This is a genomic window from Rickettsiales bacterium, from assembly GCA_035765535.1.
Taxonomy (GTDB): Bacteria; Pseudomonadota; Alphaproteobacteria; order Rickettsiales; family JABCZZ01; genus JABCZZ01.
In genome coordinates, this window is the sequence record DASTXE010000001.1 from 1 (window position 1) to 227,573 (window position 227,573).

At 51.9% G+C, this 227,573-nt stretch carries 225 protein-coding genes, 6 tRNA genes and 1 other RNA gene; 119 read left to right on the forward strand and 113 right to left on the reverse strand.

Features of this window, described 5'->3' with window-relative positions:
• On the forward strand, window positions 1-1,318 hold a 1,318-nt coding region (locus VFT64_00005; GenBank protein HEU5046208.1), incomplete at its 5' end, for a DUF3060 domain-containing protein.
• 205 nt (window positions 1,319-1,523) lie between these two features.
• On the opposite strand, the gene VFT64_00010 is transcribed toward VFT64_00005, so the two are convergent.
• The 5 genes from VFT64_00010 to VFT64_00030 all read right to left on the reverse strand — a co-directional run bounded on the left by VFT64_00010 (window position 1,524) and on the right by VFT64_00030 (window position 3,988).
• Window positions 1,524-1,608, reverse strand: a tRNA-Leu gene (locus tag VFT64_00010).
• An 8-nt stretch (window positions 1,609-1,616) separates the two neighbouring features.
• Window positions 1,617-1,693, reverse strand: a tRNA-Met gene (locus VFT64_00015).
• A 74-nt stretch (window positions 1,694-1,767) separates the two neighbouring features.
• Window positions 1,768-2,343: an aminoacyl-tRNA hydrolase gene (gene pth / locus VFT64_00020; protein HEU5046209.1), complete on the reverse strand. Its 576-nt coding sequence runs from the start codon at window positions 2,341-2,343 to the stop codon at window positions 1,768-1,770.
• Window positions 2,344-2,347: 4 nt separating this feature from the next.
• A complete protein-coding gene (locus VFT64_00025; protein ID HEU5046210.1) occupies window positions 2,348-3,025 on the reverse strand; it encodes a 50S ribosomal protein L25/general stress protein Ctc in 678 nt (225 codons plus the stop codon).
• Between the two features lie 30 nt (window positions 3,026-3,055).
• Window positions 3,056-3,988 (reverse strand): ribose-phosphate pyrophosphokinase, encoded by a 933-nt coding sequence (locus tag VFT64_00030; GenBank protein ID HEU5046211.1) that lies wholly within the window; start codon window positions 3,986-3,988, stop codon window positions 3,056-3,058.
• 254 nt (window positions 3,989-4,242) lie between these two features.
• Between VFT64_00030 and VFT64_00035 the strand changes: the two genes are divergently transcribed.
• The gene (locus tag VFT64_00035) at window positions 4,243-5,445 is read left to right on the forward strand and encodes a multidrug effflux MFS transporter (protein ID HEU5046212.1); all 1,203 of its coding nucleotides are present in this window, start codon (window positions 4,243-4,245) and stop codon (window positions 5,443-5,445) included.
• A gap of 7 nt (window positions 5,446-5,452) precedes the next feature.
• On the opposite strand, the gene VFT64_00040 is transcribed toward VFT64_00035, so the two are convergent.
• Window positions 5,453-7,162, reverse strand: coding sequence for an ATP-binding protein (locus VFT64_00040; GenBank protein HEU5046213.1), 1,710 nt, complete (start codon window positions 7,160-7,162; stop codon window positions 5,453-5,455).
• A 265-nt stretch (window positions 7,163-7,427) separates the two neighbouring features.
• On the opposite strand from VFT64_00040, the gene VFT64_00045 reads away from it, so the two are divergent.
• From VFT64_00045 to VFT64_00055, 3 genes are all read left to right on the forward strand, one after another.
• A tRNA-Leu gene (locus VFT64_00045) sits at window positions 7,428-7,512 on the forward strand.
• Between the two features lie 637 nt (window positions 7,513-8,149).
• Window positions 8,150-9,592 (forward strand): hypothetical protein, encoded by a 1,443-nt coding sequence (locus VFT64_00050; protein ID HEU5046214.1) that lies wholly within the window; start codon window positions 8,150-8,152, stop codon window positions 9,590-9,592.
• A 67-nt stretch (window positions 9,593-9,659) separates the two neighbouring features.
• Window positions 9,660-10,751 (forward strand): anhydro-N-acetylmuramic acid kinase, encoded by a 1,092-nt coding sequence (locus VFT64_00055; protein ID HEU5046215.1) that lies wholly within the window; start codon window positions 9,660-9,662, stop codon window positions 10,749-10,751.
• A gap of 2 nt (window positions 10,752-10,753) precedes the next feature.
• Here the strand turns inward: VFT64_00055 and rimM are convergent, their stop codons facing one another.
• The 5 genes from rimM to groES form a co-directional block, all read right to left on the reverse strand.
• Window positions 10,754-11,284, reverse strand: coding sequence for a ribosome maturation factor RimM (rimM, locus tag VFT64_00060; GenBank protein ID HEU5046216.1), 531 nt, complete (start codon window positions 11,282-11,284; stop codon window positions 10,754-10,756).
• Between the two features lie 13 nt (window positions 11,285-11,297).
• Window positions 11,298-11,612 (reverse strand): 30S ribosomal protein S16, encoded by a 315-nt coding sequence (gene rpsP / locus VFT64_00065; GenBank protein ID HEU5046217.1) that lies wholly within the window; start codon window positions 11,610-11,612, stop codon window positions 11,298-11,300.
• A 95-nt stretch (window positions 11,613-11,707) separates the two neighbouring features.
• Window positions 11,708-12,601: a hypothetical protein gene (locus VFT64_00070; protein HEU5046218.1), complete on the reverse strand. Its 894-nt coding sequence runs from the start codon at window positions 12,599-12,601 to the stop codon at window positions 11,708-11,710.
• A 131-nt stretch (window positions 12,602-12,732) separates the two neighbouring features.
• Entirely contained in the window at window positions 12,733-14,388 is a 1,656-nt protein-coding gene (gene groL, locus VFT64_00075) for a chaperonin GroEL (protein HEU5046219.1), read from the reverse strand.
• 28 nt (window positions 14,389-14,416) lie between these two features.
• A complete protein-coding gene (groES, locus tag VFT64_00080; GenBank protein HEU5046220.1) occupies window positions 14,417-14,719 on the reverse strand; it encodes a co-chaperone GroES in 303 nt (100 codons plus the stop codon).
• Window positions 14,720-14,988: 269 nt separating this feature from the next.
• Between groES and rpsD the strand changes: the two genes are divergently transcribed.
• From rpsD to argB, 8 genes are all read left to right on the forward strand, one after another.
• Entirely contained in the window at window positions 14,989-15,606 is a 618-nt protein-coding gene (gene rpsD, locus VFT64_00085) for a 30S ribosomal protein S4 (protein ID HEU5046221.1), read from the forward strand.
• Window positions 15,607-15,699: 93 nt separating this feature from the next.
• Window positions 15,700-17,241, forward strand: coding sequence for a YifB family Mg chelatase-like AAA ATPase (locus VFT64_00090; GenBank protein HEU5046222.1), 1,542 nt, complete (start codon window positions 15,700-15,702; stop codon window positions 17,239-17,241).
• Complete coding sequence (locus VFT64_00095) at window positions 17,222-18,064, forward strand: hypothetical protein (protein HEU5046223.1); 843 nt, start codon at window positions 17,222-17,224, stop codon at window positions 18,062-18,064. The genes VFT64_00090 and VFT64_00095 overlap by 20 nt, the downstream gene beginning before the upstream one ends.
• Before the next feature lie 15 nt (window positions 18,065-18,079).
• The gene (hisH, locus tag VFT64_00100; GenBank protein HEU5046224.1) at window positions 18,080-18,742 is read left to right on the forward strand and encodes an imidazole glycerol phosphate synthase subunit HisH; all 663 of its coding nucleotides are present in this window, start codon (window positions 18,080-18,082) and stop codon (window positions 18,740-18,742) included.
• A gap of 46 nt (window positions 18,743-18,788) precedes the next feature.
• Window positions 18,789-19,259 (forward strand): hypothetical protein, encoded by a 471-nt coding sequence (locus VFT64_00105; protein ID HEU5046225.1) that lies wholly within the window; start codon window positions 18,789-18,791, stop codon window positions 19,257-19,259.
• A 54-nt stretch (window positions 19,260-19,313) separates the two neighbouring features.
• Complete coding sequence (locus tag VFT64_00110; GenBank protein HEU5046226.1) at window positions 19,314-19,850, forward strand: GNAT family N-acetyltransferase; 537 nt, start codon at window positions 19,314-19,316, stop codon at window positions 19,848-19,850.
• 3 nt (window positions 19,851-19,853) lie between these two features.
• Window positions 19,854-20,585, forward strand: a complete 732-nt coding sequence (gene hisA, locus VFT64_00115) for a 1-(5-phosphoribosyl)-5-[(5-phosphoribosylamino)methylideneamino]imidazole-4-carboxamide isomerase (GenBank protein HEU5046227.1) — start codon at window positions 19,854-19,856, stop codon at window positions 20,583-20,585.
• Window positions 20,586-20,738: 153 nt separating this feature from the next.
• A complete protein-coding gene (gene argB / locus VFT64_00120; protein HEU5046228.1) occupies window positions 20,739-21,641 on the forward strand; it encodes an acetylglutamate kinase in 903 nt (300 codons plus the stop codon).
• Window positions 21,642-21,645: 4 nt separating this feature from the next.
• On the opposite strand, the gene VFT64_00125 is transcribed toward argB, so the two are convergent.
• Window positions 21,646-22,155 carry an Rrf2 family transcriptional regulator gene (locus VFT64_00125; GenBank protein ID HEU5046229.1) on the reverse strand — a complete coding sequence of 170 codons (510 nt, stop codon included), beginning with the start codon at window positions 22,153-22,155 and terminating at the stop codon, window positions 21,646-21,648.
• A 138-nt stretch (window positions 22,156-22,293) separates the two neighbouring features.
• Between VFT64_00125 and VFT64_00130 the strand changes: the two genes are divergently transcribed.
• Together VFT64_00130 and VFT64_00135 are read left to right on the forward strand one after the other, a co-directional pair.
• Entirely contained in the window at window positions 22,294-22,761 is a 468-nt protein-coding gene (locus tag VFT64_00130) for a carboxymuconolactone decarboxylase family protein (GenBank protein HEU5046230.1), read from the forward strand.
• Window positions 22,762-23,048: 287 nt separating this feature from the next.
• A complete protein-coding gene (locus VFT64_00135; protein HEU5046231.1) occupies window positions 23,049-23,366 on the forward strand; it encodes an antibiotic biosynthesis monooxygenase family protein in 318 nt (105 codons plus the stop codon).
• Between the two features lie 52 nt (window positions 23,367-23,418).
• On the opposite strand, the gene VFT64_00140 is transcribed toward VFT64_00135, so the two are convergent.
• On the reverse strand, window positions 23,419-24,045 hold the full coding sequence (locus VFT64_00140) for a hypothetical protein (GenBank protein HEU5046232.1): 627 nt from the start codon (window positions 24,043-24,045) through the stop codon (window positions 23,419-23,421).
• Window positions 24,046-24,048: 3 nt separating this feature from the next.
• Window positions 24,049-24,972, reverse strand: a complete 924-nt coding sequence (gene secF, locus VFT64_00145; GenBank protein ID HEU5046233.1) for a protein translocase subunit SecF — start codon at window positions 24,970-24,972, stop codon at window positions 24,049-24,051.
• A 73-nt stretch (window positions 24,973-25,045) separates the two neighbouring features.
• Here secF and VFT64_00150 point away from each other — a divergent pair, with 73 nt between their 5' ends.
• The gene (locus tag VFT64_00150; GenBank protein HEU5046234.1) at window positions 25,046-26,260 is read left to right on the forward strand and encodes an MFS transporter; all 1,215 of its coding nucleotides are present in this window, start codon (window positions 25,046-25,048) and stop codon (window positions 26,258-26,260) included.
• Here VFT64_00150 and VFT64_00155 read toward each other — a convergent pair whose 3' ends face one another.
• The 6 genes from VFT64_00155 to VFT64_00180 form a co-directional block, all read right to left on the reverse strand.
• Complete coding sequence (locus VFT64_00155; GenBank protein ID HEU5046235.1) at window positions 26,261-26,464, reverse strand: hypothetical protein; 204 nt, start codon at window positions 26,462-26,464, stop codon at window positions 26,261-26,263.
• 174 nt (window positions 26,465-26,638) lie between these two features.
• The gene (locus VFT64_00160; protein HEU5046236.1) at window positions 26,639-27,649 is read right to left on the reverse strand and encodes a D-alanyl-D-alanine carboxypeptidase family protein; all 1,011 of its coding nucleotides are present in this window, start codon (window positions 27,647-27,649) and stop codon (window positions 26,639-26,641) included.
• 115 nt (window positions 27,650-27,764) lie between these two features.
• Window positions 27,765-28,094: a hypothetical protein gene (locus tag VFT64_00165; GenBank protein ID HEU5046237.1), complete on the reverse strand. Its 330-nt coding sequence runs from the start codon at window positions 28,092-28,094 to the stop codon at window positions 27,765-27,767.
• Between the two features lie 90 nt (window positions 28,095-28,184).
• Window positions 28,185-28,781, reverse strand: coding sequence for a nicotinate (nicotinamide) nucleotide adenylyltransferase (gene nadD / locus VFT64_00170; protein HEU5046238.1), 597 nt, complete (start codon window positions 28,779-28,781; stop codon window positions 28,185-28,187).
• The gene (locus VFT64_00175; GenBank protein ID HEU5046239.1) at window positions 28,778-30,040 is read right to left on the reverse strand and encodes a glutamate-5-semialdehyde dehydrogenase; all 1,263 of its coding nucleotides are present in this window, start codon (window positions 30,038-30,040) and stop codon (window positions 28,778-28,780) included. Before VFT64_00175 ends, nadD begins: the two co-directional genes overlap by 4 nt.
• A gap of 228 nt (window positions 30,041-30,268) precedes the next feature.
• A tRNA-Trp gene (locus VFT64_00180) sits at window positions 30,269-30,344 on the reverse strand.
• Window positions 30,345-30,522: 178 nt separating this feature from the next.
• On the opposite strand from VFT64_00180, the gene rpoH reads away from it, so the two are divergent.
• A complete protein-coding gene (gene rpoH, locus VFT64_00185; protein ID HEU5046240.1) occupies window positions 30,523-31,410 on the forward strand; it encodes an RNA polymerase sigma factor RpoH in 888 nt (295 codons plus the stop codon).
• On the opposite strand, the gene thiE is transcribed toward rpoH, so the two are convergent.
• On the reverse strand, window positions 31,407-32,054 hold the full coding sequence (gene thiE, locus VFT64_00190; protein ID HEU5046241.1) for a thiamine phosphate synthase: 648 nt from the start codon (window positions 32,052-32,054) through the stop codon (window positions 31,407-31,409). The two genes, rpoH and thiE, sit on opposite strands and share 4 nt — an antisense overlap.
• Before the next feature lie 72 nt (window positions 32,055-32,126).
• Here thiE and metE point away from each other — a divergent pair, with 72 nt between their 5' ends.
• The gene (metE, locus tag VFT64_00195; GenBank protein HEU5046242.1) at window positions 32,127-34,469 is read left to right on the forward strand and encodes a 5-methyltetrahydropteroyltriglutamate--homocysteine S-methyltransferase; all 2,343 of its coding nucleotides are present in this window, start codon (window positions 32,127-32,129) and stop codon (window positions 34,467-34,469) included.
• A 212-nt stretch (window positions 34,470-34,681) separates the two neighbouring features.
• Here the strand turns inward: metE and fabF are convergent, their stop codons facing one another.
• The 4 genes from fabF to VFT64_00215 all read right to left on the reverse strand — a co-directional run bounded on the left by fabF (window position 34,682) and on the right by VFT64_00215 (window position 38,183).
• Complete coding sequence (gene fabF / locus VFT64_00200; protein HEU5046243.1) at window positions 34,682-35,941, reverse strand: beta-ketoacyl-ACP synthase II; 1,260 nt, start codon at window positions 35,939-35,941, stop codon at window positions 34,682-34,684.
• 33 nt (window positions 35,942-35,974) lie between these two features.
• On the reverse strand, window positions 35,975-36,220 hold the full coding sequence (locus VFT64_00205; GenBank protein HEU5046244.1) for an acyl carrier protein: 246 nt from the start codon (window positions 36,218-36,220) through the stop codon (window positions 35,975-35,977).
• Between the two features lie 87 nt (window positions 36,221-36,307).
• The gene (locus tag VFT64_00210; GenBank protein HEU5046245.1) at window positions 36,308-36,799 is read right to left on the reverse strand and encodes a DUF721 domain-containing protein; all 492 of its coding nucleotides are present in this window, start codon (window positions 36,797-36,799) and stop codon (window positions 36,308-36,310) included.
• Entirely contained in the window at window positions 36,792-38,183 is a 1,392-nt protein-coding gene (locus VFT64_00215; protein ID HEU5046246.1) for a M48 family metalloprotease, read from the reverse strand. The genes VFT64_00210 and VFT64_00215 overlap by 8 nt, the downstream gene beginning before the upstream one ends.
• Before the next feature lie 188 nt (window positions 38,184-38,371).
• Here VFT64_00215 and VFT64_00220 point away from each other — a divergent pair, with 188 nt between their 5' ends.
• The 3 genes from VFT64_00220 to VFT64_00230 all read left to right on the forward strand — a co-directional run bounded on the left by VFT64_00220 (window position 38,372) and on the right by VFT64_00230 (window position 40,372).
• Complete coding sequence (locus tag VFT64_00220; GenBank protein HEU5046247.1) at window positions 38,372-39,184, forward strand: VacJ family lipoprotein; 813 nt, start codon at window positions 38,372-38,374, stop codon at window positions 39,182-39,184.
• Between the two features lie 85 nt (window positions 39,185-39,269).
• On the forward strand, window positions 39,270-39,872 hold the full coding sequence (locus tag VFT64_00225; GenBank protein HEU5046248.1) for an ABC transporter substrate-binding protein: 603 nt from the start codon (window positions 39,270-39,272) through the stop codon (window positions 39,870-39,872).
• A 68-nt stretch (window positions 39,873-39,940) separates the two neighbouring features.
• On the forward strand, window positions 39,941-40,372 hold the full coding sequence (locus tag VFT64_00230; GenBank protein ID HEU5046249.1) for a VTT domain-containing protein: 432 nt from the start codon (window positions 39,941-39,943) through the stop codon (window positions 40,370-40,372).
• A gap of 3 nt (window positions 40,373-40,375) precedes the next feature.
• Here the strand turns inward: VFT64_00230 and VFT64_00235 are convergent, their stop codons facing one another.
• Complete coding sequence (locus VFT64_00235) at window positions 40,376-40,996, reverse strand: helix-turn-helix domain-containing protein (protein ID HEU5046250.1); 621 nt, start codon at window positions 40,994-40,996, stop codon at window positions 40,376-40,378.
• A gap of 139 nt (window positions 40,997-41,135) precedes the next feature.
• Here VFT64_00235 and VFT64_00240 point away from each other — a divergent pair, with 139 nt between their 5' ends.
• From VFT64_00240 to VFT64_00255, 4 genes are all read left to right on the forward strand, one after another.
• Window positions 41,136-41,678 (forward strand): hypothetical protein, encoded by a 543-nt coding sequence (locus tag VFT64_00240; protein HEU5046251.1) that lies wholly within the window; start codon window positions 41,136-41,138, stop codon window positions 41,676-41,678.
• 72 nt (window positions 41,679-41,750) lie between these two features.
• Window positions 41,751-42,068 (forward strand): thioredoxin TrxA, encoded by a 318-nt coding sequence (trxA, locus tag VFT64_00245; protein ID HEU5046252.1) that lies wholly within the window; start codon window positions 41,751-41,753, stop codon window positions 42,066-42,068.
• A gap of 119 nt (window positions 42,069-42,187) precedes the next feature.
• Window positions 42,188-42,982, forward strand: a complete 795-nt coding sequence (locus VFT64_00250; protein HEU5046253.1) for a glutamine synthetase — start codon at window positions 42,188-42,190, stop codon at window positions 42,980-42,982.
• A gap of 101 nt (window positions 42,983-43,083) precedes the next feature.
• Window positions 43,084-43,713, forward strand: coding sequence for a hypothetical protein (locus VFT64_00255; GenBank protein HEU5046254.1), 630 nt, complete (start codon window positions 43,084-43,086; stop codon window positions 43,711-43,713).
• Here VFT64_00255 and VFT64_00260 read toward each other — a convergent pair whose 3' ends face one another.
• From VFT64_00260 to trpB, 3 genes are read right to left on the reverse strand one after another with little or no spacing between them, the layout of a single operon-like run.
• Window positions 43,714-43,971 (reverse strand): YciI family protein, encoded by a 258-nt coding sequence (locus tag VFT64_00260; GenBank protein HEU5046255.1) that lies wholly within the window; start codon window positions 43,969-43,971, stop codon window positions 43,714-43,716. It lies immediately after the preceding gene.
• Window positions 43,972-43,976: 5 nt separating this feature from the next.
• The gene (trpA, locus tag VFT64_00265; protein ID HEU5046256.1) at window positions 43,977-44,765 is read right to left on the reverse strand and encodes a tryptophan synthase subunit alpha; all 789 of its coding nucleotides are present in this window, start codon (window positions 44,763-44,765) and stop codon (window positions 43,977-43,979) included.
• On the reverse strand, window positions 44,762-45,976 hold the full coding sequence (trpB, locus tag VFT64_00270; protein ID HEU5046257.1) for a tryptophan synthase subunit beta: 1,215 nt from the start codon (window positions 45,974-45,976) through the stop codon (window positions 44,762-44,764). Before trpB ends, trpA begins: the two co-directional genes overlap by 4 nt.
• Window positions 45,977-46,080: 104 nt before the next feature.
• On the opposite strand from trpB, the gene VFT64_00275 reads away from it, so the two are divergent.
• The 7 genes from VFT64_00275 (at window position 46,081) to VFT64_00305 (ending at window position 51,713) form a co-directional block, all read left to right on the forward strand.
• Window positions 46,081-46,755 carry a glutathione S-transferase family protein gene (locus VFT64_00275; protein ID HEU5046258.1) on the forward strand — a complete coding sequence of 225 codons (675 nt, stop codon included), beginning with the start codon at window positions 46,081-46,083 and terminating at the stop codon, window positions 46,753-46,755.
• 9 nt (window positions 46,756-46,764) lie between these two features.
• Complete coding sequence (locus VFT64_00280) at window positions 46,765-47,208, forward strand: DUF192 domain-containing protein (protein ID HEU5046259.1); 444 nt, start codon at window positions 46,765-46,767, stop codon at window positions 47,206-47,208.
• A gap of 8 nt (window positions 47,209-47,216) precedes the next feature.
• Window positions 47,217-47,801 (forward strand): DUF192 domain-containing protein, encoded by a 585-nt coding sequence (locus VFT64_00285; protein HEU5046260.1) that lies wholly within the window; start codon window positions 47,217-47,219, stop codon window positions 47,799-47,801.
• A gap of 7 nt (window positions 47,802-47,808) precedes the next feature.
• Window positions 47,809-48,549 (forward strand): pyridoxine 5'-phosphate synthase, encoded by a 741-nt coding sequence (locus VFT64_00290; GenBank protein ID HEU5046261.1) that lies wholly within the window; start codon window positions 47,809-47,811, stop codon window positions 48,547-48,549.
• Window positions 48,546-48,959: a holo-ACP synthase gene (acpS, locus tag VFT64_00295; protein HEU5046262.1), complete on the forward strand. Its 414-nt coding sequence runs from the start codon at window positions 48,546-48,548 to the stop codon at window positions 48,957-48,959. Before VFT64_00290 ends, acpS begins: the two co-directional genes overlap by 4 nt.
• Before the next feature lie 328 nt (window positions 48,960-49,287).
• On the forward strand, window positions 49,288-50,400 hold the full coding sequence (locus tag VFT64_00300) for an ATP phosphoribosyltransferase regulatory subunit (protein HEU5046263.1): 1,113 nt from the start codon (window positions 49,288-49,290) through the stop codon (window positions 50,398-50,400).
• Between the two features lie 20 nt (window positions 50,401-50,420).
• On the forward strand, window positions 50,421-51,713 hold the full coding sequence (locus tag VFT64_00305; protein HEU5046264.1) for an adenylosuccinate synthase: 1,293 nt from the start codon (window positions 50,421-50,423) through the stop codon (window positions 51,711-51,713).
• Between the two features lie 70 nt (window positions 51,714-51,783).
• Here VFT64_00305 and VFT64_00310 read toward each other — a convergent pair whose 3' ends face one another.
• Entirely contained in the window at window positions 51,784-52,749 is a 966-nt protein-coding gene (locus VFT64_00310) for a glycosyltransferase (protein HEU5046265.1), read from the reverse strand.
• Window positions 52,750-52,785: 36 nt separating this feature from the next.
• Entirely contained in the window at window positions 52,786-53,646 is an 861-nt protein-coding gene (locus VFT64_00315; GenBank protein HEU5046266.1) for an NAD-dependent epimerase/dehydratase family protein, read from the reverse strand.
• Window positions 53,647-53,979: 333 nt separating this feature from the next.
• On the opposite strand from VFT64_00315, the gene VFT64_00320 reads away from it, so the two are divergent.
• The 5 genes from VFT64_00320 (at window position 53,980) to VFT64_00340 (ending at window position 58,110) form a co-directional block, all read left to right on the forward strand.
• Window positions 53,980-55,221, forward strand: a complete 1,242-nt coding sequence (locus tag VFT64_00320; GenBank protein ID HEU5046267.1) for a type III PLP-dependent enzyme — start codon at window positions 53,980-53,982, stop codon at window positions 55,219-55,221.
• 175 nt (window positions 55,222-55,396) lie between these two features.
• Complete coding sequence (locus VFT64_00325) at window positions 55,397-55,792, forward strand: hypothetical protein (GenBank protein HEU5046268.1); 396 nt, start codon at window positions 55,397-55,399, stop codon at window positions 55,790-55,792.
• 214 nt (window positions 55,793-56,006) lie between these two features.
• Window positions 56,007-56,945, forward strand: coding sequence for a hypothetical protein (locus VFT64_00330; GenBank protein HEU5046269.1), 939 nt, complete (start codon window positions 56,007-56,009; stop codon window positions 56,943-56,945).
• A 94-nt stretch (window positions 56,946-57,039) separates the two neighbouring features.
• Window positions 57,040-57,672, forward strand: a complete 633-nt coding sequence (locus VFT64_00335; protein HEU5046270.1) for a hypothetical protein — start codon at window positions 57,040-57,042, stop codon at window positions 57,670-57,672.
• 18 nt (window positions 57,673-57,690) lie between these two features.
• Window positions 57,691-58,110, forward strand: a complete 420-nt coding sequence (locus VFT64_00340; protein ID HEU5046271.1) for a hypothetical protein — start codon at window positions 57,691-57,693, stop codon at window positions 58,108-58,110.
• Window positions 58,111-58,112: 2 nt separating this feature from the next.
• Here the strand turns inward: VFT64_00340 and parE are convergent, their stop codons facing one another.
• Window positions 58,113-60,107, reverse strand: a complete 1,995-nt coding sequence (gene parE, locus VFT64_00345; GenBank protein ID HEU5046272.1) for a DNA topoisomerase IV subunit B — start codon at window positions 60,105-60,107, stop codon at window positions 58,113-58,115.
• Window positions 60,108-60,195: 88 nt separating this feature from the next.
• On the opposite strand from parE, the gene VFT64_00350 reads away from it, so the two are divergent.
• Entirely contained in the window at window positions 60,196-60,903 is a 708-nt protein-coding gene (locus VFT64_00350; protein HEU5046273.1) for an N-acetylmuramoyl-L-alanine amidase, read from the forward strand.
• 10 nt (window positions 60,904-60,913) lie between these two features.
• Window positions 60,914-61,287, forward strand: an RNA gene (gene rnpB / locus VFT64_00355) — RNase P RNA component class A.
• Here rnpB and VFT64_00360 read toward each other — a convergent pair.
• The 3 genes from VFT64_00360 to VFT64_00370 are packed head-to-tail and all read right to left on the reverse strand — an operon-like array spanning window position 61,288 to window position 62,944.
• Window positions 61,288-61,959 carry an alpha/beta fold hydrolase gene (locus tag VFT64_00360; protein HEU5046274.1) on the reverse strand — a complete coding sequence of 224 codons (672 nt, stop codon included), beginning with the start codon at window positions 61,957-61,959 and terminating at the stop codon, window positions 61,288-61,290.
• 35 nt (window positions 61,960-61,994) lie between these two features.
• Window positions 61,995-62,390, reverse strand: coding sequence for an HIT family protein (locus VFT64_00365; GenBank protein ID HEU5046275.1), 396 nt, complete (start codon window positions 62,388-62,390; stop codon window positions 61,995-61,997).
• 35 nt (window positions 62,391-62,425) lie between these two features.
• Entirely contained in the window at window positions 62,426-62,944 is a 519-nt protein-coding gene (locus VFT64_00370; protein HEU5046276.1) for a DUF2497 domain-containing protein, read from the reverse strand.
• A 295-nt stretch (window positions 62,945-63,239) separates the two neighbouring features.
• Between VFT64_00370 and VFT64_00375 the strand changes: the two genes are divergently transcribed.
• The gene (locus VFT64_00375) at window positions 63,240-66,815 is read left to right on the forward strand and encodes a hypothetical protein (GenBank protein ID HEU5046277.1); all 3,576 of its coding nucleotides are present in this window, start codon (window positions 63,240-63,242) and stop codon (window positions 66,813-66,815) included.
• Window positions 66,816-66,894: 79 nt separating this feature from the next.
• Here VFT64_00375 and VFT64_00380 read toward each other — a convergent pair.
• A tRNA-Pro gene (locus tag VFT64_00380) sits at window positions 66,895-66,971 on the reverse strand.
• 201 nt (window positions 66,972-67,172) lie between these two features.
• Between VFT64_00380 and VFT64_00385 the strand changes: the two genes are divergently transcribed.
• From VFT64_00385 to VFT64_00395, 3 genes are all read left to right on the forward strand, one after another.
• A complete protein-coding gene (locus VFT64_00385) occupies window positions 67,173-67,505 on the forward strand; it encodes a hypothetical protein (GenBank protein ID HEU5046278.1) in 333 nt (110 codons plus the stop codon).
• Between the two features lie 110 nt (window positions 67,506-67,615).
• The gene (locus tag VFT64_00390) at window positions 67,616-68,113 is read left to right on the forward strand and encodes a Smr/MutS family protein (GenBank protein ID HEU5046279.1); all 498 of its coding nucleotides are present in this window, start codon (window positions 67,616-67,618) and stop codon (window positions 68,111-68,113) included.
• Between the two features lie 55 nt (window positions 68,114-68,168).
• Window positions 68,169-69,653 carry a replicative DNA helicase gene (locus VFT64_00395; protein HEU5046280.1) on the forward strand — a complete coding sequence of 495 codons (1,485 nt, stop codon included), beginning with the start codon at window positions 68,169-68,171 and terminating at the stop codon, window positions 69,651-69,653.
• Between the two features lie 3 nt (window positions 69,654-69,656).
• On the opposite strand, the gene VFT64_00400 is transcribed toward VFT64_00395, so the two are convergent.
• Together VFT64_00400 and VFT64_00405 are read right to left on the reverse strand one after the other, a co-directional pair.
• Window positions 69,657-70,535, reverse strand: coding sequence for a class I SAM-dependent methyltransferase (locus VFT64_00400; GenBank protein ID HEU5046281.1), 879 nt, complete (start codon window positions 70,533-70,535; stop codon window positions 69,657-69,659).
• 11 nt (window positions 70,536-70,546) lie between these two features.
• On the reverse strand, window positions 70,547-71,584 hold the full coding sequence (locus VFT64_00405; GenBank protein ID HEU5046282.1) for a lytic transglycosylase domain-containing protein: 1,038 nt from the start codon (window positions 71,582-71,584) through the stop codon (window positions 70,547-70,549).
• Between the two features lie 99 nt (window positions 71,585-71,683).
• Here VFT64_00405 and VFT64_00410 point away from each other — a divergent pair, with 99 nt between their 5' ends.
• The 4 genes from VFT64_00410 (at window position 71,684) to VFT64_00425 (ending at window position 74,491) form a co-directional block, all read left to right on the forward strand.
• Window positions 71,684-72,109: a Fur family transcriptional regulator gene (locus tag VFT64_00410; GenBank protein ID HEU5046283.1), complete on the forward strand. Its 426-nt coding sequence runs from the start codon at window positions 71,684-71,686 to the stop codon at window positions 72,107-72,109.
• Window positions 72,109-72,924 carry a GNAT family N-acyltransferase gene (locus VFT64_00415; protein HEU5046284.1) on the forward strand — a complete coding sequence of 272 codons (816 nt, stop codon included), beginning with the start codon at window positions 72,109-72,111 and terminating at the stop codon, window positions 72,922-72,924. The genes VFT64_00410 and VFT64_00415 overlap by 1 nt, the downstream gene beginning before the upstream one ends.
• Before the next feature lie 2 nt (window positions 72,925-72,926).
• Entirely contained in the window at window positions 72,927-73,676 is a 750-nt protein-coding gene (locus tag VFT64_00420) for a lysophospholipid acyltransferase family protein (GenBank protein ID HEU5046285.1), read from the forward strand.
• 95 nt (window positions 73,677-73,771) lie between these two features.
• A complete protein-coding gene (locus VFT64_00425; GenBank protein HEU5046286.1) occupies window positions 73,772-74,491 on the forward strand; it encodes a TylF/MycF/NovP-related O-methyltransferase in 720 nt (239 codons plus the stop codon).
• Between the two features lie 6 nt (window positions 74,492-74,497).
• Here VFT64_00425 and VFT64_00430 read toward each other — a convergent pair whose 3' ends face one another.
• Window positions 74,498-75,073: a winged helix-turn-helix domain-containing protein gene (locus VFT64_00430; protein HEU5046287.1), complete on the reverse strand. Its 576-nt coding sequence runs from the start codon at window positions 75,071-75,073 to the stop codon at window positions 74,498-74,500.
• Between the two features lie 15 nt (window positions 75,074-75,088).
• Between VFT64_00430 and ribA the strand changes: the two genes are divergently transcribed.
• The 5 genes from ribA to VFT64_00455 all read left to right on the forward strand — a co-directional run bounded on the left by ribA (window position 75,089) and on the right by VFT64_00455 (window position 81,289).
• Window positions 75,089-75,985 carry a GTP cyclohydrolase II gene (ribA, locus tag VFT64_00435; protein HEU5046288.1) on the forward strand — a complete coding sequence of 299 codons (897 nt, stop codon included), beginning with the start codon at window positions 75,089-75,091 and terminating at the stop codon, window positions 75,983-75,985.
• The gene (locus VFT64_00440) at window positions 75,978-77,942 is read left to right on the forward strand and encodes an APC family permease (GenBank protein HEU5046289.1); all 1,965 of its coding nucleotides are present in this window, start codon (window positions 75,978-75,980) and stop codon (window positions 77,940-77,942) included. Before ribA ends, VFT64_00440 begins: the two co-directional genes overlap by 8 nt.
• Window positions 77,943-77,957: 15 nt before the next feature.
• Window positions 77,958-79,226 (forward strand): tyrosine--tRNA ligase, encoded by a 1,269-nt coding sequence (tyrS, locus tag VFT64_00445; GenBank protein ID HEU5046290.1) that lies wholly within the window; start codon window positions 77,958-77,960, stop codon window positions 79,224-79,226.
• 87 nt (window positions 79,227-79,313) lie between these two features.
• The gene (locus tag VFT64_00450; GenBank protein ID HEU5046291.1) at window positions 79,314-80,759 is read left to right on the forward strand and encodes an MFS transporter; all 1,446 of its coding nucleotides are present in this window, start codon (window positions 79,314-79,316) and stop codon (window positions 80,757-80,759) included.
• A gap of 29 nt (window positions 80,760-80,788) precedes the next feature.
• The gene (locus VFT64_00455) at window positions 80,789-81,289 is read left to right on the forward strand and encodes an SH3 domain-containing protein (protein ID HEU5046292.1); all 501 of its coding nucleotides are present in this window, start codon (window positions 80,789-80,791) and stop codon (window positions 81,287-81,289) included.
• Here the strand turns inward: VFT64_00455 and VFT64_00460 are convergent.
• From VFT64_00460 to VFT64_00495, 8 genes are all read right to left on the reverse strand, one after another.
• Window positions 81,286-81,996, reverse strand: coding sequence for a uroporphyrinogen-III synthase (locus tag VFT64_00460; GenBank protein HEU5046293.1), 711 nt, complete (start codon window positions 81,994-81,996; stop codon window positions 81,286-81,288). The two genes, VFT64_00455 and VFT64_00460, sit on opposite strands and share 4 nt — an antisense overlap.
• A 30-nt stretch (window positions 81,997-82,026) precedes the next feature.
• Entirely contained in the window at window positions 82,027-82,947 is a 921-nt protein-coding gene (gene hemC, locus VFT64_00465; protein ID HEU5046294.1) for a hydroxymethylbilane synthase, read from the reverse strand.
• Entirely contained in the window at window positions 82,944-84,068 is a 1,125-nt protein-coding gene (locus VFT64_00470; protein HEU5046295.1) for a 2'-deoxycytidine 5'-triphosphate deaminase, read from the reverse strand. The genes hemC and VFT64_00470 overlap by 4 nt, the downstream gene beginning before the upstream one ends.
• Window positions 84,069-84,073: 5 nt before the next feature.
• On the reverse strand, window positions 84,074-84,757 hold the full coding sequence (locus VFT64_00475) for a phosphatidate cytidylyltransferase (GenBank protein ID HEU5046296.1): 684 nt from the start codon (window positions 84,755-84,757) through the stop codon (window positions 84,074-84,076).
• A complete protein-coding gene (locus VFT64_00480) occupies window positions 84,741-85,460 on the reverse strand; it encodes an isoprenyl transferase (GenBank protein HEU5046297.1) in 720 nt (239 codons plus the stop codon). The genes VFT64_00475 and VFT64_00480 overlap by 17 nt, the downstream gene beginning before the upstream one ends.
• Window positions 85,461-85,528: 68 nt before the next feature.
• On the reverse strand, window positions 85,529-86,086 hold the full coding sequence (frr, locus tag VFT64_00485) for a ribosome recycling factor (protein ID HEU5046298.1): 558 nt from the start codon (window positions 86,084-86,086) through the stop codon (window positions 85,529-85,531).
• Between the two features lie 78 nt (window positions 86,087-86,164).
• The gene (gene pyrH / locus VFT64_00490; GenBank protein HEU5046299.1) at window positions 86,165-86,887 is read right to left on the reverse strand and encodes a UMP kinase; all 723 of its coding nucleotides are present in this window, start codon (window positions 86,885-86,887) and stop codon (window positions 86,165-86,167) included.
• A gap of 7 nt (window positions 86,888-86,894) precedes the next feature.
• Window positions 86,895-87,854, reverse strand: a complete 960-nt coding sequence (locus tag VFT64_00495) for a DUF2333 family protein (protein ID HEU5046300.1) — start codon at window positions 87,852-87,854, stop codon at window positions 86,895-86,897.
• 133 nt (window positions 87,855-87,987) lie between these two features.
• Here VFT64_00495 and VFT64_00500 point away from each other — a divergent pair, with 133 nt between their 5' ends.
• Window positions 87,988-88,800 carry an endo alpha-1,4 polygalactosaminidase gene (locus VFT64_00500; GenBank protein HEU5046301.1) on the forward strand — a complete coding sequence of 271 codons (813 nt, stop codon included), beginning with the start codon at window positions 87,988-87,990 and terminating at the stop codon, window positions 88,798-88,800.
• Here VFT64_00500 and VFT64_00505 read toward each other — a convergent pair.
• From VFT64_00505 to VFT64_00535, 7 genes are all read right to left on the reverse strand, one after another.
• Window positions 88,797-89,252, reverse strand: a complete 456-nt coding sequence (locus VFT64_00505) for a GNAT family N-acetyltransferase (protein ID HEU5046302.1) — start codon at window positions 89,250-89,252, stop codon at window positions 88,797-88,799. The genes VFT64_00500 and VFT64_00505 overlap by 4 nt on opposite strands.
• A 4-nt stretch (window positions 89,253-89,256) precedes the next feature.
• The gene (locus VFT64_00510) at window positions 89,257-90,387 is read right to left on the reverse strand and encodes an ABC transporter permease (protein ID HEU5046303.1); all 1,131 of its coding nucleotides are present in this window, start codon (window positions 90,385-90,387) and stop codon (window positions 89,257-89,259) included.
• A complete protein-coding gene (locus VFT64_00515; GenBank protein HEU5046304.1) occupies window positions 90,384-91,298 on the reverse strand; it encodes an ABC transporter ATP-binding protein in 915 nt (304 codons plus the stop codon). Before VFT64_00515 ends, VFT64_00510 begins: the two co-directional genes overlap by 4 nt.
• Window positions 91,295-92,284, reverse strand: a complete 990-nt coding sequence (locus tag VFT64_00520; protein HEU5046305.1) for an HlyD family efflux transporter periplasmic adaptor subunit — start codon at window positions 92,282-92,284, stop codon at window positions 91,295-91,297. Before VFT64_00520 ends, VFT64_00515 begins: the two co-directional genes overlap by 4 nt.
• 43 nt (window positions 92,285-92,327) lie before the next feature.
• Window positions 92,328-93,578 (reverse strand): D-amino acid dehydrogenase, encoded by a 1,251-nt coding sequence (locus tag VFT64_00525; GenBank protein ID HEU5046306.1) that lies wholly within the window; start codon window positions 93,576-93,578, stop codon window positions 92,328-92,330.
• A gap of 119 nt (window positions 93,579-93,697) precedes the next feature.
• Window positions 93,698-94,042 carry an iron-sulfur cluster assembly accessory protein gene (locus tag VFT64_00530; protein ID HEU5046307.1) on the reverse strand — a complete coding sequence of 115 codons (345 nt, stop codon included), beginning with the start codon at window positions 94,040-94,042 and terminating at the stop codon, window positions 93,698-93,700.
• 35 nt (window positions 94,043-94,077) lie between these two features.
• The gene (locus VFT64_00535) at window positions 94,078-95,610 is read right to left on the reverse strand and encodes a 2-isopropylmalate synthase (GenBank protein ID HEU5046308.1); all 1,533 of its coding nucleotides are present in this window, start codon (window positions 95,608-95,610) and stop codon (window positions 94,078-94,080) included.
• 121 nt (window positions 95,611-95,731) lie between these two features.
• Between VFT64_00535 and VFT64_00540 the strand changes: the two genes are divergently transcribed.
• Window positions 95,732-96,151 carry a hypothetical protein gene (locus VFT64_00540; protein HEU5046309.1) on the forward strand — a complete coding sequence of 140 codons (420 nt, stop codon included), beginning with the start codon at window positions 95,732-95,734 and terminating at the stop codon, window positions 96,149-96,151.
• A gap of 8 nt (window positions 96,152-96,159) precedes the next feature.
• Here the strand turns inward: VFT64_00540 and fmt are convergent, their stop codons facing one another.
• From fmt to VFT64_00555, 3 genes are all read right to left on the reverse strand, one after another.
• Entirely contained in the window at window positions 96,160-97,092 is a 933-nt protein-coding gene (gene fmt, locus VFT64_00545; protein HEU5046310.1) for a methionyl-tRNA formyltransferase, read from the reverse strand.
• A 103-nt stretch (window positions 97,093-97,195) separates the two neighbouring features.
• On the reverse strand, window positions 97,196-97,861 hold the full coding sequence (locus tag VFT64_00550; GenBank protein ID HEU5046311.1) for a TIGR02281 family clan AA aspartic protease: 666 nt from the start codon (window positions 97,859-97,861) through the stop codon (window positions 97,196-97,198).
• 24 nt (window positions 97,862-97,885) lie between these two features.
• A tRNA-Asp gene (locus VFT64_00555) sits at window positions 97,886-97,962 on the reverse strand.
• A 119-nt stretch (window positions 97,963-98,081) separates the two neighbouring features.
• Between VFT64_00555 and dapA the strand changes: the two genes are divergently transcribed.
• From dapA to VFT64_00575, 4 genes are all read left to right on the forward strand, one after another.
• Window positions 98,082-98,957, forward strand: a complete 876-nt coding sequence (dapA, locus tag VFT64_00560) for a 4-hydroxy-tetrahydrodipicolinate synthase (protein HEU5046312.1) — start codon at window positions 98,082-98,084, stop codon at window positions 98,955-98,957.
• Window positions 98,958-99,095: 138 nt separating this feature from the next.
• A complete protein-coding gene (locus VFT64_00565) occupies window positions 99,096-99,329 on the forward strand; it encodes a CsbD family protein (protein HEU5046313.1) in 234 nt (77 codons plus the stop codon).
• 161 nt (window positions 99,330-99,490) lie between these two features.
• Window positions 99,491-100,561 carry a class I SAM-dependent methyltransferase gene (locus VFT64_00570; protein HEU5046314.1) on the forward strand — a complete coding sequence of 357 codons (1,071 nt, stop codon included), beginning with the start codon at window positions 99,491-99,493 and terminating at the stop codon, window positions 100,559-100,561.
• Between the two features lie 83 nt (window positions 100,562-100,644).
• A complete protein-coding gene (locus VFT64_00575; GenBank protein HEU5046315.1) occupies window positions 100,645-101,457 on the forward strand; it encodes a hypothetical protein in 813 nt (270 codons plus the stop codon).
• Between the two features lie 9 nt (window positions 101,458-101,466).
• Here the strand turns inward: VFT64_00575 and VFT64_00580 are convergent, their stop codons facing one another.
• From VFT64_00580 to VFT64_00605, 6 genes are read right to left on the reverse strand one after another with little or no spacing between them, the layout of a single operon-like run.
• Window positions 101,467-102,000: a hypothetical protein gene (locus VFT64_00580; GenBank protein HEU5046316.1), complete on the reverse strand. Its 534-nt coding sequence runs from the start codon at window positions 101,998-102,000 to the stop codon at window positions 101,467-101,469.
• A gap of 3 nt (window positions 102,001-102,003) precedes the next feature.
• Window positions 102,004-103,194, reverse strand: coding sequence for an acyl-CoA dehydrogenase (locus tag VFT64_00585; GenBank protein ID HEU5046317.1), 1,191 nt, complete (start codon window positions 103,192-103,194; stop codon window positions 102,004-102,006).
• Window positions 103,191-103,442: a hypothetical protein gene (locus VFT64_00590; protein ID HEU5046318.1), complete on the reverse strand. Its 252-nt coding sequence runs from the start codon at window positions 103,440-103,442 to the stop codon at window positions 103,191-103,193. Before VFT64_00590 ends, VFT64_00585 begins: the two co-directional genes overlap by 4 nt.
• 2 nt (window positions 103,443-103,444) lie before the next feature.
• Window positions 103,445-104,386: a cell division protein FtsQ/DivIB gene (locus VFT64_00595; GenBank protein HEU5046319.1), complete on the reverse strand. Its 942-nt coding sequence runs from the start codon at window positions 104,384-104,386 to the stop codon at window positions 103,445-103,447.
• A 42-nt stretch (window positions 104,387-104,428) separates the two neighbouring features.
• Window positions 104,429-105,337: a D-alanine--D-alanine ligase gene (locus VFT64_00600; protein ID HEU5046320.1), complete on the reverse strand. Its 909-nt coding sequence runs from the start codon at window positions 105,335-105,337 to the stop codon at window positions 104,429-104,431.
• Between the two features lie 6 nt (window positions 105,338-105,343).
• Window positions 105,344-105,658: a rhodanese-like domain-containing protein gene (locus VFT64_00605; protein HEU5046321.1), complete on the reverse strand. Its 315-nt coding sequence runs from the start codon at window positions 105,656-105,658 to the stop codon at window positions 105,344-105,346.
• A gap of 65 nt (window positions 105,659-105,723) precedes the next feature.
• On the opposite strand from VFT64_00605, the gene folE reads away from it, so the two are divergent.
• The 4 genes from folE (at window position 105,724) to VFT64_00625 (ending at window position 109,337) form a co-directional block, all read left to right on the forward strand.
• Window positions 105,724-106,320 (forward strand): GTP cyclohydrolase I FolE, encoded by a 597-nt coding sequence (gene folE / locus VFT64_00610; GenBank protein HEU5046322.1) that lies wholly within the window; start codon window positions 105,724-105,726, stop codon window positions 106,318-106,320.
• Window positions 106,321-106,398: 78 nt separating this feature from the next.
• A complete protein-coding gene (locus tag VFT64_00615) occupies window positions 106,399-107,694 on the forward strand; it encodes a replication-associated recombination protein A (protein ID HEU5046323.1) in 1,296 nt (431 codons plus the stop codon).
• Window positions 107,684-108,163, forward strand: coding sequence for a DUF1003 domain-containing protein (locus tag VFT64_00620; protein HEU5046324.1), 480 nt, complete (start codon window positions 107,684-107,686; stop codon window positions 108,161-108,163). The genes VFT64_00615 and VFT64_00620 overlap by 11 nt, the downstream gene beginning before the upstream one ends.
• A gap of 1 nt (window position 108,164) precedes the next feature.
• Entirely contained in the window at window positions 108,165-109,337 is a 1,173-nt protein-coding gene (locus VFT64_00625; protein ID HEU5046325.1) for a hypothetical protein, read from the forward strand.
• 63 nt (window positions 109,338-109,400) lie between these two features.
• Here the strand turns inward: VFT64_00625 and VFT64_00630 are convergent, their stop codons facing one another.
• The gene (locus VFT64_00630; protein HEU5046326.1) at window positions 109,401-111,170 is read right to left on the reverse strand and encodes an ABC transporter ATP-binding protein; all 1,770 of its coding nucleotides are present in this window, start codon (window positions 111,168-111,170) and stop codon (window positions 109,401-109,403) included.
• 51 nt (window positions 111,171-111,221) lie between these two features.
• On the opposite strand from VFT64_00630, the gene rsmA reads away from it, so the two are divergent.
• Entirely contained in the window at window positions 111,222-112,055 is an 834-nt protein-coding gene (gene rsmA, locus VFT64_00635; GenBank protein ID HEU5046327.1) for a 16S rRNA (adenine(1518)-N(6)/adenine(1519)-N(6))-dimethyltransferase RsmA, read from the forward strand.
• On the opposite strand, the gene zapE is transcribed toward rsmA, so the two are convergent.
• Genes zapE through VFT64_00650 form a run of 3 tightly spaced genes read right to left on the reverse strand, consistent with a single transcriptional unit; the run spans window position 112,050 to window position 114,511 of the window.
• The gene (zapE, locus tag VFT64_00640) at window positions 112,050-113,159 is read right to left on the reverse strand and encodes a cell division protein ZapE (protein ID HEU5046328.1); all 1,110 of its coding nucleotides are present in this window, start codon (window positions 113,157-113,159) and stop codon (window positions 112,050-112,052) included. The genes rsmA and zapE overlap by 6 nt on opposite strands.
• On the reverse strand, window positions 113,160-113,927 hold the full coding sequence (locus VFT64_00645; protein HEU5046329.1) for a prepilin-type N-terminal cleavage/methylation domain-containing protein: 768 nt from the start codon (window positions 113,925-113,927) through the stop codon (window positions 113,160-113,162). It abuts the gene before it with no gap.
• Between the two features lie 11 nt (window positions 113,928-113,938).
• Window positions 113,939-114,511, reverse strand: a complete 573-nt coding sequence (locus tag VFT64_00650) for a DUF2076 domain-containing protein (GenBank protein ID HEU5046330.1) — start codon at window positions 114,509-114,511, stop codon at window positions 113,939-113,941.
• A gap of 173 nt (window positions 114,512-114,684) precedes the next feature.
• Between VFT64_00650 and VFT64_00655 the strand changes: the two genes are divergently transcribed.
• Window positions 114,685-115,470, forward strand: coding sequence for a 3-hydroxybutyrate dehydrogenase (locus VFT64_00655; protein ID HEU5046331.1), 786 nt, complete (start codon window positions 114,685-114,687; stop codon window positions 115,468-115,470).
• 41 nt (window positions 115,471-115,511) lie between these two features.
• Here the strand turns inward: VFT64_00655 and VFT64_00660 are convergent, their stop codons facing one another.
• The 3 genes from VFT64_00660 to thrC are packed head-to-tail and all read right to left on the reverse strand — an operon-like array spanning window position 115,512 to window position 119,028.
• On the reverse strand, window positions 115,512-116,336 hold the full coding sequence (locus tag VFT64_00660; GenBank protein HEU5046332.1) for a type II secretion system protein: 825 nt from the start codon (window positions 116,334-116,336) through the stop codon (window positions 115,512-115,514).
• Window positions 116,337-116,377: 41 nt separating this feature from the next.
• On the reverse strand, window positions 116,378-117,640 hold the full coding sequence (locus VFT64_00665) for a pitrilysin family protein (protein HEU5046333.1): 1,263 nt from the start codon (window positions 117,638-117,640) through the stop codon (window positions 116,378-116,380).
• Window positions 117,637-119,028, reverse strand: a complete 1,392-nt coding sequence (thrC, locus tag VFT64_00670) for a threonine synthase (GenBank protein HEU5046334.1) — start codon at window positions 119,026-119,028, stop codon at window positions 117,637-117,639. The genes VFT64_00665 and thrC overlap by 4 nt, the downstream gene beginning before the upstream one ends.
• A gap of 5 nt (window positions 119,029-119,033) precedes the next feature.
• Here thrC and VFT64_00675 point away from each other — a divergent pair, with 5 nt between their 5' ends.
• Window positions 119,034-119,957 carry an RluA family pseudouridine synthase gene (locus VFT64_00675; protein ID HEU5046335.1) on the forward strand — a complete coding sequence of 308 codons (924 nt, stop codon included), beginning with the start codon at window positions 119,034-119,036 and terminating at the stop codon, window positions 119,955-119,957.
• Window positions 119,958-120,024: 67 nt separating this feature from the next.
• A complete protein-coding gene (locus VFT64_00680; protein HEU5046336.1) occupies window positions 120,025-120,951 on the forward strand; it encodes a prepilin-type N-terminal cleavage/methylation domain-containing protein in 927 nt (308 codons plus the stop codon).
• 2 nt (window positions 120,952-120,953) lie between these two features.
• Here VFT64_00680 and VFT64_00685 read toward each other — a convergent pair whose 3' ends face one another.
• The 4 genes from VFT64_00685 to VFT64_00700 form a co-directional block, all read right to left on the reverse strand.
• The gene (locus tag VFT64_00685) at window positions 120,954-122,252 is read right to left on the reverse strand and encodes an anthranilate synthase component I family protein (GenBank protein HEU5046337.1); all 1,299 of its coding nucleotides are present in this window, start codon (window positions 122,250-122,252) and stop codon (window positions 120,954-120,956) included.
• A gap of 39 nt (window positions 122,253-122,291) precedes the next feature.
• Complete coding sequence (locus VFT64_00690) at window positions 122,292-124,100, reverse strand: hypothetical protein (protein ID HEU5046338.1); 1,809 nt, start codon at window positions 124,098-124,100, stop codon at window positions 122,292-122,294.
• A gap of 84 nt (window positions 124,101-124,184) precedes the next feature.
• Window positions 124,185-124,505 carry a phosphoribosyl-ATP diphosphatase gene (locus VFT64_00695; protein ID HEU5046339.1) on the reverse strand — a complete coding sequence of 107 codons (321 nt, stop codon included), beginning with the start codon at window positions 124,503-124,505 and terminating at the stop codon, window positions 124,185-124,187.
• A 12-nt stretch (window positions 124,506-124,517) separates the two neighbouring features.
• Complete coding sequence (locus VFT64_00700) at window positions 124,518-127,988, reverse strand: hypothetical protein (GenBank protein HEU5046340.1); 3,471 nt, start codon at window positions 127,986-127,988, stop codon at window positions 124,518-124,520.
• Between the two features lie 197 nt (window positions 127,989-128,185).
• On the opposite strand from VFT64_00700, the gene VFT64_00705 reads away from it, so the two are divergent.
• From VFT64_00705 to VFT64_00730, 6 genes are all read left to right on the forward strand, one after another.
• On the forward strand, window positions 128,186-129,415 hold the full coding sequence (locus tag VFT64_00705; protein HEU5046341.1) for an IscS subfamily cysteine desulfurase: 1,230 nt from the start codon (window positions 128,186-128,188) through the stop codon (window positions 129,413-129,415).
• A 12-nt stretch (window positions 129,416-129,427) separates the two neighbouring features.
• A complete protein-coding gene (iscU, locus tag VFT64_00710; protein ID HEU5046342.1) occupies window positions 129,428-129,811 on the forward strand; it encodes a Fe-S cluster assembly scaffold IscU in 384 nt (127 codons plus the stop codon).
• Window positions 129,812-129,823: 12 nt separating this feature from the next.
• Entirely contained in the window at window positions 129,824-130,156 is a 333-nt protein-coding gene (locus tag VFT64_00715; protein HEU5046343.1) for an iron-sulfur cluster assembly accessory protein, read from the forward strand.
• Window positions 130,153-130,686, forward strand: a complete 534-nt coding sequence (gene hscB / locus VFT64_00720) for a Fe-S protein assembly co-chaperone HscB (protein ID HEU5046344.1) — start codon at window positions 130,153-130,155, stop codon at window positions 130,684-130,686. The genes VFT64_00715 and hscB overlap by 4 nt, the downstream gene beginning before the upstream one ends.
• 97 nt (window positions 130,687-130,783) lie before the next feature.
• On the forward strand, window positions 130,784-132,160 hold the full coding sequence (locus tag VFT64_00725; protein ID HEU5046345.1) for a hypothetical protein: 1,377 nt from the start codon (window positions 130,784-130,786) through the stop codon (window positions 132,158-132,160).
• A 51-nt stretch (window positions 132,161-132,211) separates the two neighbouring features.
• Window positions 132,212-132,358 carry a hypothetical protein gene (locus tag VFT64_00730; protein ID HEU5046346.1) on the forward strand — a complete coding sequence of 49 codons (147 nt, stop codon included), beginning with the start codon at window positions 132,212-132,214 and terminating at the stop codon, window positions 132,356-132,358.
• On the opposite strand, the gene VFT64_00735 is transcribed toward VFT64_00730, so the two are convergent.
• From VFT64_00735 to VFT64_00750, 4 genes are read right to left on the reverse strand one after another with little or no spacing between them, the layout of a single operon-like run.
• Window positions 132,352-132,876, reverse strand: coding sequence for a tetratricopeptide repeat protein (locus VFT64_00735; GenBank protein ID HEU5046347.1), 525 nt, complete (start codon window positions 132,874-132,876; stop codon window positions 132,352-132,354). The two genes, VFT64_00730 and VFT64_00735, sit on opposite strands and share 7 nt — an antisense overlap.
• Window positions 132,877-132,880: 4 nt before the next feature.
• Window positions 132,881-133,369: a tetratricopeptide repeat protein gene (locus VFT64_00740; GenBank protein HEU5046348.1), complete on the reverse strand. Its 489-nt coding sequence runs from the start codon at window positions 133,367-133,369 to the stop codon at window positions 132,881-132,883.
• A gap of 11 nt (window positions 133,370-133,380) precedes the next feature.
• On the reverse strand, window positions 133,381-134,154 hold the full coding sequence (locus VFT64_00745; GenBank protein HEU5046349.1) for an ABC transporter permease: 774 nt from the start codon (window positions 134,152-134,154) through the stop codon (window positions 133,381-133,383).
• Window position 134,155: 1 nt separating this feature from the next.
• On the reverse strand, window positions 134,156-134,590 hold the full coding sequence (locus VFT64_00750) for a nucleoside deaminase (GenBank protein HEU5046350.1): 435 nt from the start codon (window positions 134,588-134,590) through the stop codon (window positions 134,156-134,158).
• Between the two features lie 102 nt (window positions 134,591-134,692).
• Between VFT64_00750 and VFT64_00755 the strand changes: the two genes are divergently transcribed.
• Window positions 134,693-135,367: a hypothetical protein gene (locus VFT64_00755; GenBank protein HEU5046351.1), complete on the forward strand. Its 675-nt coding sequence runs from the start codon at window positions 134,693-134,695 to the stop codon at window positions 135,365-135,367.
• On the opposite strand, the gene VFT64_00760 is transcribed toward VFT64_00755, so the two are convergent.
• Both VFT64_00760 and VFT64_00765 read right to left on the reverse strand, forming a co-directional pair.
• Complete coding sequence (locus tag VFT64_00760) at window positions 135,364-136,137, reverse strand: MBL fold metallo-hydrolase (GenBank protein ID HEU5046352.1); 774 nt, start codon at window positions 136,135-136,137, stop codon at window positions 135,364-135,366. The genes VFT64_00755 and VFT64_00760 overlap by 4 nt on opposite strands.
• The gene (locus tag VFT64_00765) at window positions 136,134-136,916 is read right to left on the reverse strand and encodes a TatD family hydrolase (GenBank protein ID HEU5046353.1); all 783 of its coding nucleotides are present in this window, start codon (window positions 136,914-136,916) and stop codon (window positions 136,134-136,136) included. Before VFT64_00765 ends, VFT64_00760 begins: the two co-directional genes overlap by 4 nt.
• A 10-nt stretch (window positions 136,917-136,926) precedes the next feature.
• Between VFT64_00765 and VFT64_00770 the strand changes: the two genes are divergently transcribed.
• Together VFT64_00770 and VFT64_00775 are read left to right on the forward strand one after the other, a co-directional pair.
• The gene (locus VFT64_00770) at window positions 136,927-137,910 is read left to right on the forward strand and encodes a hypothetical protein (protein HEU5046354.1); all 984 of its coding nucleotides are present in this window, start codon (window positions 136,927-136,929) and stop codon (window positions 137,908-137,910) included.
• A 48-nt stretch (window positions 137,911-137,958) separates the two neighbouring features.
• Window positions 137,959-138,396 (forward strand): GNAT family N-acetyltransferase, encoded by a 438-nt coding sequence (locus VFT64_00775; protein HEU5046355.1) that lies wholly within the window; start codon window positions 137,959-137,961, stop codon window positions 138,394-138,396.
• Here VFT64_00775 and metG read toward each other — a convergent pair.
• On the reverse strand, window positions 138,393-139,943 hold the full coding sequence (gene metG, locus VFT64_00780) for a methionine--tRNA ligase (protein HEU5046356.1): 1,551 nt from the start codon (window positions 139,941-139,943) through the stop codon (window positions 138,393-138,395). The genes VFT64_00775 and metG overlap by 4 nt on opposite strands.
• Before the next feature lie 49 nt (window positions 139,944-139,992).
• Between metG and thiS the strand changes: the two genes are divergently transcribed.
• The 6 genes from thiS (at window position 139,993) to VFT64_00810 (ending at window position 147,048) form a co-directional block, all read left to right on the forward strand.
• Entirely contained in the window at window positions 139,993-140,193 is a 201-nt protein-coding gene (gene thiS / locus VFT64_00785) for a sulfur carrier protein ThiS (GenBank protein HEU5046357.1), read from the forward strand.
• A 112-nt stretch (window positions 140,194-140,305) separates the two neighbouring features.
• A complete protein-coding gene (locus tag VFT64_00790) occupies window positions 140,306-141,079 on the forward strand; it encodes a thiazole synthase (protein ID HEU5046358.1) in 774 nt (257 codons plus the stop codon).
• A complete protein-coding gene (gene ispH / locus VFT64_00795) occupies window positions 141,072-142,037 on the forward strand; it encodes a 4-hydroxy-3-methylbut-2-enyl diphosphate reductase (GenBank protein HEU5046359.1) in 966 nt (321 codons plus the stop codon). Before VFT64_00790 ends, ispH begins: the two co-directional genes overlap by 8 nt.
• A 121-nt stretch (window positions 142,038-142,158) precedes the next feature.
• The gene (gene addB / locus VFT64_00800) at window positions 142,159-145,110 is read left to right on the forward strand and encodes a double-strand break repair protein AddB (GenBank protein ID HEU5046360.1); all 2,952 of its coding nucleotides are present in this window, start codon (window positions 142,159-142,161) and stop codon (window positions 145,108-145,110) included.
• A gap of 101 nt (window positions 145,111-145,211) precedes the next feature.
• Window positions 145,212-146,651 carry a chloride channel protein gene (locus tag VFT64_00805; GenBank protein ID HEU5046361.1) on the forward strand — a complete coding sequence of 480 codons (1,440 nt, stop codon included), beginning with the start codon at window positions 145,212-145,214 and terminating at the stop codon, window positions 146,649-146,651.
• A 4-nt stretch (window positions 146,652-146,655) separates the two neighbouring features.
• Window positions 146,656-147,048: a group III truncated hemoglobin gene (locus VFT64_00810; protein HEU5046362.1), complete on the forward strand. Its 393-nt coding sequence runs from the start codon at window positions 146,656-146,658 to the stop codon at window positions 147,046-147,048.
• Between the two features lie 21 nt (window positions 147,049-147,069).
• Here the strand turns inward: VFT64_00810 and typA are convergent, their stop codons facing one another.
• On the reverse strand, window positions 147,070-148,902 hold the full coding sequence (gene typA / locus VFT64_00815) for a translational GTPase TypA (protein ID HEU5046363.1): 1,833 nt from the start codon (window positions 148,900-148,902) through the stop codon (window positions 147,070-147,072).
• A gap of 200 nt (window positions 148,903-149,102) precedes the next feature.
• On the opposite strand from typA, the gene cysQ reads away from it, so the two are divergent.
• Window positions 149,103-149,849, forward strand: a complete 747-nt coding sequence (gene cysQ, locus VFT64_00820; protein ID HEU5046364.1) for a 3'(2'),5'-bisphosphate nucleotidase CysQ — start codon at window positions 149,103-149,105, stop codon at window positions 149,847-149,849.
• 141 nt (window positions 149,850-149,990) lie between these two features.
• Here cysQ and clpX read toward each other — a convergent pair whose 3' ends face one another.
• The 11 genes from clpX to VFT64_00875 form a co-directional block, all read right to left on the reverse strand.
• Window positions 149,991-151,241: an ATP-dependent Clp protease ATP-binding subunit ClpX gene (gene clpX / locus VFT64_00825; GenBank protein ID HEU5046365.1), complete on the reverse strand. Its 1,251-nt coding sequence runs from the start codon at window positions 151,239-151,241 to the stop codon at window positions 149,991-149,993.
• 203 nt (window positions 151,242-151,444) lie between these two features.
• The gene (gene lon / locus VFT64_00830) at window positions 151,445-153,850 is read right to left on the reverse strand and encodes an endopeptidase La (protein HEU5046366.1); all 2,406 of its coding nucleotides are present in this window, start codon (window positions 153,848-153,850) and stop codon (window positions 151,445-151,447) included.
• 145 nt (window positions 153,851-153,995) lie between these two features.
• Window positions 153,996-154,937: a UDP-N-acetylmuramate dehydrogenase gene (murB, locus tag VFT64_00835; protein ID HEU5046367.1), complete on the reverse strand. Its 942-nt coding sequence runs from the start codon at window positions 154,935-154,937 to the stop codon at window positions 153,996-153,998.
• The gene (gene murC, locus VFT64_00840; protein ID HEU5046368.1) at window positions 154,930-156,375 is read right to left on the reverse strand and encodes a UDP-N-acetylmuramate--L-alanine ligase; all 1,446 of its coding nucleotides are present in this window, start codon (window positions 156,373-156,375) and stop codon (window positions 154,930-154,932) included. The genes murB and murC overlap by 8 nt, the downstream gene beginning before the upstream one ends.
• Window positions 156,372-157,490, reverse strand: coding sequence for an undecaprenyldiphospho-muramoylpentapeptide beta-N-acetylglucosaminyltransferase (murG, locus tag VFT64_00845; GenBank protein HEU5046369.1), 1,119 nt, complete (start codon window positions 157,488-157,490; stop codon window positions 156,372-156,374). The genes murC and murG overlap by 4 nt, the downstream gene beginning before the upstream one ends.
• Complete coding sequence (locus VFT64_00850; GenBank protein ID HEU5046370.1) at window positions 157,490-157,765, reverse strand: hypothetical protein; 276 nt, start codon at window positions 157,763-157,765, stop codon at window positions 157,490-157,492. The genes murG and VFT64_00850 overlap by 1 nt, the downstream gene beginning before the upstream one ends.
• 74 nt (window positions 157,766-157,839) lie before the next feature.
• On the reverse strand, window positions 157,840-158,082 hold the full coding sequence (locus VFT64_00855; protein HEU5046371.1) for a hypothetical protein: 243 nt from the start codon (window positions 158,080-158,082) through the stop codon (window positions 157,840-157,842).
• Window position 158,083: 1 nt separating this feature from the next.
• A complete protein-coding gene (gene ftsW, locus VFT64_00860) occupies window positions 158,084-159,208 on the reverse strand; it encodes a putative lipid II flippase FtsW (protein HEU5046372.1) in 1,125 nt (374 codons plus the stop codon).
• 37 nt (window positions 159,209-159,245) lie between these two features.
• Window positions 159,246-160,661 (reverse strand): UDP-N-acetylmuramoyl-L-alanine--D-glutamate ligase, encoded by a 1,416-nt coding sequence (gene murD, locus VFT64_00865; protein ID HEU5046373.1) that lies wholly within the window; start codon window positions 160,659-160,661, stop codon window positions 159,246-159,248.
• Window positions 160,662-160,714: 53 nt separating this feature from the next.
• Window positions 160,715-161,158 (reverse strand): GNAT family N-acetyltransferase, encoded by a 444-nt coding sequence (locus VFT64_00870; GenBank protein HEU5046374.1) that lies wholly within the window; start codon window positions 161,156-161,158, stop codon window positions 160,715-160,717.
• 37 nt (window positions 161,159-161,195) lie between these two features.
• A complete protein-coding gene (locus VFT64_00875; protein ID HEU5046375.1) occupies window positions 161,196-161,618 on the reverse strand; it encodes a hypothetical protein in 423 nt (140 codons plus the stop codon).
• Window positions 161,619-161,654: 36 nt separating this feature from the next.
• On the opposite strand from VFT64_00875, the gene cutA reads away from it, so the two are divergent.
• The 7 genes from cutA to VFT64_00910 are packed head-to-tail and all read left to right on the forward strand — an operon-like array spanning window position 161,655 to window position 167,727.
• Window positions 161,655-161,987, forward strand: a complete 333-nt coding sequence (gene cutA / locus VFT64_00880; GenBank protein HEU5046376.1) for a divalent-cation tolerance protein CutA — start codon at window positions 161,655-161,657, stop codon at window positions 161,985-161,987.
• A 23-nt stretch (window positions 161,988-162,010) separates the two neighbouring features.
• Entirely contained in the window at window positions 162,011-163,357 is a 1,347-nt protein-coding gene (locus tag VFT64_00885; GenBank protein HEU5046377.1) for a 3-deoxy-7-phosphoheptulonate synthase class II, read from the forward strand.
• A gap of 11 nt (window positions 163,358-163,368) precedes the next feature.
• The gene (gene kdsA / locus VFT64_00890) at window positions 163,369-164,205 is read left to right on the forward strand and encodes a 3-deoxy-8-phosphooctulonate synthase (GenBank protein ID HEU5046378.1); all 837 of its coding nucleotides are present in this window, start codon (window positions 163,369-163,371) and stop codon (window positions 164,203-164,205) included.
• A gap of 5 nt (window positions 164,206-164,210) precedes the next feature.
• On the forward strand, window positions 164,211-164,624 hold the full coding sequence (locus VFT64_00895; GenBank protein ID HEU5046379.1) for a hypothetical protein: 414 nt from the start codon (window positions 164,211-164,213) through the stop codon (window positions 164,622-164,624).
• 12 nt (window positions 164,625-164,636) lie between these two features.
• A complete protein-coding gene (gene eno, locus VFT64_00900) occupies window positions 164,637-165,917 on the forward strand; it encodes a phosphopyruvate hydratase (GenBank protein ID HEU5046380.1) in 1,281 nt (426 codons plus the stop codon).
• 15 nt (window positions 165,918-165,932) lie between these two features.
• Window positions 165,933-167,471, forward strand: coding sequence for an acyl-CoA carboxylase subunit beta (locus tag VFT64_00905; protein HEU5046381.1), 1,539 nt, complete (start codon window positions 165,933-165,935; stop codon window positions 167,469-167,471).
• Window positions 167,452-167,727 (forward strand): hypothetical protein, encoded by a 276-nt coding sequence (locus VFT64_00910; protein ID HEU5046382.1) that lies wholly within the window; start codon window positions 167,452-167,454, stop codon window positions 167,725-167,727. Before VFT64_00905 ends, VFT64_00910 begins: the two co-directional genes overlap by 20 nt.
• Window positions 167,728-167,849: 122 nt before the next feature.
• On the opposite strand, the gene VFT64_00915 is transcribed toward VFT64_00910, so the two are convergent.
• The 3 genes from VFT64_00915 to tpiA are packed head-to-tail and all read right to left on the reverse strand — an operon-like array spanning window position 167,850 to window position 170,645.
• On the reverse strand, window positions 167,850-169,511 hold the full coding sequence (locus VFT64_00915) for a CTP synthase (protein ID HEU5046383.1): 1,662 nt from the start codon (window positions 169,509-169,511) through the stop codon (window positions 167,850-167,852).
• 3 nt (window positions 169,512-169,514) lie between these two features.
• Complete coding sequence (secG, locus tag VFT64_00920) at window positions 169,515-169,859, reverse strand: preprotein translocase subunit SecG (GenBank protein ID HEU5046384.1); 345 nt, start codon at window positions 169,857-169,859, stop codon at window positions 169,515-169,517.
• 33 nt (window positions 169,860-169,892) lie between these two features.
• On the reverse strand, window positions 169,893-170,645 hold the full coding sequence (tpiA, locus tag VFT64_00925) for a triose-phosphate isomerase (protein ID HEU5046385.1): 753 nt from the start codon (window positions 170,643-170,645) through the stop codon (window positions 169,893-169,895).
• Between the two features lie 329 nt (window positions 170,646-170,974).
• Between tpiA and VFT64_00930 the strand changes: the two genes are divergently transcribed.
• On the forward strand, window positions 170,975-172,225 hold the full coding sequence (locus VFT64_00930; protein HEU5046386.1) for a DEAD/DEAH box helicase: 1,251 nt from the start codon (window positions 170,975-170,977) through the stop codon (window positions 172,223-172,225).
• Window positions 172,226-172,390: 165 nt separating this feature from the next.
• Complete coding sequence (locus VFT64_00935; protein HEU5046387.1) at window positions 172,391-173,431, forward strand: hypothetical protein; 1,041 nt, start codon at window positions 172,391-172,393, stop codon at window positions 173,429-173,431.
• Here the strand turns inward: VFT64_00935 and VFT64_00940 are convergent, their stop codons facing one another.
• Genes VFT64_00940 through VFT64_00950 form a run of 3 tightly spaced genes read right to left on the reverse strand, consistent with a single transcriptional unit; the run spans window position 173,432 to window position 176,423 of the window.
• A complete protein-coding gene (locus tag VFT64_00940; GenBank protein ID HEU5046388.1) occupies window positions 173,432-173,863 on the reverse strand; it encodes a hypothetical protein in 432 nt (143 codons plus the stop codon).
• Window positions 173,863-174,717 (reverse strand): 4-(cytidine 5'-diphospho)-2-C-methyl-D-erythritol kinase, encoded by an 855-nt coding sequence (locus VFT64_00945; GenBank protein HEU5046389.1) that lies wholly within the window; start codon window positions 174,715-174,717, stop codon window positions 173,863-173,865. The genes VFT64_00940 and VFT64_00945 overlap by 1 nt, the downstream gene beginning before the upstream one ends.
• A complete protein-coding gene (locus tag VFT64_00950) occupies window positions 174,714-176,423 on the reverse strand; it encodes a tetratricopeptide repeat protein (protein HEU5046390.1) in 1,710 nt (569 codons plus the stop codon). The genes VFT64_00945 and VFT64_00950 overlap by 4 nt, the downstream gene beginning before the upstream one ends.
• Before the next feature lie 240 nt (window positions 176,424-176,663).
• Here VFT64_00950 and VFT64_00955 point away from each other — a divergent pair, with 240 nt between their 5' ends.
• From VFT64_00955 to VFT64_00980, 6 genes are all read left to right on the forward strand, one after another.
• Window positions 176,664-176,849 carry a hypothetical protein gene (locus tag VFT64_00955; GenBank protein HEU5046391.1) on the forward strand — a complete coding sequence of 62 codons (186 nt, stop codon included), beginning with the start codon at window positions 176,664-176,666 and terminating at the stop codon, window positions 176,847-176,849.
• 95 nt (window positions 176,850-176,944) lie between these two features.
• Window positions 176,945-177,616 carry a Tim44/TimA family putative adaptor protein gene (locus tag VFT64_00960; protein ID HEU5046392.1) on the forward strand — a complete coding sequence of 224 codons (672 nt, stop codon included), beginning with the start codon at window positions 176,945-176,947 and terminating at the stop codon, window positions 177,614-177,616.
• Between the two features lie 236 nt (window positions 177,617-177,852).
• Window positions 177,853-179,355, forward strand: coding sequence for an MltA domain-containing protein (locus tag VFT64_00965; protein ID HEU5046393.1), 1,503 nt, complete (start codon window positions 177,853-177,855; stop codon window positions 179,353-179,355).
• 147 nt (window positions 179,356-179,502) lie between these two features.
• Window positions 179,503-181,305: a flagellar hook-length control protein FliK gene (locus VFT64_00970; GenBank protein ID HEU5046394.1), complete on the forward strand. Its 1,803-nt coding sequence runs from the start codon at window positions 179,503-179,505 to the stop codon at window positions 181,303-181,305.
• A 10-nt stretch (window positions 181,306-181,315) separates the two neighbouring features.
• Window positions 181,316-182,020, forward strand: a complete 705-nt coding sequence (locus VFT64_00975) for a flagellar hook capping FlgD N-terminal domain-containing protein (GenBank protein ID HEU5046395.1) — start codon at window positions 181,316-181,318, stop codon at window positions 182,018-182,020.
• A gap of 36 nt (window positions 182,021-182,056) precedes the next feature.
• Entirely contained in the window at window positions 182,057-184,930 is a 2,874-nt protein-coding gene (locus VFT64_00980; GenBank protein HEU5046396.1) for a flagellar hook-basal body complex protein, read from the forward strand.
• A 114-nt stretch (window positions 184,931-185,044) separates the two neighbouring features.
• Here the strand turns inward: VFT64_00980 and VFT64_00985 are convergent, their stop codons facing one another.
• Both VFT64_00985 and VFT64_00990 read right to left on the reverse strand, forming a co-directional pair.
• Window positions 185,045-185,395 (reverse strand): hypothetical protein, encoded by a 351-nt coding sequence (locus tag VFT64_00985; protein ID HEU5046397.1) that lies wholly within the window; start codon window positions 185,393-185,395, stop codon window positions 185,045-185,047.
• Between the two features lie 44 nt (window positions 185,396-185,439).
• Window positions 185,440-186,720, reverse strand: a complete 1,281-nt coding sequence (locus VFT64_00990) for an AAA family ATPase (GenBank protein HEU5046398.1) — start codon at window positions 186,718-186,720, stop codon at window positions 185,440-185,442.
• Between the two features lie 111 nt (window positions 186,721-186,831).
• Between VFT64_00990 and gyrB the strand changes: the two genes are divergently transcribed.
• A complete protein-coding gene (gene gyrB, locus VFT64_00995; protein ID HEU5046399.1) occupies window positions 186,832-189,234 on the forward strand; it encodes a DNA topoisomerase (ATP-hydrolyzing) subunit B in 2,403 nt (800 codons plus the stop codon).
• 121 nt (window positions 189,235-189,355) lie between these two features.
• On the opposite strand, the gene dnaA is transcribed toward gyrB, so the two are convergent.
• Both dnaA and rpsT read right to left on the reverse strand, forming a co-directional pair.
• On the reverse strand, window positions 189,356-190,840 hold the full coding sequence (gene dnaA / locus VFT64_01000) for a chromosomal replication initiator protein DnaA (GenBank protein ID HEU5046400.1): 1,485 nt from the start codon (window positions 190,838-190,840) through the stop codon (window positions 189,356-189,358).
• A gap of 272 nt (window positions 190,841-191,112) precedes the next feature.
• On the reverse strand, window positions 191,113-191,376 hold the full coding sequence (gene rpsT, locus VFT64_01005; GenBank protein HEU5046401.1) for a 30S ribosomal protein S20: 264 nt from the start codon (window positions 191,374-191,376) through the stop codon (window positions 191,113-191,115).
• A 294-nt stretch (window positions 191,377-191,670) separates the two neighbouring features.
• Here rpsT and VFT64_01010 point away from each other — a divergent pair, with 294 nt between their 5' ends.
• From VFT64_01010 to pelG, 8 genes are all read left to right on the forward strand, one after another.
• A complete protein-coding gene (locus VFT64_01010; protein ID HEU5046402.1) occupies window positions 191,671-192,594 on the forward strand; it encodes an NAD-dependent epimerase/dehydratase family protein in 924 nt (307 codons plus the stop codon).
• A 2-nt stretch (window positions 192,595-192,596) separates the two neighbouring features.
• Window positions 192,597-194,945 carry a hypothetical protein gene (locus VFT64_01015; protein ID HEU5046403.1) on the forward strand — a complete coding sequence of 783 codons (2,349 nt, stop codon included), beginning with the start codon at window positions 192,597-192,599 and terminating at the stop codon, window positions 194,943-194,945.
• A gap of 181 nt (window positions 194,946-195,126) precedes the next feature.
• Window positions 195,127-198,357 (forward strand): tetratricopeptide repeat protein, encoded by a 3,231-nt coding sequence (locus tag VFT64_01020; protein HEU5046404.1) that lies wholly within the window; start codon window positions 195,127-195,129, stop codon window positions 198,355-198,357.
• Between the two features lie 21 nt (window positions 198,358-198,378).
• On the forward strand, window positions 198,379-199,776 hold the full coding sequence (locus VFT64_01025; protein HEU5046405.1) for a hypothetical protein: 1,398 nt from the start codon (window positions 198,379-198,381) through the stop codon (window positions 199,774-199,776).
• Window positions 199,777-199,794: 18 nt separating this feature from the next.
• On the forward strand, window positions 199,795-201,171 hold the full coding sequence (locus VFT64_01030) for a GAF domain-containing protein (protein ID HEU5046406.1): 1,377 nt from the start codon (window positions 199,795-199,797) through the stop codon (window positions 201,169-201,171).
• Window positions 201,152-202,291 carry a tetratricopeptide repeat protein gene (locus VFT64_01035; GenBank protein ID HEU5046407.1) on the forward strand — a complete coding sequence of 380 codons (1,140 nt, stop codon included), beginning with the start codon at window positions 201,152-201,154 and terminating at the stop codon, window positions 202,289-202,291. The genes VFT64_01030 and VFT64_01035 overlap by 20 nt, the downstream gene beginning before the upstream one ends.
• Complete coding sequence (gene pelF / locus VFT64_01040) at window positions 202,288-203,775, forward strand: GT4 family glycosyltransferase PelF (GenBank protein HEU5046408.1); 1,488 nt, start codon at window positions 202,288-202,290, stop codon at window positions 203,773-203,775. Before VFT64_01035 ends, pelF begins: the two co-directional genes overlap by 4 nt.
• 6 nt (window positions 203,776-203,781) lie before the next feature.
• Complete coding sequence (gene pelG, locus VFT64_01045) at window positions 203,782-205,173, forward strand: exopolysaccharide Pel transporter PelG (protein ID HEU5046409.1); 1,392 nt, start codon at window positions 203,782-203,784, stop codon at window positions 205,171-205,173.
• A 194-nt stretch (window positions 205,174-205,367) separates the two neighbouring features.
• Here pelG and hpt read toward each other — a convergent pair whose 3' ends face one another.
• Together hpt and VFT64_01055 are read right to left on the reverse strand one after the other, a co-directional pair.
• A complete protein-coding gene (hpt, locus tag VFT64_01050) occupies window positions 205,368-205,901 on the reverse strand; it encodes a hypoxanthine phosphoribosyltransferase (GenBank protein ID HEU5046410.1) in 534 nt (177 codons plus the stop codon).
• Window positions 205,902-205,919: 18 nt separating this feature from the next.
• Window positions 205,920-207,554: a HAMP domain-containing sensor histidine kinase gene (locus VFT64_01055; GenBank protein HEU5046411.1), complete on the reverse strand. Its 1,635-nt coding sequence runs from the start codon at window positions 207,552-207,554 to the stop codon at window positions 205,920-205,922.
• A 299-nt stretch (window positions 207,555-207,853) separates the two neighbouring features.
• On the opposite strand from VFT64_01055, the gene rfbA reads away from it, so the two are divergent.
• Genes rfbA through rfbC form a run of 3 tightly spaced genes read left to right on the forward strand, consistent with a single transcriptional unit; the run spans window position 207,854 to window position 210,154 of the window.
• On the forward strand, window positions 207,854-208,738 hold the full coding sequence (gene rfbA / locus VFT64_01060; GenBank protein ID HEU5046412.1) for a glucose-1-phosphate thymidylyltransferase RfbA: 885 nt from the start codon (window positions 207,854-207,856) through the stop codon (window positions 208,736-208,738).
• Window positions 208,735-209,613 carry a dTDP-4-dehydrorhamnose reductase gene (gene rfbD / locus VFT64_01065; protein HEU5046413.1) on the forward strand — a complete coding sequence of 293 codons (879 nt, stop codon included), beginning with the start codon at window positions 208,735-208,737 and terminating at the stop codon, window positions 209,611-209,613. Before rfbA ends, rfbD begins: the two co-directional genes overlap by 4 nt.
• The gene (rfbC, locus tag VFT64_01070; GenBank protein ID HEU5046414.1) at window positions 209,600-210,154 is read left to right on the forward strand and encodes a dTDP-4-dehydrorhamnose 3,5-epimerase; all 555 of its coding nucleotides are present in this window, start codon (window positions 209,600-209,602) and stop codon (window positions 210,152-210,154) included. The genes rfbD and rfbC overlap by 14 nt, the downstream gene beginning before the upstream one ends.
• 27 nt (window positions 210,155-210,181) lie before the next feature.
• Here rfbC and VFT64_01075 read toward each other — a convergent pair whose 3' ends face one another.
• From VFT64_01075 to VFT64_01085, 3 genes are all read right to left on the reverse strand, one after another.
• Window positions 210,182-211,006, reverse strand: a complete 825-nt coding sequence (locus VFT64_01075; protein HEU5046415.1) for an oxidoreductase — start codon at window positions 211,004-211,006, stop codon at window positions 210,182-210,184.
• A 69-nt stretch (window positions 211,007-211,075) separates the two neighbouring features.
• On the reverse strand, window positions 211,076-211,372 hold the full coding sequence (rpmB, locus tag VFT64_01080) for a 50S ribosomal protein L28 (protein ID HEU5046416.1): 297 nt from the start codon (window positions 211,370-211,372) through the stop codon (window positions 211,076-211,078).
• A gap of 585 nt (window positions 211,373-211,957) precedes the next feature.
• A complete protein-coding gene (locus VFT64_01085; GenBank protein ID HEU5046417.1) occupies window positions 211,958-213,070 on the reverse strand; it encodes an 8-amino-7-oxononanoate synthase in 1,113 nt (370 codons plus the stop codon).
• 37 nt (window positions 213,071-213,107) lie between these two features.
• On the opposite strand from VFT64_01085, the gene bioB reads away from it, so the two are divergent.
• From bioB to panB, 5 genes are all read left to right on the forward strand, one after another.
• Entirely contained in the window at window positions 213,108-214,058 is a 951-nt protein-coding gene (gene bioB, locus VFT64_01090) for a biotin synthase BioB (protein ID HEU5046418.1), read from the forward strand.
• An 88-nt stretch (window positions 214,059-214,146) separates the two neighbouring features.
• Window positions 214,147-215,403: an adenosylmethionine--8-amino-7-oxononanoate transaminase gene (locus VFT64_01095; protein ID HEU5046419.1), complete on the forward strand. Its 1,257-nt coding sequence runs from the start codon at window positions 214,147-214,149 to the stop codon at window positions 215,401-215,403.
• A gap of 75 nt (window positions 215,404-215,478) precedes the next feature.
• Complete coding sequence (rplM, locus tag VFT64_01100) at window positions 215,479-215,934, forward strand: 50S ribosomal protein L13 (GenBank protein HEU5046420.1); 456 nt, start codon at window positions 215,479-215,481, stop codon at window positions 215,932-215,934.
• A 92-nt stretch (window positions 215,935-216,026) separates the two neighbouring features.
• Window positions 216,027-216,413, forward strand: coding sequence for a 30S ribosomal protein S9 (gene rpsI / locus VFT64_01105; GenBank protein HEU5046421.1), 387 nt, complete (start codon window positions 216,027-216,029; stop codon window positions 216,411-216,413).
• Window positions 216,414-216,527: 114 nt separating this feature from the next.
• Entirely contained in the window at window positions 216,528-217,346 is an 819-nt protein-coding gene (panB, locus tag VFT64_01110) for a 3-methyl-2-oxobutanoate hydroxymethyltransferase (GenBank protein ID HEU5046422.1), read from the forward strand.
• A 23-nt stretch (window positions 217,347-217,369) separates the two neighbouring features.
• Here panB and VFT64_01115 read toward each other — a convergent pair whose 3' ends face one another.
• Window positions 217,370-218,317, reverse strand: coding sequence for a hypothetical protein (locus VFT64_01115; protein ID HEU5046423.1), 948 nt, complete (start codon window positions 218,315-218,317; stop codon window positions 217,370-217,372).
• A 239-nt stretch (window positions 218,318-218,556) separates the two neighbouring features.
• On the opposite strand from VFT64_01115, the gene VFT64_01120 reads away from it, so the two are divergent.
• A complete protein-coding gene (locus VFT64_01120) occupies window positions 218,557-219,729 on the forward strand; it encodes a hypothetical protein (GenBank protein ID HEU5046424.1) in 1,173 nt (390 codons plus the stop codon).
• Window positions 219,730-219,732: 3 nt separating this feature from the next.
• Here the strand turns inward: VFT64_01120 and VFT64_01125 are convergent, their stop codons facing one another.
• Window positions 219,733-221,013 (reverse strand): HlyC/CorC family transporter, encoded by a 1,281-nt coding sequence (locus VFT64_01125; protein ID HEU5046425.1) that lies wholly within the window; start codon window positions 221,011-221,013, stop codon window positions 219,733-219,735.
• Window positions 221,014-221,149: 136 nt separating this feature from the next.
• On the opposite strand from VFT64_01125, the gene VFT64_01130 reads away from it, so the two are divergent.
• The 4 genes from VFT64_01130 (at window position 221,150) to VFT64_01145 (ending at window position 224,693) form a co-directional block, all read left to right on the forward strand.
• Complete coding sequence (locus VFT64_01130) at window positions 221,150-221,788, forward strand: peroxiredoxin (protein ID HEU5046426.1); 639 nt, start codon at window positions 221,150-221,152, stop codon at window positions 221,786-221,788.
• A gap of 68 nt (window positions 221,789-221,856) precedes the next feature.
• Window positions 221,857-222,792, forward strand: a complete 936-nt coding sequence (gene trxB / locus VFT64_01135; GenBank protein ID HEU5046427.1) for a thioredoxin-disulfide reductase — start codon at window positions 221,857-221,859, stop codon at window positions 222,790-222,792.
• A gap of 176 nt (window positions 222,793-222,968) precedes the next feature.
• Window positions 222,969-224,231, forward strand: coding sequence for a hypothetical protein (locus tag VFT64_01140; protein ID HEU5046428.1), 1,263 nt, complete (start codon window positions 222,969-222,971; stop codon window positions 224,229-224,231).
• Window positions 224,232-224,258: 27 nt separating this feature from the next.
• The gene (locus VFT64_01145; protein HEU5046429.1) at window positions 224,259-224,693 is read left to right on the forward strand and encodes a hypothetical protein; all 435 of its coding nucleotides are present in this window, start codon (window positions 224,259-224,261) and stop codon (window positions 224,691-224,693) included.
• 12 nt (window positions 224,694-224,705) lie between these two features.
• Here VFT64_01145 and pgsA read toward each other — a convergent pair whose 3' ends face one another.
• The 3 genes from pgsA to VFT64_01160 form a co-directional block, all read right to left on the reverse strand.
• Entirely contained in the window at window positions 224,706-225,245 is a 540-nt protein-coding gene (gene pgsA, locus VFT64_01150; protein HEU5046430.1) for a CDP-diacylglycerol--glycerol-3-phosphate 3-phosphatidyltransferase, read from the reverse strand.
• Between the two features lie 92 nt (window positions 225,246-225,337).
• Complete coding sequence (gene uvrC / locus VFT64_01155) at window positions 225,338-227,149, reverse strand: excinuclease ABC subunit UvrC (protein ID HEU5046431.1); 1,812 nt, start codon at window positions 227,147-227,149, stop codon at window positions 225,338-225,340.
• A gap of 52 nt (window positions 227,150-227,201) precedes the next feature.
• A complete protein-coding gene (locus VFT64_01160) occupies window positions 227,202-227,567 on the reverse strand; it encodes a DUF5329 family protein (GenBank protein ID HEU5046432.1) in 366 nt (121 codons plus the stop codon).
• Window positions 227,568-227,573: the final 6 nt, after the last annotated feature.

Sequence of the window (227,573 nt, forward strand, 5' to 3'; positions counted from 1 at the left end):
CGGGGGCAATACCATCACGATCAATGGTGGTGGCAATACGGTCAGCGCTGCGAACGGAGATACTATTAATCTTTCCGGCAATGGCACCACCGGCGCGAATGGCGGCATTGATACGGTCAATATGTATTACGGCACGATCAATGTATCTGCGAATACCGACGTACAAGGCAATTACTCAGGCAATACGATCAATGTAGCCAATAACGATACAGTGAGTGTTTCCGGTAATGCCAACACAGTGACTTCCACTGGCAGCAATACATCGATTTCCGTCACAGGTAACAATAATATCGTCAATGCAATCGCATCCGATACGGTTACCATTGCCGGTAATGGTGACACGGTCAACACCACCGGTATTGCCTCAGTTTCTCTGTCCGGTTACAGCAATATCGTTAACGCTTATAGTGGCAGCAGCATTACGCTGGCAACGAACGCTACTACTACGGTCAATGGTACGAATCTTACTATTACGGGGACGGCGGGGAGTATCACAGTCACGGGCAACAATGATACGGTCAACACTACAGGCAGCAATGTCACTTATAATGCAAACAATACTGGAGAAATACTGGTTGGTAATAACAACACAGTAACAGGCGGAAGTGGTGTAAGCCTGGTACTGGGGGCGGCAGGGGATACGGTAAATCTTTCCAATGCGGCCATGATTAATTTCGCAGAAAATTACGGCGGTAGCAATACAATCAACGGTAATAATAATGCGGTATTCTTTGGTACCGGTGTGAGCGAAACCATCAATGGCAACAATAACACTATAACCTTTAATGGGGACCCTGATGGTGGCGGTCATGCAAATATTACCGTCAATGGCACTGGTAATACAGTGATTGCTGCAAGTACTGATACCATTATACTGGCAACTGGGGCTACGGCGACCATCAGTGGTTCAAACCTGACGATTCAAGGTAACGGTAATACCTATCGGTTCGGGCGCGGAAATGGCCAGGATATTCTTATTAATGGTCTCTCTAGCAATACCGGCCCGAGCGGTGAACTTGATTTGGGGACAAATATTGCAAAAGACCAGATCTGGTTTGAGAAGGTCGGCAATAACCTGCAGGTGGATATTTTGGGCACAACCGATCATATGACGATCAACAACTGGTATAGCAACAGCTATTCGCAGTTAAGCAGCATCTATACCGCTGCGGGCAATGTGATCGATACCCAGATAGCCCAGCTTGTGCAGGCGATGGCGACCTATAGCACCAACCACGCAGGCTTCAACCCCGCCACCGCCACAGCAATGCCGACCGACGCGACACTGCAAAGCACGCTCGTAGCAAGCTGGCATTGAGATTGAGTGATAGTGGTTAGAAGGAAGGGCAGAATATTGAATTCTGCCCTTTCTGCTATTGAGGATAAGCAAACTCTGTCATTGCTTGCCGCGGAAACGGTTTTCGCTGTGAGTTCAAGAGAAAAAGCTTCTCTTGGGATTCGAATAATCCCCTGGCTGTCATTATAGGTTTAAAATAAGGAAAATGAATCAACATTAGTGTTGTTGGTGCCCGGAAGAGGACTCGAACCTCCACGACTCGCATCACTAGTACCTGAAACTAGCGCGTCTACCAATTCCGCCATCCGGGCTAATTCCTTGGTTGCGGGGGCAGGATTTGAACCTGCGGCCTTCAGGTTATGAGCCTGACGAGCTACCGGGCTGCTCCACCCCGCGGCAAGGAAGGTCTGGATATATAGCACCTTATAGTAAGAGCGCAAGCCTAAACCGCCGTGTTGCAAAAGATTTATTTAACTCTTGGTAGCAAGGGCGACTTTATTCATGAATCCGGCCTGATCGTCCTGCATCAGGAGCGGGAAATGGTCGGCGATGGCGTGCAAGGTTTTATCCTGTAGCTCACGTTCTTCGCGGGTGAAATCACTGAGGACGTAATCCGAGACCTGGGATTTATGCTCCGGGCGGCCGATGCCGATGCGCAGGCGGATATAAGGATTAGGAAGGAAGGAGTCGATACTCTTGAGGCCATTATGCCCGCCATTGCCGCCGCCTTGCTTCACGCGTATTTTGCCGGGCTGGAGGTCGAGATCGTCATAAATGACGATGATCTTTTCCACAGGGATTTTATAGAACCCCGCAGCCGCGCCGACAGATTCGCCGGAAAGATTCATGAAGGTCTGAGGTTTGAGAAAGAATATGCGTGCTTCCGGGGAGGGAAGGCGGGCGTCGCATAATTCGCCGGAGAATTTCTTGGTCCAGGGGGAAACATCGAACTTCCTCACGATTTCATCAATCGCGAGGAAGCCGATATTGTGTCGGTTGTGCTCGTATTTCTGCCCTTTATTGCCTAATCCGACAACGAGCAGCATTTACTTACTTCTTTTTCGCAGCGGCAGCACCGGCAGCAGGAGCGGCACCTGCGGCAGGAGCAGCACCGGCAGCGGGAGCTGCGGCAGCAGCTGCAGGACGTTCTTCTTCATCCTTACCGCTGCGGCCTGCGATGGTGACAACCGTAAAATTACGGCCCCTGATCGCCGGGGTGACGTGTTCAGGCAGCTTCACATCATTGATATGCACTGAGTGAGCGATGTCCACTTCCAGAATATCCACTTCGATGAACGGCGGAATGAAGTCCGGCTTGCACAGCAGTTCGATTTCGTGGCGAACGATGTTGAGTACGCCGCCGCGCTTGATACCTTTGGATTTTTCCTGGTTCAGGACCTTTACCGGCACCATGACATGGATAATGCTGTCTTTGTCAACGCGCTGGAAGTCAGCGTGTTCGATAACATCCGTCACCGGATGGGACTGGACATCGCGCGGCAGGGTGTGAATGACCTTGCCGTCAAGCTTAAGGTCAACGATTTTGCTGAAGAATGCACCTTTGCGGTATTCCATGGTCAGTTCCTTCAGGGGTAGCGAGATCTTCACCGGCTCCTGCGAGTTGCCGTAAATAATGGCGGGAACCTGGGATTCACGGCGCAGGGCGCGGGCAGCACCTTTACCTGCGTTGTCGCGAGTCTTGGCTTCGAGTGTAGCATTGATTTTCATGAGTGGTCTCCTAACAAAATAGTAATAAGTTTAATCGAAAAGACTGGATACGGATGTTTCCTCGCTGATGCGGCGGACGGCTTCGGCCAGCAGCGGAGCGATGGAAAGAACGCGTATGTTCGGGGTGGCCTTTACGGCTTCCGTGGTGGCGATGCTGTCGGTAACGACGAGTGAAGTAAGCGCCGAAGCGGCGACGCGTTCCACTGCCTTACCGGAAAGCACACCATGCGTGACGTAAGCTGCCACTGAGGCAGCGCCTTTTTTCATCAGCGCTTCCGCGGCATTGCACAATGTGCCTGCGGAATCAACGATATCGTCATACAGAATGCAGTGGCGGTCGCCGACATCGCCGATGATGTTCATGACTTCGGAAACGCCTGCGCGTTCACGGCGCTTGTCGACAATAGCGAGTTCTGCGTCAATGCGCTTGGCAAGTGCACGTGCGCGTACCACGCCGCCGACGTCCGGCGATACGATCACGACGTTTTTATCTTTATAATGTTTTTTGATATCGGCCACAACCACGGGCGATGCATAAAGATGATCGAGCGGGATATCAAAAAAGCCCTGGATCTGCCCTGCATGCAGGTCAACCGTCAGAACGCGGTCGGCACCGGCAGAGGTGATGATATTGGCCACCAACTTGGCCGAGATCGGAGTGCGGGGACCGGGTTTACGGTCCTGCCTGGCATAACCGAAATACGGAATGACCGCCGTGATACGGCGCGCGGATGCACGGCGCAGCGCGTCGAGCGTGACGAGCAGTTCCATGATATTGTCGTTGGCCGGGTAGGAGGTAGACTGTACCACGAACATATCTTCACCGCGGACATTTTCGTGGATTTCCACGAATACTTCCATGTCGGAGAAACGGCGCACAGTGGCTTTGGTAAGCGGGTTGCCCAGATAAGCGGCCATAGCTTCCGCAAGCGGAATATTGCTATTGCAGGAAAGAATCTTCATAAGAACCGTTTTCTTTATTGGTTAAACACTTAATGGGGATCACCACACGGTCAATACATGGCCATCCACCTTAAAGCGCGGGTTCTGATAGCATGGATTGCCTTGGGCTGCAACCAGATTATACGTATTTTTGCGCATTGCGTGCCCATGCATGGCTTGCAAGCACGGCGAATTCTGATTATACACATCCCTCCGCTGCGGCACGCAAGGCAAGTGGCTGATCAGCATAATATGCAGATAAGTAAGGAAAATCTATGAAACAAGGGAATTTTTTGATTCTCTCGCTGCTAGGCGCGCTGTGTGTTATTACCCCATTTGCGATTGACCTGTACCTGCCTGCTTTTACGCAGATTGCAGCAGATCTCGGCACCAGCAGTGCGACCGTCTCACTCTCGCTTTCCAGCTACTTTATTGGCCTGGCGTTTGGGCAGTTTTTTTACGGACCGCTGCTTGACCGTTACGGCCGTAAGAAACCTATTTATGCCGGTCTCGCATTATTTTGTGCTGCCTCGGCAGGCTGCATGCTGACGCATGATGTCCATATGCTGATCGGATTACGCCTGCTGCAGGGGCTTGGCGGGTGCGCTGCGCAGGTCGGCGCAATAGCGATGGTGCATGACTTTTTCCCTGTGGACCAGAGCGCGCGGATATTCTCACGCCTGTTTCTGTACATAGGAGCTTCGCCATTGCTGGCACCGACGATCGGCAGCATGCTGACTGCTTATCTTGGTTGGCGCTGGGTATTCATTTTTATGCTGGTAATGGCGAGTGCCGTGTTGACCTGTATTGCGCTGTTTTTACCCGAAGGGCATAAGCCCGACAAAAGTATTTCGCTAAAACCTCTGCACATTGCAGCGGCCTTTCTGATGATTTTCAGGAACAGGAGCTTTCACCGTTATGCATTCGTAAGCGCATTTTCTTTTGCAGGCCTGTTTTCTTATGTCGCCGGTGCGCCGATTATTTTCATGGAGCAGTTTGGCGTCAGCCAGAAAATGTTCGGGGTGTTGTTTGCAGTGCTTGCAGGGGGATTCATCGGCGCAAGCCAGATTAATGTGATGCTGTTGAAACGCTTCAGCAGTAAAATTATTCTGGCCTATGCATTATGGGCCCAGGTAGCCTGCAGTGCATTGCTGTTTGCTGGAACCTGGAGCGGCGCGTTTGGCCTGGTGCAAACTGTAGTTCTGTTATTCGGGCTGCTGGCGAGTGTCGGCGTTGCTAACCCTAACGCAAGCGCATTGGCACTGGCGCCGTTTACCAAAAATGCGGGCAGTGCTTCCGCTCTGATGGGAGTCATACAGCTTGGAACGGGGGCGCTGATTTCCACTTCGATAGCGATTGTCGGTGCGAAGACCAGCCTGCCGATTATTGCCATTTTATTTGTTACGGCATTGGCGGGGGTGGTGCTCCATGGAGTGCTACGCGAAGAGGCCGAAAGCGGTGCTTTAGAAGTCGCCTGAGAGTTTCTTAAACGTAGATATTGCGGGAGGCGGGGAAGGTGATCCGCACCGTCGTGCCTTCACCCAGCACACTGCCGAGTGCGAGCCTTCCGCCATGCAGTTCCGCGAACATCTTGCAAAGCGGCAGGCCAAGGCCCGTGCCTTCGTGGCTCTGGTTGCGGTGCACCTGTCCAAAGACGGAAAGAGCGACCGGAATGTCTTTTTCCGCAATGCCGATACCCGTGTCCGATACCGTCATGGAGATATTCTTATTGGCGTCCTGATTTACCGCAATCTTGACCGTGCCGTTTTCCGGTGTGAACTTGATCGCGTTAGAAGCAAGGTTTAGCAGGATCTGACGGATCTTACGCTTATCGCCCATAATATCTGGCAGCATATCATCGACTTCGACGATCATGTTCATCTGCTTTTCCTTGATCTTCTTGTTCATCATGCGCATGGTCTCATTGACGAGTTCCTTCATCACCACGCGCTCTTCCAAAAGCTCCAGTTTGCCTGCGTCGCCTTTAGAAAATTCAAGAATATCGGTAATCAGGTTCAGCAGGTGGCTGCCGCACAGATTGATATCGTGGATGCGTTCCTTCTGCTTGGGATTAAGCTGGCCGAAATAGCCGGAATTCATCATTTCGGAAAAGCCGATAATCGCATTGAGCGGCGTTCTGAGTTCATGGCTCATATTGGCCAGGAATTCCGATTTGGCCTGGCTGGCAAGAACGGCTGCCGCTTCCGATTTTTCCACCTGCACAATCTGGCGCGCCATGGTGATAGCGAAGAAGGAGAGTAGCGATCCGAATACCATGAAGATGCCCAGTAGCACGAAATCTTTGAAACTATTCTCATGCCAGTTCTTGAGATAGTCCTGCTCATCGAGCGAAATGGTCAGCAGCAGCGGCAGGAATTTAAGCTTAACGAAGCCATATACTTCAATGGCGCCTTTGGTGCGGAAGGTGCGGATTGTGATGCGGGAGGGATCAGTAACTTTGCCAAATTCCTGACGGGCCAGGGCATTAAGCTCATTATAATAACTTTCCGTAGCCTGATTTTCCACTAACAGCGCGCCGGACTGGATGACCTGCAGCGACATATAGCTGCGGCTTCCCTGTTCGATGGTAGAAAAATATTTGATGAAAAATGCCGGATCAATGACGGCGATAAACGCGCCGCCGAAGCCGCCATCCATGTGTTTGATCTTGCGCGCCATGACGATGAGGCTGCTATCATCCTTGGCGCCTGAAGGCAGGTTGCCGATGAAATAATCCTTGTCCCCATTGTCGCGCAGCATCTGGAACTGGGAATTGTCCGCGAATGAAAAATGTTGGTAATCCATCAGCGTGACGGAATTAGGCCTGCTTGCGGCCATGAGCGGCTGGCCGTGCTCATCCACCATGATAATGGCTGCAAGGCGCGGTGATCCTTCCACGAGATCCTGCAGGTTCTGCAAGGTGAATTCGGGTGAACTTCCGCCGAAACGTTCATTGTAGTAACGGTTGTCCACCGCGCGGCGTAGCGCATTATCAATGCCGATAAAGGCCAGTTCGATCTGCTGCGACATGATCGTCAGCACGCGCAGATCGTTATTAACGGCATCTTCACGGGCAGTCTTGGCGGATTCCAGCACCTGGTCTATGACGATCCAGGCGAATATCAGCATGATTAATATGCTGAACGTACTGATATTACGTATGCGCTTTGATGATTTCTTCTCTGCATCCACCATGTTTTTTCCTGAACCTGTGCGGCATACGACCCTCGCTGCAAGGGAACACCGACTCCATATTTATATGGAATTGGTTAAAATATGGTTTACAAGGCCGAAGTTTAACAGGATTTCCGCGTATTATTTTAGGGGAGTGACTCTTCTGCATCCCTTTGCGTGGCCGAAGGGATTTATTTGGGACAAGCCCCCAGATGTAGCTTGATAAATCGGTTTTGATTTGCTAAACAGGCCGCCTTGCGATACAAACCGTATCGCGGTTTTACGTGCGGTCGTGGCGGAATTGGTATACGCGCAACGTTGAGGTCGTTGTGGGGCAACCCATGGAAGTTCAAGTCTTCTCGACCGCACCATCTTGCTGAAACAGCAGTTTCAGGATTGTCATAAAAACTTCATTTTTCTAGATTCTTCCATAAGTTGTAAATGTGATACAATACTAACGTCTCGCATTCTATCTCGCATAAGGAAGCTTCGGTTTCCTTGGGATGGAATCTGCGGTCGGCATATCCGCTTTTGCCGGCTCTATAACGACTGTGGAGAGGCATGTCCTATCCATTGCTCTAACGGCGCTCAGGAAGGAGAATCATGAGCGCAGACGAAACTCGGCCGGACCCGCCCGCTGTCGACGACCCTGTCGAGAGTGGAGCTGGTCAGTACACCGGCCCAGACGGTGCTCGCTTCGGCGGCAGCGATGTGGAAGGTACCGGCGGTTCCTCTCGCGGAAGCGCCAGTACCTACAGTGGTCCTGACGGGGAAGGTGATCTCGGCCCGCATGGTCCCTGAGTGAACACCGCCCGGCGATCTGCTTCTCCTCCCCCTCATTACGGGGAGGAAGATCGCCGGGTTCGTTCAGATTCCATAATGTTCCCAAAGCGATTTTCTTCTGGCTTAACAAAATTTTAATAACTTCCCGCTAATCTGGACATTGACATCGCACAGTACATATGGTGCGGTGTTTCTCTTCTCAATCATCCAGGATTACGTTAGCCCATGCTAAAACTCATCGCTCCGTTTCGCGTGTACTTCAATCTCGACAGCTCCCGCATTGCAACGGAGCCGGAACAATTCACGCAGTTTTTGAAGCAGGTACGCGAGGAAGTGCAGAATCCGCAGGGAGCGTTGAAGGGAAGGATGCATTCTGCGCTCGCGGTGGAAATCAATATCCCACCGGAGCCGCAGCAGGATGAAATCGACGCGCGCTACACATCCCTTAACACCAATGGCAGCCTGTATCTTTCACAGCGCATTTTTACCCTGCGTTTCAAGCCGTCGGAAGCAGGGGATATCGAAAAAATCTACAATGAGGCGCTGGCTCACGCAGATGAGAAAACCGCGCCTTATTCACGCAATTTCATCCCCGACATCAATGCTATCCGCATCGATTTCTATGATAATACGATAGCCATTCTTTCGCTTGAGCTGGTGATTGACGTAGCCCATATGCGTAAAGGCGAGCATATCTGGGACCGGTTGGACAAATGGACGACCGTGCTCGTCTATCACCTGTTCCGTGGACTTTACCAAAGCCATATATTTCCGCTGTTGCTGGGGCTGAGCAAGTTTTCTGCAAAGCATGGCGGTTTTATCAGGGACATATCGCAGTACACGGTTTTTGCCGATCTCGCGCACAGTGCAACCGAGCCATACCGGAATCTGGATACACGTTTCAGGCTGATGTGGGTAAACCGCACGCTCTTTTACACAGGCCAGTTTTCCGTGAATAACTGGATCAAGCCGTTGATGGAAAATAAAGCCACTGCGGTCAAAATACGCGAAGCGGAACTCTACCTGCATCAGGGAAATAATATCGCCATCATGCCCGCGGAGATGGAACAGAAGCATCTGGACGTGCTGTGGGATGTCATGCTTTCCGCGCAGTACTATTATGCCGCGATGGATGTAGTCAACGTCAACCTCGTGCGTTACATCGGCACGACCTTTAACAGTAAGAGCAGTCGCTTCCTGAATAATATCGGTGGCGATATGGAAGACATCATCAATTCCATAACGCTGCTGCAGATGAATTACAACGACATGGTGATGGATTTGCAGGGGGCGTCGCAGGAGTTGTTCCAGACTTTGGAAAAGGCCTGGAAGTTTGATAAGCTGGTGAGAAATGTCGAACGTAAAATGGCACTTTGCAAAGCCAATATTGCCGTGCTGACGCAGGAAACAGGAGAGCGCAGCCGCCTGCGCACGGAGAATATCCTCAAAGGCATTGCAGCGGTAAACCTGCTGTTCCTCATTGTAGCGCTGAGCGCCTACGCTGCTTTACTGCCCGAACAGAAGCAGCACATGCTGGGCCGTATTCCGGGACTGATGGATCTGGGGTTCATCATGTCTTCCAATGCGCTTGCGTGGCTCGGAATTATACTCATTGCGGTGTTTGCGGTGATGACACATTGCAGGCGTAACAAGAAGCACGAAGTGTAAACGACGGGAATCTGTTGACACTTGGTAAGCAGTTGCCTAATGCTGGAAAAGCAGACAGGGGAACGATATGGCAGAAAAATGGGCGCTGGGGCTGATGAGCGGTACGTCGCTGGACGGCGTGGACGCAGCGCTGATTCGCACTGACGGTAACGAAATATTTGAAATGGGCGCGTGGCTGACCCAACCCTTCGATGAAAAACTCCAGGTCAGAATACGCGACGCAGTATATATGCGCGGCGATATTGCCAAGATCGAGCAGGAGATTACGCTCGCGCATGCGGACGCCGTGAAGGCGCTGCTCAAGAAAGCAGGATTGAAACCCCATGACATCACAGTGATCGGGTTCCATGGTCAGACCATTGCACACCGCCCGTATGAGGGCATCACATGGCAGATCGGAAACGGCGGGCTGCTGGCGGAAAAAACAGGTATTAATGTAGTATGCGACTTCCGTCGCCGCGATATGGCGGCAGGCGGGCAGGGCGCACCGCTTGTGCCGCTCTACCATGCGGCGCTGGTGCGACATATGGAATTGCCGATTGCGGTGCTCAATATCGGTGGAATTGCAAACGTGACCTGGGTCGGACGTTCGGAAGACACGGGGAACGATATCCTCGCGCTCGATATTATTGCGTTTGACACCGGCCCCGGCAACGTATTGATCAACGAGTGGACGTTGCAGCGCACAGGCAGCGCAATGGATACGGGCGGCAAGCTGGCGCTTGCCGGTAAAGCGGATGCGGACATACTGAAACAATATTTGTCCGATCGTTTCTTCTCCATGACGCCGCCCAAATCGCTGGACCGCAATTACTTCACGATTGACGCGCTGGAAAAACTCTCTACGGAAGACGGTGCTGCGACGCTGACCGCATTCACGGCAGAATCCATCGTAATGGCGGAGCAGCATTTCCCCGTACCGGCCAAGCGCTGGTATATCTCAGGCGGTGGCAGGCACAATACGGCATTAATGCAGGCGATCGGCCAGCGTTTTGCGAACGTCAAGCCGGTGGAAACACTCGGCTGGTATGGGGATGCGTTGGAAGCGCAGGCCTTTGCGTATCTGGCGGTGCGCTCATTGAAGAAACTGCCCCTGACCTTGCCCACGACCACGGGCGCGCTCAGGCCGGTTACGGGCGGCGCTTTTTATTCGGCTTAAATTTATTCCTGTGAGTCCGCTTCGCCGGCAATTGTTTCAGGCGGAACAATAACCATTCTGCCGCCTGCAATGTCGATGACCGGAAAAGTCTGCTGTGTAAAAGGGAAGAAGATTTCCTTGCCGGAAACCTGCCTGATCTCCACTACATCACCTGCGCCGTAATTCTGCACGGAAAGTACATGACCATAGGGAGCGCCGCTTTCATCCTGCACGGCAAGCCCTGCCAAGTCTTCCAGGTAATATTCGTTTTCGTCTGTTTCGGGAAGGGCGCTGCGCGGAATACACAGCTCGATATTACGTAAGGCTTCGGCCGCATTGCGGTCACTGACGCCGTCTATATTAGCAATCAATACGCCATTATGGTTGCCGGTCACACGGACACGATAAGAGCGTCCGGAGGTATCGCGTAATGCGCCGTAAGCGGTTAAATCTTCAGGGGAGGCCGTAAAGCTGCGGATCTTGACCTGACCACGTACGCCATGTGCGCCACTGATGACGCCAAGGCGGACAAGCCTGTCAGATGTGCCAGTCACCGCAGATTAAAGATTAAGCGGCTTTTTTGCCTTTGGAGCCGGTGCCTTTTTCTTTGGCAACGAAAGTCGGCTTCGTAGCAAGCAGGCCAGCTGCACGCAGGAAGCGGGCAACGGTTTCGGAAGGCTGCGCACCGGTGCCGAGCCAGTACTTCACGCGCTCAGCGTCCACAACGAAACGCTTCGCATCGGTCTTAGCCAAAAGCGGATTGTAAGTGCCCAGTTTTTCAATGAATTTGCTGTCGCGCGGGCTACGGGAGTCCGTCGCTACGAGACGATAATACGGGGCCTTTTTGGAGCCGCCACGGGCAAAACGCAACGCAGTTGCCATAAGTCAAAATCCTTCCTGATTAAAATTCCAGACGCGCCTTATAGCATCAAACAATAGCAATTTGAAGCAAAAAATGCGTACGAGCCATTATTTCGTTACCACAATACCTTAAATGCGCCACCGACTTGAATGCGGGTGTTGTTGGGCTCAATCCAGCCAATTCCATTGGGATCAAAGGTTGTCTCGGATGTATTGATTTTCCAGTAACGTATGAACGGACCGGTTTCAAAATTTAAGTTGCCCATGCTCCAGCCAAGCATCAAGCTGCCACGGAGGCCAAAACCACTACCAGCATCTTGTGTATTATCAATGTTATAGGCTTTATATGTTGTGGAGCCAATTCTGTAGAACCCGCCCCCGTTCGGTAGGCGAGTATTGACGTTACCACGCATCAATGCGTCAAATTCGAAGTTAGGGGTAAGGCTCCAGCCACTATCTGAGATGTAGCTATAAGTAATACCAATCGGAGCATACCCTTGCGTAATGCGCCGATCATAACCAAAAGCCCCCGTATCGGTATGGGTTCCTTTTCCATTATCGACGAAATAACGCAACCCCAAACCTATGTAAGGTGTAAGGCTACCATGCAGAGTATTGTTATATTCAAGACCTGTCAGTAATCTGCCATCAAATTCTTGTTGGCGTGCACCAGAAGAACTGCCGCTGACAGAATGGTAGGAATCTTTGCCCTGAGAGTAACGGGCATCTACGCCGACCATAAACTGGTTGTTTTCGAGCATCGGCATATAATGCTTCCAACTGCCCGTGATAGAGCCATAGTTAGTAGTGTCAGTCACATCCAGATCAGGACCCGGCTCGCGATAAACATCATGAAAGCCTTCAACGCCCACGCTGTAGGTATTCGCTTTGTGAGGAGGCGTATAATCGCTCGCATCCTTAAAAGGGGAATCATCATCCTCAGCATAAGCACTGGCGGAGCCGAAAAAAGTAGCGACAGTAAGCAGGAGAAGCAGCTTCGTATAGCGCATAGATTTACCTTCTAAAATGATACAACCAGAAGGTAGCAAATTAACCATAGAAAATCAATATGTAACGAAAAAGGCCGGTTGTGAAACCGGCCTTTCCGTCTTGGCTATGGTTATTAAGCAACAGATGTGGATTAGAAATCCATGTCGCCCATACCGCCCATGCCACCCATACCGCCGCCCGGCATGCCGCCAGCCGGAGCCTTGGATTCTTCCGGCTTGTCGGTGATGATGGCTTCGGTCGTGATCATGAGGCCGGATACGGAAGCAGCATCCTGCAGTGCAGTGCGCACAACCTTGGTCGGGTCGATGATACCGGACTTGATCAGGTCCACATAGTCCAGCTTCTGAGCATCGAAACCATGGGTATGATCGGTGCCTTCCAGCAGCTTGCCTGCAACGACAGCGCCGTCGAGACCGGCATTTTCAACGATCTGGCGCAGCGGAGCCTGGAGCGCGCGGCGCACGATGTTGATACCTGCCTTCTCGTCGTCGTTAGCAGCCTTAATCTTGTCAAGCGCACGGCTTGCGTAGAGCAGGGTGGAACCGCCGCCCGGGACGATGCCTTCTTCAACGGCAGCGCGGGTAGCGTGCAGTGCGTCATCAACGCGGTCCTTGCGTTCCTTCACTTCGATTTCGCTTGCACCGCCGACTTTCAGAACGGCAACGCCACCGGAGAGCTTAGCCAGGCGTTCCTGGAGCTTTTCCTTATCGTAGTCAGAGGAGGTTTCTTCGATCTGGGCGCGAATCTGAGCGCAACGTGCTTCGATCGCTTCTTTCTTGCCAGCGCCGTCCACGATGGTGGTATCTTCTTTCGTGATGACAACTTTCTTCGCGCGGCCGAGCATCGGCAGCTTCACGGTTTCGAGCTTAATGCCGAGTTCTTCGCTGATCAGCTCACCAGCGGTGAGGATCGCGATATCTTCCAGCATGGCTTTACGGCGGTCGCCGAAGCCCGGAGCTTTCACAGCGGCAACTTTCAGGCCGCCACGCAGCTTGTTGACCACGAGGGTAGCCAGCGCTTCGCCTTCAACGTCTTCAGCGATGATAAGCAGCGGTTTGCCGGACTGAACGACAGCTTCGAGCAGCGGCAGCATCTGCTGCAGGCCGGAAAGCTTCTTTTCGAACAGCAGGATATACGGGCTGTCGAGCTCAACAGTGAGCTTTTCGGAGTTCGTGATAAAGTACGGGGAGAGGTAACCGCGGTCGAACATCATGCCTTCAACAACGTCTACTTCGAATTCCAGGCCCTTGGCTTCTTCAACGGTGATAACGCCTTCTTTGCCGACCTTCTTCATCGCGTCAGCGATCTTTTCGCCGATCTGCTTGTCGCCGTTAGCGGAAATGGTGCCAACCTGAGCGATTTCTTCCTGCGAGCTGATAGCTTTGCTCTTCTTCTTGATATCATCGATAACAGCGTCAACGGCTTTGTCGATACCGCGCTTCAGGTCCATCGGGTTCAGGCCAGCGGCAACAGCCTTGCAGCCTTCACGCAGGATCGCCTGGGCGAGAACGGTGGCGGTGGTGGTGCCGTCGCCCGCTACGTCGTTGGTTTTGCTGGCAACTTCGCGCAGCATCTGGGCGCCCATATTCTGGTATTTGTTCGCCAGGGTGATTTCCTTGGCAACGCTTACGCCGTCTTTGGTGATACGCGGTGCGCCATAGGATTTATCGATAACGACGTTACGACCTTTCGGTCCGAGCGTCACTTTTACTGCATTGGCCAGAATGTCCGCGCCGAGCAGTATCTGTTCGCGCGCATCCGTTCCGAATTTCAATACTTTAGCCATAGTTACTCTCCTTAATATTTAGCTGATATTATTTCTCGATGATCGCGATCAGGTCGGACTCTTTCATTACGAGCAGGTCCTTACCGTCGATTTTCACTTCCGTGCCGCCCCATTTAGCGAAAAGAACAACGTCGCCTACCTTTACGTCCAGCGGAATGACTTTGCCGTCATGGTGCGCGCCGGTGCCTACAGCCAGTACCTTGCCCTGTTGCGGCTTTTCTTTTGCGGTATCCGGGATAATAATGCCGCCAGCGGTTTTTTCTTCCTGCTCGAGGCGTTCAACCAGTACGCGGTCATGCAATGGTTTAACTTTCATAGCTGTAAACTCCATTTATTTGTTAACTTTTAGGTCACTGTAAGATACCGTAAAACGGTAGAAATCTTTGAGTACGCAGCTATATAGGGTTTCTGGCCTGCGTTTCAAGGGGTAATTACATTTATTTTTTGGGAGTAGGCGGGGACAGGGAGAAAAGGACGAAAAACGAGCTGCTTCAGCCCCGATTCGATGCATTCCCGCAAAAACAGGTTTGACATAACGGTTTTAAGCTATATAGTGACGCCCCTAATTTAACCAGAATTAACTGAGTAAAGGTAACCTCTGTGAGCAAACGTGTTGCTGCTAAATATAAAATAAGTCGTCGTATTGGTGAAAATCTCTGGGGCCGTGCAAAGGACCCGGTAGGTAAGCGTAACTACGCTCCCGGCCAGCATGGCGCAACCCGCCGCCGCAAAGGCTCCGATTTCGGCACGCAGCTCATGGCGAAGCAGAAGCTGAAAGGCTACTATGGCAGCATCACCGAGCGCCAGTTCCGCCGCATTTACCAGGAAGCTGCCCGCCGCAAAGGTGATACCAGCGAAAACCTCATCGGCATTCTGGAAAGCCGCCTGGATACGGTTATCTACCGTATGGGCGTCGTAGCAACCGTATTTGCTGCACGTCAGTTCGTCAGCCATGGTCATATCAAAGTGAACGGCAAGCGCGTAAACATCGCCAGCTATTCCGTACAGGAAGGCGACGTGATCGAAGTGCGTGAGAAATCCCGCCAGATCACCCAGGTACTGGAAGCACTGCAGAATGCAGAACGCAGCGTTCCGGAATATATCGAATTCGATCCGAAGGAATGCAAAGGCAAGTTCCTGCGTGCTCCGAAACTGGCGGATGTACCGTATCCGGTGCAGATGGAACCGAACCTGATCGTCGAATTCTATTCTCGCTAATTGAATACTATGTCTTAATGCAAACGCCGGTTTTTCAAATCTTGGAAAGCCGGCGTTTTTGTTTGATGGCATCTTTAACTATATAGGTAATCTATGGTAGCTCGCGTTAAGACCGTTGCCTTCGCAGGAGTGGAGACGACGGAAGTTGACGTGCAGGTGCAGATTGCTCCCGGCCTTCCGGCCTTTACGGTAGTGGGATTGCCGGATAAAGCCGTGGCCGAGTCCAGGGAGCGCGTCCGTGCTGCGATTCACGCCCTCGGGCTTTCGCTTCCCCCCAAAAAAATCATCGTTAATCTCGCTCCGGCCGATCTGATCAAGGAAGGCAGCCATTTTGATCTGCCGATCGCGCTGGCCGTGCTGGTGGCGATGCATGTGCTGACGCAGGAAGACGTGGAGCATTACGTTGCACTCGGCGAACTGGCCTTGGATGGCGCGCTGCTTCCGGTTTCCGGCATATTACCCGCTGCCATCGGTGCCAACGCTGCAGGCTGCGGCATTATCTGCCCGCATGTGTGCGGTTCGGAAGCGCTTTGGGCAGGCGATATTGATGTGCTGGCTCCAAAAACATTGCTGGCGCTGATCAATCATTTCAAAGGCACGCAGGTGCTCTCACCGCCGGAAAAAAGCCTGGATGAAGCGAAAAGACAGCTTCCCGACATGAAAGACATACGTGGACAGGAGACGGCACGCCGCGCGCTCGAAGTGGCAGCGGCAGGGGGGCATAATCTGCTGCTGATCGGCCCGCCGGGTGCGGGTAAGTCGCTGCTTGCATCCTGCATGCCCGGAATTCTACCGCCCATGTCGGCGGAGGAAATGCTGGAGGTCAGCACCATAGCCTCTGTCGCTGGTATGATTTCCGACGGCAGGCTGAGCCGCCACAGACCCTACCGCGAACCTCATCATTCCACTTCATTGCCTGCAATGGTTGGCGGTGGGAAACGCGCCACGCCGGGAGAAATCTCGCTCGCGCATAACGGCGTGCTGTTCCTGGATGAATTGCCGGAATTTCCACGTGCTGTATTAGAATCGCTGCGTCAGCCACTGGAAAGCGGCAAGATCACCGTCGCTCGCGTAAATTCTCATGTGACCTATCCGGCCAATGTGCAGTTTATTGCTGCCATGAACCCATGCCGCTGCGGTTATCTCGACGATGCCGGACGCGCTTGCGGTAAGGCACCGCGTTGTGCAGTGGATTACCAGTCCCGCATCTCCGGCCCGCTGCTGGATCGTATTGACTTAACACTCGAAGTCCCCGCGCTCGATACGCTGGATATGCTCGGGCGCGATCAGGGCGAACCGAGCGCTGCGATTGCACAGCGCGTTGCAAAAGCACGTGCCATACAGACAGAGCGTTTCAAAGCCCTAAATGTGCCATTCCGTACAAATGCCGATGTAACCGGCGAACTGCTCCAGCATTTTGCACCGCAAAAAGCTGACGCGAAAGCATTGCTCGAACAGGCAACGGAAAGCTTCCGCCTTTCCATGCGCGGCTACACCAGAACATTGCGCGTCGCCCGCACGATTGCCGATCTGGACGGCAGCGAACATATCGAGAAACAGCATATTGCCGAAGCGGTTTCCTACCGTCAGGCACCTCTTAACCAGAAGGAGCGTTATGAACAACACAGCGCTTGATGTCGCTATCGGCCTGATCATGATGTATCTTGTGCTCAGCCTGTTCTGCACTGTGATTAACGAATATATTGCCGCATTTCTGCAGCTGCGTGCGAAAACGCTGAAGCAATCCATCGTGAAGCTGCTGGATGTTCCTTCACTGCTCGCGGATTTTTACGATCATGGATTGATCGACGGCAGCAGGAGTGCGAGCCGGGATCGGCATATGTCTTATCTTTCGTCCCAGAATTTCGCGATGGCGCTGCTCGATAGTCTTGATAGTAAAAAAGCCATGCCGCAATTCGCGGATATCGAGCATGCCGTGTGCCACCTGCCTGACAGTAACATTCGCGATGCATTATTGACGCAAATTATGCAGTCCAATCAGGATATGAAGAAGCTGCGCGATAACGTGGCCGCCTGGTACGATCATATGATGGATCACGTTACCGGTATCTATAAAAGCAAGCTGCGTCTGGTGTCTTTTATTGTGGCTGTCATCATCGCCGTCATAGTAAATGCGGATACGTTGAATGTCAGCAAATCGCTGTGGCATGATCGTGCCATACGCGAGCAGGTGGACGGATACGCACAGATCATCTCTGCTTCCGGTGAACCCGCTGCTGCCGCTGACGAGGTGAAGAAGTTGGAAGAAGAACTAAGGCCGCTGCCGCTCGGCTGGAATCCGGCACAGCTACAGCCCGTAAGCGATTATGGTTTCTGGCTCACAAAATGTGTGGGCCTGCTGCTGACGGCGCTGGCACTGTCGCTCGGTGCGCCGTTCTGGTTTGATATTCTGGTGAAATTTACTAATATACGCGCCGCCGGTAAGAAACCGGAATAAGTGTTGATGGGGAATATGCAGGTTTCGATTATTGATTACGGTTCAGGTAACCTTCGTTCGGCCGCAAAAGCGTTCGAATGTGTGGCGCAAAGCGGGCAGAAAATTATTGTGACGAATGATCCGGCGCAGCTTGCCGCCTCCAGCCATATCGTGCTACCCGGGGTAGGGGCGTTTGCTGATTGCATGAACGGACTGAGAAATGCTGCCGGCATGCTGGAAGCGCTGGAGCAGGAAGTGATTGGGAAGAAAAAACCGTTCCTCGGCATCTGTGTAGGCATGCAAATGTTGTTTGAGAACGGCTTGGAGCATGGCGTACATAAGGGGCTTGGCTGGCTTGGCGGAGAGGTAATCAGAATAGATCCTAATGGGCACGCGGCTAATAGCGCAGAACAAGCACCGCTCAAAATCCCGCATATGGGATGGAATGATCTGATCATAAAGACGCCGGAGCACCCGCTGATGGAAGGAATTGCGCCCGGCGATCACGCTTATTTCGTGCATAGTTACCATGCACAGTGCAGTAACCATAAGGACATAGTTGCCACAACACAATATGGTGCGGAGCTGGTTGCCGTCGTTGCGAAAGGCAATATCATGGGCACGCAATTCCACCCGGAAAAAAGCCAGGAAACGGGCCTGCGGCTGATCGGAAATTTCCTGAAAATGGGAAGCGCATAGAAACCTTGAGAAGGAGGCGGTGATGAAACGCTTGGCAAGAATGAGTATGGCACTGCTTTGTATGCTCGCAGGGAATGCCTATGCCACAAAGCCTTGCACGCCGCCCAGCGACCAATGGTTTGCGGAACATGTTACACAGAAATCGGATGCGGTCATTTACGCTAAAATTATCAGTTACAGCAACTTTACCGATAAGACGGACAAAGCGTGGACCAAAGTACAGGTGATGAAGTTGCTGCATAGCGAAATGATGATTCCTCCCAATCTGACTATCCATAGCTGGCAAGCGAATCTTGCCCCTTGGTATGACTACAGGAAAGGGGACTATGTAGTGCTCTGGCTAAAAGGGGATGCGCGCGCCTTCACGCCGACCGATCTGAGCTGGAATCAATGCGTTCCATCCGTCTGGCGCGTGCGCGAAGATGGGCAGGTCTATGACCTGCTGCAGAACAACCATTGGATGTCACTGGAAGAGGTTGAAGAAATGGTGACCTATACAGCAAATACAGCGCATTAATCCGGCTTTCTTACTGCATCTTGACTTCCCGTTGCGCCTATTTATATTCCATGCATGACAAACATTAAAGTCGAACAGCTTTACGAACTGAATTCCGCCGATCTGGAAGATCTCTGCCAGGCAACGGATGACGCAATACGTGACGGAATCGGCTTCAACTGGGTTTCTCCTCCCGCGCGGGATGTGCTGGAAACTTTCTGGCGCGGCGTACTGGTCGTACCGGAGCGCATCCTGTTTGGCGGCAGGCTGGACGGAACACTCGCGGCTTCCATTCAATTGCTGAAACCGGGTCCCTCGAAACAGACGACTTCTTTTTCCGCGACTATCGGCTATCACTTTGTTGCTCCCTGGGCGCGCGGCCACGGACTCGCGAAAGGTTTGCTGCAGGCTGCCGAAGCGGAAGCGCGTTCCCAAGGCTTCTCCGTACTGGTGCTGAACGTGCGTGAGACACAGGAAGCGGCGTTAAAGCTCTATCAAGAGAATGGCTATACACGCTGGGGCGTCATGCCGTATTACGAAATGGTTGGCGACACGATGATTGCAGGCCATTATTTTTATAAAAACATCAAACCCATCATGAAAATTGTCTAACCTATGATTCTTTACCCTGCGATTGATCTCAAAGACGGAAAATGCGTGCGCCTGCTACGCGGTGAAATGGATAAAGCGACGGTATTTTCCGATAAACCGCACGAACAGGCTAAACGCTTTGAAGAAGCAGGATTTCATTGGCTACATCTGGTGGATCTCAACGGCGCATTTGAGGGAAAGCCGGTGAATGCCAAGGCCGTGAGCACCATCATCACGAACGTTAATATGCTGACGCAGCTTGGCGGTGGCATCCGTGATATGGAAACGATTGAGAACTGGCTTTCCGTCGGCATCAACCGCGTTATCCTCGGTACGATTGCACTCAAGAATCCGGCGCTGGTTATCAATGCCTGCCGCGCTTTCCCGGACCAGATCGCTGTGGGTATCGACGCCAAAGGCGGCAAGGCCGCCACTGACGGCTGGGCGAAAGTGTCGGAAATGTCGGCGATTGACCTCGCGCTGAAATTCGAGGATGCAGGCGTGAGCGCGATCATCTACACCGATATCAATCGCGACGGCGCAATGCAGGGCCCCAATATCGAAGAAACGGCAAAGCTCGCTGAACGTCTCTCTACACCGGTGATCCTGTCTGGCGGTATCTCCAAATTGTCTGATATTGCAGATATTAAGAAGAAGCAGCATGCGGGCATTGAAGGCGTGATTATTGGCCGGGCGCTCTATGACGGCGCAATCGATCCGCGCGAAGCACTGAAAACGGCTAATAGCAATACCTGATTAAATACAACTATATCAATTGGTTGTAGCGTTGTTGCGCCTGCGAAGATTATTGCGCATCCAATAATTGCCTGCAGCGGGGTCAAATCTATTGACATCAGCCAGTTCCATAGTAATTAAAGCGATAATTCAAATTTATTCCCCGGAACTGCTATGAAACATATGAACGAAACCACGGAATCGTGGATCAGGACGGCTAAAACTCTGTCGGAAGCTTTGCCTTACATGCGCCAGTTCGCAGGGGAAACGTTCGTCATCAAATACGGCGGCCATGCAATGGGTGAGGAAGCGCTTTCGCATCAATTTGCACGCGATGTGATCCTGATGAAGCAGGTCGGCATTAATCCGGTGATCGTTCATGGCGGCGGCCCGCAGATCGGCAAGATGCTGGATCGGTTGAAAATCCAGAGCTCATTCGTGGACGGTCTGCGCGTGACGGATGCGGCGACAGTGGAAATCGTGGAAATGGTACTGTCTGGCTCTATCAACAAGCAGATCGTAACTGCAATTAACGCAGCAGGTGGTAAGGCAATCGGTCTCTCGGGCAAAGATGCTGGGTTGATTCAGGCGAAGCGCGTCACGCGTAAAATAAAAGATCCGGACTCCAACATCGAGCGTGCACTCGATCTGGGGTTTGTCGGGGAACCGTCAGTGATCGATCCCATGATCCTCGATACGCTTTACCAGTCCGATATCATTCCGGTCATCGCGCCGATTGGCCTTGGCGAGCATGGCGAAACTTACAATATTAACGCCGATACAGTGGCCGGGGCGATTGCCGCTTCCATCGAAGCTCGCAAGCTGATTATTCTGACTGACGTCAGCGGTGTGCTGGATAAGGAAGGCGCCATGATCAGTGAGCTGACCGCGAAAGAAGCCCGCAAGCTCATCAAAAACGGCACGATCACAGGCGGCATGATACCGAAGATCGAAACCTGCATGCACGCGGTGGAGAATGGCTGCGGTGCTGCACATATCCTGAATGGCAGGGTAGAGCATGTCATGCTGATCGAGACCTTCACCGCGCACGGTGCGGGCACGATGATAGCCGCTTAATATGCTAGCTGGGTTTTCCCGGTTGGCGCAGCCGTTCACCGAACCAGCCGATCACGCGCTGTAGATGCTCGGGATTGACCGTCTTTACATAATTACCGGCGAGCCCCGCAATGGTTTGCGCGCGTAACGCATCGCGCCACGCTTTATCGGCTTTCATCATCGCGACATGAATACCGCAAGGAAGACGGTAGCCATCCGGATTACAGGAGGCAAGGGGGCCGCGCTGGCGAATTTCCGTACAGCGGAACGTGGGCTCTTTCCCGTCGATGGCTTCCACTATATCAAGCAGTGTAATATTCTCCGCTGCCCGCAACAGGCGATAGCCTCCTTTGGGGCCGGGAACCGATTCCACAATACCCGCATTGGCCAGCGCCTGAAGATGTTTGGCGAGATAGGTTTCCGACAGGCCATGATATTCCGCGAGCACTTTAGTTGGCAACGTCGCCCCGGTCGGCATGCCGGAAAGTACGCTGACGCAATGCACAGCCCACTCAATTCCTTCGTTTAATTTCATATCTCATCCATAAGAATAATTTTATCGGATTTTATCATGGACAATTTATATCCACGATATTATATTCTGGTTAAATCCTATCCGGGATTATAACGCGTTTAAGTGTATAGTGCAACTAACCGAAAAGGAGATAAGACCATGAAGGAACGCCTGAATTTTATCAAAGCTGCGCCAAGTGCCTACAAGGCCATGAGCCAGCTTGAACAATATATCCGTAACTGTGGACTCGAAATGCCACTGATCGAACTGGTCAAAATCCGTTCTTCGCAGATCAATGGCTGCGGCTATTGCCTCGATATGCATACGAAGGATGCGCGTGCGGCAGGGGAAACGGAACAGCGTATATATGTTTTGCCAGCCTGGAGGGAGGCGCCGTTCTATACACCGCGTGAACGCGCTGCACTTGAATGGGCGGAGACGGTGACGCTGGTTTCGCAGACCCATGTACCGGATGAAGTGTATGAGCGCGTAAAGCAACAATTCACAGAAGAGGAACTGGTTAATTTGACGTTGGTCATTAACACAATCAATTCATGGAACCGCCTTGTCATCAGCTTCCGTCCTGAAGTCGGTGGCTACCATCCGGGACAGCATGCCGCGGCGTAATAAGAGCGATTCATGCCTCGCGTGAAAGCGCGGGGCATGAACATGGCGATTACAGGTTGTTGTGAATCGCAGATTGTTATATATTTCTATAGTCGACAAAGGACATGATCGGCAATGGTAAGCCCGATCCGTTTCTCGAAAGGAAGCGTCCTGTTCCACTCATTATAAGTGTGAACCCGCGGCAAGCTAGGCACAATGTGCCGAAGCTTGGGCGGGTTTTGTCATATTAAAGGTATTATCTGACAAATTTCTCCCAGGCTATTATTTAACCTTAAGGAGGATTAGTCATGCCTGTAATTGATGTTAGTGAGCGTCTTATAACGCAGATCAATGTATTTACTGTTCAACCTGAAAATCAGGAAAGACTCATAGAGTTGCTTAAAGAAGCTGCGCATTATGTCAGCGATGTACCAGGCTGGGTTTCCGCTTCTTTGCATCGCAGTCTTGATGGAAGGCAGGTGGTTAATTACGCGCAATGCCGGAATTATACAGCGCAGGAAGCGGTCATGGATAAACTTAGAAAGGGTGGCTTCTTTGAAAGGAACAGCCGATTAGGAGTTGCCCATCCATGCCTATATGAAGTGGCATATACTTTAGATAAATAAAGAGCCGAAAAGACCGGAAGATTCGGTTTCAGCAGGTCACATTAAAGTGTTCCTAGTGCACTAGATTTTCCGGTCTTGTCACCGGATTGCGGAAGGATGTTTTCGGCATGAACAGACGCAGCTTTTCCGTGAAGCTTTGAAATTCCTCAGCATCAATAACGCCTATCTGTTTGAGCCAGGCAAATTTCTGCATTTCTTTTTCACGGTCATTGGCAAAATTTACAAACCCGTGCAATTCTCGCATACGCGCGCGCCAGCGCGTCTTAATCATTTCCATGATGCGATCATGGTGCGTACCATCCATGATACGGATTTTTCCATCGGCAACATTCAGTAAGGTATATCTAACTTCTACTCTCCACAGGCAAAGTGCGATACCGGAAAGAATAAGAACGCTTGAGATAACATCGATTGCCGTACCCGCAACTTCCGTCAGGTGCGGAAAGAAGCTCGGATGCAGCAACGCTACAGCCAGCGAGAACATATAGAGGAACATACCGGTGCGGTAAAAATAGCTGTAGCGCATAGTGGCGCTGGTGGGCTTGGCGACATCTACATCTTCATAACGAAACCTGCTGCTGAGGGCTCCGCTGCGATCATTATAGCTGAAAAGCGCATCCTCATCGCCAAACTCGAATTTCAGCGTAACGCCGTGTTTTTTCTGCGTGATGGTTTCCATGGGTTATGCAGCCTTGGCTTCTTTAGCTTCGCGGATTTTGAGATAAATGAGCGTCGGTGCGGAAATGTAAATGGAAGAGTAGGTGCCCACAACGATGCCGAACACGAGCGACCAGCTGAAACCACGGATTACTTCGCCGCCAAACAGCGCAAGTGCGAGTGCGGCAAGCAAGGTGGTGGAAGAGGTGAGCACCGTACGTGCAAGCGTCTCGTTCATGCTGAGATTCAGCAGATCGTCAAACGGCATTTTCTTATAGCGGCGCATATTCTCACGGATACGGTCATAGATCACCACCGAGTCGTTCATCGAATAACCGATGATCGTAAGAACAGCGGCGACCGCATTTAATCCAAAATCGAAATGCGAGATCGCATAGAATCCAATGACCATGACCGTGTCATGCACAAGCGCCAGCAGCGTACCCACGCCGAACTGCCATTCGAAGCGGAACCAGACATAGCCCATAATGGCAAGGCAGGCAAAAACAGTAGCCAGAACGCCGCTGCGGATCAATTCCTGCCCAACGGTAGGACCGACAAATTCCATATTGCGGTAATCGATCTTGCCCGGCACAGCGTCCGCCAGCAGCGTCTTCACTTTCTGCACGAGCGTGTTTTGTTCCTGATTTTTCGGCGACTGAATGCGGATCATCACATCGCGCGGATCGCCGAAACTCTGCAGCGAAACTTCACCGAGCCCTTTACCGTCCAGCGTGTCGCGCATCTTGGCGAGATCGGCCGGCTGTTCGGTGCGCAGTTCCACCAGCACACCGCCGGTGAAGTCAATGCCCCAGTTCAGACCGTGCGTTGCCAGCACGAAAAAAGAGATGAGCGTGAACAGGATCGATATGCCGAAGCCGAACCAACGTGTGCCTATGAAATCGATCTTCGTCTTGTTGGAGAAAATATGCAGCGGGATGAGTTTCATGGCGATTGCGAAATGTTTGTATATATGCGATATAGCCAAATAAAACAGTTTTCCGTTCGCCGCAATATAAAAGATGTCTTCTTCACTTTATCCGCATATTCCCGAGCGTTCCATATTGTGGATCATCGGTGCGATTCAGTTTGTGAATATTCTGGATTTCATGATGGTTATGCCGCTGGGGCCGGACTTTGCCAAAGCGCTTGGAATGTATGAGAGCGATCTCGGCTGGATCGGTGGCAGCTATACGGCGGCCGCAGCAGTGTCGGGTATTGTGTGTTCATTGTTCATCGATGGGTTTGACCGTAAGAAAGCCATACTCACTGCATTCGGTGGGTTGATGATTGCCACGGCGCTCGGCGGTTGCGCGTGGAGTTTTTCGTCGCTTCTGATATGCCGTATTCTGGCCGGAATATTTGGCGGTCCGGCAACTTCATTGGCATGGGCAATTGTGGCGGATGTCGTGGAACCAGCGCGCCGCGGTCATGCAATGGGCAAGATCATGTCGGCTTTCTCTCTGGCGGCGATATTCGGTGTGCCGTTCGGTTTGGAAGTGGCGCATCTGGGAAATTGGGCTACACCATTTTTTACCACAGCCGCTCTCGGGGTGATCGTCATACTGGCTGCTACAAAACTGATGCCGGAAATGAAAGCGCATCTCGCACATGTGCATACGAAAACATCGCTTTCCTATCTGCTGAAACTTCTGGCCAAGCCGATCAACCGTCTCACCTATCTGTACGTCTTCATCGCCATGATCGCGAGTTTTACCTTGATTCCGAATCTCTCCGCCTATGTGCAGTACAACATGCATTATCCGCGCGCCGATCTGGGCTGGCTGTATAGCGTCGGCGGAGTGGTGAGTTTTATCACGGTGCAGATGACGGGCAAGATTGTGGATCGTTTCAACTCATTCATCACGAGCTTTATCAGCATGACCGTATTTATAATCATGCTGTTTGTGTCGTTCATAATGCCGATTAAGGCAATGTCCGCGACAGCTTTCTTCATGCTGACAATGTTTGCCATGGGAATGCGCAATGTAAGCTCTACGACACTGGCTACTAAGATTCCACCCCCACAGGAAAGGGCGGGCTTTATGTCGCTCTTTTCTTGTGTACAGGGGATAGGAATGGCGTGTGGTGCTTTTTTATCCACGCGTCTGCTGAGTGAAAATAGCGATAAAAGCCTCAATGGCATGGATCATATCGCCATGCTCTCTATCGTTACATCGCTTATGGTGCCGTTGCTGATCAGGGTCGTAGAGCAGCGCTTGCGCAGGCCGCAATAATCAGTGTCTTGATTCGGAAGAAGAGTGAAGAATCACTCTGACATGGTCGCCTTGGATAACGCCTGCGCGCTGCAGCATATGAATTGTATCGACCGTGCGCGGAAACTGTGATGAGGTAATAGTATGGCCTGGAACAGTAGCCGCAACAGGCTTTAATTCGGTTGCCAGTTGTTCCAATGATATTTCCTGAATGAACTCAGCCATGATAATTCCTCTCTTGTTAGAGAGATAATAGCACCGAATGGTTAAGGTTTTATGACGGGAAGGCGTTTTTCTTCAGTGAAAATGCAAAAACAGAAAATGATGTGCTGCTATCTAACAGATAGAAAACCGTAAAAGCTACGAATGCAGTAGATTCAAATGAGCCGCGCCGAAATATTAGCGTTCGCTCTCGTCACCTTCGCCATTGGTCACAGGTTGCTGCTGTTGCTGTTCTTCAGCAAAAGCAGGCTGAGCCTGATGGTTTCGAATGGCAGAAGAGAGGCGCACGCGGTTGCTGCCGGGAAGCATGGCGAGGTGATTGAAGGTTCTATCCAGCAGCGCGATCATCCTGTCGTCACGTGAGCGCCAAGTGCTGCCCCCCAGTACCACGGCAACCAGATGATGTCCGTCACGATTGACAGAGGTCACAAGGTTGAAGCCGGAAGCGCGGATAAAGCCGGTCTTGATGCCGTCTACACCGGCATAACGCATCATGACATGGTTATGCGTGACGTAGGTGTTGCCGCGGAACGTAAAAGATTCCGTTTTGAAGAACGGAAAATACTGCGGGAAGTCGCGCTTCAGAGCGAGACCGAGCATTGCCATATCGCGTGCCGTGGTATGCTGGCGGGGATTGGGAAGGCCGGAAGCGTTCTGGAATACGGTGTTTTTCATGCCCAGTTCAGCCGCCTTGCGGGTCATTTTCTGAGCGAAGTCGCTTTCCGTTCCGCCGATCGTTTCACCCAGCGCGGTCGCGGAGTCGTTAGCCGAATTGACGACGATGCTCAGAATGGCATCTTTCACTTTCAGGTGTTCGCCGGGGGAAAGAGCGATATTGGTAGCGGGCATGCCAGCGGCATGGCGCGAGACGATGATGTCCTGATCCAGCGAAAGCTTATTATGCTTGAGCGCATCAAAGGTCAGGTACAGCGTCATCATTTTGGTGAGTGAAGCGGGGTAGTGCAAAGCGTCGGCGCTTTCGGATTCCAGCACCTGGTTGCTATCTGCATCCACTACGATCGTAGCAACATGCGGAGCTTTGTAGACCGCATGGTATGCTTTTTTGTGGTGATGGTGGTGGTGATGCTTGCTGGAAGCATATGCAGATTGAGGAGCGGCAAAGGAAATACTCAGCGCAGCGAGGAACGATGCCACAACAAAAACATGGTTCTTCGCAAATCTTGCCATTTCCTGCCCACCTTCTGCTTTATTTTCCCGACAAATTCGATTATCGCAAAAACTGGGAGAATAATCAAGAGGCGGTATGAAAAAATACGTGAAAATTATGCGTTGATTTAATGGTTTAATAAGTGTTAACTGAACTGCTGGCTGTTAATAGATCCCCGGAACGCCTTGTAACCAGCGCATATTGCATCCTCCGCATCGTTCCGAGCAGTAAAATACTTGTATTTCCAAACGTTCCTATTGCACTGCAAAAAATGAAATGATGATCGCCGTTATGGGTGCAGGCATAGATAAAGGTGACAAGGCTGCAGGCTGAGAACAGCGACCAGGTCGCTAGGTTCATGGTCAGCGCACCGGACTTGTCTTTTATAAGCGTGACTATCTGCGGGAGGAAAGCGGCACCGAATATGAGACCATTTGCGCTGTAAAGTGTTGTAATAGCGTCCATAAACTCTTCCTTTCCCGTGAGCTTTTATTCCTGTAGAGAAAAAAGAATAGCAAACTATTGTTACGGGTTTATGACGAGCTTGTGAAAGATTTATGACGTGGTTTTGGCCTTGCGGCGGGCACGGATTGCTGTGGAAGAAGCGGGGTGACGGCGAGCAAGGATATACATATAGGCCCAGTGCCCCGCTTTATCGGCAATGGCAGAAATGCCTCGTCCCGGCAGGCGCAGGCGCTGCATGGCGAGCGCGGCTTTGGAACGCAGCGCGATATGGGAAAACGGCGCACGATCAAAAATAACAATCGGCATCATTTCAATAATGGAGCGCCAACGTTGCCAGCGGTGAAAACTCGCGAGGTTGTCTGCCCCCATGATCCAGACGAATTTAGTGCCAGGATAATGCTTCTTCAGCGCTGCAAGCGTGGCATAAGTATATTGCAGGCCATGTTTTTGCTCGAAGTCGCTGACGGTAATATGCGGGTCGTTGCGGGTCATGGAGCGGGCAGAAGCAAGCCGAACCTCATAACTGGACATGTCCGTCCTGGATTTAAGGGGATTCTGGGGTGAAACCAGCCACCACACCTGATCCAGCTTCAGCTGTTTAAGGGCTTCGCGACTGATATGCAGATGGCCTTCATGCGCCGGATTGAATGAGCCTCCGAGCAAGCCGATACGTAAGCGGGAGGTCATTTTGGCCTTGTCTGTCCGTTACCTCTGACGACGTATTTGAACGTGGTGAGCTGCTCCACGCCGACGGGGCCGCGTGCATGCAGCCTGCCGGTGGCAATGCCGATTTCCGCGCCGAATCCGAATTCGCCGCCATCGGCGAACTGGGTGGATGCGTTATGCAGCACAATGGCCGAATCCACGTTTTTCAGGAATTTTGCCGCGGCGGTAGCGTTTTTCGTAATAATGGCATCCGTATGGTGCGAACCGTAAGTATTGATATGGCGAATGGCTTCATCAATGCCGCCAACGGTTTTAATGGACAGGATCGCATCCAGATATTCCGTACTCCAGTCGCTGGCCTTGGCGGGTTTGATACGCGCATCCACCTTGCGGGCTTCCGCATCGCCGCGTAATTCGCAGCCTGCCTTAATAAGTGCATCCGCCAGTTTGGGCAGCAAGGGCAGCATCTCCTTGTCGATCACAAGTGATTCGGTCGCACCGCAGATGCCCGTGCGCCGCATTTTAGCGTTCAGCAGCACTTCCTGCGCCATGGCGGGATCGGCGTTCTTGTGAATATAGGTATGACAGTTACCGTCCAGATGAAGCAGGGTAGGGACGCGGCTGTCTTTCATCACGCGCGACGTAAGCGACTTGCCGCCACGGGGAATGATGACATCCAGATATTGTGTCATGCGTAGCATCATGCCGACAGCTTCGCGATCCGTTGTGGGGACAAGCTGTACAGCATGTTCAGGCAGGCTCGCCGCTTTCAGGCCCTGTTTGAGGCAGTTGGCGATAGCGGTTGAGGAATGAAAACTGTCGGAACCGCCGCGCAGGATAACAGCGTTCCCGGATTTCAGGCACAGCGCCCCTGCATCCGCCGTCACATTTGGGCGCGATTCATAGATGATGCCGATGACACCAAGGGGAACGGAGATTCGGTCAATCACGAGGCCATTGGGGCGTTTGAACGTGGCCAGCGTTTTACCAAGTGCGTCCGGTAATTTAGCAATGTCCTCAAGCGATTTCGCCATTGCTTCAATACGTGCGGGCGTAAGTTCCAGCCGGTCGAGCATGGCTTTTCCCATACCGGCCTTGCGCGCAGCCGCCATATCTTTGGCATTCGCAGTTTGAATCTTCTTGCTGTCTGCGCGTAAAACGGCGGCGGCTTCCGTCAAAGCCTGATTGCGCTGTTTGGCGGAGGACTCTGCAAGCAGCCCATAAGCTTCACGTGCATCTGCACCCAGTTTCAGCATTATTTTTTTTGTATCGGTAGCCATTTGATTCTCACTAAGCTCAGTTCGGCACCGACAAAGTGCAAGGAAAAGCTTGCTTTGCGTAAGGTTCCGAGGGTGTAATCACCAATGAAGCTAATATAAGACGAAGCGCGCTTATTACAAGAGGATAATTCTTTGTAAGTATCAGGAATAGAAAGGGCTAAGGAGGAGAAACGACCTAGGGGTAAAGGAGAAAATATTCCAGCCATACTATTGATGGTGCCATATAAATGGCAGGGGCGACAGGAATCGAACCTGCAACCCCCGGTTTTGGAGACCGGTGCTCTACCAATTGAGCTACACCCCTTTATTGCATCGTTCGCCATGCTTATAGTAACAGTCTTGCGGAATGTAAATCCCCAAATCGCTGAGTTTGCGCTTAAATTGAATAAAATACGGTTGGACTTGAAAAATCCTGGGCAGGGGATTATATTAACAAAAGATTAATTCCATGTGCAGTTCGCACGATTTCATAAGGTAACAGCATGACGAATCAGCTTCCTGTCGTTTCGGCGGAAGGCGGGCTCCGCCGGTATCTGGCCGAAATACGGAAAATACCTCTCCTGACCGAGGCGGAAGAATATATGCTCGCCAAGCGGTTTCAGGAACATAATGATATTGCGGCCGCGCACCGGCTTGTCACAAGCCATCTGCGTCTGGTCGCCAAGATTGCCGGGCAGTATCGCGGTTACGGCCTGCCTTCAAGCGAGCTCGTGGCGGAAGGCAATATCGGCCTCATGCAGGCCGTGCGCCGCTTCGACCCTGACCGCGGCTTTCGTCTGGCCACTTACGCCATGTGGTGGATCAAGGCGGCGATTCAGGAATATATCCTGCGCTCCTGGTCATTGGTGAAGCTTGGCTCAAGCGCTGCCCAGAAGAAGCTCTTTTTCGGTTTGCGCAAAGTCAAGAACAGCATGCGTCAGGCTGCGAATGAGCTCACGCACGGTGTGCTGACTCCGGAAGAAGTGACGGAGATTGCGGCGAAGATGGGTGTCAGCGAAGAAGACGTGATCGACATGGATACGCGCATGTCTGCGCATGACCAGCATCTGAACAGCAAAGTTGGGGGCGACAGTGACGATGAATGGCAGGATATGCTGGCGGAACCGTCGGACAATCAGGAAACATTGCTTGCGGAAAGCCAGGAGCGCAAGTTGAATAGCCGTATGCTGGAAAGTGCGATTGCCAAGCTCAGTGAACGTGAGCAGGATATCATTCGCGAACGGCACCTGAAAGAACAGCCGGCTACACTGGAAGACCTGAGCAAGACCTATAATATTTCACGCGAACGCGTCCGCCAGATTGAAAGCCGGGCGATCGAGAAGCTGCAGAAAGAGATGCTGCTCTTGACGCAGGAAAAGACGGCCGCCTAAGCTTTTGCCTTGGCAATAGCCTGCTCAAATTCCCTGACAGCTTCGGCGGCTCCCTGCGGATGTTCCCAGACGGAAGTAATCGCGGCGATGAAATCCGCGCCTGCAGTGACAAGTGGGCCGCAATTTTCCGGCTTCATGCCGCCGATTGCAACGCAGGGTATGGTCGTATAGGTGGACCACCATTCGATGATTTCCGGCGTCGGGATACCCCATTTTTCCACTTTTTCCTGCGGTTTGGACTTTGTCGGAAAGAAAGCGCCGAACGCAACGTAATCTGCGCCTTCTTCGGCTGCGCGTATTCCCATGTCTTTTGAAGCGTGGCAGCTCACCCCGATCACTCCCTCATCGCCAAGAATCTTTCTGGCATCCGCTACGGTCATGTCTTCCTGTCCCAGATGCACGCCATCCGCGCCGCACTGCACGGCGAGGTCAGCCCGGTCGTTCAGAATGAACGCGATGTCATATTCACGGCATAAAGGTACTATCTCTCTGGCCGCATTTAAGATTTCCTGATCGTCTGCTTCTTTCAGGCGCAATTGGAAAGCCTTTACCGCTTCCGTAGCCAATGCGGCTTCAAGCTGCGGGAGGAACCCCTCCAATTGCAGGCGGGGAGGGGAAACAAGATACAAATGGCAGTCCGACATAAGAAAACCGTTGATTTAATGATGGAATATTACGATAAATATCGTCCCCCTCATTTAGTCAAGGAGAGAGTAATGGTGATTGCTGCAAATTTGGGTTTCCCGCGTATCGGGGCAAACCGCGAACTGAAAAAAGCCTTGGAAAGCTACTGGAAAGGTGAATTGACCGAACAGGCGCTGAAGGATGTTGCCAAGGAAATGCGCAAGACCCATTGGACGATGCAGCACCGTGCCGGAATCAAGCACGTGCCGTCGAACGATTTCTCCTACTATGATCAGGTGCTGGACACGATCGCGATGGTCGGTGCTGTTCCGGAGCGTTACGGCTTCACCGGTGAGAAGGTGGATTTCGCCACCTATTTCGCAATGGCGCGCGGCGTGCAGCATAAGCACGAACACAAAGCGGGGGAAACATGTGCGCATGCGCATGACGCATCGGCGATGGAAATGACCAAGTGGTTCGACACGAACTATCATTATATCGTGCCGGAACTGCATGAAGGCCAGAAATTCCGCCTGGCATCCGACAAGATTTTCGACGAATTCAAGGAAGCCAAACTGCAGGGCCTGCATACGCGCCCTGTGCTGCTGGGGCCGGTTTCGTTCCTGTTGCTGGCTAAAATGAAGAGCGGCAGCAAATCTGCTATCTCACTGTTGCCGGAACTTCTGCCGGTTTACGAGCGCGTATTGAAGCAGCTTGCTGCGCTGGGCGCTGACTGGGTACAGGTGGATGAACCCTGTCTCGTGCTCGATCTGAACGACGAAACGCGTGCAGCCTACAAAACCGCTTACGAAAAACTGGCTGCTGCTGCACCGGAATTGCACATCATGCTGACCACCTATTTCGGCGATCTGCGCGACAATCTCGACACGGCTGTTTCACTGCCGGTGGACGGTCTGCATATCGACCTCGTACGGGCGCCGGAACAGCTGGATGCAGTGCTGGCAAAACTGCCCGCCAAGAAGAGCCTGTCGGTTGGCGTGGTGAATGGCCGCAACATCTGGCGTACGGATCTCGACGCGGCGATCAAGCTGGTTGAAAAGGCCGTATCCAAAGTAGGTTCGGAACGGGTACAGGTTGCGGCATCCTGTTCGCTGCAATTCTCGCCGGTGGATCTCGATATTGAAGACAAGCTCGATGCAGAGCTGAAAAGCTGGCTGGCATTTGCCAAGCAGAAGCTGGCCGAAATCGCCATCATCACCAAAGCGGTGAGCGAAGGCCATGCGGCAGTGAAAGCGGAGTTGGAATCCAGCCGCAAGGCGCAGGAAGCGCGTCGCACTTCGACCCGCATTCATAACTTGCAGGTGAAAGACCGCGCAGCGAAGGTAGATGCTTCCATGCGCAGCCGTAAGAGTGCGTTTGCAGCGCGTATCAAGAAACAGCAGGAATCATTGAACCTGCCGCTGCTGCCGACGACGACCATCGGTTCCTATCCGCAGACCGCGGAAGTGCGTGCTAAGCGTGCTGACTTCAAGGCAGGCAAAATCACAGCGGAAGCCTATGATACCTTCCTGAAGGAAGAAACGGCGCGCTGCGTGAAGTACCAGGAAGAGATCGGGATCGACGTGCTCGTTCACGGTGAATTCGAACGTAACGACATGGTCGAATATTTCGGCGAACAGCTTGACGGTTTCACCTTCACCAAGAATGGCTGGGTACAGAGCTATGGCGCACGTTGCGTGAAGCCGCCGGTAATTTTCGGTGATGTAGCGCGTCCCAAGCAGATGACGGTTGAATGGGCAAAGTATGCGCAGTCACTGACGAAGAAAGAAATGAAGGGCATGTTGACCGGACCGGTGACGATCCTGCAATGGTCCTTTGTGCGTGACGATCAGCCGCGCAGCGAAACCTGCCGCCAGATCGCTCTGGCGATCCGTGACGAAGTGGCGGATCTGGAAGCCGCAGGCATTAAGATCATTCAGATCGACGAAGCTGCAATCCGTGAAGGGCTGCCGCTGCGCCGTGACGATTGGAAAGCGTATCTGGATTGGGCAGTCGATTGCTTCCGTATTTCGGCAAGCGTTGCCAAAGACGAAACGCAGATCCACACGCATATGTGCTACTCGGAGTTCAACGATATCATCGCTGCCATCGCCGATATGGATGCGGATGTGATCTCGATTGAAACCTCGCGCTCCCAGATGGAACTGTTGGATGCATTCGTGAACTTCAAATACCCCAACCAGATCGGGCCGGGCGTATATGACATTCACAGCCCGCGCGTTCCGTCGCAGGAAGAAATGGAAGCACTGCTGCGCAAGGCGCTCAGCGTACTCTCCGCTGAACAGATCTGGGTCAATCCGGATTGCGGTCTGAAGACTCGCGGCTGGGCGGAAGTGAAGCCTGCGCTGGAAGCAATGGTCGCAGCAGCCGAAAAGCTGCGCGGCGAACTGCAGCAGAAGAAAATGGCAAGCTAAGCTACTACGTTTTAAGAAAAAGGCGGTGGGAATACCACCGCCTTTTTTTGTGGCTGAATCCTCTTATCGTCATCCCGCTGCTTGACAGCGGGATCTTATGCAATGGACAAAGAGATACCGCGATCAAGTCGCGATATGGCGGCGTAGAAAAGAGCACAAATAAAAAGGGCGCGAAATAATCGCGCCCTCATATTTTAATATACCAATGAACCTTATATCTTCTTAAAGATAACCGAAGCGTTCGTGCCGCCAAATCCGAAAGAGTTCGAGAGCGCGACATTAATCGTGCGCGGCTTGGCTTTATTCGGCACCAGATCGATATCGCAGCCCTCGGAAGGGTCGTTCAGGTTCAGTGTCGGCGGAGCGATCTGGTCACGGATGGCAAGAATGGAGAATATTGCTTCCACGCTACCAGCTGCGCCGAGAAGATGGCCGATAGCCGACTTGGTGGAGGACATGGAAAGCTTCTTGGAATGTTCACCGAACATGCGCTTTACCGCAGCCAGTTCGATCTCGTCACCCAGCGGTGTTGAGGTGCCGTGTGCGTTGATATAGTCGACATCTTCCGGCTTCAGGCCTGCACGGTTCAGCGCGGCCTTCATGGCGCGGTAACCGCCATTGCCATCGCTGGCCGGAGCGGTAATGTGGTTTGCATCGCCGGAGAGGCCATAACCGACCACTTCAGCATAAATCTTTGCGCCACGCTTCTTGGCGTGTTCATATTCTTCCAGTACCACGATACCGGCGCCTTCACCCATGACGAAACCGTCACGGCCTTTATCCCATGGGCGGGATGCCTGCTGCGGCGTGTCGTTGTACGAAGTGGAAAGCGCACGTGCAGCCGCGAATCCTGCAATGCCTATACGGCATGCGGCAGCTTCCGCCCCGCCTGCAACCATAACATCTGCATCGCCGAACTGGATCAGGCGGGCAGCGTCGCCAATGGCGTGAGCGCCCGTCGCGCAGGCGGTAACCACGGAATGGTTCGGGCCTTTGAAGCCGTACATAATGGAAACATGACCCGAGGCCAGATTGATAAGGCTTGCGGGAATGAAGAACGGGCTGACGCGGCGCGGACCTTTTTCGCGCATTTCGAGTACAGTGCGTTCGATTTCGGCAAGACCGCCTATGCCGGAGCCAATCATGACGCCGGTCATTTCTTTTTCTTCGTCCGTTTCAGGCTTCCAGCCAGAATCTTCAATAGCCTGAGTTGCAGCCGCAATAGCAAAGATGATGAAATCATCCATCTTCTTCTGCTCTTTCGGCGCAACCCATTTATCGGCATTGAATTCAGGCTCGTCTTCGCCGCGGGGAACCATGCCTGCAATACGGGCAGGGAGGTCAGAAACATCGAACTGGGTAATCGGTCCGATGCCGGACTGACCGGCAATGAGCTTTTTCCAGCTTGCTTCAACTCCGCAAGCCAGCGGAGTAACCAGGCCTAACCCCGTAACTACAACGCGACGAGTCATCTGAATATAAACGTACTAATTAATAACTAAATATTAAGCGGCAGCGGAGCTGTGCTGCTGGATGTAGTTGATGGCATCCTGGATCGTCAGGATTTTTTCAGCAGCTTCATCCGGGATTTCGCAGTTGAATTCTTCTTCGAACGCCATAACCAATTCTACCGTGTCAAGGCTGTCGGCTCCGAGATCATCGATAAAGCTGGCTTCGGGGACTGCTTTCGCTTCGTCAACACCAAGATGTTCTACTACGATCTTTTTTACACGTGCAGCGATATCGGTCATAAGTCTAAAATCCTTAGTTGTTTGCAAATTACAGATGCTAAGTAGCATAGTGAAAATGGTTTGTCTAATATAATTGTTGCACCAGTCTTAGTTGTTGAATTTCATAGCTGTTCCAAGTGAAATAAGAGCGTTTCGCAGCGCCTCGTCAGCGCAGGATGACGTGATCTCGCAGATCGTTTCCGACGGCACACATGGCTTGGAACGCGAAGCGGGCGGCTGCTTGCGTAGTAATGCGGAGCTGGTTTGCATGCATGTGATCTTCTGCACGACGCTGCTGCCGAAATACACCGCAATCCGTTTCAGAATCAGCGGCTGCATATGCTGAAGCTCAAGTGCACGGCCGCTTGCGACCAGCACGTGCAATGTGCCGCCGGTCTTGCGATTGCCCAGTGTAAGCTTCTGAGGAATGCAGCAGGCGGCAAGTTCAGCACCGACAATCTCTGCCCACTTTGTCAGTATGCGGTGTTCGGCGAATCCGTATTTTTTATAAATTGGTTTCAGCACAGGTTCGGCAGAAGCTGCAAATGGCTTCGGGAAAAGTGAATAGCGCTTGATGGCGGGATTTTTATCTTTATCCATGTCCCGCGCTCAAATGAAATTGTGAACCATCTTCCTTATGCTCCTGTCTTTCCTTTTCAGCATAAAGGCGAAGATCGTTTGCCCGCAGTTTTGCAGTCCGGTCATTGCCGAGGTTCTTCAGCGCAAGATTGACATTGCGTATAACTTCGCCTGGATTGTCCTCCAGTGAAGATTCTTCGGCGGAGGCCAGATAAAATTTCCCCATATTACCAGCTTGTGCATATGCCTGTGCGAGCTGATGCCAGGTGTTAGGATCGGCGCTGTCCAGGATGTTGGCATGTTCAAGTACATGGATAGCTTTAGCAAGATTGTCTTTGCTTTGATTGGCGAGCAGCACTTTGCCGTAATCGGTCAGGATCAGAGGCGAATTAGGCAGAAGAGTGGCTGCTCTTGCATAAGATTGCAGTGCCTCGGCGACGCGGCCGTTTTCAAACAGTATCTGTCCGCGCAGTTCATGGAAGAAAGGATCTTTAGGCGACTCCTTGATAAGGCTGTCGATTTCCGCAAGCGCCTGCGGCAAATCCGGAAGGCGGTAATAAGCAATGGCGCGCGCATAGCGGGCAGGGACGGAGTGGTCCGTCTTAGGATAGGTATTGAGTGTTTGCTCTGGCGGATCGATAAAGCCGCTGAGCTTGGCGATCATGCGGGCGTGGCGTTCATTAAAACCTGCAGGCTCGAAGTCTTCCCTGATAGTGGAATGCATGACGTGATCGCGAATATGGGTGATACGGTCGATGTTAAGCGGATGGGTGCGCGTATAGGGATCGGGGCTGCCATAGCTGCGGTTCTCATCCTGGCGGAGTATTTCCATCATTCGCAGCATGCCGGAAGCGGAAATACCGAGCTGGTCGAGATAGTCAAGTGCCGCCTGATCTGCGGCGCTTTCATTTCCACGGCTGAAATGCAGGTAATTGCGCATAGCCACTTGCTGGCCCGCGCTCATGACGGCCATGCCTTCTTCGCCGCCGCCGCCAGCCACCATCGCTGCACCCAGAACCGCGGAAATAATGGCTCCCATCTGCGCGTTCTTAAGCTGTTCCGTGCCCTGCGCAAGATGGCCGCCCGCCATATGGCCGGTTTCATGCGCCATAACGCCGATAAGCATGTTCGGTGTATCGGTCTTCAGAATCAGGCCCGTATGAATGAACATATTCTGTCCGCCTGCTACATAGGCATTGATGCTGGAATCGTTGACGATGAAGAGATGCACAGCCTTGGGGTTAAGCCCTGCTTCTTTGAAAATGGGATTGCCATACGCACGCAACGTGTCTTCAATTTCCGCATCGCGTATCAGTGAAATGGCATGAGCGGAGGACGAGAAAAAACATACTGCCGCGTATAGCAGCAGATAGAAGAGATGAAAAAACGAACGGGTAGGATTCATAGGGGGATTATATTTGTTGTAATTATGCAACTATGCGTGCAAAATAGTCTCATATCCACTAGGAAAAGCTCTGTATTGTATAGAATATAAATCGATAATTAGCAATTATCATGTACTCTCAATATTGCCAAAATAGTGCGGCATGTATAAAAGCTGGGCATAAAAACAAGAACAACGACGGAAAAGCCATGAACGGAAATGAAAACGGGCGGAATTTTGCCAGCAAAGTTGCTATCGCTGGTCTTCTGCTTTTAGCTACAACGGTATTGTCGGCCTGTGCAGAAAAGAAAGCGGGAGAACCTCTCAAGGTAGACCTTGCGGATAATAATAAGGCTGCAGCTCAGCAGGATCGCGAAGAACCCACTCCGCAGGATCGGGACGCGCTGGAACCCCTGAACCGTGGCATCTTCAAGTTTAACGAAGTGCTGGACGGCGTGCTGTTAAAGCCGCTTGCGCATATTTATCTCGGCGTCATGCCGGAATACGGCCAGAAGATGGTCAGGAACGTGCTGACCAACCTGACTTCGCCGGTCGTATTCCTGAACTCGGCGCTGCAGGGTGACGTCAATAACGCTGAGCGCACATTCGGTCGCTTTGTCGTGAACTCCACACTCGGCGTGGCCGGTGCGTTCGACGTGGCTACGGAATTCGGCATCAAGAAAGAGCGCCGCAAGGATTTTGGCCAGACGATGGGCGTCTATGGCGCCGGTACGGGAACCTATATCGTATTGCCGGTACTCGGTCCGTCCGATGCGCGTGATACGCTCGGTCTGCTGGTCGACATCGCATCCGATCCGTTCACCTATATCCTGACGACGAACGAGTCGCTCGCGCGCGGCGCGGTGGACGGTCTCGTGAAGCGTGCGGATTACCTGCCGGTCACGGATCGCGTTTACCGCGACTCCTTCGATCCGTATGCGACATTCCGCAGCATGTATCTGCAGAACCGTGGCAGCTTCGTGAAGAACTATCTCGGGGATGATGCGCGGGAGCAAAAATAGGTTTTCTTCATAGAATGTTCTGGGAAACAGGCTTTCTGCCTGTTAAAAGAGGACCTGATTGGAATTCCAAGAAAGAGAGGGCGATATGCGTGCAAAGCGTTGGCTTGCGGTTTTAGTGGTAGTGTTTGCGGGAATGTTTTCCGCATCTGTTTATGCAGATGACAAGGCGGACGCAAGCGCGTTCGTCAATAACCTGGGCAAGCAGGCATTGTCTGTTGTGAAAGGATCGCAGAGCGATCAGGAAAAGGAATCGGCACTGGAAAAAATGTTCCAGGAAAATGTCGATATCGACTGGATTGCAAAATTCGTAGTCGGCCGTAACTGGAAGGCGGCAACCCCGGAACAGCAGCAGAAATATCTTGCGAACTATAAAGCGTTTCTGATTGCGCATTACACGTCGGATTTTGCGAAGTTTACGAATGCGAATTTTGAAGTTACGCGCGTAGTGCCGGACAACAGAGGCGGGCAGACAGTGACGATGCGTATTAAGCGTCCGCAGCAGGAAGATGTAATTGCAGAATATACCGTGAAGAAAAACGATGCGGGACAGTTCAAGGTGTATGACATCATTGTTGAAGGTGTCAGCATGATTACGACCCAGCGTTCGGACTTTTCTTCCGCCATTGCACAGAACGGGTTCGATTACCTGATCAATCAGCTGGGTGAACGCAGCAAGACCAAGCAATAACTAAGGATGATCCAGGCCCGTATGAGAAGATCATGCGGGCCTGTGATACATGACGGCTGGGGTAGCGGATGGACGTTTATACACTGATCCTCATAAACAGTTTTAAATCCGCCATTGCCTTTTCTACGGTGTCGGAAAATGCATGGTTTGCAGCCGTGCAGTTCGGCAGCCATAATCTCTGGTTTGCCACATTTGCAGCGGTGATCGGATCAGCATGTGGCGCACTGCTGAATTTTACTCTGGGTTATTATGTCGGCGGCAAACGTGGCGACTGGTTTGCGTTTAGCGAGCAATGGTATCAGCGCATAACACGCTATAACAATTATACCATGTTCGTATTGATGGTTCCGTTCTCCGCTATTCCGGTCATTGGGACGTTTTTCAATCTTTATATATTGATTGCCGGATTCCTGCGCATAGCGCCGCGAAGAGCAATTGCGCTGATTGTAACAGGAAGAATATTATACTATCTGCTGTGCCTGGCGGGCGTTAACGTATAAAATTTACGTCTTGATAAAGACGATTTTTGCAGCCCAGGCGACTTCCACATTCGTAATGTCGCTCGCATTATAAGCGATAAGATTATAGCGCCCCGGTTCGCTGCCAGCTTTCAGTGTACGCAGAAAAACCCGTCCATCCGTCAGCTTCACCACACAGGGTTTGCCGAGAAACTCTGAATACGGTCCGGTACCGGTTTTGTTATAGGGGACCTGCCAGCCCTCAACCGGTTCAGTCGTGCTTGAGCCAGCCTTGCTGCTGTAATAAATAATCCAGCCTTCATGGAAGACGGGAAGCATGGCATCGGAAGTTACGCGCACTGCTGCAACGTCGGAAGGAGAGAATCCCGGCGGGCATTCAAGTGCGCCAGATGCGCTCGGTGAGATGGGAAAAATTTCTGCGTCGCGTCCGGCTTCGCCAGAGATATGAATTTTTTCTTCCGGCTGCAGGACGCGCATGATCTTCTGCAATTTGTCCGCACGCAATACCTGAGTTTTCCCGCGCAGAAAATCCCGCACCGTGTCCTTGGGAACACCGGCCTGGCGTTCAAGTGCGGAGATGCTCAGCTTGTTCTGCGCAAGTCCGTTCTTGATGAGTGCTAACAAATTTTCACGAGTAATTTCCATAACGGTAATTTTCCTTCATTCTGCCCTTCAAGTCACTGGGGAAGATTCCCGTTGACAGTTGTGGGATATTTCCCGTAAATTTAAGGGTGTCTTGAAGACAATAACCTTTTTCAATCATTTTCAATCAATGGAGCACAGGATGGCGCGCAGGAAAAAGCATAATAAAGCACTTCTGAAACAATTGGATGGCTACCCGAACCTGCCGACACAGGAACGAATCGTCAAAGGAGGGGTGCTAATCAGGAATAATATAGGGATTGTGGATGAGCCGCTGCGAATCGATAAATTGCTCCGTAATGGCATTATAGATGAAATGCAGCATCTGTATGGTCTGCAGATCATCACTTACTGGACGATTGCGAACCGTCCTTTCCTGCGCGGACCGTCTTATGAACCGCGTATCGGCAAGACTCATTCAAGTCTGGAGTTTATCAATCTTAGCCGCATGAGCGCCGAGGATAAGTTATATAAGACAATGGATGCATTGAACGCGCGCGAGCGAAACCTGATCAGCAAAATATGTTTTGAGGAAATAGCGGCTATCGATGCGGGAAGAAGCATGGGGCTGCCGGTCAACGGTATCACTGTGTATGTGCGTGCCGCATTTGATGCACTGGGAAATGCGTTATCCAGCATGCGTACTTTCTGCCGCGAGCAGGAAAAAAAGGAGGTGGCGCAATAGCGGTGGATAGCACTTGCGGCACCCGTTTTCCTGACCTATATATAAAAGGACAACTGCATAAAGGATGTGTTTATGACTGTACATATAAATGATGCCGATTTTGAAAAAGACGTATTGAAAGCTAACGGCCCAGTGCTGGTGGATTTCTGGGCGGAATGGTGCGGCCCCTGCAAGCAGATCGCTCCGATTCTCGACGAGATCGCTGGCGAGATGAAAGGCAAGGTCACTGTTGCCAAAGTGAACATCGACAAGAACCCCGAAACACCGCAAAAATATGGCGTGCGTGGTATTCCCACCCTGATCCTGTTTAAGGACGGCAAAGCTGTTTCGACCAAGGTGGGCTCCATGCCCAAGAGCAAGCTGGTCGAGTGGCTTGAATCGGTTGCTTAATTAATTATCAGTATGGGCTCTTCCGCGTGGGTACGCGGAGGAGTTCTATACGACGACCCCACGGGGAATCCCGGCGGAGCCGGGATGGGGAAGCGTTCCCCCATATATAAAAACCAAATATGTTTACGCCGGTCATAGCGACGGAAATAGAATTTTACCTGCATGGCGCAGATGAAAAATTCACGCCGGAACAAATCATAACATTGGTAAAAGAAGGCTGTGATAAAGCCTGTATCTGGCTTGCTTCCGCCGAGCAGGAGCGCGGGCGCAATCAATACGAAATAGCGCTGAATCCTTCCCCTGATTATAAGTCAGTTGCAACTGCGACAGAATATTTCAAAACCGTGCTTGCGGATACATTCCTGCCCCACGGAATCAAGGATGATTTCTCCGCGAAGCCGCTACCGGATCAGCCGGGCAGCGGATTGCATATCCACCTGCATTTGGAAGATACACAGGGAGTGAATATTTTCACTCGCGAGAACGATGTTTTCAGCGCGCCGCTTTTGCATGCTATGGGTGGACTGTTGGCAGGAATGAATCCGAATATGATGGTGTTTGCACCTTACCCTGAATCTTATTTGCGTTTCACGGGAAAATCCAATGCGCCTACAACAGTAAGCTGGGGTACGAACAATCGTACCACCGCTTTGCGTCTTCCCAATAAACCGCTTAACAACAAACATATTGAGCATCGTGTGGCCGGAAGCGATGCGAATATACTGCAGGTCATAGAAGTCATTCTGGCTGGCGCTTTCTATGGAATTGAGAAGCGCTGCAATCCTGGCGAGCCGATCTATGGCGACGCTTCGCTGCCGCAATATAACCTGCCGTTGCTGGCCAGAAACATCGAGGAAGCTGCAAAATACCGGGAAGAGGCTGCCAACAATGTGAAAGCCTCAACAGATTATTGAGATAATTCAATATATTTCTTGATTGTAACGAAACCTTCACTTGGACTTGCAGGGGATTCCACCTATAATTCAAGCTATGGCAATCTATCTAAAAGAATAATATGGGCTTTTGGCGTAAAGCAGCAGTAGTCGGATCGGTAGGCACAGTAGGCATCGGCGCAGTCGGGGGCTTTGACGCGATGAATGCTGTAGCTGCCAGCAATCCCGGCTGGGGTACGTTCTGGGCAGGAGCAGGGCATGCTATCAGCGGTGTGGCCACGGCAATCGGCCATGTGGTCGCGGATATACCCGGAGTGGCATCGACTATATTAACAGGCGCAAGTCATTTGGGAACCCAGGTGATGGGCGGCGCATTTGTGACGCATCTCATGGGGGCAACAGCAGCCGCAACGCTTGGCGCGTTTGGCGCGGTGGCCTTTCCGGTGGCGGCAGTAGGTATCGGGCTTTGGGCGGCTAAGAAAGTATGGGATCATTTCCGCCATAAAAATGATCATGTCGAACCGGCTCCATCACCGGAGCAGCAAATGCAACCGGAACGCGGACGTGGACGCGAGCGTGAGCGGGAAGGTCCTTCGGTCGATCAGCAGCAAGCCATGACAAGAGCCAGAGGGCAGGTGGATAACATGAGCCTTCCCCAGAACGGATATAACGTAAATAGTGGCCAGACCGTGGTGGCGCCGCAAGGTGGTTATCCACCTCAGGCAAGGCAGCCCGTTAACGTCCGGGGCTGATTAGGCTTTCGCATCCCACTCGTAAATTTTAATGTCGGAAGAATTGGTCGTGTAGACCGGATCGCGAAACGCGATGGACTTCGCTTCTTCCATATCTTTCACTTTCAGCAGGTACGCACCGCCGGTTTTATCCGTGAACGGCCCGGCATATTCCAGCTTGCCCTGCTTACGCAATTCATCCAGGAATGCATAGTGCGGTTCAATGGCGGATTGCTGGAAGGTCGGTTTGCGCGTGGTCATGACGAGATATTTGATCATAAAAATTACGGCTCCATGGCTTTCTTAAGTGAGCTGACAAATCCAAGTGCTTCTGCTGGGTTGCCTTTAGCGATATAATCCACAAGCACCGAGCCGACGACGACGGCATCGCTGAACGCAGCGACCTGCGCAGCCTGCTGCGGTGTCTTAATCCCAAATCCGACGGCAACGGGAAGCGTTGTCTTTGACTTCAAATGATGCACACGAGTCTTAAGCGACTCCATATCGGCGGACTTGCCGCCCGTGATACCGGTCACGGAAATATAATAAAGAAATCCGCCTGCATTCTGGCCGATGGCCGCAAGACGGTTATCATCCGTTGTCGGAGCAATCAAACGAATGAGACGAATGCCATGCTGGTTTGCCGTGTCGATAAACTCGTTTTCTTCTTCCGGGGGCAGGTCGACCAGAATCACGCCGTCGGCACCTGCTTTTTGCGCATCCTGGCAGAAGCGCTCCACGCCGTAAGCATAAACCGGATTGTAATAGCCCATAAGAATAATGGGAGTGGTGGTATCCTGCTTGCGGAATGTTTCTACCTGCGCCAGCACTTTCTTAAGCGTCATGCCTGCAGCAAGTGCACGCAGGCCTGCAGCCTCAATCGTTGGACCATCTGCCATCGGGTCAGAAAACGGCATGCCGACTTCAATAATATCAGCACCTGCTCCAGGCAAGCCTGCAAGTATGGCAGAAGATGCTTCCGGTGTAGGATCGCCGCCCATAATAAACGTTATCAGCGCTTTACGTTTTGCAGCAGCAAGCGAAGCGAATTTTTGTTCAATGCGCCCGCTCATATCTTCACTCCCAAAGCGTTCGCTACGGTAAAAATGTCTTTGTCGCCGCGTCCCGAAAGGTTCACCACGATCAGGTGGTCGCGCGGCAGCGTGGGGGCGATTTTCAAAACATGCGCAATCGCGTGGCTTGATTCCAGCGCGGGAATGATACCTTCCAGCTTCGCACAGAGCTGGAACGCCTGCAGCGCTTCGTCATCCGTGATGGAAACATATTGCACACGTCCTGTGTCATTGAGCCAGGAATGCTCGGGTCCGACGCCGGGATAATCAAGCCCTGCAGAAATGGAATGTGCTTCCAGAATCTGGCCGTCTTCATCCTGCAGCAGGTAAGTGCGGCTGCCATGCAGCACACCGGCGCGTCCGCGTGCAATGGAGGCAGCATGCTTATCCGTGTCAATTCCATGACCCGCCGCTTCAACGCCGATCATTTTAACATCTTTGTCTTCGATGAACGGGTGGAACAGCCCGATCGCATTGGAGCCGCCGCCGATGCAGGCAACCAGCGTATCAGGCAGGCGCTTTTCCACTGCCATGATCTGTTCGCGCGTTTCACGGCCTATCACAGCCTGGAAATCACGCACCATGGCGGGGTAAGGGTGGGGGCCTGCGGCGGTGCCGATCAGATAGAATGTATCATGTACATTGCTGACCCAGTCGCGCAGCGCTTCGTTCATCGCATCCTTCAACGTGCGCGATCCGCTTTCCACCGGTACGACTTTCGCACCGAGCAGTTTCATGCGGAACACGTTGGGCATCTGTCGTTCAATGTCGCGCGCGCCCATATAGATAATACACTCAAGGCCGAACAGTGCGCAGACGGTCGCCGTTGCAACGCCATGCTGGCCCGCGCCGGTTTCCGCGATGATGCGCTTCTTGCCCATGCGCTTGGCAATCAGCGCCTGACCGATACAGTTATTGACCTTGTGCGCGCCGGTATGGTTCAGTTCCTCACGCTTAAGATAAATTTTCGCTCCGCCGCAATGTTCACTCAGGCGCGGTGCATAATAAAGTGGGCTCGGGCGGCCGATATAATGTGTAAAATAATAATCGAGTTCCTGCTGGAACGTAGGATCGCTCTTGGCTTGCTCGTACGCCTTTTCCACTTCAAGAATGAGCGGCATAAGTGTCTCGGCGACGAAGCGTCCGCCGTAAATTCCGAAGTGGCCGGAAGCATCCGGCACGGTCAAGTCATTTTTTAACACATTGGGCATGGGTATGTATTTATTTGCGGTTGTTTTTCCTCAGACTGTTGTATAGTGCTAGTGCCGAATTATGCAAGGTACTTTGCAGTTTTTCCTAAGTAGACAGAGAGACGATGCGGACACTTTACCATACTCCATTATCGCCGTATTGCCGCAAGGTACGCATTTTGCTGCGCGAGAAGGAACTGGAATTCGACCTCGTACAGGAAAATTTCTGGGAACGCCGGCAGGAGTTGTTCGCGCTGAATCCCGCAGGGGAAGTGCCTGTATTGCAGGAAGAAGACGGCGAACTTGTCTGCGGCAGTTACGCGATCATGGAGTATCTGGAAGAAGCTTATCGCGACAATAACAAGCGTTATATCGGCAGCTCCATCAGCGAGCGTGCTGAGATAAGGCGTATCATCGACTGGTTCGACCGTAAGTTCGATAATGAAGTCACACAGAATATCCTGTTCGAGAAACTGTTCAAGCGCCTGATGAGCTATGGCGAGCCGCAATCCGAGGCTATTCGCGCCGGTAAAAAGAATATATTATATCATCTGGACTATATTGCATATCTGACGGCGGAACAGCAATATCTGGCTGGTGACACAATCACATTGGCGGACATTACGGCTGCAGCGCATTTTTCGGCCCTGGATTATCTGGGGGATGTTCCGTGGGAACATAACCCGAAAGCGAAGGAATGGTATGCGATCATGAAATCGCGCCCTTCCATGCGTGCCGTGCTGGCCGACCGCATACCGAGCGTTCGCCCGCCCGCGCATTATGAAAACCCGGACTTCTAGGAACGGCTTATGAAGAAGATATACAAGACTTTGCTGCTTGCGGTTTTTTTGCTGGAATGCACAAGCGCTGTAGCCGCGCCATTATTTCCCGCGGGACATGTGACGATTATCACAAGTCGCGCGCATATACCATTGACGGTGGAAGTGGCCACGAATGAAGAACAAATGAGGCAAGGGCTGATGTTTCGTGAAAGCCTGCCCAAGGGGCATGGCATGCTCTTTAAATTCCCTGAAGCACAAGCCACTGCCATGTGGATGAAGAACACCTTAATTCCGCTGGATATGCTGTTCATTAACGACAAGCAGGTCGTAAGCCATATTGTAAAAAATGCGACGCCGGGATCGATCGCGCCGATTCCTTCCGGCGGACCGGTGCAATATATACTGGAAATAAATGGCGGCGCTGTGGATGAATACCATATCGCTGAAGGCGACCGCATAATATTGAAATGAGGAAGACAATGAGGCTTTTTGCTGCTCTGACATTAAGTGCGTTGCTTCCATTCTCCTCTGCATATGCCGATACGCCTATTATTTACAGCCAGGCCGTGATCAAGATCGTTCCGTCTCCAGCATCTCTCAAAGAGGAGAGCCTGAAGGAAGCTGAAAAAAGTAAGACGGATACGAATAAAAAAGCAGGCGACAGCAGTGCAGCCGATTTCATGCCGATACTGCACCGCGTGGTAAAGGAATTCACGGTGGAAATACGCCCTCTGAGCTTTCTGCAGCAGCATGATTTTATTGCTCACCAGCCGTTTAATGATCGTGAAGGTATGATGACCCTGATTGATCCTCCGGCGAAAGCGCAGTTGAAATCCTCTAACCTGCTGGGTAAAGTAGATGTGCTGTTCGTCAAGGAAGACGGTATTATCGACAAAATCGCGCCCGAGCTTTCCCTGCCGGATTTGAGCGAACCGATCGACAGCGATAAGCCTATCCGCGCATTCATTTTTTTGAAAGACGGTGCTGCACAGGCCAGCGACATCCGTCCGGGCGATAGCGTCGAGGGCTCGGTATTCAAAGCGCCTCCGGTTATATTAAAGTAGGACAGCAATGGAACACTTACGTCTTGGAATCAATATTGACCATGTAGCAACTGTGCGTAATGCGCGTGGTGGACTGCATCCCGATCCGGTGCGGGCTGCGCATCTTGCAGCCGAAGCGGGGGCGGATGGCATTACAGCGCATTTGCGCGAGGACAGGCGGCATATACGCGATGCGGATATTGAACGACTGATGCGTGAGATCAAACTGCCGCTGAATTTTGAAATGGCGGCGACGCAGGAAATGCAGGCGATTGCGCTGAAAGCAAAACCGCATGCGGCTTGTATTGTTCCGGAAAAGCGTCAGGAAGTGACAACGGAAGGCGGCCTGGATGTTATTGGCGGGCTGAAGCACCTGAAAGAATATATCAAGCCGCTGCGTGATGCGGGAATCAGAGTTTCGCTGTTTGTCGATCCTGTCGAAACACAGATCATGGCTGCAGCGGAAGCAGGTGCGCAGGTGGTGGAATTGCACACGGGCAAATACTGTGAAGTATACGAAGAAAACGGTAGCGAAGCAGCGCAGCAATATTTAACGCAGATACAGCAAGCTGCGCGAGCTGCATCGCAAGCGGGTCTAGAGTGCCATGCAGGTCACGGACTTTCTTTTGCAAGCGTTGGCCCTGTCGCCGCGATCCCGCAGGTCATGGAGCTCAATATCGGGCATTTCATTGTCGGGGAAGCGATATTCATTGGGCTGAAGGAATGTATTGGCAAGATGAGACGCCTCATGCAGGACGCCAGGAAATGATCATTGGCATCGGTAATGATCTTGTAGATGTACGCAGGATCGAGAGATCGCTGGCGCGTTTCGGAATGCGTTTTGAACAGCGCATCTTTACCCCCACTGAAATTGCCATCGCCGAACAGCGCGGCCGTTCAGGATTAAAAGGCAAGGCCGCGACGTTGGCCAAGCGTTTCGCGGCGAAAGAGGCTTGTGCGAAAGCGCTTTCCACCGGCATAGGGCAGGGCATTCAATGGCATGAAATCGCTGTCGAGAATTTGCCGGGCGGTGCACCGCAACTTGTGCTTACCGGAAAGGCACGTGAAATATTGCAGGCGATGATCCCTCAAGGGATGCAACCGCGACTTCATTTGAGTCTGGCTGACGAGTATCCGATGGCACAGGCTTTTGTAGTAATTTCAGCGGTTTCGCTCTAGGGTTTTCCGACGGTTCTTGCACAGGCATAAAGAAAAGATCAAGCAAACCCGTAGTTTTATGACAGAAATGTGACAGGAACCGCAGAAAACCGATAAAATATATAAATAACAATGTGTTATTTTATGCCTAAAAAATAGGCAAAAGCGGTGAGAACCCTTATTTTGCTTGGTTAATATATTATTAACCTATGGTTTTCAACAGAGTTATCCACAGGGTTCGTGGATGGAATTTTAAGCAGGGGAATATGCCCTGAAAAACCGCTTTTTTTCCTCCCCGATTCACAGAAGTTCCTTGTGAAAAAAACAAGAGTGACTATAAAGGCACCTTATGAGTAAAACAGCGCCTTTATTGCCCGCAGGCTTTTACGACCTGCTGCCGGACGATGCGGCTCTGGAGTCCGGTTGCGTCTCCAGACTGCTCGGTGCATTTTCTGCATTCGGCTATGAGCAGGTATCGCCGCCGCTGATGGAGTTCGAAACAAGCCTGTTTGAAGGTCGCGGTGAAGAACTCGCCAGGCAGACATTCCGCGTGCTGGATCCGGTTTCCAAAAACATGATGGGAGTGCGCGCGGATATGACGCTGCAGGTCGCGCGTATTGCGGCCTCTCGTCTGGCTTCTGTGCCGAGGCCATTACGTTTGTGCTATGCGGGGCAGATACTTCAGACCGTGCCGGAAGCGCTCAGGAATGAACGCCAGTTGACACAGGCAGGCATGGAGCTGATCGGTTCGGACGCGTTACAGGCCGATATCGAAGTTATTACGATTGCTGCATGGTCGCTTGAAGCGCTTGGCATTACCGATATCACGATTGACATCAACCTGCCGGGGCTGGTGGCTGAATTATGCCCTGAAGCAAAAAACGATCCGGCGCTGCAAGCCCGGATTAAAGATGCGGTGACACGCAAAGATGCGGAGATGATCGCGAAGCTGCCCGTAAAAGCAAGTAGCACGCTGGCTGCGCTGGTTGGAGCGGCAGGCCCTGCGGCTAAAGCGCTTACGGTGCTGGACTCTCTGAACATCCCGCAGGTAAGTGCATTACGTGAGCTGACGCAGCGTGTTGCACGTCACTGCCCATCGCTTGCACTCACCATCGACCCGATCGAATATCGCGGCTTCGATTACCATAACGGCATCAGCTTCTCGATCTTTGCGCGTGGTTTGCGTTATGAACTGGGGCGCGGCGGACGTTATACGGTGGAAGGCGAACCGGCGACGGGATTTACGATTTATGTGACGCCGCTGCTCGGCATTTTGCCGCGCCCGGCAAAGCCTAAAAAACTGCTCGTGGGTAAACAGGCCGCAATGGCGAAAGTAAAAGAACTACAGTCGCAGGGATGGGTAACATTATATGCGCTGACAGATGATCTTTCAGCGGAAGCAAAAAAACTCGGCGTCAGGTTTTACCTTTCGGCGGATGGAAAACAGATTTCGGAAATTTAGACTAGGGATAGAGCTCAATTATGACAAATGTTGCAGTAGTAGGTTCGCAGTGGGGTGATGAAGGCAAGGGCAAGATCGTGGACTGGCTGTCCGAACGCGCGGATGTGGTAGTGCGTTTTCAGGGCGGGCATAACGCAGGTCACACGCTCGTAATCGACGGCGTCACTTATAAACTTAGCCTGCTGCCTTCCGGCGTAGTGCGACAGGATAAACTCAGCATCATCGGCAACGGTGTCGTGATCGATCCATTCGAGCTGCTCAAAGAAATTGAAACCATTCGCAAGCTTGGTGTGAATATCAACTCCGATAATCTCAAGATTGCGGAAAATGCGACGCTCATTCTGCCCGTGCACCGCAAGCTCGACCAGGCAACGGAAGCATTGCGCGGCGCTGCGAAGATCGGCACCACGGGACGCGGTATTGGTCCTGCTTACGAAGACAAAGCCGGCCGCCGTGCAATCCGCGTATGCGATCTGGCGGATAAGGACATCCTGAGCAGCAAGCTCGATATGGTCCTCGCACACCACAATCCGCTGCTCAAGGAATGCGGCGTTGAACTGATCAGCAAGCAGGAAATCCTTGATGGACTGCTGGAAATCGCTCCGAAGATTCTGCCGTTCGCGGTTCCGGCCTGGAGACTGCTGGATAATCTGCGCAAGAGCGGCAAACGTATTTTGTTCGAAGGCGCACAAGGTGCAATGCTCGACGTGGATCACGGTACGTATCCGTTCGTAACGTCTTCAAACACGATGAGCGGTGCGGCAACATTTGGCTCCGGCGTCGGCATGAGCGCCATCGGTTTCGTGTTAGGCATCACCAAAGCCTACACGACGCGCGTGGGCAGCGGCCCGTTCCCGACGGAACTTAACGACGAAATCGGCCAGACGATCGGCAAGATCGGCCATGAATTTGGTACGGTCACAGGTCGTCCGCGCCGTTGCGGCTGGTTCGATGCTGTGCTCGTGCGCCAGACCGTGAAAGTATGCGGCATCAAAGGTATCGCGCTCACGAAGCTCGACGTGCTGGACGGGTTCAAGGAAATCAAGGTCTGCGTCGGTTATAAATACAAGGGTGAAACCTACGACTATCTGCCTGCAAGCCAGACGATTCAGGCGGGCATCGAGCCTGTATATGAAACCATTCCGGGCTGGAGCGAAAGCACGAAAGGCGCACGCAGCTGGGCGGAACTTCCGGCAGCGGCGATCAAATACATCCGCCGCGTGGAAGAACTGATCGAATGCCAGATCACGCTGCTTTCCACAAGTCCGAAACGTGAAGACACGATCCTCGTCAACGATCCGTTTGTCGAGTAATACGATAATCTCGTACACAGGAGCGGGAGGATAAACATAAGCAAGGGGGGAATTTTCATTCCCCCCTTTTTTATATCCCGCGATTAATGCCGCCGCATACCCACAGGCACATCGTCTTGGATAATTTCCTGATGAGCAGGTAGAGACTCAGCGGCACAAACTTCCATCCCCGGCAGGCGATGCCTTGCGTCACGAAGGTTTCCGCTTTATCGAGCCTTATGACCAGCAGTGCCTGCCAGAATCCGATAGCAAGCTGGCGGCATTGCCAGCTCACAATCACATCTTTCTGGCGTGCGGTAAGGTCGCTGCGTGCGAGCAGGCTCTGGGCGATCTGCGTATGTTCTTCCATGAGGGCAGCAGAGTTCTCCAGTGTCTCATGCGGGCTCTTGCAGCGATAGGTAAGACCATATAGCGCATGCGGAATAATGACATTCTTGCATCCGCGCAACGCCAGCCGCGCCATCCATTCACGGTCGCTGGAGTAGTACCATAATTTACGGTCGAGATTGAAGGCACCTACATCCTGAAACAGCGACTTACGGATAAAGCGCGGCAGAAGAGAAATCGGATTTTCCGACAGCACGCTTTCCAGGCTGATATCGAGTTGCCGTTCATCGGCAAAATATCCCTGCACCTTGCTCTGGCCGCGCCGGTTCTGTACGCGGCAGATCATACCGAAGCTGAACAATTCGGCATCGGGATACTTAACAATATTATCTGCAACGGCCCATAATGTGCCGGGCTCGTAGACATCATCGGCATTCAGGCGGCCGATATATTCACCAGTAGCCAGTGCAATGCCTTTGCGGTATCCATCGGTCGGGCCGTTATCGCGCTCGCTTTTCAGCACGGTGATGACATGCGCATAATGTTCCAGCACTTTGACGGTACCGTCGTCCGACAGCCCGTCATATACAATGATCTCAAGATTCGGATAATGCTGCGCGATAAGCGAATCAAGCGCGCGCGAAATAGTGGAGACAGCATTACGCACGGCTATGATGACGGTGAGTCTGGGAGGCTGCATCTCTGTCATAGTACCGTATGTTTCCTCAAACTTATGAGCTTAAAGTCAATGCGTGAAGACGGGATGGAAAGAGCGTGGTGCGTAGGCGAAATCCCGTACCGCGTCATCGCTGGAAAATGCCTGATCCTTCTGCATGCGCACGGCGATACCCGGTGTCAGGTGTCGGAAGCGTGACAGGAGCCGCAGGCACCGTATGGCGCATGTCAGTCCGGCTTCAGGCAGGTGCACGATACGCGGTTTCTTGCCAAGGGCCTCAAATATTCTCACAACCATCTCGCGATAAGTTATGCTATCCTTACCCGATAAATTGTAATAATTCAAGGGTAAATCAGAATGTTGCAATATCTGGAGGACGGCGGTGGCCAGGTCTTCCGCATAGACGGGCATTCTGAGTCCGCTGCCTTTGCCGACGATAGGAAAGAAGCCGAATTTACGAATAAAATTGGCGACTGCGGTGACATTTTTGTCCTTGCCCTCGTCGTAGATCATCGTGGGGCGTAATATGACCCAGGGAATGCCGCGCGCTTTGGCCCAGGCAGCCACTTTTTCTTCTGCGTCCGCAAGCATGGCGGCAAGCTTCCGTTCCTGCGGATCGGGCGAGTCGCTTTTGGCGAGACGGCTGGTGGAAGAAAAGGAAATCAGGCGCTTGACGCTTTCCGGACATTGCGCAAGGTAGTTCGGCAGTTCCCATAAAGGCATCATGGAAACCAGTATATCGCTTTGCGGAAGTGGCATAGGCGGGCGCACTGTGTGCCAGACGAGGCCTGGCAGGCTTTCCATGTCGGCGGGAGCAGAATCGGCGCGCGTAACGGCGTCAACGCGAAATTGGGCTTTTATGAGCATAGCTGCAAGGCGTTTACCCAGCATGCTGCGTGCTCCCAGAAGACAAACAGAGGCTTCAGTCATTAATATCCTTGTACTTACAGGTAGATTTTTTATAGGTAAGAGGCGTTAGTTAGGGGTACTGAAAGCGTCCTGTCAACCAGCAATCTGATAAGAGTGGCGCGGCAAGAGCGGCATGAGGGCAACACTGTGAAAATCAACAGGTAAATTTTACCTTCAGTGCCAAAAAAATACTTTAACTTAAAAAATTTTAATATAATATTCTTCATAGTTCCTTGTCCCTACTATATGTAGTCGTGAGGAGCTACTTTTTTAACAACTAATAGGGTTTTTATGTTTTTCCGTGCCAAAATTCCGTAGCGATTTTAACCTCCAATCGAAGGACACAAGCCAGAAATGAAAAAAACAACATCCGCCAAGACCGCGCGCACAAGCCGCAACAAGTTCTCCGTTATAAATAACCCGCTGCCGCAGAAGCAGCCAGAACTGCCGAAATTCGATTCGGCGCACCATCTCGTAAAACGTATGAAACCATCTATGCCAGTACACTGCATGCGCACGCATGTTGTGGAAACTGCTGCCAAGTGGTTTGTCTCTGCGTTTCCGGGCGAGGTGATGTACGCCGTAAAAACCAATCCAGATCCGCTTGCACTGAAAACCGTTCACGAAGCAGGTGTCAGGCACTTTGACGTGGCGTCTCTGGCAGAGATTGAGCTTGTCGCCAGGGAATGCCCCGGCGCGACCATGCATTACATGCACCCGGTCAAAAGCCGCGACTCGATCATGTTCGCCTACAATAAATTCTCGATTCGCAGCTTCTCGCTGGATTCGCTGGCGGAGCTTGCCAAAATCGAGGCCATGACGAACAACGCGCGCGATCTGACGCTGTATGTAAGGCTTGCTGTGTCCAACGAACATGCGGCTCTTAGCTTGAGCGGTAAATTCGGCTGTAAAGGCGCCGAAGCCGTTGAATTGTTGCGGGCAGCAAGAGGTGTCGCCGGGAAGCTTGGCATTTGTTTCCATGTCGGATCGCAATGCATGGATCCGGAAGACTACCGCAAGGCCATTGCCGCTGCGCGCGCTGTGATCGATGAAGCAGGCGTGAAAGTGGATATGATCGATGTTGGCGGCGGTTTCCCGTCCATCTATCCTGATCTCGCTCCGGTATCGCTGCAAAGCTACATGGACGTTATCTCGGCTTCGCTGAATGAATATGGTTTTGCAGAAGATTATGGAGTGTTCTGTGAACCCGGCCGTGCGATTGTCGCAGAGAATGGTTCTGTGGTCGTGAAGGTGGAAATGCGCAAGGGCAACATGCTGTACATTAACGACGGCGTGTATGGCAGCCTGTTCGATGCAGGTTACCCCGGCTTTGTGTATCCTGCACGTGCGCTACGCATCTCCAGCGGTTTCTCCGGCCAGATGGAAGCATTCGGCTTCTTTGGGCCGACCTGCGACTCGCTGGATATGATGAAAGGGCCGTTCATGTTGCCGGCGGATATTTGCGAAGGCGACTGGATCGAAATCGGCGGGCTGGGTGCGTACAGCAAAACCATGCAGACCAATTTCAACGGCTTCTATTCGGACAAGCAGGCGCAATTGACCGATTCGCCGATGCTGAGCATGTTTGGATTGTAAGAGTGTAAAGGGCGAGGAGGGGAAACCCTCTTCGCCCGAATCTTGTTCCCGGGCTCATTTTCATAGGTTGCAACTTTTTAATCTTTTGCCCAAGGGCCTGCAATGTTGCTTTTGCTATGTTAAGACCATCAGCTATGACTCATAGTTGAGGAAAACATAACAAGAGGGCAATTTTATGAAAATCCGTTTCTTGAGTGCTGTAGTATTCTCCCTTGCCGCCAGCACGGCATTGTCTCTTCCCGCCATGGCTCAGGTCGATCCCGGCCACCCCCGTATCAACCAGGTGGAAGAAAGGGTAGAACATCAGGAAAATAATACGCTTAATGCTGCCGATCACGGTAAGCTCACGCCGGGACAGGCTGAACGCGACGAAAAGCGCGACCAGCACATCCAGAACCAGCTTCAGCGTGATGAATCCAAGCATGACGGACACATTACCAAGCGCGAACAGCGCAAGCTGAACCATGAAATGAACAGGGAAAGAATGGAAAAGCGCCGCCAGGAGCGCCGTGACCGCCACGCCAAGCATGAACGCCGCGAACATGATGAAATGACGCATCACGACCAATAATACCCTGCAAAAGCGGGAACTGAAAAAATACCCCAGTCGATTGAATTCGCTGGGGTATTTTTGTTTTTAAATGGGGCGGGTGTCACAAATATGTCATAAAACTGTCATAAGATGTTAACTTGTTCTTATCACTTATCAAATATAATATGAAGAAGATGTTACAGGTCTATAAACAGGGTGGCATGAATCCACTTGGATAGATGAGGGCGATTCAATGGGCAAAAAAATAGATAATCGTACGGTAGGTCATATTGACTATATGAATAGTCAATATGAAGCCGCGCCTGTCACCGGGCATCTGGAAAGAGTAAATGCGGCTGATTTGAAACATTTGCGTAAAATGGAATGGCGCGACGAAGGAACCGGCGAACGTCATAGTTTATACGATTTATGTGTCTATTCTGGCATGCTGGAAGCGGCGGGCGATAAGGAGGGGGCAGCGTATTTTAAAGAAATCGCCATGAAAGACGCCAAGGAAAAACATGGCGTAGGCGCACTCGGGCGGACGGCACATGCCGGTACTGGTTTTTTTAAGGGTAAATTGCTGGCTGGTGTATTGGGAATGTTTGGTGCGGATACCGCAGCAGCAGGCTTAGGAGTAGGCAATCCGCTGGGATTCCTTCCACTGATTTTTGCAGGTAAAAACGCTTTGAAGAATGATTACGGTCAGGATGCGATAAATAGCGTCATATCGATTACCAAAAAGAATACCGAGCAAATGATGGAAGAAAAAGGGTATGTGATCCCGCCAATCGAAGTGGCGGGTGTAACTTATCTGTCAGAAGAGAAATCAAAGGCTGCAACAGCCAGAGTGCTTGGAAAACCGGTAGAGGCTGGTGAAACAACGGCGGAGAATAAAGCGGCTGCACCGGCTGGCACTTCAGAGAAATCTGGACCGCAGGATAAAGAGCTCGCAGAAATAATAGCTGCAGGGCGGGCATTGGGACTGCAGGGCAACACAACATGGGATGATGTAGTCGTCACAGGTGATAGAGAGAAGATATCACAGATGGTTCAGGATAAATTGCAGGAGAGAATACAGGCTTCTCAATCTGCGCCTGCGAATGGGAATGGCGCAATAGCACCGTTACCCACGCCAACCACTGCTGCTTCGCAGGGGCAGGGAGCGTATGCAGGGGTAGGCGGTAAGTAGGCCGGGAAATTGTAACAAAAGCTTAATTTGTTGCAGGAGCAGGATGTGGTAAGATGAGATAGGATAAGCAGGGAATCTGCTTGATAGGTAAGAAATGGCGATACTCGATACAACATTGCAGGCAGCAGGTGGGGCAGCCAAAGGGGGCCTGAAAGGCTTCGGCTGGGCTACCTTGGGGCCTGCCGCCTTAACAGGGTTGGGATTGGCTGCAGCTGCTTTTGCAGGTCCTTTAGCTGTTGGGCTGGCCGCAGGTGCTGTAATCGGCGGACTGACGGGAATGTTAGGCGGGACCAGAGGCGGCCTTTTGGGCTTCGCTATCGGGGTAGCCGCCGCCGCTGCGGCAACAACAGTTGCACTGCTGACGGGACCGGTTGGCCTTGGGTTGCTGGCATTAGGTGCGGTAGGTGCAACGGCTGCTCTGGGAGCAACGATATTAGGGCCGACATTTTCTTTCTTTGGCGGGCTGTTCGGGATGGGGAAAGGCGCAAAGAATGCGCAACAGCAGCAGCAAGAAATAACGATGGATAATAAGCGTGCGCAACTGGCCGAACTGACAGCTCAGAACCAGATGCGCTCCGATTATATGGAAGCAATGGCAATGGGCGCCGCTGCAGGAGCTCAACAACAGGATGCAGGGCGTGTAGCATACGGCCCGCATAGCGCCAGGGTATTACAGCAAGAACAGCAACAGCAGCAGGGAATGCGCGCTCCAAGCTTTATTCCTTAAGGAAGTGACAGGTAACGTATGGCATGGCAGGCAGGATCTAATTTACTCGACTCGGTAAAAAACCTTGGCAGTGGTGTGCGTGATGGCGTTACCGGCGCAGGCAATGCTGGTCGAAGAGTAGGGGTAGATCCGGCCGTAAATGGAATTGCCAGCACGCTGAACCGTGGCGGTGAAATGTTCCGTAATCACGGCATCATTATGTCAGTCGTCGCGGCCTTCGCAATTGGTCCTGCTTTGATTAAAGGAATAAAAAACCTGTTCGGCGTAAAAGAAAAAGAAGTGCAGAATATTGATAACATGATTGAAGCAAAGCGCAGAGAAGCTATCGCTCAGATGCAGGTTATCGGCGCCGGAAACGGTGGTGTAAAACCGGATGGTTATTTCCAGGCCCAATATGGTGGCCGTGGCGGAAATATGGGCCCGACACCGCGCGTATAAAATTATACATCCAATTGCTCTGAAATTTCCTTGCCGCGCCGTGCGGTCTCTTCCTGAATGAATTGAAAACGGAATTCCGGCTTTTTACCCATTAACTGATCTACACGCGCGCGCGTATCATCTGCTTCATCCTCGGCAATGCCTACACGAAGCAATACGCGCTTACCGGATTGCATTGTCGTTTCCTTAAGCTGCGCTGCAGTCATTTCACCCAAACCTTTAAAACGACCGATTTCCAGCTTGCCGGGCTTTTTACTCAGCGTAGCAACGAGCGCATCTTTTTCTTTGTCATCGCGTGCGTAATGCGTGGTCGTACCATGCGTAATGCGGTAAAGCGGCGGCAATGCGAGGAACAAATGTCCGTGCCGGATGAGGCCCGGCATTTCCTGGTAGAAAAACGTCATCAACAGCGAAGCGATATGCGCACCGTCCACGTCAGCGTCGGTCATGATGATAATGCGTTCATAACGCAAATCCGCATCGTTATAATGTTTGCCCGTGCCGCAGCCCAAGGCAAGAATCATATCGGCGATTTCCTGATTCGCACGGATCTTCTCGGATGTTGCACTGGCAACGTTCAGAATTTTGCCGCGCAACGGCAATACGGCTTGTGTCTCACGGCTACGCGCCTGCTTGGCGGAACCACCTGCCGAATCGCCTTCCACGAGGAATATTTCCGTATCCTTACCATGACTGCGTGTACAGTCGGCGAGTTTGCCAGGGAGTCGCAGACGGCCCGTAACGGATTTACGGCTGACATCTTTCTCGGCTTTGCGCTTGAGGCGGTCTTCGGCATTATTGATGACGTAATTGATCAATGCGCTTGCGCTTTCATTGTCACCGGCAAGCCAATGGTCGAAATGGTCGCGCACGACATTCTCCACCCATTTGGCGGCTTCTGCGCTTACAAGTTTATCTTTGGTCTGTCCCTGGAACTGTGGATCGCGAATGAAAAGGGAAAGAATCAGCGATGAGCCGGAGAAGACGTCATCGCCGGTAATGATTCCTGCCTTTTTATTGCCTAAACGTTCGCCATAAGCCTTGATGGATTTGGTGACGGCGCTCTTGAAGCCGGACTCGTGCGTACCGCCCTCTGGCGTATGAATGGTGTTGCAATAAGAACGTGTGCTGCCTTCATCGTCATCGGAAGTCCAGGCCAGCGCCCATTCAATGCGTCCCTGGCGGTCGCTGAGTTCAGCCTCGCCCACAAAATGCTGGGGAGTAATGGTGGTCCGCCCCACGATGGTCAGTTCCAGAAAGTCTTTCAGGCCGCCCGGAAAGTGGATCGTATCTTCCGTGGGAATCTCGCTGCCTTCGGTAAGCAGGCCTGCTGCGCATTTCCAGCGTATTTCCACGCCGCGAAACAGATAGGCTTTGGAACGCGCAAGTTTATATAATTTTTCCGGCCTGAATTTATTTTTATCGCCGAATATTTGAGGATCGGGGTGAAACGTGATACTCGTGCCTTTGCGGTTCTGCACGGTACCTTCCTGGCGCAGCTTGCTCTGCGGTTCGCCGCGTGAGTAGCTTTGTTTATAAACCGTGCGGTCGCGCACAACTTCCACTTCCAGCACATCCGAAAGCGCGTTGACGACGGAAACACCTACGCCGTGCAATCCGCCGGAGGTTTCATAGGCTTTGCCGCTGAACTTGCCGCCTGAATGCAGCATGGTGAAAATCACTTCAAGGGCTGATTTCTTTGGGTATTTGGGGTGTGGGTCAATAGGAATACCACGTCCGTTATCGCGGATGGTGATGACATTATCTTCCTCGAGTTCCATTTCAATGCGGCTGGCATGCCCTGCCACGGCTTCGTCCATGGAGTTGTCGAACACCTCGCTCACAAGATGGTGCATGGCGTGCTCGTCCGTACCGCCGATATACATGCCGGGGCGGCGGCGTACCGGCTCAAGCCCTTCAAGAACTTCAATATCTTCGGCGGTATAGGTTTCGGATTTGACTGGTCTGGCTTTGTTTGAATTGAATAAATCGCTCATAATGCCCGGATTCCTTACTTCTCAAGGGCAATATATAACCATAAATCCGGGTTTGGCAAACGCGGATTTTTAGGATATTTCTCTAAAAATGCGTGCAAACGTCAGCGATAGAAGGTTTGAGATGGCGATTATAGAAAAACCGTCCCCGAATTTCGGCAGCCGCAACGGGGCTGAAATATCCATGCTGGTGCTGCATTACACGGGTATGCGCACGGCTGAAGAGGCGCTCCAGCGCTTATGCGACCCGCAGGCACAGGTGAGTGCGCATTATGTGGTGGAAGAAGACGGAACGATCTACAGGCTGGTAAAAGAGCAGGACTGCGCCTGGCATGCAGGCTTAAGCTATTGGCGCGGGCATAAAAACGTCAATAACATCTCGATTGGGATTGAGATTGTTAACCCCGGCCACGAATTCGGCTACCGGCCGTTCCCGGAAATCCAGATGCAGGCAGTAACGCTTCTGTGCAAAGATATTCTTGCGCGTCACGCTATTTCGGACGGGAATGTTGTAGGACACTCAGACGTCGCGCCGCAACGCAAACAGGACCCGGGTGAGTTATTCAACTGGAAGGGGCTGGCAGAGCAGGGAATTGGCCTGTGGCCGCAAGAGGCACAAGCTACAGAGGCGTCTTATGCGGAAGCTTTAATGGCCTATGGCTACGCAGCGCCGCAAACGCCGGAAGAGACGATCCAGCTGGTAAAAGCTTTCCAGCGTCATTTCCGTCCGGATATGGTGAATGGGCAATGGGACGGCGAATGCGATCGCCTACTTGCCGGATTGCTGAAAATGCTGTAATACGGCTCTGCCAGACGGTCGGACGGTCGCGTGCATGCAAATGTACGAGGAAAGTCCGGGCTTCACGGAAAACAGCGGCGGGTAACGCCCGCCTGGGGTAACCCAAGGGAAAGTGCCACAGAAAATATACCGCCTTTTATGAAGGTAAGGGTGAAATGGTGCGGTAAGAGCGCACCGCGCTTGCGGTAACGTAAGCGGCAGGGAAAACCCCGCTGGAAGCAAAACCAAATAGGGACTGCGCGCTGGCTCTGCCGGCAGTTGATTCCGCAGCAGCAGTCCGGGTAGGTTGCTCGAGGTAATCGGCGACGATTATCCTAGATGAATGGCCGTCTCCGCCTCGTCAGAGGTGAAAGACAGAACCCGGCTTACAGACCGTCTGGCAAATTATTGATTCAAGAAGAAGTGATTCAGCAATCCCGCCAGTGCCTGCGGCGCCTCCAGCGTGATCATATGGCCGGTATCCTCAAGCATATGGAGTTCGCAATCCGGAATCAGCTGCTGCATACGTTCCATATCGCCTTTGGCAACGATGTTATCATGCTGCGAGCCAACAAGCAGAACCGGACAACGCAATTGCGTAAGCTGGTTTTCAAGGCAAGGGCGTGTGGTGGTTTCCTGCAATTGTGCAAGCAGCACGTCGCGTCCCAACGCTTGATCCATGCTGTATAGGACTTCACGTATAGTCTCATCTGCCTGATGGGAAGGTAAAAGCAACTGCTGAATGCGATGCTCGGAAAGTCCTTTGTAAGGGTGACGGGCCAGTGCATCCATAACCTTCTGCCGGTCGCGCTTCTCATTTTCCTGCAGGCCGAAAGCCGAAGCGCCCACAATGGCTAGTGATTGTATATCGTGCGGGTGCATCAGCGCATATTCAATGGCAATATATCCGCCCATGGAAAAGGCGGCGACATTCAACGGCCCTTGCCGGACTGCCGCCTCCCGTATGGCCTGAAGCATAGCCTGCCTGTACGGGCAGCGTTCCAGTGCGATATAGGATTTTTCTAAGCGGCTGTCGAGGTGCGGATAGACAAGTTCCCAGATACGCTCATTACACATCGTCCCCGGAAGAAAATGAATAGGGTGAGTTAGCATCAGCTCTTAAACGACCAGTGCAGTTTTTCCACAAGCGGTTTGGGATCGTCATAAGGTTGGCTGCCTTTGCCCCAGACAGGTTCCGGCCATGCGCTGTCGGTAGTGAAACGCGCAATGATATGGACATGCAACTGCTTTGTCTGATTGCCCAGTGCCGCTACGTTGATTTTATGCGGATTGAAAACATTTCGGACAACGACGGAAGCAAACGAGATTTCATCCATCAGCAAATGCTGGTCCATGTCCGAAAGGTCGATTAACTCGACGGCCTTTTCCACGCGCGGCACTAGTATCAGCCACGGGAAAAGCGCGTTGTTCATCAGTATCACACGGGAAAGTTCAAGGTCCGCTACAAAGAACGTCTCATGTTCAAGCCTGTGATCCAATGCGAACATAAAGCACCTGGTTCAAATAAAATAAGGCAAGCGGCTTAGTCGTTATGCATGCTGACGATGCGCTTGATTTCTTTTTCCACGATCTTCTGGACGATGACGGGCAGATTTGTATCCAGCCAATCCTTGAGCATGGGGCGGAGGGCTTCGATCACGAGATCTTCCACCGTATTACCGCTGCGCAGAGCAGGAGAGGGAATTGTGGGAATGGAATAATCTTTCTGCGTGCTGTCTACGATCTGCTTGAAAGCAGTGGCTGCGGCATTGACGCTCGTTTCCGACATCAGCCCATCATCAATTTGCGGAGCTGCTCTCTTTGGAGCGGGGGCAGGCTTAGGCGGAGCGGAAAACACGGCTTCAACGGCCTGCAATGTATCAACCGTATTTGCAGGCTGGGCAGGCGCAGCATCGCCTTCCTTCACAACGTCCGTAAGGTCGAAGACATCTTCGGCGGGTTTCTGTTCGCCAACGGTATTATCGTCCATAATACGCTTTATGGATTGGAGGATTTCCTCCATGGATTCCGTTTGTTCAGCATTCTTCGAAGGTTCGGCCATAGTTCACCTGTGTATATCCTATCCTGACCTATTTATAATACGGCACAAAAATTAAAAACCAATAAATTTGTGTCTTCTGGCAGGCATATAGGAAGAAATAGTTGCTTTATAGTGTCCAAATAAGCGCAGGGGAGAATAATTACCCGGTGGCAGGCTCTTAAAGAAAGGAAAATAACAGATGCGTGTCTTTATAGATGAAACAGCAGTATTTCTGCATAACGACACAAAAGTTAGCTGTATTTTTACCATTTTCTTATAGAATTGGTCATGTTTAAAATAGAGGTAACCTATTTTTATGTCTATTAAAGTTCAATTCCGATGTGGCATACAAAATCCGGATACCATTAATTATATAAGTGGCATCAATCGTGGTGGAGATGAACTTCCGAGACCTGGGATTTTTTATCCTGATCCATCCAGCATCAACGGCAACGAACTCATTAGCGAAGATCCTGAAGGCGATGTTCGTCTTGTCCCTCCGAGTAATCCCAAACCCGATGATTTTATTGCCCTGACCATTAGCATTCCCGCACCAGAGGTTGTCCCGGGAATCACGCGTGCCAACCTCTCGCAAATCCTAACGAACGCAGGCATCACTCATGAAAAAAGCGCGTTCAGGTATTTCCAGGGAGGCAGCTATATGGATCTGAGGGAAGAAGCCTTGGATATTGCAAACACGGACCCGGATGCCCACCTGCCAGCAGAAAGCGTGCCTGCTTTGACCCATGCTCTTCTAGGCCCACAGGAGACAGATACAGCAACCCTCACATTCTACGACATTCCTATTTCACAATGGGATAAGTTGCAGGAAGTCGTGGATCAGATCCGGGCAGACGAAATAAAGCAGCCCACCGGCGGATGGCGGAGGGGCTTCGATAATCAAGGCAACCGGACATTCCCGACCTTTGTCGAGCCTGTCAATCCGCCACTTGCTCCGGATTTAAGGGGAACCCCGGATCTGAGCGACGTCCTCTCCCGTATCCAGAGTGCCGGCAGCGATGAGGAACTGCAGGAGGTCCTTTTTGATATTGCAAGGGTTTACACACGCTTCATGGGGGCATTTTTTGAAGGCAAAGGCTTCGTGCTTGACGTACCCGACAGGGACGGAGAAGGGGTCACTCTTATTCCTTTCGATAAAAACCTGGATTTTGATCGGGACATCAAGCCCCATCTTGATAACCCGAATTTCTGGCCCGCAACAGCTTACGCCACAGCACAGGATGACCAGACAAAAACCTCAGGCATGCATGTATTTGATGCATTGAAATGTCTGGTTGACACCAAAAGAACCATTCAATTCGCCAAAGGTGTAAAAGCAACCATTCACCAGAGGATAGAAGAAGACCTTCCTATTGAATCGGCCATCGATGCCGGTACGGGAACCAGTATCTTATCGATGCTGATGGCAGCACATGGCGCAAAACAGGTGCATGCGATTGAAATCAACGACGATACCTATGAAATCACAAAGGGATTTCTTCAGCATTGTGGATTGGGAAACGTCATAAAACTTAAAAAAGGCGATGCAACCGCCATCAATTTGAGAACCGACAATAAAAGATTGTTAGAAAAGGCAGATATTTTTATCGCCGAATGTCTTTCGACCGGCGAAATGGATGAGCCGCAAAGAAGAATCATCGATGCCATATCAAAATATCTTTCCGACGCTACATCTATTATCCCCAAGGAAGCCGAATTATGTGCAACCCTCGTTCGGGCAGACTGGCGGAACATCACACAAAAAATCGGAGAGGACAACAGTCCTGCAGCGGCACAGGAAACACTGCGGGATATCAGCCTGGAAAGACTGCTTGGTGCAAGCCAGACCCCTTTTTCACGAGGAAAAAACGGCACCATTCTACAAAATTATCAGAAATACAGCCATACAGTATATACAAACTCGCTTGTTGCCGATCGCCCCCGGTTATTATCCTCACCTTTCGTCTTCACCCCTATTCCATTTGGTTCTGGGTTCTTCCGGCTATTGCCTCCCCAGGACCCACCCAAGGACGTTCCGCAACAACCAGGCTCATGGCTCAGCCGCTTCCTGCGCAAACAAGGGCAACCCGTTCAAACAACTGCAGAGCAGACCTATACAGACCCCATCATTCAAGGTAAGTGCAAAACCGATGAGGGCGAAGATATTCCGACAACGCTGGTGCTCAGTACCAATTTTATTTTTGATAAAGCAGGTAGCGTTGCTCTGGGGCCCAGCGAATTCTTGGGTAAAGAATGGGCGTTCAGGATAAAGTTAGACGATGAATTACGGGACGCAGAGCCGGGTGAAATCAATGCGCTGGTCAGGCGGTATCTCCAATCAGGCCCCATAGATATTGATTTCAAATATACTGCAGGAATGCGGACGACTTATATGGAAGCCGCTTTGACACGATCTGGTCTTATTTTCCGGGAAGATGCAAACCTGATCGAGTATGATCGGAAGATGGCAGCAGGAGAAGCGTCCCCCCATATACCTCCCGTATTTCTTGACGATTTCCTTGCCAGGCAGGTTATGCCAGCCACAAAAAGAGTCGACGACAGAAGGAAACCGGCCGAACCTGCGATCACATCTGTAAAAACGCTGGGCATCACACAATACGACGCCGAAGGTTACCCTGACATATCCTCAGAAGGAGGAGAAGGTTACTCTAAGATGTGGTATGATACTATCGGCGATGAAGACCTGTCCATCGTCGCTAAGAATATTGGTGAATTATATCGTTACAGCCGACCTACTGACACAGGGCAGCGATTGGCAGGAGAAGGTGTATTTGTCGAAGGAGGAACAGGTACCAGCCTGCTTTCTGCAATTATGAGCGCTCCTTTCTGTACGAGCTATACAGGAATGGAAAGAAGCCCGGAAAACGTGAAAAGCCTGAACAAATGGCTGGATCCCAGTTCTGCTAATCCACGCTGGGAAAACTGGCGCGAAATTGCGGCCATATTTTATGCACAGGCCGCGCAGGGGCGGGATCCGGCCACATGGCTCGCCGAAATCAAAAACTCCGATCCTCAGGTCTACAATGCATTACGGAATTGGGCCAAAACCGAGGGTAGGGAAGGGTACATAGACAGAAATGCGAAAGATCGTTTCCTTAATCAGTACGCAGACATCGGCGGCAATAACAATCCTTATCTGGCAGCCCCGTCTGTTCCCGCATTACTAAGCGGCAAAGCCAAGTTCATCGTAGCCGATATGATTGACAAGGTAAATGGTGACCCGGCTAAGGGATTGGCGGATATCACCGCGTGGATTAACAAGGCGGACGTTGCAATCGTTCAGTATGTCGACGAATCCGTTGTCGATAATCTTCTGGCGTTGGCGCATATAATGAACAATAGAGCCCTTATGGTTAAGAAAGGAGGGCTGATGCTCTCCAATATGATGGAAGGAACATTCTTCTACGACGGGTTCGGCAAGGAATTCCGTGAATGTTACGGCACAAGCAGGGTTTTTTCTGCCATGCAGCGCTTACTGGCTTCCCCTTACAGCGGATCCTCTGAAACTGCTCTTGTGGATCACGGGGAAGACTTTCAGACTTCCCGGCAGGGATATAGTGGGGTTACCGCACTGACAGGGATACGCAATAACAGGACATTCCAGAATGGCCGGGAGCTTCTGAGTGCCTTGCATGAACGCTATCCCGATATCCGCGTTGTAAAAATGGGCAACAGGTACGGATATTGCTTCCAGGATGAACTGCCAGCAAAGGCCGGGGATATGCTGACTAAATATCTGGACCGTAGCGTTCCACAGCGAACCGGTATCGCTTTTTCCACACTACTGTCTGAAATCAAGAGAGGACAATCCCTTGCAAGCAAAATCACCGATCTTGCAAGAAGTGGAACTGCGGGACATCGCAATAGATGAGATATTTTGAGTAGTAGTAATCCGGTGGCAACGGGTGGTTTTCAATTTTTCCAAACTTTACATAAGCTTCTGATTTTCATGGTCGGGGCGACAAGATTTGAACTTGCGACCCCCAGTCCCCCAGACTGATGCGCTACCAGGCTGCGCTACGCCCCGACTCTATCAAGATTGCTTAAAGCGCGACCTACTTAACACAGCTTCTGACGCCATTCAACTGATTTGAGGCGTAACCATTAAACACTATTGCAAAAAATTAATAAAAGCATGAAGCGGGGTTAATAATGCCTGTGCTAGCGTTTTACAACGCACAGTGCAAAGGTGCGGCATTTGGTTCAACTCTTAATTATATGGACATTTATGAAACGTATTCTTACTGCGGCCTTTGTCGCAGCTACCATGCTCTCCGCACCGGTTTTCGCACAGGAAGCTCCTCCGGCTCCGGGAAGTCATCCAGGCGACCATATGGAGCACCGCATGGAACATCAGGAGCGCCGCGAAGAACGTCATGAAGAGCACCAGGAAAAGCGCGAGCAGCATCACGAAGCAAATCAGGAGAAGCGCCAGGAGCGCCATGAAGAACATCATGAAAAGCGCGAGCAGCGCCGCGAAGAACGCCGTGAGCGCCATAAGGAGCACCGTGAGCATCGCGAAGAGCGCCACGAAGAACATCATGAAGAGCACCATCAGTAAGCGCTCTTTTGGTAATGAACTCGGAAAGGGCACATGGCTTCATGTGCCCTTTTGTCTATGAGCTTTCAGAAAGAATGGTTATACTGAACGCATAGGAAGGTATGAATTCTATGCGCGCAAAACCACCTGTGCTTGATAAACCGTTCAAAAAAGAACGAGCGCTTTCGCAGGAAGAAAAAATATTATGGCAGCGTGTTGTTGCCGGTGAGGCCGTGGCATTGCCACGAAAGGCGCATGCAAAAGAAGCAGCATCCGAAAGTTCCCTTTATCGCAGCGCAGATACTGTTTCCCATGCGCGAAGCAAAGTGCGGACGGAGGAAGTCAAAACTACGCTTGACCTGCACGGTCATACATTAAATACGGCCTATAACGCCCTACACAAATTTATGATGCGGGCAAAAGAACAAGGAATCGCAAAAGTAATAGTCATTACAGGTAAGGGCAGGGCGGAAGGTTTTGGTTCCTTGCGCGGAATGCTGCCTTACTGGCTTCAGGAGACGGAGTTGAAATACTACGTGACGGGCTTCCGCCATGCGGATGCAAGGCAAGGTGGCGATGGCGCCTGGGTTGTGCGGCTGCGAAAAGAAAAGCAAGGGCGCAATCGCTGATTGCCTAAAATTTTTCCTATAGGATTTTTTTCTAATTTGTGTACTCTGAATGCCTATGGCTACACAGAATACGTTATCGATTACGGAAAATATCAGCGAAAACAGCTTCCGCCAGCCCCCGCATAACATGGAAGCGGAGCAGGCATTGCTGGGAGCGATCCTCGTCAATAACGAAGCCATGCATCACATCGGAGATTACTTGCGTGCAGAGCATTTTTATGTGCCCGTGCATCAGCGCATTTTCACCGCCATCCAGTCCTTGTTCGATAAGGGGTTGATCGCTAACCCCATTACGCTAAAATCGCATTTCGATCAGGATGAAGGCCTGCAGGAAATTGGCGGCGGCGGATATCTGGTCCGGTTGGCGGCGGCGGCTTCCTCCGTCATTAATGTGAAAAGCTATAGCGAAGTCATTTACGATGCCGCACAGAAACGTTCGCTGATCACCATCGGCGAAGATGTGGTCAATACTGCATATAAAAGTGATCTGGATGTTTCGGCAGGTGAGCAGATAGAACATGCGGAGCAGAAACTCTTTGTGCTTGCCTCCGAAGGGATTTCCGAAAACAGCTTCCGCCAGATCAAGCACGGCATGATCGAAGCCATACAGCGTGTCGAATATGCGTTCCGTAATAGCGACCGCGTTATCGGCGTACCGACGAAACTGATCGACCTGGATAAAATGCTGGGCGGTCTGCACAAGTCGGACCTGCTGATTTTAGCGGGTCGTCCTTCCATGGGCAAAACCGCTCTGGCGACGACGATTGCGCATAATGCGGCAGAATATTTTTACGAAGAATCATTGAAGAATCCAGGAACAAAGCCGCAATCCGTGGGCTTCTTTTCATTAGAAATGTCGGCCGAACAGCTGGCTTCCCGTGTATTGGCGGGGGCTACGAGGCTGAACTCGGGTAAGATGCGTAAAGGCGATCTCACACCAGATGAATTTGCCGTGCTTGTAAAGGAAAGCAATAAACTGTCGCAGCTGCCTATCTTTATCGACGATACACCAGCTCTCTCCATCTCCGCTGTCAGGGCGCGTGCGCGCAGGCTCAAGCGCGTAAATAATCTCGGCTTCCTTGTGGTGGATTATCTGCAGCTCATACGCGGTTCGTCCACCGCATCACAGGCAAATCGCGTGCAGGAAGTTTCGGAAATCACGCAAGGGTTAAAGGCAATTGCCAAAGAACTGAATATCCCGGTTATGGCACTATCGCAGCTTTCGCGCGCGGTGGAACAGCGCGACGATAAAAGACCGCAGCTGTCTGACCTGCGTGAATCGGGCAGTATCGAGCAGGATGCAGACATCGTGATTTTCGTATTCCGCGAAGAATATTACCTGATGCGTAAAATGCCGCGTGAAGGCACGCCTGAGCACGCGACATGGATGGAAGAAATGGAGAAGGTGCACGGTATTGCGGAAGCCATCGTGGCCAAACATCGTAACGGTGGGGTAGGCAACGTCGCAATGCACTTCCATTCTGAAACCACGCGATTCGAAAATCTCGAAAGGGATTATGCGCTGCCGGAATTTGAATAAGATTTAAGCCGCAGGATTTAATAACCAGATTTTTAAATGATCCCGCATTTTCGCCGGCATCTCAGGTGAAAGATGATACCGCTCGACGCTGGAAAGATGCGGCGTTTCATCGATCTGGTATTTTAACTTAGCCTGCAAGTGATTAGCTTTGAAGAACTCCTGCAGCCGTTCTTCACTGTCAAAGGCGGCCTCATACATATTGCGGTCGGTCAGGCCGGAAAGCGCCTGACGAAGGCGTTTCCGGGCTTCTGAAATTTTACGCGCCTCTGCTTTGAAAACGAAATCGGGTGTCATCCAGAAACCTCCGGAAAACTCACTCAGCAGCGTCCGGATATGCTGGGTCAGCAAATCCCTTTCGGCTGCAGAGAAATAATGCATAAGCCCTTCATGCACGATGATGAGCGGCTGGTTCCGCTGGAAATGTTGGCAGGCATTCCGAAGCTGTTCCATGTCCAGAGCATTGGCCGTCACAATTTTATGTCTATCATAAGCTTCATGCGGAAACTCAGAACGCAATTGTTCGACAAGTTTTGTCTTTTCGCGGTTAAGATCTTCCAGGTCGGATTCCACATACACCATCTGCGGATCGCGCAGCATAGCGAGCCCGCGCAGCGAAAAACCGCTGGCAAGCTCCAGCACTTGCTTGATGCCGGACTGAGCGATCAGATGGACGGTGCTCTTGTAACGCGCTTCCAGCATGACGGCATATTCTTTCAGCATGTCGCTATCGAGCGAATAGTCCCGGATAATAAAGTTGAACGCCTCTCCTGCGCCGATATGTTCTGACACAAACTTGGCAAAAGGGATATCCGTGAACTGGCGGGCATAGGCCACCAGTTTGGCAGTAATGCTGATCTTGCTATGATCGATTGCGATCGTCATGGCGAATCGGCCTAATTATCAAATACGAAGAGGCTGTTATTAGGCCCGGTTTTGGCGGCTTCCGCATCCGTATGTACGATGTGCGGGTCGGGCGAGAACTGTCCCTTTTCGGTCGCGGTGCTGGCTTTTACAACTCTGGCAGCCTGAAGGTCTGTTTCAGCCTGGCGATGAGAGGAGCGTTGTTGGGATTTTTGGGGATACGTGACGAACTGGTCGTTGGCCATATCTTCACGTACGGAAGCGGTAGAAGCGGCGTTATGCGAAGGACGAATGACCAGCACGCCCTTTTCGCGCGTGCTCTCATTATAAACGGAGATGCTATGCAGGCGGAAAGGGTGATAGCTATGCCGGGGAGCATGACGTGTGCCGTTGCTGGCAACTTCTTCCGGTAAGGATATGGGGGCGGTCTGGGGAGCTTCGCCTTTGAGTGCAAGCTTGCCCGTATGTGCTTCCGCAATTTTATTGATGATGCGGCTCCATGAGCCGAACACCAGCCTTGAATATTGCTCGCCAAAAATCGGCGTGCGGGAATGATAATCGCCGGTAGCTTTACGCCAAGAGCCTTCTTCGTTGAAATTCTGCTTTAGGAAGCGTGCCGCGTAGGCAATGTTATAGGCGGGATCGAATGCCTGGTCGAGGCTTGCGAAAGCATTGGGATGATGATGCAGATTGACCTGCATGCAGCCCACGTCAATGCTCTGAAATCCGCGTTTCTGCAGCTCGCGCACGGCGGCTATGGCCTGTTCCTTTGTATCGAAGAAATAGCCTTTGCCCTCAACATTGATGGTCCAAGGCCAGGGCAGGCTCAGGCCGATTTCTTTATTATACCGACCGGATTCCGTGGAGGCGATGGCGGCCAGCAGATGCACGGGAATGCCGTATTCGCGCTCGTGGCGCGGCAGATAGGCTGTGCATAATTTCGCGCCCTGTATCAATGCGCTGTCATTCGTGCCTGCGGTTGCTTTATCAGCCGTGCCGAGCAAAAGAACAGCCAGTGCAGCTGCGGCTGCGGCACATTTCGGCATTGTGAAAAACAGGGCTGAACGCATGCCAATAGCCTACCTGAAAAAGTGAGCAATCGCAAGGCAATAACTACTTTTGTAGATATATAACTTGCTTAGCTCGGTTTTCCGTGTAAGTATCTGCCCATGTTAACGAGTTTGGAAAAGAAATGTGCTGAAAGCGGGCTCAAAATGACAGAGCAGCGCCGGATCATCGTGCGCGTTTTGTCGGAGTCCGGGGATCATCCCGACGTAGAGATGATTCACCAGCGTGCCCATAAGCTTGACCCGAAAATCAGCATTGCAACCGTGTACCGCACGATGCGTCTGTTTGAGGATGCGGGCATTATCGAAAAACATGACTTCGGTGACGGTCGCGCGCGCTATGAAGAAAGCGGCGCTGATCATCATGACCACCTGATCGATATGAAAAGCGGGAAGGTAATCGAATTCAGTAACGAGGAAATAGAGAAACTGCAGCACGTTATTGCGCGCAGCTTCGGTTATAAACTGGTAGATCACAGGCTGGAGCTGTATTGCATGCCCCTGGAAGAGGAAAAGACGGAACGCTGATGATATCTGAGGACATGCTGGAAACGGTTTCATTCGATGAGATTTATTCGGGCCGTCTTGCCGTGCGTATTGCAAGAACGAAGGCCGAAATCGAATCCGCGCAGAGACTGCGCTACCGTGTATTTTATAATGAAATGGGAGGCGTTCCTTCCGAAGAGATGCGCGCGATAGGCCGCGATTTCGACGGATTCGACCCTTACTGCGACCATCTGCTTGTAATCGATTATGACCTTCCGGCCACGGAAAGCCAGGTCGTAGGCACCTACCGCCTCCTGCGCCGCAGCCGAATGAAAGACCTGAAGCATTTCTACACGGAAACGGAATTCAACATCGCTGCTTTCAAGGACGAAGAGGGCGAGATACTGGAACTTGGCCGCTCCTGTGTGGATGCAAAATATCGTAACCGCTCCGTCATGCAACTGCTGCTGCGCGGTATCGCGGCGTATGTCACGCAGCATGACGTCAAGCTCATGTTCGGTTGCGCAAGCTTCTTCGGCACCGATATCGCCAAGCATGCTTTGCCACTATCTTATCTCTATCATTACCATCTTGCCCCTCAGGAAATCCGCGCGAAAGCATTGCCGGACCAATATGTGGAGATGAATCTTATCCCTAAGGAAGAGATTGACGTGAAGAAAGCGTTTGCCGGACTGCCTGCGCTGATCAAGGGCTATTTGCGCATCAGCGGCTATATCGGACAGGGCGCGGTGATCGATCCGCATTTCAATACGATCGACGTTGGAATCGTGGTGAAGACCGATCTTGTTTCCTATAAGTACGCCCAGCGTTACTCCACCCCGAACGCCAAAAACTGAACATGGCAAGGCTAGCGATAAGAGCATTGCTGACGGTGTTAGCTCTGCTGGTTTTGCTATTGCCTTTTTATATCACGACAGTATTGAAGATGCGTCACGCTAACGCCATGTGGGTGCGCTGGGGCTTTCATTTCGGCTCCTGGCTGTGGGGGCTGAAAGTGCAGGTGGAAGGCACCGTTTCTCCCAAACGACCGCTATTATTGGTATCGAATCATTTTTCCTATCTGGATGTGTTTGCGCTGGGCGGCGTGGCGGATATGCGTTTCACTCCTAAAAGCGAAGTAGCCTCCTGGCCGGTAATTGGATTCTTCTGCAAGATTACAGGCTGCGTGTTCGTCGACCGCCGCCGCTCGAAAACCGCTGAATATAAACAGGTGCTGCATGAGGCGGTCCAATCCGGCGTGCCGTTGAGCCTGTTTCCCGAGGGCACGACGAATGAGGGCGCAAGCCTGCTGCCGTTCAAGTCCTCCTTCTTCAGCATTGCGGATAATGAAGAAGTGAGCGTGCAGCCCATAAGCGTAATTTATGAGAAAGTGAACGGTGCGCCGCTGACACTGGCCAACCGCCATCTGGTGGGCTGGTATGGGGATATGGATTTCTTTCCACATGCAGCAGCTTTCCTGCGCCAGAAATCAGCTAATGTCAGGCTGATCTTTCACCCAGAGGTGAAAGGCAGCGCATTCGCTTCACGTAAAGAACTGGCAGCTTATTGCGAGTCGGTCATTTCACCTACGATACCTAAGCTTGTATAGCATAAGTTGCTTTTTAAGATTATTTATCTGCTATAGTATCCATTCGAAACAGAATCTTCATTCGGAGTTTAAAAATGGATCCATACGCAGTCTTAATGGAACAGAAAGAAGAGCTTTCTTCCAATGTGAAGGCGAGGATAGATTCGATATCCAGATCCGGCCATCTGCAGGATGCTTATAACAGGATTATCAACGGCTTGCTTTATGCTTATTCCATGGGGGTGGCTGGGGACATAGCAGAATTTGGAACATGGACCGGCCGCTCTTCTATGGTGATTGCCGAAACGGTAGCGCTGCTGAATAAAAAACTGGGCGGGCATTTAGGAACGGGTAAGCGCAGGGTTTTTTATTTCGACAGTTTTCAGGGATTGCCTGAAATCACTGCCGAGGAAGATTTCAAATCTGCCCATGTCGAGCATGGAGTATGGAAAAAGGGCAGAATGACCTTTTTGGGCGCTGAAGGACTCAGGAAAGCCGTGAATAGCTACATTGACGAAAGCGACTTTGAAATCGTGCCCGGATTCTTTAAGGATACGCTTTCCAATGTTGCTGGAAAAGTAAAGTTCGGATTCATCCATTGTGATGTCGATCTCTACTCTTCCACCATAGATGCCTTAGCCCCGTTATTTGAACATAAGGCCATCAATCCGGGATGTATTATCCTGTTCGATGACTGGAACTGCAGCAAAGCAGACCCATCTGCAGGCCAAAGGAAAGCCTGGAGCGACCTTTGCAAGCAATTCAATATCCAGTTTAGTGATGAAGGAGCTTATAGCTATCACGGAAGAGCCGTGATTGTGCATGAGTATGAATAGACCTGCTTATTTCAGCCGGTAGCCTTCTTCTTCGGAAAAGCTGATATCGAGTGACTGGCTGATCTGCCGAAGTTTAGTCCGCAGGCGGTAAATATGGGTCTCCAGCGTGTGTGTGTTAATACTTTCGCCATATCCCCAGATCTGTTTCAGCAGCATATCTCGCGAAAGTTTTTGCGGCTCTGGTGAAATAAGATATTGTAAAAGCTCTGTTTCTTTGTCGGTGAGCAGGATGCGTCCGCTATTATCCGGCGTGCGCAACGTCCTTTCCGCCATGTTAAACAGGCAGTCCGGCGCAAGCGCGATTTCTTCCTTCGCCTGTGCGGTTTTGCTTTTAAGCTTTTGACGAATGGTGTATATAGCCTCATTAAGGCGTACAGGCCGTATGAGTTTGATAATATTGCCGTTGGTTATATCAGGGTGAAAATTCGTTTCGTTATCAATAATAATCAGGTCGTAGCTACCGTTCTGAATCAAGGCGGCAGCTTCCTGCGCGGCTGCCGGGGTCAGGGAGAATTCGCCGAGTTCGCTGGCCAAAGTTTCTGCAAGGGCAGGTTCGTTGCTTATGACTAAGATTGCTTCCATAGACACATCATACAAATGAATAAACAGACGTCACATATTATTTTGCACGTGGAACGCGCGGCGAACGATCTGAGGCGCGACCAACCGATCATCCTTGTCAGGGAAGGCGGTGCGCGGTTTCTGGTATCGGCCGGGGAGTATGCGCCGCCGGAGGCTGATTGCGTGCAGGATAGTGCGCATCCGGCCGTTAAGTTGATGAAGATCGGCGGACTCTTGCCTAAAGCAGTGCTGCAAGCCGTGCCGCAAGAGCAAGGGGATTTTCTTTCTGTAACGGAAGCGGAAATCCAGGATTATCCGGCGCAGCTTGCGGCATCGCTTGAAAAAGTCAGCGAAGCAAATGTGCCTCTGGAAGATGCGGAGCAGGCGCGGATCGTTGCATTCAGGCCGCGCTTCGGGCACCAGGAACATCTGGCAATTATTATCGGCGAACCGCAAAAGGATGAAGCCGCTTATGTGAGACTACACTCTTCCTGCATCACTGGCGATGTGCTTGGAAGCCTGCGCTGTGATTGCGGCGATCAGCTGCGTCAGGCGCTTGCGATTATTGGCGAGCGTAAAAGCGGAGCGGTGCTCTATCTGAATCAGGAAGGCCGCGGCATCAGTATTGCCAATAAACTGCGCGCTTACCAGCTGCAGGATGAAGGCATGGATACAGTAGAGGCGAACGAGGCATTAGGCTTTTTGGCCGATGAGCGCGATTTTGCCGTGGCGGCTGAGATGCTAAAACAACTGGATATTACCAAAGTGGTACTGCTGACGAATAACCCCGGTAAGATGAAAGCGCTTGCCGCACAGGGTATAGAAGTGGTAAGACGCGAACCGGTGGTCACGGAAGCCAATGCGCATAACCGCAAATATCTGGATACTAAGGCTTCAAAGATGGGGCATCACTTGAAGGATAAACATGGATAGCATTAACAAGCTAAAACATTTGCTCCTTGGGCCGCCGCGTGACCCGTTCAGCAAACACACGCATCACAGCATTGCGCTCATCGCGTTTCTGGCATGGATCGGGCTTGGAGCGGACGGGCTTTCCTCTTCCTGTTACGGTCCGGAAGAAGCGTTCCTGGCATTGGGAGAACATACGTCGCTGGGTATTTACCTCGCCATGGCGACAGCACTCACCGTATTCATTATTTCGCTGGCTTATACGCAGGTGATCGAGCTGTTTCCTAACGGCGGCGGCGGTTATCGTGTGGCCAGTTCGCTCGTGGGGGCGCATGCAGGGCTGGTCTCCGGCGCAGCGTTGATCGTGGACTATATCTTGACGATTGCCATTTCGGTGGCCAGTGGTGTCGATGCGCTTTTCAGCCTTCTGCCGGAGCATATGCTGCATATCAAGCTGACGGTGGAATGCCTGATGATAGTGCTGCTGGTGCTGTTGAATCTACGCGGCGTTAAAGAGTCGATTAAAGTGCTCATGCCGATTTTCCTGGGCTTTGTGATCACGCACGCCTTCCTGATTATCTACGGTATCTCCATGCATGCGGTAGGCCTGCCCACGTTGGTTCCCGCAGCAATCCATGAAAGCCAGAGCATGGCGCAGGCTATGGGCGCGGTGTTCGTGGCGTCTCTGTTTCTCAAAGCATTCTCGCTCGGCGGCGGTACTTATACCGGTCTGGAAGCGGTCTCTAACTATGTAAACACGCTCGCGGAACCGCGTCTGAAAACCGGCAAGATGACGATGTTATTCATCGCTCTCTCACTGGCATTTACCGCAGGCGGTATCATTATTCTCTATCTGTTATGGGGCGCGAAGCCGGAAGTCGGCCAGACACTGAACGCGGTTGCATTCCGCAGCATCATGCAGGGCTGGCATATCGGGGATAAAAATATTGCACCGGGGCTGCTGATCATTGTGCTTTCGCTGGAAGCGGGGCTACTGCTCGTGGCGGCTAACACCGGGTTCCTGGCGGGGCCTGCCGTGCTTGCAAACATGGCGGTGGATAAGTGGATGCCGCATTTCTTCAGCTCACTCTCCAGCCGTTTGGTTACCAAGAACGGTATTATCCTGATGGGCGGATCGTCGCTGCTCGTGCTGCTGCTGACCGACGGCGATGTGAGCGTACTGGTGGTACTTTACAGTATCAACGTGTTCCTGACATTCTCGCTCTCGTTGCTGGGCCTTTGCAAACACTGGATTAAGAATCGCAAAGAGCAGAAGAGATGGATTGGCAAATTCATCAGCTCGTTCACCGGCCTCATCGTGTGCGGCGGCATTCTGATTGTGACGACGGTCGAAAAATTCTTTGCCGGTGGCTGGCTCACCTTGCTGATCACGAGCGGTGTAATCGGGCTCGGTCTCCTGATTCGCAAATCCTATGATCGGGTAGGGCAGAAGCTTGCGCTGGCGGATGAACTGTTTGCCGATATGGGGCAGAAAGCAGTAAGCTCTCCGCCGCCGCTTGATCCCACACAGCAGACCGCCGTGTTTATCGTCAATGATTGCTTAGGAAGCGGGATGCATGCTCTGCTGTGGGTATTGCGCCTGTTTCCTGGCATCTACAAGAACTTCGTATTCGTGAGCGTGGGGGAAGTCGACTCGGGCAATCTGGCGGAGAGCGATCACTGGCGCAAACGTCAGGCAGACTTCAAAGAGACGCTGCAGCATTATGTCAATTACTGTCATTCACGCGGCCATGCAGCCACGTACTATATGGCGTTCGGAACGGACGTGGTGCAAAAGCTTTCCGAACTCACCGAAAAGATTATTGAGGATTTCCCGAAAGTGGTTTTCTTCTCGAGCAAGCTGATCTTTGACGATGATAATTTCTTCACGCAGTTTCTTTACAACCAAAATGCTTACATCATGCAGCGTCGCCTGCATAACCTCGGAAATAATATGATCATCCTGCCTATGCGGGTGTAGCGGAAAGTGAAGTCTATGTCGGCCAAATCAGAATTCATTAACATCATCAAAGAGCGCGGCTTCCTGCATCAATGCACGGATACGGATACGCTTGACGCGCTGCTGGCTAAAGAGAAAGCCACAGCCTATATCGGATTTGACTGCACGGCTCCGAGCCTTCACGTGGGCAGTCTGATGCAGATCATGATCCTGCGTTGGCTCCAGAAATGCGGCCATCGTCCACTCGTGCTGATGGGCGGCGGAACAACCAAGATCGGTGATCCTTCCGGCAAGGATGAAGCGCGTAAAATGCTGACCGAAGCCGATATCAACGCGAATATGGCGGGGATTAAAACCGTTTTCAAAAATTTCATCCGCTTCGAAGAGGATGGCGGCAATGCGCTTATGCTCAATAACGATGATTGGCTGAAAGATCTGAATTATATTTCGTTCCTGCGGGACTACGGACGGCATTTCTCCGTCAACCGCATGATGAGTATGGATAGCGTGAAGCTCCGCCTAGAGCGCGAGCAGAATCTGAGCTTCCTTGAATTCAATTACATGATCCTGCAGGCATATGACTTTGTAGAGCTTAACAAGCGCTATGCATGCCGCCTGCAGATTGGCGGAAGCGACCAGTGGGGCAATATTGTCAATGGCGTGGAATTGCACCGTAGGCTGGACGCCAGCGCACAGGAAAATGTGCACCAGCATCTGTTCGGCCTAACCACTCCGCTTATCACGACTTCATCAGGCGCTAAAATGGGTAAAACGGCGAGCGGCGCGGTCTGGCTGAATGCCGATATGCTGTCCCCATTTGATTACTGGCAGTTCTGGCGCAATACCGAAGATGCCGATGTGGGACGGTTCCTGTGCTTCTTCACGGAGCTGCCAATGGACGAAATAGCGCGGCTGGAAGCACTGGAAGGCGCAGAAATCAATGAAGCGAAGAAGGTTCTGGCAAACGAAGCCACTAAGCTTTGCCACGGTGAAGAGGCTGCCCGGATAGCGGCTGAAACTGCACGTAAAACGTTTGAAGAAGGCGGGGCAGGAGATAACCTGAAAACTTTTCTCGTTGAAGAATCAGAACTAAAAGCCGGTATACCCGCCTATGAGTTGTTTTTCGTCTCTGGGTTGAAGCCAAGCAAGGGGGAAGCCAGAAAATTAGTGGAAGGCGGCGGCGCCCGTGTGAACGACGAAAAGCTCTCTGATCCTAGAGTCCTGATAAATATGGAACATCTGAAAGACGGCCGGATCAAGCTGAGTTCAGGCAAGAAGCAGCATCTGTTAATAAAGGTTAAATAAGCAATTGCATTCACGGTTGCATTGTTGTAGACCCAATAATCCAGATTTTTCTGTGTGTTTCGGAAGCTGTAATTTGTAAGGTCTGCTATGCGTCGTGTCGTAGCTGCGGGTATGATTGGTAACGGCTTGGAGTGGTATGACTTTGCCCTCTACGGTTACTTTGCCCCGGTTATCGGCAAACTCTTCTTTCCGGGTCAGGATGTTTTGCTCCAGATGATAGCGACCTTTGGCGTGTTTGCCGCAGGCTTTGTCATGCGTCCGCTGGGCGCAGTGTTTTTCGGCTATCTGGGCGATAAATTCGGACGTAAGTTTTCCCTGACTGTTTCCATGTTCATGATGGCATTTCCTACAGCGGCCATCGGCATGTTGCCTACCTACGAGCATATAGGTATATGGGCACCGTTGCTTCTGACCTTCATCCGCCTGTTACAGGGGCTTTCCCTCGCAGGGCAGTTCAGCGGCTCGATCACCTTCGTGGTGGAACATGCGCCGATTGAGCGTCGCGGTATTGTTGGAAGCACTACCGTCATGAGCCTGTGCGCGGGTATGCTGCTGGGGTCGCTGACCGCAACAATCTGCTCCTCCGCATTAAGCAAAACCGCATTTGAAACCTGGGGATGGCGCATCCCGTTCCTGCTGGGGCTGGGGATTGCCATTGTCGGTCTTTATATCCGCCATGGCACAGAAGAAAGCCCGCATTACGAACATGCGAAGAAAACGGGAAAACTCTCAAAAGCTCCCGTTGCTCATACGTTTCAGGGCCATGTAGTCGAATTGCTGCGCGGTATCGGGGTGTATTTCTCGGTCACGGTGCCGTTCTATACGCTGACGGTATTTTCCAACTCCTATATGATTCTGGACAAGGCCCATGGAGGGCTGGGGCTTGCAGAAAGCAAGGCTTACCTCATTAACACAGGCTGTATGGTACTGATGTTGTGCATGGTGCCCTTTACGGCGCACCTGACGGATATATGGGGCCGCAAGCGCGTGCTGATGTGGGTTGCCACGGCTTATTTCCTGCTCGCGATTCCTATCTTTTTTGTTTTGAATGAAGGCAGTGCTGTAAATGCCTTGATGGCTAACATGACGCTGACACTGATTGTCGGATTCTATATCGGTGCGGTTCCGGCGTTCCTGGTCGAACTGTTCCCGACGAATGTGCGTTACACAGGGATGTCGATTGCTTATAACATAGCCGCTGTGCTTGGCGGTATGACACCGATGATTGAAACCTGGCTGGTTCGCGAAACCAGAGTGAAGACGGATATCGTGCTGGGACTTTATGTCGCATTATGTATCGGTGTTGCGTTCGCGGCATATCGTCTTGGCAGGCGCATTAGTCTGGCAGGTATAAGCCTCTTCCTGAAGTTGGTGTCCGCACTTGCAGTCATTGCGATCCTGATCGGCCCGTGGGCTATTATCAAGGAAGAAATGAATACGATAGCCGTCGCTGTTTATATTATGTTGTGTTCAGTAGTTTCCTTTATCGCATTTATCGGTTATCATGACGGCTATAAGGAAAAGCTGTCATAATAAATACGCAGGATGTTAGGTAGCGGACGATGATATCCTCTCGCAAGCTGGTATGGTATGGTGCGGTATGGGCTATGACAGCCCTGGGGGCGACGTTGCCTGCCATCGCCTCAGAAGATGCACCGCTTCCCGTTCCCCGTTTTGCTTCGCTTAAATCGGATGAAGTGAATATGCGCGTCGGTCCCGGTGTGCGCTATAACATCAACTGGGTCTACAGGCATGAAGGGCTTCCGGTGGAGATCACCCGGGAATTCGGTGAGTGGCGTAAAATACGCGATGCGGATGGCACATCCGGCTGGGTGCATAAGCAGATGCTGCAGGGTAAACGCACCATGATTATCACGCAGAAAATCGGGATATTGAGAAAGTCTCCGGATATGGCGGGCGTGCCGGTGCTTAAGGCCGAGCATAATGTGACGGGGAAATTACTTTCCTGCGAAAGCGACTGGTGCAAGGTACAGATATCGGACCGCAAGGGATGGATCCGCAAAGGCGATATATGGGGCGCCTTCAAGGACGAAAAATTCTAAGTTTTATGGCTGAAATACCGGTCGAAAAGCGTTACCTCACACCAAGGCAGAAGCTTTGACGCTTTTTCAGCAATAGCTTCGCTCAGGCAGAGCGCGGCAATATTGTTATGAGCCTCTGCAACTTCTCCAGCCATGGCAAGCTTGGCATAAGTGCTGACGGTATTTTGTGAAAAGAACATCACGGCGTCCACCTGCTGCAGTTGAATCGCTTTGCGTAGCGTGGGTGAGAAGCGGCGCATTTTCTGCGTATAATAAAGAATGACGGAATCTATATCAAAGCCGTCATTCACAAGCGGCGTCACAAGGTCGGTGCTGATTTCCCTGCCGCGTATATAAAGCAATGAGCCGTTATCCGGCGTATAATTGCTTTTGATATAATGCAGCAGATCGATGGCGGTTCCGCTGGCGAAGCTGACATTATAAAACCCTGCTTTCAGCGCTTCTTCCGCAGTGACTTTACCCACGGTGACAACGGGTACGGAACGGTTTTCATGCATGGCAGCGAATGCGGTGATCGCATGTTTGCTCGTGGCGATAATGACCTGCGGTTTGCGCTCCAGCGCGTGGGTGAGGGAAGCGGCGTGGTCCCACAGGCGACGGATGGAGAACATCGGCTCAATGAGGCATGGAAATCCCTGCTTTTCAAGCGTACGTGCCAGTGCTTTCGCATCTGCTTTCGGGCGCGTGATAACCAGCGATCTGCTCATACGTCCCTCCCTAGAAGATTTTGCGCGCAATCAGGAATGCGCAAGACATTCCCTGCCGCCATTTGCAAGCAGTTCATGCGCAATTTCCTGGCCAATACTGACAGCATCTTTGGCAGCCCCGCTGCGGCTTGCTGCAACATATTTTACGCCTGCCGTGTCGGCGACCATGGCATCAATGCGTACAACATCATCCATGAACCTCGCATAGCCTGCAATCGGGGTGCGGCAGGAGCCATCCAGCGTCGCAAGCATGCTGCGTTCTGTAATACCCGCAATATAAGTCGGGTAGTGGTTGACAGCCTGCAGCATGTCTAGCATGACGGTATTATCCTGCCTGCATTCGATGGCGATAATGCCTTGCCCTACGGCAGGGATAAAGACATTCGGGGCGAATACTTCCGTCGCGCGGTTTTCTACGTTCAGCCGCTTGAGTCCCGCCATCGCAAGCATGGTGGCATCCACGCCGCCTGCTTCAAGCTTGGCAAGCCTTGTGGCAACATTGCCGCGGAACGGCACAATAGTAACGTCCGGCCGTATAATCTTAATCTGTGCAGCGCGGCGAAGCGACGAAGTACCAACTTTCGCGCCGGCAGGAAGGGCGGCAAGTGTTTTTGCCTGCGGTGCGATCAACGCATCCCTTGGGTCTTCACGTTCGATCATCGCAGCAATAATCAGCCCATCTGGCAACACGGTTTCCATGTCTTTGAGCGAGTGCACGGCAATATCGAGACTGCCGTCGATCAATCCTTCTTCCAGTTCCTTCGTAAATAATCCTTTGCCGCCGATCTCGGAAAGGGAGAGATTGGTGTTCGCATCGCCCGTTGTGCTCATGGGAACGAGTTCAGCCGTTATATTCGGAAATGCGGCAAGCAGGTGCTGGCGGACGATCTCCGCCTGGACAATGGCAAGCGGGCTCCGGCGGGTGGCTATGCGTATATTAGATTGTGTCATCGAAACTGTTTTGCGAGCTTGAGGCTCTGTCCCTGGTAATGTGAATTAAGATTTTGTCCGTAAAGATTATCCGGTCGCTCGGTCATACGCTCGTAGCGCAGCCAGCCGACAGTCTGTCCGTGTTCAAGCAGGAACGGTACTTCATGCGAACGTACTTCCAGCACGGCGCGGCTGCTGCCTGCCTTGCCGGTGGCGGCGTCCCAGCCGAATCCGGGATCGACAAATCCGGCATAATGCACGCGGAATTCTCCGGCTCTCGTATCATAAGCCACCATTTCTGCCGCATAATCTGGCGGAGCAGCAACGGCTTCTTTCGTCATGAGAATATAAAATTCATCAGGGTCCAGCACGAGCGAAGAGCTTTTGCGTGCATGAATAGGCTCCCAGTAATCCAGCGGATCGTAGCCGCGATTTTCAAGGTCGATTCGACCGGCATGCTTGCGCGCGCGGTAACCAATTAATGCACCTTCGCCGCCACTGCCCGCCAGATCCACCGTAAAGCGCAATAACCCCGCTTCTTCCGGCGCTATCCGCATATGCGCACGCCCATTCACAACCTGTTCATCTTCAATAAGTGTCTGCCATTCGGCAGATTCCAGCGAAGCATTGCCGCGGCGGAAGCGTAACTGATTCAGACGCGTGCCGGTTTTAACCACAATGCTGAAGCTGCGCGGGGCGATCTCAATATAGAGTTGGCCTTTATAGCCTTCTGGCAACTGGTCGAACACGGTGCTGCCATCCGCAATCAGACGCGTCAGGATGTCGAGACGGCCTGTGGAACTCTTAGGATTGGCAAATGCAGCCACATCTTCGGGTAGTGCAAGTGATTCCTGCAGTGGAATCATGTATATACGGCCTTTTTCAAGCACGGCGCCTTCAGTCAGATCGATTCGGAACTTCTCGTAGCTCTCATCGATATTACGCATTTTATCCGCAACCGTCACACCTGCGCCGGGCAGAAAACTTGTGCTTACCGGATAGGCATAATGACCTAGGCGAAGATCAATGCTGGCAGGCTGTACCTGGCCTTCGGCAACAGGCGAGGAGGAAACAATCTCGCCGCGCTCAATCATTTTGTGAATTTCCTGACAGGGAAGAATACCGGTTTTCTTAGGATGCATTACGGTTATTCCCTTAAGGCTATGCCAATAATCAGTGCAAGCAATGGTGCGGCAAACATATAACCGTCCAGACGGTCAAGCACGCCGCCATGACCGGGAATCAAACTGCCGGAATCTTTGACACCCGCGCGGCGTTTTACCCAGGATTTGAACAGATCGCCGCATTGCGCGATAATGGCAATGACCGGGCTGACCAGCAATGCAGCGACATAGGACTGCGAGACATTCAGGTAAGGTGCAAACAGCAGCCCCGTAAGCGTAGCTGCTGCGATGCCGCCAGCAAGACCTTCCCAGGTTTTATTCGGGCTGATGGTGGGAGCAAGCTTCGTGTGGCCGAGCTTCTTGCCCGTGAAATAGGCCCCTGTATCGGTGGCCGTAATCACGGCGCTTAAGGCGAGCACAATCTTAAATCCGAGCAATGCGTCACTCGCAGTGGTAATTGTGCGCAGCCACAGAATACATGCGCAGGGCAGGATGATATAAGGATAGCCGAAAACACGGAATGCGTTGATCTGGTCGGCCACAAGCGCGTCCCACTCCTTCATCATGATAATGGCTGCAGCAATCACAAGGCAGGAAAAGGCCACGCCGCCCATCCAGATACATAAAAGAGCAATAACACCCATCGCAAGGCCGGAAAACACACGCGCGCGCAGGTCGTTCCATTTGAAGCTAGCTTGAGGTGCCATAACGCCTCTCGCGGTTGGAATATTCGACTAAAGCATCCTGAAGATGCTGGCGGGTGAAATCCGGCCATAATACGTCGGTGAAATAAAACTCCGTATAGGCAGATTGCCACAGCAGGAAGTTGCTGATGCGCTGCTCGCCGGACGTGCGAATGAGAATATCCGGGTCGGGGATGGCTTGGGTGTAAAGGAGCGAAGAAATCGTATCCTCATCGATAGCATCGGCCTGAAGCTTACCCTCTGCTGCCCGTCTGGCGATTTCGCGCGCCGCATGGACGATCTCCTGCCGTGAACCGTAGCTCAGCGCGACCACCAGCGTAAAGGTGGTGTTCTGCGCCGTCATTGCCTCTGCAGCATCGATCTGTTCAAGAATATCCTGCGAAAGCCTGCTGCGGTCGCCAATAATTTTTAGCCGGATACCGTTCTTGTGAAGCGTGGCGATTTCGCGCTTGAGATAGGCACGCAAAAGATCCATCAGATCGGTGACTTCAAGGACCGGGCGTTTCCAGTTTTCGGACGAGAAAGCGTAGATCGTCAGATATTCCACGCCGAAATCACGGCAGGCGGTTAGCACCTCGCGTACCACTTCCGCGCCTTTCTTATGGCCCATGATGCGGGGAAGCCCACGTGACTTCGCCCAGCGACCGTTGCCGTCCATGATGATGGCGACGTGCTTGGGAATATTGGCGGGGAGGGAAGATGGCATGTGTTACGTAAGCTTTATTGAACGGACGGGTATCCGGCCGGATACCCGCGCGATGTGACTGCCATTTATCAGGACGGCATTATTTCCTTTTCTTTCACGGCCAGCGTATCATCAATCTTCTTGATGAATTCATCCGTGAGCTTCTGGATTTCGTCGGACTTCTGGTGTAGTTCGTCCTTGGAAATGTCGCTGTCCTTCTCCAGTTTCTTGTAATATTCCATACCGTCGCGGCGGATATTGCGCACGGAAACTTTGGAGCTCTCGGCATATTTGCCGGCAATCTTGATAAGTTCCACGCGGCGTTCCTGCGAAAGTTCAGGAATCGGCACGCGCACGGTCTGGCCGTCGGCAGCCGGATTCAGGCCGAGATTTGCATTCGCGATAGCTTTCTCAACGGCTTTCATCATACCTTTATCCCACACCTGCACGCTCAGCAGGCGCGCTTCCGGCACGTTCACGTTGGCCACCTGATTCAGCGGCATCATGCTGCCATAAGCTTCCACCATGACGGTGTCCAGCAGGTTAACGGAGGCGCGGCCCGTGCGTAGGCCCGCAAATTCATGCGCCAGCGTTTTCATCGCGCCTTCCATGCGCTTCCTAAGACCGGATATATCGTTATCACTCATAATGTTATTCTCCTATAAACAGATTCGTCGTTAGACTCGCCGGGTAGCATATACAAAACCGGTAATAACGACAAGTAGCTATTTTATAATGGTAAATTTACCTTCGCCGCAAGCGACGCGCAGGAATTCCCCGGCCTTATGGATGGAAAACACCACGATGGGAATGGAGTTTTCGCGGGCCAGCGAGATAGCGGAAGCGTCCATAACCTTTAGGTCGTTCTTCAGCACTTTGCTATAGCTCAGCGTATCGTAACGCTCAGCGTCCTTGTTCTTTTTCGGATCGTCGGAGTAAACGCCGTCTACCTGCGTGCCCTTGAAAATAGCGTCACAGCCCATTTCTGCCGCACGCAGTGCCGCTGTGGTATCGGTCGTGAAGAACGGGTTGCCGGTGCCAGCAGCGAAAATCACCACGCGGCCATGCTCCATATGGCGGATCGCGCGGCGGCGGATATAGGGCTCGCAGATTTCCATCATCTGGATAGCAGAAAGCACGCGTGTTTCCACGCCCATCTTCTCCAGTTCGTTCTGCAGAGCAAGCGCGTTGAGTACGGTGGCAAGCATGCCCATATAATCGGCACTTGCGCGTTCCATGCCGTGTTCCGCACCGGACATGCCGCGGTAAATATTACCGCCGCCCACCACAAGGCAGACTTCCGTGCCAACTTCGGTGACGGATTTCACCTCCGCGCAGATGCGGTGGATGATCTCCTGATCATGGCCGTAACTGCCGCGCCCCATGAGAGCTTCACCGGAGATTTTCAGCAGGATTTTTTTGTATATCGGTTTTTTGGTTTCTTTCATAAGCTCATCACTTTAATAAAATATTGCTCAGCTCTTTTAATTGCGTCCGTGCGCGCAGCAGGAAAAACCCCTGAACGGCCAGATGGTTGGGAATAAACTCGCTGGAAGGGTCGGCATTGAACACCATGAAATGGCTGATCCCGGCGCCTACGCGCAAGTTTTCCAACGTACGGTCCCAGGCATTCTGCAATTGTTTCTCTGCAATCAATCCTGCGAAGTCGTGTTGCAACTCACGCAGCAGCAGATAGTCAACATACATACGGCCTTTGACTGAATAAAAGATATCTGCGGCCTGCGTGTCAATCATATTATGCGACTGCTGCGTAATGTGACTATCAATAACAGCGGAGGAGGAGCCAAGATCGGTCGCGATACGCTCCAGTGCTTCCATCAGATTATCGGCGCGGCGGTCAAAAACGGCCTGACCCTTGGCAAGACGCTCATTATAGCTGCCCAGCAGGCGCAAAGCACCGATATATTGGTCTTCCGAAGGAGTCGTGGGGAGCAGGGAGGTAGAAAGGTCGAACACCCAGACATTAGGCGAGTATTTAAGCAGGCCCGCAGCTTTTTCAAGGTCCGGGTCAATCTGGCTGGAGCCGCGCTGGCGAGCGATCTGGTCGGAAAGTTCAACAGCAAAACGCGCCAGTGAAGCCATCATCCCGCGCTGGAAGGCAGGCATACGGATGAGCATATGGCTCGGATAGAAAAAGGGAGCATTGGGCGTCCAGTGATGCTGGACCACTTCCCGGTCGATCAATGCTTCCATCAGGGCCACCGAATGGCTTCCGCCCTCTATGTCGAAACGCTTATCGGCAGTATAATCCGTGCGGTCGTCAATATGATTCACCCACAGCATGCCTATCGGATAATAAAGCAGCAGGAAAATAAGCAGGGCGCTCCCGGCATAAATCAGGATATAGCGTGGCCAACTCAGTATGGTTTTGAATATCCTGGTAATAGGTTCCATAAATGGTACGGATAGGGCAAATGATTGTCTTGGCAAACGGTTTATACCCTTGTCGGGCGGTTGTAAAGTAATGTGTGGCGCATTCCGGGGCGCTGGGGTATATATCGGGAAAAGCGTTAACATTGGTGGGCTTATGGCGGAGAAATATGCAATTGCGGCACTGTCCGCACTGGTTCTGGCGGCGCTGCCGTCTCTTGGTTTTGCAGACGAACAGGAATGGTACCGCCCACAGGCAGCCGCCAAATGGCAGATCCAGCTGGATGGAAAGGTAAACCCTTCTTATCCTGTTGAAATTTACGATATTGACCTGTTCGATGCTTCCGATGAGCTGATCCATAAACTTCACGATTCTGGCAAGCGTGTGGTGTGTTATTTCTCAGCCGGCTCATCAGAAAAATGGCGGGAAGACTTCAGCCGTTTCCGTCCCTCGGATATGGGCAAGCCGCTCAAAGGCTGGGCAGGGGAGAAATGGCTCGATGTGCGCTCGCAGAACGTGCGTGAGATTATGGAAAGCAGAATGGACCTTGCCGTGCAAAAAGGGTGCGACGGGATCGATCCGGATAACGTAGACGGTTACACAAATAAACCGGGCTTGCCCTTCACGGCAGAAGACCAGCTCAATTATAACCGCTTTCTTGCGCAGCAGGGGCATAAGCGCCACCTGGCGGTCGGCCTGAAGAACGATATGGGGCAAGCGGAAGCGCTGGCGGATGATTTTGATTTTTCCGTAAACGAGCAATGCTTCGAATATGACGAGTGCGACAAATTGGAACCGTTTATCGAGCGTAATAAACCGGTGCTGAATATCGAATATAAATCGCCCTATGTGAAAGATGTAAAAGAGCGCCGCAAGCTCTGCAAACAATCAAGGAATATGAAGTTCAGCACGCTTATACTGCCGCTCAAACTGAACGACAAATTCCGCTATAGCTGCCTTGAGGACTAGAGAACAATCTCCATCTCGATGCGATGCATTCCGGGACCCCAGCCGTTTTCGATAATTGTTTTCTGGGCGGCTCCGAAACGCGTGAAAAAAGATGCTGAATGCTGGCTGGCGGAGATGTGAATAAGCTTTACATGAGGATGGCGCTTGGCATTGGCAATTGCAGTGTGCATCATAACCGTACCGATGCCCGCTTTATGGGAGTTGCGGGCCGCCATGATCCAGTTAATACGTGCGGAATGCCCGTCAGAGTAGACATGCAGGCCGAACGCAGCGCCAATTTTTCCGCGATGTTCATAAACCCTGTATTCATGCCCCTGAACATAGAGATACTGGGCAAATTCCCGTCGTTCATTCGGTGCGAAATAGTCCGGGCAGTTCTGGTCGAATAATGCAAGGCATGCTTCGTTATCGAAAGGCTGAAACGGACGAAAATCGGAAACATTACGCATCATAATATTAATCGAGTGTTTCACGGTAGAAATGAACAGCCAGCGCGATAGCAAGCAAAGTAAACAGCGCGATCGGCCATAGTTCTGGCAACACGTCCGCAGCGCTGTTACCTTTCAACAGCAACCCGCGTACAATGCGTACAGCATGCGTGGTAGGGAGCATCTCACCGATATATTGCGCCCAGACCGGCATTCCCTGAAACGGAAACATGAAGCCCGAGAGCATGATAAACGGCATGAGGGCGAACTGCGACATCTGCGTTGCCTGCATCTGGTTGGCGGACATGGTGGAGAACATGATGCCGAGCGCAAGATTGCTCGCCACGAAGAGCCCGAGCGCAATCAGCAGCAATAACAAAGAGCCTTTCACCGGCAGGCCGAAAAGCACGGCAGAAATAATCAGTATCAGCAACACCTGAAGATAGCCTATGCCGATATAAGGGATAATCTTGGCAAGCATCACCTCGATCGGCTTAACGGGCATAGCCAGCAAGTTTTCCATCGTGCCGCGTTCATGCTCACGCGTAATGGCAAGGGTGGTCAGCAGCAAAGTGGACATGACCAATACAATACAGATGAGCCCCGGCACGGTATTCAGCACCGTGATCTGATCCGGGTTATAACGTGCATGCACAATGAATTTGAAGGGCGGTGTACCTGGCCGGAACTGGCGCGCAGGAGGAAGATCACGATTAAGCACGGTGCCGAGCCCTTGAAGCGCACTCGTGGCGTTGCCAATGGCGCTGGGGTCGGTACCGTCAGCGTCAATCAGGACGGAAGGAACCTCGCCGCGATCCACCGCGCGATCGAAACCCGGAGGGATATTAATGATGAACAGCATCTTGCCTTCCGCCAGCATTTTGTCCGCTTCCGTTTCCGAACGCATGATCTTGATATCGTAATAGCCGGTGTTGCGCAGTGCTGAGACGATGGTGCGTTCATATTGGGAATGCTCAGTGAGCAGCAACCCCGTAGGCAGATGCTTCGGATTTGTGTTGATCGCATACCCGAACAAAAGCAACTGCATGATCGGCATGGCGATAATGAAACGCAGCGTCATCGGGTCACGCTTCGTCTGCTTCCATTCTTTGCGTAGTAAGGCGATGAGCCGTCTGAATGAAAAAGGGTTTTTGCTCATGACGGCTCCTTCACTCGCAGAAGGTGAATGAACACATCCTCCAGCTGCGGAGCGACTTCGCGCCATTTCATGTTGTGATCAGCAACGTTTTGCATGGCCGCCTTTAGCTTTTCACGGTCCTGTCCGGCAATATGCACTTCATGGCCGAAAACGGCAGCGGCTTCTACTCCTGACATTTGTCGTAACTGACGTGCAATGCTTTCAACATCATTCCCGGTGCCCGTATAGGTGATGATGTTGGATTGCGAGACGACCTCTTCGGCGCTGCCCTGAATAATGATACGACCATTGGAAAGATAGACGATACGTTTGCAGCGCTCAGCTTCATCCATGTAATGCGTGGAAACGAGCACCGTGAGACCGTCATCGGCCATATCGTGAATCAGATCCCAGAACTCGCGGCGTGCCTTGACATCCACACCCGCAGTGGGCTCGTCTAGCAGCAGGAGCTTGGGCTTATGCAGCACGCAGGCAGCGAGGGCAAGCCGCTGTTTCCATCCACCGGAGAGCTGTCCTGCAAGCTGGTCGGCTCGGTCTGCGAGCCCCATGTGTTCCATGATATCCTGTACTGCTTTGTCGGCATGCGGCATTTCGTAAATGCTGGCGACCAGTTCCAGATTTTCATAAACCGTCAGGTCTTCGTAAAAGCTGAAACGTTGCGTCATATAGCCGACTTGGCGGCGGATCTCATGCGCGTCTTTTATGATATCGGCTCCGAGGCAGGTGCCGCTTCCGCCGTCAGGTGTAAGCAGGCCGCATAGCATGCGGATGGTCGTAGTTTTGCCGCTGCCATTGGCACCGAGAAACCCGCAAATCTCGCCTTTCTCAACCTGCAGGCTCAGATCTTCAACCACCTTGCGGTCGCCGAAGCTTTTATGCAGCCCCCGCACATCTATGACATTGCCGTTCATGGCTTGTCTGGCTGCGGCAAAAGGCTCACCATGATCGGCTGGCCGGGGTTAAGCCGTGCAGCTTCCGGGGCTGTCGGTCTGGCCTCGATCATATAGACAAGCTTAGCATTATTGGATTCGCTGTAAATAAGCGGCGGTGTATATTCGGCCTGTGGGGAGATAAAAGAAACGGTTGCTGTAAGATTGTTTGGGCAATTGTCACATGCCAGCTGCACACGGTCGCCATGATGAATGCGCGATAACGCTTTCTCCGGTACGAAGAAACGCACAAAGATATTTGCCGGCGGAAGCAGAGATACGACAGGCGTGCCTTCGGCAACGGTTTCTCCGGCACGTGCGAGCACATCCGTAACATTGCCACTCACAGGCGAAACGACATGCCGCTGGTCAAAACGCCACTGAGTAACCGCCATTGCGGCATGTGCTGCTTCGGCAGCAGCATTCTGCACTTTGATTTCATTCTCCCTGCCGATAGCGCTTTGCATCTGCTCAAGCGCAGCCGAAAGACTTTGCACACGAGCTTCAGCCGATTTCATATCGGCCCGCTGCTGCTCGACAAGCTGCACGGAAACCGCATGTGTTTTTACAAGTCTTTCATTACGGCGCAGATCGTTCCTGATCTTATCGCGTGCGGCCTGCGCGTCGGCAAGATTTGCTTTGGCCTGGCTGATCTCCGTGGGTTTTGCGGGCGAGCGCAGATTGGCAAGCGATGCTTCCGCCTGGGCAAGCTGCTGCTTTGCCTGCCGAAGGGCTGCAGCGTCCGCAATATCATCCTGATCGAACAAGGGCGCACCGGTAGTCACGCTATCGCCGCGATTAACGGCAATGCGCGTTAACTGACCTGATTGCGTAGGGGAAACTTTGATAAAATCAGCCTCGGCATAGCCCTGCCATTGCATCTCGCTGTTCTCATGCGAGCGAAAGAGCCACCAGCCCGCTAAGCACAGGCCGATAACCGACAATGTAATAATAACCGTGCGATTCATGATGTACCGCATCTATAATGAGTAAAATCCCGTCGGAGAAGGTCTACCAGTAACGGTCTACGCCCATCCCTTCAAGGCTGATTTCGGTCTCGCGATTCTCGATGATGTCGGCAATCAGGGCAGCGCTGCCTGCGGCCTGAGTCCAGCCGAGCGTACCGTGGCCGGTATTCATATAGAGATTGGAGTATTTGGTCTTGCCGATGATCGGCGGGCCGTCCGGCGTGGAGGGACGCAGGCAGGCCCACTGGCTTTCGGGCGCGCCATATTCGCATTTGGGCAGCAGGCTGCGCACAGCATTGACAATCGGTGCGATGCGTTCTGCGCGGATCGTGGTGTTATGGCCAGCAAACTCGGCTGTCCCGGCGATGCGTAAGCGATTACCAAGACGGCTGTACACAATCTTGTTTTCCGTGTCGGTCAGGCTTACTGTGGGAGTATAGTGATTGACCGGGAAGGTGATGCTATAACCTTTCATCGGATAGATAGGGACTTTGATGCCGATGGGTTTCAGGTAAAGCGAGCTGTAGGAGCCGAGCGATACGATATAGGCGTCTGCAGTGATATCGCCTTTATCCGTGGTAACGGAAGTAATTTTGCCGCCTGACTGATTGATGGATTTAAGCGTAGTGTTGTAGTGAAACACCGTTTTATGTTCTTTCTCGCACAGTTTCGCAAGTTCCTGCGTGAAAGTGAACACATCGCCGCTTTCGTCCAGCGGCTGGAAGATACCGCCTAGAATCGGCCTTCCCGCATGCTCAAGTGCGGGTTCGATCTGCAGGCACTTCTTGTGGCTGGCGATTTCAGAAGGACATCCGAATTTATCCTGGAACTTCGCCTGCTTCACAGCACCTTCAAAATCTTTTTCCTGCGTGAACACATGCAGGATGCCTTCGCGGATATTGTCGAACTTAATGCCGGTGAATGAGCGCAGCCATTCCATCTTCTTTTTGCTGTAAAGCCCGAGTCTCAGAATATTGACGCTGTTTGCATTGGCGCGCGGTTCGCTGCAGTTAAAAAGAAAACGCAGGCCCCAATCGAGCATATCCAGATCGGCGCGGGGACGCAGCACGAGCGGCGCGTCATCTTTGAACATCCATTTGGCGATTTTTGCAAAAACGGCCGGATTTGCCCAAGGTTCGGCGTGGCTGAAACTGAGCTGACCGCCATTGGCGAAGCTGGTTTCCATACTGCTGGCGCCGTTGCGTTCGATGACTTCCACCTCGTGACCACGCGAGCCGAGAAAATAAGCTGCGCTCACGCCGATAACACCTGCGCCGAGTATAACAATCTTCATGTAATCCAAAGCCTGCTTGTGAATAACTTGCACAGGATGCTAACGCAAGTAATGCACTAAAACAACTTGAAATTTCCACGCGCGGCAAAACCGTCAGGCAGGTTGTAAAGCAGCGTGTTTTACACAGCAAAACTGTTGCCGCAACCGCATTTAGCGGTGGCATTCGGATTGCGGATTTCAAATTCCGAACTGCCGAGCGTTTCGATGTAATCCAGCGTCGAGCCGTTTATAAACCCGATGGAAAGATCATCTATAATGACCTGAGCGCCATTCTTTTCGATGACAATATCCGTCTGGCCGATAGGTTTGCCGTCAAAGTCGAATTTATACTGGAAACCCGAACAGCCACCGCCCTGCACGGAAATCCTGAAATGCGTGCCTTCAGGTTCCTTGCTCATAATGGCAGCGATGCGCGCGGCGGCGGCATCCGTGACGGTAAATGACTCTGTTGCTTGTGTTTGCATGCCGCAATTATACCTTTTGCTAGGAAAAAGGTCAATCAGCTTGCGATATCTTCGACATCCTTACGGGCGGAACGCAGACGGCAAAGTGCATCCACATACGCTTTGGCTGAAGCGACCAGTGTATCTGTATCCGAGCCATGCCCGTTGATCACGCGTGTGCCGTCCATAAGCCTTACGGTTACTTCGGCTTGCGCGTCCGTACCTTGGGTAACGCCATGCACCTGATAGAGCTTGAGAGTTGCCTGATGCGGAACCAGAGCTTTGATCGCTTTAAAGATCGCATCCACTGAACCTACACCTTCGGTGGTGATATGTCGGCTTTGACCGTCAATAAGCAGTGTCAGCTCTGCGGTCTGCTTGCCGGTCGTGCCGCAGGCAATCTTTAGTGCGCTAAGCTGAATAGGATCATTCTTTGTGGCAGTCCGCGCATCGACAAGGGCCATGAGATCCTCGTCGTAAATCTCTTTTTTCTTATCGGCCAGGTTCTTGAAATTGGAGAACGCTTCTTCGAATGCATTGTCGCCGAGTTCGATGCCGAGCTCTTTAAGTTTATCGCGGAAAGCGTGCCTGCCCGAATGTTTGCCCATGACGAGATTGGAGCGGGTAAGGCCTACCGATTCCGGCGTCATAATTTCATAAGTACCGGCGTGCTTGAGCATACCGTCCTGGTGGATGCCGGATTCATGCGCAAAAGCATTCGCGCCGACAATGGCCTTGTTGTTCTGCACCTGCTGGCCCGTCACTGCCGTTACAAGGCGGGAAAGGCGCATGATATGGTTGGTTTTGATGCCCGTAGTAAAGTTATAGAGATCCTTGCGCGTATGCAGGGTCATGACGACTTCTTCAAGCGAAGTATTGCCTGCGCGCTCGCCGATACCGTTGATCGTACATTCGATCTGTCGCGCGCCTGCACGCACGGCGGCAAGCGAGTTGGCGGTCGCAAGCCCTAAATCGTTCTGGCAGTGGGTGGAAATGATTGCCTTGTCGATATTGGGAACGCGGTTCTTGATCTGTGTGATCAGTTCGTAATATTCGTCCGGTACGGTATAGCCAACCGTATCCGGCACGTTAACGGTGGTAGCACCAGCTTTGATGGCGGTCTCGAAAGCTTTGCAAAGATAATCGATTCCGGTACGGGTAGCATCCATCGCCGACCATTCCACATTATCCGTATATTTTCGCGCAAGCTTCACCGTGGAAGCGATCAACTCCAGCACTTCCGCCTCACTCATGCGGAATTGATACTGCAGATGGATGGGGCTGGTGGACATGAAAGTATGAATACGCGGCTGCTTTGCCGGTTTCAAAGCTTCGGCGGCACGTTCGATGTCGGCGGGCTTGGCACGGGCCAGTGAGCAGACAACGGCATTCTTCGTGCGCTTGGCAATCTCGTGCACCGCCTCGAAGTCGCCATTGGAAGCCATGGCGAATCCCGCTTCGATAATATCGACACCCATAGCGTCCAGAGCATCGGCAACCAGAAGTTTCTCATCAAGATTCATAGAGTTACCAGGAGATTGCTCGCCGTCGCGCAAGGTTGTGTCGAATATTATGATCTTATCCTGCATATGCTCTTTCATTCCGGGTTATTAGGGCTAGCCCACTGGATAATAATGTTTCTTGCGGAAAATGTAACAAAAACTTCATATCTTTTTTATTTTGCCGAGGCTAAGGCGTGGTATGATAACCATGACGAATTGTAATGGCAAGGCTCCGATGGCAAACGACTATACACAGGATCCGGGATATCAGGAAACCAGAGGCAAAATGTTCGGTTCTCACCTTAAAGGTGCCGTATGGGGGCTCTTGGGCGCCGCTGCACTGGTGGGCGGCATAGCATTATGTGTCTCAGGCGGCGGTGTGGCGGCAGTTGCAGGCGGCATTGCGATGGGCCTGTTTGGCCTGTTTTCGGTAAAGAAGGCCTATAATGCGCAAGTGGATGAGCGCGCGGGCTTGGAAGATATCAATGCAAGAGAAACGGCAAAATATATACAGGAGCGCGGCCCCTCTCAGGACCAGAGTATGTCAGCCGATCTTCCTTCCAGGAATTGGCAGGAAAGTGTAGCCGCTCAGCGTGAAGCTGTAGCAACGCAGGAACTGAGCCGATAAGATTTTCGCTACTCTAGCGTTTCCCCAGCCTTAACCGGATAACCCCTTAACATTTCTTCTGCCTGCATCGGCTTCTTGCCGGGGCGCTGCACGGTCAGGATGCGTAATGCGCCTTCACCGCAGGCCACCGTTAAATGTTCATCCAATGTAGTGCCAGGAGCATGCTTAGAGGCGGATGGTATAAGCTCGGCATCCAGTATTTTGATTGTTTCCCCTTTATAAAGACAATAGGCGCCGGGGACAGGAGAGAGTCCCAGTATCTTATGACGGATGGTTTCAGCTGCTTCATTCCAATGAATGCGGCCTTCCTCCTTGGTGATCTTATGAGCGTAAGTGACTCCGGTCTCCGGCTGCTTAACCGGAGTGATACGACCGTCCACCAGCCGCTTGAGCGTTTCCACGAGCAGTGGTCCAGCGGCGTCTGAAAGCCGGTCGTGCAGCTGGCCTGCCGTGGTGCCGTCGGAAATGGTGAAAAACTGTGTCATCAGCATATCGCCTGTATCCAGCCCTTCATTCATCTGCATGATGACGATGCCGGTGTCTTTGTCGCCTGCCATGATGGTGCGTTGCAGAGGAGCAGCCCCGCGCCAGCGCGGCAGCAGGGAAGGGTGCACATTGATGCAGCCCAGCCTTGTCGCTTCAAGGATAGGTTTGGGCAGAAGCAATCCATACGCGGCAACGATGGCCGCATCCGCGCCATGCTCGCGGAATTGACGCTGGGTTTCTTCGTCTTTCAGTGTGACTGGCGTATAAACGGTAAGCCCATGTTCCAGTGCAAAACGGTGAACGGGGGAAGGGCTTTCCTTCTGTCCGCGTCCGGCCGGGCGCGGCGGCTGGGTGTAGACGGCAACAATAGGGTAACCGGATTCGACCAGCGCGCGCAGTGAAGGCACGGCGAAATCAGGGGTACCCATGAAGATCAGTTTCAGCTTTGTGCTCATATTCTATGTTCTGGGTGTCGTCATCCCGCTGCTTGACAGCGGGATCTCAGCATATAACAGCAAGAGATACCGCGATCAAGTCGCGGTACGACAAATAAAGAAGTCAGGGCGTCAGGATAAGCGTGTCGCCTTCAAAACGAAAGCTTTTTAACTGGCGCAGAAAACGCATTCCAAGCAGGGATATATCCATCTCGGCCTTGTTAACGGAAGCAGGTTCACCACGCAGTCTGACATTGCCGATTTCCAGCTGCCCTAACATAACGCCTGCACCTTCGCCATAACCATTGGCAGTGCTGTAACTGCGATTATAGTTAAGCGTTTCAGGCTGAAGGCCGGCGCGTTTGGCATCGTAAGGGCTCAATACAATATCGCTTGCGCCCGTATCCACCAGGAATAATACCGGAACATCATTAACCTTGCCTTCGATCAGAAAGTTCCCTCCAGAGGAAGCATGGATATGCATGGTGCCGTCGCGCATAACCTGAATATGGCGAGGGAAAAACGCAGCGCCAATGCGGCTGTTCATCACGTCATCTTTAAAACTGATGGCCAGCACCATGACAATGAAAATACCGATCCAGATGAGTGCATTACGCGGTGCAGCAGAGGTAAAACGTCCCGGACGTATACGCGCGGCCACTACCAGCAGAAGCAATAGAAGTGAATAGGCACGGTAACGGGTGAATTCGTCATGTAATGCGTAGGGAAAAACGATAACCAGAAGCGCAAAACCAACCAGAAGTCCGAGGATGATGAAAATGCGCAGCATGAAAGCTTGCTTTCTGAAGGGACATGGCGGGAGTGACGGGGCTCGAACCCGCGACCTCAGGCGTGACAGGCCTGCGCTCTAACCAACTGAGCTACACCCCCATGTCTGGAGAGCCAGACAGAAACCAGAAAGTGAAAAAAAAAGCAAGCGTAATTGTTATTTTTTACTATATTTTATTTTCAGGACGTGAATAATCGGCGCAGAACCAAGGAAGAGAGTTATGTTTAGAGGCATCTATACGGCATTGATCACCCCATTCAGGAATGGAAAGGTGGATGAAAAAGCGTTCGGCGATTTCGTTGAATGGCAGATTGCCGAGGGTGTTCATGGGCTTGTGCCTTGCGGCACGACCGGAGAATCTCCTACCTTGTCGTATGAAGAGCATAACCGGATCGTTTCCCTGTGCGTGGAAGTAGCGCGTGGTCGCGTAAAAGTTTTGGCCGGAACGGGCGCAAATTCCACGGATGAAGCGATCATGCTGACAGCACATGCGAAAAAAGCAGGGGCGGACGGTGCGTTGATCGTGGCGCCTTATTACAATAAGCCCACGCAGGAAGGTATTTACCAGCATTATAAGGCGATTGCAGAAGCGGTGAATATTCCGATCGTGCTCTATAACGTGCCGGGCCGCTCGGTTGTGGATATTAAAAACGAAACCATAGGACGCCTTGCTAAAATCTCCAATATCGTAGGCATCAAAGACGCTACGGGTGATCTCGCGCGCGTCTGCACATTGCGAATGCAGGTAGGCAAGGAATTCCTACAAATCTCCGGTGAAGATATGACCGCGGTCGCCTTCAATGTGCAGGGCGGAGTAGGTTGTATCTCTGTATCATCCAATATCGCACCCAGACTTTGCGCCCAGGTGCAGGAACTGACCCTGAATGGTGATTTCACGGGCGCCTACGCGATTCATGAAAAGCTTGTGGCGTTGCATGAGGCCATGTTCCTGGAAACGAGTCCCGCGCCGGTGAAATACGCTGCGTCGCTGCTCGGCAAATGCCAGCCGGATCTGCGCTTGCCGCTCGTTCCGGTTGCGGAAGCGACAAAGGAACGCGTAAAAATAGCCATGAAAACCGCAGGGTTAGCAGTATAAGAAGCTACTGTTTCGATAGCGGACTTTTACCAAAATTTTATTTTAAGCGTACCAATACGTATCGAATCCCGAGATTGCGAGCGCTATGAGTTAAGTACAGGGCGAAAATCAATTCGCTATAACTCATAAGGAGGCTTTATGAATAAGGACCAAGTCGAAGGAAAGTGGGAACAGTTTAAAGGTGAAATCAAGAAAACCTGGGGTAAGCTCACTGACGACGAAATCGCTTATTATAATGGCAACCGCCAGAAATTCCTGGGCGCAGTTCAGGAAAAATATGGAGTAGCTAAAGAAGCAGCAGAAAAGAGCCTGGCTGAATTGGAAACCAATTGTGGCTGTGCAGCACCGCAGAATAAATCTTCTGCAGCGTAAGCTCTGCCCTAGGCAGTTTCTCGACAAATGGATACGGGCGCGGTTGTTACCGCGCCCGTTCTGTTTTTATAAGGCTGCAACGATAGAGCTTGCGGATGAAAAACAGAAATAATAGGTTCAAAGAAAAGCTATTCCAACCATTTGCATGAGGTGCTTGCTGCATGACCACGCTCATTTTTCCTGCCGTCACGCAGTCTGCCCTGGACTACCTCGACTCCGCACGCCTGCATAACGAGAAAGTGATCGCTGCCGCTTCAGTGGAAGAGCCGCAGATGAAAGTGGCTTTCGGTCAACTGCACCATCTGCCTTATATCTATGATGAAACATTCCTGGGCAAATTCCGCGAGCTCATCGCGGTGTACGGCGTCACACAAGTTTATGCGCCAGTATCGACGGTTTACCCGTTCCTCGAATCGCTGATCAGGGAAGAGGGGCTGGCCCTGCGGCTGGTGGGAATGTCGCCTGTTCAGCAACAGGTGGAATTATACAGAAAGCTGCGTCACAAGTCGGAGGAAGCGGAGCAGTTCATTAAAACCTGTGCGGGTAATCCTGAGGCAGCTGTGTCATGCGTTGAAATTATGGCAATGCTCCGACAAGCAGGAACGATCTTCGGTGAATCCAGTGATGAAAAACTGGCTGCGATGATGGCCGTCTTTGCGGATGCACCCAAAGGCGATGTCATCGAAATCGGCTCTCTCATGGGTAAATCCGTTTCCGTGCTGCAATATCTCGCTCAGCGTTATAAAACAGGTTCGGTGCTGTCGGTGGACCCGCTCTCTCCGATAAGCGGCACGCAGCATGATTCGCCGTTGGTCCTGCGCAAGACGATTATGGAGTCCTGGGATTACGATGTTCTGCAGGAAGCAGTGATCGTAAATCTTTTGCCCACTGGCGGAGGCTGCTTCAATTACCTGCGCATGGAATCTGAATCCGCATTCGATGTCTATAAATCCAGCCGCACGCTGAGCACGCCGCATTTCGGCAGCGTTCCTTACACCGGGAGAATCGCGGTCATCCATATTGATGGCAATCACGACCTGAAGAATGTCAGCATGGATTGCCAGCAATGGCTCACCTTGCTCGTGCCAGGCGCATGGCTGATACTCGACGATTATATCTGGGCGCATGGAAAAGGCCCCTATATCGTCGGCAATGAATTGCTGGAAAAACAATGGGACAATATCGAACGCGCCTTCGTATGCGGTAAGGCGCTGTTCGTGAAGTTTAGATAGAGTCTTAGTACAATAAGGGAATACTCCCTTGACGATAAATTGAATCTCCTGTAGATTATATCCGCAACCACTGCGGAGATTCTATGCGCCATCAATTTTCTTCATCGCTAATCGCAACGCCTGAAGGCATTCTTTTAGATGGAATGCTTCTTCATAAATCTGCAGTCAGGCAACAATTATCATCTCGCGCAACGCGCTATATTGATCGTGCAGAAGAGTTACTAAAGCAGGTTGCTCCCGAAGATTGGGATGACTGCACACCCCATAATCCGAACGATGTTCCGGCCCTTGCAAAAGCACAGATGATGCTTGCACTCGCAAATCCTATTCTTCTGGATAAATACAGTTCCGATCAGTCCCGTGATTGGCATGGCAGATGGACAAGCGATGGGACAGATGCGTCAATAAACGCTGACCACACAGGAGAGGTCGCAGATAGTGGCATGATTATGAGCGATGCAGGTAGTAAACCTGATGTGAAGAGTGCAATTCGGGCATTACAAAATAACGCAAAATCCCATTCTCAAAGTAGGTGTGCAGAATATGTGAGAAGAGCTCTTAATCAAGGGGGCTTTGGAGTTGGATTGCCAGATAATAATGATGAAATAAAGCAGGCCAAAGATTATGGTCAACCTTTAGAAGATGCTGGCTTTGCTGCTGTAGCATCGACGAGCGATAGTCAAGGATGCAATCTATATCCTCTCCCGGGGTACACGCCGCAAGCAGGTGATGTGGCGATTATCCAAACCTATCCCGGGGGTAATGCCTCTGGGCATATGACAATGTATGATGGTAAGCAGTGGATATCAGATTTCAAACAAATTGATATGTGGGGAGGGAAAGGGCGACGTAGATATGCACCACCATATGTTATTTACCGCTATAAAAGCAAATAACGTCTACTGCTACATATTAAATTTCATACCATGCCAATAATTATCGCAATTGACACCGTCAACCTTCCAATATGGGCTTTCATATCGCATATGGTAAATGACTGTTGTAGACAGGGGAGCATGAGCAGACCAGGCAACCAGCACAACTGCTGAGTTTCGTTCGGTTACAGCAGTGTGATAGAAGTATGTAGGAGGGGAGTCTTGCGCGCATAGAATAGGATTAATATTTAAACCACATTCCTCACCCTCAAGGTATTTCCCGTTGCAGTTTGTTTTAAGGGCAGCATTTTGCATGGAAGTAACGGTATTGCGGTAAGCATCCGTAACAAATGAGGCAAAGCTGCGGGAAGGAGTTTGTGTTGGGCTTCCTGTAACATAAGCATAAAAATCATAACCTTTACCTCCCATGCTATCTGCAGTCTTGAGGATATGATCAAGAGCTTTTTCTGCTGCCGTTTGCGGGCGGTTAAAAACGATAGGATTGGATGCATCTGCGGAATAAAAGGGAAATAAGAATAAGATAATGATTAGGAGTAGTGGCATATCTTAATTCTTAAACGACTGAATCCCTGTTATCGCACGGCCTAATATGAGCGCGTGGATGTCATGCGTGCCTTCATAGGTATTCACGCTTTCAAGATTCTGCGAGTGGCGGATGACGTGATATTCATCGCAGACACCGTTCGCGCCATGCATGTCACGCGCAGTGCGGGCGATCTCCAGCGCCTTGCCGGTCGAGTTACGTTTGACAAGCGAGATCATTTCCGGCGCAGCCTTACCTTCATCGATCAGCCTGCCTACACGCAGCGCGCCCTGAAGGCCGAGTGAAATCTCTGTTGCCATGTCGGCAAGTTTCTTCTGGATAAGCTGGTTCGCCGCCAGCGGACGGCCGAACTGCTCACGCCCGAGCGTATAGTCGCGTGCGGCCTGATAGCAGAATTCCGCAGCGCCGAGCGCACCCCACGCAATGCCATAACGCGCTTTATTGAGGCAGCTGAACGGGCCGCCAAGCCCGGTGACGTTCAGGCGGTTACCTTCCGGTACGAACACGCTTTCCATCATGATATTGCCGGTCGCAGAAGCGCGCAGCGACATCTTGCCTTCAATCGGGTAAGTCTCTAATCCCTGCATACCGCGCTCAAGCACAAAGCCGCCAATGGTGCCATCCTTGATTTCCTTGTCGCCGTAGATCTTCGCCCAGACGACCATGACATCCGCAATCGGGGAATTCGTGATCCAGAGTTTGGAGCCACTGAGCCTGAACCCGTCCTGATGACGCGTGGCGCGTGTGAGCATGCCGCCCGGATCGGACCCGTGCGAGGGCTCTGTCAGGCCGAAACAGCCGATCAGTTCACCCGTGGCAAGCATTGGCAGAAAGCGCTGTTTCAACTCCTCACTGCCGAACGTATAGATCGGATGCATGACAAGGCTGGACTGCACAGAGAGCGCGGAGCGATAGCCGCTATCCACCCATTCCACTTCGCGAGCGATGAGCCCGTAACAAACATGGTTTACTCCGGCGCAGCCGTAACCTTCGATGGTAGAGCCGAGCAGTCCCTGTTTACCCATTTCGCGCATGATACCCGCGTCAAACTTTTCGTGACGGTTGGCTTCCACAATGCCGGGAAAAAGCGTATCGCGCGCAAAGCGGCGTGCTGTATCCTGAATGATGCGTTCTTCTTCGCTGAGCTGGTCTTCAAGGAGCAGCGGGTCCTGCCAGTGGAACGGATGTTTCATAGGACTATATTGATAATAGAGCCGCGATCCCAGTAGATGCCCTTGGAAAGGGCCGCAATGGCGCGGGTGACGAGTGAGTCGATCACTTCCTGGGCCGGAATGAAATTGCGAACAGGGCGGGGTGGGGGAAGAAGCTCGTGGCGCTCGAAGGAAGTAGTGGTATTGGGCTTATCCTGTGTGGTGACCTTGCGTTTAGTAGGTCTTGAAGAGGCAAAGCCGCCTATGCCTGTTGGGATGAACTCAGCCATGTTTAGGTCTCCCTTCCTGAATTCTTCGTTGCGGGTGGCATTTCCGACGGAGCGTATTTAATAAAGATACGGTCCGAAAGCCGCATATCCACGGATTGAATCGCCCGCTCCAGGATATGGTTCTTATTCTCCATATCCGCGAAATTCTTCCATGCGACGGTAGCATCCTTTTCCGGCAGTTTTAACTCTATGCCGTTCTTGAACCGGACATTCCAGCGCCGCTCGCCGATACGCAGCACGGCAGCGACATTCTTATAAAGCTGCGGTTCCTCCGCCAGCATGACAAACAGGTCATGTGTATGAGAGGGGGCATCATCGCCTACGATAAGCAGCAGGTTTTTATATTGTGCGGGATCGGCATATTCCATCACGACGCCGTCATCATCCACGAGGTGAAGGCTGCTATTATGCTGCCAGATTGCCACCGGCGCACGCTCCTCAATCTGCACATCAAGCTGGTTGGGCAGAATACGTGCAATCTGGACATGTTTAATATGGGGAATCGCTTCCAGTGCCTGCTTCATTTCCGGCAGCGAGATGGCGAGAATAGGGGTGCCGGAGGTAACATTCATGGCCTGGGTGATTTCGGCGACGGGCGTTGCAACGCGGCCCTGCAGATAAATGCTTTTCAGGCTGAAGCCCATTCCTGCTGTAACACCCCAGAATTTATGGGAAATATTATCCGCCAGCGCGGCTGCTTTATGGGTATGGCACAGCCACCACCCGCCGATGGAGAAAAACGTGAACAGGAAAATGAAAGACATCAGTAGGCAACGGCGTGAAGTAATCTTCCACCACTGGCGCACGGCGCGCTTGCGGTTGAGCTTCTGACTTTCTTTCTGCCGTTTTGTAAGCCTGCTCTGTTTCATACGTCCGGTTCTCTTAATCGCTCCCGCTTCGGCCTGCTGGCCTTCGCGATGAGCCTGACGCCTACGGCAGCTCAAAGACGCAGCCTGCTGACTGCGTGTCCTTTAACCGCCCATTCATCACTCTCCGAGCTTAGCCCCTTTGATCATCCGATCAACGAGTTCATTAAACCCTATTCCGGCGTAATTTGCAATCTCCGGCGATAAAGAAAGAGGGGTCATGCCGGGCTGCGAATTAAGCTCAAGAATATAGAATTTACCACTACCGCCGGGTGTATCGTCATAGCGGAAATCGGAACGTGTAAGGCCACGGCAACCCAAGGATTTATGCGCAGTTTCGGCCATCGCCATGACTTCCTCAAAGCGTTCTTTGGGTAGCGGCGCAGGGCAGATATGAACGGAACCGCCCGCCGTGTATTTATGATCGTAATCATAAAAACCGCTGGATGTTGTTATTTCGGTCACACCCAGCGCTTTTCCGTCCAGAACCGCAACAGTGATTTCTCGTCCTGGCACATATTTTTCGACCATCACGACATCGCCATAGCTCCAGTTTTCTTCGCTGAAGAAGAAATTATCTTTGTCATGCAGGATTTTGACGCCGACGCTTGAGCCTTCGTTGAATGGTTTAACCACGTAAGGCCGCGCCATGACGTCCTTACCGAACAGCTCGTGTTTATGGGCGACCAGGCTTTCAGCGACATTCAATCCTGCAGCGGCAAAGAGTTTCTTGGCCATGGGCTTATCCATCGCCAGTGCAGAAGCCAGCACGCCGGAATGAGTATAGGGGAGTTTCATCAGCTCCAGCATGCCCTGTACACAGCCATCTTCACCCCAGCGCCCATGAAGCGCATTGAACACAGCATCCGGTTTCGTGGATTGAAGCTGCGCATAAACATCGTCTTTAGCGTCAATGGCCGTGACCTTATAGCCAAGCTCTTCCAATGCCTTAATAATAGCCTTCCCAGAAACAAGGGAGACTTCACGTTCCGCGGACAGGCCGCCGAGTAATACTGCTATGTGATTCATAATAAACTACTTTATAGGGTTGCCGCTCGCCACCCATTCCAGGATGCCGCCTGCGAGGTTATAGATTTCCTGATCGGGAGCGTCTGCGAGCAATATATTGCCGGCGGTCTGGCTGCGCATACCGGAACGGCACTGCATTACGAGTTTCTTGCCCGTGTGGGCCGGAACCGTGCGGCGGGAAACATTGGAAAGCGGCAGCAAAAAGGCGCCGGGAATAACGCCGGTCGCATGTTCGGAAGGTTCGCGCACATCCACCAGCACGGCTTCCCCGCGTTCCATCCAGCCTTTTAGCGTCTGCGAGTCGATATTTTTAATTGGCATAATCGTCCTGTATGATAAAACTATCCTTCTGATTAATTGATTTTATGTTCCAAAGAAAGAGTAAAATGAGATCCGCAAAAGCAAAGCAAGAGACCGTAACGCGCGAAGAAGCCGAAGAAGCCGTCAGAACGCTGATCCGCTGGGCGGGGGACGATCCCGAGCGTGAAGGGCTGCTGGATACTCCGAAACGTGTCGCAAAAGCATACCGCGAATTCTTCGCTGGCTATGATGTGGATCCTTGCAAAATCCTGAGCCGTACCTTCAAGGAAGTGGAAGGGTATGACGAGATCGTCGTACTGCGCGATATTGAGTTCGAATCGCATTGCGAACATCATATGGTGCCGTTTACAGGCAAGGTCCATGTGGCCTATATGCCGGAGAATAAGGTCGTGGGCATCAGCAAGCTCGCAAGACTCGTGGATGCTTATGCTAAGAGATTGCAGATACAGGAAAAAATGACAGCGCAGATAGCCAATGCGCTCAATGATATCCTTCAGCCCAAAGGCGTGGCCGTGGTGATCGAGGCTGTGCATCAGTGCATGACATCGCGCGGCGTGCACAAGCGCGGATCGGTCATGCAGACCAGCCATATGCTCGGCCGTTTCCGCTCCGATGCCCGCACACGTCAGGAATTCTTCAGCCTCCTGCGCCGGGAGAGCTAAACGACACGCTAACTTATCGTCTTGTCATATTATTTTTTACTGTGCCAAGGGTAAAAGAGAAGCAAAACGTAAAGCATTATGAGAACCCTATTTGGCGATACCGCAAAATCCGCACCGCTTGCCGATCAGTTGCGCCCCGAGTCCTTTGCCGACGTAGTGGGGCAGGAGCATCTGACGGGCGAGGACGGTCCCATTGGCCGTATGCTGAAGTCGCATCAGTTTGCCTCTATTATCCTCTGGGGACCGCCGGGCTGTGGCAAGACGACAATTGCGCGCCTGCTGTCCGCTGCAAGCGGCTATGAGATGGAAACCGTCTCTGCAGTGGCAAGCGGCGTAGTGGAGCTAAAGAAATTATTTGAGAAAGCTTCCATAAGGCTGCAGGACGGCGTGCGAACGATGCTGTTCGTCGACGAGATCCACCGTTTCAACCGCGCCCAGCAGGATGTATTCTTGCCTTATGTGGAAAACGGTACGATCCTGCTGGTTGGCGCAACAACGGAAAATCCCTCCTTCGAGCTGAACAGCGCGCTTTTGTCCCGCTGCCGCGTGCTCGTGCTCAAGCGCCTCGGAGAAGAGGCCATGCACCGCCTGCTGGATCGCGCTGAGCAATATAAGAACCAAAAACTCCAACTGAGCGAAGAAGGGTTTATCACGCTCTGTGCGATGGCGGATGGTGACGGAAGATATTTTCTGAACCTACTGGAAGAATTATTTGCGATTAATAGCGCTGAACCGCTGACGCCGGAATCTTTAACGGCCTTGTTGCAGCAGCGTCCGCCCGTTTATGACAAGCATCAGGAAAGCCATTATAATCTGATAAGCGCATTGCATAAATCCCTGCGCGGCTCGGATGTGGATGCGGCGCTATACTGGCTGCATCGTATGCTGGCAGGCGGGGAAGCACCGCTTTACATTATCCGCCGCCTTGTGCGCTTCGCAGTGGAAGATATCGGCATGGCCGATCCGCAGGCCGTGCAGCAGGCGCTTGCAGCAAAGGATGCTTATGATTTTCTCGGCTCTCCGGAAGGGGAACTCGCCATTGTGCAGTCGGTGATCTATCTCGCTACCGCTCCCAAATCCAACGCGGCCTATATGGCGCATAAAATGGCGGGCAAAGATGCGCAGCAGTATGGCTCTCTCATGCCGCCCATGCACATATTGAACGCGCCGACGAAGCTGATGAAGGATATCGGTTACGGCAAGGATTACCATTACGACCATAATGAAAAAGATGCATTCTCCGGCCAGAATTATTTTCCGGATAACATGCAGCGTGCAACGTATTATCACCCCGTAGAACGCGGCTTTGAGCGTGAAATCATCAAACGTCTGGAATACTGGAACAAGAAAAGGGCAGAGCGAAATGACCATTAAAAAACCGCAATCGCTGGAAGAATTCAAACGGCATCGCAAGCCGCCGCGCAATATCAACAAGGCATTTGCAGACAGCCTGAGCAAAACAGACCGGTTCGCCGTCTTCATCACCGACCATATCGGTACGTTTGGTTTTTTCTGCATGATCTTTACGTGGACCGTCTGCTGGCTGAGCTGGAACCTGCTCGCACCGCCGAAGCTGCAGTTTGATCCGCCGATGGGGTTTGTGTTGTGGCTGTTTATTTCCAATGTCATCCAGATATTGCTGATGCCGCTTCTTATGGTCGGCCAGAATCTGCAGGGTGCGCGCTCGGAAATCAGGGCGGAAAACGATCTGGAGATCAATGTCAAGGCTGAGCAGGAAATTGAAGTGATACTGAATCACCTCGAATACCAGAACTCCATCCTGATCGCGATGATGCAGAAAATGGGCGTAAGCCTTGAAGAGCTGAAGGCAGGCAAGGAATAAAATGGCAGCTGAAGGCGAACACAAAGACATAGAAACACCGGGAGCCATGCATGTTTTGGGTGTTTGCTCGCAAAGCGAGGTCAAAACCCGTGCCATAGGCCAGTTCTGTACAGGCCATGGCGTTAGCCAGGATAATGTCTTTTATATTAAGAGAAGCACACCGCCTCAACCTCCGGCATCGAATGATCCGGAATACGAAACAAAAAGAGGCGAGTATACAGCGGCACTGGCTACATGGAAGCGAGGACTGGCAGAAGAGCAGGCGCAGGAACATGAGAAGCTTGCGCAGGCTGAGAATGCAAGAAAGAATGGTGATGTAGCGGTAATATATTGTCTCAATACCAATGCCATTACGGTCGATGCACAGGGGCTGGACCAGCAGCCGACGGCTGTAAAGACGGACAGGTTATCGCATATGCAGATTTCCAAATTCATGCCCGACGCGCAGGAGTTTGAGCAGCTTGTCATCGGCATGCAGTATGCCGGTGCGCGTACAGCGGCATTCCAGAAAATCGTGAGACAGCTTGATACGCATGGTGTGCCCCTGGAAGAGCATGCGGGTACGATCTATGCGATAGAAAGCATCGGCGAAGTAGACCGGATAGGAAAAGAGCCTTCCTTGCTGGATGCGACGACGGCATTAAGGGATATTGCCTGTATCGCAGTACACGATGCCGATACCGGCGCCACAGTGCGGGGAAGCTCCGATGCGCTGGTTTTGCCGGAGGAAGCAAAAAGATTAGTTTACGATGGCAAAGGGGAAGTCACAATCGGGCAAGCTATGACCAAACTGTTTTGCAGGCAGGATGACAAGCTTATTCCCTTGGTTGCACCGGAACACCATCAGGACCCCCACCGGGATATGAGCACCGAAGGTAACGACAGGAAGTCCGTCATCGCCAGAACGATCAATGAAGTGATCGGAGAGGGTGATATGAATGCAGTCAGGGCGGCCATTAACGCTAAAAATGGCGAGATTGAGGTATCTTCAAACAACCTGCCTTTGAACGATGAATACCAGCAGCGGCTGGAAGGGTATCGTGAACTGGTGCGTGAGTTTCAGGGGCGATTGGCACAGGAATATAGTCAGCAGCAGGAAGGTCCCGCAGGAGGGTTTGCCTCAAGATTTACAGGGCGTGAACAGCCGGGAAGGACATCACCAGGCGGAAGGTAGTAGTATATGACGCTCCCATCTAGTCAGATAGCGCCGCTGATAGAGGCGCATCTAAAAAAGCAGCTACACAATAAACTGCTCTCGGCTTTCAGCGCTGGCGTACAGATTATAATAAAAACCGTTCATTTTCATCAGCTCGTCATGCGAGCCGGATTCTGTAATCCTGCCCTGATCGAGCACATAAATGATATCGGCATTCCGGATGGTGGAAAGACGATGCGCGACCACGAGCGTGGTGCGGTTATGCATGAGTTTTTCCAATGCTTCCTGTACGATGCGCTCGGAAGTATTGTCGAGTGCCGAGGTCGCCTCATCCAGCAGAAGGATAGGGGCATTCTTGACCATGGCGCGGGCAATGGCGAGGCGCTGGCGCTGGCCTCCTGAAAGTTTAACGCCGTGCGGGCCAATCATCGTGTCATATCCTTGCGGCAGTTCCCGGATGAAGTCATCGGCAGCGGCCATTTTCGCGGCCTGTACGATTTCATCATCGCTGGCATCAAGACGGCCGTAAGCAATATTCGCGCGTACCGTAGCGTCAAACAGGACGATTTCCTGGCTGACCAGAGACATCGCGTTGCGCAGCGAGGAAAGCGTCACGTCACGAATATCCTGATTGTCTACCGTGATCATGCCACGATTCAGGTCGTAAAAGCGCAGCAGGAGATTAATCATCGTGGACTTGCCGCTGCCCGATGCTCCCACCAGTGCAACCGTTTTTCCTGATGGCACATCCAGCGTGATGTCATTAATCGCACAGACTTCCGGTGAATAGTTAAAGGAGGCATTTTCAAATCGTATTGCCCCGCCGCTCACTTTCAGCATCTCCGCTTCGGGTGCATCGGAAATATGCGGTTTCATATCCAGTACGGCAAATAACCGATCCGCAGCCGCCATACCTTCCTGCAGGGAATTGTTCAATGTCGCAAGCGTCTTGGCTGGCTTATACGCCATGAGCATGGCGGTGATGAACAGCGAGAATGTGCCGGGGGTGGTGGTGCCGTGCAACACGTTGTAGCCGCCATACCAGATCACAAAAGCCATGGTGACGCTGGTGAGCATTCCCATGATAGGCGAGGCAAGCGCCTGCACGCGGGAGCTACGGAAATATAAGGAATAGAGGTTTTCGATAATGGCATTGGCGCGGCTGATTTCATAATCTTCACGGCCATAGGCTTTCACCATGCGCACGCCCTGGAAAGTCTCGTCCAACTGGGCGGCGAAATGGCCGAGCTGCTGCTGGGTCGAGTCAGATAGTTTGCGCATTCTGCGCCCCAGCCGGATAATGGGCAGTATCGCGATGGGAAACGCCACGAATGCGATAAGTGCAAGCTGGAAATCCTGGTAAAACATTAACCCGATCAGGAAGAGCATGCTAAAAAAATCTCTCGCAATGCCGGTTAGCACCGTGGAAACCGCATTACGCATGAGCATGATGTCATTCGTAAAGCGCGAGATTAGCCTGCCTGATGCCTGGTCATGAAATACCGCCAGATCTGCCTTCATAAGATGGGCAAATAAATCGATCTGCATATCGGAAATAATACGCTGGCCGACATTGCGCATGATTAGTGTTTGCCCGTAGGTTGCCATCGCGTTTATCACCCCGACCAGGAACACGGCGATGGGTATGTAAAGCAGCATTCTTTCATCTTTTTTGATGAACAGATCATCCAGCATCGGTTTCATCAGATACGCGTTGGTGGCGTTGGTTCCGGCAACGACCAGCATGCAGATAATGGCAATGATGATGAACGTGCGGTGCCCGGCGATATATTGCCTCACCAGGCGTTTTAACAGCGGAACGGTTTGATAACTGTTGGAATAGTTAAACATTTGCTGTAGTTAATAACCTATTTTTCATGAATTACCAGAAAATTGCAAAAAATGAACACAACTATATTGCCTCCGTTGCGCGATGTCATCAAACGTTACGAACTGGCGGCGAAAAAATCACTCGGTCAGCATTTCCTGCTCGATACGAATATTACGGACAAAATCGTCCGCGAAAGCGGTGACTTAACCGGACTTAACGTGATCGAGATTGGTCCCGGTCCTGGCGGGTTGACGCGTTCCTTGCTCAAAAGCGGAGCGCAGAGGGTTTATGCCGTGGAAAAAGACGAGCGTTGTGTCGGCGCACTGCAGGAGTTGAAGACGGTCTACGGCGACCGGCTTACGATAGTGCAGGCGGATGCATTAAAAGTCTCGCTGGTGGAAAACGTGCCAGCTCCCCGGGCGATTGTGGCGAACCTGCCATACAATGTGGGGACCCAGTTGTTGCTGAACTGGCTGGACGATGTGGCGGCTGACCCTGCCGCTTACACTCACATGACCCTGATGTTCCAGAAGGAAGTGGCTATGCGGCTGGCGGCGGAGCCGAACAGCAAGCAATATGGAAGATTATCTGTCATGGTGCAGTGGCTGTGCGATGTGTATGACTGTTTCGATCTGCCCGCGGGCGCTTTCACTCCGCCGCCGAAAGTGGATTCCACTGTCGTGCAGGTGACACCGCTCAAAAAGCCGCGCTACCCGGTAGATCGCAAAGCACTGGAAAAAACTCTTGCAGCGGCTTTCGGTAATCGCCGCAAGATGCTGCGCTCATCGCTCGGTACGTTAAGCAGTGATAGTGAGGGCTGGTTAAAGCGTTCCGGTATCGATCCCACAAGGCGTGCGGAAACATTAAGCGTAGAAGAATTCTGCAGACTAGCTTCTGTATTATAGTTTGTAGTGCTCACCCAGATAGGAGGATGACTGCATCTCAAACAAACGGGACGCGGTGCGCTGGAATTCAAAGCTGCCGTCACCCGAAGGATAAAGCTTATCCGGTGTTGCGGCGGCCGTGCAGATAAGCTTGGTGCGCGTGTCGTAGAGCGCGTCGATCAGTGTGACAAATCGCCTTGCTTCATTACGTTTTTCCGGTGAAAGCAGTGGAATATCGTGCAGAAACACGGTGTCAAAATGATGAGCGATTGCCAGATAATCCGCAGCGCCGAGCGGTTTGGCGCATAATTCCTCAAACGTGAAGCTTGCAACTTTGCCCGCGCTTTGCGCAACAACAACCTTGCGTCCCTGCACCTCCAGCACGGCTTCTTCACTAGGCATGCCATTGCTTAGGCTGGTGTAAATACGCTGCAGCTCCGATTCAGTTTCACGGTTAAGCGGTGTCAGGTAAACGGATTTCAGTGCCTTGATTTTTTGCATGCGGTAATCATGCGCAGAGGAAAGTTCCAATATCTCCATGCGCTCACGCACGAGCTTGACGAAATCCAGAAATTTCTCACGCTGCAATCCGCCCTGATAAAGTTCTTCCGGCGGGCGGTTGGAAGTAATCACAACGGTCACGCCCGCTTCCAGAAGCGCGGAAAAAAGTTTCTTGAGAATCATTGCGTCAGCGACATCCGTGACCTGAAACTCGTCCAGGCAGAGTAGGCGAGTCTTGGCGGCAATCTCAGCAGCGGCAATCTTTACTGGATTCTCGACATGCTGCTTACGCAGATTATGGATGCTCTGGTGAATAGAGATCATCAGCGAATGAAAATGGATGCGCTGTTTGGCGGAGAGCTTCACCGCACTGAAAAACATATCCATCAGCATGGATTTTCCGCGTCCCACCTCGCCCCAGATATAAATGCCAGGAGCAGCCTCTGGCTTTGAGGCAGGCAGAAGCTTGCCGATCAGACCACGTTTTTTCGGCGGGGTATGCAGTGTGGCAGCCAGGGTCTGCAGTTGTTCCATGACTTTCCGCTGCGCAGGGTCGGCGGTAATTCGTGCATCTTGAATGGATTGCTCGTAGAGCTTGATCAGGGAAGCGGCAGGGGGAGTCACTTAAAACCCGCTCACAAAGATCAGGCTGCACAGGTAACCGCTTCCGCTGGTATAGTAAGCAGAAGGCTGAGTGGCCGAAGTGGTGCAAGTGTAAGAGCCTTGCTTCTGCCAGCTTTGAATGGTGCCCGTGCCCGGATAGCCGTCATCGAATTTGGCATCAAGGTTATACGTTTCCGAAGCGGTTAATGCATTGCCTGTGGGAAGACTATTCGACGCATAACCGCCAAGCACGAATACATGGCCGAAATTATTAGGGTAATAATAACTCGTGCCGCCAGTCACAATACCGACCCATGTAACGCCGAACCCTGCACCGCGTATACGGCTGGCTGGAGCGTTTGTGCCGATCACGTGATCGAGCGAACCGGCACTGCCGGGGGAGCCGCTATAGCTACCGGGAATCAACTGCGCATCCGTCAGATGTTCCCAGAACAGCAGGTACTCGGCATTGGTGTTAATTTGCCCGTCACCGTTGCCGTCGCAGGTTTTAGGTGGCGTTAACGGAGCTGCATAGGTAGAAGGACAGGTGGTGCCAAGGCCCCAATAAGTATCGGCAGTGGCAAAGTCACCCGGCAGTGCACCGTATTTTTGTTGAAAGCTGGCAACGGCCTGGGCGTATTGCTGTTCATCCGCTACGGCGCTGTTAAGCTGGGCCTGGCGGATAAGCGAACGGCCTGCATAAATGCTGCCCACAAGCAGGCCGACAATGACAAGCACAATGGAAAGTTCCACCAGGGTAAAGCCGCGCTGCGAATAATCTGTTTTCATAACGCCTGCAATCAGATGAAATCGGAATCGTCCGAGGAAACAAGATCGTCGGCAGCCAGATCGTACACGTCGTCGGACGGAGTATCCAGATTGCCGCCTGTGTTGTTGTCATAATAATTATTGACGATTGTCTCCGTGGGGGCGCCGGAAAGGAAGCTGCTGCGTGAACCGCCACCGAAAAGTGAGTGCAGTGCACTGAATGCCATCTCACCTGCCAGGACGCCGGAGGCGGTGGTCATTACATTGTGCAGGAAACTGGAACCGGCGGCGGGAGCTGCTGTATAAGCTTGTGGTTGCGGTGCAGCGTAAGATTGCTGGTTCTGTGCCGATTGTCCCCAGGGGCCAAGGAACGAAGAGGAACGCTGCGGTTGTGCGTTCTGCTGCAGGCTGTTGATTTTCTGTTCCGCCTGTTTGAGGGCGATTTCATGGATCAAGGCCATCTGCGTCAGCAGGTAAAGCGCATCGGGGCGTGAGGCAAGCGCTCTTTGAATCATGGCATCCGCTTCCGGGTCGCGCTGCTGGGAAGGCGTGGCTGCAATCCTGCCGAGCAGATCGGCAAGCATTTGTTGTTCCTGAGGTGTCATGAAATAGACTCCGTTATGAATAAAACAGATATGCTTATATTCCCGTAAAGACGAGGCAAAGTCAACAAATCCATGGGCTCGGATCATACCGAAACTTTCCGGTTTAAGCGTTTGATATCTTCGGAACTTATCTATACTATCGATACGCATTAAAACAACATGGGAGAGAGATCATGGCACTCAAAGGAAAAAATGCGATCGTAACCGGCTCGACAAGCGGCATTGGCCTTGCCATTGCGCAGGTTCTGGCGGAGCATGGCTGCAACATCATGCTCAATGGGATGGGAGACAAGGCGGCTATTGATGCGCTGGTTGCAAACTTTCCGAAACAATACGGCGTCAAAACTTTTTACTCCGATGCCGATATGAGCAAACCCGCTGAAATACGCACCATGGTTGCCGATGCGGTGGCAAAGCTGGGTAGGGTGGATATTCTCGTGAACAATGCAGGCATTCAGTTCACCGCTCCTGTGGAAGAGTTCCCTGAAGATAAGTGGGACGCCATTATCTCCATTAATCTTTCAGCAGCCTTCCATGCGATTAAGGCAGCGGTTCCGGGGATGCGCGCGTCGAAGTTCGGTCGCATTGTCAATATCGCTTCCGCGCACGGGCTTGTAGCCTCCACGCACAAGGCGGCTTATGTGGCGGCGAAACACGGCATAGTGGGCCTCACCAAAGTTGTGGCGCTGGAGACGGCAGAATCCGGCATCACTTGCAATGCCATCTGCCCCGGCTGGGTGGATACACCGCTTGTGCAGAAGCAGATTGCCGACAAAGCCAAGCAGGGCAATATCTCTGTTGAACAGGCAACGGCAAACCTGCTGGGCGAAAAACAGCCCAACAAGAAGTTTATCAAACCTGAGAGCATTGGTGCGCTGATTGCTTTCCTGGCGGACGAACATGGCGATGCAATGACAGGTGAGATTTTGAGCATCGATGGCGGCTGGACAGCCCAGTAAATCAATAGCGGAGAGAGGGAAGCAAAGCTTTCCTCTCTTCTTTAATACCCCGTGGTAAACAGTAACGCACAGGTGTTGCCGGTTTGGGTGATATCATATACGGCGGAACCGGCGTTGGAAGAACTTGCACATGACATGCCAGCAGGTTTAACGGTCGAGATCACACCTGTTGCAGGGCGGCCGTCATCGTATTTAGTATCAATAGCGAGCGCTTCAGGTGAAGTGATCAGGCCTCCGGAAGGCCAGTTATTAGATTGATAACCTCCCAAAACGATCTGATGCCCCCAATTTCCGTCAAACCAGTAGGTGGCATTTTTCTGGATACCTAAAAAACCAATGCCATAACCGCCGCCTGATAACTTGCTTTCAGGGCAGTTCATGCCGACAATGTGATCCAGAGAGCCTGCGCTTCCGGGAGCGCCATTATAAAAACCCTGTATCATCTGCGCGTTAGCCAAATGATGCCAGACCAGAAACATTTCATAGTTAGCGCTGCCCCAAGCACCGGTAACACCGATTTCACCGTTTCCGTCGCCATTGCAAGTGGCAGTACCTGTAAGCGGGCTGGCATAGGTCGGTGGGCAAGCAGAAGAAGCGGTGCCCCAATAGCTCTGAGCATCGGCCATGTCACCGGGGAGTTCATTGTATTTCTGCTTAAAGCTGGCAATCGTGCTGATGTAGGTCTGCGCTGCCGTAACAGCACTATTGATCTGGGACTGGCGCACAAGCGCTTTGCCTGCGAATACGCCCCCAATCAGCATGCCGATCACGACAAGTACAATACTCATTTCCACGAGCGTAAAACCCGCTGCGCTGGTAGCATTTTGCTTATAAGGCGAACGTACTGGATGATCCTGTATAATCATCCATTAATGATAGGCAATGTGCGCCCAGGTTGCAACTACTATTAAGCCGCCAGATAAGCCTGTATCGCTCCATAATCCGGCAGTTTTTTCTGCGGCCCAAGCGTGGTAACGGTAATATTCCTGTGCGCAAGCAGGCGCTGCCCGGCGTGCATGATGTCATCTGCCGTAATAGCGTCGATCAGCGTAGTGATTTCTGCGGCCGTCCGGTAACGGCCATAGCACAAGATATGCCTGCCGATCCATTCCGCCACAGCCGAACTGCTTTCACGTGACATCAGAAGGCCGGATTTAATCTGGTTCTTGGCACGCTGCAGCTCATGCTCGCTGATACCCTGCTGCAGACGAAGCGCTTCAGCGCAGATAACTGGAATCATATCAGCTGCCTTGTCTTCGGAAGTGGCAGCGTAAATGCCTAGAAGCCCAGCATCGGAGTAGGAGGAAACGAAAGCCTGCACCGTATAGGCAAGGCCGCGCTTCTCACGCACTTCCTGGAAAAGGCGCGATGACATGCCGCCTCCCAGAATCGTCGCCATGAGCTGCCACGTATAATAATCGTTATCCAGAAAAGAAATCCCCTGGAAGCCGAGCATGAAATGCAACTGCTCGAGCTTGCGCTTTGTGCGCCGGTCGCCGCCTGTATAACGCCCCTGTGGCGCGGTGGCATGTGGCTTGGTGGAGATCGAAGAAAAATGCTCACCTGCCAGCTTCACAAATGCATCGTGATTGATATTACCCGCCGCTGTGATGACCATGCTGGAAGCATGGTAATGCTTGCCCATATAATGCATCAGGTCATCACTTTTATAACTGCTGACCTGCTCGGGAAGTCCGAGAATAGAGCGACCGATCGGCTGTTCCGCAAATGCTGCCGAGCTGAAATGATCGAACACCAGATCATCCGGCGTATCGTAATGCATGGCAATTTCCTGCAGGATCACCTGCCGCTCGCGCTCCAGCTCGTCCTTATCGAAAACGGAATGCTGCAATATATCGGCCAGCATGTCGACCGCGAGCGGCACGTCATTCTTCAAAACACGTGTGTAATAAACCGTATTTTCCATGGAAGTGTATGCGTTCATATTGCCGCCGACCATATCCATCTCTTCAGCGATATCGCGTGCGCTGCGGCGCTGCGTTCCCTTGAATGCCATATGTTCCAGCATATGCGAAATGCCGCCTTCATGGGTATTTTCAAAACGCGCGCCGACATCGACCGTCACTGCAACCGTGACGGATTCCATACCGGGAAGTGTTTCGGTTGCAACACGCAGACCGTTGGGGAGAGTGGAAAGCTGATAAGTCATGAGCGGCTCTCAATAGATTGCTTGATGGTGGCAAAATCATTGGCGACCACTTCAAGTCTTTCCTTCATATCCATAATACCGGCTACATGTTCCGGCAGAGCGGGATGAATGCCGGTAGCTTTCTTCACAGCATCCGGGAATTTAGCGGGATGCGCGGTCGCAAGCGTGACAACGGGTGAAACAGGAGAGGGGTTCAATTTCCTTGCCACAGCAACGCCGACGGCACTATGCGGATCAAGTAATTCGCCGGTTTCTTCCTGAACACTGCGGATAGTAGCAAGCGTCCGTTCGTCGTCACAGCTTTCAGCAGCGAACAGGCCACGCAGTTGCTGCAGAGCGGCAGGCGTTAGGGTAAAGCTGCGCTTCTCACGGAAATCCTGCATGATGCCAGCGATGGCCTTGCCGTCGCGTCCGTAAAGATCGAATAGCAGGCGCTCAAAATTGCTGGAAATCTGGATATCCATGCTTGGGCTCAGTGTCGGTGAAACGCCCGCCATATCATACGTTCCGGTTTTCAGGCAGCGCGCGAGAATATCGTTGCTGTTGGTCGCAATGATAAGCTTGCCGATCGGCAGGCCCATTTTATGGGCGATATAGCCTGCAAAAATATCCCCGAAATTACCCGTCGGCACGCAGAAACTGACCTGGCGCGCCGGAGCGCCCAGAGCAAGCCCTGCATAGAAATAATACACGACCTGCGCCAGAATACGTGCCCAGTTGATGGAATTAACGGCGGTGAGATGTTGTTTTTCCCTGAATGCCTGATCGGCAAACAAGGATTTAACGATATCCTGGCAATCGTCAAAAGTGCCTTTCACGGCAAGATTGAAGACATTGTCATCTGCAACCGTTGTCATCTGGCGGCGCTGCACATCCGAGACACGGCCATGCGGATGCAGGATGAAAATACGCATGTTCTTACGTCCACGGCAACCTTCAATCGCAGCTGATCCTGTATCGCCGGAAGTCGCACCGACGACAGTCAATTGCTTATGTTCTTTTTCCAGGAAATATTCCAGCACGCGTCCGAGAAACTGCAGCGCGAAATCTTTAAATGCCAGCGTCGGGCCATGAAACAACTCCAGCAGGAAGTCGTTATGGCCAAGCTGCTTGAGCGGAGCTATGGCCTTGTGGCGGAAGCCTGTATAAGACTCTTCGATAAGAGCAGCAAGGTCCTTGGAAGGAATGGAGTCACCGATAAAAGGCTGCATCACGCGCAGCGCCAGCTCCGTATAAGGTAGCGCCGCCATCTGCGTAAGCTCGTGCGGAGCGAAAACGGGAATGGAATCGGGTACATAAAGCCCCCCGTCGCTGGCAAGTCCGGCCATCACGACATCTTTAAACGACAAAACAGGGGCTTGTCCGCGCGTGGAAATGTAGTTAATCATGAGATATGAACGACTCGATCAAAATAGTGGTTACCGAAGCTTCCGACATTGGCGTAAGGTTGGATAAATGCCTCGCTGCGCGTTTGCCGGATTTTTCCCGCAGCCGTATACAGCAGCTTATCGAAACAGAGTGCGTAAAGGCTGAGGGCCGCACCATAACAGACTCGTCCCGTAAGGTCAAACAGGGGGATATATACGAAATCACCCTGTTGCCGCCTCAGGCAAGTGAGGTAAAAGCTAATCCGCTGGCGCTTGAGATTGTATATGAGGATGCCGACCTGCTGGTGATCAATAAGGCACCCGGCATGACCGTTCATCCCGCACCGGGCCATACGGAGGATACGCTGGTCAACGCCTTGCTCGCCCATTGCGGCGATTCGCTTTCCGGTATTGGGGGGGTAATGCGCCCGGGCATCGTCCATAGGATCGATAAGGACACGAGCGGACTGCTTGTGGTCGCCAAGCATGACACGGCGCACAGACATCTGGCGGCGCAATTGGCCGAACGCACGCTCAAGCGCCAGTATCTGGCCGTCGTGAAGGGAGTGCCGAAACCGCTTTCCGGCACGATTGAAGGCAATATTGCGCGTTCGCCCACCAACCGGAAGAAAATGGCTGTTGTTAAATCCGGCGGCAAACATGCCTTAACGCATTACAGGACGGAAGAAATACTGAAAGACAGCACACTCGTGCGCTGCATACTGGAAACCGGGCGCACGCACCAGATACGCGTACATATGACGCATATAGGCCATCCACTTATCGGCGATCCGGTATATGGTCGTGCGGGCAAGCAATTTGATTTTGACAGGCAGGCATTGCATGCGGAACAATTGACGCTGGTGCACCCGGTAAGCGGCAAGGTGATGGAATTTCATGCCCCATTGCCACAGGATATGTTAGACTTACTGGTATGTTTAAGAAGATAGATGAAGAGGATAGCGGATTATTCACTTCGCTATATAAATAATCCTGTAAAAATTGTAAAATGCGGTAATGAGCAGACAAGGCTTTACCCTTATAGAACTCAGCATCGTGCTGGTGGTTATCGGCCTGATTGTGGGCGGCATATTGACCGGGCGGGATCTGATCGAGGCCGCTTCCGTGCGTGCGCAGATGGCGCAACTGGATAAATACAACACGGCTGTACATACTTTTCAGGCAAAGTATGGTTATATACCGGGGGATATACCCGAGCCTATGGCCAGCAAATTCGGCTTTCAGACACGCGGTACGCTGGAAGGTCAGGGGGATGGCAATGGTGTGCTGGAGGCTAATTGCGGCGGTACGCCTCAATATAGAGGCGTAGGATGTAACGGTGAATTAGGCGTGTTCTGGGAAGATCTGAGCACGGCCGGGCTAATCGATGCCGGTATAAAAGGCCAGGACCAGATTGCCGGAAATTATCCGGCGACTTCCGGTGGCTCGGGCGGCATTATAGGAACATTAACGGCTTCTTCTTCTCCGCCTATTTCAGCCTGGCTTCCATTCGCAAAAATCGGCAGTGGTAATTACGTCTATGTATACAGCATGAACTATGAAAACTATTTCGCGGTATCGGCGGTGAGCCAGTTGAGCTGGGAAGTATTTTCGGCGGCAAGTCCCGGCATCACGGTGCAGCAGGCCTATAATATTGACAAAAAGCTGGATGACGGTTTGCCGCAATCCGGGCGCGTTATCGCCTGTTTTCTGAGCTATAACGTATTAAACAGTAACGATCCGATTTATGCGGCAGGAGCGGGTACCCAAGGAATGGGAGGCTATAGCGCTGCCTATGCATGGTGTACGCCGGATACGACAGCAGTCGCTGCGGCCAGTAAAAACTGTTTTGATAATGGCGGTGTAGGGGGAGGAACGCAAAAATATTCAACAGCGCAGAATGGCGGCACGCCCAATTGTGCTTTGTCCTTCAAGTTTCAATAATTTTAGAGCTGTTCCAATCGTGTCATATCCACTCCTAAAGCGTTCATGATGCCGCGCGCCTTGGTCATGGTTTCCTGCCATTCATTTTCTGGATCGGAGCCGGAGGTGATAGCGCCGCCGGTCTGAAATTCGAAACGGTTATCTTCAATGACGAGCGTGCGGATGACGACGGACAGATCGCATGAACCGTCACCGCCAAACCAGCCCAGCGCTCCGCTATAAACGCCGCGACGGATAGCTTCATGTTCCAGGCACCAGCGCATAGCGCTGATCTTCGGCGCGCCGGTCATGGAGCCGGGCGGAAAGCAGCTCCGGACGGCATCAAGCGTGGATATGTCAGCGCGTTTTTGCCCCGTGATGGTGGATGCCATATGGTGGAGCGTTGCATAAGAAGAGATTTCAAAAAGCCGTTCGACCTTGACGCTGCCCGGTACACAGCTGCGGGCAAGATCGTTGCGCATGAGATCCACGATCATGAGGTTCTCGGCTTTATCTTTTTCACTTGCGGCAAGTGCAGCGCGCGATGCCTCATCCTGTGTTTCATCGGCAAAACGCGGTGCTGTTCCCTTGATGGGGCGCGATTGCATATTTCCCTGATCGTCTACAGTCAGGAAACATTCCGGGCTGGAAGAAATAATGGTAGTATTCTCATGACGTATGAGAGCGCTGTAAGCGGCGGGACTTGCTTTGGCAAGCTGCAAAAATAAGGAGAATAAGTCAGGCTGCGTGCGGAATGTGCCGGTGAATTTACGTGTGATATTCGCCTGATAAAAATCACCGCGCGCGATGGCATCTTTCGTACTGCGGATGATTTCCAGATAGCGTTGCCGCTGCATGGATGAAGTAAGCGACTGTACCTCAGAAAAAACGGGGGAGGGGGGAGCAAAATCATCCCACGGCGGCAATGTTATTTCCGGCAAACGATAAGCGGTAACGGTTTGATCACGATGGTCGAATGCCAGCACAAGGCCGAACCGGGTAAAGCGAAGACCGGGTAAAGTAATATAGCTTTTATGTTCTGCTGGCAGCACCTCAATATCGTGCAGCAGCTCATAGCCTAAATAGCCGAACCAGAGATTGTCGAATCGGCCGCAATCAGAGCCCAGCCTGTCAGCAAGGGAAGAAAAATGTTCGCCTGAAACGGTTTCCAGCGGATGGAGCGCAAGAAAAGAATAACGTCCTGTGGGCGCTGTCTGCTGGCCGGAATAAAGCAGCGCGAAGCATTGCTCCTGTTTTGCCAGTGCATGAGCGGCGGAAACCGGATCTCTCCAGGGCAGCGATTCCTTAATGAATGTACGCATACCCGTTAGAAAACAGTTTCCGCTCGCTCCTTGCAACCTTTATTTTGCAGGCTGGCTTGGCACCGGTGCAGCGGTTTCCGGCTTGGCTGGAGCCGGTTCCGCTTTCGGCTGCGGCGTGGCGGCAGGCGCTGCAGGAGCCGGCGTTGCCGTACCAGCATTCGGTGCTGTCGGTTCCACATGCTGCAGATTCTGGCCTACATTGACGCCGAACAGGCCGATCACTTCCATCGGTTGCTTGCCGCTGACGGTAACCTTGTTGGTGGAGTCGGAAACGAGCTTCACGTCAATGTCTTTGGCAGTTTTATCGGTCGGCTGCTCGCTGATTGCATGCAGGAACTGCTTCACGCCTTCCACCAGCTGCGGGGTGACATAATGCACCTGACCCGGACGCCCTGGCGCCATTGCATCGTCGATATTGATGCTGTAACCGCCGATATCGTCAACAAGCGTATCGCAGGAGACGCAGGTAATTGTGATATCTCCCACTGGCATTGTCGGTGCGGAACTGAACGTGCCGCTTCCCTTAAGCTTAAGGCCGCCTTTTTCGCTCAGGAGGTCGAGATTGTTAATATCCAGCTTTTTCACATCCACAATGTTACCGTTCTTGCTGCCCGTAACCTGCAGATCGGCATCGAGCCGCATTTTACCCGCGTTATGCAGCTTGGGAACGAGGGCATTTGCCAGCACTTCCGGCTTAACGCCAGGCGGAAGGCTTTGAATGATTCCGGGTTGCATTGGATTTTTGCCCGCCTCGCCCAGCATGAGCGTCAGCTGTTTGGTCATAAGGTCTTCATACTGGCTCGTGACCGTTAAATTCGAATGAAGATTGAGTGCGGTATGACGTTCATCATTCTGAATGCTGCTATTGAAATGCGCCTCGTTATTAGCATCATAAAGAGCGTTCTTGGAGTTCAGCGCCTGCACGTCCAGTTTAACAGTGGCGGTGGGGTCGAGCAGATCCTGCTGGTTCAACGGACCTTCATAAGTAGCATCGATCAGGCTGTTCTGTTCACCCAGCTGAGAGACTTCCACATGGGCCGAGCGCTGCGCTTGCGGAACATTCGTCAAATCATAAAAGAGCGGCAGAAGATAGGTGTTGGCGAACTCGTCATATGCCGGAGTTGCTTTGACATTGCGTAAATCGGAGTGAAGCGTGATATGCTTATTTTTCTGGTCCATCGGCTCGCTGGTGAGGGTGAGCTCTATACCGTCAACCGTGGAAAGCGTCTGTGCGGAATCGGCGTATTTCGTAACGGCTCCTTTCATGTCGCAGTCGATTGAGCGGAAGGAATCGAAAAAAGCCTCGGGGCCCGAAAACGCTTCAGAAATGCTTTGCGGCACACGGTCAGCATGGTTGATGGCCAAATGGCATTCCGTAGGGGAGGAAAGTGTGGTTACGAGAGCTTCGTGCGCTTTGCCATTGATACTCGGAACAAGGGTCATATCGCCCGACAGAGTAGCAGTAAAGCGATCGTACATCATATTGGTCGACAGTGAAATCTTGTCGCTATAGGTAACCTGCAGACGGGCATCATCCTTGCTTTCAGGAATGGCAGATGCGTCCTTGCTCATGCGGCTGGCAACATCATGCGCGATGGAGGAAAGCGGAAGCTCGATAACCGGCTTGGCGATATCAAGGCGGATCAGGAAGGGAAAACCGGACGTGGTCACGGATTCGTAGCGCAGGAAGGTAATATCCTTATTCAGCGCTCTGATCTGCTCATTAGCCTGTGCAACGGACTGTTCAAAATTGGCTTTCAGCACGTTCGCCTGTTGGGTCCAATAATAAGTGTAGGCCCCACCGGCCACGATGGTGGTAAGAATCAGTGCAGCAGTAAGTTTACGCATGGCTACCTTCCAAAATTAAATTCGGGGAAGGCAATATAGCATCGCGGCTTATTAGGGCAAGCACATAAAGTTTCGCGCGGGCCGTTAAGGCTTTGCCCGTTGCTTCTTTTCCTCTATGCCGGAAGTGCCTTCGCGGGCGGAGAGTTCGGCGGCAACATCCTCAGGCGTGACACCATGCTGTGCCCAAAGCACTGACAGGTGAAACAGCAGGTCAGCGCTTTCGCTGATAATTTCATGCTGATCGCCTCCGGCAGCGGCCAGAACGACTTCCGTTGCTTCCTCACCGACCTTCTGGGCGATCTTCTTGGAGCCTTTGGCAAAGAGGCTCGCCGCATAAGACGATTGCGGATCGGCGCCTTTGCGCTCGCTGATGGTCTGGTAGAGCCGGTTTAACACGGTAAGCATAATCTCTCCTGATTACTGAGGCGGTGGAGTCAACTGGGGTGCAGCAGCCGGTGCCGGAGCAGTGGTGATGGTCGTTGTGACAGTGGTTGTAACCGGACCGCCGATCACATGCTGGCCGTTGATGTTGGTACCGTTCCCGCTGACGGAAGAATTAACCGTTGTAAGGGGAAGGCCGGGCTGGGGCGGTAGATAGCAAAGGACTGTCGGAGGAGTGCGCGGGGTACAGGGAGGAATGCGTGCGCCATTGGGCCCGAAAGGATTATTGGTGATGTTCTTCGTGTTGCTGACATTGCTGGTGCTGTTATTCACGGTGTTATTGGCCGCATTGTTATACGTATTTGCAGTCTGATTGGCCGCCGGATGCCCCGCCGTCGTATAGCGGTTATTGGTGGTATTATAGTAATTATTGCCAGGCTGCGGCTGCGCCGAAGAAGAGCCTGTATAGGTATTATTGGTCGTATAATTATTGACAGGCTGAGCCCCCGCCGCTTCTTTCGCTGGTGTCGCGCTGTAGTGATTGGTGGTGTAATTATTAGTCACGGGTTGAGCCGCTGCGCCAGTCTGGGGTGTGCTATAGCGGTTATAGTAATTATTGACCGTTGGAGCTGCGGATGTCCTCGCACTGACGCCAGCGTTCACACCGGCACTGCTTCCCCCTTGGGGGGCAGCATAATTATTGCTCGTTGCATAATGATTGTTGACGGTGTTTGCACCGGATGCAGGGTGAGCAGGGTTATATGTGTTATAATTATTGGTCACATTCTGCGGTTGGGCACCGGCAGCGGCACCTCTGGCGTTGTTGTAAGTGTTGTAAGAGTTATAGGTGGGCTGCGCCGCAGTTCCGGCTGCTGCATGTCCGGCATTATACGTATTGTAATTATTCGTGCTGTTGCTGACATTTGGCTGTGCGGCAGCACCTTTGGCAGCGCTGTAATTATTGTAATAATTATTTGTCGGTTGCTTGTCACTTGCGGTAGGTACGGCACCACGCGCGGCGTTATATGAATTATACGTATTATTGCTGATATTCTGCGGTTGCTTCGCTACTGCAGGACTCGTGTTATAATTATTGGTCGTGCTGTAATTTTGTGCGGCTGCTGCGGATTGCGGCTGTGCGGCAGCATAATGATTCGTCGTATTATTATAGTAATTTGTAACCGGTGCCTGCGGTAGTCCTGTGGAAGCGGAAACAGCAGCGCTGTGACCGGTGCTTCCGCCACTATTATAGGTATTGCTGTAATTATTGGTGCTGTTGCTGACATTGTTCGGCTGAGCGGCAGCGCCTTTGGCAGCGCTGTAATTACTATAATAATTATTCGTCGGCGGTTTTTCGGTCGCGCTGGAGGTGGAACTGCGTGCAGCATTATACGAGTTATAGGTATTGCTGATATTCTGCGGCTGTTTTGCGGCAGCAGGGCTCGTATTATAGCTGTTGCTCGTGCTGTAATTATTCGTAACAGCCTGTGCTGCTTTCTCGGTTTGGGGCGGCGCGCTACTGTAATGATTAGTGGTATAATTGTTGGTCACAGGCGGCTGTGCGGCGCTGTAGTGGTTAGAGTAGCTTGTAGCGGGTGTCTGAGGCAGGCCAGCAGAAACAGCGGCGCTATGGCTGGTGCTGCCGCTATTATTATAAGTATTGCTGTAGCTACTGGTATTGTTACTGACGTTTGGCTGCTGAGCAGTACCTTTGGCAGTGCTGTAATTATTGTAATAATTATTTGTCGGCGGTTTTTCAACCGCGCTGGAAGCGGTACCGCGTGCGGCATTATACGAGTTATAGGTATTGTTGATGTTCTGTGGCTGCCGGGCGGCTGCCGGGCTCGTATTGTAGTTGTTTGTCGTGCTGTAATTCTGTGCTGCAGCAGCAGGTTGCGGCTGAGCGGCGGCGTAATGATTGGTCGTATTATAATAATTCGCAACCGGTGCCTGCGGCATGCCTCCAGAGACTGCAGCGCTATGACCAGTATTACTACCGTTATTATAGGTATTATTATAGCTGTTAGTGCTGTTGCTCACGTTCTGCGGCTGTCTGGCAGCGGCCGGGCTTGAATTGTAGGTGTTAGTCGTATTGTAATTCTGTGCGGCGGCAGCAGATTGCGGCTGAGCGGCGGCGTAATGATTGGTCGTATTATAATAATTCGCAACCGGTGCCTGCGGCATGTTAGCGGAAACAGCAGCGCTGTGGCCGGTGCCTCCATTATTATAGGTGTTATTATAATTACTCGTGCTGTTGCTGACATTTTGCGGTTGAGCAGCAGCGCCTTTGGCGGCGGTATAATTATTATAATAATTGCTGGTAGGCTGTTGCCCACCTGCACCGGCGGCTGCATTGCGGGCAGTATTGTAGGAATTATAGGTATTACTGATATTCTGCGGCTGCTTTGCAGCGGAGGCAGGGGCTGCGTAATTATTATTCGTCGTATAATTGTTACTGACCGGCTGTGCGGCTGCAGCTGCCTGCGGTTGTGCTGCGGCATAATGATTGGTGGTGTAGTTATTGGCCACATTCTGCGGCTGAGTGGTAGCGCCTTTCGCAGATGTATAATTATTATAATAGCTGTTGGAAGGCTGCTGTTGTTGTGTGCCAGCAGCATTCTGTGCTTGCTGAGTAGCGCCCTGCGCTGCACCATAGCGATTATAATAATTATTGACCGTTTGCGGCTGTGCATTGGGCTGAGCGGCAGCGGCTGTCGTGGTGGCGTTAGTCGTATTATAATTGTTGGTAACAGGTTGAGCGCCCGCTGCGGTCTGTTGTTGCGGTGTGGTATAGCGGTTGTAATAAGTATTGTTGACGGTTTGCGGCTGCTGTTTCGCCGCTGCTGCCTGTTGTGCGGTCGTATAATTATTGGTGGTGTTGTTAACCGGCTGTGCTCCTGCTGCTGCGGTCTGCTGCTGCGGAGTGGTGTAACGGTTATAGTAATTAGTGGTATTCTGCGGCTGTTGCTGGGCTTCTTTCGCCGGAGCAGCCTGCGTGGTATTATTCGTGGTGGTGTAGTTATTGACCGGTTGCGCCTTTTGCTGCTCAGCAGAGGCCATATTGTAATGGTTTGTCGTGTAATAATTATTGACCACAGGCTGCTGCTGTTGCTGCGCCTGTGTCTGTTCGGCAGCGGCCGTGTTATAAGTGTTGGTGGTATTATTATAGACATTGCCGGGTTTTGCAGCCTGCGCAGTCTGAGTTGCCGGAGGCGGCATGAGGCTTGGAGCGCCTGCCACCTGCGTAGTAGGTTGCGGACAGCCGCTGATACGCCAGCCGCGGTCTTTCATACAGCTGCAGAAACTATCGAATGCCGCGCCGTTCTTAGGCGCTGCGCCCGCCTCATATGCGAAATCATCGCCGAAATATTTTCCGACGATGCCTTCCGCCTGGTCATGGCACGTATCGCGGTCGCCGACATAGCCTAACTGTACGGAAGTCGTGTCCTTGCAGGAGGACAGGACCAATAGTGCAATAGCCAGCGCGTATGAAACAGCGTACTTCACAAGAGCGAGATCCAAATTAAATACTGCGCGGAATACCCAAACTCCCGCCACCTGCCGTACAGGGGGCCTCCTGGCCGGGCGGCATATTAACCAATTACGGCTGATTTTGCAACGCCGCATCGCGTAAAAAGCTGGTCACAGTAGTTGACTAAATTACTTGGGTATAATAGAATTAATGCCTCAAAAGGAATAGGGTAATGGAAAATAAGACAAATTTAAAGCTACCGATCTATCTGGATTACCAGGCTACAACGCCCATGGATAGCCGCGTTGTTGCCAGCATGATGCCTTATTTTACTGAAAAATTCGGTAATCCGCATTCGCGCAGCCATGCTTTCGGCTGGGAAGCGGAAGAGGCGGTGGATATTGCGCGCAGGCATGTAGCGTCGCTGATCAACACCAGCGAAAAGGAAATCATTTTTACTTCCGGCGCGACCGAATCCAACAATATCGCCATCAAAGGCGTTGCTCGCTTCAATAAAGATCAGAAAAATCATATTATTACGGTAGTTACGGAGCATAAATGCGTGCTCGACTCCTGCCGCCAGCTGGAACAGGAAGGTTTTGAAGTCACGTATCTGCCAGTGCAGAAGAACGGCATTATCGACCTGAACGTCCTGCGCGCTGCGATTAAGGATACCACTTCGCTTGTGTCCGTGATGGCTGTCAATAATGAGATCGGCGTGATCCAGCCGCTCAAGGAAATTGGTGCGATCTGTCGTGAAAAAGGCGTGTTTTTCCATACGGATGCAGCGCAGGGCTACGGAAAGATTCCGCTCGACGTGGAAGCGATGAATATCGACCTGATGAGCATCTCCGGCCATAAGATTTACGGCCCCAAAGGCGTCGGTGCGCTGTATGTGCGCCGCCGTCCGCGCGTAAGGCTCGAGCCGATCATCAGCGGCGGCGGACAGGAACGCGGCATGCGTTCGGGTACGCTCGCAACGCCGCTCTGTGTTGGTCTCGGTGAAGCCGCTCGCATCGCGCAGCTTGAAATGGGCAAGGATAACGAACATATCCGCCGCCTAAGCAATAAGTTCCTGAAAGCGATCATGGATTCGATTCCGGATGTCTATCTCAACGGCGACCGCGAACAGCGCTATCCCGGCAATATCAATCTGAGCTTTGCCTATATCGAAGGCGAATCCATGATCATGTCGATCAGGGATCTGGCCGTATCTTCCGGTTCGGCCTGTACGTCTGCCTCGCTTGAACCGTCCTACGTGCTGCGTGCGCTGGGTGTGAATGAAGAGATGGCGCATACCTCGATCCGTTTCGGCATCGGCCGCTTCACGACGGAAGAAGAGATTGATTATGCGATCGAAACCGTTAGAAACAGCATTAACCGCCTGCGTGAAATGAGCCCGTTATGGGAAATGGTGCAGGAAGGTGTGGATATCAGCAAAATCGAGTGGGCAGGCCACTAAAGGAGAAGTGTTATGGCATACAGTGAAAAAGTAATCGATCATTATGAAAACCCGCGAAACGTGGGTTCTCTGGACAAGAACGACGACAGCGTAGGCACCGGCCTGGTGGGCGCGCCTGCCTGCGGCGACGTGATGAAACTGCAGATCAAGGTGAGCGAAGAAGGCATTATTGAAGATGCAAAATTCAAAACCTTCGGCTGCGGTTCGGCGATTGCTTCCAGCTCGCTCGTAACCGAGTGGGTGAAAGGCAAATCCATCGACGAAGCGCTGGAATTGAAGAACAGCCAGATCGCGGAACATCTCGCATTGCCGCCGGTAAAGATTCATTGCTCCGTACTTGCGGAAGATGCGATCAAGGCTGCCATTGCGGACTATCGCAAGAAACATGCTGCTTAAAAACTTATAACTATGAAAAGCCCGATCACGATAACCCCCGCCGCATCCGAGCGCATTATGGCGCTGCTGGCCGCGCGCGGCAAGCCGTCCGCCGGTATCAAGATCGGTGTGCGCACGAAGGGGTGCTCCGGGCTTTCCTATACGGTGGAATATGCCGATACGATCGAGAAATTCGACGAAGTGGTGGATGCAGGCGAATTCAAGGTGCTGATCGACCCCAAGGCGGTGCTCTTCCTGATCGGGACGGAAATGGATTATGTCGAGGAAAAGCTGAAAACCGGTTTTACCTTCCGCAACCCTAACGAAAAAGGTCGGTGCGGCTGCGGCGAATCGTTCCACGTGTGATACGGGCAGTTACAGTGGAGGATGGCCATCATTTACAGGATTACTTTTCATTATTCGGCTTAGCACGTACCTTTGCCATCGATTCTGCCGACCTCGAAAAACGCTATTTTGCAGTGCAAAAAGAACTCCATCCGGATCGGCTTGCGGGCAAAGGCAAGGATGGACGCAGGCTTGCCATCACTCAATCCATGTATGCCAATGCGGCCTATGAAACGCTTAAATCCCCGCTGAAACGTGCTCAATATTTATTGTCGCTTCAAGGCATCAAAGCGGAAGAAATCAAACCGTCCGGCGAGCTGTTGATGGAAGTCATGGAAATGCGCGAGCAGTTGGCGGAAGCAGTATCGGCCGAAGATATGGAGAAAATAGAGGTCCATAACAGGCAGGATAGAGAAAAAACCGTTGCGGAAATTGCGCAAGCGTTTGAAAAATCAGATTTGCCATCTGCCTCTGCGCTTACGACAAGGCTAAGTTACCTCAGCAAGATGCAGGACGAAATCAAAAGCAGGAAAAAAGCCCTGCGCCGCTAATTTCTTGAAAAATTAAACGTAAAAAATTCCCTATTGTCATCATATTGTAATGATTGCATGGTATAAATTGTCATAGAGTCCATTGAAGGGGAAAACTATGCCTGTTGTGCAAGACAATATCAATCCCACTGCATCCGCTACCCAGCCCGCGCCTGCACCGGATACGCACAATGGGGCTGCCGTCGCACAGCAAACAACCAATCCTGTTCCCGCACAATCCGCCGCCATGGGTACGGCTGCACAGGACCATAACATATTTGCGGATATGACACGGCAGACGGCAGAGCAGGATCTTGCCTATCTGTTTGACGGTAAACTGACAAGCGCCACGATTACCCATAAGCATGCTCCGGTTACGATGCATAAGGATGAAAATCCCCTGCATATGCATATGGACGATGATCAGGAACGGCTCCGTATTGCTCTTAAGTTCAAAGATAACAACACGGAACCGGAAGCGGCGATACAACAGATCCAGCAGGTAGTGGGCAATCTTCCCGGGTTTGAAATATTCAATAAACTCCAACCCATGCAGCCTGCCGGTGATCAGATAAAAGAGCTGGTGCAGGTCAATATGGCGCAGGAAGGGAAAAATGCGCATGGCTTCACGCCCGATGAAGCGGCAATGCTATTAAAATGGGCGGATATTAAAGAAAAAGCAGACCCCACCATTAACAACATAACCAACCAGCCTATCGGTACGCATTACTGGCTGGAAAATTCTGCGCAGAACCCCGACAGGGTTGTGCAGGTGGCCGAAAATATAGAGGCGCGTGCGGAAGCCATTAAGGCTTTCGTCACAGAGAGTGCGGCGCAGGAGATTCAGAAATCCAATGCCCCCAATGCGGCTGAGCTTCTGGCGGAGTTGCAGAATCTACAAGTACAGGTAATACATTCGCAGAGCGGTGAATATGGCAGCATTAATGTGAAGTTCGGTCTTCCCGGCACGCCTGATCCGCAGCATCCGGAGAAACCACCTGAGCTGATGCCTTCCAAAGCGCTGGAATATCTGATGACACAGCACTCGCAGGGACAAGAATCTTCAAAGGGAGAAAACCTGGTACGCTATGCAACTACTTTCGTTGGCGATAATTGGGGCGCGGCTTTCCCTCATCTGGCAGGATATCATGAGATGAAAGGGTTCTTGGAGGATCGAGCAGCGGCTAATAGCCAGATAAAAGCAAAAGTGGATGCAATCACCGGCAGCGATGAGTTCATGACGCCCTTGCAGCGTGATGAGCAGGGAAAGCAGGAAGCGAATTTCAGGATCACCACTCCCGGATTCCACCACAAGGACGATTACGGGGTGGACCTTGCGCTGCCCAAAGGTATGAAGGCGGAACAAATATACGGTGCTATTGTGCAGGCTGCCAACGCGAAAAAAGAAGTGGATAAGGCTAATCAGCCCCCCACCACTGTCCAGAATCCGCAAACAAGACCGATACAGGTATCTGCGCCGGCTATGCGGCTGTAAGCATGACTCAGTAGCTTGATTTCCGGCTGCTCTGTGTGTAAAAAAAGCGCTATGGAAAAAAACGAACCTGTTAAGCAGTCACAGCCAGCGGCAAAATCGGATCAGTCCGATCGGAAAAAGCAAAAACTTGCTGAGGCACTGCGCCGCAATCTGGTCCGCCGCAAACAGGCTGTTCCCAAACAGGATAAGAATCAATAAGGCATCGGAGTCGTTACGTTCGTAACGGGTTCCCATTGCTTGGACTTCTTGCGTGCCTCTTCAATTTCCGGCTCCGTCATAGACCAGGCAACATCATTGCGCAATGAATAGGCGCGGTAGTCGCCGTTCTTCGCAGCAAGATCGAACCACATGTAGGACAATACTTTATTCATCGGGATGCCGCCACCGCCGCGATAGACGAATCCCATGGCAAACTGTGCGTCGGAAAATCCCTGCATGGCGGATTTATAATACCATTTGGAGGCTTCTTTATCGCTCTGCGGCAATCCGCCATCGCCCTTGAGATAAGCTTCGCCGAGATTGAACTGCGCTTCCGCGTCATTCTGTTCAGCCTCGGTGCGCCATTTGGCGATTTCTTCTTTGGTGGGGGGATCGGTCTCTGCATCATCATAGGCGAAGACCGGTGCTGAAACGGCCAACAATAAAGCAAGAAAAAGCCACTGCACCCGCAAAAGAGGCGTCCTCAGAAGGCTTGCAATCTTACCATTGTCATACATAGCTTTACTCCGAACCCAGATAATGTTTGCGTTCAGGCTTCCATTCATCCGATTTCTGTTGCGCCTCGTTGACCTCCGTTTGTGTCATCGCCGATGCGACATTATCGCGCAATGAGGCTGCGCGTTCATCGCCATTCTTAGCCGCAAGATCAAACCACATATACGACAAAACCTTGTCAATGGGAATACCATTGCCACCGCGATAGACGAATCCCATCGCAAACTGGGCAGGCGTATAACCCTGCATGGCCGATTTGTAATACCATTCAGCAGCTTCTTTTTCGTCCTGGTGAACGCCTTCGCCTTCAAGGTAAGCTTCCGCAATTTGGTACTGTGCTTCTGCATCTCCCTGTTTGGCCTCTTCCAGCGTACGCGCAAGTTGCCCTTTGGTGGGAAGGTTATCCTCATTGGCATAAGCTGCTGTACCGACAGCAGAGGAAATAACTGCCAGAGCGCACGCAAGCGCTATATTTCTGTATGACCGAAAGCGCATCAGGCCTCCAATTACGTCTTAAGTTTATACCCTATACTTATCAGATGCTGAGCAAGACACCACAGCATAAGGTCCGTTATACAGATAACCGCAATTCCAATTGTGATGGAGCCGTCGGCATATCCGGTAAAAGCATAGCGAAAACCGTCGATCATGTAAAAGAATGGATTGAAGTGGCACACATGGTACCAGAAAGCAGGAAGCTGGCGAATGGAATAGAAGGTGCCGGAGAGAAAGGAAAGGGGGGTGATCACATAATTGGTGATAGCCGAAAGCTGGTCGAATGACTGGGAGCGTATACCCGTCAGCAGGCCGATAAGAGCAAGCATGAGGCTCGAAGCAAGCAGGTAAAATAATGCTATGCCCCAGTGGTGCACATGATAGGGCACGAAAATATAGACGGCCGTCGCCACCACGATGCCCACCAGCATTCCGCGCGTCAGTCCGCCCATCGTCAGGCCGAGAGTGATTTCCGTGCCGCTTAAAGGGGGCATCAGCAGGTCAATGATCACGCCCTGGATCTTTGACAGCATCAGGGATGAGGAGGTATTGGCAAAAGCATTCTGCACGATCGCCATCATGATAAGGCCCGGGGCAATGAAATCAGTATAAGCAATGCCTTCCACCGGATGATGCTGGCGCGAGCCAAGCGAAAGGGTGAGCACGGCAAGGAACAGAAGGGTTGTCACGGCGGGGGCAAACAGGGTCTGGTTGAATACTTTGAGAAACCTGTGCACCTCACGCCTGTAGAGCGTCCATAATCCAAGCCAGTTAATATTACCCATACTATCTCTTTGCCGCGAAAAACGTTTTCAGTAACTGAGCGCAAGCCGTCTCCTCCATACCGCCTATAACTTCCGGCGCATGATGGCAAGAGGCTTGATGGAAAATTCGCGCACCATTTTCCACACCGCCACCTTTGGGATCATATGCGCCGAAATACAGCCGCCGGATACGGGCAAACGAAATGGCCTGCGCGCACATGGGGCAGGGCTCCAGTGTCACATACAGGTCGCAGGAAGGCAGGCGGGGAGTGCCCAATAAGCGGCATGCCTCACGCAAAACCAGCATTTCCGCATGGGCGGTCGGGTCCTGTTGGCATTCCGTCAGGTTATGCGCCTGGGCAAGAACCTGGCCGCTTATACTGTCAACAACCACCGCCCCGACCGGCACTTCACCAGCCTGCGCAGCAAGCTGAGCCTGCGCAAATGCCAGTTCTATAGGTCTTTTTAACGATATTGTCATGAAATCTTCATATTTTTCTATGTTCTAATATGGTTTCGCCTGAGTTACAATGAAGAACAGTTTAACAGGCTCAGTTTTATGGCTGAAACAACAACCAATAAGCAGCACGACAAACAGCAGGATAAGCAGATAGAGAACGAACTTGGCATCAGCAAGAACGTCTATGCTGCGGGGAATGCTGTCAAACAGGGTTTTATTGCAACGGCGGGGCTTTTTGTTGCGATATTTGCATTACTGCAATATGGCGACAAGATTCCGCTCCTGGGCAAGGCTGTAAAGCCTCTGACGAAGGCCATCAAAGCATTGCATGACAGTCACTACGGTCTGGCGCCATTATATAAGAAGATAACCGGCAATGAATTAAAGTCCGACGAAGGCATAGGCGCGGTTATAGCAGTGTCCTTTGTGGCATCGGGGCTATTAAGCCACTTTTTTCAGATTGCCGGTGTAAAAAGCGGTCGTGGCAGAGCCTCTGCTGCTATTGAGAAATACCACTCCACTTTAGCGGAAAACCAGCAGTTAAAACAGGAACTGGCGCAGTATCAATCAGGACAGTCTGGAGCTTCACAATCTGCACCTGCCCAATCTGCATCCGCGACTGAGCAGGGGCAGTCTCATCCTCAGGAAACTACAGAGGCGGCTAATAGCAATAGTGGCTTCCGCGATAAGGTCCCCCAGCAGAACGCTGGCGGATTCAGCCAGGGAGTTGAGCAGGCCAAGCAGCAGGAACCTGCGCTCGCCGGGCGTCACTAAGCGGTGATGACTAATCCGTCAAAAGCCGGAAATACATTTTCAGGCAATTCCTTTAATAATGTATCGTAATCCAGCCCATGGCTCATATGGGTAAGATAAGCGGCCTTGGGTTTGATGCGCTCGATCCAGCCAAGCGTCAGAGCCAGATGGGCATGCGTCGGTGCAGCTTCATAGCGCAGGCAATCCACAATCCAGTAATCGACGCCTTCCAGTATCTGGAGCGACTCTTCCGGCAATTCATTCACATCCGTGGAATAGGCCATATTGCCAAAACGTAAACCCAGACTGCGGTTAGGGCCGTGCTGCTGCCAGAAAGGTTTTACTTCGACACTGCCGATGGTGAAGGGCTGCGGCGGCTCAACAATGGTGGGAACCAGGCACGGCCTGAACCAGCCGAGTGTGGTGGGTTTAGGCGGTAGGAAACAATAGGCAAACTTGTCCTGCAGCTGTTTTAGTGTGATATGCTCCGAATATATGGGAACCGGTGCGTTATTTTGATAATTGAAAGAGCGAGTGTCATCGATACCGCTGATATGGTCGGCATGAGCATGCGTATAGATGATGGCATCCACCGTTTTGATACCTTCACGCAGACATTGCATGCGCATGTCGGGCGGCGTATCTACGAGAATGCGCGTGTCACCGGATTCAACCAGTATGGAGACGCGCGTGCGTTTATTCTTCGGATTCTCCGACGTGCAGACAGGGCAGTCGCATCCTATAGCCGGAACGCCCGAAGACGCCCCGCATCCAAGTACGGTTATTTTCATAATGGTGTCGCCTTATTGAATAAGCGGAAGAAATTGTCTGTTGTGATACGAGCGCATTCCTCTTCCGTGATACCTTTGATTTCCGCAAGTTTACGGTTGGTATGCATAACGAAGGAAGGTTCGTTGCGCTTGCCGCGATGCGGTAGCGGCGCAAGAAAAGGTGCATCCGTCTCGATCAGCAATCTTTCCATCGGCAGGCTCGCGACCGTCTGCCGTATATCTTCCGCGTTCTTGAAAGAGATAATGCCTGAAAGCGAAATAGAGAGCCCCAGTGCAATGGAACGCTCTGCCAGCCTGCGTGAAGAAGTGAAGCAATGAATCAGCCCTTTAAAAGGCCCCTTTGCCATCTCTTCTTCCAATATATCCATCGTATCGTCATCCGCATCGCGCGTATGCACGATCAGCGGAAGGCCGGATTTCCGCGCGGCTTCAATATGCACGCGGAAGCTTTCCTGCTGCACGGTGCGATCGCTATATTCATAATGATAATCCAGCCCGGTTTCACCAATGCCAATAACCTTGGGATGGAAAGTTTTACTGAGCAGATATTCCAGCTCGGCCGTTTGTTTCTGGCCGGATTCGTTCGGATGCACTCCGACAGAGCAGTAAATACCCTCATGCTTTTCAGCGATGGCCAGCACCTCATCAAACTCTTCCACTTCCGTGCAGATCGTCTGCATGACCTTTACGCCGTTTTCGCGCGCGCGCTCTATAACCGACTCAATATCCTCACGAAAATCTGGAAAATTCAAATGACAATGGGAATCAACAAGATACATGTTATTCAGGATGTTATGGAAAGTTAACCGTTTTTTTACCGACAAACCGTATCATATTAAACTGGAAAATAGAATCCGCAATAACTCCCGAAGCCTAAAAGATAAGGAGTGGATAATGAGTGATGACGCTAAAAAAGCTTGGTCTGCAGATGAGGAAATAAGGGCCGCGCTTGATTATTTCGCTCCCCATATACGGGATCTGCATGAAAGGGAGAACGCGCTGCTCATTTATGAGTATGTACGCAGAGCAGAACCGGGAGATATAGATCGAGCTACAGCAACTAGACTATGCCATGACATTCTGGAATTGCCAGATCGGGCGGAAACCCTGGAAAGATGGCAACGTGTCTTTGATCCCCTACAGGCCATAGAAAATCCGGCAGAGAGAGAAGTCGCGATCCATTTAAGAGAATTAAGGGGAACGGCACCAAGGGATTTTGAGGAGCAAAGCGCATCGATACTCAATATGGCGGCTGAGCAAAGACAAGAAGCGCTGAAAAATGAAAAGGAAACCAAAAAATCTGCTACTTTTGCAGATTTCTCTGATGGCGATGAACGTCTATCTGCACAGTTGCTATTAATACAGGTAACCAGAGGAGCACCGCCCAATGCCGGGCATGTGCGGATGGTGCGGCAGACGCCGCATGAGACAAGAATAGAAATGCTGAATCGAGCATATGGTCATAATCATCAAGATGATCCCTTGTATAGCATACGGGATGAGAGCGAGCGTGCTGAGGCAATCAGGCTTCGGGATGCCATGGGAACAGACTGGCGGACGTTTAGAGCCAATAGCCAGACTATATTGGCAATGGCTCCGGAACAGAGACAGACACTCCTTGCCAATATGTCATTTACTGCTCATGTTGACAGCGCATTAGCCCTAGGTCAATCAGGCCGGGATGGTAACGGCATGCCAGCACAAGTAGGCCCTCATGCAGCAAGAATTGCACAGGAGCAGCGTGGAGGAGCAGGGCGTCAACCACCACCATAAATCTAAAACCCCTTGCCATTATCATAAAGTCCCGCTTCCATATGCCACATGAAAACTCAGGCATCATCTGTTGAAATTACTACTTTCACAATGCAGGACATAGAAGGCGTAGTCGCCTTATGGAAAACTGCATTCCCGGCTTCTGACGGTATAAAAGAGCCGCGCAGTATTGCCCTGCAGAAGTTTAACTTCCAGCCGGAATTATTTTTCATCGCGAAGAAAGACGGCATAGTGATAGGCGTCGTGCTCGCCGGATACGATGGATATCGCGGCTATATCTATCGTCTCGCTGTATCACCGGAATACCGCCGGAAATCCATTGCAACGCAATTGATCGAAAGAGCACTGTCTGAGCTGAAAGCTTTAGGTTGCCCGCGTGTCAAACTGCAGCTCGAACGGTATGACTCTATGCTGGTCGAGCTTTATCAGCGCCATGGTTTTGCCGTCGAGCCGTTTATCGGGATGGGGAAGACGTTTGAGTCTTAGGCCGCCGCTGCTTCAAGTCTGGGGAATAATGGCTGCGGAGTTTCGATCTTCGTGCCGGGCTTCAGCATATAAGACGGCGTCAGTTCTTCAAATGCAATCCCTGCTTTCACCTTGTCTTCTGGGTAGCCCATCATCACAAGAATCTTCGCCGCGCTTTCCGGAATAAATGGCTGCAGCATGATGGCGATGCAGCGAATCGCTTCCGCAAGATGGTAAAGCGTTGCCTGCATCAGGCGCTCATCTTCCTTCTTCTGCTTCCACGGTGCTTTGGTGTCGATATAACTGTTGGCCTCGCTTGCGATATGCATGATATCGGCCAGGATTTCATTGAACTTGCAGTCGTAATAACGGCGTGCAATGTCCTGCGGCGTGCGTGCATCGGTCACATGGATTTTATCCATGAATGCCATGTCCAGCTCGTCCTTCGCCACTCCGCTTGCATCGGGAATGACACCACCGCAATTCTTGTGGATCATGCTGAGCGTGCGCTGCACAAGATTGCCGACATTATTGGCCAGTTCCGAATTAATGACGGCCGCCATGCGCTCACGCGAGAAATTACCGTCATTGCCGAACGGCACTTCGCGCATGAAGAAATAACGCGTCTGGTCGACGCCGTAATTTTCCACCAGTTCAGAAGGGGCGACGACATTGCCAAGCGACTTGCTCATCTTTTCACCTTCAATCGTCCACCAGCCATGCGCAAACACGCGCTTGGGTAAGGGAAGATTGGCAGCCATCAGGAAAGCGGGCCAGTACACGGTATGGAAGCGCAGGATATCCTTGCCCACCATATGCAAATCGGCAGGCCAGAATTTCTCAAAGCCTTTTTCCGGATAGCCCGTGGCGGTAATATAGCTTGCCAGCGCTTCAATCCAGACATACATGATATGCTTTTCATCGCCCGGCACGGGAACGCCCCATTTGAAGCTCGTGCGCGAAACGGAAAGATCGTTCAGACCGCCTTTGACAAAGCTGATCACTTCGTTGCGGCGGCTGGGCGGCATGATGAAATCCGGATTCTCTTCGTAAAATTTCAAAAGCTTATCACCGAAGGCAGAGAGTTTGAAGAAATAGCTCGGTTCTTCAACCCATTCCACTTCCGCACCGGTTGGCGCCTTGCCGTTTACAAGTTCGGATTCGTCGTAAAAAGCTTCGTCACGCACGGCATACCAGCCTGCATAGCCGCCGAGATAGATATTCCCGGAATCCTGTATGCGCTTCCAGATATCCTGTGCGCTTTTCAGGTGGCGAGGTTCGGTGGTGCGGATAAAATCGTCATTGCTAATGTTCATGAGTTTGGCCAGATCGCGGAAATGCACGGAGACCTGGTCGACGAATTCCTGAGGGGGTAACCCTTTGGCAGAAGCGGATTTTTCCACCTTCTGACCGTGTTCGTCCGTACCCGTCAGGAACTTCACCTCACGCCCCTCCAGCCGCATGAAACGCGCGAGCACATCGCAAGCTACGGTAGTATAGGCATGGCCGATATGCGGGCGGTCATTGACGTAATAAATGGGAGTAGTGAGGTAAAACGTGCTTTTCATGTTGATTTAGCGGGCCTTTGTATTAAAAATGGCGCTCAAGGTAGCATTTATGCGTGTATATATCAACGGGGAAGCACAGGATTTTACAGAGGCTGGCACAGTGGCCGCGCTGGTGGAGCAGTTCGCCCTGAATATCCGCAAAGTGGCGGTGGAAGTGAACCAGGCGATCATTCCGCGCTCGCTTTATGGGCAGACCGTGCTGCACGAGGGAGATGCCATCGAGATTGTCCAGTTCATTGGTGGGGGTTAATTAATAATAGGAACGGGAAGCGAGCCAGTAGGCGAGCCCTCCTTTAGTCGCGAAGCGTTAGGCTCATTGCGAAGGCCAGGAGGCCGAGCAGGAGCAGTAAGAGGAAATTGTTATGCAGGATATACTACAGATCGGTAAATACAGCTTCACCTCCCGCTTGCTGGTAGGCACGGGAAAATACAAGTCGCTTGAACAAACGAAGGCGGCCACGGAAGCCTCCGGCGCACAGATCGTGACCGTGGCCCTGCGCCGCGTGAGCCTTGCCGGAGATAAGAATTCAGTGCAGGACGCGCTCGACCCGGAAATCTATACCTATCTGCCTAATAGCGCAGGCTGCTACACCGCGCAGGAAGCCGTGCGCACGCTGAGCCTGGCGCGCGAAGCCGGTGGCTGGACGCTCGTGAAGCTTGAAGTGATCGGTGATAGGCAGACTTTGTATCCGGATGTAATGGAAACTCTGAAAGCAGCGGATATGCTTGTAAAAGATGGGTTCGAGGTCATGGCTTATACAAATGATGATCCGGTGATGGCCAGAAGGTTGGAAGATGCAGGCTGTGTGGCAGTGATGCCGCTTGCTGCTCCCATCGGTTCCGGCTTGGGCATCCAGAACCCGCTCGCGATCCGCACGATTGTAGAAAATGCGCGTGTGCCGATTCTGGTGGATGCAGGTGTTGGCACAGCGTCCGACGCAAGCGTGGCAATGGAATTAGGTTGCGACGGCGTGCTGATGAACACGGCTATTGCGGAAGCGGACGATCCGGTAATGATGGCAACCGCGATGAAACATGCGGTGATCGCAGGCAGGCTCGCATATCTGGCAGGAAGAATGCCTAAACGCATGGCGGCTAGCCCCTCCAGTCCGATAGAAGGAAGAATTAATGCCTGATAAGCTCAAAATCATACTGGCCAAGCCGCGCGGGTTCTGCGCCGGAGTAGAGCGCGCGATTGAGATCGTAGAGAAGGCGCTGGAAATTTACGGCGCGCCGATCTATGTGCGCCACGAAATCGTGCATAATAAATGGGTGGTGGAAGATCTGCGCAGTAAAGGCGTGGTGTTTGTGGACGAAGTGGATGCCATCCCAGACGGCGCAATCACTGTGTTCAGCGCCCATGGCATTTCCGAAAAAGTAGAGAATTCGGCAAAGCTGCGCGACTTGCCAGTGATTGACGCAACGTGCCCGCTCGTAACCAAAGTGCACAAGGAAGCCCAGCGCTATGAGGCGGATGGTGCGGAACTGATCCTGATCGGCCATGAAGGGCATCCGGAAGTGGAAGGCACGGTCGGCCGCGTGAAGCAGCCTGTTTATGTAATCGCTTCCGTGCCGGATGTCGCTCGTCTGCAAGTGAAGAACCCGGAAAACCTGGCCTATGTCACACAGACCACTTTGAGCGTAGATGATACGCGTGCGATCATTGATGCATTGAAAGCACGTTTCCCCGCCATCAAAGGACCGGATCTGCGCGATATCTGCTACGCCACGCAGAACCGCCAGAACGCCGTGCGCGAGCTTGCGCGTCATGTGGACCTCATTCTGGTGATTGGTTCGGTCAATAGCTCCAACTCCAACCGTTTGCGCGATTTGGGAGAGGAGATGGGGGTAAGATCTTACCTTATTGACGATGAGCGCGCAATTCAGCCCCAGTGGCTGGAAAATATCGGCAGCGTCGGCGTGACGGCCGGTGCTTCCGCGCCGGAAGTGCTGGTGGATAATGTCATGAGAAAACTGCAGTTGCTGCGTCCGGCGGAAGTTTCAGTGCTTGAAGGCATCAATGAAAACACGCGCTTCAAACTGCCGCCCGAAGTGACAGACAAGCCATTCGTTCGTTCGGCACAAGCTTCGTAGGTGAGAAGGTCGCATGTTCGTCATACCGTGGCTTGACCACGGTATCTCTTTGCCATAGCATGAGATCCCGCGAATAAATCGCGGGATGACGGCTAACGATCTTTGGCTATTAATATTCACAATGCCGGACAATATTTATAATATTCCTGCCAATTTTCCGTTTAGCGATACGCTGGCGCATTTTGTGCTGCAGACCTACGGTGCTGACCCGCTGCAATTGTCAAAAATATTGATTCTCCTGCCATCGCGCCGTGCCTGTGGTGCGCTGCGTGATGCGTTCTTACGCGCAAGTGGAGGCAAGCCGCTATTGCTGCCGCGCATGCAGCCTCTGGGCGATGTGAATGAGGATACGCTGCTTGTAACGGGCGAAACGCCTTTGACATTGCGGCGCACGGAAGATTTTGTTTTCCGTCGACTCTTTATTCTGGCGGATTTGATCACGAAGAAGAACGGCGCACGGATCGATCATGCATTGCGGCTTGCGGTAGAGCTGGCGACGCTTCTGGATGAGCTGGAGCGCGAGCGCCTGCCGATTGGCGATCTGAGTAAACTCGCGCCGGAAGACTTCGCGCAGCATTGGCAATTGACGGTGGATTTCCTGAAAATCATTTCAGAATACTGGCCGCTGATCGCACAGGAAGAAAATATCGTAAGCGATGCGGCCTATCTGAACAGTATGCTTGAAGAAATCTGTGCCCTGTGGCGCAAAGCGCCGCCGTCTCACCCGGTGATTGTTGCGGGGACCACAGGCAGCGTGCCTGCCACGGCGGAACTGATCCGCACGGTAGCCTCCTTACCGCAGGGAATGGTCGTTCTGCCGGGGCTCGATACGCAGGCGGGCGGCGAATATCTGGAGCATATCGATGAAAGCCATGCGCAATGGGGTATGTGCCGCCTGCTCGAGAAATTGGAATGCGCTCTGGAAGACGTTCGCACCATAGCTGCACCGCCTGAGCTCGGGCAGGGCAGTGAAGCGCGGCTGAAACTGCTGTCGGAAGTCATGCGCCCGGCGGAAGTCTCAGAGATATGGCAGCACCTGGAATTGGATGTGCAGGCCGCACTGCCGGGATTGAAAAGCATCACCTGTGCCGATGCGCAGGAAGAAGCGGTAGCGATTGCGCTGCTGCTGCGCGAAACGCTGGAGCATCCGGGGAAAACGGCGGCACTCGTCACGCATGACCGCTCACTGGCAAGGCGTGTCTGCGCGATTATGAAACGCTTCGGTGTGGAAATTGACGATTCTGCCGGCGTGCCGCTGCTGCAGACGCCGACGGGCTCTTTCTTGCGGCTGGTGATCGAAGCGGCAGAAAGCAATCTTGCCGCGATCGAGTTGATATCGCTGCTGAAGCACCCGCTGACGCATGCCGGACTGGAGCGCATAGCCTGCCTTGAAGCAGCGCGTGAATTCGAACTGGCAATATTGCGCAATCCGCATCTGGCGTTGAAAGGCTCGTGGAAAGCGGTAATGCAAGGTCTGCGCAATGAAGGGATAACGTATTTTATCCAGACAATAGAACAGGCTTTTGCGCCTTTCATAGCCTTGCTGGAAACCGCACAGCAGGAGACCTGCACGCTGCAGGAGCTGATCGCAGCACATATACAATGTGCGGAAACACTGGCAGGCGAAGCGCTCTGGCAAGGGCCGGAATCCCAGAGTGTAAGCGATTTGATGGCGCAATTGCAGCAGGTGGGGCAGGGGCGTATCGTGCAGGATGCCGGAACAACCTATCTGGAGATGATGGATGTCTGCTTCGCGGGTAAAGTATATCGCCCGTCTTACGGCGGACACCCACGCCTGAAAATATTAGGGCCGATCGAAGCGCGGATGCAGTTATTCGACCGCATGATTCTGGGCGGACTGAACGAAGGAAGCTGGCCGCAGGAGGCGGGCGGCGATCCCTGGCTTAACCGGCCGATGAGGGCAAAAGTAGGGTTGCCTGCGCCGGAACGTGCCATCGGTCTTGCCGCGCATGATTTCGTTATGCTGGCAAATGCGCCGGAAGTATACTTAAGCCGCAGCGCCAAAGTGAACGGCTCGCCCGCCACACCGTCGCGCTGGCTGGTGAAACTCGGTGTGCTGCTGGAGAAATTCGGCGTACAGGACGCGCTGGAGGACCGGCGCTGGCAGCGTTTTGTGGCGCTGCTGGACGTTCCCCAAGAAGAGGTGCGAATCTCAGAGCCGGAGCCAAAGCCGCCATTGGCTGCGCGCCCTAATACTTTATCCGTTACGCAGGTAGAGACGCTGTTGCGCAATCCTTATGCAATCTATGCATCCAAAATATTGGAGCTCTACCCGCTGGAACCAATAGGGCGGGAGTTGAACGGAGCGGATTTCGGCAATGTGCTGCATAAGGTATTGGAGGAATTCGTCAGGCTTCATCCGCAAACCCTTCCGCCGAATGCCGAAGCGGAATTGCTGCAGCTTGGGAAAGCAAGATTTGCTCCTTTATTCCATAACGAAAAAGTAAGAGCACTCTGGTGGCCGCGTTTTATGCAGGTGGCGCAGTTCGTGCTAGCGCAGGAACATGAGCGCAGACGCGCAATAGAACAGGTGCTTGCGGAAGTCACAGGCAGCCGCAGGTTTGGGGAATTCACCCTGACCGGCCGCGCCGACAGGGTAGAACGCAATCGTGACGGAAGTCTTGCCGTCATCGACTATAAAACCGGCCAGGTCCCCAGCGGCAATGACATCGCCAGCGGCCTTTCCAGCCAATTGGTGTTGCTCGGACTCATATTCCAATCCTCTCGTGGGTACGCGGAGGAGCCGAAGGCGACGACCCCGCAAAGCGAGGGGGTAAGCGTAAGCGAAGGGGGCGATGCACTCGCCCCCTTACAAACAATTCAGTCCCTTGAATATTGGAGGCTCCAGGGAGGTGAGGCGGCAGGTGAAGTTAAATTCGTTGAGCCGGGCAAGATAGAAGCTTTCATGAAAGCAGCGGAAGAAGGTCTGGCGCAGCTTATTGAAAAATATAGCGATCCTCAGTTTCCCTATCGTTGCATTCCGGTGCCGGATCATGCGCCTGCCTATGATGATTATGCTCATCTTGCCCGCATAGCGGAATGGCGGCCTTAATTTACTTTCAAGCGAATTTTTTCTGTTCAAATGATAGACAAAGGGAAGATGCAAGTATATTGCTGCCTTTTGTGTACAAATTAAATGGGCGAGTAAGCAAAATGGCCAGCCATGAACATGAAGTAGAAAAATCCTCCACCACTATCGGCCTTCCGGTTTCGCCGGGCCTGAGTCCTGCCATTGCGCAAGCAGCGATTCCTAAACATATCAGCGTCGTAGATCGCAGGACATTACTCATTTCGTTCATGTGTATCGGTATCGCGCTGATCGTGGCGCCAATAGCAAGATTGCTGGTTAATCTGATCGAGTTGATCACCAATCTCGCCTTTTATGGCAGAATCTCCATGCAGAATGCATCGCCTGCCCATCATGCGTGGGGATATGGAGTCATTGCTGTGCCTGCGATAGGTGCGTTGATTGTAGGATTCATGGCGCGTTACGGTTCTAAAGCCATTCGTGGCCACGGCATACCCGAGGCGATGGAGCAGATCCTTGTCAATGATAGCAGGATTCCCGTACGCATGACATTTTTAAAGCCGCTTTCTGCCGCTATTGCCATCGGCACAGGCGGGCCGTTTGGTGCGGAAGGCCCGATTATTGCGACCGGTGGCGCATTGGGCTCGCTGATCGGACAGCTGATCCATGTTTCAGCACAGGAGCGCAAGACGCTGCTAGCCGCAGGGGCAGCGGCTGGTATGACAGCCATTTTCGGCAGTCCTATCTCGGCGATCCTACTGACGATTGAATTACTGTTGTTCGAATTCCGCCCGCGTTCGTTCATTCCCGTTGCATTTGCGACCATTGTGGCGATGAGCCTGCGTCCGTGGATGTTCGGCACCGGACCAATGTTTGCATTATCTGGCATCCCTGTGGCATCGCAGAGCGCCATGCTGGGCTATGCGCTGGAAGGGATTGTCATGGGGCTGTTTGCCGTGGGAATCGCGAAATCCGTTTACTGGATTGAAGATATGTTCGAGCATCTGCCCATCCATTGGATGTGGTGGCCGGCGCTGGGCGGTCTGGCCGTTGGTGCCATAGGCTGCTTCTATCCCGAAACGCTGGGGGTAGGGTACGACAATATCGATAAAGTCCTGAGCGGAGCTTTTGTGGGTAAGGCATTGATAATGTTCTGCATCATGAAATTCCTCTCCTGGGCCATTGCGCTTGGCAGCGGCACATCCGGCGGTACGCTCGCGCCAATCTTTACCATCGGCGGCGGTATAGGGGTGCTGACTGGGGAATTGCTAATGTCAATCTTTCCGGAGATGGGCATCGACCTGCGCGTGGCGGCGCTCGTTGGCATGGCGGCATGCTTTGCCGGAGCTTCACGCGCGATCTTCGCTTCGATTATTTTCGCTTTCGAGACGACAAGGCAGTTCAATGGCCTGCTGCCGTTGCTGGCAGGATGTTCGGTTTCATTCCTTGTATCCGCGCTGATGATGCGCAATACTATCATGACGGAGAAACTTGCGCGTCGCGGCCATCATGTGCCGTCCGAATATGTGGCGCATCCGGTGCAGGTGAAGGGAGCACCTAAATAAAGTCATGAAAGAATCGGCCATTACGGAAGAAACCATCAAGCGGCTGGTGGATACTTTCTATAGGAAAGTGCGTGCTGATGCGGTGCTCGCGCCGGTATTTACCGCGATCATCGGTGAATCGGATGAGGAATGGAAAGATCATCTGCACAGGATGTATGATTTCTGGTCGTCCGTGATGCTCACAAGCGGCAAGTATCACGGTAATCCATTACAGAAGCATAAAGATCTGCCAGCATTCGATATGGTACTATTTGACCGCTGGCTCGCGCTGTTTGAACAGACCGCGCAGGAGTTGTATACGCCGGAGATTGCAGCGCAGTATATCGCCAAAAGCAGACGTATAGCCGAAAGCCTTAAGCTCGGTATTTACTATAAACCAGATTTTCCTATTGCTTAAGCCTGCGTAAGCAGCGAAGCCTTAGGAGGCTTCGCGCTTGCTTTCACGGCTCATGCGTTTGCGGTCGTTCGCATCGAGGAAGCGCTTGCGCAGGCGCAGCGACTTCGGCGTAACTTCCACCAGTTCGTCATCCTGAATATAGGAGATCATCTGCTCCAGCGTCATCATCAGCGGTGGAGTCAGGCGGATCGCTTCGTCCTTGCTCGTGGTGCGGATGTTGGTGAGCTGTTTGTTCTTCAGCACGTTGACTTCAAGGTCGTTATCGCGGCTATGTTCGCCGACGATCATGCCTTCATACACTTTATCCTGCGGATTGATGAACATGATGCCGCGTTCCTGGAGGCCCCAGATCGCATAAGCAACGGCTTCGCCCGTATCGGTGGAGATAAGCGCACCGTTCCTGCGGCCTGCAATATCGCCCTTATAAGGAGCATAGCCGTGGAACAGGCGGTTCATGATGCCGGTACCGCGTGTATCGGTCATAAATTCACTCTGATAACCGATCAGGCCGCGTGACGGAACGTGGAAGATAATGCGGGTCTTACCACCGCCGGACGGACGCATATCGGTCATTTCGCCTTTGCGCAGTGAAACTTTTTCAACAACGGTGCCAGTATATTCTTCATCCACGTCGACAACGACTTCTTCAATCGGCTCCAGCTTTTCACCCGTGTCCGGATCGGTCTTGATCAGGACGCGCGGACGGGAAACAGAAACTTCGAAACCTTCACGGCGCATCGTTTCAATCAGAACGCCGAGCTGCAATTCGCCGCGGCCGCCGACTTCAAAAGCGTCTTTACCAGCAGTTTCTTTGACCGAGATCGCAACGTTGGTTTCCGCTTCCGCGAATAAGCGGTCAGCAATCAGGCGCGACGTTACTTTTGTGCCTTCTTTACCAGCATACGGAGAATCATTCACGGCGATGGTGATAGCCATCGTCGGCGGGTCGATCGGGGTGGAAGCGATGGGTGTGTTGATCGAGAGTTCGCCGATCGTGTCAGATACGGAAGCATTTTCAAGCCCCGCGATGCAGATAATATCGCCTGCTTCGGCTTCATTCACCGGCATGCGTTTGATGCCCTGGAAGGAAAGCAGTTTCGTCATACGGCCTTGCTCAACAACCTCGCCTTTGAGATTGATAGCTTTAATCGGAATGCCGACGCGTGCGCGACCGCTGTAAACACGGCCCGTCAGGATACGGCCCAGATACGGGTCGGAATCAAGAATCGTGGCAAGCATAGAGAACGGCGCGTCTTTATCCACGTCCGGCGCTTCTACGTAGGAGAGAATCGTGTCGAACAGCGGATCGAGGTTCACTTTTTCGTCCGTCAGGTTTTTAATGCACCAGCCTGCGCGACCGGAAGCGTACAGCACGGGGAAGTCGAGCTGGGCATCAGAAGCTTCAAGGGCGACAAACAGATCGAACACTTCGTCGATCACTTCATCCGGGCGTGCGTCCGAACGGTCGATTTTATTGATGAGAACGATGGGGCGCAGGCCAAGGCGCAGCGCTTTGGTCAGTACGAACTTCGTCTGTGGCATGGGGCCTTCCGCTGCGTCCACGAGCAGCACAACGCCGTCCACCATGGAGAGAATACGTTCAACTTCACCGCCGAAGTCAGCGTGGCCCGGGGTGTCCACGATGTTGATGCGCGTATCGTCACGCACGACGGAGGTACATTTGGCAAGAATCGTAATGCCGCGCTCTTTTTCAAGGTCGTTGCTGTCCATGACGCGCTCTTCCACGTCCTGGTTTGCGCGGAACGTGCCCGTCTGCTTCAGCATCGCATCCACGAGCGTTGTCTTGCCGTGGTCTACGTGTGCGATAATAGCGATATTTCTCATGTTGGTCATGCGCGCTTCCCCTGAACTTTCCAAACTTGAATATAATGTACAACCCGTTACGAGCGCAAAAAAATCTGCGCCACTTCATGACGCGTCAACCTTCCCCGGCGCTTAAACGCGCGACTTTATAGGTGATTATTGCGTGGAAAGCAAGTGCCAAAGGGAGTATGCTATGCTTTACGAAAGCAGCAGAAAACCGTGGAAAGAGCATGAATATCGAGACTATTCTACCGCAAGTAATTGATCTGGCTAGAAATGCGGGCTTAGCGATCATGGAGCGCTACAGGACCGAAGGCACCGTTTACCAGAAACAGGATAATTCACCCGTCACGGAGGCAGACCGGGTTGCAGATCGTATAATTGTGGAAGGTTTAAAGAAAATAACGCCTGATTTTCCAATAGTTTCAGAAGAAGGAAGCAAGCCGGATGTGTCCAAAAGCCGCTATTTCTGGCTGGTTGACCCGCTGGACGGCACGAAAAGCTTCATTCGCGGCAACGGCTATTTCACAGTGAATATCGCGCTGGTCGAAGGAAAAGATAACCCAATACTCGGCGTCATTTATGAGCCTGTAAATCAGCTGATGTATTATGGTAGCATTAAGGGAGCGTTCAAAGAAGCAGGTGGCCACGTTACACCGATCCGCACAAAGCTGAAAGACGCACCGGAAGTGGCATTTGTCAGTCACTCCCATCTCAATCAGGCAACGCAGGATTATCTCATGCAACATCGCATCAGCGTGCGTGTGCCCTGCGCGAGCTCCATCAAATTCTGCTTCCTGGCAGAAGGAAAGGCGGATGTCTATCCGCGCTTCGGTCCCACGATGGAGTGGGATATTGCCGCAGGTCACGCTATACTGACTGCTGCAGGAGGAAAGGTGGTTACGCCGGAAGGCAAGCCTTTCCAATACGGAAAAGAAGGTTTCCTGAACGGGAATTTTTTAGCGATCGGAAACTAGAGGCGTTTTGCCATGCAGGTCATGCCAGCGAAAGCTGACATCCAGTCTTTTGCTATTTATATAATCCGCTTTTACTGGATTCCTGCTTCCGCAGGAATGACATTCACTTATAAAAAACCCCGCCGGAGCGGGGTTTTTCTTTTAGTTGATCTTCGCCGGTTTCTTTTTATCTGGCGAGACAAGGATAGGTGCCTTGTTGTTATCGACGACATCTTCATTGATAACGACTTCAGCCACATTCTCCAGATTCGGCAGCTCGAACATCAGGTCAAGCAGGATCGTTTCCAGGATCGCACGCAGGCCGCGCGCACCGGTCTTGCGCTGGATGGCTTTACGGGAAACGGCTTTGAGTGCATCTTCCGTGAAAGTCAGCTGAACTTCTTCCATCTCGAAGAGTTTCTGATACTGTTTGATCAGCGCGTTCTTCGGCTTGGTCAGAATTTCGATCAGCGCTTCTTCGTCTAGATCGTTGAGCGTTGCGCATACCGGCAGACGGCCCACGAATTCAGGAATCAGGCCGAACTTCAGCAGATCTTCCGGCTCAAGCTGCGTGAGCAGTTCGCCCGTACGCTGGTTTTCCCGGCTGCGCACATCCGCACCGAAACCGATAGACGTGCCCTGCTTGCGCGCCGCAATGATCCTTTCCAGACCTGCGAACGCACCACCGCAGATGAACAGGATATTGGAAGTGTCCACCTGCAGGAATTCCTGCTGCGGATGCTTGCGGCCGCCCTGCGGCGGAACGGAAGCGACGGTGCCTTCCATGATCTTGAGCAGCGCCTGCTGCACGCCTTCACCCGAAACGTCACGGGTAATCGAAGGATTGTCGGACTTGCGGGAAATCTTATCCACTTCGTCGATATAGACGATGCCGCGCTGAGCACGGTCAACGTTGTAATCGGCTGCCTGCAGAAGGCGCAGGATGATATTTTCCACGTCTTCACCGACATAGCCCGCTTCGGTAAGCGTTGTCGCATCTGCCATCGTGAACGGAACGTCCAGAATGCGTGCGAGTGTCTGTGCGAGCAGCGTCTTACCCGAACCGGTGGGACCGATGAGCAGGATGTTGGACTTCGCAAGTTCTACATCGGTCGTCTTATCGAGCAGCGAAACGCGTTTATAGTGGTTGTGCACCGCAACGGAGAGCACTTTCTTTGCCTGATCCTGGCCGATCACATAATCGTTCAGCACTTTGGCGATATCCTGTGGCGTAGGTACACCTTCGCCTTCTTTTGTGATCGAGCCTTTATCGGCAGCACGGATGATATCCATGCACAACTCGACGCATTCATCGCAGATGAACACGGTCGGACCGGCGATCAGTTTACGTACTTCATGCTCGCTCTTTGCACAGAAAGAGCAGTAGCGTGTATTTTTTGATTCTTTTCCCATTTTACTCATCACCAAGATTCCTATGAACTAAATCCAAGAAAATTAATACAGTCGCATTCCATAAGAGGCAAGCGGCAAGTAAGTAATTTTTTTACTTGCCGCATCATTGGCGGGACATGCTGATATTTCTGCCATGCCCGCCTGTTGCAATACGGGTTGCAGTGTGCCACTACGGCACTGCCGGATGCATTTGAAACAGCAGATCAGTGCCGAAGACCGGAAGCTTCGCCGTCTGAATCATCAGAAAGGATCGGTTTCTTGTCTGCCGGCGGTTCGGTCCATTTGGTAGGAACGAGCGGTGCAGTCAGTGCAAGCGCGAGCACTTCATCCACAGTGGCGACCGGAATGATCTTGAGATCGCTCTTCACGTTCTCAGGAATATCTTCCAGATCTTTCACGTTCTCCTGTGGAATCAGCACGGTCTTGATACCGCCGCGCAATGCCGCAAGCAGCTTTTCTTTCAGCCCGCCGATCGGCAGCACGCGACCGCGCAGCGTCACTTCACCCGTCATCGCAACGGATTTATGCACAGGCACACCCGTGAGCACGGAAACGATTGTCGTGGCCATTGCGATACCTGCGGAAGGACCGTCCTTCGGCGTTGCGCCTTCCGGCACATGGATATGAATATCCTTCTGCTGGAACAGCGGCGGAATGATGCCGTAGTCAAGCGCGCGTGAGCGAACATAGCTGAGCGCCGCCTGCGCCGATTCCTGCATCACGTCCCCAAGCTTGCCGGTAATCGTGACCTTGCCTTTACCCGGAACTGTCACGGCTTCGATAACCAGCAGGTCGCCCCCGACTTCCGTATAGGCAAGACCAGTGGTCATACCCACAAGGTCTTCCTTCTCGGCTTCGCCGTAGCTGTATTTGCGCACGCCCAGATATTCGCCGAGATTTTCGCTCGTAATCGCTACCGACTTCATATCCTTCATCAGGATATTCTTGATCGATTTGCGTGTCAGGCTTGCGATCTCACGCTCCAGGTTACGTACACCGGCTTCCCGCGTGTAGTAGTGGATGATATCGCGCAGCGCTTCATCCGTGATCGACCACTCGCTTTCTTTCAGGCCATGTGCCTTTATCTGCTTGTTGATCAGATGGCGTCTCGCAATACCGACCTTTTCATCTTCCGTATAACCTGAGATCTTGATGATCTCCATACGGTCCATGAGCGGACGCGGCATGTTATAGCTGTTGGAAGTCGCGATGAACATCACGTCCGACAGGTCATAGTCCACTTCCATGTAATGGTCGTTGAAATGCGCGTTCTGTTCTGGATCGAGTACCTCGAGCAATGCCGAAGCCGGATCGCCGCGGGAGTCATTGCCCATCTTGTCAATCTCGTCAAGCAGCATCAGCGGATTGGAATTCTTCGCCTTCTTCATCGCCTGGATGATCTTGCCCGGCATCGAACCGATATAGGTACGGCGATGGCCGCGGATTTCTGCTTCGTCATGCACGCCGCCAAGTGAAATCTTGACGTAATTGCGTCCGGTCGCCCGCGCAATGGAACGCGCCAGCGATGTCTTACCGACACCCGGAGGGCCTACGAGGCAGAGGATCGGGCCTTTGAGCTGGCGAGTGCGTTGCTGCACTGCAAGATATTCAAGAATACGCTCTTTGACTCTTTCCAGACCATAATGATCTTCGTCAAGAATCTTCTGGGCGTTATTCACATCGCGCAGCACGCGGCTCGGTTTCTTCCAGGGGATAGAAACAATCCAGTCCAGATAGTTGCGGATAACCGAAGCTTCAGCGGACATCGAGCTCATCGTGCGCAGCTTTTTCAACTCGCCCGTAGCTTTCTCACGTGCTTCCTTGCTGAGATTCAGCTTTTTCAGCTTCTGTTCCAGTTCGCCGATTTCATCCTTACCGTCTTCGCCTTCGCCAAGTTCCTTCTGGATCGCTTTGAGCTGTTCATTCAGGTAATATTCGCGCTGGGTCTTTTCCATCTGACGCTTGACGCGGGAGCGGATGCGCTTTTCCGTGTTAAGCACGCCGATTTCGCCTTCCATAAGCGAAAGCACATGCTCAAGGCGTGTGGAAATATTGATGGTTTCAAGAATATCCTGCTTCTCCTGGATCTTGACCATAAGGTAAGAGGCTACCGTATCGGCAAGCTTACCCGGATTGTCGATCTGGCCGATCGTCGCCATGATCTCGGAGGGGATTTTCTTGTTCAGTTTAACATATTGTTCAAACTGCGCGATCACCGAGCGGCAGAGCGCTTCTGTCTCGAGCTTGTTACCGTGCGTTTCGACAACATTCTCAACATGCACCTGATAAAAGTCGCGATTATCGATAAAATCGACAACGGACGCTCTTTCAATGCCTTCGATCAGTACTTTCACCGTGCCGTCGGGCAGGCGCAATATCTGCAGGATAGTAGCGATCGTTCCCACGCGGTAAATATCCGCAGTGCCCGGATCGTCCTGCGCAGCGTTTTTCTGCGTGACCAGCAGGATGCGGTTATCGTGCTTGGTAACTTCTTCGAGCGCTTTAATGGATTTATCGCGTCCTACGAAGAGCGGCACAATCATGCCGGGAAAGACGACAATGTCACGCAACGGCAGGACAGAGTAGACGGAATTCGAGGGATTATTCATAAAGGGTATATCAGCTGTTTTGCGGGGATTATTGGGAATTCTATACTATGATATAGGCTTGCGCCAAACTTTTTCTAGGGGTAGCCCTATAAAAATATAATTAATTATACTTGCAATCGGCAGAAAACCGCAGTGAAGCAGGCCTCTAGGCAGCGGCAATGCCAGTTCTTGCAAGGGAAGTTGTTGAATTTCCTATAATTCTTATTTCCCAGTGCAATGAGATACCGGAATGCTCCAGGACCCTTTTGATAACAGTTTCTCCAAGTGTTTCAAGGTCTTGTGCGGTGGCATCGCCGGTATTAATCATGAAGTTGCAATGCAGCTCCGACATTTGCGCCCCGCCAACGCGCAATCCCCGGCATCCTGCTTCGTCAATCAGCTTCCAGGCTTTGAAACCTTCGGGGTTCCTGAAAGTGCTGCCCCCGGTGCGGGAACGGACAGGTTGCGTGCTGTTGCGCTGGAGGGCTATCTCTTCCATGCGTTTGGCAATGATTTCCGGTGATTCAGCTCGTCCCTGAAATACTGCACCGGTGAATATCCATCCTTCCGGCAAACCGCAATGGCGATAGCTATAGGCAATTTCCTGCGGTGTCAGCGTATGGATCTTGCCTTGCGGATCAACTGCAGTGGCTTCCACTAAGATATCTTTCGTTTCGGTTCCGTAAGCTCCCGCATTCATAGCCAGCGCCCCACCAATACCGCCTGGTATGCCGCTCAGGAATTCCAGCCCGCCAATACCATGATCGCGGGCAAGGGTGGTAACGCTGCTGTTCAGGCAGCCGCTGCCTGCGATGATCCGATCGTCTTCCACCCGGCAGTCCACGAAACCGCGTCCAAGCTTAATAACAACGCCGTCAATGCCACCGTCGCGCACGAGCAGGTTACTGCCTACACCAAGCACGGTGATGGGCAGATCCGCAGGTTTATTTGCGATAAAGAAGGCTAGATCCTCTGTATCTTCCGGCTTGAAAAGCACTTCCGCCGGACCGCCGACTTGAAACCAGTTGCTTTTGGAAAGATCCGCGCCTGCGCGCATTTTACCGCGTGTTGCTGGCAGGGATGCAATCAGCTCGCGAGCCTCAGGCATGCGCCTCGATCTCCTTGGGCAGCGCATTGGCCCATTTGCTAATGCTACCTGCGCCGAGGCACACGACCATATCGCCTTCTTTGGCTTCCTGCAGTACCAACCCGGCAAGATCGGCAGCGTTGCTCAGGCGTAGCACGTGGCGGTGACCGGCACTGCGCAATCCATCTGCCAGTGCGTCGCTATGAATATTTTCAATCGGTTCTTCTCCGGCAGGGTATACATCTGTCACGATCACCGTATCCGCATCGTTAAAACAGGTGCAGAACTGGCCGAACAAATCCCGCAAACGCGTATAGCGATGCGGCTGCACCACGGCGACGACTTTTCCGTCCGTGCCGCTTTGCGCCTGACGCGCTGCTTTCAGCGTCGCCTGTATCTCCACCGGGTGATGGCCGTAATCGTCGATCACTGTAATGCCCTTAGCAACACCAGTGCGGGTAAAGCGGCGTTTGACACCGTCGAATTTTGCGAATGCTTTTTTCAGCACATCGTCACTGATAGCAAGTTCCTGAGCGATGCTGGTGACGGCAAGCGCATTGCGGATATTATGCTCGCCGAACATGGGAAGGAAAATATCTTTAATGGTCTTTTCAGTTGCAGCCACTTCTACGTCGAACATCTGACCGCCTGCTTCACGGCGGATATTGACGGCACGCACATCCGCCTGAGGCGTGAAACCATAGGTGATCACGCGGCGGTCATGCACTTTGCCAAGCAGCGTCTGCACTTCCGGATGGTCGATGCACAACACCGCAAACCCATAGAATGGGATATTCTCCACGAATTGTAGGAACGCTTTGCGCAAATTGTCGAACCCGTTGTAATAATCCAGATGCTCAGGGTCGATATTCGTGATGACCGCAATACTGGAAGGCAGCTTGATAAAAGTACCGTCCGATTCGTCTGCTTCCACGACCATCCATTCGCCGCTGCCGATGCGCGCATTGGTGCCGTATGAGTTAATGATGCCGCCATTGATAACGGTCGGCATCAGGCCCGCCGCGTCAAACAGGGCGGCTGTGAGTGAAGTGGTCGTTGTCTTGCCATGCGTGCCCGCAATGGAGACGGCCATTTTCAGGCGCATCAGTTCGGCCAGCATTTCTGCACGGCGCACGATAGGAACACGGCCAGCGCGAGCGGCGACGACTTCCGGGTTTTCCGGCTTGACGGCCGAAGAGACGACAATAGCCGAAGCGCCGGAGATATTGGCGGCATCATGACCGACGAAAATTTTGATACCGAGTGCGCGTAGACGGTCGAGATTGGCGCTCTCTGTGAGATCGGAACCCTGAACCTGATAGCCAAGGTTATGCAGGATTTCGGCAATGCCGCTCATGCCGATGCCGCCGATGCCGATAAAATGCAGGACGCCGACATTGAGCGGCAGGCTGCGTGCGATGGGAAAGGCTTTCTGGCGGGGGATGGATAATACGGTCATAAAACGGTCTTCAATGAATGTTCAGCGGCAACATTAAGTGTTATAGCAGCTAAATCGCTTGCTGCATTAATTTTTCCTGCAGCGCGCGCATTAGCGGCGGCGCGGGCGAGGTTGTCCGGCAGGCTCAGGAAGGCCTCAATCCGGTTGGAAAGGGAAGCAGCCGTAAATCCTTCCTGCGGAATCATCCATGCGCCGCCAGCTTCTTCAACCGAACTTGCGTTATAATACTGATGGTTATCCATGGAGCTCGGAAGCGGAACCAGAATGGATGGGCGTCCGGCAGCGGTAAGTTCTGCGATGGTCGAAGCGCCTGCACGGGCAATCACGAGATGTGCCGCTGCAAGCCTTGCCGGAATATCGCTGAAGAACGGAAGTATATCCGCGCTTACATTCATCTGCGCATAAACAGCGCGGGTGGTCTCCACATCTTCCTTGCGGCATTGCTGGTCCACGCGGATGCGCGCGCGCAGATTGCCGGGCAGGGCGGCAATGGCCGCCGGGACGATCTGGCTGAAAATGGAAGCGCCCTGGCTGCCGCCGGTGACCAGAATCCGGATATTGCTGTCCTGATTGAGTTCGGGGTAAGGGATGTTGTGCAAGGCACGGATAGCGGCACGCACGGGATTGCCGGTCAGAATAGTCTTCTTCTGATGTTCCGCGCTGATGAACTTTGTATCGGGGAAAGTGGTGGCGATGACGGTAGCGCGGCCGATCAGCACACGATTGGCACGCCCCAGCACAGAGTTCTGCTCATGGATGATAGTAGGGATACCGAGCAGACTAGCTGCATAGATGGTCGGAAATGAAGGGTAGCCGCCGAAACCGACCACGACATGGGGCTTGATACGGCGCAGGATCGCAAGTGCCTGCAGCACGCCGATCATGATGTCCGTGGCAGCAGTAATCTTGCCTTTTAATCCTCGCCCGAAAGTGCCGGCGCGCACCGTGTGGCGCTCCAGCGTGCCGAGTATGCCTTTATAGTCCGACGCGCGTCGGTCGGTAATAAGTACGGCTTTGTAATCGCGGCTGTTAAGTTCTTCAGCCAGGGCTTCAGCAGGAAAGATATGTCCGCCCGTACCACCGGCGGCCAAAACTATAGTACAGGACATGCTCATTATTTTCGTCTTAACCTCAAAATACTGTAGGCGCTTATTGCTGCCCAGGTGCTGTCAATGAGAAACGCCGGAAGATTCCATGCCCACAGCAGTGAAAACACAACTGCGAGCGAACCTAGCAAGTTCATCCACAGATAACGCGGATCGTTCACGTCAATCAGGCCGCGCAGCGACATATAGTACGCAACCAGCATGGCCGTTACGCCCGCAATGCCTATCAAATCTGCAAAAATCACACCGTGCCTTTTTCTGACATAACCAAAGCGCACTATCATACTAATTCTGTGCACAATGGCAATTATCTTAATGCTGAATAGCGGAGATATATAAATCGGGGAAGCAGCGGGAATTATTCTTTATGCCACACTTTTAAAATACCGTAACCGCTGATGGCCGCCCACGCTCCGTTAATGATGAAGGCGGACAGGTTCCATGACCAGAAAAGGGAAAATACGATAGCAAGCGAGCCAAAAAAATTCATCCACAGATAATGTTTATCCGTCACATTTAACGCGCCGCGCTGCGACATGAAATAGGCAAGCAATATGGCAAGCACACCGATAATGCCGATAAAGTCGGGAAAACTTAGCATATTATCTCCTGGCGGCGATGTGACCGTATTTCTTGCGGGTAAAGGCGAGCATCATGCCCATGCCCAGCGCAATAGCGACGAGTGAGGAACCGCCGTAACTTAAGAATGGCAATGTCATGCCTTTGGCGGGAAGCATATCGACCGCCACGCCCATATTGATGATCGACTGTATGCCGAATTGCGCGAGCAGCCCCGCCACGGCAATCACGGTGAAGAAATCATTTTCCTTCCACATATTGATCAGCCCGCGAATGACGATGAAGGCAAACAGGCCCAGAATGATCAGGCAAGCGATAATGCCGAATTCCTCGCATGCCACGGCGAAAACGAAGTCCGTGTGCGAGTCGGGAAGCTGCAGCTTGATTTTACCTTCGCCAGGACCACGTCCGAACCAGCCGCCGCTGGCGAAAGCTTCCAGCGATTTGGCAACCTGGTAGTTATTGCTGAAACTGGGGTCGAGAAAGTTATCGATACGTTTTTTTACATGCGCAAACACATGATAGGCGACGAACAGGCCACCAGCTCCGCAGAACGGCATCACCAGAACCCAGAAGAGCGGCATGCCCGCCAGGAAAAACTGGATCGCCCACATGACGGAAATGGTCACGACCATGCCGAGATCCGGCTGGATCAGTAACAACGCGATAACAAGAGCGTATAAGCCAATAGCGATGCGCCAGCCCGGAAAATCCTGGTGCGATTCGCGCAGATGAAATATCCAGGCGGTAACAACCGCCATGCACGGCTTCAGGAATTCAGAGGGCTGTATGGAAATGCCGATAATAGTCACCCAGCGTTTTGCGCCTTTGATTTCCATTCCTACGAATGGCAGCACCACCATCAGCGCGATACTGATCATGAAGCCGATGATCGCAAGACGCCGGACATTCTGTGGAGGTTGCAGTGAAACTGCGAACATGACCAGCAGCGAAATCAGCAGGAAGGCATATTGACGATGAATGAAGTGGAACTCGTTGACGCCGATACGCACAGCGACCGCCGGACTGGAAGCGGTAACCATAACTGCACCGACACAGATTAGCATGAACAGCGCAAGCAGGGTAGGCCGGTCGATGGTCCACCACCAACGGGCTACGATACTGTTGCTTGTGCGGTCGAGCCTCATCCTATTCCCTTCCAGCAGGTGGCTTTCGCCTACGCTTTTACTTTTTGCCCAGAATCACCTGGTCGAGTAGATCTTCCACCATCTTGCAGAATGCGTCACCGCGCTCTTCAAAATTCTTCCACTGGTCGAAAGAAGCGCAGGCGGGTGAAAGCAGCACCACGGCGTTTTGTTTACGATCCGCGAAAGCTTTCTTTGAAGCTTCTTCAAACGCATTAGCCAGCGTGCCGCAACGTGTATAGGGAACGCGTCCTTCCAGCGTAGATGCAAATTGTTCCTCTGCTTCACCGATCAGGAATGCATGGGTAATGCTGTCAAAATAAGGGGCCAGCGGCTCGATGCCGCCTTCCTTCGCACGTCCGCCCGCAATCCAGTAAACATTGGAGAAAGGAGCCAGTGCATTGGAAGTCGCATCCGCATTGGTTGCCTTGCTGTCATTGATGAAGCGCACGCCGTGAATCGTAGAGACGATCTGCAATCTGTGACGTAAGCCCGGGAAGCTGTGCAGTCCCTTTTCAATATCACGCACGGCCAGTCCGTAAACCTTGCAGGCGGCATAGGCAAAAGCAGCATTCTGCCAGTTATGGCGGCCTGTCAGGTTGGCGATGTCGAAAATCTTTACCGCTACCGGATTTGCGGGATCGATCTTGTCGTGCAGCACACCCTCCCTATCCACGAACACGCCGTTTTTCAGGGAATTGAGGCGCGAAATGGGGATGATATTCGCCTTGCTGCGTTGTTTCAGTTCCGAATAAACGGAACGCGAATAATCGTCATCCACGCTGATGAGCGCGTAATCATATTTATTCTGGCGGTCGAAAATATGCGATTTGGCTTCAACATATCCGGCCATGCTGCCATGGCGGTCGATATGGTCCGGCGTGAAATTCAGAAGCAATGCAATATTGAAGTGGGATGTACGCACCAGATCCAGCTGGTAAGAGGAAAGCTCCAGCACATAGCAGCCATCCGCGCCCACAGGTTGCAGCGAGAGAGCGGGGATGCCGATATTGCCGCCCACTTCCGCCCTGCGCCCTGCGGATTGCAGTATATGGCCAATGAGTGAAGTTGTGGTGGATTTACCGTTCGTGCCAGTGATAGCAATTTTTTGCGCACTTGCCTGTGCCTCGCAGAATAGCTCAATATCGCCGATAACCGGAATATTGGCTTCCTGCGCCATATCCACTGTATAATGCGGTTTGGGATGGGTTAGCGGTACGCCCGGACCGAGCACGAGTGCACTCAGTTCTTTCCAGGGCCAGTTAATAGGATCCATGATCTGCGGTCTTGCCATACCGCTGCCGCTTTGCAGGAGCGCTCTGCGGCTCTCGTCACGGTCGTCCCATACATAGACATCCGCTCCGCTGGCGAGCAGGCTTGAAACAGTGGAGATCCCGGCTTTGCCGAGTCCCATGACGCCGAGTTTTCTGTTCTGGAAATTACGTAGTGTAATCATACTGTTGCATGCTGATGAGTAAAGAGGTGAGCTTACGTTGGAAGTTACGGTAATTATGTGCCAAAAGCAATTAACTTTTCCATCTTTATGTGCGGGATGGTCGACTTGATAAATGGCTCGCCATAGATGCGGTAGCCAAGCTTTTCATAAAAGGATTGAGCCGTGATACGAGCTGCCATTTCAATGCGCTGTACACCTTCCTGCCTTGCTGTATGTTCGGCAAATGAAACAAGCTTTTGGCCAAGGCCCTTGCCCTGAAGCGTCACAGCCACCGCAACACCGCGAATTTCGTATAAAGAGGGGGAGGCTGGCTTTAGGATAATAGTTCCGGTAACGCTGCCATCGGGAGCGATGGCAGCAATATGAATCTGGTTTTCTTCTCCTTCAGTATCCTGGGCGCTAAGAACCAGCCCAAGCGGCAGGCGGAGGACCTGTTCCCGCAACCGCTTGCTGAGATCGTACAGAGGCGAGCCAAAGGCAATTTTCTGTATATCCATGCGAAGCGGCTGCGTTATTATAACCTGTTGACAAGTATTACTTCTTTTCTGCCGGCGCATCGGTTGCAGCCGGAGCGCTTCCGGCGGGTGCGGCACCGCCAGCATCCTTGTCATGCTTACGCATGTGCTTCTCATGGATGTTCTTGAAGAATTCCTTGCGCTCTTCAGGCGACATATTGTGAATCTTCTCTTTGAATTCCCTGCGCTTTTTCTGGTGCTCTGCCCATTCCGCCTCGGTCATCTTGTCGAGCTTGTCAGCCATTTCATGGGCATGTTTGCGGGCTTCCTGAAGTGTCCATTCATGGTGCATCTCTTCATGATGCATATCCATTTCTCCACCAGGACCGGCATGTTCCATGGGAGCAGGCGTGGGTTTAGGCTCAGTCCCGGCGCTGGCGGCAAAAACGCTGCCGGCGGTAAGGGTCAAAGCGGTAATACTCAATAGAAGCAGTTTCTTCATTGCGATTTCCTTTCCTCAAGGTTATATAGAGACATCATGAACACGACATCAGCGACTTTAATATACATAACCGCCCCTAATCGGGAAGAGGCTATTTTACTCTCGCGCGAGCTGCTGGGTAAAAAACTCGCCGCTTGTGCCAATATTATCGATCATGTGACGTCGTTGTATCACTGGAACGCGGAAATCGAGCAGAATAACGAGGTCGTGATCGTCCTGAAAACGTTTGCAGAGCATATGGATAGCATTATTGAAACGGTCAAAAGCATGCATTCCTACGCCTGTCCGGCAATCGTTGCGGTGCCGCTGAGCGGCGGCAACCCGGACTATCTGCAATGGATGCAGGAACAAGCCCCCGTCCATCCCTGAAATGTTTTCTTTTAAGTAGCAATATGAAAAACTGGTCACTCGATAGCTGGCGTTCACTCCCCATTAAGCAGCAGCCAACGTACAAAGATGAAGCTGCGCTGCGTGAAGTTGCGGGCAAACTGCGCTCGCTGCCGCCGCTCGTTTCCCCCAGCGAATCGCGTAAGCTTAAAAGCGAGCTGGCGCTGGCTGCGCAGGGCAAGGCGTTTCTGTTGCAAGGCGGTGACTGTGCCGAAAGTTTTGCGGAATTCAATGAGCCGAATCTGCGTAATTATTTCCGCGTGATGCTCCAGATGACCGTCGCACTGATGTATGGCGCAGGTGTGCCGGTGGTCAAGGTCGGCCGTATTGCGGGCCAGTTCTCCAAGCCGCGTTCGGACGATATGGAGAAGCAGGGTGATAAATCCCTGCCGAGCTACCGCGGCGATATGGTAAACGGGATCGAGTTCGACGAGGAGGCGCGCTTCCCCGATCCCGAACGGTTACTGAAAGTATATTACCAGTCGGCCTCCACGCTGAACTTCCTGCGCTCGCTGGCCAAAGGCGGTTATGCGTCGCTGCGCCAGATCAGCGGCTGGAACATGGATTTCGTTGCGAACTCCATGCAGGGCAAGCGTTTTCACTTGCTGGTGAATCACATCAACGAGTCGCTACGCTTCATGGAAGCCTGCGGCTTGCAGCTGGACGAGATGGAACAGCTGAGCGAAGCAAGCTTTTACACATCGCATGAAGCCCTGCTGCTTGGCTATGAAGAAGCCCTGACGCGCCGCGATGAAACGGATGATAAACCGTATATCGGTTCTGCGCATATGCTCTGGATCGGTGACCGCACGCGCTCGCCGGACGAAGCGCATGTGGAATTCCTGCGCGGTGTGGGCAATCCGATCGGTATGAAAGTCGGCCCTTCCATCACGAAGGATGCGCTGCTTTCCCTGTGCGACATTCTGAATCCGGAGAACGAGCCCGGCAGGCTGACACTGATCTGCCGTATGGGCGCAGAGAAGATCGATCAGTTCCTGCCGCCGCTGGTGCGTGCGGTGCGGGATGCGGGCAAATCCGTTGTCTGGTCGTGCGACCCGATGCATGGTAACACGATCAAATCGCCCAGCGGGATCAAGACGCGCAAATTTATCGACATATTGTCGGAAGTGCGCAGCTTCTTCGCCATTCACCAGGCGGAAGGGACGCATGGTGGCGGTGTGCATTTCGAAATGACGGGGCAGGACGTGACGGAATGTCTCGGCGGTGCGCAGGCGATTTCGGAGCTGAATCTCGCCGACCGTTACCACACGCATTGCGACCCGCGCCTGAATGCATCCCAGAGCCTGGAACTGGCATTCCTGATCGCAGAAGAATTGAAGAAACATAAGTAAGGATAATGGCGATGCAGCATAAGCATGTTTCCGTTGGCGGTGTAACGTTTGGCAACGATCTGCCGTTTGTCCTGATTGCGGGGCCATGCCAGATGGAAACGCGCGATCACGCGATGATGATGGCAGAAAAGCTCGTTGGCATCGCAAAAGACCTGAATATCCCGTTTATCTATAAAACCTCGTTCGACAAGGCCAACCGCACAAGCCTGAAAGGCAAGCGCGGCATTGGCCTGAAGGATTCACTGCCTGTATTTGCGGAAATCAAAAAGACTTTCGGCTGCCCGGTGCTGACGGATGTGCATACCGAACAGCAATGCGCAGAAGTGGCGGAAGTAGTCGATATTCTGCAGATTCCGGCGTTCCTTTGCCGCCAGACCGATATGCTGCTCGCTGCGGCAAAGACCGGCAAGGTGGTAAATGTAAAGAAAGGCCAGTTCCTCGCACCGTGGGACATGAAAAACGTGGCGGATAAAATCGAAGCGGGCGGCAATTCGCAGATTTTGCTGACAGAACGCGGCGCATCGTTTGGTTATAACACGCTGGTCACGGACTTTCGTGCACTGCCGATCATGGCGGAAACCGGCTACCCGATTATTTTTGATGCGACCCACAGCGTCCAGCAACCGGGCGGGCAGGGCACTTCTTCCGGTGGTGACCGCCGCTTCGTGCCGCCGCTGGCGCGCGCTGCCGCTGCCGTAGGCGTCGCGGGAATTTTCATGGAAACCCATCAGGACCCGGATAATGCGCCTTCCGACGGTCCGAACATGGTAAAACTTTCCGAGCTTGCAGATTTGCTAAAATCCCTTAAAGAGATAGACAATCTTACAAAAGCAACAGGGAAGAAATAATCGCCATGCTCGCTTCTGCTATACGATATTGTCTGCCGGTGCTGCTCATAGGTCTTCTGCCTTATGGCGCGGTAGCATGCGAAGTGGATGGAAAAACACTTCCCTGCTCGAATGCGGCGGAACAATTCATAGAAAGATTGCATGACTGCGTTCACCTCGCCGGTGAAGTCGGAGGTGGGGAGCCGGAACGGGAAGCGGAATTGAGCAAACAGATCAATGAGCTGCATTGCGACCACATAGTATGTGATTATACGAAGATTCATTCCGCGAAGAAGGGTACCAGGAGCGATAAAAAGGTTCTGGATGCAGCCCTTGCAGAAATTACGCGTGAGGATTATGGCGGGCAGGATGATTTCTTTGAAAACTTTGCTACCGACAAATGCCCCGCACCCGCAGATTACAAACCTAAGCAACAGTAAAAGAGTATAGCAATGACCGAGATCGTTTCGATTAAAGCTCGTGAAATTATCGACAGCCGCGGAAATCCGACTGTAGAAGTGGATGTGGAAGTGGCAAGCGGCTTCATTGGCCGCGCCGCAGTGCCCTCTGGTGCATCCACCGGCAAGCTGGAAGCACTGGAACTGCGTGATGGCGACAAAAAGCGTTTCCTCGGCAAGGGCGTGAAAAAGGCAGTTGCTCAGGTCAATAACGAAATTTCCGATGCGCTTCTGGGCATGGACGCAACGGATCAGGTAAAGATCGACAACCTGCTCATCGAACTGGATGGCACGGAAAACAAAGCGCGTCTCGGCGCAAATGCTACGCTTGGTGTATCGTTGGCGGTGGCTAAAGCAGCGGCAGACAGCTCTTTCCTTCCACTCTACCGCTATATCGGCGGTGTGAATGCAAGCATCTTGCCGGTGCCAATGATGAACATCATCAATGGCGGTGCGCATGCCGACAATCCCATCGACATCCAGGAATTCATGATCATGCCGGTCGGAGCGGAATCCATGCTGGATGCGATCCGCATGGGTTGCGAAGTATTCCATTGCCTGAAGAAACAGCTGTCCGAAGCAGGACACAACACGAACGTAGGAGATGAAGGCGGCTTTGCGCCTAACCTGAAAAGCGCGGACGAAGCGCTTTCCTATATCATGAAAGCCATCAAGGCAGCTGGCTATAAGGCAGGTGACGACATTCTGCTTGCTCTGGATGCCGCTTCCAGCGAGTTCCATAAAAAGGGCAAATACGTTCTCGAAGGCGAAGGCAAAACCTGTAGCGCGGAAGAGCTGGTGAAATATTATGAAGCGCTCGTGAAGAAATATCCGATCGTGTCCATCGAAGACGCAATGGCCGAAGACGATCATAAGGGCTGGAAATCCATTACCGATAAACTTGGCGGTAAAATACAGCTCGTGGGTGATGACCTGTTCGTGACCAATCCGAAGATTCTTGCCAAGGGTATTGACGCAGGGCTTGCGAATGCGGTGCTGGTGAAAGTCAATCAGATCGGCACGCTGACCGAAACCCTGCAGGCCGTGGAAATGGCGCACAAGGCTGGTTATCGTGCGATCCTGTCACACCGTTCCGGTGAAACGGAAGATACCACCATCGCCCATATCGCGGTGGCAACGAATTGCGGTCAGATTAAAACCGGATCGCTTTCGCGTTCCGACCGCACAGCGAAATACAATGAGCTGATCCGTATTGAGGAACAGCTCGGCAGCCAGGCAGTGTTTGGCGGCAGAAATGCTTTGAAACGTAAATAAGAGCCGGAGAGAATTATGCAGCAGGCTAACGTTATTACCGAACTCGAACAGAAACGTGACCGTGCGCGTCAGGGCGGCGGGCAGAAGCGTACGGATGTACAGCATGAGAAAGGCAAGCTGACGGCGCGTGAGCGTCTTGAAGTGCTGCTCGATCCGGATTCATTCGAAGAATACGATATGTTCGTCGAGCATCGCTGCTCGAACTTCGGTATGGAAGAAAGCAAAATTCCGGGTGACGGCGTTGTCACCGGCCACGGCACGATCAACGGCAGGCTGGTCTTCATCTACAGCCAGGATTTCACCGTACTTGGCGGTTCGCTGTCTGAAACCAACGCCCGCAAGATCTGCAAGATCATGGATATGGCGATGAAGGCCGGAGCGCCGGTCATCGGCATTAACGACTCCGGCGGTGCGCGTATTCAGGAAGGTGTGGACTCGCTGAGCGGTTTCGCGGAAATCTTCCAGCGTAACGTGTGCGCAAGCGGTGTGATCCCGCAGATTTCGCTTATCATGGGCCCATGCGCGGGCGGTGCGGTATACTCTCCGGCGCTGACCGATTTCACTATGATGGTGCGCGGTTCGTCCTATATGTTCGTAACCGGCCCGGACGTGGTCAAGACTGTGACGCACGAAGTCGTTTCGCAGGAAGCGCTCGGCGGTGCGGACACACATACGCATAAAACCGGCGTGGCTGACCTTGCTTATAATAATGATATTGAACTGTTGCTGCAGACCCGCCGCCTGTTCAATTTCCTGCCGCTTTCAAACAAGACCGGTGTGCCTTGGCGTCCGACGACCGACCCGGCCGACCGTGTCGATATGTCCCTCAACACGCTGGTTCCGGCGAATCCGAACCGCCCGTACAATATGAGGGAATTGCTGGAACGCGTAGTTGACGAAGGCGACTTCTTCGAGATCCAGCCGGACTTCGCAAAGAATATCATCGTCGGGTTTGCCCGCATGGAAGGCAACACGATCGGTATCGTCGCCAACCAGCCGATGTTCCTTGCTGGCTGTCTGGATATTGACGCTTCCCGCAAGGCCGCACGTTTCGTGCGCTTCTGTGACGCGTTCAACATTCCGCTCGTTTCCTTCGTGGACGTGCCGGGCTTCCTGCCGGGTACTTCACAGGAACATAACGGCATCATCAAGCACGGCGCGAAGCTGCTCTATGCTTATGCCGAAGCCACCGTGCCGAAAATCACCGTTATCACGCGTAAAGCGTACGGCGGTGCCTATATCGTAATGAGCTCCAAGCATCTGCGTGGTGACGTAAACTACGCCTGGCCGAGCGCTGAAGTGGCGGTAATGGGTCCCAAGGGCGCAGTCGAAATCATCTTCCGCGGCTCGCTCAATAGCCCGGAAGAAGTAGATGCGAAGGTATCAGAATATAAGGAGAAATTTGCATCTCCGTTCGCAGCCGCTTCGCGCGGTTATGTGGATGACGTGATCCGCCCGCAAAATACCCGCTGGCGCATCTGCCGTGCATTGTCTATACTGAAGCACAAGGAATTACAGAATCCTTGGAAAAAGCATGACAATCTGCCGCTTTAAAACCGTAATGCTGTGCGTGCCGCTGAGCCTTGTGCTTGGCGGCTGCCACTCGGTTTATCACTGGGCCGATTGTTCGACACGAAATTTTCCGGTGGTGAATAAACGCTGCGAAAACTGGCAATGCATTACCGAAGCAGGCCAGAAAGCGAGCGATGAAAATGTGAAGAAGGGCCTTCCGGCCTGCACGACACCTCCGCCGAAACCTCTCGGTCCTGCCTATCCGAACGGCGATACGGATGCTGTCGTAAAACACTAACGAATAAATTTAATCTTGTCATGCCAGCGAAAGCTGGCATCCAGATTACCATGTTACCTGTCAACGTGCTGCTGATTCCTGCTTGCAGGAACGACACGCGGCAACATCCAGTAAATTAGTGATTAAGCCTGCTTCTTAGACTGTTTGATCGCTGCGCCGATAAACGACGAGAAAAGCGGGTGCGGAGCAAATGGGCGGGATTTAAGTTCAGGGTGGAACTGCACGCCGACAAACCACGGATGCTCAGAAAGCTCAACGATTTCCGGCAGCTTGCCTGATGGCGAAATGCCGCTGATCTTCAGACCGGCTTTTTCCATTTCCTTGGCATATCCTACATTCACCTCATAGCGGTGACGGTGACGTTCGCTGATCTTCTTCTTGCCATAGGCATGATGGACGAGGCTGTTTTCGACCAGATTACAGTCATAGGAACCCAGGCGCATCGTACCGCCGAGATCGTCTTCAGCGCTGCGTTTGTGTTTGACGCCGTCCTTTTCCCATTCGGTCATAAGACCTACGAGTGAACCGCGCTTGTCTTTACCTTTATATTCTCCAAGTTCGCTTGAAGTAGCATCCTTGATGCCGAGCACATTGCGGGCAAACTCGACGATTGCGACCTGCATACCGTAGCAAATGCCGAAATACGGTATGTTGTTTTCGCGTGCATAGGTAATGGCAGCGATTTTGCCCAGCACACCGCGCTCGCCGAAGCCGCCGGGAACGAGAATGGCATCAGCCCCTTTAAGCTTCTTGGCAACATCTTGTTTCTCGAAATCCTTGGCGTCGATCCAGTGCTGGTTCACGCGGACGTTATGCGCAATGCCTGCATGATCGAGCGCTTCGTTCAGCGATTTGTAAGCATCGCCCATGCCGCTATATTTGCCGACGATGGCAACCGTGACTTCACCGGCGGGTTCTTCGAAACGTTTTACGATTTCGCGCCATTTCGTCAGATCCGGTTCAGGGCTTTCAATACCGAAATGTTCCAGCACTTTTTTATCCAGATGCTGGTCGTAATAATGCAACGGCACCTGGTAGATTGAACGTGCATCCAATGCCTGGAAAACAGAATCTTCTGTAAGATTACAGAACAGCGCAATTTTTTTGCGTTCGCTAAGCGGAATTTCACGTTCCGCGCGGCACAGCAGAATGTCCGGCTGAATACCTATCGAGCGCAGCTCCTTTACAGAATGCTGCGTCGGCTTGGTTTTGAGTTCCTTAGCAGCTGCTAGATAAGGCACCAGCGTCAGGTGCATATACAGCACACGCGAACGGCCCATCTTGTAACCAATCTGGCGGATCGCTTCAAAGAACGGCAAGCCTTCAATATCGCCAACCGTGCCGCCGATTTCGCACAGCACAAAATCTTCGCCGGCCGTCTCATTGAGGATGAAATCCTTAATCAGGTCCGTCACATGCGGAATAACCTGCACCGTATGACCGAGATAATCGCCTTTGCGTTCCTTTGAAAGCAGGGTGGAATAGATACGGCCTGCAGTGACGTTATCGCTGCGTTTGGCATCCACGCCGGTAAAACGTTCATAATGGCCGAGATCGAGATCCGTTTCCGCACCGTCTTCCGTCACGAACACTTCACCGTGCTGAGTCGGGTTCATCGTGCCGGGGTCGATATTGAGGTAGGGGTCAAGCTTGCGCAGGCGTACTTTAAAGCCGCGAGCCTGTAACAAGGCGGCAAGGCTCGATGAGGCCAAACCCTTGCCAAGCGAAGACACCACCCCGCCTGTGATGAAGATGAAGCGGGTTTTAGAAGACGTTTTACTCATAATTTATTCCGGGCGCGGTACAGCAGGTTGTTCGGGTTTAGCCGGAGCCTGTTCCTTCTGGGGTTCAACCTTGGGAGCAGGAGTGTTGGCGATCTTGTCAACGATGGAACCGGAACGCTGGTCATGATTATGCGACGTCAGGATGCCGATGGCAAGGCTTAGCAGAATAAAGATCGTGGCGAGCACAGCTGTCGTACGCGTCAAAAAGCTTGCAGCTGCACGGCCGGACATGAAGCTCGTGTTTGAGCTGCCGGAAAGTCCCATGCTATCGTCGCTGCGCTGCACAAGAATAATGCCGATCAATGCAAGTGTTACAAGCGCATGAATCACGATCAGAACTGTATACATAACCCCCTCTGTTTAGAACCGCTCCCCAGCTTGTTAGCCAAGGCTTCCGGCACTTTCAATAATCTTTCCAAACTCATCTGCATTCAGGCTTGCGCCACCCACCAGCACGCCGTCAACCGCTTCCGCTGCCAGGATTTCCCGCGCATTCGCCGCTTTGACCGAACCGCCGTAAACGATCGCCGTCTTTGCAGGAGCATTCACCGCCACTGATGTAGCACGATATAATAAGGAGGCAATAGTTTTATGCACTTCCGTGATATCTGACACGCTCGGTATTTTACCCGTGCCAATGGCCCAGACAGGCTCATAGGCGATCACAAGCATATCGCAAGCAAGTGCAGGTAGAGATTCTTCGACTTGCCGGCTGATAACCTGCAGATAATTCCCGGATTCACGCTCGGCGCTATGCTCGCCGACGCAGATCACAGGAACAAGTCCCGCCCTGATGGCAGCTTCTGCCTTGCGCTTGACCGTTGCGCTGGTTTCACCGTGTAACGTGCGGCGTTCCGAATGGCCCACGATAACATAATTGCATCCGCTGTCTTTGAGCATGGAAGCACTGATTTCTCCCGTGAATGCGCCTTTTTCTTCGATGCTGCAGTCTTGGGCACCCAATCCAAGAGCGGAACCGGAAGCTGCCTCAGCGACAATATGTAGGCTGGTAAAGGGAGGAAAAAGCGCAGTTTTTACATTTCCGGGCACAGGCAATGCCGCCAGCGTGCGCGCAAGGACGGCAGCCTCGGCGTGGGTTGCATTCATTTTCCAATTACCAAGTATGTATTTCATTAACTTATATAATTTTCCTTAGATTCAGCCCTAGGGGATTGTCTACATGAGCGGGCGGAATTATGCAATGGCCTTTTTCTCTGGCTTTTGGGACAAAACTAGGATATAAAGCTTTTCCAATTGCTCTAGTTGATGACAGTCGCCGGCGGGACAAAGTCCTGGAATTTACCGGTGGTGCCGTAAGGCACATATAAGAAGTGGCCTTGCAAGTTTTTCTTACTTTTTCTGGCGTTGAATAAAGAGTGCTATGCCCCGGACTGGCCGGGAGCATACGTACTGTCCGCATGTTGCAGGCAGGATGTTTATCATATCCAGAGTTAGGAATAACAATGCAAGAACAGACTGAAACGGCAACCGTAGTTGCTGCTGAAACGAAAAAAGATTTTTCCACATTTAATTTACCGCAGGCGCTGAAAGATAATTTGACGCGCATGCAATATTCCACCCCGACGCCGATTCAGGCTGAGGCGATTCCCGTAGCGCTTGAAGGACGCGATATTCTTGCCTGTGCGCAGACCGGCACCGGCAAAACCGCCGCTTTTGCTATTCCGCTGGTAACAAAGCTTTTGTCCAACCCGCGCGGCTCGGCACTTGTCATGACGCCGACACGTGAGCTGGCAACGCAGGTCATGGGTGTCATTAAGCAGATGCTTGGCAATAGCAAGACACTCAATACGGCGTTGCTCATCGGCGGCGAATCGATGGGACCGCAATTTATCCAGTTGCGCAACCGCCCGCGTATTATCGTCGGCACGCCGGGGCGCATCAATGATCATATCGAACGTGGCACGCTGATGCTGCATGATGCAAGCTTCCTGGTGCTCGATGAGACCGACCGCATGCTGGATATGGGCTTCTCCGTGCAGCTCGACCAGATTGCGCGTTTTCTGCCCAAGGTGCGCCAGACGCTCATGTTCTCGGCGACTATGCCCGCCAATATCATGAAAGTTTCGGCAAAATACCTGAATAACCCGGAAAGGATTACGATCGGCGATCACGATGCTCCGCCGCAGATCAGCGAAAAGCTGGAACACGCAGTCGTTCACACGGAAGATGCCAATAAATATGAATTGCTGATGTCCGAGCTGCAAAAGCGCGAAGGCTCGGTCATTATATTCGTGAAGACCAAACGTGGGGCTGAGCGGCTTTCCATTCGTCTGAACAAACAGAAAATGGATTCGGATACTATTCACGGCGATTTGAAGCAAAGCAAGCGCGACCGCGTAATAGCGGCTTTCCGCGATTGCAGATTCCGGATTCTGGTGGCTACCGACGTGGCAGCACGCGGGCTGGATATCGACCACATCCGCCACGTGATCAATTTCGACCTGCCACATGCGGCGGAAGATTATGTGCATCGTATCGGCAGAACGGCGAGGGCAGGGGCAGAAGGTTCGGCCATCAGCCTTATCTCTCCCGAAGACAGGCTTAAATGGCGTGCTATCCAGAGGCTGATGGATCCTGCCGCAGCTAAAGCCGAACAGGAGGCAGCAGCAAGACGTCCCCGTCCCGAAGGCGCGGGAAACAGGCGCCGCCGTTTCTTCAGGCCGCGCAAACCGGGCGTAGCCGCAGCAGCATAAAGCAAAAATGACAGGCCCGGTTTTCCGGGCCTGTTTTTCTTTAAGCATTAAAAAGGCTTAAGTGGCGGAAAGTTCAGGATGTCTTTATATATTGTCATATAATCTTCATACACCGTTAAGTTTTATCGGTTATACTAAAGTGATGTTCATAGTGTGGAATGCTAAATGGCCGTCATTGATATAGATCTAGGAAAAATGGGCAAATACGATGCTTTCGTGGCCGAGCTCGTTCGCAGTTTTGATGTACGAGAAAGCACCCCAGGTAATCCGAATCATTTACTGATTACTCCCAAAGGATCGACGACACCGGTAGGCAGTATAGAAAAAGGGGCGATGCATAACCGTCTTCGGTATGATTCAGATCAGGATGCAATAGCTGCGGCAGTACTGGTCAGTCATGGAAAAGAGTATAATATATCCAACGATGCCGCGCGGATATACTTTGCGATAAGAGAGCGTGAGGTAAATGATAGAGTAGTGGGAGATGGGATGAAAGGCCCAAATCCCGAAGATCCCCTGAAAATTTTCTATCGGGATGGAACGCTATATGTGTCACCGGAATATGTTAATATTCATCTCCCCCATAAAAATGCGCATACCGGAATGCTAAAGACTGCTGAGGAACTGGCAGATAAGGGAGGCATGTCGCGCAGGCAGATAACCACTGACGATATAACTACGCTTACAAATCTTCAGCAGGCTCATGGAAGAGATATCAAACTTTTAACCTATAAGGATAGTGGCGGACAAGACGTAACAGTGATGTATGACCGGGGTAAAGTGAGAGACGAGAGAGTGCTGGCTGTATATTCTGCAGCAGGCGGCAGGGGCTATGTCAATCAGCGCGCCCTGAATGATTACGGAGTGCAAATCGCCTCCGGTAAAGGAGAATTATTTCCGTCAGGTGGCGGAAACAGCAATGGCAATAATGATCAGGGCATGAGCGATAATACCAAGCATGGCCTGGCGGCTATGGCTGTTGCCGGTGCGGCTGTTGCTGCAACTACATGGGCATCACGCACCCAGCGTGACAGACAGGAAACAGCTGCAATGGAAGGCCGTCCTCCCGAGCGCAGAGGAGGCATGCTGCAGTTTGTGAAAGTGGCTTCGGTTGCGTTGGCCACCACTGCGCTTCTTACAGCACTGGATGCAGGCCTGAATAAAGGCCGTGCATTCGATTCCGTAAAAAATACCCTTAGCCGTTAATCAGTGATTTCCAATATCGCCCGGTGTGGCAATCCGGTAATGTTCGCGGTAAGTACGTGCAAGCACGGTGCCTTGAGTGGCTTCCAGAATAGGAAGGCACATATGGTAAGTATCGATAGGGCGCTCGCGCTTGCTGAAATAATGCTCTCTTCCCGGAAAGAACTCTTCCAGCGATAATGGTTTCCAGCCTTTGCCATCGAACACATTGGCTTTCAGGTAACCTTCCAGACCGATAGATTGATAATCACCTCTGGCTTCGGGAATAACCTGCGAATCCGTACTGAGAAATATCTGGAGGTCTCCCTTAACATAATCGCCTGCGACTTCCTGTCCCTCATCGTCGAACATCCGCAGTAATACGGTTCCTGTCATGGTGATGGTAGGAAAGGTGTTTCCCTGGCTTTTGTAGCGAAGTTTATTACGTTTCGTCATTAGAGTAACCCTGCCACTCTTATCCACCAGCCGGGATATTGCCTGTTTAAGCGGATGGCCGCGTCTTCAGCATATTTACGTTTTGCAAACAGGCCAAAACAGGTCGAGCCGCTGCCGCTCATGCGCGAAAGCAAACAGTCCTTTTCTGTACTGAGTGCCTGCAATATTGTAGCGATTTCCGGCATCAGTGCGATGGCGGCATCCTGAAGATCGTTTCTTGTGCTGTTTAGGAAGCGGATCAATTCTTCATTGGAAGCGAAACGGCGCATATGGGGCATAGCCTGTGAGAACTGGCCCTGATAACCTGCAAATACATCGCGCGTCAGTAGCGGAACACCTGTACCGACCAGCAGTATGAACAGGCCCGAAAGACGCGGACCGGGTTCAATAACTTCGCCGATACCGCTCATGTAAAGCGATGTGGATTGCAGGCAGGCCGGAACATCCGCACCGAGCGACAGGGCAAGTTCCTGCATATCCTGCGGCTCCGCATTGATCTTCCACAGGCGCGTGAGCAACTGCAATGTAGCGGCTGCATCGGCCGAACCGCCGCCAATGCCGGAGCCGATAGGTAATTGTTTCTGCAGGCTGATGGCGGCGCCTTCCTTAATGTGGAAACGCTGCTGCAGCGCTGTTGCCGCTTTCATGACAAGGTTGTCCTGAGAGGAAAGCGCAGCGCCATAAGTTCCGCTTATGCGTAAAGTAACACGGTCGCTGGGAGAAACTTCAAGCACATCGCCTGTATTAGCAAACGCCACCAGGCTATCCAGCGCATGGTAGCCATTTGCAGTCTTACCGGTAATATGCAGGTAAAGATTAATCTTGGCGGCAGCGGTGGCACTTATCGTCTTCATTGCACTTCCAATGATTTCGGTGTCTTCTTCGCGTCCGCTTTGCTGATCGGAGCAATCGGCGCAAGGCCGTGCGCAAGTTTTTCCATCAATGCGTTACGGGTCTGCTCGTCAGGTTTATAATCCAGCGCGCGTCTCCACTGGTAACCCGCTTCCGTTTTACGGCCCAGCTGCCAGTAAGTGTCGCCAAGATGCTCATTCACCGTCGGATCATCGGGAATACGTTCCAGCGCCTGCTCAAAATATTCCTGTGCATCCTTGAAGTCCCCTTCGCTATACAGGGCGAACCCCATGGAGTCGATAATCTGCGCATCTTCCGGCCGGGCATCGTAGGCTTCGCTGATCATCTTTTTCGCCTGGGCGATATTGCGATGCTTGGTCAGCCAGCTGTAACCGAGGTAATTCAATACATCAGGATCTTCCGGGCTCAGTTTCAGGGCGCTCTGCATATCCTGTTCGGTTTTTTCGAACTGTCCGAGCTTGTCATAACAGATGCCGCGCGAGAAAAAGATAATCCAGTTCGGCTTCTGCGGCGTCTTAAGGCGAACCAGCGCAGCATCATAAGACTCAATGGCCTGGGCATATTGTCCCTGTATGCGCAGAATATCTCCTTTAGCCAGTAATGCGGAAACCATGGTGGGATGTTGCTGGGCGATGGCGTCGAGATCGCTGACTGCCCCGGGTTTATCTCCCAGTTCGCTCTTGTCGTATGCCGCCATAATCTGCGCCTGAATTCCATAAGGGGAATCCTTGGCAATGGACCGGTAGGTTTCTATGGCATGTTTATAGTCGCGTTCCAGCTCATACGTGCTGGCGAGCAGAAATTGCGCGGCAGCAAAATCCGGGCGCAGGAAGAGGGCAATCTTCAATGTTGTAATCTCGTCCGTCGGTGCGCGTACGCCGTGGAAGAGGCCGGCAATCGTATAGAATGCTTCCGCTAATCCTTCGGAGGCATTGGCAACAAGCGGTTTCGGCGGCTGCGAACCTAAAGCATCTTCCGCAAGAATTGTTTCACCGTGGACGGCAGTATAGGAATCAACCAATTGCTTGTATTTATCTTTCTTGTCATGTCTTGCATAATAATTCGCGAGTGCTTCCAGCGCGCGCAATGAGACTACATTAGGGTCGTTTGCCGCAGTTTCATATTGCTGCAGCGCTTCGGGGCCAAAACCTGCGATTTCATTGATATAGGCAGCATTGAGATAAATATCAGGCAGCATCATCTTGTCGTTATGCATGATATCCTTGGCATTCAGGGCAGCCTTTATTTCTTTATTGCCAAGTTTAAGCCACGCCTCCATCAACGGCACGAGCAGCGTATTGAAACCGGTTTTGGGCACGGATTGCAGGAATTTCTCGGCAGCTGCAAAGTCTCCGCGTTTGACCGCTTCCGTACACAACAGGAGATTGGGTGAAAAATCATTGCCGTCATCCAGTGTTTTATTGCCGCCTAGTTTTTGAGCAGTGGCGACAGCCTGGGTAATGTTGCCCTCGGCAATATATTCACGGTAAAGATTCGATAGGACGTCTTGATTATTCGGATCGCGGGCAAGCGATTCCTGAAGAAATTTGATACTTTTCTGGCTGTCGCCGCTGGATTCGGCAAATTTGCCTGCAAGATAATCACCGAAAGGTATAGCGTCCTTAGGCGTCCCTTTGGGAGCCGGGGCAGCAGGGGACTGCTCGGCCTGTGCAAAGGCGGGGGTCAAGGATACACTGCAGCATAAGGCATAAAATAGGCTTGCTGCACAGTATTTGGCTATATATTTCATGGTGTTGTGTGGTATATGGAAAAAACAGGTTAATGGCATTGCACCGAATAAATGCTTGCAAGTTATACAATTAACATTATATTGACGCTAGTTTCCAGTGCGGTTTTTTGCAAATTTATTGCGTTTTTCAGGATACGTAATAAATTTGCAGCATTAATTTGTAAAAAAGAGGGTAACATGAGCAGTAAGAATAATCCAGAAAATCGTGGCAAGATCACCGAGCTGCGTGTGTATAACGGTAAGAAGGTAAAGCCGGTGCTTTTCATCAACCGTAACCGCCGCTATATCGCCGCACAGTATGAAAATGGCGAACTGGTAATGGATCCGGTAAAAAAGACCCCGATTCCTTATCAGCAGGTTTAATACCCGCTTCAAGAATATACGGCTCCGCCAGTGCACAGAGTGCCGCGGGGCCGTTTTGCCTGTCATAACTGCCCGCAAACCTGCAAAGCTTTCCTATGAATGACAGTTTCCAGTATGGCGACATCGTATTTTTAGGCATTGTAGCCGTCTTTTTGTTATTACGGCTGCGCTCCATGCTTGGGCGCGACAGCGGAATCGATCCGCGGGAAGTGTGGAAGAACGCAACCCGTAACATCAATCCGGAAGCGCAGGACATATTCTCCGGGCAGCCGCATGGCAAACAAGGTGAAGAAGAACTCGTTCCACCGCATCTTCAGGATAATAAAGCAATAGCAGATGGGCTGAAGGCCATCCGTGACGCGGATAAATCCTTTAGCACGTCCGATTTCCTGGCTGGTGCTAAAGTGGCATTTGAGTGGGTTGTGGAAGCGTTCTCCAGAGGCGATAAGGAAAAACTGCGCGCAGTCCTGTCTGAAGAACGTTTCAAGCGTTTCGCGGAAGATATCGATATGCGCATATCCAGCAATTCGCGCAGGGAAACGACGCTGGTTTCCATTGCAGCGGCGGATATCACAGAGGCCACGATCAAAGGCAATATAGCTAATATCACCATCCAGTTTACCACGGAGCAAATCAACGTGATGCGCGACAAGGATAATAAGGTGGTGGGTGGCGATCCTTCAACGATAGAGAAGGCAATCGACATATGGACGTTTGAGCGCGATGTCACTTCGCGCGACCCTAACTGGAAAATCGTAGCGACCTAGGCTACGGTTTGCGGAACGCCGCATTAATCAAAAATTAATAGCTTCCGTCTATACTGCGTCCCGTCCCGGCAAGTAAATTTGCGGGATACACAGTCTCCTAACAGGCTGTTTCCGTGCCTTCAAGGCAGGGATTTGCGCTGCAACATGTCCGTTGTGCGCAAGTGACAACAGATTCTCAATAATATGGAATGACGCAGGTGAGTGTAGGAAGAGCTTTGATAGCGTATAGAAGCTGGATGTTATTGCTGTTATTCCTGATGACCGGGTGCGAGCCCAATACGCACGGATCGGCTCAGGAAACAATGACGTTAAGCCGTATCGACTTCAGGGATATTGCGGGGTGGAATGAAGATAATCACGTGGAAGCATTCGTGGCTTTCATGGGGTCCTGCGACGCCTTAATGAACCGTAGCGATACGGATGCAATCGGTAAAAATACATTCCTTGCCCCGGCTGTAGTTTGGAAAAACATCTGCCGCAAGGCGTCTCTGGTCAATGGCGCCGATGAAACCTCCGCACGCCAGTTCTTTGAAAATGAATTTATTCCCATGAGGGTAGGTAGCAACCGCAGCAATCGCGCTTCTCTGACCGGATATTATGAACCGCTATTGAATGGTTCCCGCACTCCTGAGGCGCCCTTTCTCTATCCGATATACGCAATGCCGCCGGGTGGCACCACCTATAGCCGCCAGCAGATTGACTCCGGCTACCTTCGCAATCAGGCAGGCGTGATTGCCTTTGTGGATGATCCTGTACAGTTATTTTTCATGCAGATTCAGGGATCGGGAAGCATTCAGCTGCGCGACGGCCAGATCATTCATGTGGGCTACGCAGGCAGTAACGGGCAGCCTTACGTTGCCATAGGCCGTTACCTCGTGCAAAAAGGACTGATTAATAAACAGGGCGTCAGCATGCAAGTGATCCGCCAGTGGCTTTACGATCATCCTGAAAGCATGTGGCAGACCATGTGGCAGAATCCTTCTTATATCTTCTTTCAGGAAGTGAACGGCGGACCGTATGGAACACAGCAGGTGGCGCTGACTCCGGGGCGTTCGCTGGCGGTTGACCAGAATTATATTCCGCTCGGGATGCCGGTCTTTGTGGATACGGTGCTGCCAGGTACGGAAGGCTATCCTTTCCTGGTAAGTCGCTCGCTGATGATCGCGCAGGATACGGGAAGCGCCATACGCGGACCGCTGAGAGGTGATATTTTCTTCGGTAGCGGCTATGCGGCTGAACAGCTGGCCGGGCGTATGCAGTCAGGAGGCGATTTTACGGTATTGGTGCCCCGCATACTGGCAAAAGCAGATAATGAGAGCATGATAAAAACGATTGGGACTATCCCCCATTATAATCCTCAACCGGCTGATAACGGCCAGGATAACAGCTCTGTTCAGGGCTTGCTCAATGCCCATCAACCGGCGGATAATAACGGTCAGGGGGAAACGCTGGAAAGCTGGTTCAGCAGCAAGCGCTCGTCCGGTTCACAGGAGGAAGGCGATACGCTGGAAAGCTGGATGAGCCGCCGCAGATCCGGCAACGACAGCCAGAACAGTAATAATCAAGAGACTCCGAGCCAGGATGCTATACCGCAGGACAATAACAGCCAGGGAAACACCGAAAACCAGCCAGGTACATTGGAAACATGGTGGAAAAATCTGGGCAGCGGTAGCAGCCAGAGTCAGCAGGAAGATTCGGGTGACACGCTCAGCGACTATTTCAAGCGACGCGGGTTCTGATAAGTAGAAAATTTTGACCCTTTGTTATAGAACGAAAGCTTGGAGTAATAATTTAACATATTGTTATATTTGCAATTATTCCATTGGCTTGATATTGGCATGAGGCTTGCTTGCAGGAATGGGTAAATTCATTTCTGGGATTAAAGCATGTCAAACAATATAGCACCCGTCGTCATATCGTTACCTCCCGTTAATGCGCAAACAGGCGGGCAGTCGCAGACGGCAAGCGATGTGCAGAATAACAGCCAGCAGGATGGCACGGTAGGCGCATCCGGCCAGGCTGGCAATATGGATACCGGAAGCCATTTCAGCAAAATGCTGAATTCGGTTCAGAACAGCAGTACCCAGCAAAATAACAATACGCACATTCAGAATAATCATTCTCAATCTCAGTCAGGTTCTAAAGCCTCCCAAACGTCATCGCAGGCATCGCAGCAGGGACAGAAAACCGATAACGGTAATAATGATAATACTACCACAAACAATAATGATAATAATAACTTAACCGCCAGAAGTAATACCGGTGCTGCCCCTGCCGATAACAGCAATGCAGACGTAAATAGTAACAGCAGCGATAACACGGAAACAGACAATACTCTCAATGACATAGCGCAGGTTATTCTGCTGGCGCAGGCTGGAAGCGGGCAGGTGGGAACGCAGGATGATGCGCAGCCACAGGCAGATGCTTCCTCATCCATTTCAACACAGGATCAGAGCCTGTTACAGCAGTTGCAGCAGCTTTTGCAGGAATTGCTGCAAAAAGCCTCTTCCTTCGGCCAGGGCACACAGACAGCAAGTGCTACTGCAACAGATACTGCGCAAACCAATACACCCAGCGATACGCAGCAGCCCGATACCGGTAAAGACCTGTCTAAAGACAGCGATGCACTGGCCCAGATGATGTCGCAGCTTATGGCGCTGTTGCAGCAATTGAGCCAGCAGCCCAATGCGCAGGCTTTATCTTCGGAACTGAATTCCATGACGATAACTTCTGACGGGCAAAGCGCGGCAACGGTGCTCACAGAGCTGGCCCAGTCACTGCAGAAACAGTTCGCAAATACGGCCGATACCGGTGATACTGCAACGGCTACAACGAATAGCGATTCCTCAGGCATTCCGATTCCTCAGGCTTCAGATGCGATTAATCCGTTCGATAAGATGATTAGTAGCCTCATAGATGCCGCAAAAAGCAATCTTGGCAAGCAAGGTAGCGGTAATTCGCAGGCAAAACAGTCGGTTGGCGGCGATACTCTGGCTGATGCCACAAATATTGTAATCGCAACGGCGACAGATAGCAGCAAAAACAGCCAGGCGGATCAGCTGCAATCTGCCATTTCTGATCTCATGCAGATACTTACATCTCCGCAGGATGGAAAGGGTGCAGGCACGTCCTCAAGCAGCAATCAGGATAGCAATGCGATTGCAGATACGGCCAATATGTTTCTGGCTGCGATGCAGGCACATAATGCGGCTCATAATACGATGCCAGTAGCCAATACAGTAAAATTCGGTGATGCGCTGCATCAGCCCGCAACACCGGTCTCTGAGCAGGTGCTGGTGCAGATTCGCAACGCGGCCGAAGGCTCCAGCCTGATTAGGATTCAGCTGGAACCGGCAGATCTGGGCAAGGTGGAAGTGCAGATGAGCACCACTGCCGACGGCAAAACCTCCATCTCCATCACGGCGGATAACCGCCAGACGATGGCGATGCTGCAAAATGAGGCAAAGTCGCTGGAATCGGCGCTGCGCAATATCGGTATTAAAACGGATAGTGGCGGCCTGAATTTCAGCCTTAACCAGCAGCAGAATGGCAATAATAACAACGGGAATAATGCCGCTGGATACACAAAAGTGGCCGCTGTCGGCGGGATTGAGGACGATGCGGAAATTGGCACGATAAATGCTTCTTATCAGCTAACGGTCAACACCGGATTAGATATAAGAGTATAGGAGAAGGGTTATGACAATATCACCAACATCAGCAGCGCAGCAGGCAGCGAGCTCATCCAGCTCCAACTCGTCGAGCGGACTGACAAGCCTTGCAGGGAACTTCGACACATTCCTGACACTGTTGACCACACAGTTAAAGAACCAGGATCCGACCAGCCCGGTCGACTCCAATCAGTTCACCCAGCAGCTGGTAGAATTTGCCGGGGTACAGCAGCAGGTGGAAAGCAATACTCTGCTGAAACAGCTGGTTGCCAGCTCTCAGTCCGGTCAGGTCAGCAACGCTGCTTCTTTTGTAGGCACTACCATCAAGGCTACTGGCAATCAGGGAGCACTGGTAAGCGGCTCGGCAAAATTCGGTTACACGCTGCCCGCAGGTGTAAGTGTTGCGAGTGTGACCATCAAAGACAGCAGCGGTAATACCGTATTCGACGGTACCGGCAGCACCAATACAGGCGACAATGTTGTTACCTGGGACGGAAAAAATAGCTACACCGGCGCACAGGAGCCGGATGGCGTATATACCATCAGCGTGTCGGCAAAAGACGCAGGCGGAAATGCGGTAACGGTAACTCCGTTCATTACGGGTAAAGTTACTTCCGCTTCGATCAGCAACGGCAGCGTGGTGCTGGATATCGGAAGTCTGGAGGTTCCAGAAGGGAATGTCACCCTTGTTACGAATCTTCCTACAGGGTCAAGTGCAACAAGTAATTCATAATTAACAAAGTAATAGTGAGTTTAACAGGGGGATTGTATGGGTATTTTCGGGGCATTGTTCGCAGGTGTATCAGGGCTTAACTCCCAGTCGAACAAAATCGGGCAGATTTCTAACAATATTGCCAACGTCAACACAGTTGGCTTTAAGGAAGAAACCGCTGCATTCAACAGCTTGGTCGTTCCTTCGGGCACCACGACCTTCTCGCCGGGCGGCGTTATCAGCAGCAACCAGCAGCTGGTGAGCAAGCAGGGCCTGATTCAGGGTACGGCTTCGGGCACGGACCTTGCGATTTCCGGCAACGGTTTCTTCGCGGTCAATACCTCGGCAACCGCAGGGGAAGGACAGCTTCTTTATACCCGCGTAGGTTCCTTCACGCAGGATGCTAGCGGTAACTTCGTGAATGCTAACGGCATGTTCCTGCAGGGCTGGGCGCTGACCAGCACCGGGGCAAAGCCGGGCAACAGCACGGACCCGACAACTTCGCTTTCTACGGTAAGAATCCAGAGCAATGCTTCCGGTGTGGCAACTCCAACGACAAACGTTGCCATCTCTGCTAACCTGAACGCGAGCCTGCTGCCGACTTCACAGGGGGGGCAGCCGATTTTACTTGGCGCAGGTGAAACGGTAGGATTTAACGCAAACAACACGAGTAACGCCAGCAATAATGCTACTAGCATTATTGTAGGTAATGATTACGACTCTAGTGATCCAAATCTGTTAGTGCGAGGTGATCAGTTTCAAATACAGACAAATGGTACTTCATCGACAACGGGTATCTTTACTTATGGTGGCTTCACAGTTGGGCGTAGCATTACCAATACTGGAATAACAGGAAGTGGTGACAGCGCAACAGAAAATGCATTACTCGGAAGTTCAGTGAGTCCTGCTGGGGTAACAGCATATTTAAATAAGAGCAATATCATTTCATTTACAGGTGGTGCTGCTGGCCCTACTACAATAACAATGAATGTTCCGAGTACAGGTCTTAAAGTTGGACAGGAAATCAACATTTCAGGAATACAAGGATCAAGTTTAGGAGGAATCCCGGTCGGTTTATTAAATACAACGCAGACCATTACTGCAGTAAATACAGGTGTGACACCCAATACTATCCAATTTGTTGTTAATGCTCCAGGAGCGACTACCACTGTAACAAATGGTGGTGGTACTGGGATAAACGTTGGAGCTTTTAAGCCTCAGTCATTTTTAAATCAAACTAACCCTTTTACGACTGTATCGTCCGGTAGCGGATCTATAAGTGTCACCGCTCCTAATAATGGCTATGCGATAGGACAGATTGTGGATATTGAAGGTGCTACAGGCACAATAGATGGTATTCCTTCTAGCGCTATCAATGGCAAACAAATAGTTACAGGTGTTAGTGCGTCCGGCTTTACTTTTACTGCTTCGGGTGCAACAGCTACCGCTGGTAGTGTTAATGGTGGGGGAACAGGGGTAAGTTTTGCGAATCGTACCTACCCCTTCGCAGGCAATATTCTGGATGCAACTTCGGCTAGCGGAGATTTTCTAACTAATTCTACTACCGCGCCGTTTGATCCGAATGCACTCAGTTTCCAGATATCTACTACTAGTAATGGAACTTTTACTTTTAAATATGTTACCGGAACACCGGATCCCTCACAAGGGCAATTTAATACCCTTAGCAATCTTGTGAATGCAATTAACGATACATCTGGTTTGACTGCGCGTGTCGTTAATGGCCGTCTTTACGTCGGTGCAACAGATGCAAACCAAGGAATTACTTTCATCAACGGTCAGCTAGGTGATACATCCAGTGGTAAAGGCATCGATTGGAAAGGGGAATTAGGACTGGAAGATGTTCCTCAGGCTACGACAATAGGCACAACTAAGCAGTTACGTTTTGATTCATTGAATAGCTTGGCAGCGCAGATAAATACATATCCTGCCTTTACTGCAACAGTGAATCAGCCTACAAGCGCATCAACTATAAGCATTAATTCAAGTGATCCGAAAGCGACGATAGATTTTCAAGATATTGGAAGCAATACAGGTAGTATTTTAGCAGAACTTGGTTTTAAGGATAACGGAAATTCTCCTCTTACCTTAAATGTAAATGGTAATCCTGCTTTATTTGATACTGGCACATTTGCGGTAAAATATGATCCTAATGATGCCAATAAAAATATGTCAGGTGGTAAGGTTACTCCACAGTTTACAAGGAATATAACAATATATGATTCACTTGGCGTTAGTCATACGATTGCTTTTAACACCGCAAAAATTGGAGTTAATACTTGGGCAGTGGAAATGACAGCTGTCCCTGTGACAGATTTAGGGTTGAATGCGCGCCCTGATGGGCAGCTTGCAGCTGGCACTATAGTATTTAATGGAGATGGAACATTGAATAGTGTGCAGCCTAACTCACTTAAAAATTTCAGTGTCGATTGGATAGATGGCGCCAGCACCAGCACGCTTACAATGGATTTTGGCACATTAAATAAAACTAATGGTCTAAGCCAGTTTGCGGCAGCTTCCAATGCCACACTGGTGAAGCAGGACGGTTCTTCTGCCGGTCAGTTAACCGGGGTGAGCATTGACTCGGATGGTTACGTGATCGAAAGCTTCAGCAACGGCCAGAGTCAGAAAGTGTTCAAGGTTCCGCTTATTTCGGTGGATAACCCGAACGGTCTGGAAGCGGTTTCCGGCAACGCCTTCAAGGATACGCAGGCTTCCGGTGCGGCGCTCTCGGTGGATGCAGGCACGAACGGCACCGGCGGTATTCAGTCTTCGGCACTGGAACAGTCTACGGTGGATCTGTCCTCGCAGCTTACGAACCTGATCGTTGCACAGCAGGCGTACGGTGCGAACTCGAAGCTCCTGACGGTAGCCGACCAGCTCCTGCAGCAGCTCGACCAGATCATTCAGTAATAGCCCTTCCTCTTGACACCCTGCGGCTTATAGTCGCAGGGTGTTTTTTTATGCGTAGCAGCCAATAAAAAACCCCGCTGGAAGGCGGGGTTTTTTCAGTAGCAGAAAAATATTTTAAGCCGAAATATTAAGCGCGCTCTTTTCTTCAACCTTGCGCTTGATGCTGTCTTTCATCTCCTGCTCAATCTGCTTCATGATCGCCTCGCGTTTTTCCGGCGGCATTTTCGCCAGCTCTTCCCGACTTAAATGATGGGCGGCGAGCCAGCTGTCGATGAAGCGTTCTTCAGGAGACTCTTTCATGTAGTTAAGAAAATTCTGTACTGCCGGGCTCTGCTGGTTTGCGGAAGAAGTATCCACGGAACCCAGCTGATTCAGCATGGCAGCAAAGGAATCGTCCGATTGAAGCTGGTTTGTATTGCTTGTGCTATTAATGGCAGGAGTGCCGCCGATGGCGTTAATGTTCATTGTCTGTCTCCTCGAGTGATAAACATTGCCAAAGCATGCAAATATTATGCCGTTGATCTTTGCATGAATTCTACCACGGCGCGGTCGCAGCGTGTATCGTTAGCGGTAATAGGACGTTTCAGCGTAATACCTTCAAGCGTTTTGCAGCGGCTGAGCGCCACGTAAAGCTGGCCGGGAGCGAATGCGCCGTGCCCCAGATCAATGACTGCGCGCTCCAATGTTTTTCCCTGGCTTTTATGAATCGTAATAGCCCATGCCAGCATAAGAGGAAACTGGGTAAAGCTGCCGAGCGTTTTTTCAACAATCTGTCCTTTGTCTTCGTCGAACTCATAACCGAGCGTCTGCCATTTTTTCGGCTCGACCGGATAGGTGCCTTCTTCCGTGCGCACTGTGACGATAGCCTCATCCATTGCGATGACGGTGCCGACTGTGCCATTGACCCAGCGTCCTTCCGGGTCGTTCTTCACAAACATAACCTGCGCGCCTACTTTAAGCGTCAGCAACTCCGGCGCTGGCAGGCGGGGTCCGTTCATGCCGAAATTGCCTCTCGTATCGCTCGCGTAGGTCATGGCCTTGCCCGCTAATTTAATGAGGCTGGCATCGTTCAGATTATCGGCGATGGCATTCGTCGTGGTCAGCACGATCGTGGCGGAATGCGGCTCATGTTCACCGTCCAGACGGATATTGAGCGCCCGCAGATCCTCTGCGCTGCAATGACCACTACGTATAGCATTGAGAATATGGATAAATTTCTCATCATTCTGGCGGTGGACGGTCGTGAATTCCACCGTCTGGAATCGTCCGGCCCGGAACGCCTCGGTCGCAAAGAAATAGGGCGAACTGTAATATTGGGCGAAAAACGCGCGTTCCTCGCGGGAAACGATAGGCGGAAGCTGGAACAGATCGCCGATCACGCAGACCTGCACGCCGCCGAACGGTTCATTGCTGCGGCGGCTCAGGCGCAGGAACTGGTCGATAGCATCGAACAGATCGGCCCGCACCATGGAGATTTCGTCGATAATAAGCAGTTCCATCTCTTTGAAAACGCGTCGCTTATCAGGTTTCACCTCACCCTTGTGCATGAAACGCGGCACGAAGCGGAACAGTGAGTGAATGGTCTGGCCGTTCACGTTTAACGCGGCAACCCCGGTAGGCGCCACAACTGCAAGGCGTTTTCTGGTATTGCGCCGGAAGTATTGCAGGAACGTGGATTTACCCGTTCCGGCCTTGCCCGTCAGGAAGACATTCGCGCGGCTGTTTTCCAGCAGTTCGAATGCGCTTGCAAACTCAGCGGTAACCGCCACATCCGCTTGCGGTGAATACATAAAAGAACGTTGCATAATGGCTATGAACCGGTATAGTGTTTTTTCCTTATAAAATAACTTATTCCCTATTGAAACATTATGTCCAGCGCAGAGTTGAAAGTGACCCCGGAAATGACAGCAGAAGATGCCTCGTACGGCGCCGATTCCATTAAAGTGCTCAAAGGGCTGGAGGCGGTGCGCAAACGCCCCGGCATGTATATCGGGGATACAGATGACGGTTCCGGCCTTCACCACATGGTCTACGAAGTGGTGGATAACGCCGTGGACGAAGCGCTCGCGGGACATTGCGACAAGGTGGAAGTCATCATCAATGCGGACGGTTCCTGCACCGTGACGGATAACGGCCGTGGTATCCCGACGGATATTCACGAAGGTGAAGGTGTTTCAGCCGCTGAAGTGATCATGACGCAGCTGCATGCTGGCGGTAAGTTCGACCAGAATTCCTATAAAGTCTCGGGCGGTCTGCACGGTGTGGGCGTATCGGTAGTGAACGCGTTATCCGACTGGCTGGTGCTGACAATCTGGCGCAACGGCAAAGAACATCGCATCCGTTTCGTTCGTGGCGAAGCAGAAGCCCCGCTGGTGGTTACCGGCGATGCAAACGGCAAGCGCGGTACGGCGGTAACATTCCTGCCCTCCAGGGATACGTTCGCCAACGTGGTTGATTTTGACTATGCGACACTCGAACATCGTCTGCGCGAGTTAGCGTTCCTGAATTCCGGTGTACGTATCTGCCTGAAAGATTTACGCCCTGCAGAGCCTGTCGAAGCAGAATTCTTTTATGAAGGTGGCACAAGCGCGTATGTGACCTATCTCGATCGCAGCAAAACCCCGCTGCATCCGGTGATCGCGGTGAGCGGCGAAAAGGACGGTATTTCGCTGGAAATCGCCATGCAGTGGAATGATTCCTACCACGAAAATATGCTGTGCTTTACCAACAATATCCGCCAGCGTGACGGCGGCACCCATCTGGTGGGCTTTCGCGCGGCGCTGACACGTATTGTAAATAATTACGCAGTGGAAAGTGGCATTGCGAAGAAAGAAAAAATTACCTTCTCCGGGGATGATGCGCGCGAAGGCCTGACCTGCGTGCTCTCGGTAAAAGTGCCTGACCCGAAATTCTCCTCGCAGACCAAGGATAAGCTGGTCAGTTCGGAAGTGCGCCCGGTCGTGGAAAACGTAGTGGCGGACAAGCTTGGCCAGTGGTTTGAAGAACATCCGCAGGAAGCGAAGAATATCGTCGGCAAAGTGATTGAAGCGGCAATCGCGCGTGAAGCCGCTCGCAAGGCCCGCGAACTGACACGCCGCAAAGGTGCGCTCGATATGGCGAGCCTGCCGGGTAAGCTCGCGGACTGCCAGGAACGCGATCCGGCCAAATCCGAACTCTTCATCGTAGAGGGGGATTCGGCAGGCGGTTCGGCCAAGCAGGGACGCAGCCGCGCCACGCAGGCGATCCTGCCGCTCAAAGGTAAAATCCTGAACGTCGAACGCGCGCGTTTCGACAAGATGCTCTCCTCAGCCGAAATCGGCACGCTGATCACGGCTATCGGCACCGGCATCGGGCAGGAAGAATTTAATATCGACAAGACCCGCTATCATAAGATCATCATCATGACCGACGCTGACGTGGACGGCTCGCATATCCGCACGCTGCTGCTCACATTCTTCTATCGTCAGATGCCTGCTATCATCGAACGCGGTTATCTCTATATCGCCCAGCCGCCGCTTTATAAAATCAAGCGCGGCACGCACGAAGCCTATTTGAAAGACGATGCGGCGCTGGAAGCCTATCTTGTGAAATCCGCACTGGATGAAGCGGAACTGAAAATTGCAGACGGCAAAACCATCGCAGGTGAAGAACTGGCTGTGTGGGTAAAAGAAAGCGCACGTATTGCAGAATACATAAAAACGCTCTCGCGTCGTATTCCGGTGAATGTTGTGGAAGCGGCAGTGCTGACGGGACTATTCGATGTGGATGTGACGGAAGATGTTGCAGCTGCGCGCGTGCCTGCATTTGTCGCTAAGGTAAATGAGCTTTCCAAGGATAGCGGCGGATGGCAGTGCAACGTGGAGAGCGCCGGTTATGTAGTGACGCGTAAGGTGCGTGGCGTGGAGGAGCGTTATGTGCTGGATGAAAAATTCTTCATGAGCAGGGAAGGGCGTGAACTGCATAACGCTTCTGCACAGTTGATGCAGCATTACGCTGCACCGCTGACCTTTGTGCGCAAGGGAACGGAAATCAGCGTTTCCACGCCGACTGCTTTATATAATGCCGTCATGGAAATCGGCAAGAAGGGATCTACCATCAACCGCTTCAAAGGTCTGGGGGAAATGAATCCGGAACAGCTCTGGGAAACCACCCTCAATCCGGAAGCCCGTACACTGCTGAAGGTCGAAGTGAAACACGCCGAAGATGCGGAAGAAGTGTTCACGACGCTGATGGGCGACGTGGTTGAACCGCGCCGCGACTTCATCGTCAGCAACGCACTGAGCGTGGCGAACCTGGACGTTTAATTCTATAATGGTGCGGCCCGTCATCGCGAGCCGCGTTAGCGCGTGGCGATCCAGAGCACCAGAGAATGACCTTGGAGTTTGTCAGTCATTGCAGCTTCTTCACAATGACATTGAGAGATAATTACGAATTCTGGCAGAAGATGCGCGTGAGCATCTCAATATCCTGCGCGAATTCGGCTTCTTCCTTGCACAGTTCTTCCACGCGTTTCACGGCATGCATGACAGTCGTGTGATCCTTACCGCCGAATTTCCGGCCGATTTCCGGCAGGCTCTTATTGGTGAGCTTCTTCGCCAGATACATGGCGACCTGACGCGGGCGTGCAACAGTGCGCGAGCGGCGCGCGGAATGCATGTCCGACACTTTCATATTGTAATGATTCGCCACCTGCTTCTGAATGTCTTCAATCGTGATGTGACGATCGTTGGCGCGCAGCAGATCATGCAGCACTTCCTGCGTATTTTCCAGCGTCACCGGGCGTCCGACCAGCGTGGAGTGAGCCACAACGCGGTTCAATGCGCCTTCGAGTTCGCGTACGTTCGAGGTAATCTTGTGTGCAAGGAACTCCAGCACTTTCTGCGGAATCATGATGCCCTGCATTTTTTCGACCTTGGACTGCAAAATGCCGAGGCGCAGTTCATAGGATGTTGCATGGATATCTGCCACCAGTCCCCAGCCGAGGCGCGAGCGAATACGCTCTTCCATGCCTTCAAGATCGGAAGGCGAACGGTCGCAGGAGATGATAAGCTGCTTGTTCTGGTCCACCAGCGCATTGAACGTATGGAAGAACTCTTCCTGCGTGGAGTCTTTGCCACTGATGAACTGCACATCGTCGATCATCAGCACGTCCACCGAGCGGAACTGCTCCTTGAACGCCAGCGCTTCTTTGAAACGCAGCGCGCGGATGAACTGGTACATGAATTTTTCAGCGGAAAGATAAATAACTTTACGTTCCGGATTCGTACGGCGGATATGCCAGGCGATTGAATGCATGAGATGGGTTTTGCCGAGTCCCACACCGCCATACAGGAAAAGCGGGTTACACCCCTGCATGACGACATCGTTCTCCGCCACACGCCGCGCTGCCGCATGGGCTAGTTCATTCGGTTTGGCAACGACGAAATTCTCGAATGTCAGGCGCGGATCGAGCAGAGCGCCCACATAAAGCGAGGAATCGCTCACCTCAATAGCGGCATTGCTGCTGGCTGCATTCTCAGGGGCAGTATGGAGTTCACGGGTAGGTGCGGCGGCTTCCTGAGCGGCTACTGTGGAAGAAGGCGATTCTGTCGTGTTTCTCTGTGGAGCAGGTTTGGGAGTGCCTGCCTGGCGCACACGCACCTCAACGGAAATCAGCGAAGGATCCTCGGCTTTCCACAAGCGCAGCATTTCGTCTGCATAATGCGACATGATCCATTCGCGCACGAAGCGCGTAGGCACCGTGAAGAAAACCTGTCTCGCTTCGCAATATTCATATTGGATTGAGTTGAACCAGCTTTTGAATGTGGCTTCACCTAAAGCGGCCTGCAGACGTCCTTTAACGCGTTCCCAGCTTTGGGATTTCTCAACGGAACGAGGACGCTCCATTTCCTGCAGGACAGTCGAACTCATACCTGCCCCCCGCAGAGGACGGGGAAGGACCGCAAAAAGGAATAAAGCCGTGCACCGTATGACGTATGCATGCCTGTAACATTCATTCTGGCTACTCCATTTTTATTCTTTTACCCTCTCAGTGAATGTAGGCCCGAGAGGATATTCAAGAGGAGTTTTTTTATTATTATTTTTATTAATGCAGTCTTATGCTGGCTGCTTAAAGGCAAAGAAATAGCGTTGCAGCAAAAGCGAATGCTGCGGATTGAGTTTAGAAATAACAGATATTCAGACTACGCGATGGCCTTAATCTTGGCGGACAAGCGGCTAACCTTACGCGATGCCGTTGCCAGTTTCAGAACGCCTTTATTGACACCGCTCATAATAACAGGCTGTGCTGCTTTAAGAGCATCCTGGGCTTCTGCTTTCTTACCGGATGCAACGGCCGCCTCGACCGCTTTCACAGCGGAACGGATCTGACTTACGCGCGCGCGGTTAACTTCAGTGCGGCGTTCAGTCTGACGAATGCGTTTCTCTGCCGATTTATGATGTGCCATCTTGCTTCAATTCCAATTATTTAATAAGTTAATTGCTTACGCCTTGTTTGGAACTGCAGCCTGTTCTGAAAGCCGCAGATTCAAACGAGGGAAAGCAATGCTATTGGGATTCGGGAGTTTTGTCAAGAACCATTCTTTCGCTTCAATGATGCCAGCAGTGCGGCAAATATGCCCCAGATGACTGGCTTATACGAGGGACGGGTATTTGGCGCTTGTGTTTTAATATTTAGTAGTTAATTTCGCCCTTTGTCAGGCCTTTAGGCCGGGCGCTCGGGAAGGTTGGGAAACGCTTTTATGCATTATCTGGTAACCGGCGGCTGTGGTTTTATAGGTTCGCACCTTATCGACCTTCTTGTAAATGACGGTCACACAGTGACGGTTATTGACGATCTTTCAACGGGAAAACGGGAAAATATCCCCGCCGGGGTTCGGCTGATAACCGCAGATATTACCGCGCCGGATGTATTTACTAATATAGTCACTACGGTAGACGGATGTTTTCATCTTGCGGCCATCGTTTCAGTCCAGAAGTCCTCGGAAGAATGGCTCAGAACCCATCAGGTGAATCAGAGCGGCACCGTAGCGCTGTTCGATGCGATTGCCAGAAGCAGGCGCCCCATCCCTGTAGTATATGCTTCTTCTGCCGCAACTTATGGTGATTGCGCAGATATCCCCTTGGGAGAGAGTTCTTCCTGTAATCCGCTTTCCGCTTACGGCCTGGATAAGCTGGCCTGCGAGTGGCAGGGGCGTGTCGCAGCGGGCATTCATGCTATTCCATCTGCGGGATTGCGCTTCTTTAATGTATATGGACCGCGGCAGGACCCAGCGTCACCGTATTCCGGGGTCATTTCCATCTTCGCAAGCCGCATGAAGCATAACCAGCCGGTCACTATCTTTGGCGACGGCGGCCAAACGCGTGACTTTATTTATGTTGGCGATATCGTGCGCGGCTTGTTCCTGGCGATGCAGGGGCTTGAGCGCAAGGCATTAATATGTGGCGTGCTTAATCTCTGCACGGGGATGGAAACTTCTGTGAATGAACTTGCGCAGACCATTGCCCGTATCACCGGTACACAATCCGCTATCACCCATGCACCAGCAAGGGTAGGAGATATACGAATTTCACTGGGCAATCCGCAGGCGGCTCGCGAAGCAATTGGCTTCAGTGCGGTGACTGCGTTGAAGGATGGCTTGGAACTGACTCTGAAGGAACTTTAATTATGCGCTATATTATAGGCTTCATTCTCGCCTGCTTGCTATGCTCCAATGCCTATGCGGCGCAAAATGCCACACCGCGCGTGCTGCTGGCGCTGTATGACAGCCGTATCGACGCAAACCCGCGCACGGCAGCTATCCATAATTTTCTGGAGCTGCCTGCAAACCATCTGGGGTATGATATCCATTATGCGGATGTTATGTCGCCATTGCCGGATGTGGGCAGTGACGTGGCAGGTGTGGTGCTGTGGTTCGATGTCGGCACGGCAGTTCCCGAAATTCCTCCCTACCTTGCATGGCTGCAGAATGTAGTGAGGCAGCATAAGAAGCTTCTCATCATTGAGAATCCCGGGGTGGATGCTGCCACGCTGAAAGATCCCAAAGAAATTGAAAAATGGAACAGCATCCTGGGGTATATCGGTGTGCAGGACGATACGAGCTGGAACCAGTTTACCTATGGTTCACAGATAGCTTATATCGATAACAAGATGATGGGGTTCGAACGTAAGATCACCCCACCATATCCTCCTTTGTCGGGCTTCCACATTCTTCCGGGGGACAGGGCGGTGAGCTATCTGCGCATGCATGTAGGCGGCGTGGAGAAAGATGAAAATTTCGACATGGCCGTCACGAGTGCGAACGGCGGGTTCATTGCGCAAGGATATGCTATCTATACGGATGCGAAGATAGAGCAGGGCAAGGAAAAGATAGTGCAGGAATGGATCGTCAATCCGTTCCGTTTCCTGCGGGAGGCGCTTAATCCGGCGATTACGCCCATTCCGGATAACACCACGATGGACGGCAAACGCATTTTCTATGCGCATATTGACGGTGACGGCTGGAATAATATTTCGGAAATTGAGCCTTATCACGCCAATAACAGTATCTCTTCTGATGTAATTTATAAAGAGATACTGAAAGGCTACCCGCAATTTGGCTTCAGCGTAGGTGTGATTTCGGAAGATGTGGATAAGGATTGTTTTGCTGTGCCCACGAGCGAGCAGGTGGCACGCGCGATATTTGCATTGCCAAACGTAGAACCTGCCAGCCATACCTATAGCCATCCTATTTACTGGGGATTCTTCCAGGACTACACGCCGGAAAAAGAGAAGCCCTTGCTGAAATATTATCCGCCGAAACCAGAAGTAAAGTTCTCGGCGATACAAACGCTGCAAAGAAAACTGTTTGGCGGCAATGTGGACTGGTCGAAACAATATTCGCAGGATGCCAAAGCCAAGCAGAAAGCGGACATCGATAATTATAACAAGCTGGCGACGCCGGAGCCGCGCAAGCATAACCGCAAGATCAAAACGGAAGCGGAAATCCTGAAAGAAGTGGATTACATGCCCCGCAGCTATGCCTGCTCGCCATATAATCTGAAACAGGAGTTTGAAGGTTCCATTGCGGTCGCGCAGAGCCTTTCGCCCCCCAATAAGAAGGTGAAGCTGATACAATGGCCAGGCGATACCAGCCCGTATGAAGAGGCGCTGGCCGAGTCACGTAAATATGGCTTGCTGAATATCAATGGCGGCGACTCGCGATTCGATGAAGAGTTTCCTTCCTATTCCTTTGTGGCGCCAATAGGCATCCGTATAGGAAAAGAATTGCAAATTTATTCCTCAAATAGCAATGAAGAGACCTACACGGACGATTGGAGCGACAGGTTCTATGGCTTCCGCTATTTACAGGCGACGGTAAAGAGCACGGAAAGCCCCATGCGTGTCAGTCCGTTTAACATTTATTTCCATATGTTCTCCGGTCAGAAGCTGGCGAGCCTCAATGCGGTGAAGGAAAATCTGGATTTCGCCGGAAAGCAGGACATTATGCCTATGACGGCGGGAGATTACGCGGAAATAGCCGAGGGGTTCTTTACCGCTCAGATTGTACCTGCAGGCAATTTGGCATGGCATATTCGCAACCGCGGAGAGTTAGGAACAGTCCGCTTTGATAATGCGGACGATTTAAGCGTCAATTTCGCAGCTTCACGCGGCGTGCTGGGAGAAGAATTGTACCAGCATAGCTTATATGTAGCCCTGGATCCTGCTGAAAAAGACGCGTATGTGGCACTCAGAAAAACTAAGATAGGGCATAATGAAGAGCCATACCTGATGGAAAGCAGCTGGAAAGTGAGTAATCTGCAGCGTGAGGGCAGGGAAGTCAGCTTTAATGCGCAAGGATATGGCACTGGAAATCTTGCATGGCATTGGAAGCCGAATGCGGAATATACTATCTTTATGACGCAACGAGGAAAAACATCGCAAATACGGGTAAAATCGGACAAACAAGGCGCATTGCGCTTTGCTGTCCCACTGCCAGGGGCAGGCGATAAAGTGGCGCTGCGTATAAGGCTCTAATTACATGATTTAAAAAGGTTATTTGTGTTATTTTAGGTGTATCACTGATGCCGGAATGACACACACTAAAAGTTGTTCTGTTAAGCGATTTTAATTTTTGAGTTGAATAAAAAATATTTTCTATATATGGTGCGCCGGCGCAAAATCTTAAGATTTCATCAACTAATGCGAATAGTGTAACATGCTCTTTAAGAAACAGTATCTTATCATAGGGATAATTGCTATCGCCGCCGTTCTGGCGAGTTTCCTGCTTATCCCCCATACTAAAGAATTAGCGTTGATGGAAATGAAGGATAAGCATTTCGAAGAAGCGCGCACTGCCTATGAAAAAGAGCTGTCGGCTGGCACGCTGGACATGGAAGTGGCTAATAACCTTAGCAATCTTTATCTCCAGAAGGGCGACGTCAACAAAGCAATTGAAGTTATTGAAAAATTCGTACAGGCCCATCCGACCGACCTGGATGCGCGTACCCGCCTTGGAACATTGTATCAATATGCTCAACGTTCGGATGATTATCTGCGTAACCTGGAAGAAATTAATAAACTGAAGCCGACCTCAGAAAATCTGACAACCCTGTCGGACATTTATAACTTCAAAGGCGAATACGATAAACAGGCTCAGACGCTTAAAGAGCTTATTCTTACGGAAAAAGGTAAGAATCCCCAGCATTTTGTTGACCTTGCTAATATTCAGGCTTCCAATCACGATTATACAAACGCAATCGCTACGCTTCGCGATCTGCAGAAAACCGATCCGGAACATTTCACGTATCAGAATGAGTTGTTCCTTGTGTCCCTGCTGTTTGATAATAAGCAGCCTGACGAAGCAGCAAAAGCGGCGACTGAATGGGTAAACACACATGAGAATCCTGAGCAGGCGGCTGAACTGATCAATATGGTGCATTACAGAGGCAACCTCGCCATGGGTGAGGCGCTGATGGGCCATTTCACGGAAGCGCAGATCGATGCCAACCCCAAGCTGCTGGAAGCATATATCTATATTGAGCAGTCCGAAGGCAAGGACGATGATGCATATAACCGCCTTAAGACCTTGTTCGAAGCAAAGAAATTGCCGCAGCCGCTGGCGGGTAACCTGCTGCTGCTCGCTGCGACCCGCGGTGACAGAAAGCTGGCCAATGAAGTAATTCAGGGCGTGCCGCTGAACACCATGCAGGATACGCAGGTATTGAGCCTTATTGAAATCGCAATTACCCAGAGGGATTCAACCCTGCTTGCGCATATCTCGGATAATTTCCGCGGAGAAGAAAACGAAAAGCAGCATCCGATCGTGGTGGCTGCGCTGGCGATTGCCAATAAAAGCGAACGGGCTGCGATGCTGCTGGCCCGTCTGGATACGCTGGGCTTCTCCCATGAACAGACATTGCGTATTGCGCATATCTGCGCGCATTACAAGCGCGTTGAATGCACGGAACATCTGTTGGGCAATCTGCCGGAACAGAGCAAGCTGACGGATTCCGAAGTAGCGACCGTGGGCGACATCTATCTGCAGCTGCATCAGTACGACAAAGGTGCTGACTATCTTACGAAAGCACTGGAAACCCGTAAATCCGTGGATATTGAAAAGCTGCTGGTGCAGATTGATGCGGCTCGTGGCAGGACCAAGGAAGTCGAAGCCTGGGTAGATGCACATCCGTCTGAGATGAATACGCGCTTCCTCAACGACCTCTATTATTCTGCTTATGACAATGGCCGTTATAATACCGCTATTCGCGTGGCGCAGATCTGGCGCAGTAAATATAACGGTGGCAATGCGGCGACCGGTTTGATTGCCGATGCCAGCGTGCGCGCAGGCAAGTATGAAGACGCAGTCAAAATTCTGCGTGGTCTTCCCTCCATGTCTCGCGACGAGGAAAATAATTACCTGACGGCGCTTACGAAGCTTTCCCGTCGTAAACCGGCATACCGCAAGGAGATGGTGGATTATGCAACCCGCAAGCTTTCTTCGGGAACGGCGCCGCGCAAGCAGAGGCTGGATATATTGCATGCGCTTCTGGATGTAAACGAGACCGATGTAGCAATGCCTTACATCAAGGACGAAGCACTGAAGTCAGGTGGAGAGTGGAATACCCTGTATGCGGAATTGCTGGATAAGCGCGGTCGTCATGACGAAGCACGCAAATTCTGGTTGGCGGCCCTGAGAGAATCGTCTCCGAGGGAGCAGGAAGATATTGCCTATGTGTTGCTGGATAACGGCTATAAGGATGATGCTGAACCCGTCTTTGCAAAACTGGCGCTGAACCCGACCCTGAATGCGAAAGACCATAACGATGTACTGGCGGAACTGCTGTATATCTGGGGACCGCGTCCCGAGCCGGATCAGATGCAGTGGATCGAAAAGCGCTACCAGGAAGCAAGCCTGCAGGGCAAAAAATACTGGGCGTCTCAGATCGGCAATCTTGGAACCGAAGATTACCTTATCGCTTTCGAAGAACGTCATCCTGAGAGCATAACGCTCAGCCCTGAAATGGCAGCTTCATATTTCGATGCTCTTGCAGACGAAGGAAAGATGCGTGAAAAAGGCGCATATTTTATTGCCAATGCCAAGAGCACGGGAAATACGGATCTGCTGCGTAAATATGCTGAAGTGGCGCAGGACAGGGGATTCAAACGCGAATCACGTAGTGCTTATGAGACAATCGTGGCAATCCAGCCGTCTGATAATTCTGCAGTGCTGGACAGCGGCTTATCTACGTTCGATCTGGCGGATTATACCTCTACCAAGCGTTATCTGGATACCTACATTAAGCGCAACGAATCTGCTGGCGGTAATGATCCCCAGGCATATGTGGCCTATTTCTACTACGGCGAAGTTACACGCCGCGGTGGCGATCTGCCCAGTGCACAGCCTTACTATCTCAAGACGCTTGCACTTATGGATAGCAACCATGTGCAGGACGCACCGGATACCATGTCTATCCGTGCCCAGAGCCAGCTATGGGCAGGACAGAAGGCAGAAGGTCTGAGAACCGTTGATGCTGCCGTCAAGCAATATCCGCAGAATATGGAAATGCGTGAAGCGCTTGTCGAGGCGTTGATGGAGGATCATGAATATGGCAAGGCCAGGGCGCTCTTAAAGAAACCGCTGGGTGCAAACAAGCAGCGCACCTTCGTAAGCGTAGCGGATATTCCGGGCCTGACGACTCCGATCAAACAGTACCGTCTGTCCAAGAATAAGAAGAAGCTCCTGATTCGTTTTGCTAAGCATGTTAAGGATGCGGATGTTGAGAAATTAGAGCGTCTTCCTTGGGTAAGCTACGTCAACGACGGTTACGATGCTGTCCTGGTGGTCACACTCCCCGAATATAAATTCCATGTAAATGCAGACGAGTTGCATTCTACTACCCAGGCAGGTAGTAATGATATTCGTGTTGCGCCTGTCGCAAATCATTAATTGGATTTAAAGGTTCCGCGCATGAAATCGAAAAAGAGAATACAGGGTAAAACAAGGGTGGTGTTAACCGGTCTGTGTGCGTCTGTGCTGGTTTCTGCGCCTGCCTGCAATGCAGCTGTTTATGGTAGTGCTGCACCCCATGATTTAGGCATACAGCCTTTCCACCTGCCCGAAGAAAACAAGTCGGGCGAAGATCTCTCTACATTACGGGTTGTAGGCGATGAATCCAATCAGGATGAAACAGCCAACCCAAATAATACGCTGCGATATAAATTGCTGGAAGCGCGTCTGAATTTGGAAACAGGCCGTATTTATGATGCAACCAAGCAGCTCAATACCTGGCTCGAACAGCCGGAATACAAAGACAATTCTGAATTGCTGGGCTTTACGGCGAATGCTGAAAACTTCGGCGGCAACTGGCCTTATGCAACGGAGCTTCTGGAAAAAGCCCACACACTGGCTCCTGAAAATCAGGATGTGACCGATCTGCTGGACGATATTCGCCGCACCGATGCGCAGAATGTTCATATCGGATATGACTGGATCAAATACGGCCATTCGCTCGAAGACATAATAACGGTGGGCGGCTTCGTTAATGCGCCCAACCATTTGCAGTTCGGCGGTGAAATAAAAGAAAATTATACGATGGGCCGGTCATTGCGTCTGTCGAACGGGAATGTGGGTGACGCCAATGCGAATAGAATGCAGGGCGAAGTCTACGGAGAATATTCTGTTCAGAACGGCCAGCGCATCAAAGGCGCAATCTTTGGCAATAACGATACGGCAGGTGTCGGTGGCTATTACGGTTTCCTTAATCCGCTCGGTCGCACAACACTGAGCGCGGAATATCACCGCCCGTACTGGGATATTCCGGAAGGCGTACTGGATCAGACCACCCGTGACCGGATCGAAGTGGATCATGTGGTGAAGCCGAACAATAAACTGACCTTCGAAGGCGATATCGCAGCGAACCGCTATAACGTAGAGCAGGAAACGAACGTAGCTGAGTCCATCAGCGGTGATTTCAATGTCGTTTACCGCCTGTTCGACGAAGTGAAATACCACAAACCGTTCCTGGATCTGGGATACAATATTGATGCAGAATATATGCGCTCGCAAAAAGACAGCATAGACAGCGATGGCGAATTAACTCATATATTCCCATTATTCTCCCGTCAGATTCACACCCCGTTTGCCGAAGTCGGGTATGATTTCAATCCGTCGACTTATGGCACGGCAACTGCCGGGTATGAATTCGATATGCTCAGCAATAATAGCGGACCGGCGCTGAGTGCAAAGATAGACCACGAGCTGAATAATGCTTTCGACGTGGAAGCTCACGCCAGCTACGGGCTGGATTCAGCTAATTCGGCTAGTACGATCACCACGCTCGGTGGCTCGTTGCGGTATAGATTCTAACTTTCCAATGGAAATGATATGCAGACTGTAGAAATGACCAAAGATTCTTACACTCCTCCGGAGCGCCCCACCATACTGGGGATGCGTCTTTCGGCATTGCTGGAGATCGCCATCGCGCTTGTCGTGATGCTGCTGATCGATGCAATATGGCTGGACCATACACGCTATTGGAGCTTCAATCCGCATCCGTTTTGGTTTGTAGTATTGTTCATTGCCTGCAAATACGGGACGAAAGAGGGCGTAATTGCAGCGGTGTTCTCAAGCATCGCACTGCTTTATGGCAACATGCCTGAGCACACGATCTCCCAGGATTCCTACGCGTATCTTCTGTACGCTTTGAAACTGCCCATTCTGTGGCTGGTGTCGGCAGTGGCGTTCGGCGAACTGCGTATGATGCATATCCGTGAGCGTGGTTTCCTGGAATCCTCGCTGAAAGAATCCGAAGGTCGCGAGCAGAGCATTGCCTCCTCCTACCAGCGCGTCAAAACGCTGAAGGATCAGTTGGAAATGCGTATGGCCGGCCAGCTCCGTTCATCTATTTCTGCATACCATGCAGCTAAGTCGATGGAAACGCTGAGCCCGACCGAAGTTCTCAAGGGTCTGGAAGATCTGGTGAACGCTTCGCTGTATCCGGAACAATTCTCCGTATACCTGCTCAACAACAACAGCCTTGATGTGGCACTTACGCATGGCTGGAAAGAGGAAGATAAGCTTCTGCGCAGCATTCCCTCCAATAATGCGATCTATCAGTATATCGTTGCCCGCCAGGAAATTCTGTCCGTGATCAACAGTGAACATGAGCGCGTACTGGGTGGGCAGGCTATTCTTGCCGGTCCGCTGCTGGATAAGGAAACGGGCGCAGTTGTGGGCATGCTCAAAATTGAAAGAATGAACCTGAGCGACCTGCACTTAAGCAATATCGAAGCCTTCGGAACCATCTGCGAATGGGCTGCGCTTGCGATGATCAACGCCAACAAGTACCAGACGGCGAAAAGCGGCAGCATCATCAATCCGGATCATAACCTGTTTACGCAGAGCTACTTCACGCGTTATACGGACTATATCCGTTCGCTGGCTGAGCGTGTCCGTTTCGACGTGTCGATGATCGCGGTCAAGCTTGCCAATGCGGAAAACTTCGACGAAGCAACCCATACGCGCATTGCACGTGCACTGGGCGATTCGGTTGACAGCGTATTGCGTAAAGTAGACCTTGCGTTCGATCACCATGAAAAGAACGATGAGTATACGATCATGCTGCCGACGACCAATCGTCAGGGAGCTCAGGTCGTAGTGGAAAAGATCCGCAGCGCGCTTGACAGCAACCTCGGAAAGATTGCGAAAAACGCTAACTTCACCTTCACTGTTCAGACGGTATATGAGAAACGCGCAAAATAAAACCTTATCCAGTGGCGATCCCATTGCGGTAGAGGCGGCCAGAGCGGTCAGCAAATACCTCATGCCGGCGGATATTCACGAAGCCAAACGTGAGAAATCGTCCGGCTATGTTGCCCTTATCACAGGCATCATTCTGTGCCCGCTGGAGTTTTTCCTGCTGTACGGTGTGCTGACGCATGAAGTATCGGTGCTGCTGGGCTTTATTCTGCATGTAGCAATCGTATTGGCTCTGGCATTCTGCGTATATGTAATGTCGCAGGGTGCGGAGAAGAAATTTGTGTTCCTGCTCCTGATCTCAGTGATGACTACAGGGCCGTTCGGTGCTGCAGGCACGATACTGACTGTATTAACTCACCTGTGGTATACGCAGCATGCGATGGCTTTTGAAGAATGGTTCAGCAGCATATTTCCCAAACAGCCGCAGACGACCGCGCAGCGCATCCATGAAAATATTCTGACCGGCCGTGATGAAGCTGCACAGCAATATAGCGTCATCTCTTTTATGGACGTTATCTCGTTCGGAAGCGAAGCGCAGAAGCGCCAGGCGCTTTCCAAGGCAACATCCAATTTCCAGCCTAACTTTGCGCCGCTGTTCCATAAGGCGCTCAGGGATCACAGCAACACGATCCGCGTGCTCGCAGCAACCGGCATTAGTAAGATTGAATCCCAGTTCCTCGAACGGATGATGCAGCTCACGGAATTGAAATCTGTACGTAGCAAAGATCCTCTGGTCGTATGGGCGGTGGCTGAACATTACGACAATTATGCCTATACGGGCCTGCTTGATTTCGACCGCGAGTTGAATAACCGCCAGAAAGCGCTGGCGCATTACCAGGAATATCTCCAGTTGAAGCCGGATGATATCGAAGCGCGCAACCGCATCGGTCGTATCCTCATGCGCAATAAGGAATACGAAAAAGCATGTGAATGGCTGCATAAATGCATCGCGCAGGGCTACAGTTCCGAGTCCATCTCCCAGTGGTACAGCGAAGCGCTCTTTGCCTGTGGCCGCTATGAAGATCTGCGCCGTTACCGCAGCGGTGTCGTTCTGCCGCAGAGCGGCAATCAGAATACAACGCTGAGGGATGCTCTGGCGTTATGGTCGGGAAGTAAAGTATGAACGCAAATGATAAAGTAGACGTCTGCCTCATTCTGGAGGGCAGCTATCCGTATGTTGCAGGCGGCGTGTCCACCTGGACGCACGACATGATTCTGCAGAACAGCCATCTGAAATTCCACGTGGTGTCGATTCTGGCGCGCGACGACAAACCCAAGCTGCGCTATGAACTGCCAAAGAACGTCACCGGAACGACGACCATTCATCTCCAGCATATGCCGGTCGGTGGCACTATCCCGCCGTATAAAGCGGAGAAAATGTTTGAAAATATCCGCAATCCTCTGATCCATATGACCACAGGCAAAGCGTCGCTGCGCGACCTGCGTCAGATCATGGAAGCGGTTGCTCCTTATGAAGGCAAGCTCGGCAGCAAAATGCTGCTCGACAGCGAAGAGGCTTGGAACCTGACGGTTTCCATGTATGAAGCTTCTTTCTCTCAAAGCTCGCTGCTGGATTATTTCTGGTCCTGGCGTTCGATCGTTGCAGGTCTTTACAGCCTCATGATTGCCGATCTCCCGCAGGCACGCTGCTATCATGCATTGAGCACTGGCTATGCCGGGATATTGGGCGCGTACGCGAAAATCAAAACCGGTCGTCCTTTGATCCTGACCGAGCACGGCATCTATACGAACGAGCGCCGTATTGAGATTGCAGCAGCAAACTGGCTGGAAGAAACTGCTTCTCAGGCAATGACGATCGACCGCACGCGTTTCAACCTGCGTGACCTCTGGAACGAAACCTTTACCAATTATTCGCGCATCTGCTACCAGGCGTGCGACCATATTATCACGCTGTTCGGTGGCAACCAGGAAGCGCAGATCATGGACGGCGGTGATCCGGCCAAAATGCGCATTGTTCCCAATGGTGTTGACGTGGAACTATACGGTTCGCTCGGCCATAAGGACCACCCGAATCCTACTGTGGCATTCATCGGCCGCGTGGTGCCGATTAAGGATGTGAAAAACTTCCTGCGCGCCATGGCCGCTTTGAGTCGCAGCATTCCTGATCTCAAGGTATTGCTGATGGGGCCGACGGACGAGGACCCGGACTATTACGAAGAGTGCAAGAATATCGTCGAATATTTTGCTCTCGACAAGATAGTGACCTTTACCGGCCGTGTGGATATTAAGCGTTACCTGCCGGAAATCGATGTGCTGGTTTCCAGCAGCATCAGCGAAGCGCAACCTTTGTCGATTCTTGAAGTCGGCGCAAACGGCATTCCGACCGTGGCTACGGATGTCGGTGCATGCCGTGAAATTCTTCTCGGCAAGGATGATGAAAATCCCGCGCTTGGCGCTGGCGGTGTTGTTGTATCGCCTTCCAATCCGCAGGCTCTGGCGGAAGGCGTCTTCTCCTTGCTGACGGACGAAGCATTCTATGAAAAATGCAGCAATGCGATCCGTACACGCGTGCTGACCTATTACAATAAACAAAGTCAGTATGTTGCTTACAAAGATATATATGACTCATGCAGGAAAAAAGGATAACCGGATATGGCTGGTATTGGGTTTGCACTGAAACGACTGACAAGCAAGGATGACCTGCTGGGCATCGGCCGCGCATATGTCCATGCGACCATGGCCTCCACAGGCCCATGGCTTTTCACCGTGCTTTCGCTCGGCGCGATTTCACTGCTGTACCTGAACTACTTCACGGTAAACCAGCTGATCGATTTCCGTATCGTCGTAGTCTATAATTTCGGCTTCTCACTCGTGCTCTCCGCGCCCGTGTACATGGTGGTGACGCGTTATCTGGCGGATCATATCCATAAAAAAGACGTGACGCATGTGCCGACGGTAGTGCTGCACAGCCTGATTCTTCTGTACTTTATCCTGATTCCGCTCGCTTTCTTCTATTACGGCTTCTACACCGATATGGAGCTGAGCATGCGCCTGAGCGCCATTGCGAACCTGTTTCTCATTTCCCCGATCTGGCTTCTCGGCGTCTACATGACGGCTTTGAAGGATTATAAATCCATCACCCGCGCATTCGGCGTAGGTATGGCACTGGCAGTGGTTTTCAGCTACTGGTTCAAGGACAAATACGGTGCGGTCGGCATGCTCAACGGCTATAATATCGGTATTGCCTGGATTGCTTTTGCGCTGCTGGGCAAGATCTTTGCGGAATATCCTTATATCCTGACCAAGGAAACGGACCTGCGCAAATATTTCGGTAAATACTGGGAACTGGCCGTTGGTGGCGTGCTGTATAATGCGGCGATCTGGGCGGATAAATGGCTGATGTGGATGTATGCTCCGGAAGCGGTAACCCTGCCGAGCAAGATGACCTATTATCCGAACTATGACAGCGCGATGTTCCTGTCGTATCTGACGATCGTACCGGCGATGGCTATTTTCATCTTCAGTATTGAAACCTCTTTCTTCACGCGTTACCAGCGTTTCTATTATGATATTCTGGAACACAAGCCGCTGAGCGTTGTGCGCAAGAATCACCGTGAGATCGTGGCCAACCTGCTGTCGAGCGCACGCAACTTCTTTATCGTGCAGGGCGCTATCAGCCTTATCGCGATTCTGACGGCTTCGAAGCTGTTTGAGGTTTTCAACGTGAACTACCTGCAGATCGGTATTTTCCGTCTCGGTACGCTCGGCGCATTTTTCCACGTGCTGATGCTGTTCGAATTGATTGCACTGTCTTACTTCGACTGCCGCAAGATCACCATGTGGATTCAGGGATTATACCTGGTGCTGAACTCTGTCTTTACACTGGTGTCGATCCATATGGGTTTCCAGTATTACGGCTACGGATATTTCGCTTCCTCCATGGTGATCTTCCTGATTACGACCTTTGTGCTGTTCGATCACCTGCGCAAGCTGCCGTACCATGCATTCATTACGACAAACAATTCTCTGCGCGCTCATCACTGAGAGCTGTTTAGTCTATAAACTATAGAAGGCGGTTTCATTGAAACCGCCTTTTTTATTGTCTAAGATTGCTCAAAAATCCGTTAGCTCATTATCGAAGTGGTAATGAGGTATGAGACGCGTAATAGCACAAAATGGCGGATTATTATAAATGTGATGCTTATGAAAAAGGACTTAGAAAGCGCTTTTTAATATTCTCAGTGAATATCCAGAACGCCGACATACGGCAGTTCACGGTAGTAATTCGCATAATCCAGGCCATAGCCGACAACGAATTTATCAGGAATCGTAAAGCCGACGAAATCAGCGCTGATGCTGGTTTCGCGTTTTCCTGGCTTTTCCAGCAACACAGCGATACGCAGGCTGGCGGCACCGCGTTCAGTAATCAGGTTGCGGGCAAATTGCAGCGTGCGGCCGGATTCCAGTATATCGTCCAGCAGCAATACATTGCGGTCTTTGACTTCTTCCACAAGGTCGCGGTTGATCGTGATGGTTTTGGAAGATTCCTTGCCGATTCCATAGCTGCTCAGCGTCATGAAATCCACTTGCGGATGCATGCCGATATTATGCAGCGCGCGAATCAGGTCCGCAGTGAAAACGAAGCTACCTTTGAGCAGCGAAACAATCATGAGATCCGGCGGCATTTTCAATCCGATTTCGCAAGCGATGCTTGTGATACGTTCGCGAATTTCTTCTGCGGAATAGAGTACCGGTATCTCGTTTACTTGCATACGCTTCCAGATTCAGATTTATGAGTCTCGTTCGGCGGGGGCGGCTTTGCCTTTTACTTCTTTGGGCAGGCAAATGATGATGGTTGTACCTTTGCCTACTTCGCTCTGGATATTAAACGTTCCGCCCATTATTTCAACAAATTTTCTGGTCAGCGGAAGGCCGAGTCCGGTGCCTTCATACTTGCGTGACAACGTGTTATCTACTTGTCCGAACGGAGCCATGGCGCGTGAAATATCTTTCGGTGCAATGCCAATGCCGGTGTCTTTCACTTCGATGGAGAGCGAACCGTCCACCACATTCTGCCACATCGTTACGGTGACGGAACCGCCGGAAGGCGTGAATTTCACAGCGTTGGAGAGCAGGTTCAGCATCACCTGCTTGAGTTTCTTGCCGTCGGTCTTGAGGATGAAGTGATCGCCGCCCGGGATTTCCTCGATGAGCTGAACCTGTGCATTTTCAGCGCGCGGGCTCACAAGGCGCATGGAATTACGGACGGTCTTGGTCACGTCGATCTCGCTGATTTCAAGTTCGAGTTTATCGGCTTCCGCTTTGGAGTAATCGAGAATGTCATTGATGAGGCTCAGCAGATGGACGCCGGAGCTGTGAATGTCGCGGATATATTCGGCATATTTATCGTTACCGATGGGACCGGAGCGTTCCAGCTTGATGAATTCCGAGAAGCCGATAATGGCATTGAGCGGCGTACGCAACTCATGGCTCACGTTAGCCAGGAACTGCGACTTGTCGCGATTTTCCGCCTGGGCGCTTGCGGTCTGCGCAGCCAGTTCGATATTGGTTTCATATTGTTTGGTGATGATGGCTTCGGCTTTGTTCGAAGTGAACAGCAGCATGGAGATAATGACCATGAAGATCGTGATAACGCCGAACGTGCCGATATGTTTGAACAGGTCGAGATTCTTCCATTGCGTGGTGCAGTCGTAGCGGATTTCAATGACAGCTTCAACGCAGTTGGACAGATGGTTTTCCGAGCAGTTCATGCTCTTTTTGCCCGGCTCAGGTTTCACATCATGCACGATAGGCACATAGCTTTCGTCGCGCATGATCGGAATGAATGTCTTGATGATAAAGCCTTTGCTCGTCGTTCCATCCGGCTGAATAATAGCCTGGTCTTCAAGGCTGATGCTGGTGACAACGCCGGTGAGGGATTTTGAAAATGCCTGATCGCCAAGCTGGATACGCGGTGGGTCGGCGCTTACCACAAGATTGGAAGTGCCGTCTTTAGGTTCGCTCGGCAGCGCGCGTGCCTGGTCGATGGAAACAAGCCGTATGCCGTCCGTAGTATAGATACTGACGCCTGCGATGGGCATATCTTCAAAATGCTTGAAAACACTGCGGCTGAAATCGCGCAGCGTGCTGACCATCTCGTTATAGCCTCTGTATTTCTGCCAGTCGGAAAAGGCTACGCGCGATTCGAGGAAGCGCTTATACTGCTCGGATGCAAAGCGCATGCGGTCGCGGTAATCTTTCCATGTGGTGTTGATGAAGCCCTGCGCAAGCGAAGTGTTATTGTCTTCGACAATCGCAATCAGATCGTGCGATGCGATCTCCTTAAAGTAATGCCCCACAAGGATTGCGGACAGCATCACCAGGATAAAGCTGATACCTGAGAACCATCTTATATAAAAAAACATAGTGTATGTATTCCAGGACCTATCGCTGCAAACGCAGAAATTTGTTGTTCCGATGTTATGGCTCTACTATAAGCATTAATGTGCTAATAAAGTCTTAACAAAACCACTGATTGCATTAAAAAAAGCGGGTTGTAAAAGAAGGAAAAAAGAAAGTACTCAACTGTTGCATTATTGACGCTATTGGTCGCGGTGCTCGCGGAAAACGCGATAAAGAGTGAAAACCAGCCTGCAAGCCACGCTGAAAGCCAAAATGCGTTAGACTGGTTAATATTGGATTAATTTAGGATACAGAGGCGGATATGAAGGGGATAATCTTGGCGGGCGGCTCCGGAACGCGGCTTGCGCCAATGACCAGCGTAATCAGTAAGCAGCTATTGCCGGTATATGATAAGCCGATGATCTATTACCCCCTCGCGCTGCTGATGCAGGCGGGTATACGCGATATTCTTATCATCAGCACACCGCATGACATGCCGATGGTGCAGAAACTGCTCGGTGATGGCAGCAGGATCGGCATTAATCTGTCCTACAAAGTCCAGCCAAAGCCAGAGGGGATCGCGCAGGCGTTTATTCTCGGCGAAGAATTTATCGGCGACTCTTCCGTCTGGCTGATTCTCGGCGATAACGTTTTTTACGGCTATTCTCTGCTGGAACAGATGAAAGATGCAAGGAAGATGACGGAAGGAGCCATGATCTTCGCTTATGCTGTCAAGGACCCGGAGCGCTACGGTGTGCTGGAATTCGATGGCTCAGGAAAGATTATTTCCATTCAGGAAAAACCGAAAGAGCCGAAATCATCGCTCGCGATCACAGGATTATACTTCTACGACAACAACGTTGTGCAGATCGCAAAGTCGCTGAAACCTTCCCCGCGCGGCGAATTGGAAATTACCGACGTAAGTAATGCATATCTGGCAAAAAGCCAGCTGACGGTAAAGCGTATGTCGCGCGGTGTAGCGTGGCTGGATACGGGAACGCCGTCTTCCATGATTGCCGCCTCGCAGTTCGTGCATATCATCGAAGAAAGGCAAGGGCACAAAATTGCCTGCATTGAAGAAATCGCTTTCAACATGGGCTATATCACCGCAGACCAGTTCGAAGCACTCGTGAATCAATATCCCAATAATGAATACGGTAAATATCTGCGTGGCCTGATCGAAGAGTGGAAGGAACCTATCTGGTGAATAATCTGCTCGTCATCGGTTCCACCGGGCAGCTTGCGCGGGCTCTGCGCCGTCTGTTGCCTAATGCTGTTTTCCTGGGACGCGGTATGCTGGATCTGTCAAAACCCGAAACGGTTCGAGAGGTATTGGGTAATTATGCACCTTCCGCCGTCATCAACGCAGCCGCTTATACGCAGGTCGATAATGCGGAGAAGGAAGAAGCTCTGGCAACGGCAGTGAATGCGGAGTCACCCGCAATCATGGCCTCGTGGTGTGCAAAGAAAAATATTCCATTTGTAAGCTTCTCCACCGATTATGTCTTCGACGGAAGTGGCGACAACGCGCGGAAAGAAGAAGATGCAGTACGTCCGCTGAATGCTTATGGCCGCTCCAAAGCGGAGTCGGAAAAGCGCATTGTGGAAGCGGGAGGAAAATATCTGCTGTTTCGCACTTCGTGGGTCTATGATGCTTCGGGAAAGAATTTTCTCAATGCTATATTGCGCCTCGCAGGCGAACGCGAAGAATTGCGCGTGATCAACGATCAGTTCGGCGCACCGACCTTTGCCGCACATCTTGCAAAAGCTACGCTGAATGCACTGGAAACGGCGCTGAAGCAGCCTTCATTCCCAAGTGGAATTTACCATCTTTGCAATGCAGGTGTTACGACATGGCATGGTTTTGCCAGTGCTATTGTCGAAGAGGCGCGTACGCATAATGTTCCGTTGCAAGTACAGCGAATACAGCCTATACCGGCAACCGAGTATCCGCTGCCAGCGAAGCGTCCGGCTAATTCGCGTCTGGACTGTTCAAAGGCGAAGGCGGTGTTGAATATAACCATGCCCTCCTGGAGAGACGGCGTATCGGAATGTATGAAAGAGAAGTATGAAAATCATTGATTGCCCGCTGGAGGGATTGAAAGTTGTTGAATTGGATATGCATGGCGATGCGCGTGGTTTCTTCGTAGAACGTTTCCATGCAAAACGTTTTGCCGAGGCAGGCCTGCCATATCTTTTCCTGCAGGACAATCACTCGCGTTCCGCGCCAGGAATATTGCGCGGCCTGCACTATCAATTCGCTCCGCCGCAAGGAAAGCTGATCGGTGTGATCCGCGGAACCATATGGGACGTAGCGGTGGATATACGGCCTGATTCACCGACCTACGGCCAGCACTATGGTATAGAAATGAGCGGTGACAACGGAAGGCTGTTCTGGATTCCCGCCGGTTTTGCGCATGGGTTCTGCGTAGTGGGGAATGAACCTGCCGATATACTCTACAAGGTGACAGGTGTTTACAACGCTGCGGGGGAGGGCGGAATCGCTTATAATGATCCCGATCTGGCAATCAACTGGCCGGTAAGCAATCCTACGATATCCGAACGCGATACGAAGCAGCAAAGTTTCGCCCAGTATAAGGCTGCACCGCCTAAATGGAGCTAGGTGTCTGGAATATATACTTAATAAACCCTAAAAATCTGCAGAGCGTGAAAGCTCTTCATGCTCAAGCAGCTCTTTCTGCCAGTTGCTGAGCTTATTCTTGATGCGGTCGACTGCACTATTGCCAAGCGGCATGCGTAGCGGTGGGGCAGGGGATTCAGCCATCTGCATGATGATATGCGCGGCCTTCAGTGGATCGCCCGCCTGTTGTGCGTTATTTTTCTCAGCATACTGGCGTGTGGGGCCGACACTCTGCTCATAATCCTGGATGGGAGGCATGACGTCGAGTGAACGACCGAGAAAATCGGTCCTGAATGGACCCGGCTCGATAATGATAACCTTGATGCCAAAGGGAGCCACTTCCTGTGCCAGGGCTTCGCTGGCCCCTTCGACGGAAAACTTCGTCGCATTATAAATACTGAAACCCGGTGTGACGACCGCTCCGGCGGCAGAAGAAATATTGATAATCCGGCCTGAACGCTGCTTGCGCATGATGGGCAGTACAGCCTGCGTCACGGCAATAAGTCCGAATACATTCGTAGCGAATACGCGCTCAATAGCGGCAGGGGAAGCTTCTTCCAGCGCGCTCATGATGCCGTAGCCTGCGTTATTCACCAATACATCGATAGCGCCGAAATGATCATGTGCCCGTTTTACAGCTTCTGAAATAGTATCGCGCTTTGTGACATCCAGCGGGAGCGTCAGGAGGTTGGCATCGTTAATGTCTTGGAGATGGGAAAGCGCTTCGACCTTGCGTGCAGTCGCAACCACACGCTCGCCGGATTTTAACAGTTCCTGCGTAAGAATTTTTCCAAATCCACTGGAACAGCCGGTAATGAACCAGACTTTACTCATAACTCTCCTCCATGCAGAACGATAACGTGAACCGCAGTCAACCGCTGAGAGAGCAGACGTAATTAGATATTAAGCGGCAGTCTTGGCGGCGATAGCTTTTTTGATCTGGCGCTTAAGGCGGCGAGCTTCTTCAGTCAGCTTGCTGTCGGAAGTCGTGGTCAGATAAGCATCCAGACCGCCGTTATGGTCAACGGTACGGATCGTGGCAGCGGTCAGGCGCATGGAAATGCTGCGACCCAGAGCTTCGCTGATCAGGGAAATAACCTGCAGGTTCGGTACGAAACGGCGGCGCGTTTTGCGGTTGGAGTGGGAAACGTTGTTTCCGGACATCGGGCCCACGCCCGTCAATTCACATTTCTTTGCCATAAAATCCCCTGCAATATATCAAAAATACGTTAAGATGCGGGACTTCTAACGAATTGTTGGCGCTCGGTCAAGCGGTTTTTCGCTATTGTCATAGCATTTGCGTACACGTTTCAGCATCTGCAGTCAGTCCGAACGCTTGTTAATTAAATTTTAATATCCATGAGCTATAATGGAAAAAATTAATTAATATTCAATCGGTTAATTATTTATGCCATTAGAGGGATATGCTAATACCATAGTAACGAGTGTGCGCGTAAAGATATACGAGCAATTTGGAAATCCCGAACATGGGATTGTTCTTCCTGGTAACGGTGAACAGAGTAACAGCCATACTCTCCAGGCGCTTAGAGATGCAGAGGAAAGAGTGCTATGGAGAGCGTTTGAAGCAGAGCGGGCGGACAATGTAGATATAAGGGGAGCCACGCGAATTTTGGCACGCATATATACCAGCATGGGGATAGAGCGGGCAGAGACGGCTGCGAGTGAATTCGAGAGATTGATAAATGCGGCAGTTAGATACGCAACAGGCCCGCAGGAGACTGAATTGAAGGAGCAATTTGAGCGGTTCTGCAGGTCAGGTCCGGGCTAAATTAGATTTTCCCGGATAAACCTCGCCAGATTAAGGATGTCACCTTCCTGATGCTGGCTCGAAAATGCAAAACGCAGGCGCGCGGTTCTCTCTGGCACTGTGGGGGGACGAATGGCTACAGCGAGGTAACCGGCTTGTACAAGTGCGCTGGAAACGGCGAGGGCACGCGCATCCTCTCCCAAAATAAGTGGAACAATTTGTGAATGCGCAGGAGCCATGCCCAGCGCTTCTGTAAAGATTCTGGCTTTATCAACCGGTTCATAGACCAAGGAGGGGTGTTCGGCGATAATATCCAGTGCAGTGGATGAAGCGGCAATGGCCGCAGGCGGCAGGCCGGTGGAGAACATGAAGCTGCGGGCGCTATTCATAATATAATCGACAATATCCTTCTTGGCGCAGACGAATCCGCCGTAAGACGCCAGCGCTTTGGAAAGCGTGCCGACATAAATATCCGGCATATACCAGGGCTTGCCCAGTGCGTGCGCTCCGTCCGCCATCAGCCATGCATCGTGCCGGGAAGCAGCTTCACCTAGTTCGGCCATGGGGGCGAGGTCGCCGTCCATACTATAGACTTCATCCACTACGATCAGGCAGTGGCGATACTGGCCGCGATGCTGCGCAAGCAGCCGCTCGCAATCCTTCACATCATTATGCTTGAAACGCAGCACCTTCGCGCCGGAAAGCTGTGCGCCATCCAGCAGGCAGGCATGAACCAGCCGGTCGACCAGAATCAGGTCGCCGCGCCCGACAAAGCTCGGGATAATGCTGATATTCGCCAGATAACCGCTGCCGAAAACCGCAGCCGCTTCCGCGCCTTTCCAGCGTGCAAGCTTGGTTTCCAGCTCCGCGTAAAGAGGGTGGTTGCCCGTTACAAGACGAGAAGCTCCGGCCCCGGCTCCGTATTGTTCGGTAGCCTTGATAGCGGCTTCCTTGACTCTTGGATCCTGCGTCAGGCCCAGATAATCATTGCAACTGAAGGAAATCAATCGCTTGCCGTTGCGCATAACATATGTATTTTCTTCGCGGACAGTGGTCACAAGCTCGCGTTTGCGGGCGGTTCCGGCAAACTCGTGTAACTTTTCCCTTGCTACGTCGGATAAAGCTGGCATGTTATGGCTTTCTTATTTGGTGAACCGATAGGCTTATATGATACGTCACGATTGGACCTTGCCCGAAGTAACGGCACTCTTCAACCTGCCTTTTAACGATCTTGTGTTCAAAGCGCAAGAAATGCATCGTGCGCATTTCGACCCCAATACGGTGCAAATCAGCACATTGCTGAGCATTAAGACCGGCGGCTGCCCGGAAGATTGCGGCTACTGCCCGCAGAGCTCAAGCTTTGAAACCGGCGTAAAAGCGGAAAAGCTTATGGGAGTGGATGTAGTGCTGGAAGAAGCGCGCAAGGCGAAGGAAGCCGGTGCGTCGCGTTTCTGCATGGGCGCCGCGTGGCGTTCACCGAAAGACAGGGATATTGAAAAAGTCTCCGAGATGGTGCGCGGTGTTAAGGCCATGGGCCTGGAAACCTGCGTGACGCTTGGCATGCTGGAAGAACACCAGGCAAAAAACCTGAAGGAAGCTGGGCTCGATTATTATAACCACAATATCGATACCTCTGAATCTTTCTATTCTGAGATCATCACCACGCGTACATTCGATGATCGCATCCAGACGCTGAACCGTGTGCGTGAAGCGGGCATTAATGTCTGCTGCGGCGGTATCGTCGGCATGGGCGAGAAGATGGAAGACCGGGCGGAGATGCTGCTGACGCTCGCTAATATGCCACAGCATCCGCAGAGCGTGCCAATCAACCTGCTTGTGCAGGTGAAGGGAACGGCTCTGGATGGAACGCCGCGCGTTGCGCCGCTGGATTTTGTGCGCACGATTGCAGTCGCGCGTATCCTGATGCCTAAATCCTATGTCAGGCTCTCCGCAGGACGTGAAGAGATGAGCGAGGAAACGCAGGCGCTGTGCTTCTTAAGCGGCGCGAACTCGATCTTCTACGGGGAAAAGCTGCTGACCACGCCGAACCCCGCTGCGAATGAGGATATGCAGATGTTCGCTCGCCTTGGGCTGAAGCCCGTACAGGTGGCTGCTTAAAGATAAGAGCGTTACCTATGTATATAATATGTATAGGTACGCGTAGTTCTAAACGACGACCACGCAGGGCAGCTCCCTACTAGACAATATGGACTGGTACAAAGATAATCTAAAGCATATCTGGCTCCCCTATACGCAGATGAAAGATGCGCAGCCGCCGCTGGCCGTAGCCGAGGCGGAAGGTTCCATAATCAAATTGGCGGACGGGCGCGAACTGGTGGACGGTATCGCTTCCTGGTGGACGGCCTGTCATGGCTACCGCCATCCGCATATCGAACAGGCCATAAAAACGCAGCTTGAAACCCTGCCGCATATGATGTTCGGCGGAATGGTGCATGAGCAGGCGCTCACACTTGCGGGCAGGCTGGCTAATATCGCGCCGCCGGGGCTCTCGCGCGTATTCTTTTCGGATTCCGGCTCGGTGGCGATAGAGGTGGCGCTGAAGATGGCGCTGCAATACTGGCAGAACAAGCGTCAGTCCAGCCGCAACCGTTTCCTGTGCTTCCGCTACGGCTATCATGGCGATACGACCGGGGCGATGTCCGTTTCCGATCCCGATTCTATGCACAAAGCCTTCCGCTCTTATGCGACGAAGCAATATGTCGTAGATGTGCCCAACGAGGAATATGGCTTTGCTGAATTCGACAGCCTTCTCGGAGATATGCACAAAAATATAGCGGGCATCATCATCGAGCCGCTCGTACAGGGGGCAGGGGGGATGAAATTCCACTCTTCTGATGTTCTGGCCGAGATCTATCGTATTGCTAAGAAATACGAGGTGCTGTTCATTGCCGACGAGATTGCAACTGGTTTCGGCAGAACAGGCTCGATGTTCGCCTGCAATGAAGCGGGAATAAGCCCTGACTTGCTTTGCATTGGCAAGGCGCTTACCGGCGGCACCATGACGCTTGCTGCCACTTTGGCAACGGAAGCCGTATTTGACGCTTTCCTAAGCGATGATGCCGACCACGCCTTCATGCATGGGCCAACTTATATGGCCAATCCGCTGGCTTGTGCGGCGGCAAATGCATCGCTGGATCTGTTTGAGAGCGAGCCAAGATTAGCGCAGGTAGAGGCGATTGAAGCACAACTGCGCGAAGAGCTAAGACCTTGCCGGACAATGGATTCTGTGGTGGATGTGCGTGTGAAGGGAGCCATCGGTGTTGTGCAGCTCGAAGCATCAAAGATGGATAGGCAGCGCCTGCGCGCCCGTTTTATAGAAGAAGGGGTGTGGGTTCGCCCTATTGAAGATATTATTTATATAATGCCAGCGTTTACGATTCCATCTGATGCCTTGGCGAAGCTTACGGGTGCGGTGGTGAAAATCGTGCAGGAATTAGGCTAAATTACAGTTGACAAATGCTAGCCACTCACCTATTTTCCGCAGCCTATTAGAAACGCATTGAAAATAGACGTATTTATGAAAACATATTCTGCGAAGCCTTCCGAAGTGAATGCAAACTGGTGGATTATTGACGCTGAAGGCGTTGTACTCGGCCGTCTTGCGACCGAAGTATCCAAAATCCTGCGCGGCAAAAACAAGCCGATGTACACCCCGCACATTGACACCGGTGATAACGTTATCATCATCAACTGCGAAAAGGTCAAAATGACCGGCCGTAAGAAGCAGCAGAAAGTCTATTATCACCACACCGGCCATCCGGGCGGTATCAAAGAACGTTCGGCTGAATTCGTGCTCAGCACGCACCCGGACCGTATCATCCGCAAGGCGGTTGAACGCATGATGCCGGAAGGCCCGCTCGGCGAACATCAGTTTGCCAAGCTGCGCGTTTACCAGGGCACGGAACATCCGCATGCCGCTCAGCAGCCGAAAGTATATGACTTCGCGGCAAAGAATCCTAAGAACAAGCGTTAATTTAGAGGTTAAACATGGCAACGAAAGCCAAGACAGCAGCTCCGAAAGCGGAAAAACCGGCAAAAGCAGCCGCTGAGCCCAAAGCAAGCAACATCCTGCGCACCTATGGCACCGGTCGTCGTAAAGACGCAACTGCCCGCGTATGGATCACCCGCGGCAGCGGCAAGATTACCGTTAACGGCAAAGAACTGGAACAGTATTTTGCACGTCCCGTACTGCGCATGATCATCAACCAGCCGTTCGCCGTGCTGAACCGCGTTGGCAACTTTGACGTTGTTTGCACCGTAGTCGGCGGCGGTCTTTCCGGTCAGGCCGGTGCAGTCCGTCTCGGCATCAGCCGTGCGCTCGACCAGTATGACACCGAATACCACAAAGCGCTGCGCCAGGGCGGCTTCCTGACCCGTGACGCACGCGTTGTAGAACGTAAGAAGTCCGGCCGTGCGAAAGCGCGCAGAAGCTTCCAGTTCAGCAAGCGCTAAGCGTTTCTTGCCTCCTCAGGCAGCTATATCGCCAGATTATCGGAAAGTGTGCGTGTTACTTTACACGGGATCGTTTTCAGGTAATCTGGCTTTTCATTTTTAGGGGGTTTGCACATGAGTAAACACACCACCTCTCGCCGCAAGACAATCGTTGATATCCAGAATCTGAAAGACAATGACACCCCCGTTGTGGTGCTCACTGCTTATACGGCCCCGATGGCGCAGCTGATCGACCCGCATGCGGATATCCTTCTGGTGGGCGATTCGCTTGGCATGGTGCTTTACGGCATGGAAAGCACGCTGCCAGTCACGCTCGACATGATGATCGCGCACGGTAAAGCAGTGGTCAAAGCCTCGAGCGCAGGGCTGGTCGTGGTGGATATGCCGTTCGGCAGCTATCAGGGATCGTATGAAGCGGCATTTAATGCTTGCGCGCGCGTGATCAAGGAAACCGGCTGTCAGGCCGTGAAGATCGAAGGCGGCGCGGAAATGGCGGATACAATCGCGTTTTTGACCAGCCGGGCTATCCCTGTCATGGGCCATGTAGCGCTGATGCCCCAGCATGTAAATTCCATGGGAGGCTACCGCTATCGCGGCCGCACACCCAAAGAACGCAAACAGATCATGGAAGACGCGGTGGCAGTACAGGAAGCCGGAGCATTCGCTGTTGTGCTTGAGGGGGTGGAAGAAAGCCTCGCGCGCCTGATCGCCGAAAAATTATCCATCGTCACAATCGGAATTGGCGCTTCCCCGGCTTGCGACGGGCAGGTGCTGGTTGCGGAGGATATGCTTGGCCTGAATGCGTCCGTACCGAGCTTTGTGAAGAAATACGCCGATCTTCAAACCATCGTGACGCAGGCTGTTTCAGCCTATGCAGCCGAGGTAAGAGGGCATAAATTCCCGACACTAGAACACTGTTTTACAAAGAAATGAGTTTAGTTGGAAATAATAGTTCTTTATAGCTGCCTTCCCTGATCTCTGTTGTTATATGCACGTACGGCCATCAGGAGTTTTTCTGGATCAGTAGTTATTTCTTCTCGTGCCTGAGCAAAAGAGCGCTCTCTTCCTGGAGCAGATAACTGTGCAGCAAAATACTCAACAGCTTCGGCTAACGCGGAATACGGTACCTCGCCACCAAGTGCCGCTTTCGTTTTCGGTCTTTCAGCGAGCCTCGAGAATTCACGCAAAGCATGGGCAACTTGTATATTTTTTTCGTGAAAAGACAGATTAAGATACTCTACAGGTTCAATAGCATGAGTGAATTCTGCGGTATATTCATCCATACTATCATGAAAGTTTTGTTGATGACGTGTAACGTTAAATCCCAGCTTTGATAAAATTGTTTCTTCTCTTTCGCAGGTTGTTTTTCCATCAACTCCTTTTCCAGTATCAAAATCTTCGGAACAGCATGACAATCTGGAGCCTTCGTCTTCTTCTGAACGCCAATCAAGCTTCCACTGCATTCCCCCTGCAATTTGGGATAGAGTGTCTGTAAGATCGTGCATGCCTAGTATGCGGTAAGCATGTGGGGAGTCGGGAAGGGAGATTTGCAAATGTCCATTTTCGGGAGAATAATTTACCTGCTGCTCGTTGCCCGCAATCTCTTTCAATATTTCCCGTACTTCTTCAGCAGTATCTTCTGTAACAAAATAGGTTTCCGCCAGATAACCTCCACTGCTGGCAAGGACAACTTTCCATTGTCCTGTAGCCGTTGAAACCTTTTGCACATTTGTTTCCCCCTGCAGCATGGGGAATCGTTCTACGATTTCATCGTTGAGTTCCGGTGTAAGAGTTGCCGCAAATTCTCTTTGCTGCTCATGATCTGCTGGCGGTAAAAAATGAGTTAAGTCATTAAGAACGGTTTGAATGCGAAACTCTTCACTTTGTCTATCTTCAGTTGTCATATTGTTATGCCAATTTGCGTGGTGCATAATTATATAATATACTGGAAATAATTAATATTTTATTAAATTTTGTATTGCATCAAGCCAGAAAATCATATGACTGAAATTGCACTATAAACATATGATTAATAGATGATTATTGGAATTGTCACAAAAATTTAACCTTTATGCCATATAATACTGTGTAAGGGCGGGTTATAATGCCCTTGTGATAAAAGCAGAAAATACAAAGAGTATACATGCCTGTTGCAGCACCACCTAGACCATCCACCGCTGCTCCCAGCGGAACTAAAGCGGCACCTGCTGCTAGCAGAACGGCTTCGTCTGCGGTCAGGAGTGGCACTGAGATTACCCCTACGAAATCGTCAGTCAGCGCAGGCGGCATATTTGCCGGTGTCAATAAAACTGCGGGTCATTTTACAACATTAATGATGTTTGCTCCGATGCTGGGCAATCTTATAGGCTGGGCAGGAAGGAAAGCTCCCAGTAAGATGCAGCCGCATATGGAGAAAGCTGCAGGGGTAACGGGGTTACCCGGAGCGACAGCTAGTGAATTTACCGAGGCTGTTGGGGATGTGTTTGGACATTCCTCCGCCGTAACTGGAGCAACTCGCGTTGCATCTGACAAAATATCAACATTTGCGCAAAAGACCCTGGGCAGCGGTGTGCAGGAGCGCCTGAGTCAGAATTCCGTCGGCAACCTTGTCACCTCCGGCACCTTTGCCGCGCTGGGCACAGGGAACCTGGTGTTTGACAGTGCCAAGAAAATTTCCGTGCTTAAGAACATGTATAGCGATCTGACGGGCGGAAAAAAGATTTCCACCTTATCGCTGATGGTGGGACATAATCTTCCGCCGCTCATGAAAGCTGCCCGTAAGGAAGCTTTTGGCGGCAGTGCTTTATTCGGAATGGGGGCGCAGTTGACGGAAATCGGCGCCAACCTTTATTTCCTGGGCTCAAAGAGGCAATTAGGGTTCGGCAAACAGATGGTGCTGAGTATGGGACTTTCCATGGTGCCCTCCATGTTGACTTCCGGACATACGGGGCTGGCCGGCTATGACGCCGTGCAACAGTCCGGTGGAAATGCATCGGCTGAAGCGTATATGAATATGATCGGCGGACTTGCGCCTAAAAACACCAGCGCGCATGCGGTAGAAGAACTGGCTAGGCAATGCATATCGCATAAAGCTTCCTCTGTGGAAGTCATGCATCTGGTAAACGATGCTTTTTACTCCGGCAAAAACCCTGCGGTAGGGAAGGCCACGGCCAAACTTACGGCACAGAATGCAGGTATTGCTCAGGCAGGCGATATCGATCGGGAATGGGCGCAGGCCAATCAAGCAGGCGAATGGGCCGCCAGAATTCAACAGCAGCAAGCAGCCCCGCAGCTCTCCGGTGCACGCGGCGCTTAATGCCTAGCCGTCATCTTCCGGCGCTTCTTCTTCCAGCTTTTCTATTCTCAGCCTTGTCACTTGATGGCCTTTCTTCTCCAGAACGGTAAAGCGCATATTATAAAACTCAAACTGCTCACCAACTTCCGGAATCAGTCTTGCTTCATGAATGACAAGCCCTGCAATAGTGGATGCTTCCCCGTCAGGGAGATCCCAGCCCTGTTCGCGGTTCAGGTCGCGTATGGTCATGGTGCCGTTGACGATATAGCTATTCTCGCCGGTCGCAATGATCTCGCTCGTAACATGCTTATCATGTTCATCATCAATACGCCCGACGATTTCCTCAATAATATCCTCAAGCGTCACAAGCCCCTGCAGTACGCCGTATTCGTCAATCACGAGCGCCAGGTGCTGGCGCTGGGAACGGAATTCATACAGCTGGTTGTTGATTGTGGTGCTCTCCGGAATAAACCAGGGTTTCACAAGAATATCGGCCAGTTTCTTGCTGTCGAAGTTATCCTTGTTCTCACGCAGGGCTTTGATAAGCGTCTTCACATGCAATACGCCGATAATATTATCCGGCTCACCCTGCCATAACGGAATTCGGCTGTGTGTGCTGCTGACGGCAAGGTTAATAATGTCTTCAATCGGAAGATCGGCGTTGATGGTCTCCATGTTCAGGCGGTGCGCCATGATTTCGCTGACAAGAATCTCACGCATATCCAGAATGCCGCCAAGCATGTCGCGGTCCTGCTTGACCACATCGCCCTCGTGGTGATGCAGCTCGATCGTGCCGCGAATCAACTCGGACGCGGAAGCAAGCGAATTGCTGCGGCTGATATCCACGCCGAACAGCCGCAATATGCCGGTGACAATAAATTGCAGTGCAATATTGAGCGGATGCAGAATCTTGAGCGCAAGCGTTATGGTGGGAGCAAGCTTCAACGCCATGCTTTCGGCATTCTGAATGGCGTAGGTTTTGGGCAGCACTTCCGCAAAAATAACGACCAGCGCCGTCATGAGAATGGTGGCATACACCACGCCATGTTCGCCCCAGCGGTTGATGGCGAAATCGGTCGCAAGCGACGACCCCAGAATCGTGAAGATATTATTGCCCAGCATGATCCCGCCGATGAACTGCTGCTTCTTTTTACGCAGCTCGCCCACAGCCACCGCATTGCGATTGCCTTCGACAATCAGGTGATAGATGCGCTCGCGTGAAACGGCAGTGACGGCTGTTTCCGAGCCTGAAAAGAAGGCTGACATCAACAGGCAGAAAAACGTGATGATTAGCTCGACGTCCATAACCGTAAGGAATAATAATTAGCGGAGCGTTCTACTTACAGCATTATGAAACTAAATAAAAGGGATTGCTTTATGAACCGTGATTGCATTAAACTTGCCGCCTCAAAACGCAACAAACATTGAACTGGAGGTTTTTATGGCGGTATTGGTAGGCAAAGCGGCACCGGATTTCACGGCTTCTGCGGTACTCGCGGACAATTCTTTTGATGACAAGTTCAGCCTGCTGGGCCATCTGGGCATCAAGCGGGATGCGAACGGCAAAGTCACCAAGAAGGGTAAAAAAGGTGTCCTGTTTTTCTATCCTCTGGATTTCACCTTCGTCTGCCCGTCGGAAATCATCGCCTTCAACAACCGCGTGAAGGAATTCAAATCCCGCGGCGCTGAGTTGATCGGCGTATCCGTAGACTCCAAATTCAGTCATTTCGCCTGGAAGAACACGCCGGTGGAAAAAGGCGGTATCGGTAATGTTCAGTTTCCGCTGGTATCCGACCTGACCAAATCCATCGCTCGCGATTATGATGTGCTGGTAAACGAAGCGGTTTCGTTCCGTGGCCTCTTCCTGATCGACGGTGAAGGTGTTGTGCGTCACCAGGTGGTGAACGACCTGCCGCTTGGCCGCAATGTGGAAGAAGCGCTGCGTATGGTTGACGCGCTCAACTTCCATGAAGAAAATGGCGAAGTCTGCCCGGTTAACTGGAACCGCGGCGACGAAGGCATGAAGGCAACCGCTGACGGCGTTGCCAGCTACCTCAAAAAGCACGCAAAGAAACTCTAAAGAGTAAGAAGTTTCGTCAATCAGGTTCCGGCGTGATTGCTGGAACCTGAAACCTCAAGGCTGACCCTATGGCAACTCATCACACCAAACTCCTGATTCTCGGCTCCGGCGCGGCTGGTTGCACAGCGGCTATTTATGGCGCACGTGCGAGCCTCAACCCCATCATGGTGCACGGCATGCAGCCCGGCGGGCAGCTGACCATCACCACGGACGTGGAGAACTTTCCGGGCTTCGAGCATGCGGTTCAGGGCGGATGGCTGATGGAGCAGATGGAAAAGCAGGCGGCCAATGTGGGCACGAAGATCATTCATGACACAATCGTGAAGGTGGATCTTTCCAAAAGGCCGTTTGCCTGTACCGGTGACGGCGGGGATGTTTATACCGGTGACGCGCTGGTGATTGCTACGGGCGCTTCGGCCCGCTGGCTCGGCATACAGGGGGAAAAGGAATATCAGGGCTTCGGTGTCTCGGCCTGCGCCACCTGTGACGGATTTTTCTTCCGTGGCAAGGAAGTGGTCGTCATCGGTGGCGGCAACAGCGCCGTGGAAGAAGCATTATACCTTACGAATCATGCAACGAAGGTGACGCTCATTCATCGCCGTGACAGCTTACGCGCAGAAAAAATAGGGCAGGAGCGTCTGTTCAAGAATCCGAAGATCGCCGTTATCTGGGATACGGTAGTGGAAGAATTCGTAGGCGAGGGCGACCCGGCCAGCCTGACGGGAGTCCGGTTGAAGAACCTGAAAACAGGTGAAACCAGTCTCTTTAAGACGGACGGCGCATTCGTTGCCATCGGCCATAACCCGAATACGGCCTTGTTTGAAGGACAGGTGACGCTGGACAGCGAAAAATACATCGTGACCAAGCCCGGTTCCACAACGACGAATATTCCGGGCGTATTTGCCGCCGGGGACGTTCAGGATAAAATATTCCGCCAGGCTGTCACGGCCGCCGGCACGGGATGCATGGCCGCGCTGGAAGCCGAACGGTTCCTCGCACATTAAGTCATTCTCTTAACTATTTATATTATAAATAAATAATCTGTGATTGCGACGTGCAGCACGCGCCTATTCGCCCGTCATAAAACCGCAACGCGATTGTCACATAAATTTAACACTATGTTAATGAATCTTCTATATACTTTAGGTTAGGTAGAAATACGTTTGTTTGGAGAATGTTTATGGCAATGGACGATCAGGAAAAAGCGCTAGCTACTAAGCAGATGCAGGAAGAGATTGCAAAACTTAGTGAAACTGCATACCAGGAAAAACTTGCAGAGATACGCAATACTGCTGAGCGTGATCAGGTCATTGCTGGTATGGCAACAGAGCAGGAAAGAGACCGGGCCAGACTATGGAACGAGTTGATTGAACAAGAAGCAACTGCGCGGAACAATCCGGGCCGGTATACTGCAGTTGGCTCAGACGGTAAGCCTCTTCCGGCTCAAGTATCCAATTCTCAGGAAATGTTAGATGATACCCAGCGAAATCAGGCCGCTGATGCGTTAAGAGCGCAGGCAGGTGGACAGGATTTCATCATCAATATGCGTAAAGGTACCGATGAGGCATCAATAAGAGCCGAAGCGGAAGCCATGAAAGAGAAGTGGCCGGATAAAGATATTAAAGTCATTCAGGCGGAAGTCCCGGGACCTGACGGAAAACCGATGACGGTATTCGGTGTGACTGGAATACAGGATGCCAAAGCGGCCAGTGAATTCGTCAATTCCCCCGAAGGTCAGCAGAAGATTAGGGAAAAGAAGCCGGAGATCGAGCAGAAGATCAAAGAGACAAATCAGAAAGAAAGTGTGGCTCAGGGAATCGAGAAAGCTGCGCTGGATCGCTTTAATAAAGATCTTCAGCCAACCCAGGGCACAATAGATGGGTTAAGGGCTCGTGAAGAATCCTACAGTGAGCAGATTGAAAAGCTCCATACGCATGAAAAAGCTGAGAAGAATTACAAAAGGGCAGTCAACAGTGCTGTAGATAATTACAGGCAGAAAAATCCTGTCATACAGAAGCTTGGCGGCCAGGTGTGGATGAATCACAAGCTGAATCAGGCAGAAAGACAGTTTGAAAGGGCTAAAAAAGCTGATGACAAACTGGCAGAACGACTTGGAGATCGTTACGAAAAGCACAAAGACAATGTAGATGCTAAGGCTGAAGAGCGACAGACAAAGCTTGAAGTGCAAGAAGAAAAGCTTAATAAAGGGATGAATAACCTGAAAGAAGCACTTGAGGGCAACGCCGTTACAGTAGCAGATAAAAACGGGAGAACAAAAGAGGTAAAGCTCAATCTTGACGGAAAGCAGTCTGAGTTGATTAAAAATGTTCAGGAAATTATGAAAGCCAGCGGTGTAGATATGCGCTATACTGATGTAGAGAAAGTCGTTCAGCAGAACGTTGCGTCTGCTAAGTCGGCACCGACCGCAGGCAGAGGAAAATAACAGACGGAATCATTAAAAGGATACTTTATGAATATTTCTACAAACGGCACTTCGACCTTTCAACAGGAACTGGACAGTATTGTTACCAGTACAGTGCAATTGCAGATTACCTGCATGATGCTGCAGCATGAAGGTTGCAACATGATTCGCAATGGTGATTCCGAAAAAGGCCTTATCATGCTGGAAGCAGTGCGCAAGATGCGAGCTTCATTGGAGGAGCAGAATCAGGAGGTGCTGGACACTGCAGGACCCGATGAGCTATCTGGTTCTCAGCAGAGAACGGGCTTTAATAAAACATTGTATACGACAGTATCGGATGCCGTCATTAAGGATAATACGCTGTATTTTGATTTAGCGCGTCCGGCGGACCCTGCATATAAATGCGACGATATCACTTGCAAGGCAAAAACATTCGCTCTGGCCCGTGAATACTTCCCGTCTTTTTACGAAAAAGCAGCCTAACTATTTCACTTATTATGTATCCAGGTGCTTAAGCCCTGTCTTCAGGTAGGCGTAACCTGTCACGAGGGTGAGGAGCGCTGCTGCCCACAGCAGCAGTTCGCCCAGCTGTTCCAGCCATGGAAAGCCGGGACCGAGCAGCAGCAGGAAGATTGCAACCATCTGCGCGGCGGTTTTATATTTTGCTAAAGTGGAAACAGGTACGCTGATACGCAGATCCGCCAGGAATTCGCGCAAGCCTGACACCAGTATTTCGCGGCAAAGTATGGCCAGCGCAGGCAGAATATCGGCACGGCCTGACCCCACCAGCAGCATCAGGCAGCTTGCGATCAGCAATTTATCCGCAATCGGGTCAAGGAAGCGCCCAAGCTTGGAATGGGCATGCCAGGCGCGGGCAAGATAACCGTCAAAGAAATCGGTAATGCTGGCGTACAGGAATAAGAGCGCGCATATCCAGTTGGAGATACTACCGTGAACATACAGGAACACCAGCACCAGAAGCGGGATAATCAGGATACGCGTATATGTCAGAAAATTCGGAAGTTGTTTTTTCATACCGGCAAGAAGGACTGGATTCTTAAGTGCTAGTGATAGGATATTTGCAAGCATTTTACCAGAAATATCATTACTCTGCGTACACAACCTGCTTAGCGTCTGAAAAAGTGATAAATCTTTTCCGCGATCTTCTTGCTGATGCCCTCAACCTTTTCCAGCTCGGCGATCGTTGCCATCTCCACACCTTTGCTTGAGCCGAAATGCTGCAGCAATGCACGTTTGCGTGCGGCACCTATGGCAGGAATTTGGTCGAGTGCGGATTCCCGTATTGCATTGCTGCGCTTGATACGATGCGAGCCGATGGCAAAGCGATGTGCTTCGTCCCGCAGCCGCTGAAGATAATGCAGCAGTGGATCGTCCTGTGGGAGCTGGAAAGGTAGCTGGCCCGGTATATGAATCCATTCCCGCCCTGCATTGCGATCTACTCCTTTGGCGATCGCTGCATAATTCAGTCCGGTGATTCCCAGCTCGAACAGAACTTGCGTAGCAACGCTGAGCTGCCCTTCGCCGCCGTCAATCAGTACGAGATCGGGCCATGATTCGCGTGTTTCATCTTCTTTCTGCAGACGCGTAAAGCGACGCGTCAGCACTTCGCGCATCATGGCATAATCGTCGCCCGGAGTAAGGTCGGTTCTGCGGATGTTGAAACGGCGGTAGTGTTTTTTCTCAAAGCCGTGCGGGCTCGCGCAGATCATTGCACCAACCATATGTGTACCGGCGATATGGCTGTTATCGTAAACCTCAATGCGCTGTGGTGGAGCATCCAGCCCAAAGCGATCGGCCAGTTTTTGCAGCATGGCGAGATTGGTGGCATGCTCGGAAACATGGCGTGCAAGCGCTTCCCGCGCATTGATAACGGCACGGTCCATCACGCTTTTCTTCTCGCCGCGTGTTGCCTGCTGAATGGTGGTATGGAATGCTTCTTCGAGCAGTGTAGCGTCAGGCAGCTCATAATTGACCAGCACGGTTTCCGGCGCCAGCTGCTCAAGGTAAAACTGGCTGATAAAGGCGCTCAGTATCTCGGCGTCCGGCGCATCAGTACTGTGTGCCGGGAAGTAGGACTTGTTGCCGAAATTCTGCCCGCCTCGGAAGAAGAAAACCTGGATGCAGGAAATATCGCCCGTACGGTAAAGCGCAATAACATCCGCTTCCGGCAGACTTGCCGCGATAATACCCTGTTCATGTTGCACCCGGGAAAGCGCCTTGATGCGATCACGCAGTACGGCAGCTTCCTCATAGCGGTGGTTTTCACTGGCCTCCTGCATCTGCGCGGCTATTTCTGCTTTGATGTCGTGGCTTTTGCCTTTCAAAAACTGCTGCGCCTGGCGGATGAGCTTGGCATATTCTTCTTTACTGATATACCCGACGCAAGGCGCAGAGCAGCGCTTGATCTGGTATTGCAGGCACGGGCGCTGGCGTGCCTTGAAGAAGCTATCCGTGCAGGGACGCAGCAAGAAAACTTTCTGAAGAATCGTGAGCGTTTCATTGACTGCCCCGGCGGAAGCAAACGGGCCGAAATATTCCCCTTTACGGTCACGTGCGCCGCGGTGTTTGGTGATCTGCGGATAGTCATGGTCCTTCGTCATCAGGATGAACGGAAAGCTTTTGTCGTCACGCAGCAGAATATTGTAACGCGGCTTGAGTTTCTTAATAAGATTAGATTCCAGCAACAGCGCTTCGGTCTCGCTGGATGTCGTGACGATTTCCATACTGGTGGTCAGCGAAACCATTTTCATGATGCGCGTGGAAAGGCCTGAGGCGCTTACATAGTTGCTGACGCGGTTCTTAAGGTTCTTGGCCTTGCCCACGTAAAGCACATTGCCTTCTTCGTCCAGCATGCGGTAAACGCCGGGACTGACAGGCATGTCTTTCAGATATTCGCGTATAACGTCGGAACCGTTCATCTTCTCCGGCAATCATGTTCGAGCCGGATGCAAAATTCCGGCGTTGCCTGCGCTAATCTATTATTTCGGAATCATCCACAGGGATTTCTTTAAGCTGGTCACGGAACCATTGACCGGCCTCCATCGTTTTGCCGTCCGGCTGGCGAATCAGGTAAGGCTTGCCGGTACGCTCACAGGTGGAGCCCACTTTATTAATAAAATCCTCGACCGTAGTAACGCCCTTGGTCTTTTTGAGTTTCTCTTCCAGGTGCAGGCGTGCGGAAGCAGCGTCCATGTCAACGCCATTGCGCACGAATACGATGTCCGAAGTGCTTAAGGTTTCAAGCAGCGCATCAATTCTTTGCTGGTCGCTGAGTTTCTCAGCGAATGCAGGAAATGCGAAGCATATGATAATCAGGAAACTGGCTATTTTGCGCATAAATAT

What these genes read in the sequence shown, in the direction of transcription:
- VFT64_00705 (HEU5046341.1), top strand. Translation starts at nt 128,186, where the DNA reads ATGGAAAATAAGACAAATTTAAAGCTACCGATCTATCTGGATTACCAG.
- VFT64_00390 (HEU5046279.1), top strand. Translation starts at nt 67,616, where the DNA reads ATGCGCGCAAAACCACCTGTGCTTGATAAACCGTTCAAAAAAGAACGA.
- VFT64_00285 (HEU5046260.1), top strand. Translation starts at nt 47,217, where the DNA reads ATGAGGCTTTTTGCTGCTCTGACATTAAGTGCGTTGCTTCCATTCTCC.
- VFT64_00680 (HEU5046336.1), top strand. Translation starts at nt 120,025, where the DNA reads ATGAGCAGACAAGGCTTTACCCTTATAGAACTCAGCATCGTGCTGGTG.
- VFT64_00535 (HEU5046308.1), bottom strand. Translation starts at nt 95,610, where the DNA reads ATGCAGGATAAGATCATAATATTCGACACAACCTTGCGCGACGGCGAG.
- thiS (HEU5046357.1), top strand. Translation starts at nt 139,993, where the DNA reads ATGCGTGTATATATCAACGGGGAAGCACAGGATTTTACAGAGGCTGGC.
- VFT64_00970 (HEU5046394.1), top strand. Translation starts at nt 179,503, where the DNA reads ATGTCAAACAATATAGCACCCGTCGTCATATCGTTACCTCCCGTTAAT.
- VFT64_00400 (HEU5046281.1), bottom strand. Translation starts at nt 70,535, where the DNA reads ATGACGATCGCAATCGATCATAGCAAGATCAGCATTACTGCCAAACTG.
- VFT64_00735 (HEU5046347.1), bottom strand. Translation starts at nt 132,876, where the DNA reads ATGTATGACAATGGTAAGATTGCAAGCCTTCTGAGGACGCCTCTTTTG.
- VFT64_00360 (HEU5046274.1), bottom strand. Translation starts at nt 61,959, where the DNA reads ATGTGTAATGAGCGTATCTGGGAACTTGTCTATCCGCACCTCGACAGC.
- addB (HEU5046360.1), top strand. Translation starts at nt 142,159, where the DNA reads ATGCCGGACAATATTTATAATATTCCTGCCAATTTTCCGTTTAGCGAT.
- VFT64_01025 (HEU5046405.1), top strand. Translation starts at nt 198,379, where the DNA reads ATGAAATCGAAAAAGAGAATACAGGGTAAAACAAGGGTGGTGTTAACC.
- VFT64_00650 (HEU5046330.1), bottom strand. Translation starts at nt 114,511, where the DNA reads ATGACACCTCAGGAACAACAAATGCTTGCCGATCTGCTCGGCAGGATT.
- thiE (HEU5046241.1), bottom strand. Translation starts at nt 32,054, where the DNA reads ATGTCGGACTGCCATTTGTATCTTGTTTCCCCTCCCCGCCTGCAATTG.
- bioB (HEU5046418.1), top strand. Translation starts at nt 213,108, where the DNA reads ATGATACGTCACGATTGGACCTTGCCCGAAGTAACGGCACTCTTCAAC.
- VFT64_00585 (HEU5046317.1), bottom strand. Translation starts at nt 103,194, where the DNA reads ATGAAACATCCGTTCCACTGGCAGGACCCGCTGCTCCTTGAAGACCAG.
- VFT64_00070 (HEU5046218.1), bottom strand. Translation starts at nt 12,601, where the DNA reads ATGCGCTATACGAAGCTGCTTCTCCTGCTTACTGTCGCTACTTTTTTC.
- VFT64_00985 (HEU5046397.1), bottom strand. Translation starts at nt 185,395, where the DNA reads ATGAACATTAACGCCATCGGCGGCACTCCTGCCATTAATAGCACAAGC.
- VFT64_00870 (HEU5046374.1), bottom strand. Translation starts at nt 161,158, where the DNA reads ATGGATATACAGAAAATTGCCTTTGGCTCGCCTCTGTACGATCTCAGC.
- VFT64_00210 (HEU5046245.1), bottom strand. Translation starts at nt 36,799, where the DNA reads ATGGATAAAGATAAAAATCCCGCCATCAAGCGCTATTCACTTTTCCCG.
- VFT64_00430 (HEU5046287.1), bottom strand. Translation starts at nt 75,073, where the DNA reads ATGGAAGCAATCTTAGTCATAAGCAACGAACCTGCCCTTGCAGAAACT.
- VFT64_00375 (HEU5046277.1), top strand. Translation starts at nt 63,240, where the DNA reads ATGTCTATTAAAGTTCAATTCCGATGTGGCATACAAAATCCGGATACC.
- VFT64_00410 (HEU5046283.1), top strand. Translation starts at nt 71,684, where the DNA reads ATGTTAACGAGTTTGGAAAAGAAATGTGCTGAAAGCGGGCTCAAAATG.
- VFT64_01085 (HEU5046417.1), bottom strand. Translation starts at nt 213,070, where the DNA reads ATGCCAGCTTTATCCGACGTAGCAAGGGAAAAGTTACACGAGTTTGCC.
- VFT64_00755 (HEU5046351.1), top strand. Translation starts at nt 134,693, where the DNA reads ATGGCTGAAACAACAACCAATAAGCAGCACGACAAACAGCAGGATAAG.
- VFT64_00475 (HEU5046296.1), bottom strand. Translation starts at nt 84,757, where the DNA reads ATGGCACCTCAAGCTAGCTTCAAATGGAACGACCTGCGCGCGCGTGTG.
- VFT64_00235 (HEU5046250.1), bottom strand. Translation starts at nt 40,996, where the DNA reads ATGGAAATTACTCGTGAAAATTTGTTAGCACTCATCAAGAACGGACTT.
- cysQ (HEU5046364.1), top strand. Translation starts at nt 149,103, where the DNA reads ATGAATATCGAGACTATTCTACCGCAAGTAATTGATCTGGCTAGAAAT.
- VFT64_00715 (HEU5046343.1), top strand. Translation starts at nt 129,824, where the DNA reads ATGAAAAGCCCGATCACGATAACCCCCGCCGCATCCGAGCGCATTATG.
- lon (HEU5046366.1), bottom strand. Translation starts at nt 153,850, where the DNA reads ATGAATAATCCCTCGAATTCCGTCTACTCTGTCCTGCCGTTGCGTGAC.
- nadD (HEU5046238.1), bottom strand. Translation starts at nt 28,781, where the DNA reads ATGACCTCCCGCTTACGTATCGGCTTGCTCGGAGGCTCATTCAATCCG.
- VFT64_00155 (HEU5046235.1), bottom strand. Translation starts at nt 26,464, where the DNA reads ATGGCTGAGTTCATTCAGGAAATATCATTGGAACAACTGGCAACCGAA.
- VFT64_00025 (HEU5046210.1), bottom strand. Translation starts at nt 3,025, where the DNA reads ATGAAAATCAATGCTACACTCGAAGCCAAGACTCGCGACAACGCAGGT.
- VFT64_00875 (HEU5046375.1), bottom strand. Translation starts at nt 161,618, where the DNA reads ATGAAGAAACTGCTTCTATTGAGTATTACCGCTTTGACCCTTACCGCC.
- VFT64_00530 (HEU5046307.1), bottom strand. Translation starts at nt 94,042, where the DNA reads ATGCAAACACAAGCAACAGAGTCATTTACCGTCACGGATGCCGCCGCC.
- murD (HEU5046373.1), bottom strand. Translation starts at nt 160,661, where the DNA reads ATGATTACACTACGTAATTTCCAGAACAGAAAACTCGGCGTCATGGGA.
- folE (HEU5046322.1), top strand. Translation starts at nt 105,724, where the DNA reads ATGAGATCCGCAAAAGCAAAGCAAGAGACCGTAACGCGCGAAGAAGCC.
- VFT64_00655 (HEU5046331.1), top strand. Translation starts at nt 114,685, where the DNA reads ATGGCACTCAAAGGAAAAAATGCGATCGTAACCGGCTCGACAAGCGGC.
- VFT64_00730 (HEU5046346.1), top strand. Translation starts at nt 132,212, where the DNA reads ATGGAAAAAAACGAACCTGTTAAGCAGTCACAGCCAGCGGCAAAATCG.
- hisA (HEU5046227.1), top strand. Translation starts at nt 19,854, where the DNA reads ATGATTCTTTACCCTGCGATTGATCTCAAAGACGGAAAATGCGTGCGC.
- VFT64_00910 (HEU5046382.1), top strand. Translation starts at nt 167,452, where the DNA reads ATGACAATCTGCCGCTTTAAAACCGTAATGCTGTGCGTGCCGCTGAGC.
- rpmB (HEU5046416.1), bottom strand. Translation starts at nt 211,372, where the DNA reads ATGGCAAAGAAATGTGAATTGACGGGCGTGGGCCCGATGTCCGGAAAC.
- murG (HEU5046369.1), bottom strand. Translation starts at nt 157,490, where the DNA reads ATGAGCATGTCCTGTACTATAGTTTTGGCCGCCGGTGGTACGGGCGGA.
- VFT64_00850 (HEU5046370.1), bottom strand. Translation starts at nt 157,765, where the DNA reads ATGATAGTGCGCTTTGGTTATGTCAGAAAAAGGCACGGTGTGATTTTT.
- VFT64_00990 (HEU5046398.1), bottom strand. Translation starts at nt 186,720, where the DNA reads ATGTATTCACCGCAAGCGGATGTGGCGGTTACCGCTGAGTTTGCAAGC.
- hpt (HEU5046410.1), bottom strand. Translation starts at nt 205,901, where the DNA reads ATGCAAGTAAACGAGATACCGGTACTCTATTCCGCAGAAGAAATTCGC.
- VFT64_00215 (HEU5046246.1), bottom strand. Translation starts at nt 38,183, where the DNA reads ATGAATCCTACCCGTTCGTTTTTTCATCTCTTCTATCTGCTGCTATAC.
- typA (HEU5046363.1), bottom strand. Translation starts at nt 148,902, where the DNA reads ATGACCAACATGAGAAATATCGCTATTATCGCACACGTAGACCACGGC.
- VFT64_00175 (HEU5046239.1), bottom strand. Translation starts at nt 30,040, where the DNA reads ATGGCTACCGATACAAAAAAAATAATGCTGAAACTGGGTGCAGATGCA.
- VFT64_00605 (HEU5046321.1), bottom strand. Translation starts at nt 105,658, where the DNA reads ATGCCAATTAAAAATATCGACTCGCAGACGCTAAAAGGCTGGATGGAA.
- rpsP (HEU5046217.1), bottom strand. Translation starts at nt 11,612, where the DNA reads ATGGCAACTGCGTTGCGTTTTGCCCGTGGCGGCTCCAAAAAGGCCCCG.
- VFT64_01145 (HEU5046429.1), top strand. Translation starts at nt 224,259, where the DNA reads ATGAATATTTCTACAAACGGCACTTCGACCTTTCAACAGGAACTGGAC.
- VFT64_00350 (HEU5046273.1), top strand. Translation starts at nt 60,196, where the DNA reads ATGCGTGCAAACGTCAGCGATAGAAGGTTTGAGATGGCGATTATAGAA.
- cutA (HEU5046376.1), top strand. Translation starts at nt 161,655, where the DNA reads ATGAACACGACATCAGCGACTTTAATATACATAACCGCCCCTAATCGG.
- VFT64_00770 (HEU5046354.1), top strand. Translation starts at nt 136,927, where the DNA reads ATGTTATGGAAAGTTAACCGTTTTTTTACCGACAAACCGTATCATATT.
- VFT64_00505 (HEU5046302.1), bottom strand. Translation starts at nt 89,252, where the DNA reads ATGATGCGTAATGTTTCCGATTTTCGTCCGTTTCAGCCTTTCGATAAC.
- trpA (HEU5046256.1), bottom strand. Translation starts at nt 44,765, where the DNA reads ATGAGCGGGCGCATTGAACAAAAATTCGCTTCGCTTGCTGCTGCAAAA.
- rplM (HEU5046420.1), top strand. Translation starts at nt 215,479, where the DNA reads ATGAAAACATATTCTGCGAAGCCTTCCGAAGTGAATGCAAACTGGTGG.
- VFT64_00140 (HEU5046232.1), bottom strand. Translation starts at nt 24,045, where the DNA reads ATGGAAACCATCACGCAGAAAAAACACGGCGTTACGCTGAAATTCGAG.
- VFT64_00960 (HEU5046392.1), top strand. Translation starts at nt 176,945, where the DNA reads ATGAATGACAGTTTCCAGTATGGCGACATCGTATTTTTAGGCATTGTA.
- VFT64_01030 (HEU5046406.1), top strand. Translation starts at nt 199,795, where the DNA reads ATGCAGACTGTAGAAATGACCAAAGATTCTTACACTCCTCCGGAGCGC.
- VFT64_00320 (HEU5046267.1), top strand. Translation starts at nt 53,980, where the DNA reads ATGAAAAAAACAACATCCGCCAAGACCGCGCGCACAAGCCGCAACAAG.
- VFT64_00725 (HEU5046345.1), top strand. Translation starts at nt 130,784, where the DNA reads ATGCCTGTTGTGCAAGACAATATCAATCCCACTGCATCCGCTACCCAG.
- VFT64_00895 (HEU5046379.1), top strand. Translation starts at nt 164,211, where the DNA reads ATGCTCGCTTCTGCTATACGATATTGTCTGCCGGTGCTGCTCATAGGT.
- VFT64_00600 (HEU5046320.1), bottom strand. Translation starts at nt 105,337, where the DNA reads ATGAATCACATAGCAGTATTACTCGGCGGCCTGTCCGCGGAACGTGAA.
- VFT64_00030 (HEU5046211.1), bottom strand. Translation starts at nt 3,988, where the DNA reads ATGAAGATTCTTTCCTGCAATAGCAATATTCCGCTTGCGGAAGCTATG.
- rpoH (HEU5046240.1), top strand. Translation starts at nt 30,523, where the DNA reads ATGACGAATCAGCTTCCTGTCGTTTCGGCGGAAGGCGGGCTCCGCCGG.
- VFT64_00930 (HEU5046386.1), top strand. Translation starts at nt 170,975, where the DNA reads ATGCAAGAACAGACTGAAACGGCAACCGTAGTTGCTGCTGAAACGAAA.
- VFT64_00335 (HEU5046270.1), top strand. Translation starts at nt 57,040, where the DNA reads ATGGCGATACTCGATACAACATTGCAGGCAGCAGGTGGGGCAGCCAAA.
- thrC (HEU5046334.1), bottom strand. Translation starts at nt 119,028, where the DNA reads ATGATTAACTACATTTCCACGCGCGGACAAGCCCCTGTTTTGTCGTTT.
- frr (HEU5046298.1), bottom strand. Translation starts at nt 86,086, where the DNA reads ATGAGTGATAACGATATATCCGGTCTTAGGAAGCGCATGGAAGGCGCG.
- VFT64_01010 (HEU5046402.1), top strand. Translation starts at nt 191,671, where the DNA reads ATGCATTATCTGGTAACCGGCGGCTGTGGTTTTATAGGTTCGCACCTT.
- VFT64_00250 (HEU5046253.1), top strand. Translation starts at nt 42,188, where the DNA reads ATGTTTACGCCGGTCATAGCGACGGAAATAGAATTTTACCTGCATGGC.
- VFT64_00745 (HEU5046349.1), bottom strand. Translation starts at nt 134,154, where the DNA reads ATGGGTAATATTAACTGGCTTGGATTATGGACGCTCTACAGGCGTGAG.
- rfbC (HEU5046414.1), top strand. Translation starts at nt 209,600, where the DNA reads ATGAAAATCATTGATTGCCCGCTGGAGGGATTGAAAGTTGTTGAATTG.
- VFT64_00275 (HEU5046258.1), top strand. Translation starts at nt 46,081, where the DNA reads ATGCGGACACTTTACCATACTCCATTATCGCCGTATTGCCGCAAGGTA.
- VFT64_00280 (HEU5046259.1), top strand. Translation starts at nt 46,765, where the DNA reads ATGAAGAAGATATACAAGACTTTGCTGCTTGCGGTTTTTTTGCTGGAA.
- pyrH (HEU5046299.1), bottom strand. Translation starts at nt 86,887, where the DNA reads ATGAAAGAAACCAAAAAACCGATATACAAAAAAATCCTGCTGAAAATC.
- ribA (HEU5046288.1), top strand. Translation starts at nt 75,089, where the DNA reads ATGAATAAACAGACGTCACATATTATTTTGCACGTGGAACGCGCGGCG.
- secF (HEU5046233.1), bottom strand. Translation starts at nt 24,972, where the DNA reads ATGAAACTCATCCCGCTGCATATTTTCTCCAACAAGACGAAGATCGAT.
- VFT64_00500 (HEU5046301.1), top strand. Translation starts at nt 87,988, where the DNA reads ATGGCGGAGAAATATGCAATTGCGGCACTGTCCGCACTGGTTCTGGCG.
- VFT64_00590 (HEU5046318.1), bottom strand. Translation starts at nt 103,442, where the DNA reads ATGGCTGAGTTCATCCCAACAGGCATAGGCGGCTTTGCCTCTTCAAGA.
- VFT64_01015 (HEU5046403.1), top strand. Translation starts at nt 192,597, where the DNA reads ATGCGCTATATTATAGGCTTCATTCTCGCCTGCTTGCTATGCTCCAAT.
- VFT64_00470 (HEU5046295.1), bottom strand. Translation starts at nt 84,068, where the DNA reads ATGCATCCTAAGAAAACCGGTATTCTTCCCTGTCAGGAAATTCACAAA.
- trpB (HEU5046257.1), bottom strand. Translation starts at nt 45,976, where the DNA reads ATGCCCAATGTGTTAAAAAATGACTTGACCGTGCCGGATGCTTCCGGC.
- VFT64_00855 (HEU5046371.1), bottom strand. Translation starts at nt 158,082, where the DNA reads ATGCTAAGTTTTCCCGACTTTATCGGCATTATCGGTGTGCTTGCCATA.
- VFT64_00790 (HEU5046358.1), top strand. Translation starts at nt 140,306, where the DNA reads ATGCAGGATATACTACAGATCGGTAAATACAGCTTCACCTCCCGCTTG.
- panB (HEU5046422.1), top strand. Translation starts at nt 216,528, where the DNA reads ATGAGTAAACACACCACCTCTCGCCGCAAGACAATCGTTGATATCCAG.
- VFT64_00365 (HEU5046275.1), bottom strand. Translation starts at nt 62,390, where the DNA reads ATGTTCGCATTGGATCACAGGCTTGAACATGAGACGTTCTTTGTAGCG.
- VFT64_00945 (HEU5046389.1), bottom strand. Translation starts at nt 174,717, where the DNA reads ATGAAGACGATAAGTGCCACCGCTGCCGCCAAGATTAATCTTTACCTG.
- acpS (HEU5046262.1), top strand. Translation starts at nt 48,546, where the DNA reads ATGATCATTGGCATCGGTAATGATCTTGTAGATGTACGCAGGATCGAG.
- VFT64_00385 (HEU5046278.1), top strand. Translation starts at nt 67,173, where the DNA reads ATGAAACGTATTCTTACTGCGGCCTTTGTCGCAGCTACCATGCTCTCC.
- VFT64_00150 (HEU5046234.1), top strand. Translation starts at nt 25,046, where the DNA reads ATGTCTTCTTCACTTTATCCGCATATTCCCGAGCGTTCCATATTGTGG.
- rsmA (HEU5046327.1), top strand. Translation starts at nt 111,222, where the DNA reads ATGAACACAACTATATTGCCTCCGTTGCGCGATGTCATCAAACGTTAC.
- fmt (HEU5046310.1), bottom strand. Translation starts at nt 97,092, where the DNA reads ATGAGCACAAAGCTGAAACTGATCTTCATGGGTACCCCTGATTTCGCC.
- VFT64_00095 (HEU5046223.1), top strand. Translation starts at nt 17,222, where the DNA reads ATGAACAACACAGCGCTTGATGTCGCTATCGGCCTGATCATGATGTAT.
- VFT64_00520 (HEU5046305.1), bottom strand. Translation starts at nt 92,284, where the DNA reads ATGAATCGCACGGTTATTATTACATTGTCGGTTATCGGCCTGTGCTTA.
- VFT64_00495 (HEU5046300.1), bottom strand. Translation starts at nt 87,854, where the DNA reads ATGGAACCTATTACCAGGATATTCAAAACCATACTGAGTTGGCCACGC.
- hemC (HEU5046294.1), bottom strand. Translation starts at nt 82,947, where the DNA reads ATGACACAATCTAATATACGCATAGCCACCCGCCGGAGCCCGCTTGCC.
- murB (HEU5046367.1), bottom strand. Translation starts at nt 154,937, where the DNA reads ATGCCTGAGGCTCGCGAGCTGATTGCATCCCTGCCAGCAACACGCGGT.
- VFT64_00315 (HEU5046266.1), bottom strand. Translation starts at nt 53,646, where the DNA reads ATGACTGAAGCCTCTGTTTGTCTTCTGGGAGCACGCAGCATGCTGGGT.
- VFT64_01075 (HEU5046415.1), bottom strand. Translation starts at nt 211,006, where the DNA reads ATGAGTAAAGTCTGGTTCATTACCGGCTGTTCCAGTGGATTTGGAAAA.
- VFT64_00135 (HEU5046231.1), top strand. Translation starts at nt 23,049, where the DNA reads ATGCCTGTAATTGATGTTAGTGAGCGTCTTATAACGCAGATCAATGTA.
- trxA (HEU5046252.1), top strand. Translation starts at nt 41,751, where the DNA reads ATGACTGTACATATAAATGATGCCGATTTTGAAAAAGACGTATTGAAA.
- VFT64_00420 (HEU5046285.1), top strand. Translation starts at nt 72,927, where the DNA reads ATGGCAAGGCTAGCGATAAGAGCATTGCTGACGGTGTTAGCTCTGCTG.
- ispH (HEU5046359.1), top strand. Translation starts at nt 141,072, where the DNA reads ATGCCTGATAAGCTCAAAATCATACTGGCCAAGCCGCGCGGGTTCTGC.
- VFT64_00565 (HEU5046313.1), top strand. Translation starts at nt 99,096, where the DNA reads ATGAATAAGGACCAAGTCGAAGGAAAGTGGGAACAGTTTAAAGGTGAA.
- VFT64_00905 (HEU5046381.1), top strand. Translation starts at nt 165,933, where the DNA reads ATGCAGCAGGCTAACGTTATTACCGAACTCGAACAGAAACGTGACCGT.
- groES (HEU5046220.1), bottom strand. Translation starts at nt 14,719, where the DNA reads ATGGAGTTTACAGCTATGAAAGTTAAACCATTGCATGACCGCGTACTG.
- VFT64_00090 (HEU5046222.1), top strand. Translation starts at nt 15,700, where the DNA reads ATGGTAGCTCGCGTTAAGACCGTTGCCTTCGCAGGAGTGGAGACGACG.
- VFT64_00765 (HEU5046353.1), bottom strand. Translation starts at nt 136,916, where the DNA reads ATGTATCTTGTTGATTCCCATTGTCATTTGAATTTTCCAGATTTTCGT.
- VFT64_00955 (HEU5046391.1), top strand. Translation starts at nt 176,664, where the DNA reads ATGAGCAGTAAGAATAATCCAGAAAATCGTGGCAAGATCACCGAGCTG.
- pelG (HEU5046409.1), top strand. Translation starts at nt 203,782, where the DNA reads ATGGCTGGTATTGGGTTTGCACTGAAACGACTGACAAGCAAGGATGAC.
- eno (HEU5046380.1), top strand. Translation starts at nt 164,637, where the DNA reads ATGACCGAGATCGTTTCGATTAAAGCTCGTGAAATTATCGACAGCCGC.
- VFT64_00415 (HEU5046284.1), top strand. Translation starts at nt 72,109, where the DNA reads ATGATATCTGAGGACATGCTGGAAACGGTTTCATTCGATGAGATTTAT.
- VFT64_00130 (HEU5046230.1), top strand. Translation starts at nt 22,294, where the DNA reads ATGAAGGAACGCCTGAATTTTATCAAAGCTGCGCCAAGTGCCTACAAG.
- VFT64_00940 (HEU5046388.1), bottom strand. Translation starts at nt 173,863, where the DNA reads ATGACGAAACGTAATAAACTTCGCTACAAAAGCCAGGGAAACACCTTT.
- VFT64_01095 (HEU5046419.1), top strand. Translation starts at nt 214,147, where the DNA reads ATGGACTGGTACAAAGATAATCTAAAGCATATCTGGCTCCCCTATACG.
- VFT64_00230 (HEU5046249.1), top strand. Translation starts at nt 39,941, where the DNA reads ATGGACGTTTATACACTGATCCTCATAAACAGTTTTAAATCCGCCATT.
- pth (HEU5046209.1), bottom strand. Translation starts at nt 2,343, where the DNA reads ATGCTGCTCGTTGTCGGATTAGGCAATAAAGGGCAGAAATACGAGCAC.
- VFT64_00105 (HEU5046225.1), top strand. Translation starts at nt 18,789, where the DNA reads ATGGCACTGCTTTGTATGCTCGCAGGGAATGCCTATGCCACAAAGCCT.
- VFT64_00290 (HEU5046261.1), top strand. Translation starts at nt 47,809, where the DNA reads ATGGAACACTTACGTCTTGGAATCAATATTGACCATGTAGCAACTGTG.
- VFT64_00665 (HEU5046333.1), bottom strand. Translation starts at nt 117,640, where the DNA reads ATGACTTATCAGCTTTCCACTCTCCCCAACGGTCTGCGTGTTGCAACC.
- VFT64_00055 (HEU5046215.1), top strand. Translation starts at nt 9,660, where the DNA reads ATGGCAGAAAAATGGGCGCTGGGGCTGATGAGCGGTACGTCGCTGGAC.
- VFT64_00685 (HEU5046337.1), bottom strand. Translation starts at nt 122,252, where the DNA reads ATGCGTACATTCATTAAGGAATCGCTGCCCTGGAGAGATCCGGTTTCC.
- VFT64_00450 (HEU5046291.1), top strand. Translation starts at nt 79,314, where the DNA reads ATGCGTCGTGTCGTAGCTGCGGGTATGATTGGTAACGGCTTGGAGTGG.
- VFT64_00225 (HEU5046248.1), top strand. Translation starts at nt 39,270, where the DNA reads ATGCGTGCAAAGCGTTGGCTTGCGGTTTTAGTGGTAGTGTTTGCGGGA.
- VFT64_00660 (HEU5046332.1), bottom strand. Translation starts at nt 116,336, where the DNA reads ATGATTATACAGGATCATCCAGTACGTTCGCCTTATAAGCAAAATGCT.
- VFT64_00160 (HEU5046236.1), bottom strand. Translation starts at nt 27,649, where the DNA reads ATGGCAAGATTTGCGAAGAACCATGTTTTTGTTGTGGCATCGTTCCTC.
- VFT64_00425 (HEU5046286.1), top strand. Translation starts at nt 73,772, where the DNA reads ATGGAACAGAAAGAAGAGCTTTCTTCCAATGTGAAGGCGAGGATAGAT.
- VFT64_00040 (HEU5046213.1), bottom strand. Translation starts at nt 7,162, where the DNA reads ATGGTGGATGCAGAGAAGAAATCATCAAAGCGCATACGTAATATCAGT.
- tyrS (HEU5046290.1), top strand. Translation starts at nt 77,958, where the DNA reads ATGTCGGCCAAATCAGAATTCATTAACATCATCAAAGAGCGCGGCTTC.
- VFT64_00580 (HEU5046316.1), bottom strand. Translation starts at nt 102,000, where the DNA reads ATGCCACTACTCCTAATCATTATCTTATTCTTATTTCCCTTTTATTCC.
- clpX (HEU5046365.1), bottom strand. Translation starts at nt 151,241, where the DNA reads ATGGGAAAAGAATCAAAAAATACACGCTACTGCTCTTTCTGTGCAAAG.
- gyrB (HEU5046399.1), top strand. Translation starts at nt 186,832, where the DNA reads ATGACAGCAGAAGATGCCTCGTACGGCGCCGATTCCATTAAAGTGCTC.
- VFT64_00260 (HEU5046255.1), bottom strand. Translation starts at nt 43,971, where the DNA reads ATGATCAAATATCTCGTCATGACCACGCGCAAACCGACCTTCCAGCAA.
- VFT64_00035 (HEU5046212.1), top strand. Translation starts at nt 4,243, where the DNA reads ATGAAACAAGGGAATTTTTTGATTCTCTCGCTGCTAGGCGCGCTGTGT.
- VFT64_00810 (HEU5046362.1), top strand. Translation starts at nt 146,656, where the DNA reads ATGAAAGAATCGGCCATTACGGAAGAAACCATCAAGCGGCTGGTGGAT.
- VFT64_00330 (HEU5046269.1), top strand. Translation starts at nt 56,007, where the DNA reads ATGGGCAAAAAAATAGATAATCGTACGGTAGGTCATATTGACTATATG.
- VFT64_01140 (HEU5046428.1), top strand. Translation starts at nt 222,969, where the DNA reads ATGGCAATGGACGATCAGGAAAAAGCGCTAGCTACTAAGCAGATGCAG.
- iscU (HEU5046342.1), top strand. Translation starts at nt 129,428, where the DNA reads ATGGCATACAGTGAAAAAGTAATCGATCATTATGAAAACCCGCGAAAC.
- VFT64_00325 (HEU5046268.1), top strand. Translation starts at nt 55,397, where the DNA reads ATGAAAATCCGTTTCTTGAGTGCTGTAGTATTCTCCCTTGCCGCCAGC.
- VFT64_00405 (HEU5046282.1), bottom strand. Translation starts at nt 71,584, where the DNA reads ATGCGTTCAGCCCTGTTTTTCACAATGCCGAAATGTGCCGCAGCCGCA.
- VFT64_00205 (HEU5046244.1), bottom strand. Translation starts at nt 36,220, where the DNA reads ATGACCGATATCGCTGCACGTGTAAAAAAGATCGTAGTAGAACATCTT.
- VFT64_00645 (HEU5046329.1), bottom strand. Translation starts at nt 113,927, where the DNA reads ATGAAAACAGATTATTCGCAGCGCGGCTTTACCCTGGTGGAACTTTCC.
- VFT64_00220 (HEU5046247.1), top strand. Translation starts at nt 38,372, where the DNA reads ATGAACGGAAATGAAAACGGGCGGAATTTTGCCAGCAAAGTTGCTATC.
- VFT64_00625 (HEU5046325.1), top strand. Translation starts at nt 108,165, where the DNA reads ATGGCAGCTGAAGGCGAACACAAAGACATAGAAACACCGGGAGCCATG.
- parE (HEU5046272.1), bottom strand. Translation starts at nt 60,107, where the DNA reads ATGAGCGATTTATTCAATTCAAACAAAGCCAGACCAGTCAAATCCGAA.
- VFT64_00510 (HEU5046303.1), bottom strand. Translation starts at nt 90,387, where the DNA reads ATGAGCAAAAACCCTTTTTCATTCAGACGGCTCATCGCCTTACTACGC.
- VFT64_01115 (HEU5046423.1), bottom strand. Translation starts at nt 218,317, where the DNA reads ATGACAACTGAAGATAGACAAAGTGAAGAGTTTCGCATTCAAACCGTT.
- VFT64_00760 (HEU5046352.1), bottom strand. Translation starts at nt 136,137, where the DNA reads ATGAAAATAACCGTACTTGGATGCGGGGCGTCTTCGGGCGTTCCGGCT.
- VFT64_01160 (HEU5046432.1), bottom strand. Translation starts at nt 227,567, where the DNA reads ATGCGCAAAATAGCCAGTTTCCTGATTATCATATGCTTCGCATTTCCT.
- trxB (HEU5046427.1), top strand. Translation starts at nt 221,857, where the DNA reads ATGGCAACTCATCACACCAAACTCCTGATTCTCGGCTCCGGCGCGGCT.
- VFT64_00110 (HEU5046226.1), top strand. Translation starts at nt 19,314, where the DNA reads ATGACAAACATTAAAGTCGAACAGCTTTACGAACTGAATTCCGCCGAT.
- VFT64_00915 (HEU5046383.1), bottom strand. Translation starts at nt 169,511, where the DNA reads ATGAGTAAAACGTCTTCTAAAACCCGCTTCATCTTCATCACAGGCGGG.
- VFT64_01125 (HEU5046425.1), bottom strand. Translation starts at nt 221,013, where the DNA reads ATGGACGTCGAGCTAATCATCACGTTTTTCTGCCTGTTGATGTCAGCC.
- VFT64_00455 (HEU5046292.1), top strand. Translation starts at nt 80,789, where the DNA reads ATGATATCCTCTCGCAAGCTGGTATGGTATGGTGCGGTATGGGCTATG.
- VFT64_01020 (HEU5046404.1), top strand. Translation starts at nt 195,127, where the DNA reads ATGCTCTTTAAGAAACAGTATCTTATCATAGGGATAATTGCTATCGCC.
- VFT64_00570 (HEU5046314.1), top strand. Translation starts at nt 99,491, where the DNA reads ATGACCACGCTCATTTTTCCTGCCGTCACGCAGTCTGCCCTGGACTAC.
- argB (HEU5046228.1), top strand. Translation starts at nt 20,739, where the DNA reads ATGAAACATATGAACGAAACCACGGAATCGTGGATCAGGACGGCTAAA.
- VFT64_00620 (HEU5046324.1), top strand. Translation starts at nt 107,684, where the DNA reads ATGACCATTAAAAAACCGCAATCGCTGGAAGAATTCAAACGGCATCGC.
- VFT64_00440 (HEU5046289.1), top strand. Translation starts at nt 75,978, where the DNA reads ATGGATAGCATTAACAAGCTAAAACATTTGCTCCTTGGGCCGCCGCGT.
- VFT64_01120 (HEU5046424.1), top strand. Translation starts at nt 218,557, where the DNA reads ATGCCTGTTGCAGCACCACCTAGACCATCCACCGCTGCTCCCAGCGGA.
- kdsA (HEU5046378.1), top strand. Translation starts at nt 163,369, where the DNA reads ATGCAGCATAAGCATGTTTCCGTTGGCGGTGTAACGTTTGGCAACGAT.
- VFT64_00460 (HEU5046293.1), bottom strand. Translation starts at nt 81,996, where the DNA reads ATGAGCAGATCGCTGGTTATCACGCGCCCGAAAGCAGATGCGAAAGCA.
- VFT64_00690 (HEU5046338.1), bottom strand. Translation starts at nt 124,100, where the DNA reads ATGCGTAAACTTACTGCTGCACTGATTCTTACCACCATCGTGGCCGGT.
- VFT64_00340 (HEU5046271.1), top strand. Translation starts at nt 57,691, where the DNA reads ATGGCATGGCAGGCAGGATCTAATTTACTCGACTCGGTAAAAAACCTT.
- groL (HEU5046219.1), bottom strand. Translation starts at nt 14,388, where the DNA reads ATGGCTAAAGTATTGAAATTCGGAACGGATGCGCGCGAACAGATACTG.
- VFT64_01130 (HEU5046426.1), top strand. Translation starts at nt 221,150, where the DNA reads ATGGCGGTATTGGTAGGCAAAGCGGCACCGGATTTCACGGCTTCTGCG.
- hisH (HEU5046224.1), top strand. Translation starts at nt 18,080, where the DNA reads ATGCAGGTTTCGATTATTGATTACGGTTCAGGTAACCTTCGTTCGGCC.
- VFT64_00695 (HEU5046339.1), bottom strand. Translation starts at nt 124,505, where the DNA reads ATGCTTACCGTGTTAAACCGGCTCTACCAGACCATCAGCGAGCGCAAA.
- VFT64_00965 (HEU5046393.1), top strand. Translation starts at nt 177,853, where the DNA reads ATGTTATTGCTGTTATTCCTGATGACCGGGTGCGAGCCCAATACGCAC.
- VFT64_00675 (HEU5046335.1), top strand. Translation starts at nt 119,034, where the DNA reads ATGAACGACTCGATCAAAATAGTGGTTACCGAAGCTTCCGACATTGGC.
- VFT64_00740 (HEU5046348.1), bottom strand. Translation starts at nt 133,369, where the DNA reads ATGCGCTTTCGGTCATACAGAAATATAGCGCTTGCGTGCGCTCTGGCA.
- VFT64_00630 (HEU5046326.1), bottom strand. Translation starts at nt 111,170, where the DNA reads ATGTTTAACTATTCCAACAGTTATCAAACCGTTCCGCTGTTAAAACGC.
- VFT64_00305 (HEU5046264.1), top strand. Translation starts at nt 50,421, where the DNA reads ATGACAAATGTTGCAGTAGTAGGTTCGCAGTGGGGTGATGAAGGCAAG.
- metE (HEU5046242.1), top strand. Translation starts at nt 32,127, where the DNA reads ATGGTGATTGCTGCAAATTTGGGTTTCCCGCGTATCGGGGCAAACCGC.
- VFT64_00935 (HEU5046387.1), top strand. Translation starts at nt 172,391, where the DNA reads ATGGCCGTCATTGATATAGATCTAGGAAAAATGGGCAAATACGATGCT.
- VFT64_00885 (HEU5046377.1), top strand. Translation starts at nt 162,011, where the DNA reads ATGAAAAACTGGTCACTCGATAGCTGGCGTTCACTCCCCATTAAGCAG.
- dnaA (HEU5046400.1), bottom strand. Translation starts at nt 190,840, where the DNA reads ATGAGTTCGACTGTCCTGCAGGAAATGGAGCGTCCTCGTTCCGTTGAG.
- VFT64_00805 (HEU5046361.1), top strand. Translation starts at nt 145,212, where the DNA reads ATGGCCAGCCATGAACATGAAGTAGAAAAATCCTCCACCACTATCGGC.
- VFT64_00550 (HEU5046311.1), bottom strand. Translation starts at nt 97,861, where the DNA reads ATGCTGCGCATTTTCATCATCCTCGGACTTCTGGTTGGTTTTGCGCTT.
- VFT64_00310 (HEU5046265.1), bottom strand. Translation starts at nt 52,749, where the DNA reads ATGACAGAGATGCAGCCTCCCAGACTCACCGTCATCATAGCCGTGCGT.
- VFT64_01035 (HEU5046407.1), top strand. Translation starts at nt 201,152, where the DNA reads ATGAGAAACGCGCAAAATAAAACCTTATCCAGTGGCGATCCCATTGCG.
- VFT64_00395 (HEU5046280.1), top strand. Translation starts at nt 68,169, where the DNA reads ATGGCTACACAGAATACGTTATCGATTACGGAAAATATCAGCGAAAAC.
- uvrC (HEU5046431.1), bottom strand. Translation starts at nt 227,149, where the DNA reads ATGAACGGTTCCGACGTTATACGCGAATATCTGAAAGACATGCCTGTC.
- VFT64_00615 (HEU5046323.1), top strand. Translation starts at nt 106,399, where the DNA reads ATGAGAACCCTATTTGGCGATACCGCAAAATCCGCACCGCTTGCCGAT.
- VFT64_00575 (HEU5046315.1), top strand. Translation starts at nt 100,645, where the DNA reads ATGCGCCATCAATTTTCTTCATCGCTAATCGCAACGCCTGAAGGCATT.
- VFT64_00515 (HEU5046304.1), bottom strand. Translation starts at nt 91,298, where the DNA reads ATGAACGGCAATGTCATAGATGTGCGGGGGCTGCATAAAAGCTTCGGC.
- VFT64_01055 (HEU5046411.1), bottom strand. Translation starts at nt 207,554, where the DNA reads ATGTTTTTTTATATAAGATGGTTCTCAGGTATCAGCTTTATCCTGGTG.
- VFT64_00240 (HEU5046251.1), top strand. Translation starts at nt 41,136, where the DNA reads ATGGCGCGCAGGAAAAAGCATAATAAAGCACTTCTGAAACAATTGGAT.
- rfbA (HEU5046412.1), top strand. Translation starts at nt 207,854, where the DNA reads ATGAAGGGGATAATCTTGGCGGGCGGCTCCGGAACGCGGCTTGCGCCA.
- VFT64_00525 (HEU5046306.1), bottom strand. Translation starts at nt 93,578, where the DNA reads ATGAAGATTGTTATACTCGGCGCAGGTGTTATCGGCGTGAGCGCAGCT.
- tpiA (HEU5046385.1), bottom strand. Translation starts at nt 170,645, where the DNA reads ATGAAATACATACTTGGTAATTGGAAAATGAATGCAACCCACGCCGAG.
- VFT64_00300 (HEU5046263.1), top strand. Translation starts at nt 49,288, where the DNA reads ATGAGTAAAACAGCGCCTTTATTGCCCGCAGGCTTTTACGACCTGCTG.
- pelF (HEU5046408.1), top strand. Translation starts at nt 202,288, where the DNA reads ATGAACGCAAATGATAAAGTAGACGTCTGCCTCATTCTGGAGGGCAGC.
- VFT64_00125 (HEU5046229.1), bottom strand. Translation starts at nt 22,155, where the DNA reads ATGAAATTAAACGAAGGAATTGAGTGGGCTGTGCATTGCGTCAGCGTA.
- rpsT (HEU5046401.1), bottom strand. Translation starts at nt 191,376, where the DNA reads ATGGCACATCATAAATCGGCAGAGAAACGCATTCGTCAGACTGAACGC.
- VFT64_00975 (HEU5046395.1), top strand. Translation starts at nt 181,316, where the DNA reads ATGACAATATCACCAACATCAGCAGCGCAGCAGGCAGCGAGCTCATCC.
- VFT64_00775 (HEU5046355.1), top strand. Translation starts at nt 137,959, where the DNA reads ATGAAAACTCAGGCATCATCTGTTGAAATTACTACTTTCACAATGCAG.
- murC (HEU5046368.1), bottom strand. Translation starts at nt 156,375, where the DNA reads ATGACCGTATTATCCATCCCCCGCCAGAAAGCCTTTCCCATCGCACGC.
- metG (HEU5046356.1), bottom strand. Translation starts at nt 139,943, where the DNA reads ATGAAAAGCACGTTTTACCTCACTACTCCCATTTATTACGTCAATGAC.
- VFT64_00980 (HEU5046396.1), top strand. Translation starts at nt 182,057, where the DNA reads ATGGGTATTTTCGGGGCATTGTTCGCAGGTGTATCAGGGCTTAACTCC.
- VFT64_00165 (HEU5046237.1), bottom strand. Translation starts at nt 28,094, where the DNA reads ATGGACGCTATTACAACACTTTACAGCGCAAATGGTCTCATATTCGGT.
- dapA (HEU5046312.1), top strand. Translation starts at nt 98,082, where the DNA reads ATGTTTAGAGGCATCTATACGGCATTGATCACCCCATTCAGGAATGGA.
- pgsA (HEU5046430.1), bottom strand. Translation starts at nt 225,245, where the DNA reads ATGAAAAAACAACTTCCGAATTTTCTGACATATACGCGTATCCTGATT.
- secG (HEU5046384.1), bottom strand. Translation starts at nt 169,859, where the DNA reads ATGTATACAGTTCTGATCGTGATTCATGCGCTTGTAACACTTGCATTG.
- VFT64_00255 (HEU5046254.1), top strand. Translation starts at nt 43,084, where the DNA reads ATGGGCTTTTGGCGTAAAGCAGCAGTAGTCGGATCGGTAGGCACAGTA.
- fabF (HEU5046243.1), bottom strand. Translation starts at nt 35,941, where the DNA reads ATGACTCGTCGCGTTGTAGTTACGGGGTTAGGCCTGGTTACTCCGCTG.
- VFT64_00370 (HEU5046276.1), bottom strand. Translation starts at nt 62,944, where the DNA reads ATGGCCGAACCTTCGAAGAATGCTGAACAAACGGAATCCATGGAGGAA.
- VFT64_00540 (HEU5046309.1), top strand. Translation starts at nt 95,732, where the DNA reads ATGACGAATTGTAATGGCAAGGCTCCGATGGCAAACGACTATACACAG.
- VFT64_00050 (HEU5046214.1), top strand. Translation starts at nt 8,150, where the DNA reads ATGCTAAAACTCATCGCTCCGTTTCGCGTGTACTTCAATCTCGACAGC.
- ftsW (HEU5046372.1), bottom strand. Translation starts at nt 159,208, where the DNA reads ATGAGGCTCGACCGCACAAGCAACAGTATCGTAGCCCGTTGGTGGTGG.
- VFT64_00480 (HEU5046297.1), bottom strand. Translation starts at nt 85,460, where the DNA reads ATGCCATCTTCCCTCCCCGCCAATATTCCCAAGCACGTCGCCATCATC.